Origin of the sequence: Salinispora pacifica CNR114, from assembly GCF_000514775.1 — a bacterium.
In the GTDB taxonomy this organism is placed as follows: Bacteria; Actinomycetota; Actinomycetes; order Mycobacteriales; family Micromonosporaceae; genus Micromonospora; species Micromonospora pacifica.
In genome coordinates, this window is record NZ_KI911467.1 from 113,398 (window position 1) to 307,551 (window position 194,154).

Sequence of the window (194,154 nt, forward strand, 5' to 3'; positions counted from 1 at the left end):
AGAACTTCTACAACCAGCTCGCCACCCGGATGGGGTACGGCGAGGCTGCGCGCGAGGTGCAGGAGCTGTACCTGGCCAGGCGGCACCGCGACGCGGCCGCTGCAGTGCCGCTGGAGTTGATCGACCGTACCTCGCTGCTGGGTCCGAAGGAGCGCATCGCCGAGCGGATGCGGGAGTTCGCCGCTGCCGGCGTCACCACGCTGTCGGTGACCCTCTTCGTGGCCGACCGGGACAGCGGCGTGCAGACCCTACGGACCGTCGCCGAGGCGCTGGATCTCGCGGGAGTCGGCGAGTGACCTGGGTCGAGGCCATTGTCCTGGGCATCGTGCAGGGCCTGACCGAATTCCTGCCGATCAGCTCGTCGGGCCATCTGCGGATCACCTCAGCGATCTTCTTCGAGCAGGATGCCGGGGCGTCGTTCACCGCCGTCACCCAGCTCGGCACCGAGGCGGCGGTGCTGCTCTACTTCGCCAAGGACATCTGGCGAATCACCCGTACCTGGGTCGTCGGAATCTGGGATCGGTCTGTGCGCAGCAGCCTCGACTACCGGATGGGCTGGTACGTCATCGTCGGCTCGATTCCCATCGGCGTCTTCGGCCTCCTGTTCAAGGACCAGATCCGGGAGACCGCGCGGAACCTGTGGCTGGTCGCCAGCACCCTGATCCTGTTCGCCTTCGTGCTGGCGTTCGCCGAGTACTGGGGCCGGCAGACGCGGACGCTGCAGAACTTCCGGATGCGCGACGGTGTGGTGATGGGTTTCGCGCAGGCGATGGCGCTGATACCCGGCGTGTCCCGATCGGGGGGGACGCTCACCGCCGGCCTGCTGCTCAACCTGACCCGGGAGACCGCGGCCCGATATTCGTTCCTGCTGGCCATTCCCGCGGTGGTGATGTCGGGCGTGCTCAGCCTCGAGGACGTCTTCGCTCCGGCAGCGCCGGGCACCTCGGTGCCGAGCGGGGCGCAGATGATCGTGGCCACGGTGGTCGCCTTCGCCGTGGGATACGCGGCCATCGCCTGGCTGCTGCGCTACGTGGCGCGCCACACCCTGTACATCTTTGTGCTGTATCGGGTGGCGTTGGGAACGCTGGTGCTCGCCCTGCTGCTGACCGGCACAATCAGCGCCACCTGACCCGCTCGCGCCGACGCGCCCGGCACGAAAGCCGGCCCGGGCGCATCGGTGGGCCCGAGGTGGAGCAGGCTCTAGGGTGGTGACCGTGGCGACGCTACTGCTCTTACGACACGGCCGGACGACCGCGAACGCGGCCGGCGGGCTGGCCGGTCGGCAGCCGGTCGAGCTGGACGAGACCGGCCGTACCCAGGCCACCGCGGTCGGCGAGCGGCTCCGGCTGCTTTCCTGCCCAACCGTGGTGACCAGCCCGTTGGTCCGTTGTCGGCAGACCCTGGACCGGGCGTTGCCCGAGGCCGTGCCGGTGGTGGAGGAGGGGCTGACCGAGTGCGGGTACGGCAGCTGGGAGGGGCAGCCGCTGAAACAGCTCGCGAAGGACGCGCTCTGGCCGGTCGTGCAGCAGCATCCCAGCGCGGCGGTCTTCCCGGGTGGGGAGGCGATGGCGAGCATGGCGGCCCGGGCGGTGGCCGCGGTGCGCACCTGGGATGCTCGGGTGAGCGCGGAGCACGGGCCGGACGCGGTCTGGCTGGCCTGCACCCACGGCGACGTGATCAAAGCGATCGTGGCGGACGCGCTCGGCCTGCACCTGGACCTCTTCCAGCGGCTCATCGTGGATCCGGCCTCGGTCACGGCGATCCGCTACACCCCGCTGCGTCCGTTCCTGGTGCGGCTCAACGACACCGGCGGCGATCTGACCGCGTTGGTCCCGCCCCCGCCGAAGCGGGGTAGGCGGAAGCGCCGTACCGCGGATTCGGACGCCACGATCGGGGGCGGCGCCGGGGCAGGGGCCTGACCCGTTCCGACGATCGCGTCGGCGCTGGCGAGGGGCAACGCGGCCCGGGCGGTCCCGGCGGGACCGAGGGTCGTCGCGGCGCGGCGGCGCCGCACGGCGATTCCGGTCGGTGGGGTGCGCGCCGTGCGGGTGCGCCGGATAGGGTCGAGGTATGACCCACCAGGTGCACGCCTTCGAGCCGCCGGAGCGGTTCGTCGCCGGAACCGTCGGGCCGCCGGGGGATCGTACGTTCTTTCTCCAGGCCCGCGGCGGTGGCCGGCTGGTCAGTGTCGCGCTGGAGAAGGTCCAGGTCTCACTGCTGGCGGAGAAACTTGAGGAGTTGCTCTCCGAGGCGCAACGGCGGTTTGGGGTGAAGCTACCGGAGACCGGCCCGGTCGGTGGGGACAACGACCCGCTGGACACCCCCGTCGACGAGGAGTTCCGGGTCGGCACCCTGGGGCTGGCCTTTGATGTGGACACCGAAACGGTCGTGATCGAGGCGATCGCGGTCGGCGAGGCCGAGGTCGAGGTTGGGGCCGCCGAGGCTGCCGCTGAGGTCGAGTTGGACGAGTCGGACGACGAGGAGCCAGACGACGACCTGGACCGGCTGCGGGTGCGGTTGACCCCGGAGGCGACCCGCGAGTTCATCGGACGGGCCCGGCGGGTGGTGAACGCGGGCCGGCCGCCGTGTCCGCTCTGCGGCCAGCCCCTCGACCCGGTCGGCCACCTCTGCCCGCGCCACAACGGCTACCACCGGTGACCTCATCTGAGCTGTACCGGAGCCGGGATTGGCACCAGCCGCGCCAGGACAGTGATCAGGTGCTTCGGCTGCTTCGGGAGGGCGCGCTCGAGCTGGAGGGGCGGCTGGTGGACGCCTCGAACACGACGCTACGCGCGGTCCTGACGTTGGACGGGATGACCGCGCGTTGTGTCTACAAGCCGGTGCGGGGTGAGCGGCCCCTGTGGGACTTTCCGGATGGCAATCTCGCCGGCCGCGAGGTCGCCGCGTACCTGGTGTCGGCGGCCACCGGATGGGACCTGGTGCCGCCGACGGTGCTGCGCGACGGGCCGCTCGGCCCCGGCTCCTGTCAGCTGTGGATCGACGAGCCGGTGGAGCCGGAGCCACTGGTCGGGTTTGTTCCGACCGACAAACTGCCGCCCCAGTGGTTGGCGGTGGCCGCGGCCCGGGACGAGGAGGGCATCCCGTACGCCCTGGCACACGCCGACGACCCGCGGCTCGCCCGGCTGGCCGTGCTGGACGCGGTTATCAACAACGCCGACCGCAAGGGTGGACATGTCCTGGTCGGCCCGGACGGCCGACTCTACGGCGTGGATCACGGGGTCAGCTTCCACGTGGAGGAGAAGCTGCGCACGGTCTTGTGGGGTTGGGCGGGCCGCGAGCTGCCGGCGGACTCGGCGGAGGTGCTTGCGGCACTCGCCGGCGCGGTCGCCGGGGAGCTGGGCGGTGCTCTCGCCGAGCACCTCACTGTCAGCGAAGTCGCCGAGTTGGCTTCCCGGATCGGGCGGCTACGGGCCGCCGGACGATTCCCGTTGCCGTCGCGGCAGTGGCCGGCGATGCCGTGGCCACCTATGTGAGCGGCTGTCACCTTAGTCACCTCTCGTGTTCCCCGGAGCCCGCTGGCGGCTGGTTAGGCTGGCGGTCATGGACTCTTGGGCGGGACACGAGGTGCCGCGGCTGCCGGGCCAGGGCGGGCCGTTGATGTTGTTTGACTCGGCCCGGCGGGGCATGGCCGCCAGCGCGCCGACCGGCACCGGCACCATGTACGTCTGCGGCATCACCCCGTATGACGCCACCCACCTCGGGCACGCCGCCACCATGATCACCTTCGACCTGATTCAGCGGGTGTGGCGGGACGCGGGGCGGGACGTGACGTATGTGCAGAACGTGACTGATATCGATGATCCGCTGCTGGAGCGGGCCGCCCGGGACGGCGAGGACTGGAAGGTCCTGGCGATGCGGGAGACCGCGCTGTTCCGGGAGGACATGGCGGCGCTGCGGATTATCCCGCCGGAGCACTACGTCGGTGCGGTGGAGTCGATCCCGGACATCGCCGAGCGGGTCCTGACCCTGGTGAAGGAGGGCGCCGGCTACCGGCTCGAGGACGGCACCGGCGATGTCTACTTCGACATCGCGGCCGCGCCCCGGTTCGGGTACGAGTCCCACCTGAGCCGGGAGCAGATGCTGGAGATCTTCCCCGAGCGCGGTGGTGACCCGGACCGAGCGGGAAAGCGCGACCCGCTCGATCCGCTGCTGTGGCGTGGTGCCCGCGCCGACGAGCCATCGTGGCCCGGCGGGGAGCTGGGCCCCGGCCGCCCTGGCTGGCATATCGAGTGCGCCGTGATCGCGCTGGATCTGCTCGGTACGCAGATCGATGTGCAGGGCGGCGGCAATGATCTGATCTTCCCGCACCATGAGTGCTCGGCCGCCCACGCCGAGCTGCTGACCGGGCAGGCCCCGTTCGCCGGGCACTACGTGCACGCCGGCATGATCGGGCTGGACGGGGAGAAGATGTCCAAGTCCCGCGGCAACCTGGTCTTCGTCTCCCGGTTGCGAGCCGACCAGGTGGATCCGATGGCGGTCCGGCTGGCCCTGATGAGCGGGCACTACCGTAGCGACCGCTCCTGGAGCGACGAGCTGTTGGCGACCGCGCAGGAGCGGCTGGGCCGATGGCGGCGGGCTGCCGCGTTGCCCGGCGGGCCGTCCGCGGAGGCGTTTCTGGCCACGCTTCGTGCGCGCCTCGCCGACGACCTCGACACCCCGGGGGCGCTCGCGCTGGCGGACTCTTGGGCGGAGGCGGCACTCGTCGGTGCCGGCGACGATCCAGCGGCGCCCGCGCTCTTCACCCGGGCCCTGGACGCCCTGCTCGGCGTCCGTCTGTGACCTACCGGGCAGTCCGACGGCCGGCAGGCGGCCCACTCGGCGCGGGTGGCCTCGGGGGCCGTCGCCCTCCGCTCGGGGGCGCTTGGTTGGGCTGCCGTGTCGGCAGCCCGCCACGGAGCTGGGCTGTGCGGGCCATCAGCCCAGGACGAGCCCCGGGCCCGGATCCGGGTCGGTCGCCGGGGCCGGGATCCGGTACGCCTCGGTCAGGGTGGTGACCGGGCCGGGCCAGGTGGCCTGGGCGACCTCGATCGGTTTACGGCGCTCGTCGTAGGCGACGTGTAGCAGGTGTAGCACCGGGGTGTCGGGGCGGATCTGGAGGGTCTCCGCCTCGTCTCGACTGGGCTGCCGGGCACTGATCGTGTCGGTCGCGGTGACGTACCGCCGGCCGGTGGCTTCCTCGGCTTCCTGGTAGAGGGGGCGGCCGAAAGCCTCGGCCCGCTCCAGTGCGGTGCCGGCGGTGTCGGTCGGTAGGAACCAGGCGGCTCCGACCTCCACCGGGGAGTCCTCGGCGCGGACCAGGTGCCGACGACAGAGCAGCTCGGTGCCGTCGGACACGCCGAACGCGTCGGCGACCTCGGGCGGTGCGGGGGCGGGCCCGACGGAGACGAGCTGTTGCCGGTACCGGGCGGCGAGGTCGGTGTGGTAGCCACGGAAGCCGCCGTACCGGCCCCGGGAGAGCCGGTTGAGGCGGCGTCGGGTGCCGCGGACGTACGTACCGGAGCCAGGCTTCGTGATCAGGACGCCCTCGACCCGGAGTTGGTCCACGGCGCGTTGCACGGTTTGTTTGGCGACGCCGAACATTTCGGCGACGGCCGGGATGGAGGGTAGCCGCTCCCCGGGCCCCCAGTCACCGCGGCGCACCTGTGCCTTGATCTGCGCGGCGATCTGTCGGTGCGGGAACTCGGCCGCGCCCGGGTTGATCTGCATGCCCGCCTCCTCGTCATCAACTAGGTTCCTAGGATGCCGTAGCGGGTGGGTTCCCGTCCACAACCGACTCGGGACACAAGAACAGTGGCCCGCCACCGGTGCGGGTGGCGGGCCACGAGGCTCGGTGCGCTCCGGCTACCAGGAGCCGGCGGTAGGACCGGCGGAGCCGCCGCGCCGGCGCAGGTACTTCTCAAACTCCTGGGCGATCTCGTCCCCGGTCAGCGGGGTGATGCCGGCGTCGCCGACCCGTTCCTCCAACTCGCGGACGTACTCACCGAGCTCGGCGTCCTGCTCGGCGGCGCCCCGGACCCGCTGTTCCCACTCGGCGGCCTCCTCGGCGAGGTCCGCCATCGGCACCGGCAGATCCAGCACCTCCTCGACCCGGTGCAGCAGGGCCAGGGTCGCCTTGGGACAGGGTGGGTTGTTGGCGTAGTGCGGCACATGCACCCAGAACGACACCGCGTTCACCTCGGCCCGTGAGCAGGCGTCGTGCAGGACCCCGACAATGCCGGTGGGCCCGTCGTAACGGGTGGGGGTGAGCTGGAAACGCTGTGCCGCGCCCTTGTCGGAGGCGCTTCCGCTGATCGGTAGCGGTCGGGTGTACGGCACGTCAGCCAAGAGCGCGCCGAGCAGCACCACCCGTTCGACCTCCAGGCTGTGGCAGATCTCCAGCACCTGCTCGCAGAAGGTGCGCCAGCGCATGCTCGGCTCGATGCCGCGGATCAGCACGACATCCCGCTCCGTACCGGCCGGGCTGGCGGTCATGAACCGGGTGGTGGGCCACTCCACCCGTCGGGTCTCGCCCGCCGACATCGCGATCGTGGGGCGGCTGACCTGGAAGTCGTAGAAGTCTTCCGGATCCAGCTCGGTCACCGGCCGGGCCTGCCACACCTGTTCCAGGTGTTCGACGGCGGCCGTCGAGGCATCGGCGGCGTCGTTCCAGCCTTCGAAGGCGGCGATGGCCACGGGGGATCGCAGGACCGGCAGTCCGTCGAACTCGGTCACGCGGTCACCTCGTCCCGCCCGTCGGGGCGGTGCCGGGCAGGTGCCCGATCGGCCGGCCACCATGCGTCGTGGCGTCGCTGTAGTCCCTCACGTCCGTCAGCCTACGTGCCAGGGGTGGGAACCGGACCGTCGGCCGCGCCGATCTATCAATCGACGAAACAATCACCCGGGCGACAAAGGGGCAGCGTGTGCTGGTTACCCCAGGTGGGGCCCGGCAGCCGGGGCTAGACCACATTCCGTGTGGTCGCAGTAACCTGAAGCTGTGGTGATCTCTGTGCTCGACGCGCTGACCGACCGGGTCCTCGTCGCCGACGGGGCGATGGGGACCATGTTGCATGCGGCAGATCTGACTCTCGATGACTTCGATGGGCTGGAAGGCTGCAACGAGATCCTCAACGTGACCCGGCCGGACGCGGTCCGTGGCGTGCACGAGGCGTACCTGGCCGTGGGCGCAGACTGCGTGGAAACTAACACGTTCGGCGCGAACCTCGCGAACCTGGCCGAGTACGGCATTGAGGGGCGCATCCGTGAGCTTTCCGAGGCTGGCGCCCGGCTGGCCCGCACCGCCGTCGACGCGTACGCGACACCGGAGCAGCCGCGCTTCGTCCTGGGCTCGATCGGGCCGGGCACGAAGCTGCCCACCCTTGGGCACGCCACGTACGCCGCGCTGCGGGACGCGTACCAGGAGAACGCCGTCGGCCTGATCGCCGGCGGATCGGATGCGTTGATCATCGAGACCTGTCAGGACCTGCTTCAGGTGAAGGCGGCGGTGATCGGCTCGAGGCGGGCGATGGCCGAGCTGGGCCGGTCGGTCCCGATCATCTGCCACGTGGCGGTGGAGACCACCGGCACGATGCTGCTGGGTAGCGAGATCGGCGCCGCACTCACCGCGATCGAGCCACTCGGCATCGACCTGATCGGGCTGAACTGCTCCACCGGCCCGGCGGAGATGGGTGAGCACCTGCGCTACCTGTCGCAGCATTCCCAGATCCCGGTCTCGGTGATGCCGAACGCCGGCCTGCCGGTCCTCACCTCCGACGGCGCGTACTTCCCACTGACGCCGGACGAGCTGGGCGATGCTCTGGCGCAGTTCGTCACCGACTACGGTGTGGCGCTGGTCGGCGGCTGCTGCGGGACCACGCCGGAGCACATCCGGGTGCTGGCCGAACGGATGCGTGGCCGACCGCCGGTGGTGCGCGAGCCACGGCCCGAGCCCGGCGCCTCGTCGATCTATCACCATGTCCCCTTCGCGCAGGACGCGAGCGTGCTGATGGTGGGGGAGCGGACCAACGCCAACGGATCCAGGGCGTTCCGTGAGGCCATGCTCGCCGAGGACTGGCAGGCCTGCGTGGAGATCGCCCGTGGCCAGGCCCGGGACGGCTCGCACCTGCTGGACCTCTGCGTGGACTACGTGGGCCGCGACGGCACCCAGGACATGCGCGAGTTGGCCAGCCGGTTCGCCACCGCCTCCACGCTGCCGATCATGCTGGACTCAACCGAGCCGGGCGTGATCGAGGCGGGGCTGGAGACGCTCGGTGGGCGATGCGTGGTCAACTCGGTCAACTTCGAGGACGGCGACGGCCCCGACTCCCGATATGCCCGCCTGATGCCCGTGGTCAAGGAACACGGCGCGGCGGTGGTGGCGCTCCTCATCGACGAGGAGGGGCAGGCGCGTACCAAGGACTGGAAGGTACGCGTGGCCGCCCGGCTGATCGACGATCTGACCGGCCGATGGGGGATGGCCCGGTCGGACATCCTGATTGACGCCCTGACCTTCCCGATCGCCACCGGGCAGGAGGAGACCCGACGGGACGGGATCGAGACCATCGAGGCGATCCGAGAGATCGCCGGCCGCTACCCGGGGGTCAACTTCACCCTGGGTATCTCCAACGTCTCGTTCGGGCTCAGTCCGGCGGCCCGGCAGGTGCTCAACTCGGTGTTTCTGCACGAGTGCGTCCAAGCCGGGCTGACCTCGGCGATCGTGCACGCCAGCAAGATCCTGCCGATGTCGAAGATCCCCGATGAGCAGCGGGAGATCGCACTCGATCTGGTCTACGACCGACGACGCGAAGGGTACGACCCGGTCCAGCGCTTCATCGAAGCCTTCGAGGGGGTGGACGCCGCCTCGGCGCGGGCCAGCCGAGCGGAGGAGCTGGCCGCGCTGCCGCTGGAGGAGCGGCTCAAGCGGCGGATCATCGACGGCGAGCGCAACGGCCTTGAGGCCGATCTGGACGCGACCCTCGCCACCGGGTTGGCGGCGATGGTCGTTATCAACGAGATTCTGCTGGACGGGATGAAGGTGGTCGGCGAGTTGTTCGGGGCCGGCCAGATGCAGTTGCCGTTCGTACTCCAGTCCGCCGAGGTGATGAAGTCCGCGGTGGCGTACCTGGAGCCGCACCTGGAGAAGGCCGATGACGGCGGCAAGGGACGGATCGTGCTCGCCACCGTGAAGGGCGACGTCCACGACATCGGCAAGAACCTCGTCGACATCATCCTGTCGAACAACGGCTATGAGGTGGTGAACATCGGGATCAAGCAGCCGATCAACGCCATCCTCGACGCCGCCGAGCAAAACCGCGCGGACGCGATCGGCATGTCGGGGCTGTTGGTGAAGAGCACCGTCATCATGAAGGAGAACCTGGTCGAGATGGCCACGCGGGGAGTTGCGGAGCGCTGGCCGGTCCTGCTCGGGGGTGCGGCGCTGACCCGCGCGTATGTCGAGGACGACCTGCGATCGATGTTCCCCGGCCAGGTGCACTACGCCCGGGATGCCTTCGAAGGGCTCTCCCTGATGGATCGGGTGATGGCCGCCAAGCGCGGCGGCGCACAGGTGGTGGACCCGGAGCGGGAGGCGGCGTTGGCCGCACGGCGGGAACGGCGGGCGCGGCAGCGGGCGATCGTCAGCGAGTCGTTGCCGGAGTTGAACGATGCCTCGGTCCGCTCCGACGTGGCCACCGACGTGGAGGTGCCCACCCCACCGTTCTTCGGCACCCGGGTGGTCAAGGGGCTGCCCCTCGCCGACTACGCGGCCCTGCTCGACGAACGGGCGACGTTCCTCGGGCAGTGGGGACTGCGCGGTACCCGCGGCGGTAGCGGACCCACCTACGAGGAACTGGTGGAGACCGAGGGTCGGCCGCGGCTACGCTACTGGCTGGACCGGCTCATCGCCGACCAGGTACTTGAGGCAGCTGTGGTGTACGGCTACTTCCCGGCCTACTCCGACGGCAACGACCTGGTCGTGCTCGACGAGAACGGGCACGCTGAGCGGGCTCGGTTCACCTTCCCCCGGCAGCGCCAGGAGCGGCGGCTCTGCTTGGCCGACTTCTTCCGTCCTCGCGGCGGCGAGTCTGACGTGGTGGCGCTGCAACTGGTCACGGTTGGCCAACCGATCAGCGAATATACGGCGAAGTTGTTCGCCCGCAACGAGTATCGCGACTATCTGGAGGTTCACGGGCTGTCGGTGCAGCTCACCGAGGCCCTTGCCGAGTACTGGCACCAGCGGGTCCGCGCCGAGCTGAGCCTGCCCGACGACCGTACGGTGGCCACCACCGACCCGGCTGACCTGGCCGGGTTGCTGCGTAACGACTACCGGGGCTGCCGGTATGCCTTCGGCTACCCGGCCTGTCCGGACCTGGAGGACCGGGCGAAGCTCGTGGACCTGCTGGGTGCGGAACGGATCGGCGTGCAGCTGTCGGAGGAGTTCCAGCTCGTTCCGGAACAGGCCACCGACGCGATTGTCGTGCACCACCCGGAGGCGGGTTACTTCAACGCCAAGTGAGACCAGGTCCGCACGACCAGGTCCCGGTGGGGTGATCCACCTGTTGGTAGCGGGGGAGGGCGGGTGAGACCCACGCCAGCTGCCCGCCGTTCCGCATCGCCTCCGCCCAGGGTCGCGACAACCGATCTGGAGCTGCCGCTGCGGTGACAGCCGGATGGTGAGACAGTGCCGGTGTTGCCGGTCGGGTGAAGCTGTTGCGATTGCCGGAGCGGGTATGTGCAGCGGGCGTAGGGTGGTGCCCGACGAGCCTTTGCCGCCGGGAACGCTGTTTGCCAATCCGTAGCCCCTGGTCGCTGGCAAGCCCTGGGAGGGTAAATGCCGGACATGGAACAAGATTTTGACATGATTTCGTCGGATTCACTTCTGTTGAATCCGATGTTCGCGCGTCCGGGCCAGTCGACGGAGCTTACCCGGTTTTCGATTCCGGACGCCGCCACGCTGCCCGAGACCGCATACCAGATCGTGCACGACGAGGTGGCCCTCGATGGGAACGCCCGACTGAATCTGGCGACATTTGTTGGCACCTGGATGGACGATCATGCCGAGAAACTGTTCGCGGAAACCTTCGACAAGAATCTTATCGACAAGGATGAGTATCAGGCGACCAGCGCAATAGAGAAGCGGTGTTTGGTCATGCTGGCAGATCTTTGGCATGCACGGGAGCCGCGGAGCACTATCGGCACGTCCACGACCGGTTCCTCGGAAGCCTGCATGCTGGGGGGGTTGGCCCTCAAGCGTCGTTGGCAGCATGCGCGCCGCCGTGCCGGCAAGCCGGCCAGCCGTCCCAACCTGGTGATGTCGAGCGCGGTGCAGGTGTGTTGGAAGAAGTTTTGCAACTACTGGGATGTGGAGCCCCGTTTGGTTCCAATCTCCCAAGAGCACAAGACCCTGGACGGTCATGAACTCGCCTCATACGTGGACGAGAACACGATCGGGGTCGTCGCGATCCTTGGTGTGACATATACCGGACTCTACGAGCCGGTCCAGCGCATCGCGGCTGCGCTGGACGAAATTCAGGACTCGACCGGACTTGATATAGACATTCATGTAGACGGAGCTACCGGTGCGTTTGTGGCGCCCTTTGTTCAGCCAGACATGGTCTGGGACTTCCGGCTCCGGAGAGTAGCGTCGATCAATGTCTCCGGTCACAAATACGGACTGGTATACCCCGGGCTGGGATGGGTGGTCTGGCGAGACAAGGCGGCGCTGCCCGAGGACATGATTTTCTGGGTAAACTACCTGGGTGGTGAAACGCCGACGCTCGGGCTGAACTTCACCAGACCAGGAGCCCAGGTGCTCTTGCAGTACTATCTCTTCCTGCGTTTGGGGCGAGAGGGCTTTCGGCGGGTGCAGCTCGCCATGCATGATGTTACGCGGTACCTGTCCCAGGAGGTCGCGAAGATACCAAATCTCGAGCTGTGGAGCGATGGTAGCGATATTCCGGTGCTGGCTTGGTGCCTGCGGAGTGGGTACACCAAAAATTGGAACCTGTATCACCTGTCCGATCGCATGCGAATGAGGGGATGGCAGATCCCCACCTACGCGATGCCCGAAGGTCTTACGGACCTTATGGTGCAGCGAATCGTGATTCGCAATGGGCTCAGCCGTGACCTCGCCGAGGTGTTTATCACTGAACTGCGAGGCGAGATAGCGCACCTTGACTCCCTCGACTCTCCCATACCTGCGGTCGGCCAGCGACCTGGGTTCCATCATTAATACTTTGTGAGAGCGCCATGGCTCCGTCAGATAGCCGGCCGGCGGGCAAAAACTCCGCGAAGATCAGTGTCCTTGGGCTGGCGATGCTCAACATCGTCGCGGTGGTCAGCCTGAGTGGCCTACCCGCTGAGGCCGAGTACGGGTTGAGCGCCGCATTCTACTACATCTTCGCTGCGTTCTTCTTCCTCGTGCCGGTCTCGCTGGTCGCGGCTGAACTGGCCACCGGATGGCCGGAGAAGGGGGGCGTGTTCCGTTGGGTTGGCGAGGCGTTCGGAGCCCGTTGGGGATTCGTGGTCATTTTTCTACTCCTGGCTCAGGTGACGATCTGGTTTCCGGCTCTGCTCACCTTCGGGTCGATCTCGCTCGCTTACACCGGACCGGAGGCGACGCTGGATGAGAAGTTGTCCGGAAACCGAATATACATTCTGCTGACCGTGCTCGCGGTCTTCTGGGTCGCCACCGCGCTCGGCGCCCACGGGATTGCTGCGTTTACCCGTATCGCGAAATGGGGCGGCGTCGTTGGCACTATTCTCCCCGCCTTGCTCCTCGTGATCCTCGGTATCGTCTACCTGAGCTCGGGCGGGCAGTCACAGACTCCGCTGGGTTGGGACGAGGTGGTCCCGGACTTCACGCGGTTCAGTAACCTGGCGCTGGCCGCGAGTATCTTCCTCTTCTACGCCGGCATGGAGATGAATGCGATCCATGTGCGGGACGTGGAGAATCCGTCCCGGCACTATCCGCTGGCGGTGCTGATCGCGGCGGTGGGAGCGATGAGCATTCTGGTGCTGGGCACACTGACGATTTCCTTCGTGGTGCCGCGGTCCGAGATAGACCTGACGCAGTCACTACTGATAACCTTCCTTGATGTTTTTCGCTGGCTCGGCCTCGCCTGGGCGGCGCCGATAGTCGCCGTCGCCTTGGTAATCGGCGTTCTGGCTGGCATCGTAACCTGGGTCGTTGGCCCGTCAACCGCGATGCTGGCGGTGGCAAAGGCCGGCTATCTGCCACGTTTCTTTCAATCGACGAACAAATACGGGATGCCTACCAAAATTTTGTTGTGGCAGGCGATTTCGGTTAGTGTCCTGGCGGTCCTGTTCATTGTTATGCCATCAGTGGAGGCCGCCTTCCAGGTGCTCAGTCAGCTTGCTGGTCTCCTCTATCTCCTCATCTATCTGGGAATGTTCGCCGCAGCGATCCAGCTACGGTACAGCCAACCTGATCGACGACGGCCGTACCGAGTGCCGGGTGGGCTTCCGGGAATGTGGGTCATCGGTGGCGTCGGCTTCGTCGCCTCGGCGCTCGCACTCGCCTCCAGCCTCACCCCTCCAGATCAGATCGGTGTCGGAAGCCCCGCTCTCTACATCGGACTGCTCGTCGGGCTGGCGGCTGTGATCATCGCGGTGCCGCTGAGCGTGTACGCACTGCGTAAGCCGGACTGGTGTGACCCTGATCGTGATGTCGCACCGTTTAGCTGGGAGACGCCGGGCGATCGCTGACCCGGCCGGTGCGCCAGGGCGACAGTTGACCGGCAGCCGGGTGTCACCGGAACCCGGCGGAAGTGTCTCGCCGGGCAGGATGGGGCGCTGTCGCTGTCCCGTCGAGCCCATGGGCCGGGTTCCCGAAACAGAGGGTGCGCTTCAGCGCGAAACCACCCAATAACCCACGGTTCGCCGATGGCCCGCCTACCGTGACCTCGTGAACGCCGGAACGGAAGCTGAGACGGGCGAGGGCCGCTCGTGGACACGGGCCCAGAAGTGGACGATAGTCGCGGCTGGCCTCGGCGTCTTCATCACCCTGCACGACGTGCTGGTGGCGAATGTGGCGCTGCCCCGAATTCAGGCCTTCTATGACTTGGGGGAATCCGGGCTGCAGTGGATCGTCGCCACCTACACGATGGGAATGGCTATTGCCATCATGCCCGCGGCCACCGTGGCAGATCGATTCGGGCGGCGGCGCCTGTACCTGACCGCAGTGGTGGTCTTCATCGTGGCCTCGGTGACGGCCGGACTTACCTCCACCTTCACCGTCATGCTGTTGGCGCGGGGGACGCAGGGAGTGGCTGCGGCCGTCATCACCGTCTCCGCACTGGCTCTGGTCTCGGCGACCTTCCCGCACAAGCGGCAACGCTTCTTCGCCCTCGGGCTCTTTGCCGCGGTCGCGGACATCGGGCTGGCGCTCGGCCCGCCGCTGGGTGGGATCCTGACCGAGGCTGCGAGCTGGCGGGTCGTCTTCTTCCTCAATGTTCCGGTCGCCGTGCTGGTGGTCGGGCTCACCCTTCGGTACGTCGCCGAGTCACGTGAGTCCACCCGCCGTGTTGTCGATCTACCCGGGCAGCTGCTGTTTGTGATAACAGTTGGAGCGTTTACTTTTGCCGTTATCGATGGCCATGATCTGGGTTGGGGATCGCCGCTAATTCTGGTAATTTTCGTCGCCTTCGCCGTTGGCCTCGTTGCCTTCATTGTCCGTGAGCTCCGTACCCGGTCACCGATGATGGATCTGCGGCTGTTCACCAGCCGCGCCTACCGGCTGGGTAACATGGCAATATTTTTCGGTTTTTTCACCGTGTATGGCGCCTTGTTGATCGTCACCCAGTACTTTCAGAACGTCCGGCTCTATTCCCCGGTCGAGGCGGGTCTACTCATCCTGCCGTCCTCCCTCGCGTCGGTGGCGGTTTCCCCGGTCGCTGGCTTCATCGCTGCCCGCCGGGGCGCCCGCCTGCCGGCCCTCGCCGGCCAGGCTCTGCTCGTTGTCGGGCTGGCCATCATGGTGGTCGGGGTGGCGCGGAGTGTCGTCGCCGTCGTGCTGGGCTTCCTGCTCCTGGGCGCCGGTCTCTCTCTGATTATCCCGCCGGTGCAGGGGCTGGCGTTGAATTCGGTACCGGTCGAGCGGGCCGGGATGGCGTCGGGCATCATAGCCACCCAGCGAGGTCTTGGATCAACCGCCGGCTACGCGGTGCTGGGAACGATCGTTTCGGTATGGGTCGCTTCCTTCTTGGACGGCGACCTGTCCAGCACCATTCCCGACCGTGCCGAACGGGCTGCTGTTGTCGAGCAGATCGTTGACGACACCAACCCGAACGCTTTTGAGGCGATAGTCGGGCCGGGTCGGCCAGTTGACCATCCTGAGTCTGACCAGGTGACGGCGATTCGTACGGTCGCCGACCATACCTTTGTCCGGGGTATGCAGCTCGGCCTTGGGCTCGCCGCCCTGGTCGCCCTGATCGTCCTGGTGATCCTCATCCGGAGTTTCCGCGACCCCCAAGATCGATAGGGTGTGGTCTACCTTACGAACCTGCACCTGTGTTCAGAATGATTTACGACGTGAAATGTCTCTGCTTCCGAGCGAGGAGGTTGGGTCGGGGCACCACGCTGATGATGGATTGGTACGGAATCGAGAAGGTGTTGCCCGCCACAGGTGGTTAGCTGGAGAAACACGTTGACCACCGGACGGACAAGAGGAGCAGTGCGTACGTGAGCGTTACGTCGAAACCGGGTAAGGACAGCAACCAGGCAAAGTCGTCCCAGGAGGAAGGGTTCTCCGAGGTCGAGCGGGCCGCCATCAAGGACCGGGCGGCGGAGTTGAAGTCGGAGGCTCGCCGTAGCAAGAGCGCGAACAAGGCGGCAGCCGACGAGAGAGACGTCCTCGCGAAGATCAGCAACATGGCGCAGCCGGACCGCGCGTTGGCTGAACGCCTGCACGCCGTCATCACCGAGACCGCCCCTGAGCTGGCACCGAAGCTGTGGTATGGCCAGCCCGCCTGGGCCAGGAGCGGAAAGGTGGTCTGCTTCTTCCGCAGCGGGCAGGGAGACAAGCAGCGTTACTCGACGTTCGGGTTCTCGCCGGAGGCGAAGCTCGACGACGAGCAGGGTCTGTGGGCGACATCGTTCGCCCTGGCCGAGTTGACCGAGAAGGCCGAGGCAACGATCAAGAGGCTACTGCGGACCGCCCTGGGCTGAGGGGCGAGGTCGCGGCCCCGCCCGGGTGTGAATGTGTCGGCTGAGGCGGTTGGTGTTGCGCTCGGACGCCACCGGCCATCGTTTCACCGCTGACCAATCCTTCCGGCCCTCGGGCGCTCCCCGGCGATGGGGAGCGCCCGAGGCGACGGGGGTGGATCAGGCGTCGCGGCGGTTCAGGAGGAAGGCCGCGAGCGCCAGCAAAGCAGCGGTCCACAGGCCGAACACCCCGAAGCCCTGCCAGGGCGTGAGGAGACTTCCCTCCTGCTGGGTCGCCTGGCCGATCAGGATTCCGGCCTCGGTCGGTAGGTAGGCATGGGCGTACTCGCCGAACTTGCCGGGCAGTAGCTGCACCAGGGGAGCGAGCACGAGCACGAACATGATCACGCCGGTGATCCCCGCCGCGGTGCGCCGCACAATGGCACCGATAGCGAGGGAGAACAGGCTGAGCATGGCCAGGTAGAGGCCGGTACCCACCACTGCCCGCAGCGCACCGGGGTCGCCGAGGGATGCCTCAACCCTCTCGCTGAGCATCGCCGCGCCGATGAAGAACGAGACGAACGCCGCCACCAGGCTCACTGCCAGGACTACCAGACTCAGCACCATGCCCTTGGCGGCGAGCATGGACAGCCGGCGGGGCTTCGCCAGCAGGCTGGCCCGGATCATGCCGGTGGAGTACTCCGACGCGATAACCATGACGCCCAGGACACAGATGGCGGGTTGGCTGATCAGAAAGCCGCTGCCGAGGATGACGGTCGTCGGATCACCGACGATCAGCTCGCGGTCGCTCGCAGCAGTGTCGTCCCACGCGGCGATGGTCAAGCCGACAAGCAGTGCGGTGAAGGATGGGTACAGCAACGCGAGTAGTCCGAGCGACCAGCCGGTCGACCGGACCGATCGGAGCTTCGTCCACTCGGAGCGCAGCAGTCCGGCAAAGCTGGCGCGGCTGGCCACCGTGCTGGCGGTGGGGCGGGCGGCGGTCGCGGTCATCGGGCTTCCCCTCCGGACTTGGGGGCGTCGGCATCTTGGGTTGCGCCAGTGCCGGCGTACTCCACGCTCTCCCGGGTCAGCGCCATGAACGCCTCCTCCAGGGTGCCGCGCTGCGGGACCACCTCGTGGAGAACGTGTCCACCGGCCGACGCGATCTCACCGATCCTGGTCGCGTCCATCTCCTCAACGCTCAGCTCGTTGTCGTCGTTGCGGGTCACCGTGCCGCCGGCCCGGGTGATGGCCTCGGCCAACTCCTCGGCATTCGGGCTACGGACGAGCACCGTCTGCTTCTTGCCCCGCTCGATGAACTCCTGGGTTGGGCAGTCGGCGATCAGGCTGCCGCGGCCGATGATGATGAGATGCTCGGCGGTCACTGCCATCTCGTTCATCAGGTGGCTGGAGACGAAGACGGTTCGACCCTCGGCCGCCAGCTGCCGCATGAAGGTGCGGACCCAGAGGATGCCCTCCGGGTCGAGCCCGTTGACCGGCTCGTCCAGCACCAGCACGGCGGGATCACCGAGCAGGGCGGCGGCGAGCCCAAGCCGTTGCCCCATGCCGAGGGAGAAGCCTCCGGTCCGCTTGTGCGCCACCTCGCGCAGCCCGACCAGGTCGAGTACCTCCGAGACCCGCTTCTTGCCAATGCCCTGCGACTGGGCCAGGCAGAGCAGATGGTTGTAGGCGGTCCGACCCGGGTGCACCGCCTTGGCCTCCAAGAGCGCGCCGACCGTGGCGAGCGGGGTGGTCAGCTCCCGGTAGCGCTTGCCGTCGATGGTGGCGGTGCCACGATCCGGATGGTCGAGACCGAGCAGCAGGCGCATGGTCGTCGATTTGCCGGCACCGTTGGGGCCGAGGAACCCGGTTACTCTGCCGGGCCCGACCGTGAAGGAAAGATCCCTCACGGCGACCTTATCGCCGTAGCGCTTGGTCAGGTTCTTGGCTTCGATCATCCGTTCCGTCCTGAAGAGGCCGATGGTTGGGAAAATGGGGATCCCCGGAGCCGCCACCGTCGCCGGTGTCTTTTCTCCGGCGGCGGATCTGGGAGAACCGCAGCGTGTTGCCGGCCGGATCGCGGAATGCGCAGTCCCGGACGCCCCAGGGCTGGTCGGTCGGCTCCTGCACCACCGTTGCGCCCCCGGCGCGAAGGTGCTCGAAGGTCGCGTCACAGTCCTCGGTGCGGAACACCAGACCGGGCAGCAGGCCCTTCACCAGCAGCTCCGCCAGGGCATGCTGGTCAGCGGGCGAGGTTTCCGGGTAGACGACCAGGGACTGTAGAACGATGTCGGCATCGGGCTGCCCAGATGTACCGAGGGCAATCCAACGCAATCCCTCGAATGTGTGGTCCTGGCGAACCTCAAGGCCGAGAACATCCCGGTAGAAGGTGAGCGCGCGTTCATGGTCGTCTACGGCGACGAAGCGCTGCGCAACCTTGACTCCCATGTGCTTCATGCTACGAACGGTAGGGTTCCGGGCGCTTCTTGATTCCTGATGGACCTGGGGCGAATTGCGGTTGACCGGTCCGTCAGCCGCCCCCGGTACGCGCGTGCTCATCCGACAGCTCCTTTCGCGGGCCGTGAGAGGTATCAGGTCGTGGCGAACTCGACCAGGACCCGGCCAAGCGCCTCCATCTCGATCCGGTGCCAGGAGCCGGGCAGTTCCCTTCCCCGGGCGTTCGGCAGGGCCGCCGCCGTCGCCTGGGCCGCGGCACGCAGCCAGTCGCTGGTGCCGTCGCTGTTGACGACCAGCGTGGGAGTCCGCAGGGCGGCCAGCCGGTCGGCCGGGAGGGTGTAATCGCCACAAAGAGTGGCGTCATAGGCGAGCGTGTGGGCATTCGCCTCGTTCGTCGCCCAGAGTGGCCCTTGCCGCCACTGGGCGATCGCCGTTGGGGGTAGGTCCATCAGCACGTTCAGGAAGTACTCCGCAGCGGCGCCGCGTTGGCCATCGGCGACCAGCGCGCGTAGCTGGTCGGCGGCGTCGAGGGGCGGCCGCGGGTGGTCACCGACCCGGAAGTACGGTTCGTGCAGGGCCAGCTTGGTGATCGGGGTACCCGCCAGGGCCGCCTCCAGCGCGAGATTCGCGCCGCACGACCCGGCGAACACCACCGCGTGGCCACCCGCCTCCTCGATGACGACGGCGAGGTCCTCAATCTCTCGTTCGATGGCATATCGGGGGGAATCTGCGCTCTGCCCCCGTCCCCGGCGATCGTAGACGTAGGTGGTGCAGTGCGCTGTCAGCTCTGGGACAAGTGCGTCAAAAATTGTGTGATCGCGGAATGCGCCGTTCAGGAGTACGATCGGCGGCCCGGCGCCGGCCCGCTGATAGGCGATCGTGGTGCCGTCCCGCGAAAAAACTTTTCGCATCTAGTTCTCCTCGGTTGCCGCGGCTGTGTTTTGTCAATTTCTTGCCAGTTGGTTGACCTCCCCTCGAGGCTTGGTCGGGCCGCCGAAACTCCTACGCCCGTGGGCCAGCTTTCGCTGTTTGCGTTTCGGTGCCCATGCGACTGCGGGGGCATGCGGGTCTGCCCCGGGCTGACCGGCCTGGGATAGATTGTCAGAGGTGAAGCCGCGCGGGTGACAGGGCTGGTCCAGCCGGCAGAACAGGGTTAGGGATGGCGTACTGTGAACCTACTGGGGGGCGATAGCGGTGACGTCTCCTCCAGCCCCGGATCGCCGGCAAGGATGGCGGCTAGGAGTCGCTGTACTCGTGGTCCTGGTTCGACGCCGAGCTCTTCGTTGAGGATGGAACGGAGGCGGTGGTAGGCCTGGAGTGAGCGGCCAACGTGGCCGGCGCGATACATTGCCATCATTCGTAGCGCGCACAGGTTTTCGTTCATCGGGTTCCGTGCCGTGACGAGCGTTAGTTCCGCCAGCAGGTCGGAGTGTCGGCCCAGGGCCAGGTCCGTTTCGATCCGGCGTTCCAGCGCGCAGAGTCGACTTTCCTCCAGTGATGCCGCCTCGATCTCCAAAATCGGGCCCATTCGGACATCTACCAGGGCTGAACCACGCCAGACCTGAAGTGCGTGACCGAACTCCTGCGAGGCTCGGTGCTGGTCGCCCGCCTCGGCGGCGGCGCGACCGGCGAAAAGGTGGCGGTTGTACACCTCGACATCTGTTTCGCACGCGAAACCCTCGAGTAGATAGCCATTGTGGCGGGTGCCGATTATCTGTCGGGCTTCCGGGCTGCCGTACCCGGCCGTGGCGAGTGCGTTTCGCAGCTGCAGAATGTATGTCTGCAGGGTTGTGGCGTGGCTTCGTGGTGGACGGTCTCCCCACAGTTCCTCGATGAGCGTCGGCACGGTGACGACGCGTCCGACGTTCAGGGCGAGCAGGGCGAGCACCTGACGTTGTTTGGGTGCGCTGGTCTCCACCGGCGTGCAACCGTAGTGGAGCGAGAGTGGGCCGAGTAGCCCGAAGTTCAGAAGTGTCTGGTCCCTTTCCACCCGATCTCCTCCGTGTAACGGATTATCAACTTCAAGCCTTTCGTGCTGGCCTGGCGGCAGGCTTGGGTTGACATAGAAGTGGAGCCGAATTGGTTGATGAAGCGAGTTCGGTAGCGCATGCATGCCGGGCTGGAAAAACGATTTTAGGGGTGCCGACAGGTATGCGCGGCCACGCGTTCCATGTTTCTCCCCCCCATCGATCCAGTCCCTGGGTGGCGCGGGTAATTGCGTAATATTGTGCCATGATCCAGCGATCCAGGGAACTGGCGATTAACTCGGTGGTCGCAAGGTAGAAATGTCTGTTCCAGGTGGGAAAAGTATTTGTAGGGTTCGGTGGAGGTTTGCAGCGGTTTCGTCATGGGTTCCTGGGGTAGTTGACCTATCTACTGCCGGCAGGGTTGGTTGTCGTTCTCATGCAGACCAAGGCGGGGAGGCGGTCGCCGGTTTCGGGTCGGCTGGCGTTCTGGGCGCCGGTGTATCGCCGATATAAGTATGTATTTAGCGCCTTGAATCATGCTTTCCCGCTACTTGGGTGTCACGCCTGTCCGGCGCGGCTGATCGCATTGGCGCTGGCCTGTTGGGGCCGTAGGTGTTCTGGTGAAACGGGCCAGCCTGCTGTCGATGACAAATTGTTGCGACCCTTTCGCTGTCGGTGATCGCCGGTTCGGATCCGGTCCCCATTGCTGCTCGAGCTGATCCCGACGGAGGGTGGTCACCATGGTGGTCGCGACGATGCAGCGAGGTGCGCATGGACAGTGCAGTCGAACGGGCGATCGAATATCTCTGGGAGCGTTACGACCGGCCGCTGACGCTGGCCGAGATCGCGGAGAGCGCTGGGTTAAGCCGGTTCTATTTTGCCCGACTTTTTCGCAATATTACCGGAATTACTCCCGGTCGGTTCCTGGCCGCTATTCGGATTCATCAGGCCAAGCGTCTTCTTCTTGAGACCCCGCTGCGGATAACGGATGTCTCCGTGCTGGTGGGATACAGCAGCCTCGGCTCTTTCAGTAATTGTTTCACTTCCAGCGTCGGGGTCTCGCCCGGCCGGTTCCGCCGTCTTCCGCCCACTGGTGCGACTGAGCTACCTGGCCGGTCTTCGGCCACCCGCCTCGGCGCCGGGGCGATCGCTGGGACGATCAGCCTGCCGGAGGGGCACGGCAACGCCCAGGTCTATCTGGGTGCGTTCTCGACCCGGATCGTGCAGCACCGTGCGGTCTCGGCAATGGTCGTTGACGTGCCGGGTGGCCGGCCGTCCTGTTACCACCTGCCGCACGTACCCAACGGCACCTGGTTCGTGCACGCGGTGGCGGTGGCCGATGGTGTCGGCCCCGAAGCCCGCCGTCGCACCGCCCTGATCGGCATGCACCCCCTGGTGACGGTCGTTGCGGACGGTGTGACCAGTGCTGCGGTCCGCCTCCGCCGCCAGCGGATGATCGACCCACCTGTGCTGCTCGCGTTACCGGAACTCACCCCCCGGTCCGTCCCGGCAGCCGGCGGATGCCCGGCCACCACGGCCCGGCAGGCACCCCTCGCGCGCTCCGCGCAGCCACGCCGGACGGCGCTGGCCCGAACACTGCCCTGACCCACGGGCTCGCCGCCGGGCAGCCTGTTCGACTGACGTCACCAAGGCGGTTGAACGATCCCCCTGCCAGCCGGTGGCCCCGAAGCGGCGCCACCCCCGCGTGCCCGCCGCCGGATGAACTGAACAGGTTCGGCGGTGTGACCGTGGCCGGGGCAACGTCGAGGATGCCCGGATGGGCGCTCCCTGAGCACCATGGCGGGACCGGTGCCCGGGGGGCGTTTCGGTGACGCCCACCGAGCGGCGAGTGCCGCCACCGGCGACCCCGCAACGGCTCGCGCGCCAGGAAGTGGTGATCGCCCGTGACCCCAGCCGTACTGCTCCAACCGCGTCGCGGCACCGAACTCACTGAACGGCTCGCCCGCTCGGCAGCGGCCACCGAGGGCGCCGGGATCGCCACCTCCGATGTGTCGGGCTGGCTCGCCGCCGAGCGGGTGGCGTGCGGCACCCGAGTACGGCGGGTCCCATTCGCGGAATTGGACGGCTGGTCGTTCCAGGCGGAAACCGGGAATCTGCGCCACCGTAGTGGACGGTTCTTCACGGTGGAGGGCCTGCGTGTCGTCCGACCGGATGTGGGCGCCGAGTGGCAACAGCCGATCATCGTGCAACGGGAGATCGGCATCCTCGGGATCCTGGCGAAGGAGTTCGACGGCACGCTGCACTTCCTCATGCAGGCGAAGGCGGAGCCGGGCAATCCCAACCTGGTGCAGCTGTCGCCCACCGTGCAGGCCACCCGGAGTAACTACACGAAGGCGCACGGCGGGACGGCGGTGACGTACCTGGAACACTTCCTTGATCCACCTCCGGGCCGAGTGCTCACCGATGTCCTGCAGTCCGAGCACGGCGCCTGGTTCTACCGCAAACGCAATCGCAACATGATCGTCGAGGTGACGGGTGAGGTGCCCGCGGACGAGCGCTTTCGTTGGCTCACGCTGGGTCAGCTGGGTCAGCTCCTCCGACAGGACAATGTGGTCAACATGGACTCGCGGACGGTGCTGGCGAGCGCACCGCTGGCGTACCCCGAGCACGGTGCCATCTGCTCGGACGCCGAGGTGGCTTCCTGGTTCACCGGTCAACGGGCCAGCCACGAGGTGCGGGCCCACCGGATTCCGCTGGCGCGGGTGGCCGGCTGGTGCCGCGACGAGCACCACATCTACCGTCCGGATCAGCGGCATTTCCGGGTGCTGGCGGTCGCTGTGGAGGGCGCGAACCGGGAGGTTTCCAGCTGGAGTCAGCCGTTGATCGAGCCGGTGGCCCCGGGCGTTGTGGGTTTTGCGTACCGGACCTTCGCCGGGGTGCCGCATGTTCTCGTGCACGCCCGGGTGGAGGGGGGCTTCCTCGACACCGTGGAACTGGCGCCGACCGTGCAGTGTGTCCCGGCGAGTTACTCCCAGCTGCCGGCGGCGCAGCGCCCTCCGTTTCTTGATCTGATGCTGGACCCGCCCCCGGAACGGGTCCGGTATACGACAACGCATTCCGAGGAGGGCGGTCGGTTCCGCAATGCCGAGAGCCGCTACCTGGTGGTCGCCACCGACGAGGCGGCGACGCCGACCGAGGCGCCACCCGGCTACCACTGGATCACCCCGGGCCAGCTCAGCTGGCTGGCCGGGCACAGCCGCTACGTCAACGTCCAGGCCCGGACCCTGCTGGCAATCCTGCAGACCCGGGCCGCCGAGGTCGGCCAGGACTCGTGGTGAACCAGGGTGCGGGCCGCTACCCCGCGGCCCGCACCCTGGTTGGATGGCCCTCGGCCTGGTCCGGCTGCCCGCCGCACTCGGCGACCGGCTCAGTTGGTCGCCACACCAGCGGCCCCGCCGCCCACCTCTCGGATGACCCGACGCATCGCCCCGCCGTCGTTGGCGTGGGGAAAGTCCTCCGTCGGCACCGGGACCCCGAGGAACGCGCACAGTGGCTCCCATCCCTGCTGCACGTCATAGGTGAGCAGGTTGTCGGGGGCGACAGAATCCGCGACCGCCTCGTTGTGCCGGCGAAAGACCCGGATGGCGTGCCCCTTGTCGGCGAAGCGTCCGCCGAAGAGACCATCCCAGACCATGGTGTTGACGAATCGGTATATCCGGGCCGGCATGGAGCCAGGTTCCGGTGGATTGTCGCGGTTCCGGTCGGCGAACTGGTACAACGTGTCGTACGTGCTTCGGTACCACTCCTCGCTGTCCCGTACGGTCAGGATCACCTTCGCCTTCGGGAACGCCCCGATGATTTCCTTGTGGTAGACGGCGCTGGGCCCGTCCGCCACGGAGACAAAGCCGTGGAACAGCGCTTCCCAGTCGGGCCGCTGCCCGTCGCAGACGACCTTTTCCCACTGCTGGAGTCGGTCCGAATCGTTGACGATATCGAACATGTGAGAGCAGGGTCCGTAGCCGAGGCGCTCCAGCGCCAGCTTCAGTGACGTAGTGCCAGTCCGGCCCAAGCCGGTGTTGATGAGCCGTAACATGTGAACCCCTTCTGCCGGTGCTGGTCGTCGCGGGGCCGGAATCAGCGCCAGTCCCCTGGATCCTGTCGAGTGGATAGGTTTATGCAATTCCATAGGTTGACCAGCCCGACATGCATGATCAATGCGCTGAGTTCCGGCTCGGTATAGTGCCGGACCGCCTCGTCCCAGACCTCGTCCGGCACCGGATCCGCCCGGTCACCGAGGCGGGTGGTGGCCTCGGCGAGCGCCAGCGCCGCCCGCTCGGCATCGGTGAAACAGTCGGCCTCGCGCCAGGAAGCCACGATGGGCAGGCGGTTGTCGATCCGCGCCGCCGCCGCCGGACCGGTCGGCAGGATCCAGACTCGCCCATTGAGCTGGCTGACCCGCATCCGGACCAGATCGAGCGTCCGGACCGGCACGCCGACCTGGTTGATCACCTTACCGAGTTCGAGCAGGGGCGGCAGCGCGTCGGGCACGACCAGAGACGGGTTGTTCATCCGCGATGCCATCAGATTCTCCCGGGGTTGGGGGTCGTTGTCTCGCACGTTCGGCGGCGTCGGCGAGCGCGCGGTGCAGTCGGGCGTCGGAGTCCTGCCCGGCCTCCCACTGCACTCCGAGCACGAACGGGTGCCCGGTCGCCTCGATCGCCTCGACGACCCCGTCCGACGCCCGGGCGGTCACGGTGAGACCCGCACCGACCCGGTCGACACCCTGGTGGTGGTGGCAGGCGACGGTGGGGACCTCGGCGCCGTAGACAGCGGCGGCGAGGCTGCCGGGCTGCAGGTGCAGGTGGTTCCGGCCGAGGGTGAAGGTCGCGGTCTGGGGGCAGTGGCCGTCGTGCTGCACGGCCTCTGGCAGGTGCTGGTGCAGGGTCCCGCCCGACAACACGTTGAGCGCCTGCATCCCGCGGCAGATGGCCAGGACGGGCCGGTCGGCTTCGAGCGCTGCTCGGAGCAGGGCCAGTTCGACGCGGTCCGCGGCGGGGTTGCCGCATCGGGTCCTGGTGTGCTGGGGCTGCCCGTACAGCTCTGGGTCCAGGTCCGGCCCCCCGGGTAGCAGTAGGCCGTCGAGGTGCGGCACCAGGTCCTCGGCACCCGGCAGCAGCGGAACCAACAGGGGGGCGCACCCCGCGGTGGCGAGCATGTCCACGTGGGCCTGCAGCGCCAGGCTGACGGTCGTGTCGAGCCCCTGCACCGTAACCGGAGTCGTTCGTGCGCAGACCCCGATCACCGGCCGTGCCACGTAGTCGTTCCGCACCGAGCTCATGGGCACCACCATTTCGAAGGCTCACCGTCTGGAGCAGCACGCCCCACAGATCGGTGGCAGGACAGTTGAAATGCGGCAAGGGTGGTGTGGTCGATTCGTACGCGCCGGACTATTCGACGACCACGGGGTGAACCTATAACGGTGCTCTGACCAATGGCAACGGTCGGATGCGCAGCAATCGGCTGCTCCCCGGAAAGCGGTCGGCCATATGGCGGATTCGTCGTTCAACCGCCGGTGCAACGCAGTCGAAAACCGGTGACCGTGGCTCGCTGTTTCGGGCCGGCAATAGGGTTGTCGGATCAATCCGTCCTTGACCGGGACTGCAGCGGCTCTCGGCAGACTGCGAGCGGTCCGGCCCGATCGTCGATTCCCGCCACGCGGCGGTCGACAGCCGTGGGTCGGCGAGGCCGCGAGCGGGGCCACGTACCCGCCCAGCCGGGCGGTCACCACTCGGAAGGACGACAATGGCAACGATAGAGGTTCCGGTTCTGATCGTGGGCGGCGGTGGATGTGGCCTGGCTGCCTCCGTCTTTCTGTCCGACCACGGTGTACGCCACCTGCTGGTGGAGCGGCACCCGGGTACGTCGAGAATGCCCAAGGCGCACTATCTCAACCAGCGGACGATGGGCATCTTCCGTCAGCACGAGCTCGATGCGGAGGTGGCCCAGCAGGGGGCGTCCCTGGCGGAGTTCGGCAAGCTGCGTTGGCTGACCTCGCTCGGTGGGGAAGGGCCCCTCGACGGTCTGGTCATTCAGGAGATGGATGCGTTCGGCGGCGGCGCGTTGCGGGAGACCTACGAGGCGGCCGGGCCAGTACTTCCGGTCAAGCTGCCCCAGGTCCGGTTGGAGCCGATCCTGCGGCAACATGCCGAGCGGCGCGGCCCGGGAGAGATCCGGTTCGGCCATGAACTGGTTACCTTCGCCGAGCAGGGTGACCGGGTGGTAGCCCAGGTCCGAGCGGTCGGCACGGGCGAGGTCACCACGGTGGTGGCCCGCTACCTCATCGCGGCTGACGGCGGCCGTACCGTTGGCGCGGCGCTCGGCGTGCAGATGCTGGGCCTGCCGGGGTTTCTCGAGGTCACCACCGCCTACTTCACCGCGGACCTGTCGCCGTGGTGGCGCGAGGGCACCCTACTCACCCACTTCCTCAATCCGCACGACCCCGATCTGTCCAGTAATCTCATCGAGATGGGCCCCACCTGGGGCAGACACTGCGAGGAGTGGGTCCTGCACTTTCCACCGGGTGACCCGCAGCGCTACCCCGCGGAGAGCATCGTCCCCAAGATCCGTGAGGTCCTCGGGCTGCCCGACCTGGAGCTCACGCTGCGCCAGGTCACGAACTGGTCGGTGGAGTCCCTCGTCGCCGAACAGTACCGGGTCGGTCGAGTGCTCCTTGCCGGTGACGCCGCCCACCGGCAGCCCCCCACCGTCGGGCTGGGGCTGAACACCGGTATTCAGGACGCACACAACCTCGCGTGGAAGCTCGCCGCGGTACTCACCGGCCGCGCCCCCGACAGCCTGCTCGACACCTACCAGGCTGAGCGGCATCCGATCGGCCGGCACAACGTCGACTGGGCGGTCTCCGCGGCCCTGCACCACCACGCGATCCTCGAGGCCGTCGGGGTCGGTCAGCACACCGCGCCGCAGCGTCGGGAGCGAGCGTTCGCGGCGTTCGTCGACCCAACCCCGATCGCCGCGGCGGCGCGGGCGCGGGCCGCCGAGCTGTTCGCCACCCACCGGGGTGGATGTCAGGCACACGACGTCGAGCTGGGTTTCGCGTACGAACAGGGTGCGGTCATCCCCGACGGGAGCCCGCCGCCACCGCGGGAGCCGCTGCGGGACGTCTACCACCCCACCACCCGGCCCGGGCATCTGCTGCCGCATGCCTGGATCAACCGCGCCGGCCGGATTCTGTCCACCCACGACCTGACCGGTTCCGCCGGCAGCTTCGTGCTGATCATCGGCCCGAAGGCGGAGCAATGGCGGGCGGCGGCCACGGCGGTGGCGGAGAAACTCTCGGTATCGATCAACACCGTCGCCATCGGGATCGGCGCTGAGTACACGGCGGTCGACGACCGGTGGTCACGCGTCCGGGAAATCGCCGACGAGGGCGCCATTCTGGTCCGCCCGGACAACCACGTGGCGTGGCGCAGCAGGGGCGCCGCCGCGAACCCGACCGGTGAGCTGGCCGGAGCCCTCGGACGCATCCTGGAGAACGCGGGGCCGGTCCGAGCCTGACCCCGGCAACAGCAGAATCACCCGTGCCCGCCCGGCCGGTCAGCCCGGGCGGGCACGGGTATCTGCCCGGCGTACCCCCGGCAGGTGGGCGAGGATGCCGACGCGGCCGTGGCCGGGCCGCTCGGACGTCGCCGGCGCCACCGACGGCCGGGGCGGGGAGGGCAGCTCAGCCCAAGGTAGCGGGGGTGGTTCTGGGTAGCCCCGTGAGCACCTGGCCGACGGCTTTGTGCGCATCGGCGATGCACGTGCCGACCCCCACTCCCTCGTACGCGGCGCCGCAGACGGCGAGCCCCGGCGAGCCCCCTACCGCCGTCCGGATCCGGTTCACCCGATCCACGTGGCCGACGGTGTACTGGGGCAGCGCGCTCGGCCACCGGGTGACCCGGGTCGCCACCGGGGCACCGACCGCCCCGGTTGCCGCGCCAACCTCGGCGGTCACCAGCCGGACGAGGTCGGCGTCGTCGCGGTGCAGCGCTGCCTCGTCGCCGACCTTCCCGACCGAACAGCGCAGAATCTCCACCTCGCCCGCCAGGTGCGGCCACTTCACCGTGGAGAAGGTCACTTCGTTGACGGCCCGTCCATCCACCGCCGGAACCCGGTAGCCGCAGAACCCGCGGGTGGCGAGCCCACCGGCGAATGCCGTACGGGGGTAGGCCAGCGTGATGATACCGACACCGGCGTACGGGATCTGCGCGAGCTCAGCGGCGGCCGGCGCCACTCCGGGTACGCCGGCCAGTAGTCGGCCGGCAGGCCCGGCGGGGACGGCGACGATGACCGCGTCCGCGGTGAGATGTTCGGTCCCGGCGTCGGCGTTGACGGTCAGCCGCCACCCCTGCCGCTCCGGAGCCAGGCCGGTGACCTCGGCCCCGGTTCGTACCCGCGCGTCGGGCGAGTCGGCGAGAACTGCGTCGACCAACACCTGGGGTAGGTTGCCGAGCCCGCCGGTCAGGGTACCGAGCCCGGTCGGCGGTTCCTGCCCGTCCGGTGGTGGCGGGGGGAGCAGTGAGCCCGCGGCCTGGATCAGCGACGGGTATCGGCGGGCGGCGTTCGCCAGCGGGGCCAGCATGGCCTCGAAGGACAGCTGGTCGGAGCGGCCGGCGCAGACATCGCTGAGGAACGGGTCAACGAGGCGGTCCAACACCTCCTGGCCGAGTCGCTGCGAGACGTAGGCCGCGACGGAGACGTCGCCGTCCCGTTCGGTCGGCGGCAGCCCAAGGTCGCGGCCGGCCGCGACCACCCCGCCCGGCGAGAGGATTCCGGACTCGGCGAGGGCGTCCAGGTCCGCGGGGATGCCCATGAACTGGCTGGCAGGCAGGGGCCGGAGCGCGCCCCTGCTCCAGATCGCGGTCGTGGTGGCGCCGGCCAGGGCGAGCTGATCGCCGAGACCGGCCGCGGTGAGTAACCGGGTGGTCTTGGGCCGCCGGGCATAGAGCCCTTCCGCCCCCTCGTCAACGAGGACGCCCGCCACCTCCGATGCGGACAGCTTCCCACCGAGCCGCGGCGCGGCCTCGAGGAGGGTGATTCGTACTGGCTCGTTCCGGAGGTAGAACGCCGCGGTCACCCCCGTGATGCCGCCCCCGACGATGACCACGTGGGGCGCCGTACCTGCCCGATCCTGTTCGTTGTCCACCATGTCGCCTGCTCTTTCGTGGGCTGCGATGTCGTAGCAGTCTCGCCGCGCTTCCGCGAATTCCGGTCGAGTAAGAGTTGACCCGGGCAGGTGGCGGCGGTCGGCCGGGGCGCGACGGGTGGCGTTACGGTCCGTCCTCCTGCTTGCGCTTGAGTTGTGCGGCGAAGAGGCTCCACTCCTCACTGATGCTGTCCGCGAGTGGGGCGATCACGCTCAGCCAGTGCGGCGGGATCGAGCCGGCGACCTCCCGCCAGCGATGTGGGGCGCCGGCGTGCCAGGCCATCCACCGAATGAACGCCCGGCCGCCTTCGGTGTACCGGATGGACGGATCGGTAGCCAGCTTGTTCGCCACCCCGGCCCAGGTCAGTGGAGCGGCCACGCGCCCCCGGCGCCGTACCGCACCAACGCGGGGGGCCGGCAACGTGGGGGTGGGCGCCGCGGCTCGCCGGGCTGGACCCGCCGGCGGCTCGACCGGGGAAAGGCGGTGCCCGGTGCGCTCCGGACTGATGCCCCGGCGCAGCCGAGCGCTCACATCATGGACGGTGCCCAGTGATACGTCGGCCTCGCGGGCGACCTGCCGCAGCGGGGCGTCCGGGTGGGCGTTGAGGTAGGCGGCGGCGCGGCGTCGGCCCTCCACGGCGGTAACCGGACGACGCCTTCCGTCCCGGCCGATCCGCTTGCCGCCGACCTCTGCCGTCCCCGGCGACCGGGTACGCAACGATGCGATCGTCTTCGCACTCAATCCGGTGATGGCGGCGAGGGCTCGGTCAGACCAGTCCGGATACTCCGACAGCACCCGGTTGGCGCCGGAGAGCCGGTCGGCCCGGGACAGCGGTAGCCCATGGGCGATGTTCGCCTGCATCGCCAGGATGAGCGCCTCGGCGTCGGTGCAGTCCAGGAAGCGTGCGGGGATGACGTGATCGCCGCGGATCCGGGCGGCCTCGAGCCGGTGCAGCCCGTCGATAACCCGCCAGCCCTCCTCCTGGACGAGGAGCGGCGGTAGCTGCGTGGTGCCGCCCGCCTCCACGAGTAACTGGACGTGGGCTCCGCTCGTGCCACCCTGCCGCAGCCGCAGGCTGGGCGACAGGGCATCCAGGGGAACGTCTCGTGCCGGCAGTCGCTCGAAGTTCTTCAGATCGAATTTGTCGCTGCCCGTCGCTTCGTCGCTGCCCGCTCTGGCGAGCCTGAAGCCTTCCGTGGCCAGCGCAGCTTGCCCGTGGTGACGAGACATCCGGTACGCCCTCCTCGGTCGCCGTTTGGGCTGAGGGTGGCAGGGGTGTCTTTAGCCGTAGTCGAGACGGGGTGGACCGGCGGCCGGCGCCGGTCCGCTCGGTCCGGTTCCGTTCTGGGGGGCGCCGAACCAGCGGGTGAGGGCGTGGGTGAGGTCGTTGGTGCTGCCGGGTGCGGTCCAGGCGAGGTAGCCGTCGGGGCGGATGAGGGCGGTGTGGAGGGTGGGGTGGGGTTGGTGGGTCCAGGTGCCGGTGATGATGTCGATGCGGTCGGTCCAGGGGTGGGCGGTGGGGTGTGCGGTGGTGGTGGTGATGAGGAGGGGGCGGGCGGGGTGGAGTAGGTCGGTGATGCGGGGGGTGTCGCCGTTGGGGAGGGTGAGTTGGTGGTGTGGGGGCATGCGTCGGCCGAGGAGGGGGTGCTCGCCCGGGCCGAGGTCGTAGCGGATGCCGAGCCCGCTACCGCGCCCGGCGAGGTGCTCGGCCGCGTCGGTGTGGGTGACCAGCTCCGCCAGCACGCTGCGGATCGGTTCCATCGCCTCGTCCCCGAGGTACAGCGACGAGGCGGCCTGCGCGTCGGCGATCAGCTGCCGTCCGATCGGGTGGCGTTCGGTGTGGTAAGTGTCGAGCAGGTCGGGTGGTGCCCAGCCGTGCACCGCCGCCGCCAGCTTCCAGCCCAGGTTAACCGCGTCCTGCAGGCCGGCGCTGAGGCCCCACGCCGCCAGCGGCGGCATCTCGTGCGCGGCGTCGCCGGCCAGGAAGATCCGGCCGCGCCGGTACTGCTCGGCCACCGCGGCCGCGTTGCCACAGGCCCACAGCCACTGTGCCGACCCGTGGTGCAGGGACTCGCCGGTGAGGCGTTGCCACGCGTCGGCGACCTCGGCGAACGTCAGTGCGTCCGGATCCGGGTTCGACGGTAGTCCCCGGTCGTGCAGCACGATGCGGTAGCGACCGTCTCCCACCGGTGTGCACACCACCATGCTGCCGCCGGGCCGCCGTTCACCGATCGGACGAGGGCGTAACTCGACTCCGGTGATCTCCGCGGTGTACATGCCCCGGGTGGCTGCGGGGCCGGAGGCCTTGATCCCGGCCAGCGCCCGGACGGTGCTCCGGGCGCCATCACAGCCGACCAGGTAGTGGGCCCGCACCTCGGTGCCTCCGCCGGGCTCGGCGAAGGCGGCGACGACACCGTTGCCCGCTTCCCGCACGCCGGTGAGCTCGTGTCGCCGGATCACCGGAACGCCCTGGGCGGCCAGCCAGTCCGTGAGCATCTGCTCGGTGCGGGCCTGCGGCAGGCCCAGGATGCCACTGTGGTCGTCGTCGAGCCGGCTGAGGTCGATGCGTACGCCGCCGAAGTGTCCCATCGGGCCCCAGCGGATGCCCGCCAACCGTGCGAGCAGGCCGCGCTGGTCCAGCGATTCGGCAGCACGCCGGTTGAAGCCGAGCGCACGGGACTCGCCGGTGGCTGCGGCGAGGCGGTCGTAGACCCGTACCCGCGCGCCGCCGAGGTGCAGTTCAACGGCGAGCATCAGGCCGACCGGTCCCGCACCCACCACGATCACATCGGTATCCATTTCCCGGACCTTTCCGCCTCGCGGCCGGATAATCGCGAGGCCAAAGTATCCGCGGACGCTCATCGGTTCAATATCGGTTGATGCTTGGGGGTAATTGTTCGACTGCGGATTTCGGCTCGGTTGAACCCACACTATTGCGTGGCAATTTCAGAGGTGCCGGATTCCGGTCGGCCGTTCAGCATGGACGCGACAGGGCGACGGAAAGGAATTGCGGACGTGCCGGTCGAGAAGATCGCGCTGATCACAGGTGCGAACAAGGGAATCGGGTACGAGATCGCGCGCCAGTTGGGGGAGCGAGGGCACATCGTCCTCGTCGGGTCCCGGGACGAGAACCGGGGCAAGCAGGCGGTGGACTCCCTGGCGGCCCAGGGCATCAGGGCGGTCCCGGTGCGCCTGGACGTGACGGATCCGGCCTCGATCTCGGCGGCTGCGGCGGAGGTCGAGCAGCGCTTCGGCCGCCTGGACATCCTGGTCAACAACGCCGGCATCGCTGGTGCCGCCACCGGTGCGCCCAGCACGGTGCGCGCCGATGACCTTCGCCAGGTATACGAGACCAACGTCCTCGGGGTGGTGTCGGTGACCAACGCCGTGCTTCCGCTGCTGCTTCGGGCGGCGACCGGGCGGGTGGTCAACGTCTCCAGCCACCTGGGCTCCCTGACACTGAACTCGCAGCCGGACTCGCCGCTGGCCGGGATCAACCTGCTGGCGTACCAGTCCTCCAAGACCGCCCTGAACGCGATCACCGTCGGGTACGCCAAGGAACTGCGTGACACGCCGATCAAGGTGAACGCGGCGAGCCCCGGAATGGTGGCCACGGACCTCAACGGCCACCGGGGAAACCGGACTCCCGCGGAAGGCGCGGCGATAGCGGTCCGGCTGGCGTTGCTGGACGAGGCGGGGCCCTCCGGCTACTGCCTCTCCGCGGACGGCGTCGTGCCCTGGTGACCGGACTTCCTCGCGGACACCGCCCCTGGTGACCGCACTTCCTCGCGGACACCGCGGGTGTGCGCGCTGCACGAAGGAGCAAACGTGCCGACAGATGCGGCGATTCTGGTGCTGGGCGGTACCGGCCGACAGGGTGGGGCGACGGCCCGCGAACTACTACGTCGAGGGTGGACGGTGCACGTCCTGGTCCGGGATCCGGACAAGCCCGCGGCCCGGGCCCTGGCGGCCGCCGGCGCCGTGCTGGTCCCCGGAGATCTCGACGACGAGGCGTCGTTGGCGGCGGCGATGACCGGTCTGCACGGGGTGTTCAGCGTCCAGACGTTCCGGACCCCGGGTGGTGTGGTCACCGAGGAACGGCAGGGTAAGGCGGTCGCCGACGCCGCGGCCCGCACCGGCGTGGACCACCTGGTCTACAGCTCCGTCGGGGGCGCGGAGCGGGCCAACAGCGTTGACCATTTCGCGAGCAAGTGGCAGGTCGAGCAGCACATCCAGCAGTTGGGCATCCCGGCGACGGTACTGCGGCCCACCATGTTTCACGAGGTTCTTCACGACACCGGTCCGCGGCTGGCCGATGGGGGGCTGGTCCTCGGTCTGTGGCTGCACCCCGAGGTGCCGTTACAGCTGATCGCGACCAGCGACATCGGCGCCTTCGCGGCGGACGCCTTCGACGATCCGGACAACTGGCTGGGGCGGCAGGTGGAGCTCGCCGGGGACGAACTCACCGGACCCGAGATGGCGGCGGCGTTCGGGCGGGTCGCTGGCCTACCGGTGCGCTACGAGCAGTTGCCGATCGGTCAGCTCCGCGCCGCCCGTCCGGATCTGGCGGCCATGTTCGACTTCTTCAACGACGGGGGATACCGCGCTGACCTGCCGGCGTTGCGCCGGATTCGGCCGGACCTGGTCAGCTTGGAGGCGTTCCTCCGGTCCACCTGGACGGCGCCGCAGCCGGGCCGGTGACCGACGGCAGGCGGGCCGCCGGCACCCGTCCCGGTGCCGGCGCCCGCCGTGGTCGCGGTCAGTTGACGACCGGCCCCTGGGTACGACTGCGCTTGAGCTCGAAGAACCCCTCGGTCGTGGCCAGCGCCAGCAGGCCGTCCCAGAGCCGGAGTGCGGCGGCGCCCCGTGGTGCCGGCGACACCACCGGACCGAAGAACGCCACGTCCCGCACCGCGATCACCGGCGTGCCGACATCGGTGCCGACGCGACCGACACCGTCGTCGTGAGTGGCGCGGAGCGCCTCGTCGTACTCGGTGGAATTCGCTGCCACGACCAGCCCGGGATCCAGGTTCGCGGCGACCAGCGCCGCCGCATAGGTGGAGCGCTGCCGGGGGGCGTTCTCGAGGTGGAACCGGGTGCCCAGCTCGGTGTACAGCCGGCCCAACGCAGGGGCACCGTACTTCTGCTCGGCGGCGACGCAGACCCGCACCGCCTCCAACGCGCCCTGCATCCCGCTCCGGTAGCGCGCTGGCAGGTCGTCGCGTCCTTCGTTGAGCAGCGTCAGGCTCATGACGTGCCAGCATGGCGTGATCGGCCGCTGCCGGGCGACCTCGAGCAGCCACCGGGAGGTGATCCAGGCCCAGGGACAGGTCGGGTCGAACCAGAAATCTACGGGGGTGCGAACCTCGTCCGACATCGCCGGCCTCCTTTCAACCGTTCGCGGCCCAGTGATAGAACCGGGTGGCCAGGGCGTCCGTGGGGGAACGCCAGGTCGCGGGGTCGTAGGGCTGGATAAGGGGCTTCAGATCGTCGCTGATCTGCAGAAAACGGGGGTCGGTGCGGGCCTGCGCGATCCGCTCGCCGCCGTCTTCGCCGTCGAAATCCTGCAGGTGAAAATAGAGCCCTCGGTAATGGAACAGCTCGCGGCGTCGGGTGCCCATGCGGTGCGGCATCTCGGTTCCGTCGAATACGCCGAAGAGCTCGGCGACCTCCGCCGACCACTGCGGACGCATTCGACCTACGATCAGGGTGCTGTACATTGTCGCGTCACCGCCCTCAGCTGCGAGATCAGTAGTTTCCGAGGCCACCACAGACGTTGATCGCCTGTGCGGTGACCGGAGCGGCCGCATCGCTGACCAGGTAACCGACGAGGCCGGCGACCTCCGCGGGGGTGGAGTAGCGGCCCAACGGGATCTTCGCCTGGAATCGCTCCAGGATCTCCGCCTCGGTCGTCGCGAAATGCGCGGCGTACCCCTGCCGGACCCGCTGCGCCATCGGCGTCTCGACGTAGCCGGGGCAGACGGCGTTGACCGTGACCCCGGTCTTGGCGAGTTCCAGCCCCAGCGCCTTGGTGAAGCCGATCACCCCGTGCTTGGACGCGGAGTAGGGCGCACCGAGCACCACCCCCTGCTTACCCCCGGTGGACGCGATGCTGATGATCCGGCCCCAGCCGCGCTCCAGCGGCTGTCCCGACCGGAGTACCTCGCGGGTGACCCGGAAGACGCTGTTCAGGTTGGTCTCGATGACGTCCGTCCAGAGCTCGTCCTCGATGGTGGCGGTCACCCCGCCGCCACTGCGCCCGGCGTTGTTCACCAGGACATCAACGTGTCCGTACTGCGCGACCGCAGCGCCCACGAGGCGCTCGACGTCGGCCTGGCGCCGGACATCCGCGCCGACGCCGGCGGCCTGGTGACCGTCGGCCCGCAGCTTGCCGACGGTCTCCTCGACGGCCGCCGGAGTTCGCGCACAGAGGAAGACCCTGAGGCCGCGGCGGGCGAGCGTCTCCGCGACCGCCAAGCCGATTCCACTGGTTCCACCGGTGATCAGCGCTACTCGCTGTTCGTGCTCTGCCATGGGGCCGCCCTTCCCGAATACGGTGTCGCGGCAGTGTGTCAACGAGTTGCGAAATATCGCTCGAGTCTCGGTGGAAAACGCTGTTCCAACCGCGTCGACTCGTCAGTTGAACAACCTGGTTGGGCTTGCCACCAGAAAACAGCCCGGCCTATCGTCTGGCATCTCACTATTGCCTCGGAGGAAAAGGATTATGTCCGCATTTCCTGCCGCTCCCGTGGTGCGGGACAATTCCGCTGCCTACCAGTTACTCGACCTGATTCAGGGCTCGGTGATCACGCAGGCGATCTCGGCCGCGGCCACGCTTGGCATCGCCGACGTTCTGGCCGCCGGCCCGTTGCCGGCGGAGGAGATCGCCAAACGCGTGGGCTCCGATCCGGAGGCGACCTATCGGCTGCTGCGTACGCTCTCCGGCTGCTCGGTGTTCACGTTGCGACCGGATGGCAGCTTCGCGCTCGCCCCGATGGGCGAGGCGCTGCGCGACGACGCGCCGGATTCCATGCGCGGCATAGCGATGCTCATGGGGCATCCGCTGCTCTGGGAGGAGTGGGGGCACCTGATCGAGTCGGTGCGTACCGGTGCGGCCAACCTACCGAAGCTGCGAGGCATGGGCGCCTTTGAGTTCCTGATGGCGAACCCGGCGTACGCGGCCGAGTTCTTCCAGGGTATGGGAAGCCTCTCCGGCGCGGAGACCGCCCCGGTGCTCGCCGCGTACGACTTCTCGCGGTTCCGTACCGTGGTGGATGTCGTTGGCGGGCGCGGCACGCTGCTGGCCGGAATCCTCGCCCAGACCGGGGGTGCCAACGGCATCCTGTTCGACAACGAGGTCGCCACCGCGGACGCACCGGCGGTCTTCGCCTCGGCCGGTGTCGGTGACCGGGTGACAATCGAGCATGGCGGCCAGTTCGACACCCTGCCGGCCGGTGCCGACGCCTATGTGCTCAAGCACGTCCTGCACGACTTCCCGGAGCCCGCCTGCCGGCAGCTACTGCACAACGTGCGGGAGGCGATCGCCCCGGACGGGACCATGCTCGTGATCGAGTATGTGCTCGAGGAGCAGAACGAACCCCACATTGGCAAGATCATTGATCTGTGGCTCCTGCTGCTGCTCGGCGCCAAGGAGCGCACCCGGCCGCAGTACACCGAGCTGTTCGCCGAGGCCGGCCTGAAGGTTACCCGGGTCATCCCGACCGCCTCACCGGTCTCGATCATCGAGGCGGTTCCGGTATGAGACTCGCCGTACCGCCGCTCCCACCGCCGCCACTGAGGAGCTGAGGTCAGCAGATGGATACGGACGTGATCGTCATCGGTGCCGGACCCACCGGACTGATGCTCGCGGCCGAGCTCCGGCTCGGCGGCGCGAGCGTCACCGTTGTCGAACGGCGTAGCGAGCGGAGCTGGGAGTCCCGCGGCATCGGATTCACGGCGCGCGCGGCGGAGGTCTTCGCGCAGCGAGGCCTGCTGGAGCGGCTGGAGAACGCCGAGATCACCCGGCAGGGGCACTTCGGTGGCATTCCGCTCGACTTCGGGGTGCTCGAGGACTCGCACTTCGGAGTCCGCGGCGCGCCGCAGTTCACCGTCGAGGAGATGCTGGAGAACCGAGCGTTGGAGCTCGGGGTGGTCCTGTGCCGGGGGCAGGAGCTGATCGAGCTGAGTGATACCGGCGACCACGTCACGGCGACCGTGCAGGGACCGGACGGCCGGATCGAGTACTCGGCGCACTACCTGGTGGGTTGCGACGGCGGCCGAAGCACCGTACGCAAGCTCTCCGGTTTTGACTTCCCCGGCCGGGACGCGACCTGCGAGATGTACCTGGCGGACGTGACCGGCTGTGATATCCGGCCGCGGATGATCGGCGAGCTGCTGCCGAACGGCATGGTCATGGCGGGGGCGCTCGGCGAGGGCTACTCCCGCATCATCGTCTGTGAGACCGGCACCCCACCGGATCGGGACCGACAGGTCACCTTCGCCGACGTGGCGGACGCCTGGCAGCGGCTGACCGGCGAGTCCATCCAGCACGGCACGGCGCGCTGGGTGAGCCGGTTCACCGACGCCACCCGCCAGGTAACCGAGTACCGGCGGGGGCGGGTGCTGCTGGCCGGGGACGCCGCCCACATTCACCTGCCCGCCGGTGGGCAGGGAATGAGCATTGGCGTGCAGGACGCGGTGAACCTCGGTTGGAAGCTGGCGGCCACGGTCCGGGGCACAGCGGACGCCGGGCTACTCGACACCTATCACCGCGAGCGCCATCCGGTGGGGGCTCGGGTCCTGCGCAATACCCGTGCCCAGGGAATTCTCAACCTCAGCGGGAACTCGGTCGAGCCGCTGCGCGCCGTGGTGGCCGAGCTCATCGCGCTACCGGTGGTGGCGCGGCACCTCTCCGGCATGGTGAGCGGACTCGATATTCGACACGACCCGGACCCGGAGGCCGCACCGCTGGTCGGAGCGCGGATTCCGGACCGCGAACTGGAGCTGGTCGGGGGCGGCCGGGACCGGATCGCCCGGCTGCTGCAGTCGGCGCGGGGTGTCCTGATCACCGCTGCGGACTCCGCGGCGACGGAGCGGTCGGCCGCCGCCTGGTCCGACCGGGTCGACCTGGTACGGGTGCGAAGTATGCCCGCCAACCTGGGCGTAGCCGGCCCGCCCCCGGAATCGGTGCTGGTCCGCCCGGACGGCTACCTCGCCTGGGTCGCGCCGGGCGGGGGCGAGCTGGTTGACGCCCTGCGGCGTTGGTTCGGTGCGGCCCGATCGACCGGTGAGTCCACCGACCCGGACCGCCTCGCGCGCGCCCACTAGACAGCCGTACCCAGGGGAGGGGTGAACGTGACCACCGATACGGTGCACGAGACGGAGCATCAGGTCGTCGTCGACGCGCCCGCCGAGCGGGTGTACGCGTTGATCGAGGAGGTCGGCCGCTGGCCGGAGGTGTTCCCACCGACGGTCCACGCCGAGTGTCTCGAACGTGACGGCGGGGCCGAGCTAATCCGGATCTGGGCGACCGCCAACGGCGCCGCCAAGACGTGGACCTCGCGGCGGCGGCACGACCGGGAGCGGTGGACCGTCTCTTTCCGGCAGGAGCGCTCGCAGCATCCGGTCGGCGGCATGGGCGGAGCGTGGGTGATCGAGCCGATCTCCGCCGGCGCCTGCCGGGTGCGGCTGCTGCACGACTTCTTCGCGGCCAGCGAGGACCCCGCCGATCTGGCCTGGATCCGGCGAGCGGTGAACCGCAACAGCACTTCGGAGCTGGCGGCGCTCAAGACGGCTGCCGAACTCGTCGCCGACCAGCGCTTCTCCTTCGATGACACCGTGCCGGTCGCCGGTAGTGCCGCGGAGGTCTACGACTTTCTCAACGACGCCCGGCGCTGGCCACTGCGGCTCCCGCACGTCGCTCGGGTGGTGCTGGGGGAGGAGACACCGGGGCTTCAGGTGCTGGAGATGGATACCCGCACCAAGGACGGGCCGGTGCACACGACGCGCTCGGTCCGGGTCTGCGAGCCGCACCGCGGCATCGTCTACAAGCAGATCGTCCCGCCCGCCCTGCTGACGCTGCACCTCGGTCGCTGGTTGATCGAGGAGCAGGGCCCGGGGCGGGTGCTGGTCACCTCCCGGCATACGGTGCGGATCAATACCGCGCGGATCGCCGAGGTCCTCGGGCCGGGGGCCGACCTGCCGGCCGCGCGGGAGTTCGTCCGAAACGCCCTCAGTGCGAACAGTCTGACGACCCTGCGGGCCGCGAAGGCGTATGCCGAGGGCGCCGGCGGGGGACGGGTAGTGCCGTGACGGTCACCCCGGTCGTCATCGTCGGCGCCGGCCCGGTCGGGCTCCTGCTCGCCGGCGAGCTGGGTCGGGCCGGGGTGCCGGTCGTCGTCGTGGAGCGGCTGGCCGAGGCGATGACCGAGTCACGGGCGAGTCAGCTCTCCACGCTCACCGCCGAGCTGCTGCACGAGCGGGGCCTCGATGCACTGCTCGCCGAGGCCGGGCACGAGTCGCGGGCCCACTTCGCCGGCCTGGGATTTGAGCTGTCCGAGCTGGACAGTGCGTACCCGGGTAACTGGAAGGTGCCGCAGTACCGGACCGAGGCTGTGCTCGCTGAGTACGCCCGGCGTTGGGGCGCGACGGTGCTGCGGGGGCACGAACTGACCGGGCTCACCGCCGGGTCGGGCCATGTGGTCTGCCAGCTCCGGGGGCCCGCGGGACGGCAGCGCCTCGATGCGGGTTTCGTGGTCGGCTGTGACGGGTCGGACAGCGCGGTGCGCCGGCTGTGGGATTTCCCGGTGTCGGCGGCGGCGGCGACGAGGGAGCTGTTGCGGGCGGACGTTACCGGGCTTCGGATCCGGGACCGTAGGTTCGAGCGGTGGCCCGGCGGGCTTGCGGTGGCGGCGACCCGAGCCGGTGTCACCCGGGTGATGGTGCATGTGGCCGGCCAGCCGGTGCCCGCCCGGGTGGGGCGGCCGGAGTTCGGTGCGGTCGTCCGGGCCTGGGCGGCGGTGACCGGCGAGGACCTCTCCGGTGGGACTCCGGTCTGGCTGGATGCCTTCGACAATTCCCGGGGGCAGGTCGGTGCGTATCGACGGGGTCGGGTGTTGCTGGCCGGGGACGCCGCCCACTGGCACCTTCCGATCGGTGGCCAGGCGCTCAACGTCGGACTCCAGGACGCGGTGAACTTGGGCTGGAAGCTGGCGGCGACGGTGCGCGGCTGGGCCGCACCCGGGCTCCTGGACAGCTACCACGACGAGCGGCACCCGGTCGCGGCGCGGGTGCTGGAGCACGTCACCGCGCAGGAGACGCTGCTGCTGGGCGGAGCGGAGGTCGAGCCGCTCCGGGCGATCCTGGCGGAGCTCGTCGGCCTGCGGCCGGTCCGCGATCATTTGGCCGAGACCGCCGCCAACCTGAGGGACCGGTCTGGCCCACCTGGCCCGTCGCCGATCGGGCGGCGGGCTACGAAGCTACGGTTGCGAACCGACTCGGGGCCGCTTCCGTTGGCTGACTCCGAGCCCGTCATTGTCCGGCTCAAACCCGGTACGGACGGTCCGCACCGTGCTGCGGTCCGGACCGTGCGCGCCCGTTGTGACGGTGGTCCTCCCCTGGACGCCACCGCCCTCCTCCTGCGCCCAGACGGCTACATCGCCTGGGCCGGCGACGACGAGGAGGGCCTGGAACAGGCAATCGAGAAGCTGCTGTGGGTGGAAGGTAGGAAGGAAAATGCCAGACTTTGACGCAGACGTCATCATTGTTGGGGCCGGCCCCACCGGGCTCATGCTCGCCGGCGAACTGCGCCTCGCCGGGGTCGAGGCTCTCGTCCTGGACCGGCTAACCGAGCCGACGAAGCAGTCTCGCGCGCTCGGCTTCTCGGCCCGGACAATCGAGGAGTTCGACCAGCGTGGACTACTGCCCCGCTTCGGCGAGCTACAGACCATCCCCTTCGGCCACTTCGGTGGGCTGCCGCTGAACTTTCAGGTGGTACCCGGCGGCTCGTACGGGGCCCGGGGTAAGCCGCAGTCACTCACCGAGGGGATCCTGACCGGCTGGGCCACCGAACAGGGCGCCGAACTCCGCCGGGGCCACGAGGTGACCGGGCTGCGGGAGATCGACGGGGGCGTCGAGCTGGATGTCGACACCCCGACGGGCTCCACGCGTCTGCGGGCCCGGTACGTGGCCGGCTGCGACGGTGGCCGCAGCACCGTACGGAAGTTGGTCGGAGTGGACTTCCCCGGCACCGATGCCACAATCGAGATGTGGTTTGCCGACGTGGCGGGCTGTGCGCTGCGGCCCCGATTCTCCGGCGAGCGGGTACCCGGTGGAATGGTCATGGTGCTTCCGCTGGGCCCCGAGGTCAACCGGGTGGTGGTTTACGAACGCGGCATGACCCGGCGTGGCGAGGGGGCGCCGAGCTTCGAGATGATCGCCGCCGCCTGGAATCGGTTGACCGGTGAGGACATCAGCGGCGGGAACCCGCTGTGGACCAGTTGGACCACCGACGCCAGCCGGCAGGCGGCGGAGTACCGGCGTGGCCGGGTGTTCCTGCTCGGCGACGCGGCGCACATCCACCTGCCGGTCGGCGCGCAGGGGATGAGCGCGGGCATCGGCGACGCCGTCAACCTCGGCTGGAAGCTCGGCGCGGCGATCAAGGGTCATGTTCCGGACGGTTTGCTGGACACCTACCACACCGAACGGCACCCGGTCGCCGCCCGGATCCTGACCAACACCCTCGCACAGCGCATTCTGTATCTGGGCGGCGACGAACTGGACCCGATGCGGGCGGTGATGACCGAGCTGCTCGCCTACGAGGAGGCCCAGCAGCTGCTGGTCGGCATGGTCACCGGGCTGGACATCCGCTACGACGTCGGAGCGGACGACCAAACGCTGCTCGGCCGGCGGCTGCCCGACACCGAGCTCACCGGTGACTTCGGGCCGGTCGGCACCGCCCGGGCCTTCAGCTTCCTGCACAGCGGCCGAAGCGTCCTCCTCGACCTGGCCGGCGATGCCGAGCTGCGCGCGGTGGCGGCGCCGTGGAAGGACCGGGTTGACGTGGTCACTGCGACCGCGCCGCCCGCCGGTGCGTTGGCGGAGGTCAACGCTGTGCTGGTGCGGCCGGACGGCTACGTCGCGTGGCTCGGCTCGAAAGCTGCGGACAGCACCGGCCTGTCGGAGGCCCTCATCCGGTGGTGTGGCCGGCCCTGACCGGCCCACCCAGCCCGAAAGTCCCGCGCGGCGTAGGCCCGCCGCGGGTCCCAGCGGAGCGAGGAGACGCATGCCCTACATCGACCCCGAAAACGGCTACCTGACGGTCATCAACCTGTTCAAGACCGACACCCCCGAGCGAGTGGATCGACTCGTCGGCGAGATGCGGGCGATCGTCGACACCGCGAACTACCCCGGTTGGATCTCCAGTACCGTGCATCGGGGCCGGACCGAGCCGGGGACCGCCAACTTCATCCAGTGGCGCGGCAAACAGGATCTGGAGTCGCGGTACGCCGGCGACGAGTTCAAGCACCGTACGGTTCCGGTGTTCCACGAGATCACCACCTTCATCCGGTTGCTGCAGACCGAGGTGGAGGTGAGCCAGCGCCACCCCACGCTCGGTGCGGTCACGGAGATCTCACCGGCCCGCGACGACTACACGGTGATTGAGATCCTCGGCGTGGCCCCCGCCGATCAGGACCAGCTGATCGGCACCCTCGGCGCGGCCCATCAGTGGCTGGTGGACGTACCGGGCTATCGCTCGCAGAGCCTGCTCCGCGGCATTCGGGCCCGGGGCGTCCAGGGCGGTGGCAGTGGTCTGACCGCCGTCGGCGAGGAGCGGGACTTCGTGGTGGTCTACTCCCAGTGGGACAGCCCGGAGACCTTCGACGCGTTCCGCACCCGACCCGCCGCCGACCAGCCCGCGGCCAGCCGCAGGTCGCTGGAGAAGCGGAACGCCCTCACAACCACCACCAGCTGGAACACCTATCGGGTCGTCCACACCCGGTCCAGCGCCCAACCCGCGTCGGCCTGACCTTCCCCGGCATTCGGTCGCGGCCCGTGGCGGAGCACGGGCCGCGACCGAATGCCGCACAGCGCTACTGGCCGGTGATGTTCGCCCAGTGCCACTGGCTGTCGAAGGCGGCCACCTCGAGGTCGGTGCCGGTGGCGGCCAGCGTGGCCGCCTGGGTCGTGGCGATGGCGATGAAATCCGAGGCCCGATGCGCGGCGAGCAGGTCCTGCTCGTCGAAGGGCCGCCCCGCACAGCGCAGCAGCCGCAGGTCGACGAAGCCGGCGAAGGCGCGGCCCAGCACCACCACCGGCTGCGGGCTGCGGATGCTGAACCGCACCCGGGCGGCGATGTGACCGTGGTGGTGTTGGTCGGAGTGGTACGCGAGATCCGGGATGGTGGGCGGGGCGAAATAGTCGCGGTCCACCACCTCCGGTACGGGCGGCAGGTTGCCGGCGAGAAAGTGCCAGGAGTTGTACTGCATACGCGCGGCCATCGACCAGGCGGCGTCGGCCAGGTGCGCGGCGGAGTTTCCGAAGTGCCGCCGGGCCGCTGGCGCCGGCACCACGCAGCAGAAGAAGTGCGGGATGTCCCAGGAGACGATCGTGGCCCACCGCTCGTCCCGCAGCGCCCCGACCAGCCTGGTCAACGACCGCATTCCCCGGCTCATCGCGAAGTCGGCGTCGAAGACCGTGGTCGCCGCGGCGACGGTTTCGTACACCAGGGACTCCAGCCCGGTCCCGAAGTCGCCCCGCGGTTCGGCCAGCCAGCCCGGCGACGCCGCCACGGCAGCACCCAGCTCGCGCAGGGTCTCACCGGAGATGGGGAGCCGGTCGCGCAGGTGGGCGCTGAGCCTCGCCTCCGTGCGCCGGGCCCGCCCCGGGTCCGGCCCGGCGACCCGCTCGATCTTGTGCATCAGGGGCCCGTGGATGTCGCGGTAGAGCTGCACCCTGGTGCTGATCTCCCGACGGCGGCGAGCGACCGCCACCGCCAGCGCGTCGAGTGCCGTCACCGTGGCCGAGCTGGCCGGCGGCACCGGATCACCGCCGGGGATCTCGTTGTAGGCCACCCGGGTTCGTTCCAGGAGGTGGGCCACGTGGTCGAGGGTCAGCTGGGTACCGTTCGCCTCCTCGATCCGGGCGTACCCCGCCGACCGGACCAGCAGCGTGAGCGACACCACCAGCAGCACGTCGTCGTCGGCCCACAGGTCGAGTGGGACGGTGACCAGCGCGCTCAGTGCGCAGTCCGGATGCCCCGGCCACAGCGTCTTGCCGGTCAGGGTGTTTCGGTCGCGGAAGTTGGTGTACTGCCGGTCACCGCAGTAGAACACCACCGGAGCTGTGCGGCGTACCGCCTCGGTCAGCTCCGCGAGCAGCTTCGCCCGGCCGTCCGACCGGGCCTCGGCGAGCCAGTGGCGGCAGTCGGCGACCGAGTCGTGTAGCCGGGTGGTGGCAGCGGTGAGCTCGGCCTGGTGGGCGGCCAGGTCCCGGGTCGACCACGGCACCCTAAGCACCCCGCCGACCAGGTCATCCGTGCTGGTCAGCGGCCCCTGGGACGGAACCCGTACGGCAATCCGGCCGCTTCTGGTCAGCCCCACCTCGCCGAGGAAGGCCGTACCGGCGCGGTCCGCCGGTCGGGCGGGCGGATCGTCCCCGCGCCACGACCGTCCGAAGAGCACCCGGATCGCGCACTCCGCTGCGGTGGGCAGCGCCCGTAGTTGGATCTCGGCCGGAACGTGCCCGCCGAGGGTCAGCAGCGTCTCCACCGCCACCGCCGGGTTCGGCGCGGCTGTCGCCTGCTGCCAGACCCGGTTTAACAGGCCGGGGAAGCCGGCATCGCTGCCGACCGGATAGTCGGGTGTGGTGGTGGCGCCGGCCTTCCGGCCGAGTCGGCTCGGCCGTCGGCTCTGCCGCGCCTTCGCCAGGGCAGCTCGGCGGGACAGTCCGCTATCCGGCTCTACTGGCAGTGTCATGCCCATCCTCCGTGGTCAGGCCGATGTGATCCCAGAGCTGGTCGTCGGTTGGTGTCCACTGCGGATCGGGGTAGATGCAGTCGACCGGACAGACCAGTACGCACACCGGGCAGCCGGAGCACAGCTCGGGGACGATCACGACGTCGAGTCCCCGATCGAAGATCGCCCCGAACTCGGGCGGGCAGTTGCGTAGGCAGGTGTCGCACGTGATGCACTCGGATTTCTCGATCCGGCGCGGTGGCTTCTTCCACGCCTCGTTGCGGGTGCGCTGCGTGATCCGCGCGTCCCGCGCGGCGCCTGCCCGGGCAGCGGCCTCTCGTGTCCACGGCATCCTGCTCACCTCCTGCTGGGGCGCTCCGGGCCGACTCAGCAGCGGCCCGGAGCGACGTTCCCCCTCGGTCAATTGGCGGACCGCCGGAGCTGCGCGGAGATGCCGTCCCACAGCTGGGTCCGCGCGGCCAAGGCGGTATTAACGGTCTCCTTGCACTGCTCCCACCGGTCTTTGTCGTCCCCGCACAGATCGGCGAGCATCTGCATCGCCATCGGCGTGTGCTCCTCGCTGTCCACCTGAATGTGCCGCCGGAGGTAGTCGACGAAGGTGGAGAGCACGCCGACCCCGGCGTTGAGCGCGGCGACCTGGTCGAACATCGCCGGGATCAGGTCCTCCCGGCCGAACGCGAACGCCGCGGCCTGGCAGTGCACCGGGGCGTGCTCGATGAACCGCCAGGTGGTGCCGATGAACTCGGCCGCGGGGCCGGGGACGCCGGCCCTGGTGATCGCCGCGGGGACCGGCACCCCGGCGCGCAGCAGGCTGATGAAGGAGTCGATGCCGCGGGTGTCGGCGCCGGCCTGGCGCATGCCGTCCACATACAGCTCGAAGTGGCTGATGAAACCGTCGCCCAGCTCGTCGCTCTCCTCGACCAGGGTGATGTCGTTGATCAGCCGGCTGCTGCTGCGTTGCCCGGATGGCACCCAGGGCACCTCGACGCAGGTGAGCTGCCGCTGCAGCGACTTGAGTAGGGACATGAAGTCCCAGACCGCGTAGACGTGGTGCTCCATGAAGATGACCACCGCGTCGACACTGTCCAGTTGCCCGTACACCGGGTGGCCAAGCACCTTCTGCCGGGCTGGCTCGATGGTGTCCTTGAGCATGTCGATGGCCGGAGTCGATTCGCCCCAGTCGTACCGTGACATCGCCTTTCCTCTCGTCTCGCCCTACGGTCCGGCCCACCGGGCCGGGTGGTCAGAAGACCCCGAAGTACTCGCGGTGCTCCCACTCGGTGACGGAGTCGGTCGCCGGATGCTCTGTTGCGCACCAGGCGCGGAACCGGGACGCCTCACTCTCCTTGAGCTTGCGCAGGCAGTTCTTCAGTGGCGCGCCGAGTAGCTCCTCCGCCCGGGTGCTCTCGCCGAACGCGGCAAGTGCCGCGTCAAAGGAATCCGGTAGCGCCGGGGCCGGCGTACCAGCCGGGGCGGCGTCCCCCGAGTCCAGCCCGGCCAGGCCCGCGTGCAACTGCGCCGCGATGACCAGGTACGGGTTCGCGCACGGTTCCCCGATCCGGTTTTCGACGTGGGTGGCGCTGCCGGCGTTGAACACCCGGACCATGGCGCTGCGGTCCTCCTCGCGCCAGTCGGCGGAGGTGGGGGAGAGCGGGAACCGCGGCGACAGCCGGTGGTAGCCGTTGATGGTCGGGACGGACAGGAGGCAGAACTCGCGGGCGTGGGCCAGCAGCCCCCGCACGTAGGCCGCACCCGCGGCGGAGAGCGGGCCCGAGGTGCCCTCGTCCGGCGCGAACAGGTTGCGGTTCGTCGTGGTGTCGACGACCGACTGATGCAGGTGCCAGCCGCTCGGGTCGAACCCTTCCAGCCCGGGGAGGGTCATGAACGACGCGTGGTAGCCGCGGCGCCGGCACTCCTGCTTGACCTGGGTCCGGAACAGCAGCATGGCGTCCGCCGCCGCCAGCGCCAGCATCGGGTCGAAGGTGGTCTCCAACTGCCCCGGCCCGGACTCGTGTTCGATGGTGCGCAACGGCAGGCCGAGTGCCATGAGCATGGCCGCCAGGGGGTCGGCGAGGTCGGCTACGGCGTCGTAGTAGCTGTCCAGGTTGAACTGGTATCCGGCGTTCATCGCCGCCACCGCCGGGGCGGCCCCCTGCCGGCCGAACCCGTTGCCCGCGTTACCCACCGGCCCGGCGACCAGGCGAGTCAGGTACCACTCGACCTCAAGTCCAATGACGGGGGCCAGGTCGCGTTCGGCGTAGCGGGCACAGACCCGGCGCAGGAGGTGACGGGTCGCCAGCGGGTGCGGCGAGCCGTCCCGGAGGTACTCGTCGCCGACCACCCACGCGGTCCGTCGTTGCCCGCGGGGCAGCACCTGGAACGTGCGTGGATCCGGGACCAGGACGAAGTCGCCGGCGCCGAGCAGTTCCGCCACCCCGACGCCGGGGTCGGTGCGGAAGTCCACGGCGACGGCGTGCCCGGTGTCGAAGAGGAACGGCCCGGGGCTGAAGTCCAGACCGTTGCGCAGCACGGTACGGAAGACGTGCGCCGGCACGGTTTTGGAGCGGGCCAACCCGTGCGGATCACTGAAGACGACCCGGACCAGGTCGACCTCGTCGAGCGCCGCCTCGACCTTCTCGGCGGCGGCGACCTGTTCGTCGTTCCAGCGGCCGAACTCGGCCACGAACGAGGGCCGCCCGACGCCGCTGTTGATGTCGGGCACAGACCAGGTCCTGGACATCGTCATCGCTCTCCTTGGAAGTCGCCGCCCGGCCGTGACGTCGGGCGGGCCAGCTCCGCTTCCAGCCGGGTGGCTGCCCGGAGCACCAACTCGTCGTCGCCGACCCGACCCACGAGCTGAACTCCCACCGGGAGCCCGTGGGGCGTCACCCCGGCGGGCAGGGACAGGGCCGGCTGGCCGGTGAGGTTGAACGGGTAGGTGGCGGGTGACCACGCGAGCCACCGCAGACCGTCCGGGGCGGTGGTGGTGGGCGGGGCGACGGCGTCAGCGGCGAAGGGCGTGATCGGGACGGTCGCCATCGCCAGCAGGTCGTAGCGCTGCATCACGTGGTGCAGCCGGGCCCGCAGGGCCAGCCGGGTCTCTTCGGCGCGGAGGACGGCGGCGCCGGTGAGCGTGCGCCCGTACCGGATGAGCGCGAGCCGGCCCGGGTCGCAGAGCCGCTCCTCCTCTGGAGTCGCGGCAGCGGCCTCGGCGGCGGCGAGAAGGTCCACGAGCGCGCCGTAGGGATCGGTGAACGGCACCGCGATGCGCTCGACCCGGTGTCCCAGTCGGGCCAGTACCGGTTCCACCATGCCCGTGACCGCACGGACCTCATCGGTTGTCCCAGGGAACTCGAGCCAGCCGATCCGTAGCGCGGCCGGAGCGGTCGGTGGCGCGATCGCTCGCGCCACCGAGTCCGGGTCCTGGTGGTCCGGACCGACCAGCACCGCCATCAGGGCGGTGATGTCGGCGACCTCGCGTGCCAGCGGCCCCAGGTGAGACAGGCGCTCGGCGCCGGGTGGCACGTAGGGGACCCGGCCGAAGGAGGGCTTGAACCCGACCACGCCGCAGAACGCCGCGGGGATGCGGATCGATCCAGCCCCGTCGGTCCCGATCGCCGCGGTGCTCAGCCCGGCTGCCACCGCGGCGGCCGAGCCGCCGCTCGACCCGCCGGCGGTCCGCTCCGGTGCCCACGGGTTGCGGGTCGGGCTGGCGACCCGGCTCACCGTGCTGGCGCTCCACCCGTGTTCCGAGGTCGCGGTCTTGCCCACCAGGATGGCGCCCGCCGCCCGTAGGCGGGCCACCGCCGGTGTGTCCACCGCCGGGCGGCGGTTCGGCACCAGTGACCCGCGTCGGGTGGGCAGGTCCCGGGTCTGGATGAGGTCCTTGATCGCGATCGGGACTCCGAGTAGCGGCCGGTCTCGGAAGGCGGCCGCACCGAGAGTGGCGAGAAGCTGGTCGGCCGAGTCCGCCTCGTCGCGGGCGCGGTCGTCGGCGACCGCGACGAACGCCCCGAGCGTCGGGTCGGTCTCCCGGATCGCCGTGAGCACGTTCCCGAGATGCTCGGCAACTGTCGAACCACCGGTGAGAAACAGTTGTCTCGTCTCCCGGACAGACCGGCAAACCGGGGTTCGAATAGCGGGAAGCGTTAATGCGGACACCACCCCAATAAAGGCCTTCGTCGCTCGTTGGGCAAGTGTTTGGGAAGGGTGCGGTGGTCCGGATGGCAACTCCGAAGAAAGACCTCCGGTGCTCCTCGGATCCGCCTCGTTCAACTGAGGAGAAACTACGAAAACCCGGAAGGCACGTGCGGATAAGTTTTGGATCAGTGCTGTACTCTGCGCCGGAAGAATCGCTACTCTGCGGCTCGTGGGTTCGGTTCTCGTTAGGGGTTCATGGTCATGATTTCTCGTTATTCTCTGCCGGAGATGGCCGACCTCTGGTCGGACGAGGCACGCTATGCCACCTGGTCGAGGGTGGAAGTCCTCGCGACCCAGGCGCAGGCGCTGCTGGGCCGGGTCCCCGAGCCGGCCCTGGCCGACATCCAACAAGCCCGGGTGCCGTCGGTGGCGCGGGTGGCCGAGTACGAGCGCCAGCGGGACCACGAGATTCTCGCCTTCCTCGCGGCCTTCTGCGAGGACATCCCTGCCGACTCGGCCCGCTGGGTCCACCTCGGCATGACCAGTTACGACCTGGTGGACACCGCGCTGGGGGCCACCCTTGCCCACGCCTGTGACGTGTTGCTCGCGGCGGTGGTGCGGCTGCGCGGGGTGCTGGTGGATCAGGCGCTCGCGCACTGGGAGACGGTCTGTATCGGCCGTACCCACGGCATGCACGCCGAGCCCACTACGCTCGGGCACAAGCTCGCGGGCTTCGCCTTCGCGCTGGACCGGTCCGTGCGGCGGCTACGAGCGGCGCGTGCCGAGGTCGCGGTTGGCACGATCTCCGGATCGGTCGGGACCTACGCGCTCATTGATCCCTTCGTCGAGGAGCACGTCTGCGCCGAGCTTGGCCTTGCGGTGGAGCCCGCGCCGTCCCAGGTCGTGGCCCGGGATCGACACGCGCAGCTGCTGCACGCCATCGCCACGCTCGGCGCCTGCGTGGAGCAGGTCGCCACCGAGGTCCGACTGCTCTCGCGCAGCGAGGTTCGCGAGGTGGAGGAGCGCCGTACGGTCGGTTACCAGGGCTCCAGTGCCATGCCGCACAAGCGGAATCCGACCACCAGTGAACGTCTGGTGGGGCTGGCCCGGCTGCTCCGCGGATACGCGGGTACGACGGTGGAGAACGTGGCGCTCTGGCACGAGCGGGATCTGTCCCACTCCGCCGTGGAGCGGGTGGTCCTGCCCGACGCGATGATCGTCGCGCACTTCCAGGCGAGCCGGGCCGCGGACCTGGTGGCGGGGATGGAGGTCTTCCCGGACCGGATGCGGGCCACGGTCGACGGGAACGGCGGCGTGGTCTACAGCTCCGCAGTCCTGGCCGACCTGCTGGCGGGCGGCACCGAGCGGGAACGCGCCTACCGGTCGGTGCAGGCCGCCGCGAACGGCGCCGCCGCCGGCGACGGAGATTTCGCTACTCTGCTGCGAGCCGATGGCATCGATGTCGCACCGCTGCGCCCGGAGCGTTTCCTGGTCCACCACAACGTCATTCGCAAGCGATTGGAAAACCTCCGTGACCTGGCACATTGAACGCGAGAACGGCGTCGACCTCGACCTCGGTGCGGTCCGGGCGCTATACCGGTCGTCGGGGCTCGGTGCGCGGCGGCCGATCGCGGAGGCCGGCCGACTGGCCGCGATGGTGCGAAACGCGAACCTGGTGCTGACCTGTCGGGTCGGGGGTGAGCTGGTGGGAATCGCGCGGAGCATTTCCGACTTCTCCTATGTGACGTACCTCTCCGACATCGCCGTGGACCGGGCGTACCAGCGGTCTGGTATCGGCAAGGCCCTCATCGCGGCGACCCAGCAGGAGGCGCCGCTGGCGAAGATCGTGTTGCTGTCGGCGCCGGCCGCCGCCGACTACTACCCACACATCGGCTTCACCCAGCACAACTCGGCCTGGGTGCGTAACCCGTAGCGGGCATCGGTAACCGGCGACGAGCGGTGGTGGACCGCCCACGTGGTGCCCGGTGTGCGCGGCGCCTGGATGAGTAAGTTCCGATGCCGGGGGTCGATGTCTGGGTATACGAGGCCCGCCTCGTAGGGGATCAGGCTGTCACCGAGCCGGAACGGTGACCGGCGGAGCGGAGGAACCCACCGATCCGATCCAACGCAACGGCCGTCGTCTCCTCGTCACGGACCAGGCAGACGCGCAGCCACCGCTCCCCGTCGGTCGGGTCGTCGAAGAATGCGGTGCCCGGTGCGGTGAGCACGCCGGCCTCGCGCACCAGCCGCTCGGCCAGCCGCGACGAGGACCATCTCAGCGGCGCCGTGTCGGCGAGGAGGAACCAGCCACCCTCTGGCACGGTCACTCCGAAGCCCAGCCGCGCGAGTCCGGAGGCGAGCTGATCCCGCCGCCGGACGAGCCGGTTGTGCAGCGCGGCCGCGTCGACCCCGCGCAGCTGCGCCAGGCCGGCGGCCGCGCCGTGCTGAAGCGGGGTCGCGGCGCCCAGGGTGAGGTGCTCGTGCGCCCTGCGGAGCCCGTGCGTGAGTTCCTCCTCGGCCACGCAGTAGCCGAGCCGCCACCCCGAGATCCGCAGCGACTTGGAGAGGCTGCCCACAAGCACCGTGCGCGGTCGGCCGTCCGGCAGGTCCCACGGGCTGAGCGGCCCGTCACCGTCGAAGACGAAGCTGTCGTACGTCTCGTCGGTGATGCACACCAGTCCGTACTCCGCGCACACCGCCCGCACCGCCTCGACCTCCGCACGCCCGAAGACCCGGCCGGTCGGGTTGTGTGGCGTGTTGAGAAGGACCGCTCGCGTCCGGGTCGTGACCGCCCTCCGCAGCACCGCCGGGTCGAGCCGCCAACTGCCCGGCGTCAGCGGGACGTACCGTGGCACCGCGCCGCAGAGCGCGACCGCACCGGGATAGATCTCGAAGAAGGGCTCGACCATCAGCACCTCGTCGCCCGGATCGGTCACGGCGAGCAGGGCGGCAAGTACGCCCTCGGCCGAGCCACTCGTCACGGTCACGTGTCGCTGCGGATCCACGCTGGCCCCGCGGGTCCGGGCCAGTTCCGCCGCGATCTGCGCCCGCAACTCGTCGAGCCCGGCAGCCGGGGTGTACTGGTTGCGGCCGCCGCGCAGGGCGAGGACCGCTCCGTCCACGGCCGGTGCCGGTGGGGCGTCCGGCGGCACGCCGAGCGCCAGGTCGACGGCGCCGGACGCGGCGGCCAGCGGCAGCAGTCCGGCCAGCGCCAGGGGGCGGATGCCGGCCACCCTGCGCGCGACCCGCACCGGGAATGTGCTCATCGAGCCGGCCCGGCGGTGACCTCGTAGAACGCGAAGCGGAACGCCACCCGCGGCTGGGTGTAGATCCGTCGGCAGGTCAGTCCGGCCCGGGCGAGGACGTCGAGCCACGGCTCGCGCGGTTGCGGAAAGCCCTGCTTGGTCAGCGCGTGCAGCAGGAAGTAGTCGCCGTCCTCGGCGTCGATCCGCAGCTCCGGCTCGGCCAGCAGGAAGACCCGGCCGAGCTTGGCCGACAGCCAGCCCCGGTAGCGGGCCAGCAACGCGACGACCGCGTCCTCGCCGTCGCGGAACTGCTCGTGCAGCGCACCAACGGCGAGCATGAAGTCGCACGACGCCGCGTTCTCGGGCCATGTGTCCGGCGCGAACGCGTCGCCCACGACAAACTCGAGCCGGTCGCCGAGCCCGCGCTCCGCGACCCGGCGGCGGGCCAGCTCGACGGCCTCGGGCGCGATGTCGAGACCGACCGCCCGCAGCGAGGCGTCCCGCGCGGCCATGTGTAGCAGCAGCCCGCCCGTGCCGCAGCCGAGTTCCAGCACGGAGGTGGCTCCGCGTTCGGCCATCAGCCGGCTCAGCAGTCCGGCGCAGAAACTGACGGTCATCGGCTCGCAGCGGCGGCCCAGCGCCTCGGCGTCGCGGGTCACGTCCGTGCCGTAGTCGAGCTGGCCGGTCAGTAACCCGTCGAGGCGTCCCAGGACGGGCGCGTACGCCTCGGCGTAGAACCCCAGCAGCCCCATCGACACCTCGTCGAAGAGGTCCGCGCCACGGGCCGTGAGCCGCCAGGAGCCACCGGCCGGCGTGCGGGACGACACCTCGGCACCCGCCCATTCGACGTCGCGTGCTTCGACGATGCCTCGTACCGCGAGGTGGCGCAGCGTGTTGCGAACCAGCTCGACGGATCCGCCGTCGGGCATGAGCCGGACGAGCTCGGTCCACTCGGTCGCCGAGAGGCGCGACGCAATGCCGGCCTTCGCGACTCCCAGCAGGACAGTGGCTAACACGTAGCTCTCGGCCAGTTCGCCGGCGCCGCCGCGCTCGACCCCCGCCCACACGTCCTGGACCACCGGGTCCTCGACCACGACCTGCTCCGCCTGGCTCAGGGCCGGCTCGATCACCTCTTGGTCCGCCATGCCGACATCTCCCTTCATGTACTTCATCGCAGCTCCGCGCGGATGGCCGCGCCCGCCTCCGCCGTGCTCAGCCGCCCACCCAGGTCCGGCGTGCACCGTTCCCGGGCGACGGCCGCGCGGATCGCGTCCTCCACGGCACGCGCGTGCTCCGGGTGTCCGAGCTGCCGCAGCATCAAGGCGGCCGACGCGATCGCGCCGACCGGGTTGGCCACACCCCGTCCGGCGATGTCCGGAGCCGATCCGTGCACGGGCTCGTACAGGCCGCGACCGGTGCCGGGATTGAGGTTGGCCGAAGCGGCGGTGCTCACCCCGCCGGCCAGCTCGGCGACGAGATCGCTGAGGATGTCGCCGTACGAGTTGTTGGTGACGATGACGTCGAAGGCGGTGGGATCGCGTACCAACGCCATCGCCGCCGCGTCCACATAGAGGTGCGAGGTGGCCAGGTCGGGGCGGCGGGCGCGGGCCTCGGCCCAGCACCGCTGCCACAGGCCGCCGCCGCGCGGCACCGCGTTCGACTTGTCCACCATGCAGACCGAGCGGGTGGCGACCGAGAGCGCGAAGTCGATGATTCGCGCCACCCCGAGACGGGTGTTCACCTCGGTGTCGATCGCGACCTCGTCGTTGGTCTCGGCTCGCAGGACGCCACCGATCCCGGCGTAGAGGCCCTCGGTGTTCTCCCGGACAATCGCGCAGTCCACGGCGCGACGACCTGGGTCGCGCAGCGGGCTGAGCCGGTCGTGCAGCAGAGCCACGGGCCGATGGTTGACGTACAGGTCCAGCTCGAAGCGCAGCCGCAGCAGCACGTCGCGGGCGTACCACGGGTCGCGCACCCGCGGGTCCCCGATGGCCCCGAGAAGCACACCCGCGCTACCCGTGCACACGGCGAAGTCCTCCTCGGACATCGGCACGCCCGTCGCCAGGTACGCCGCGGCGTTGATCTTGTCGAGGACTTCGAACCGCAGGCCGAGCCCCAGCTCCTCCAGCGTGGCGACGGCTTCCGGCACCACCTCGGGTCCGATCCCATCGCCCGGAATCACCGCGATGGTCATGCCGTCATCCGCAACTGACGGACGGTGGCCCCGCGGCCGTACTGGCCCCGGCTCCCCAGCAGACCGGAGGCCAGCTTGCGCTCGGCGCGTTCAAGCGTCTCCCGCCGCCGATTGAACGCCACCCGGACGAACTGCCGTCCCCGGGCCGCATCGGCGGTGCAGACCGCCCCCGGCGCGAGCAGCACTCCCGCCTCGTAGCCCGTCCGCCGCACGGAGGCGTTGGATCCCTCGTCGTCGACCGGCCGCACGTCGGCCACCAGCAGCGCCCGTGTCCGCGGGCCGAATGCAGCGGTCAGCTCCCGCGGGTCGTAGCGCCAGTCCGGCGGCTCCGGGTAGCCGGGAACGCCCAGCGCGAGATCGATCGCGTTGCGCTCGCGCGCCACCCGCATCAGATGCGCGAGCCGGCTGCTGGTCAACGCGGATGCCCGGGCCGAGACCAGCCCGCGGACCGGCGCCGGTTCGGTTCCGCTCACGGCACCGGCACCGCGCGGGTCGGGGCCGCGGTCCGCGGCAGCCACGGTGGCCGGGCGGCCTCGTGCGCGCGGATGGCCGCGTCTCGGCCCAAGGTCACCGCGATCTCGTCGAGGCCGTTGAGCATCAGCCACCGTGCGCGGTCTTCGATGGCGAAGTCCCAGACGCCCACCTCGCTGCGTACCTGGCGGTCGAGCAGGTCGACGGTGATCTCGGCGTCCGGCCGCTCGGTCGCGTGGTCGAGCAGCGCGCCCACCGCGTCGGCCCCGAGCGCAACCGCGAGCAGCGCGTTCTTGCCCGCGTTGCGTTGGAAGATGTCGCCGAAGCTCTCCGCGATCACCGCGGCGAAACCCCAGTCCCGCAGGGCCCACACCGCGGTTTCCCGGGAGCTGCCGGACCCGAAGTTGCGCTGGGCGACCAGCACGGTCGCGGACGCGTACGGCTCACGGTTGAGCACGAAGTCCGGGTCCGCCCGCCAACCCGCGAACAGCCCATCCTCGAATCCCGTCTTGGTCAGCCGCCGGCAGAAATCGCTGGGGATGATCTGGTCGGTGTCCACGTCGTTGCGGCGCAGCGGGGCCATCCGCCCGGTGTGCGCCTCGATCGCCTGCATGGGCTCTCCTCAGTTGAGATCGCCGGGGGCGGCCAGCGTGCCGGCGACCGCGGTCGCCGCCGCCACCGCGGGAGAAACGAGATGGGTACGCGCGCGCGGCCCCTGCCGCCCCTCGTAGTTGCGGTTCGAGGTGGAGGCGCAGCGGGAGGCACCTTTGATCCGGTCGGCATTCATGCCCAGGCACATCGAGCAGCCGGAGAACCGCCACGAGGCGCCCGCCTCGAGGAAGACCTGGTGCAGTCCCTCGCGCTCGGCCTGGGCCCGGATCTCCATCGAGCCCGGCACGACGAGCATCTCCACCCCATCGGCCACCCGGCGGCCGCGCAGCACGTCAGCGGCGACGCGCAGGTCCTCGATGCGGCTGTTGGTGCACGAGCCGATGAACACGACGTCGATCGCCACGTCCCGCATCAACGTACCCGGCTGGAGACCCATGTAGTGCAGGGCCCGTTGTGCGGCCGCTCGCTGACCGGGGTCGGCGAACTCGGACGGGTCGGGCACCGCACCGTCCAGCGAGACGGCCTGGCCCGGATTGGTGCCCCAGGTGACGTACCGGGACGCCGCACCGACGTCGAGCGTGAGCACCCTGTCGAAACGCGCGTCGTCGTCGCTGCGCAACGTCCGCCAGTAGGCGAGCGCATCGTCCCAGTGCGAGCCGGTGGGCCGGCGCGGGGTGGCTTCCAGGTAGGCGAATGTCGTGTCGTCCGGTGCGACCATCCCGGCCCGTGCGCCGGCCTCGATGCTGAGGTTGCACATCGTCATCCGGCCCTCCATGGACAGCCGGCGCACCGCCTCACCGCGGTACTCGATGACGTACCCGTGCGCGCCGTTCGCGCCCACCTCGGCCAGCATGCGCAGCATGAGGTCCTTGGCCGTCACCTCCGCGCCCGGCACGCCGGTGAAGTCCACGGCCATCGTCCGTGGGCGGGGCAGCGCCAGCGTCTGTGTGGCCAGGACGTGCTCCACGTCCGTGGTGCCGACGCCGAGGGCGAGCGCACCGAAAGCGCCATGGGTGGAGGTGTGGCTGTCGCCGCAGGTGATCGTCATGCCCGGCTGCACCAGGCCCAGCTCCGGGGCGACGACGTGCACGATCCCCTGCCGGGCGTCGCCGTGACGCAGCAGCTCGATGCCCTCGCGCGCACAGCTGGCCCGCAGCGCGCCGAGTTGCTCCCGGCTAATGGGATCGGTGACCGCGAGCGTGTCGGTCGGCACGTTGTGATCCTCGACAGCGAGCGTGAGGTCCGACCGTCGCACCTGCCGCCCGGCCAGCCGCAGCCCGTCGAATGCCTGCGACGAGCTGGCCTCGTGGATCAGATGCAGGTCGATGTAGAGAAGGTCCTGCCCGTCACCGTCGTCGACGACGTGCTGCTGCCAGATCTTCTCGACCAGGGTGCCGGAGTCGCTCACGGGCTCACCGCCAGCCGCAGCGCCACCTCGTCGCGCAGGTGGTCCAGTTCGTCGCAGTCGCTGCCGGGGCGCGAGGCGACGAGTTCCTCGTACATCCGGTCCACCAGCGCGTCGTCCTCGGGGGCACCGAGCTCGGCGAGCACGTAACGCACCACCGCCCGCCCCGAGTGCCGCCCGACGAGGATCGAACGGTGCCGTCCCCAACGGGCCGGGTCCATGAACTCGTACGTGGCCGGGTTCTTGAGGATGCCGTCCTGATGGATCCCGGCCTGGGTGGCGAAGGCGTTCAGCCCGACGATGGCCTTGTTGCGCGGCACCGCCATGCCGGTCGTGTCGACGAGATCCACATACGCCGCGTAGAGCTGGTCGATGCGGAGGTCCGTGTACGCCCCGACCTGCGCGCTCTTGAAGACCAGCACGGCGGCCAGTTCCTCAAGTGGGGTGTTGCCGCACCGTTCACCGATGCCGCCCAGCGTGGCCTGCACCTCGCCGGCGCCTGCCTGCACCCCGGCCAGCGCGTTGGCCAGCGACAGCCCCAGGTCGTCGTGGCAGTGCGTCGAGATGGTGACGTCCGGCGGCACCATCTCGTGCGCCTCGGCGATCAGGTCGCCGTATTCGGACGGGGTAGCGCAGCCGGTGGTGTCGGCCAGGCCGATGGTGGTGGCGCCCTGGGCGAGCGCCTCGCCCACGAGGTCCATGACGAAGCCGCGGTCGCCCCGGCTGGCGTCCTCGATGCAGAACGCGATGTCGGTGGCCCCCAACGCTGCCGCCAGACGTACCGCATGGCGTCCCTCGGCAATCGCCTCCCGGCGGGTGATCTGGCGCTTGTGTTCCAGGTGCAGGTCGCTGCCGGTGCCGCAGATGGCGATCTGGTGGTTGGGCCGAATGCCGCCCGCCTCCGCCGACAACCGGATGTCCCGCTCGGAGCATCGGTTGAAGGTGGAGAACCGCGCGGTGGTCAGTGCGCCGGCGATGAGCTTCGTCGCCGCGAAGTCGGCTGGTGACGAAGCTGGGAAACCCGCCTCGATCACATCGGCACCGAAGGCCTCGGCCGCCAGTGCGTACCGGAGCTTGTCCTCGGGGCTCATCGTGTTCCCCGGTGCCTGCTCGCCGTCGCGCAGCGTCGCATCGAAAATGTCGATGCGCCGCCCCCCTCTTCCGGCCAGGTCAATTGTCATCCGTCGCCGTCCCCTTTCGGCCCCAGAAGTTTCCGCCTCCGCCGGCGGTACGCCCAGTCTCATCGGGACGGATGTTCCTGAGCCGCGCCCCTAAGCGCAGGGTGAATGTCCATCGCGTTACGCCGGCACGTCGGTGGCCGTCAACGCAAGCGGCGAAGAAGTTTGATTGATGTCGCCCAGCAGCGCCACCCAGCGAGTTGATATCGGTAAGGGGGGATCGCGCTAAACAACTTCGAATTTCTGTAAGCTGACGTACATTAGTTCGATACAAGCGTCAGGATGGAACACGCTGACGAGCGTGTCAACACCTGACGTTCAACCCGAGCGACGCGGATAACGGGCCAGGATAGACAGCACGCCCCCGCCATGCAGGGATCGTCATGGTACGGAACATGCCGGCCAGGTGGGTGCGGGCGTGGCGGATCCGGTGTGCCTCCGATCGGGCGCCGAGTAGGACCCGCGCCACGGCCAGGCAGACCGGTTCGGAGTCGGTCAACAGCGGTGGCCGCCCCCGCCACCGGGCGTTCGGATGATGTCGTCGATCTTCACGTACAGTGAAACTGCTCGTCTAGCGGGCGTCTGCCGGCACCTCGGCCTCGCGGTTGACGAGCATCGCGTAGTGCCCCCCCAACTCCACCAGCTCGGCGTGGGTGCCGCGTTCGACGATGGTGCCGGCATCCAGCACGATGATCTCGTCCGCGTCGCGGATCGTCGACAGCCGGTGCGCGATCGTGATCGTGGTGCGACCGGCGCTGGCTGCATCGATGGCCCGGGTGACGGCCTCTTCGGTCTGGTTGTCCAGGGAACTGGTCGCCTCGTCGAGCACCAGGATAGGCGGATCGCGTAGGACCGCCCGGGCGATCGCCAGGCGCTGCCGTTCCCCGCCGGAAAACCGGAATCCCCGTTCGCCTACCACGGTGTGGTACCCGTGCGGCAGCGACAGCAGGTGGTCGTGGATATGGGCGATCCTGGCGGCCGCCACCAACTCGTCGTCGGTCGCGTCGGGCCGGGCGAACCGCAGGTTCTCGGCGACCGAGGTGTGGAACAGGTAGGTTTCCTGGAACACCATGCCGACCGTGGCCGCCAGCGTCTCCGCGGGCAGGTCCCGCACATCGGTACCGTCGATTGTCACCCGTCCCGACGTCGGGTCGTACAGCCGCGGGATCAGATAGCTGAGGGTGGTCTTGCCGGACCCGGTCTCACCGACGATCGCCAGGCTGCGGCCGGCGGGGACCGTCACGTCGATGTCGCGCAGCGTGGGCCGGTCCGCGCCCGGATAGGTGAAGCCGACCTGGTGGAGCCGGAGTTCTCCCCGCGGCTTCGTGCCGGGGGCGGGACCCGCCGACTCATCGAGGTCGACGGGCAGGTCGAGGTACTCGAAGATCCGGCCGAACAGGACGAGTGAGGTCTGCACCTCCACGGCGACCTCCACCAGGGAGACCGCCGGTCGCAGCAGCGTCTGCTGCAGGGTGGTGAAGGCGACCAGGGTGCCGATGGAGATCGCCGCCTGACCACCGCGGCCGTTCATTCCCGCCACCCAGTACGTCGCCGCCGGCATCGACGCCAACACGATCCAGGTTGTCGCCTGGGTCCAGCGGCCGGCCAGGTGTGAGCGGATCTCCAGGTCGGACAGGATCCGCGATTCGGCGGTGAAGATGTCGGTCAGCGAGCGGGAGCGGCCCATCGTCCGGGCCAGCAGCACACCGCTGACAGAGAGCGATTCCTGCACGATCACGGCGATCGCGGCGGCCTGGCGTTGCCGCTCGCGGGTGATGCGGCGGCGCTGGTTGCCGACCCGTCGCCCGACCCAGACGAAGAACGGCACCAGCACCAGCGACACGATGGTGAGACGCCAATCCAACACCAACATCCCGACGACCGTGGCCACGACCACGGTCACGTCGGAGACCAGCGTCGTCGCGGTGGTGGTCACGGTCGCCTGCATGTCGCCGATGTCGTTGGTGATCCGCGACTGCACCTCGCCGGAGCGGGTCCGGCTGAAGAAGGCCAGCGGCATCCGCTGCAGGCGTCCGTAGACGGCGGCGCGCAGATCGTGCATCACCTGCTCGCCGACCTTCGTGGAGAGGTAGGTCTGCCAGACGACGACCGAGCTGTTCGCGACGGACGCGAGGAGCATGCAACCGGCGAGGACGGTGAGTAGACCCGTCCGGCCCTCCGGTAGGGCCACGTCCAGGATCTCTCGGATCAGGAACGGGTTGACCAGGAAGAACAGGGACGAGAGGCCGACCAGGCCGGCGACGACTACCAGGCTCCATCCATATGGGCGGAACAACCGGAGGATGCGCCGTACCGGCACATCAGGGGCGGTGGTGGTCACCCAGCCTCCTCAGTCGGCCCGGGCGGTACGGCGTGTCGTCCCGGCCGGTGGCCTTGGGCCTCGGCAGGTCACCGGGGCGCCGGGGCGCCACGCCGGTCAGGGCTGGGCTCCGCCGGGGGCGACGTAGACGTCCCCGTCCTCGACCCGTACCTGGTAGGTGCCGACCGGTCGGGTGGCTGGGGGATTGGTCGGCTCGCCGGTGCGCAGGTCGAAGCAGGAGCCGTGTAGCCAGCACTCGATCGTGCCGTCGTACACCTCTCCCTCGGCGAGTGAAACCTCCGCGTGGGAACACCGGTCGTCGATCGCGTATACCCGTCCCCCACTCCGGACCACGGCCACCGCTCGGCCCTCGACCTTTACCTCGATCGCGCCCTCGGTTGGGAGCGCCGTCACCGGGCACACCTTGACGAAGTCCATCGACCACTCCTCTCGACCACGTTTCGCTTCGCCCGGATGCCGGATGCCGGATGCCGGATGCCGGGGTGCCGGGGTGCCGGGGCTGGTCCACCGGACGGGAGCCTTCCGCCACCTTGCGCGGCGGGCCTCAGGCCGGGGCTGAGCGGGAGTCGAATCCTGCTGGAGCCTCCGGCTCCCGCCGGTGACCAGGAAGAATGGATCAGGAATCAAGAAGCGTCGGGGTCGGGCGGCCGTTAGCGTAGCGCTATGAACATCACCATCCACTCGAGCTTTCTGCCGCACGAGAATGCGGACGCGTCGATCACCTTCTACCGGGAAGTCCTGGGCTTCGAGATTCGAAACGATGTCGGTTACGAGGGGATGCGGTGGGTCACGGTTGGCCCGGTCGGCCAGCCGCAGACCTCAATCGTGCTCCAACCACCGGCGGCCGACCCCGGGATCACCGATGGTGAGCGGCGCACGATCGAGGAGATGATGGCGAAGGGCACCTACGCTGGTGTTCTCCTCGCCGCCCCCAACCTCGACGAGGTGTTCGAGCGGGTACAGGCCAGCGGAGCCGAGGTGGTGCAGGAGCCGATTGATCAGGACTACGGGGTCCGGGACTGTGCCTTCCGGGACCCGGCCGGCAACCTGATCCGGATCCAGCAGGCGGGTTGACCTCAGCACGGCATCGCCATTCCCTCGTTGGTCGCAAGTCCATTGATGCAAGGAGGCCATCACCATCATGCTGCTGCCTGACATGATCACGCTCGGGGCAACCGACGCGCAGGCCGCACCCGCCTTTTACCAGTCTGTGTTTGCGCCTACTGCCGTACGCCATCAGGACGAGCGGGTGGAGTTGGATCTGCACGGCGTGGCCCGGCTCGCCGTGTGCCCGATTGCGGAGCTGGCGGCGCAGGCGCAGGCGCAGCCCGTAGCACCGAGCTATCGCGGCTACGTCCTCAGCTATGTCGTCAACCAGCCCGACGAGGTGCGAAGCATCCTGGATGCGGCCGCCCGGCACGGCGCGAGCGTTCTCAAACCGGCGAAGAAGGCCATGTTCGCCGGTTTCTCCGGCGCCTTCCAGGCTCCGGATGGTGCGGTGTGGAAGCTGACCTCGGCGAAGGCGAAGGCGACCGGGCCCGCGCAGGAGACGCCGGTGCCGAATGAGGTCGGTATTCTCCTCGGCGTCGCGGCGACGAAGTCCGCCAAATCCTTCTATGCGGCCCTGGGCATGGTGGTCGACCGGGACTACGGCAGCAAGTACATCGACTTCCAGCCAACTCCGACTGGCTGCCGGCTGGGCCTCATGGACGGAAAGGTACTGGCCAAGGACGTCGCCACCAAGGAGGACCGCGCCGACTTCCGGGCAGCGGCCCTCGAACGGATGCTGCCCTCGCCGGACGAGGTCGACTCCCTCCTGTCGACGGTGACCGCTGCCGGCGGCCGGGTCGTCGCCCCGGCTGCGAAATCCGGGTCGGGAGTCTACGCCGGCTACTTCACCGATCCGGACGGCTTTCTGTGGAAGGTGACCTCCGGGTAGTGGTCGGACTCGACCGTGCCAGCCCTCGCGGAACCGAGTCCGCCGGCCCGAGGTGTCGGCCGGCGGACTCGTTGAGTGTGCCGGTCAGACGGCTTCCGGAGCTGGTAGCGGATTCGCGTCGCAGCTGGCGTCAACGCCGGTGGTGGCGCTCGGACGGGTGCCGTCTCGTAGGTAGGCGGTGACGTGGATGTTGAGGCACTCGTTGGCGTTGGCGGTCAGGGACGCGCCGTGGAAGACGCCGCCGCGCTCCAGGACCAGCCGGGAGTTCGGGAATCGCCGGTGCACCTCGTGGGCCCCGGCCACCGGGGTGAGTGCGTCGTGTTCCGCCTGGATCAGCAGTATGTTCGCGTTCCGGTCGCCGACCTGCGTCGGCCGGCGGCCTGGCACCGGCCAGAACGCGCACGGAGCGTTGTACCACGCGCTGTTCCAGGTCATGAAGCGGTCTCCGCGGTCGTACTGGCGGCTCAGGTCGGTGTGCCAGCGGTTCCAGCGCCGGGGCCAGTAGCCGTCGACGCACTGCACGGTGCGGTACGTGGCGTGGGTGTTCTGGGCCGGGAAGCCCGGCTCGCCGCCGAAGTTCGCCCGCAGCCCGGCCGGGTCACCCCGCAGCACCCAGTCGGCCAGCACCTGCGCGTGGTAGGTCCAGACGTAGCTGCGGTACACGTTCACCGCGAAGATGTCGCTGTACTCCGCCGGGCCGATCTGGCCGTCGATCGGCGCCTCCCGGAGTGCGGCCATGCCCTGGTAGTAGTTCGCCTCGACCGCCGCGGCCGTGTCGCCAAGGTGATAGTGCGAGTCGTGTTCGGCGATCCAGCTGAAGTAGATCTGTGCGCGCTGCTCGAAGGCCGCATTCGTGCGGGACAGCGAGGCATACCCGACTGTGCTTGGCTGCACCACACTGTCCAGTACCATCCGGCGCACCCGGTCCGGGAACAGGGAGGCGTAGACCGAGCCGAGGTAGGTGCCGTAGGAGTAGCCCAGATAGTTGATCTTCTCTTGACCGAGCGCGGCCCGGATGAGATCCATGTCCCGCGCGGTGTCGGTGGTTCGGAAGTGCCGGAGGGCGTCACCGTACTTCTCGCCGCAGCTCTGCGCGTACGCGCGGGCCCGCTTCGTCCACGCCCTCTCCTCGGCGCGGCTGCCCGGAACGTAGTCGGGCCGTGCTTCGCCCGGATAAAGGTAGGTGGGGTCGCAGGTGATCGACGGCTCACTCGCTCCGACGCCGCGGGGGTCGAACCCGATCCAGTCGTAGGTCGAACCCACCTCGGTCGGCAGCCCGCTCCAGCCTTTGGCGAAGCGGGTGGGCAGGTCCCGTCCGATGGTGCCGGGCCACTGGCCCCGGTTCAGCAGGACAACGCCCTGGTACTCGGATTCCGGCGCGGTGTGCTCGGCTCGGGTGAGAGCCAGGGTGATCTTCTGGCCGGTCGGTCGGGAGTGGTCAAGCGGCACTACGAGCGAGCCGCAATCCAGCCCGACCAGGTAATCCTCCATCACCGGGTCGTCGGCGGGGCAGGGGGACCAGGAGATTGGGCTGGCCGGCCGGGCGGTGCTGCCCGCCGTTGGTGCCGCCCCGGCCGGGGCGACGGCGATAACCTGTGCCGTGAGGCCCAGTACGACTGCGGTCGCACCAGCGAAAAGTCTTTTCACTATTACCCCAAACTGCTCGTGGGCGTTGTGCCCAACACCTGTTGAGTGCCTTTACTCGTCAGCCGGATCATTCGGACAGTCGGGCTTTCATCGGGTGGCGGTCAGCGTTTCCATCCTCCGGACGACGTCGGCCGGGGTGGGCAGTGCGGCCAGCTCGGCGGCGAGGGCCTGCGCCTGCCGGGCGTACCGGTGGTCGGCGAGTAGCTCTCGGCTGTGGGCGGCCAGTACGTCCGCCAGCTCGTGGTCGGCCTGGTGGGGAGCGCGGGCCGTCACGGCGGCGCCGAAGTTGGACAGAGCGTCGGCGATCGCCCTGGTGTGCGTGTTCGGGGGAGTGATCACCTGCGGCACTCCCGCGGCGATGACGGCCATCGTGGTGGTGGCGCCGCCGTGGTGGACCGCCAGGTCACAGGTGGGTGCCACGGTGTCCAACGGGATCCAACCGATGCGGACGTCCTCCGCCGTCGCACCGAACTCCTCGGCGACCCGAGTGGGCGCCGCGATCACCACCTCGGCGCCCACGGCGGTGAGCTGCGCTGCCAGCCGCCGCAACGAACGGCCGGCGAGCATGCGATGGTGCGTTCCGGAGGTGATCAACACCCGGGAGCGGCCCGGCGGACGGGTGTAGGCCCACCGTTGGAGGCGACGCTGGGGGTTCGTGGCCACGTAGCGCATGGGGTGCACGTCGGCGGCGGGCGACGACCGCAGCGACGGCGGGCTGACATCAACCACCAGGTCGGGTTTGGGTAGCCCGCCCAGACCCCGGCGGCTCAGCTCCGGCGCAAGCTCCTCCGCCGCCACCGGGTCGATCTCCGCCATCGGAATTCGCAGATACTCGATGTGTCGTACGAAGGGGACGTCCCGTGCCGCGGCGAGCAACCCTGCCGCGTAGCTCATCGAGCTACCGACGATGACGTCCGGCCTCCAGTCCTGTGCCAGCTCGCTCAGGCCCGCCAGCGTGGCGGCGGCCATCCTCCCCAGTCCGCGGCCGGTCACCACCATCTCGTGCGGCGAGTCGACGGTGGCGAGGAAGCGCCGGATCGACGCCGACGTGATCGACACCCCGGGTAGGCCGACCGTCTCCACCGCGTCGATGAGCGGCTCGTTCGTGGCCACCAGTACCTCGTGCCCCGCGTTGCGTACCGCATGGGCCAGGGCGGTCATCGCATAGACAGTGACGTGGCTGCCGGTGGTGAGGAAGAGAAACCTCATCGGCGGGCGTTGGTCTTCCGTGCGGTGCTGCCCGCCGCGAGGCGGCATTCGGTGACGAACTGACCCGACGGACTGTGCCCGGATGCCGTCACGGCGAGGCCGGCGCGCGCGGCGAGGTCCCGGAACTCGTCCAGGGTCCGGGGCTTGCCGCCGGTCTGCACCATCATCAGTAGCCCGGCCGAGGCGGCCGACCGCCCCGGGGAGACCCCGCCGACCACGACCACGCGGCCGTCCGGTGCCGCGGCCTCGGCGCAGCGGGTGAGCAGCGCGACGGCCTGCTCGTCTGGCCAGTCCAGGAGTAGACGTTTGAGCAGGTAGACGTCGGCTCCGGCGGGCAGCGGGTCGAAGAAGCTCTGCCCCTGTACGGCGACCCGGTCGGCAACCCCCGCGGCCGCGAAGACCTCGGTGGACCGGGCGACCGTTCGGGGTAGGTCAATCAGGGTGCCGCGGACCGTCGGTCGGGCCCGCAGGATTTCGGCGAGCGTCTCGCCGGTCCCACCGCCCACGTCAACGACGTGACCGACCTGAGTCCAGGCGTCGTCGAGGAGGACCGCCGGATCGGATGCCTCGCCGGCGCGCCGACCCATGTTCGCGTCGTAGCTGGCCGAGAGGTCGGAGTCGGCGTCGAGGTCGGCCCAGTAGGAGCGTCCGAAGACGGTCTGGTATCCGGGTTGTCCGGTCCGCACCGTCGCCAGCAGTCCGCTCCAGGCGGCGGCGCTGCGTCCACCGTGGCCGTCCAGGGCCAGGCCGTGCAGCCGGCCGGACCTCAGCAGGGAACGGGCCGCCTCGTTCAGGGCGAACTCGCCCTCGACCGGCTCTTCGAAGACGCCCTTGCCGACCAGGTGGCGCAGGACCCGGGCCAGGCAGTCCCGGTCACACTCGGTGTGGCGGGCAAGCTCTCCGATCTCGGTGACGCCAGCCGCCAGCTGCTCGGCCACGCCCAGGGTTACCACCACGCGTAGGCTCCACGGCGTCGCCAGGTCGCTGAGTGAGTCGACATCCACCTTTTCTGGCACTGCGTCGTCCCTCCACTGTTGGGTGGCCTGCGGCGGCCCGCTTCGTGGCCATTATCGGCGTGCTGCTGCTCGTTCGAGAATGTGTTCAATCCCTGTTTGTGGGGCCCGCCCGCGGAGTTGTTCAGCTGGGGACCGTGGCCAGTTGAACGTCGTCACACCGCAACTGTGGCGTTGCGGCGTGCCGGACCAGATGTCAGACTCCGTCGAGATCGAGTACGTCCACACCGTCGAGCGGGTAAAAGCGTTTTCGATACCTTCCCTGGGTGAAAGACGGTCGAGATGACAGGCGTATACCGAGCGAGCCGACAGTGGGAACGCATCACTCGGCACTGGTTCACCGAGGACGCGGCAGTAGATCTCTCGCACTTCAAGTCGGAGCGGCCGAACCACAAGATGTCGTTGTGGGATCCTGAGGTGAACGGCGTGCGGTATCTCAAAACGCTGGTACACAATCTGGCGACCACACTTGATCCGGACGACTGGGCGCGGTTGCGTCGGACGGCCCGGCGTGAGGTGGGTGATCCGGTCGTGGTGCGGTGGCACGGAATGCCGATCTGCCTGGACTACCTGCAGGCCACGCTCGAGGTCGGGTTCATCGAGCGGAGCATCGACCTACGGGGCGCCCGGGTGCTCGAGATCGGAGCCGGCTACGGGCGGACCTGTCACACCCTGCTGTCAAACTATGATGTCGCTGCCTACTACATTGTGGATCTGCGCAGTACCATGCGGTTCAGCCGTCGCTATCTGCGGGTGGTCCTGGACGATGCCCAGTTCGCGAAGCTCCGCTTCGTCCCGGTGGAGGACGGGGACGTGGGACTGGCCCTCAGCGGAAGCGATTTCGACCTCGGCATCAACATCAACTCGTTCGCCGAAATGACCCCGGAGACCGTACGCTGCTACCTCGATTTGATCGACCGGCGGTGCGCGGCCCTGTATGTGAAGAACCCCGTCGGCAAGTACCAGGATCGGAGCCTGGACGGACACGTCGAGGGCGACGAGGCCCGATGGCGGGCGATGGAGACCGGTCCACTCCGCCAGGTTCTGGATATCCACGACAACCAGGCGGTGCGGGCCGCCGTGCCGGGGTTCCTCGCGGCCTATCGGCCCGGCCCCGACTGGCGCGATGTCAATGATGCGTGGGCCGTGCCGTGGAGCTTCTACTGGCAGGCCGTCTACCGCCGGAAACGACCGGGCGGTGGCGGCTGACCAGCCGGACCGGCGACGAAGCCGGAGGGTACGACAACTCGCGAACACCGGAGATCGGAGGAGCGGTGGACCGGGAGCCGGCGACGGGCGGTGACCCACCCCTGGTGAGCGTACTGGGAGCGGCTGGCTATCTGGGGTCGGTCGTCACCGCCCGGTTGGCGCAGCTTCCGATCCGGTTGCGGGCCGCCTCGCGTCGCCGTAGCCCGCTACCGGAGCAGGTGGTGGCCGAGGTGGAGGTCTGCACCGGGGACCTCACCGAGACAGAGCGCCTGGCCGATGTCGTCGCGGGCGCCGACGTCATCTTGCACCTGGGTAAACACAGCGGTGGGTGGCGTGACGCCGACACTCCGGAGGGAGAACGGGTGAACGTGGGCATCGTGCGTGACCTCATCGAGATTCTCGGCCGGCGCCGGCCGACGCGGACCACTCCGTTGGTGGTGCTCGCCGCGACCACCCTGCAGGTGGGACAGCCCCCGAAGCGGCCGATGACCGGCAGCGAACCGGACCGTCCGGAGACCGCCTACGGCCGGCAGAAGCTGACCGCCGAACGGTTGCTGAAGGCCGCGAGCGCGGCGTCGGTACTGCGTGGGGTCAGCCTGCGGCTGCCGACCGTGTTCGGGCAGAGCCCACTGTCCCCGGTGGCTGATCAGGGCGTGGTGGTCACGATGGCCCGGCGGGCCCTCGCCGGTCAGCCGCTGACGATGTGGCATGACGGCACCGTTCGGCGGGACCTGGTGTATGTCGAGGATGCCGCGGACGCCTTCCTGGCCGCCATGCGCTGCCCGGATGCGCTGACCGGTCGACACTGGCTGGTGGGCTCCGGCCGCCCGGACACGCTGGGCGCGGTCTTCCGCACGGTGGCGAGGTCGGTCGCGGCGCAGACCGGCGAGTCGGCCGTACCGGTGATCTCGGTACCGGCGCCGGCCGACGCCCCCGTGATCGACTTTCAGAGTATGCAGATCGACCCGACGCCCTTCCAGCGTGTCTCGGGGTGGTGTGCGCGCACGGAGCTCGCGGAGGCGGTGCACCGCACCGTGGCGGCCCTGCTCGACGGGCGTGACCGGTTCTAGGGAGGCCAGGTGAAGGTCGAGAAGCTCACGGTCCAGGGCGCGTTCGTGTTTACCCCCGAGGTCTTTCCCGACCGCCGTGGACTGTTCGTGTCACCGTTCCAGCGAGCACCGTTCGCTGCGGCGAGCGGGAGCCCGCTCCTGCCCGTCGCGCAGACCAACCACAGCGTGTCCCACCGGGGTGTGGTCCGCGGAGTCCACTACACCAGCGCGCCGCCGGGTGCGGCGAAGTACGTCTACTGTGCTGCCGGTACGGCGATCGACATCGTCGTGGACGTCCGCGTCGGTTCACCGACGTTCGGCCGCTGGGACGCGGTGCGGATGAGCTCGCGGGAGATCCGGGCGGTGTACTTTCCGGTCGGGGTCGGGCACGCCTTCGTGTCGCTCGCCGACGACACCGTCATGTCCTACATGCTCACCGGGTCGTATGTCCCGGAGCATGAGCGGGTGGTCTCCGCCCTCGACCCAGCTCTGGGGCTGCCGATCCCCACGGACCTGGAAACGATCATCTCTGACCGGGACCGGGGGAGTCCGAGTCTGGCCGAGACCGCCGAGGCCGGCCTGCTCCCCGACTACCAGCTGTGCCAGGTGCTGGAGCAGCAGCTGTATCAGGTGGCCCACTGATCGCCGCCGGGCCGGCTGTCGGCCGGCTCCAGTGAAGGGAGGTGCCGGATGCCCGCTCTCATCCGGCTGGGAGTCCTGGGGTGTGCCAGCATCGCGCTCCGCCGGTTTCTGCCGGCCTTGACCGAAGCGACCGGGATCGAACTGAGAGCGGTCGCGAGCCGCGACCCCGCCCGGGCCGGTACGGTCGCCGAGCAGTTCGGCTGCCGGGCTGTCGACGGGTACGACGAGTTGCTGGACCGGGCCGACATTGACGCGGTATACATCCCACTGCCCACCGGGCTGCACGCGTACTGGGTGAGCCGGGCCCTGGCGGCCGGCAAGCACGTGCTCTCCGAAAAGCCGCTCACCAGTGACCAGGTCACCGCCCGCAAGCTGGTGAACCAGGCGGAGCAGGCGGGACTCTGGCTACTGGAGAACTACATGTTTCTCCACCACCGTCAGCACGAGATGGTCCGCGACCTTGTCGCCGCGGGCCGGATCGGCACGACCCGGCTCTTCACCGCACGATTCGGCATCCCGCCACTCGCCCCGACGAACTGGCGCTACTACGGCGAGTTCGGCGGGGGCGCGCTGCTCGACGTCGGCGTCTATCCGCTGCGCGCCGCCACCTACTTCCTCGGCCCGGAGCTCGACGTCGTCGGCTCGGTGCTGCGGACGAGTCCGGGCCGCGGCGTTGACCTGGCCGGCCACGTCCTGCTGGCGACCCCGTCGGGGGTGACGGCAGAACTCTCCTTCGGGTTCGAGCACGCGTACCGATCCTGTTATTCGCTCTGGGGGGAACGGGCGCGACTCACCCTGGACCGGGCTTTCACTCCGCCGGTCACCCGACAGCCGGTGATCCGGATCGAGGCTGACGGCCATCCCGAGGAGGTGCGGCTCCCCGCAGATCATCAGTTCCGGAACATCGCGGAGTTCTTCGCCCGGTCCGTGCTCGATGATGCGGACTACCGTCCGCAGGCGAGGGCGATCAACCAGCAGGCGGAACTGATCGACAAGGTGCGGTCGTCCGCCGTGCGCCTCCCCTCGTCGCACGGGGACGCACGGAGCGGGTGAATCGGCTGACGGGCCGGGCAGCCGGGTACTATCGCGGTGGTTGGGCAGTGCTGCCGCGGGCGGACATGAACTCCGCGACCATCGCCACGAACGCCTTCTTGTCGGTATCCGGAAGGAAGAAGTACGGCGCGATGACCTCGGAGAGCCCGGGCCGTACGAACGTCATCGGCTGGTCGCGCCGGTGGAGCGGCTCGATGACGCAGACATCCTCGGGGTGGGTGCCCCAGTAGGCCATGTCGGTGGCGACCGTGTACCACTGCTGTTCCGTCGCGATCAGACCGTACGCCCGAGCGACGGTCTGCTCCTTGAGGCAGCGGGGAGCATGGCTGGCGGCAGTTACCTGCAGCACCCGGTGCACGCCGTGCGCGGCGAAGATGCCCGCCGCGGTCTCCAACTCGGCGACCGTGTTGCCGGCCTGCGGCATGATGATGATGTCCCGTAGCGCCTGCCGGAAGGCGGCCCGTTGCGGGCCGGCGAGCCGGGCCAGGAGCGGGCGCAGCCGGGGGAACTCCTCGAGCCGGGCGAGGTTCGCCAGGAAGAACCGCTTCGTGAACTCACCCTCGTTGATGCCGTCGCGCTGGGAGAAGCCGCTGCCCATGACGATGCAGCCGAGCTCGTGATCAGGGCTCAGGGTCAGGATCTCCCGCGCCAGTGTGGCCGCGTCGCCCAACCTGTCGTCCCGGGGGCGACCAAGGACCAGGTCCTCCCACGCCTCCGTCTCGAGGTGACGACTGTGCAGAAGGACGCCCACCTTCGTGGTCAATACGGAACTCCTCCGGTGTGGGCCTGCTGGTGCGGTTCAGGATAGCCAGCATCGATCCCTGGCCGGGGCGGCGGCCGGCCCCGGCCAAGGCTCCCCGGCCCAGGTTGGGCCCCGGCTATCGGCTGGCGACCAGTTCCTCTACCGTGTGCACGACCTCGGCGGGCGGGGGAAGTCCGGCGATTTCGGCGGCCAGGAGCCGTGCGCGTTCGGTGTACCCGGGCTCGGCGAGGATTCGCCGGCAACCGGCGGCGATCGCCTCGACCGCCGCCCGGTCGCCGTCCGGGGGCACCGGGGCGGCGGTCAGGCCCGCGCCGACGTCGGTGAGGGCCCTCGCGACGGACCGGGAGTAGTCGTTGTCGGGGACCACCAGCTGCGGTGCGCCGGCGTTCAGCACCGTCATCGTGGTAGCCGCGCCGCCGTGGTGTACCGCCAGATCACAGGTGGGGGCGACGACATCCAACGGTACCCAGCCGACGCGGACATCGCGGAACTGCGCGCCGAACTCCGCGGCGGCGCGTTCCGGTGCCGCGATCACCACCTCGGCGCCAGCCGCGATGAGCTGGTCCACCAGATGTCGGATGACGCTGCTGCGCGAGTGCAGGAAGAGGTTGCGCGTGCCCGCGGTAACCAGCACCCGCGGGCGGTCGGCGGGCCGGGTGTACATCCATGGCTGCAGGCGACCCTGCCGGTTTTTCGGAATCCAGCGCATCGGCCGTGCGCCGGGGGTGGGCGACGGCCGGAGGCCCGGCGGGCACACGTCGATGAACAGGTCGGCCGCCGGTGGCCCGCTCAGGCCAAGTCGCTCCAGGTCGGGTGTGATTCCCGGCTCTGGGCGCAGCGGCACGATGTCCCAGTAGTGGCGCACGTACAGCGCCTGGGTCTCCACGGCGACGAGGCCGGGGACGTAGGACAGGCCACCGACCACCACATCGGGTGGCCACTGCCCCGCCAACTCCAGCAGGGCCCGCAACCGGGCCGCGGGCTTTCCCGGATGGGGCGTGGGGACCGCCGGCAACCCGATCGCCGCCGCGGTCTCCAGCAGCGGTTCGTCGGCGGTCAGCAGGATTTCGTGACCGGCGTTACGGGCCGCGGTCGCCAGTGGGGCGATACAGAACACGGTGGACTGACTACCCCCGACGGTGAACATGAACTTCATCGATTTGAGGTACTTTCTAGGAGGTGGCGAAGGGGCGGGTGGGGCTCGGGCCAAGCCGGTTGGCGAGCTCCGGTCCGTGGGAGATCGCGCAGCGCACGATGCTGCAGATTCGGTCAATATCCGCCGCGCAGACCGCCGGGCCGGTCGGCAGGGCGAGGACCTGCTCCGCCAGGCGCTCGGTGTGCGGCAGAGAGACCGGCCGCTGGGACCGGTAGGGCTCCAGCTGGTGACAGCCCGGGGAGAAATAGCGCTGCGCGCCGGCATTCTCCGCTCGGAGTATCCGCATCACCAGGTCGCGATGGATGCCCGTCACCGCTTCGTCGATCTTGAGGATGACGTACTGCCGGTTGGGCTCCTGGGCCTCGTCGAAGTCGACGACAGTCAGGCCGCCCAGTCCGCGCAGCGCGGCACAGTAGCGTGCGTGGTTGGCCCGATTGTGGCGCACCGTGGTAGCCAGTGCGTCCAGCGAGGTCAGTCCCATCGCCGCGGAGGCCTCGGTCATCTTGGCGTTGGTGCCGACCCCCACGCTACGGCCGTCGGTGGTGATCCCAAAGGTACGCAGCGCGCGAAGCTCCCCGGCGAGAGCGTCGTCGTTGGTCGCCACCGCACCGCCCTCGAAACAGTTGACCACCTTGGTGGCGTGGAAACTGAACATCTCCGCGCTACCGAAACCACCGATCCGGCGGCCCTGATGGCTACACCCCAGTGCGTGCGCCGCGTCGAAGACGAGCGTGAGGCCGTGCGCGGCAGCTACCTTCTCCAGCTCACCCGCCGGGCTGGGCCGGCCCCAGAGGTGAACTCCGACGATGCCCGAGGTACGCGGGGTCAGCACCGTCTCCACCTGCTGCGGGTCGAGACATCCGGTCTCCGGATCGACGTCGGCGAAGACCGGCGTCAGCCCCAGCATCGAGGCGGCATGTGCGGTGGCCACGTAGGTCATCGCGGGCATGATGATCTCGCCGGTGAGCTCGGTGGCCTGGTAGAGCAGCTGCAGCGCCATGGTGCCGCTGCAGGTCGCCACGCAGTGCCGTACGCCTGCCAGCGTCGCGATGCGTTCCTCGAACTCCCGGACCAGGGCGCCATTGGTGAGCCACTTGTTGTCCAGCGCGGTGTGCAGTCGCTCGAACAACCGCGACCGCTCTCCCACGCTGGGCGTTCCCACCTGCAGCATCTGCGGGAACGTCGGAGTCCCGCCGAGAATGGCGAGATCGGCGACCGTGTCTTTCACGCGCGGGCCTCCAAAGCCGTACGAGCTGTCGGACGAGCACCGTCGCGTACCGCGCTCGTCCCCCGGTGGAGCCCGGCTGGTGGCGCGCGGCGCCGGGTGGTGCGGTGGACCCGCTCCACCGCCGTTCCAGTGGAGCTCCACCCGGGGCCGGTCGTCTCCGGCAAGGCTCGCAGCCATGAGAATCCTCGTGACCGGGGGAGCCGGCTTCGTCGGCTCGCAGTACGTACGTAACCTCCTCGACGGCGTCTACCAGGGGTACGAGAACGCGGAGATCACCGTCCTGGACCTCCTCACGTACGCGGGGCGCCGGGCGAACCTGCCGGTGGCGGACCGTCGGCTGACCTTCGTCCGGGGCGACATCGGTGACCGGGGCCTCCTTCTCGACCTGCTGCCGGGGCAGGACGCGGTCGTCCACTTCGCGGCCGAAAGCCACGTGGACCGGTCACTACAGGACGCGTCGCCGTTCCTGGCGACCAACGTGCTGGGTACCCAGAACCTGCTGGAGTGCTGCCTGCGTCTCGGTATCGAACGGATCGTGCAGGTCTCGACGGATGAGGTCTACGGCACCATCGCGGAAGGCGCCTGGACGGAGGAGCATCCGCTCCGGCCGAACTCCCCGTACGCCGCCTCGAAGGCTGCGGCCGATCTGCTCGCCCGCGCCTATCACCGCTCCTACGGGCTGCCGGTGGTGATCACTCGCTGCACCAACAACTATGGGCCGTACCAGCATGTCGAGAAGGTGATCCCGCGGTTCGTCACCAACCTGCTGACCGGCCAGCCGGTGCCGCTCTACGGAGATGGCCAGAATGTCCGGGAGTGGCTGCACGTCGCGGACCACTGCCGCGGGGTGCAGCTGGCGCTGCAGCAGGGGCGCGCGGGTGAGATCTACCATCTCAGTGGTGGAGTTGAGCTGACCAACCGAGAGCTCACCGCACTCCTCGTGGAGCTCTGCGGAGCCAGCTGGGACGCGGTTCGGTTCGTCGCCGACCGGTTGGGACACGACCGGCGCTACAGCCTCGACGACGGCAAGGCCCGCCACGAACTCGGCTACGCCCCGCAGGTGTCGTTCGAATCGGGCCTGGCCGCGGTTGTGAACTGGTACCGCGACAACCGCGACTGGTGGGCGGAGCGTACGCACGACCCGCGACCAGCCCGGGAGAGCGCCGGCTCGAGCATGGCGGTGCCCCGGTGAGCGCACCAAGGGTCGTGATCACGGGCCTCGGCGTCGTGGCGCCCGGCGGTGTGGGTACGAAGGCGTTCTGGCACCTGATCACCGCCGGCCGGACCGCGACCCGGCCGATCACCGCTTTCGACGCTGCCGCGTTCCGGTCGCGGATCGCCGCCGAGGTGGACTTCGAGGCGGCGCAGGCGGAGCTGTCCCACCGAGAGCGTCGTCGACTGGACCGAGCCGCCCAGTTCGCCCTGGTCGCGACGAGGGAGGCGATCGCCGACGGTGGCCTGGAGCCGGACCGGTTCGATCCCACCCGGGTTGGGGTGAGTCTCGGCACTGCCGTCGGTGCCACCTGCAACCTGGAATCCGAGTATCTCGCCCTCAGCGACACCGGGCGGGAGTGGGTCCTGGATCACCGGTATGCCAGCCCACACCTCTACGACTACTTCATGCCCGGCTCGATGGCGGCGGAAATCGCCGCGGAGTGCAACGCCCAGGGTCCAGTCACTGTGGTCTCGGCGGGATGCACCTCCGGCCTGGACGCGGTCGGCCACGCGGCCGATCTGATCCGGGAGGGCGCCGCCGACGTGATGGTCACCGGCGGTACCGACGCGCCCATCTCGCCGATCACGGTCGCCTGTTTCGACGCCATTCGGGCGACCTCACCGAGTAACGACGATGCCGCACACGCGTTGCGGCCCTTTGATCGCACCCGGAACGGCTTCGTTCTCGGCGAGGGCGCCGCCACGCTGTTGCTGGAGACCGAGGAGCACGCGCGGGCCCGCGGCGCCCGGATCTATGCCGAGATCGCCGGCTTCGCCTCGCGGAGTAACGCCTACCATATGACGGGCCTGCGGCCCGACGGCGCCGAGATGGCCGCCGCCATCACCGCCGCCCTGGCCGAGAGCCGGCGCTCGCCCCAGTCCATTGACTACGTCAACGCCCACGGCACGGCGACCAAACAGAACGATCGCCATGAGACCGCCGCGCTCAAACGGGCACTCGGTCCGCACGCGTACCGGACGCCGGTCAGCTCGATCAAATCGATGATCGGTCATTCGCTCGGGGCCATCGGCTCGATCGAGATCGCCGCCTGCACCCTCGCCCTCGACCAGGGTGTTGTCCCACCCACCGCGAACCTGCGCGAGCCGGATCCGGAGCTCGACCTGGACTACGTCCCGCTACACGCCCGGGAGCAGCGGCTCGACACGGTGTTGAGCGTCGGCAGCGGCTTCGGCGGCTTCCAGAGCGCGATCGTGCTCACCCGGTTGGGCACGGGACCGGCATGACCACAGCGGTGATCACCGGCATCGGCGTCGCGGCGCCGAACGGCGCCGGGACCGAGAACTTCTGGGCCGCGACGCTCCGCGGCGAATCCGGCATCGGCCCGATCCGCCGCTTCGACACACGGGGCTATCCGGCTCGACTGGGTGGCGAGATCGACGACTTCGACCCGGCGGAGCACCTGCCCCGCCGGCTGCTACCACAGACCGACCGGATGACCCAGCTCGCCCTCACGGCGTCGGCGTGGGCGTTGGCCGACTCCGGGGTGGCGCCGGGCACCTACGACCCGGGCGAGACCGGGGTGGCGATGGCCGGGGCGTTCGGCGGCTTCGAGTACGGCCAGCGGGAGCTGGAGAACCTCTGGTGTTCCGGCCCGGAGCGCGTCAGTGTCTACATGTCGTTTGCCTGGTTCTACGCCGTCAACACCGGGCAGCTGTCCATCCGGCACGTCCTGCGGGGCCCGGCCGGCGTCGTCGTCGGTGACCAGGCCGGCGGGCTCGACGCGGTGGCGCAGGCCCGGCGTAACATCCGCAAGGGGGCGCGGCTGATGCTCTCCGGCGGCTTCGACAGCTCCTTCTGTCCGTACGGGTGGGTCGCCCGGATCAGCGACGGGACGCTGAGCACCGACGAGGATCCGCGTACCGCCTATCTTCCCTTCGACCTCCGCGCCCGGGGTCAGGTCCCCGGCGAGGGGGGTGCGGTCCTGGTGGTCGAGGAGGCCGCCGCGGCCCGCCGTCGCGGTACCCGGATCTACGGGGAGATCGCCGGGTACGCCGCGACGTTCGACGCCGCGGCCCGGTACGGCGGTGAGCGGGGTCTGGGCCGCGCGGTGGAGGCCGCTCTCGCCGATGCGGGGGTGACCGCCCGGGAGGTTGGGGTGGTCTTCGCAGACGGTTCCGGTCGGCCGGCCGACGACCGTGCCGAGGCCGAGACCATAGCGGCTGTCTTCGGTCCGCAGGGGGTGCCGGTCACGGTCCCGAAGACCATGACCGGACGGATGAGCTCCGGTGGCGCCCCGGTCGACCTCGCCGGTGCGCTGCTGGCGATGCGAGACGGGCTCATCCCGCCGACGGTCAATGTGCGAACGGTGGCCCCGGGCGCGCGGCTGGATCTCGTCACCGGTGTTCCCCGGCCGTGGCAGCCGGGACCTGCGTTGGTGCTGGCGCGGGGCCGGGGTGGTTTCAACTCCGCCATGGTGCTCCGGCCTGGCACCGCGGCTCCCAACCGCACCGGAGCAGCCAGCGTCACCGGCCGCGAAGCACCCACCCGATCAGGAGGGAAACGTCATGAAGCAGATGACACTGTCGGCCCTGGAGGAGATCATGCATAGGTGCGCGGGGGACGACGAGTCCACGGATTCGTTCCAACAAGCCCCCGAACGGGCCTTCGCCGACCTCGGCTACGACTCTCTCGCGCTCCTGGAGACCCAGAGCGTGATTCGGCGCGAGTACGGCGTTGACCTCTCCGAGCAGGCGTTGGGAGCGGCGGAAACGCCGCAGCAGTTGGTTGACCTCGTGAACCGATGGCTGTCGGCCGTCTGACCGGCCCACTGGCCCTGCTGATGCCGGGCCAGAGCGCCCAGTACCAGGGGATGGGTAGCGGGCTGTACCGCGATGTACCGGAGTTCGCGCAGCTCATGGACGAGCTGTTCCTGCTGATGGGGGCGGCCGGAGACGAGCTCCGTTCGGACTGGCTCGCCGCTTCGCCCCGGGTACCGATCGACCATGCCGACCGCTCCCAGCCGTTACTCTTCGCCATCGACTATGCGCTCGGCCGGCTCCTGATGGATTGGGGACTGCGCCCGACAGTTCTACTCGGGCACAGCATCGGCGAGCTGGCCGCGGCGACACTGGCCGGGATCTTCGATCCGGCCAGCGCGGTCCGGATCGTGCGGCACCGGGTCGGTCAGTTCGCGACGGTGCCGGCGGGCGGGATGGCCGCCGTCGCCGCGTCCCGAGCGCAGGTGCAGCCCCACCTCCGGCCGGGGGTCGACATCGGCGCGATCAACGCGCCCCGGCAGACCGTGATCGCGGGGGCGGCCGAACCACTGCGGACCACCCTGGCCACGCTCCGGCGGGCAGGCTTCACCTCGGCGCCGGTGCCGTCAACGGTGCCGTTCCACAGCGAGCTACTCCGTCCGGTGGCCGTCGCAGCTGGTCCGTTGCTGGCCAGCCTGCCGGTCCGGTCGCCACAGATACCCCTGGTTTCCGGGTACACCGCCGGCTACCTGACCGACGCCGAGGCGCGGGATCCCGGGTACTGGGCGCGTCAACCGGTGGACCCGGTGCTGTTCTGGCCGGCCTTGACGACCCTGGCGGACGCCGGGCCGCAGCTGCTGGTCGAGTGTGGCCCGGGGAACGGCCTGACGACACTCGCGCGGCGGCTGCCGCAGGTTCGCTCCGGGCACAGCGAGGTGCTGGCGCTGCTCGGCCCGCCGACGGGTCCGTCCCGGGAGGCCGAGCAGCTCGCCGCCGCCGCTGCCCGCCTCGGGATCTCCCCGCCCTGATCCGGCTTTCTCCGAACACCAGCCACGGAGGGGACACGCTCCTCCAGAATTGTGGAGGCGAGATGGCGACCTACCAACCGGCCCCGTTCACCCAGGTCGGTCGCCCGGCGCTGGTTCGTGGCCCGGGCGACTGGTGGGAACGCGTCGAGTTGATTACCCCGGCGATGTGCGGCCCCAACTCGCTCTTCGTCGGGCAACTCGGGGACTGGACGTGGGACGCGGTGGGCGCCGCCTGCCACCTTGACCCCTACTCCGCGGTGGATCCGGCCGGTAACCCGGTCTATCTCTCCTTCGCGTACTTCCGGGTTCAGGCCTGCCGGGAGTTGTCCGTAGAGCAGTTGACCTTCGGTGATCGGCTGCGGGTGCGCTCCAAGGTCTTCTCCTGCGGCGGCGATTCAGTGCTGACCGTGCATCAGGTCAGCCGCCACGACGGGGTATCCGGCACGGCCCTGAGCGGGGACACCGCCGGCACGGACGACTTCTTCAGTTACGACACGCCCGGCTGCCTGCATGTCGAGACGTTCAACCGGTGGATTCAGCGCTCCGGTGCGGGAACAAACCATGGGTTGCGGCGGGCCACGCCGGTCGGCTTCCGAATAGATCACCTGGAGCAGATCGCCGACGAGTACACCCCGCGGCGAATCATGTCGAATGTCCGTCGGGCGGCCGGATTCCGGTCGGTGGGGGAGCCACCGCCGCAGGTTCGCGTGACGCTGACCTATCAGGTGAGCGCCAGCCGTGATCTGAACGGCGTCGGCCTACTGTACTTCGCGTCGTACTTCTCAATTGTGGATTGGGCCGTCCTGCAGCTGTGGCGCTCGCTCGGCCGGTCGGTGGCGGGCTTCCTTCGCCGGCGGGTCCTGGATCGGCAGGTCTGTCTGGTGGCCAACGCCAACGCCGACGATGTGCTCGATGTCGAAGTCACGATGTACCGAGATGCTTCGGGGGAGGAGGTGGTCGATGTGAGCCTCCGCCGGGGCCAGGACGACAGCCTGCTCGCTGTGGCGCGTCAGCGGATCACCCCGCCAGCGAACTGACGGCGGGCTGCTCCGCCGTTACGAACCGAGGTGGTCATTGATGAAATCGACCAGCGCCCGGGGTGTGTGGACGCGCTCCAGGTCGTCCTCGGAGATCAGGACGCCGTAGTCGCGTTTGATCCGGCTGTGCGTCTCCAGCAGCGCCAGCGAGTCGTACCCCAGCTCATCAAAGGGCTGGTCTGGGGCGTGCTCGAACGACTGCCAGTCCCCGTCCCAGACGTACTGGCGCATGAGGAGCTCGAGCTCCCGCAACGTGATCGGCGGCACGAACGACTCCTTCGCCCTGCGGTCGATGTGGCTGCCGGCGCCCGGTGCCCCATCCGAACCGTTTTCGGATCGCATTGTGCCGATCCTGCGGCCCCGACCTCCGGGTACGCTCGAGGGCGAATCGAACCTCGTACCGGCGAGTCGGCGGCGAACGGCTGGACGGGGGCCGGGGAGTCTTTGCAGAATATGTGCGTGCGTGCTCAGCAGCCGAACCCGGACGAGGTTCGATCCCGCCTGCGCCATCTCGCGCGACTGCGGCAGGTCCGGGACCGTATCGACCGGGAGTACGCGCAGCCGCTGGACGTGCAGGCGTTAGCCCGCGGAGTGAACATGTCCGCCGGGCATCTAAGCCGTGAGTTCCGCCTTGCCTACGGTGAGTCGCCGTACGCGTACCTGCTGACCCGGCGGGTGGAGCGGGCGATGACACTACTGCGACGTGGCGACATGACCGTAACGGAGGTCTGCTTCGCGGTCGGCTCCTCCTCGCTGGGGACGTTCAGCACGCGCTTCACCGAACTGGTGGGCGTGCCCCCCAGCACGTACCGGCGGATGGCGTCGGAGGCGACGGCGGGGATGCCGTCGTGTGTGTCGAAGCAGGTGACTCGGCCGGTGCGGAGCCGATCGGCGGGGGAGCGGCAACCGGTCTGAGCACGGGACGACCCGAGCCCAGCTTGAGCGCTGCCCGAGCACCGCCGGCCAGACTTCGGCCGGGTAGCCATCGTCGGCGGAAGTCCTGGTGCGCCCGGCCTCAGGCCGAGGGGCGGCGGCGCCGCCCGCGGCACTGCCCGGCGGGACGGCACGGAGACACCCCGCGGTGAGGAGGACTCAGGTGAAGGGCATCGTCCTGGCCGGCGGCTCGGGGACGCGGCTGCACCCGGTGACCCTGGCGCTGTCGAAACAGCTCCTGCCGGTCTACAACAAACCGATGATCTACTATCCCCTCTCGGTGCTCATGCTCACCGGGATCCGGGACATCCTGATCATTTCCACGCCACGGGACCTGCCGTTGTTCGAGCGGCTTCTCGGCGACGGCTCCCGGTTCGGCCTGTCGATCTCGTACGCCGCCCAGCCGGTTCCGCGGGGCCTGGCTGACGCCTTCGTCATCGGTGCGGAGCACGTCGGACCCGACCCGGTCGCCCTCATTCTGGGCGACAACATCTTCCACGGCTATCGGTTCTCGGAGCGGCTGCAGGCGGAGAGCCGGGATATCGACGGGTGCGTGTTGTTCGGCTACCCGGTCACCGATCCGCAGCGGTACGGGGTGGGGGAGACCGACCCGACGGGTCGGCTCATCTCCATCGAGGAGAAGCCACGTAGGCCCCGATCCAATCGGGCGATCACCGGGTTGTACTTCTACGACAACGACGTGGTGGACATCGCCAAGAATGTTCGCCCGTCGGCGCGGAACGAGGTCGAGATCACCCGAGTCAACCAGGTCTACCTGGAGCGGGGTAAGGCGAGACTGGTCGATCTGGGTCGTGGGCTGGCCTGGCTGGACGCCGGCACCTACGACTCGTTGCTCCAGGCCAGTCACTACCTGCAGACCCTGGAGCAGCGGCAGGGCATTCATATCGCCTGTCTGGAGGAGGTGGCCCTGCGGATGGGTTTCATCGACGCCGAGGCCTGTCACGCTCTCGGTGCCGAGTTGGCGCATACCGACTACGGCCGGTACGTCCTGAACGTGGCGGCGCAAGCACGCTGAGCTTTGACTGCTCCGGGCCGGCGGAGCCGGCGCGGCACAGGTGGTCCGCGGTGTGTTTGGTTATGCGGACGGAACGGAACGGTCGGGCGAGAAGAGATTGATCAGGGCTGCTGTCAGGGCGACGGCGAAGAGCCCGACGATGACCAGCACTGGTATGCGGAAGGCGGTCAACCAGTCGCCGGTCCGGTCGAGGCTCGCGAAGAGGGCCGCACCGACGAGACCAACGCCCAGCCCGCCACCGAGTGCCTGCCCGGCCTCGAGCATCCCGCCAGCGCTTCCGCCCTGGGTCTGTGGCACGGGAGAGAGGGCAACGGTCAGGTTCGGGGCGATCACCAGGCCGCCGGCCACCCCCGAGGTGATCAGTCCGCCCCCCAGCCCGACCAGAAGCAGCGGCAGCGTGGCCGCGTGCGGGGAGTCCGGGTCGGGAAGAAAGAGGTCGGCGACGAGTAGGGCGGTGAGCCCGACCCCCGCGAGGAGTAGGCCCGAAACCACCAACGGTTTGCCGAACCGCCCCGCCTTGGACCCGGCGATCACGGCACTGATGGCGGCCCCCAGGGCCAGTGGGGTGAGCGCGATCCCGGTCACCAACTCGTCATGACCGAGTCCGTGTTGCAGATATTCCGACATCAGGTAGTAGATGCCGTCGTAGCCGGCGGTGTAGCAGATGGCGATGATGATCCCCGCCGAGAAGGAGCGGAACCGGAACAGCCTCATGTTGAACATCGGTTCACCGTGCCGGGCGTATCGCGTCTCCCAACGCACGAACCCCACCAGCACCGCCACCGCCGTGGCCAGGAGCGTCCAGGTCAACCAACCCGGCATCTGCTCACCCTGGACCAGCCACAGAAAGCCCAGCCCGACCGTCAACAGGACGGCGCCCACCAGGTCCATTCGTGGCCGCTCGGCCCGCTCCGCGACGGGGAGCAATCGCCACCCGAGAACCGCGATGACGACCCCGATCGGCACGTTGACCAGAAAGGCCCACCGCCAGCCCCACTCGGCGCCCCCGACGGCGATGAACCCGCCGCCGAGTACCGGGCCGATCAGCCGGGCGACGCTGATCCCGGCGGTGACCGCTCCGAACGGGAATCCCCGTTCCCGGGGGGAGAATATCCGCTGGATTGTCCCTAACACCTGGGCGAGCGCCAGCCCGATGCCCGCACCCTGAACCAGTCGGGCGGCGATCAGCCACGCCTCGTATGTGGCCAACGCCGCGGTTGCGCTGGCCACCACGAACGCCACCACGCCGGTCACGAAGATGTTGCGCCGGCCGTGTATGTCACCGAATCGGCCCGCGGGCACCAGCACCAGGCCGATCGCCAGGTAGAACGCCGACACAAGCCACTGCTGGGTACTCGAATCCAACTCGAGCGCCGTGCGGATCGTCGGCATCGCGATCACCACCAGGGCGATGTTGAGCCCGGCGATAAAGGTGATCAGCGCACTCACCACCACCACCGGGCCCCGCGGCACCGGACGACCGGATCCGGTCCGGGGCAGTCCCCGCTGATGCTCCGTGGTCACGACAGGGCTGCCCGAAGCGCTGAGCGAAGGGTCATGTACGCCATAACGATCCGCGGCGGAGCTTGGCCGCGCGGGAGGCTCCCTGCGGTCTCGACGCACCCGTGCTGGCACGTGGTCGATCGGTCCGTCGCCCAACGTGGTGCGCCCTGCCCAGCTGTTCCCGGCCGGCGGCGAATGTCACTGGTCCGTGGGATCGGTGTTGCGGCCGGGGCAGCGGCTGGCAGCATCGGTGCCGTTGCCAATCAAGAGGAGGCCCACCCTGAGCGCCCAACATCCTGCCGCCGTCCTCTTCGACATGGATGGCACGCTGGTGGACAGCGAGAAGCTGTGGGACATCGCGCTGCGCGAGCTGGCAGTCACCTACGGCGGCGTGCTCTCCGAGACCACCCGGCGGGCCATGATCGGAACGAGCATGGCGGCCTCGATGCAACTCCTCCACGAGGACCTGGGCCAGCCGGAACGCGACCTGCAGGCCAGTGCCGCGTGGATCAACGCGCGGATCCTGGAGCTGTTCGGCGACGGGCTGCAGTGGCGGCCGGGCGCGCTGACCCTGCTGCGCGCCGTCCGTGCCGCGCGGATCCCGACAGCCCTGGTCACCTCCAGCGCTCGGACGTTGGTGGAGGTTGCCCTCGACACCCTGGGGCGGGACAGCTTCGACGCGGTGGTGTGCGGGGACGAGGTGGACGCGGCCAAACCACACCCGATGCCCTACCTGACCGCGGCCCGGCTGCTCGGCGTGCCGATCGGCCGCTGCGTGGCGATCGAGGACTCCCCGGCCGGGGTGGCGAGTGCCCTCGCCGCGGGTGCGGCGGTACTCGCGGTACCGGCGGAGGTGCCGGTGGAGCCCTGCGCCGACGTACACCAACTGGCGAGCCTGGCCGCGGCGGACCTGGAGCTCCTGGCGGCGCTGCTCGGGGAACGCTCGCGAGATGTCGCCTTCGGCGCTCGGTAGCGCGCGGCCGCTCCGGCCCTTCCCACAGCGTGTGGAAGGGCCCCGGTGCGCGGGGCCCTTCCAAGCTGGCTCAGTCGTGGGCGATGGCGCCCAGGACATCGATGCGGGCGGCGCGGACCGCGGGAATCACCGCGGCGAGGACGCCGACGAGTGCGCCGAGGCCGACCATCGTCCCCATGTCCACCCAGGGCAACACCAGGTCGGTGATTCCCTCGTCGCGCAACGCCTCGACGACGGCCGCACCGAGGCCGGCGCCGACGGCGATGCCGAGCAGCGCACCGAAGACCGAGATCACCACTGCCTCTACAGTGATCATGCCCATGGTCTGCGCCCGGCCGAGGCCGACCGCGCGGAGCAGCCCGAGCTCCCGGGTGCGTTCGAGCACCGACAGGGCCAGGGTGTTGATGATGCCGAGCACCGCGATCACGATGGCCAACAGCAGCAGGATCTGGATCATTCGTAACAGGCCGTCGAGCGGTTCGGTCTGCTGCTCGATGAACGCTTCCCGGTCGGCCACCGACACCTCCGGGCTGTCCGCCAGGAGCGGCTCCACCTGCGGCAGCACGTCAGCGGCCTGGGCGCCGGGCGTGAGCTGGATGAAGCCCGCGATCGGCTGGGGGATGGTGAAGCCCTGCGCCGCGGAGACCGGCAACGTGATTGGATCGAGGAGCTCATCGGCTTCGTAGATCCCGCTGACCGTGTAGGTCTTCGGCTCGGCGCGGGCCAACTGCACCGGCACGGTGGAGCCGACGGAGAGTCCGCGCGAGGCCGCCACATCCGAGCTGACCAGCATCTGATCCGGCCCGAGTCGACTGATGTCCCCGGCGGTGGCCCGCGCGCCGAAGATCTGCGTCAGCGTCGACACGTCGCTGTTGGCGCCCACCCAGGTGCGTTCGTCGCCGACCTGGGCCAGATCGCCGTATGCTCCACCGACCAGCGCCACCCCGGGCAGCGCCGCGGTCTTCTCCAGCACCGCCGGGTCGAAGGTCGGCGGTCGGGGCCCGGTCTGCGCGCCGCCGATCACCAACTCGGCCTTGATCTTGTCCTCGGCCAGGCTGCTGATGCTGCTCTTGGTGGAATCCAGAATGACGGTGACCCCGGTGACCAGGGCGATGCCGACCATCAGCGCGGCTGCCGTGATCGCCGTACGGCGCGGGTTTCGTCCGGAGTTGAGCCGGCCCAGCTTGCCCGGCATCCACCAGGAGAAGATCCCGCCGAGTAGACCGACCACCGGCCGGCTGATCATCGGGGTCAGGAGCGCCACCCCGATGAAGGCGAAGAGCACGCCGCCGAGGATGGTGATCAGGGCGTTGTCGCCGGCGTGCCCGCCGAGGCCCAGGAAGAGCAGTGTGGCGCCGGTTGAGGTCACCGCCGCGCCCGTCACCGTGACCTTGGTCAGCGGCCGGTCCGGGGTCGCGACGTCCTGCATCGCCGCGATCGGCGGAATCCGGGATGCCCGCAGCGCGGGCAGCAGTGCCGCCACCACCGTGATGATCAGGCCGACCCCGAACGCCCCGACAACCGCCGCCGGGGGCACAGCGATTCCCGCCAGGTCCAGCCCGCCGGAGAGATTGCCGAACAGGTACGCCAGCAGCGCGCCGATGCCGACGCCGGCGCCGAGGCCGAGCACGGAGGCGAGTAGGCCGACCGCCACCGCCTCCAGCACCACCGAGCCAATGATCTGGCGGCGGCCCGCCCCGACGGCGCGCATCAGCGCCAACTCCCGGGTGCGCTGGGCCACGATGATCGAAAATGTGTTGAGGATCAGGAACGTGCCCACCAGCAGTGCCACCGCGGCGAAGCCGAGCAGGATTCGGTTGAAGAAGGACAACCCCTCCTTCAGCGTCGCCGAGGCCTCCGCGGAGACCTCGGCACCGGTCTTCACCTCGAAGTCGGCCCCGAGCGCGGCGGCGATGTCGTCGCGCAGCCGATCGTTGGCGACGCCGTCGGCGGCGGTGACCGTGACGTTGGTGAAGGCGTCGCCCTGGCCGAGCATCAACCGCTGCGCTACCGGAGTGGTGAACATGACCTCGTTGACGCCGCCGATGGCGTCGCGGCCGCCGCTGTAGCCGAAGACCCCGACGATGGTGAACTCCTGCTTCGGCTCGAGCGTGAGCACGCCCACTCGATCGCCGACAGCGACCCGGCCGGCCTTGGCCAGCCCGGCATTGACCAGGATCTCGTCGTCCGCCTGCGGCTCCCGGCCCTCGCGCAGCTGGACGAGATCGCTTGTGCCCACCCAGTTCGCACCGATTTGAGGCGGCCCGAAGGAGGTGACCACCTTGCCGTTGCTGCCGATCAGGCGTGCGCCGTCGGCGGCCACGATGCCGGTGGCGTCGGCCACCCCGGCAACGTTCCGGATTCGCTCCACCGTCTCGGCCGGCACCGGCGCCGCCACCGCCTCGCCCTCGAAGTCACCCACCTCCATTCTTGACTTCGCGGAGACGTTGACGTCCACCCCTTCGTACGCGTCGGCGAAGACGGCGTCGAAGGAACGGCCGAGGGTGTCGGTGAGCACGAACGCGCCCGAGACGAACATGACGCCGAGTACCACCGCCAACCCGGACAGGATCAGCCGGAGCTTGCGTGCCAGCAGGCTCTTGAGGGTCGCCCGGAACATCAGTCGCCCACCTCGACCTGGGTGTCGAGCTTCTTCATCGTGTCCAGCACCGTCTCCGCCGTCGGCTCGATCAGCTCGGAGACGATCTGTCCGTCGGCGAGGAAGACCACCCGGTCGGCGTAGGCGGCGGCGGTCGGATCATGGGTGACCATGACAATGGTCTGCCCGTGCTCCCGTACCGAGTTACGGAGGAACTTCAGCACCTCCGCGCCGGCCCGAGAGTCGAGGTTGCCGGTCGGCTCGTCCGCGAAGATCACCTGTGGGCGGCTGACCAGTGCCCGCGCGCACGCCACCCGCTGCTGCTGCCCACCGGAGAGCTGCGCCGGCCGGTGATCCAGCCGATCCCGCAGGCCGACGGTCTCGATCACCGTGTCGAACCAGGCTTGGTCCGGCTTGCGCCCAGCGATCGACAGCGGCAGCAGGATGTTTTCCTTTGCGGTCAACGTCGGCAGCAGGTTGAACTGTTGGAAGATGAATCCGACCTGCTCGCGGCGCAGCTTCGTCAGACCGGCATCCCCCAGGCCGGTGACCGTGGTCTCGCCGATCGAGACCGTGCCCCGGGTCACGGAGTCCAGCCCGGCGAGGCAGTGCATCAACGTTGACTTGCCCGACCCGGATGGACCCATGATCGCGGTGAATCGGCTCTGCTCGAACTCACAGCTGACCCCGCGAAGCGCGATCACCTGTGCCTCCCCGCTGCCGTACACCTTCCACACCTCGCTCGCGCGGGCCGCGGCCTGCGCCTGACGGCCTACCGTCGCGGTCACGTCTTCTCCCTCTCGTCGTTCGGTCCGCGCCGTCCCCCTCGGTCGGCGCGGCAGTCCCATCATGGGCGTTCCCCGGCCCGGATCCCTCCGACTTGGGGCGGAGCCGTGGCGGATTTTGTGCTGCGGGTACCCCCGATCGCCGCTCAGGGTTGTCCCTGAGCGCCCGTGGTGTCGTGCCGCGTCCCGACGGCTCGACCCGGCACGGTGAGGTCCAGTGATGGTCAACCCGTCCTGCCCGTTGTGGGTCACCGTAGGTGAGCGGGACAACCCGCGGTGCGGGGCGGACGGTCAGCTCCGGGGCCGGATCAGCCCGGCCCGTGCGCCAGCACCACCGCCTGCACCCGGTGCCCACTCAACCGTTGGCGCCGGTCACTCGTCGGCGGCGGGGGAGATCGGCCGGGGCCGCGGGTCACGGAGCGAGTCGGCCGGGTCCGGGCCGACCGGGAACGGCGGCGGGGTGCCCCCGAAACTCGGACACAACCGCTGGTGGCTGCACCAGTCACAGAGTCGGCTTGGCCGCGGGCGGAAGTCCTGGGCGGCGGTGGCCGCCTCGATCGCCCGCCACAGCGCCACCACCGTGCGCTCGAATCGCACCAGTTCGTCGGCGTCCGGGGTGTAGTCGCAGACCTCCGCATCTTTGAGGTAGAGCAGCCGTAGTACCCGCGGCACCACGCCGCGGGTACGCCACAGCACCAGGGCGTAGAACTTGAGCTGGAACAGCGCCCGCGCCTCGAACGCCTCCCGCGGTGCGCCGCCGGTCTTGTAGTCGACCACCCGCAGCGCGCCATCCGGCGCCACGTCCAACCGGTCCAGGTAGCCCCGGATCAGCAGCTCCTCGTCCACCACCGCGGAGACCAGACTCTCCCGCTCGGCCGGCTCCAGGCGGCGCGGATCCTCCACCGCGAAGTAGCCCTGAAGCAGCCCCGTGGCCGAGTGCAGGAACGTCGACCGGGCCTCGGTGTCGTCGGCGAACAGGGCGGCCAGCTCCGGCTGCTCGGTGACCAGCCGTTCCCACTGCGGAGCCACCAGATCGCTGGCCGCCCTCGGGGTGCGACCCGCGGGGGACAGGTCGAACAGGTGTTCCAGTACGGCGTGGACCAGGGTGCCCCGGGCCTGCTCCACGCTGGGCTGCTCGGGTAGCCGGTCGATGCTGCGGAATCGGTAGAGCAACGGGCAGGTCTTGAAGTCGGCCGCCCGGGAGGGGGACAGCGAAGCTCGTACCGTGGCCGGCACCTCCGCCGCGGGCGAGAGCTGCTGGGCTGCCACCGGATCCGCTGTCATGACCGGAAAGGGTAGGGCACCGGGGTGACAGCCTGGACCGCGCCGTCTGCAGGGCATGATCCGCTCCCGCGTAGCATCGGGCCGGTGGAGTCCAGAAGGCGAGTTCCGCACCGGTCGGCCGGGGTAACCGTCGGCCGGGTGATCGGGGTGCCGCTGCACCTCGAGTGGTCGATGCTGCTGCTCACCCTGGCCGTTACCGTGCTGTATGCCGAGTTCGCCCGGAAGGAACTCGCCCTCTCTCCGGCCAGTGGCTACCTGATCGGCCTCGGCTTCGTCGTGTCCCTGCTCGGATCGGTGCTGTTGCACGAGCTCGGTCATGCCCTCACCGCCCGCCGATTCGGGATCGGGGTCCGCCGCATCACCCTGGAATTACTCGGTGGCTACACCGAGATGGACCGCGATGCCCCGACGCCCCGGGTTGATCTGCTGGTGTCCCTCGCCGGGCCGGCGGTTTCCGCGGTACTCGGTGCGGTGGCGGTCGCTGTCACCCTGGCGTTACCCGAGCACACCCTGGGTCATCAGCTCGCCTTCCAGCTCGCGGTGAGCAACGTCGTGGTCGCGGTGTTCAACGTGTTGCCCGGGTTGCCGCTCGACGGCGGTCGCGCGCTGCGGGCCGCCGTCTGGGCCGCCACCCGGGACCGGCATCGGGCCACCGAGGTGGCGGGCTGGGTTGGTCGGGTTGTCGCCGTCGGCACGGGCGGGGCCGCCGTCGTAATAGCCCTGCTCGGGCCCCCGACGCCGCTGGTGCTACTCGCGATGCCGCTGATGTTGCTGGTCGCGTTCACCCTCTGGCGCGGTGCCGGGCAGTCCATTCGGCTGGCCCGGATCACCCGCCGGCTTCCGCTGATCGATCTCTCCCGGCTACCCCGTCCGGTCTGCGCCGTTCCGACCGGCACGCCACTCGCCGAGGCGCAGCGCCGCGCCGCCGGAACCGACCCACCGGCCGCGCTGCTGGTCACCGACTCCGCGGGCTGCCCACACGCCCTGGTCAACCCGGCTGCCGCCGCGGCGGTCGCGGTCAACCGTCGGCCCTGGTTGCCGGTGGACGAGGTGGCTCGGTCGTTGGCCAAGGTGCCGACCGTGTCGGTCGGCCTCGACGGCGAGCAGGTGATGGAGACCGTGCGGCAGCACCCGGGCACACAGTACGTGGTGACCTCAGGCGAAGATGTCGTCGGCATCCTGTACCTCGCGGATCTTGCTCAACTGCTCGAACCCCACCGGAGATGAACACGTGACCGCACCGCCCTCCGACGCGCCCGACCAGCACGTCCCCGCACCGCCTCCAGCGCGCCGGGGGCCGTTTCAGCCCGGTGACCGGGTGCAGTTGACCGACCCGAAGGGTCGAATGCACACCGTCACCCTCGAGCCGGGCAAGGAGTTCCACACCCACCGCGGCATCCTGCACCACGACGCCCTGATCGGTCAGCCCGACGGCAGCGTCGTCAGCACCGCCGGCGGTGGTACGGCGTTCCTGGCCCTGCGCCCGCTGCTCGCCGACTACGTCCTGTCGATGCCGCGCGGCGCCCAGGTGATCTACCCGAAGGACTCGGCCCAGATCGTCGCGATGGGTGACGTCTTTCCCGGCGCGCGGGTGCTGGAGGCGGGGGCCGGGTCCGGCGCGCTGAGCTGCTCCCTACTGCGCGCCGTGGGCCCCACCGGAGAGCTGCACTCGTGGGAGGTGCGCGACGACTTCGCCCAGATCGCCCGACGAAACGTCGAGGCGTTCTTCGGCGGGCCGCACCCGGCCTGGCGGCTGCGGGTCGGGGACGTGGCGGCGAATCCGGAGACCGGCTTTGACCGGATCATCCTGGACATGCTCACGCCCTGGGAGAAGCTCGACATGGTCGAGCGGGCCCTGGTGCCCGGCGGGGTGCTGATCGGGTACGTCGCCACCACCCCGCAGCTTTCCGAGCTGGTGGAGGCGCTGCGGGAGCGGGGCGGCTGGACGGAGCCGCGGGCCTGGGAATCCCTGGTCCGGGACTGGCACGCGGAGGGGTTGGCCGTTCGGCCCGACCACCGCATGATCGCGCACACCGCGTTCCTGGTGTCTGCGCGTAAGCTCGCCCCGGGAGTTACCGCCCCACCTCGCCGGCGCAAGCCCAGCAAGGGGATGGAGGCCTACGCGCAGCGCCGTGCGGCGCTGCGGGAGGCGGCGGCCGCCCAGGCCGACTCGGCGGAGGAGGGACGACGGTCATGACGGTCGAGCGGGACGGCGGGGAATGACGCGACAGCGGCCGACCGGCGTGGACCGGTGGTGCGGGGAGGCGGGATGAAACGGCCGGGCCTGGGCGGCGGTGACGTGCCAGCGGTGTTTCCGGACTGGTCGCCGTATCGGGATCTCGAGTCCGCGGCACGCGCCTACCTGCGTGATCCGGATGTGGCCCTGGAGACTCTCGGCGGGGTGCTCCGCGGCGCCTCCGTGCTCGGCTTCACCCTGGAGCGGTTCGTCAACGAGGTCAACGGCGTCTGGCAGGAAGTGGTCATCTGCGATGGCAGCCGCCTGGTCCTGTGGCACGGCGAGGACATCCCGCCCGGGGACGGCCCACCCGGCTCGATGACCTCGTCGCTGCGGGTGGTTCCGGTCTCCTCGGTCACCGAGGTCGGCTGTCGGCGACGGCTCACCCGCGCCGACGACGGCACCGTGCGGGTGGAGGGCATCGATGTTTACCTGTTGTTGAGGTCACTGGACGAGGCGCCGCCGGGCGAGGAGGGGGCCAATTCTCCCCGGCATGACGCGTTGCGCTTCGGCAAGACCCTGGACGACGGCGGTGCCGGGCAGATTGCCCGCCTTGAGGAGTTTGCCCGGTTGGTCGCCTCGGCCGTCGGTCGGCCACTGCGCTGAGCAGCACCCACCCGGCGCCGAGCAGCGCCACCCGGCTGAGGGCTACCGCGCTCGCGTTCGGCGGGGAGCCACCCGGGTGCGCGCGACCGCACCACGCCCGGGGCGGCGCCCAACCGGCGGCAGCAGCGCCCATCCGGCGGTGGCGGTCAATCGCCGGTTTCGGCGATCAGTCTTCGGCTTCCGGGCCGGCGACTGGCGTGCCGTCGCCGGTGCGGAGCACGTGGATGCACTCGCCCGGGCACTCCTTCGCCGAGTCGATGACCTCAAGGCGGAGGTGTTCCGGCACCTCCACCCGGCCGCCCGGGGCCTGCACCAGCTCACCGTCCGGCCCTTTGACATAGGCGAGTCCGTCGATGTCGAACTCGAAGACCTCTGGCGCGTACTGGACGCAGAGCCCGTCGCCCGTGCACAGGTCCTGGTCCACCCAGACCTGTAGCTGGCCCGTCGCGACCTCGATCACCGTTCCCCCAGGTTCGTCCGTCGTTCGCCTTGACGGTACCCGAACCGTCGGATCTGTTCCCGGGCCCACCCGGGGCGATCAAGGTTCGGTGACGAGGGTGTCGCATGGGACCGAATCGGCCTCATAGCGGCTAGTGTTAGGGCAGAACGTTCAAGCCCCGGGGAGGTGGGACGTGGCACGCAGCGACGACGTGGACTCGCGCGCCGCACGGTGGGAGAAGGAGGCCCACGATCTCTCCACGCAGGTCGCGTTCCTGCAAGAGGAACTCGCTCTGGTGCGGCGCAAGTTGACCGAAAGCCCCCGACAGGTCCGGCAGCTCGAAGAGCGGCTGGCGGCCGCCCAGGCGCAACTGGCGCGGCTGACTGAGAACAATGAGCGGCTCGTGAGTACTCTCAAGGAGGCGCGAGCGCAGATCGTGACGCTCAAGGAGGAGATCGACCGGCTCGCCCAGCCGCCGAGCGGCTACGGGGTCTTCCTGGCGCGCCACGACGATGGCACGGTGGACGTGTTCACCGGTGGCCGCAAGCTCCGGGTGGCCGTCTCACCGTCTCTGGAGGTCGCCGAGCTGCGCCGGGGGCAGGAGGTACTGCTCAACGATGCGCTCAACATCGTTGACGCGTTCGGTTATGAGCGGGCCGGTGAGGTGGTCATGCTCAAGGAGGTGCTCGCCGGGCCGGACGGCGCTCCTGGCGACCGCGCCCTCGTGGTCTCCCACTCTGACGAGGAGCGCGTCGTGCACCTCGCGGAGACGTTGATCGACGCCCCGATTCGCGCGGGTGACTCCCTCATGATCGAGCCGCGCTCGGCGTACGCCTATGAGCGGATTCCGAAGAGTGAGGTCGAGGAGCTGGTCCTGGAGGAGGTGCCGGATGTCGACTACACCGACATCGGCGGCCTGCACGCGCAGATCGAGCAGATTCGCGACGCGGTGGAGCTGCCGTTCCTGCACGCTGACCTGTTCCGAGAGCACCAGCTTCGGCCGCCGAAGGGCATTCTGCTCTACGGGCCGCCGGGCTGTGGCAAGACGCTGATCGCCAAGGCGGTGGCCAACTCGCTGGCGAAGAAGATCGCCGAGCGACGTGGCGAGGAGAAGCACACCAGCTACTTTCTCAACATCAAGGGCCCGGAGCTGCTCAACAAGTACGTCGGCGAGACCGAGCGGCACATCCGGCTGGTCTTCCAGCGGGCCCGGGAGAAGGCCGGCGAGGGCACGCCGGTGATCGTGTTCTTCGACGAGATGGACTCCGTGTTCCGTACCCGGGGCTCCGGTGTCTCGTCGGATGTGGAGAACACCATCGTCCCGCAGCTGCTCAGCGAGATCGACGGGGTGGAGGGCCTGGAAAACGTCATCGTCATCGGCGCCTCCAACCGGGAGGACATGATCGACCCGGCGATCCTGCGGCCGGGTCGGCTCGATGTCAAGATCAAGATTGAGCGGCCGGATGCCGAGGCGGCGAAGGACATCTTCTCCAAGTACATCCTCCCCGGCCTGCCCCTGCACCCGGACGACCTGGCCGAGCACGGCAGCGATCCGCAGGCCACCGTGGCGGCGATGATCGATGCGGTCGTGCTGCGGATGTACTCGGAGACCGAGGAGAACCGCTTCCTCGAGGTCACCTACGCCAACGGCGACAAGGATGTCCTCTACTTCAAGGACTTCAACTCCGGGGCGATGATCCAGAACATCGTGGACCGAGGCAAGAAGATGGCCATCAAGGAGTTCCTCACCTCGGCCCGCAAGGGCCTGCGGCTGCAGCACCTTCTCGACGCCTGTGTTGACGAGTTCCGGGAGAACGAGGACCTACCCAACACCACCAACCCCGACGACTGGGCACGCATCTCCGGAAAGAAGGGCGAGCGGATCGTCTACATCCGTACGCTCGTCTCCGGCGGCAAGGGCGCCGATGCGGGTCGGTCCATCGAGACCGCCAGTAACACCGGCCAGTACCTCTGACGACGGAGGAAACGGGCCCGGGTCGTGGTTGGACCCGGGCCCGTTTCCTCCGCTGGGTACAGGCCCGTAACGGTCGCTGGGTAATTGCTCCGCACCGCCGCGTCACGATCGGGTGCGGTGCCGACTACTCTCGACGAAGGGATCGGTCGGGGCTAGTGAAGCGGGTAGGTTGATGAGCGTTAGACGGATCATGGGCACCGAGGTCGAGTACGGCATCTCCGTGCCCAGCCAGGCCGGGGCCAACCCGATGGTCACCTCCTCGCAGGTGGTCAACGCCTACGGAGCGCGCCCCGAGCTCAACCGCGGGGGGCGCGCTCGCTGGGACTACGAGGAGGAGTCGCCGCTGCGCGACGCCCGCGGTTTCACCTATTCCGGTGCCGCGTACGACCCGGCCGAGGCCCTCGCCGACGAGGATCTCGGCCTGGCCAACGTGATTCTCACCAACGGTGCCCGGCTCTACGTGGACCATGCCCATCCGGAGTATTCCACTCCCGAGGTGACCACGCCGTGGGACCTGGTGCGCTGGGACAAGGCGGGGGAGCTGGTGATGGCCGAGGCGGCCCGTCGTGCCGCCACCATCCCCGGTAGCCACCCCATTCACCTCTACAAGAACAACACTGACAACAAGGGTGCCAGTTATGGCGCCCACGAGAACTACCTGATGCGGCGGCAGACTCCTTTCGCCGACATCGTCACATTTCTGACTCCGTTCTTCGTCACCCGGCAGATCGTCGCCGGGGCCGGGCGGGTCGGCCTCGGCCAGGACGGCGGGCAGAGCGGCTTCCAGATCTCCCAGCGCGCCGACTTCTTCGAGGTCGAGGTGGGGCTGGAGACCACGCTCAAGCGGCCCATCATCAACACGCGCGACGAGCCGCACGCCGATGCCGACAAGTACCGCCGGCTGCACGTCATCATCGGCGACGCCAACCTGTCGGAGATCTCCACGTACCTCAAGGTCGGCACGACCGCGCTGATCCTCACCATGATCGAGGAGAGGGCGCTCGTCCCTGACCTCGGCATCGCAGACCCGGTCAGCGAACTCCGTGCGGTCAGCCACGACCCCTCCCTCGGCCACCTCATGCGGCTGCGGGACGGGCGGCGGCTCAGCGCGTTGGATGTTCAGTGGGCCTACTACGAGCGGGTGCGCTCCTTCGTGGACGACCGGTACGGCAGTGACGTGGACCAGCAGACCGCCGACGTGCTGTCCCGTTGGGAGAGCGTGCTGGACCGCCTGGGCCGTGACGTCTTTCTCTGCGCTGACGAGCTCGACTGGGTGGCGAAGCTGCGGTTGCTGGAGGGCTACCGGGAGCGGGAGAAGCTCGGCTGGGGGGCGTCCAAGCTGCAACTGGTCGACCTGCAGTACTCCGATGTTCGCCCCGAGAAGGGGCTCTACCACCGGTTGGTGTCGCGCGGCGCGATGAGGACACTACTGCCGGCGGAGTCAGCCCAGGTCGCGATGACCGAGCCCCCGGAGGACACCCGGGCCTACTTCCGGGGCCGCTGTCTCGCCCAGTTCGCCTCCGAGGTGGTTGCGGCGAGTTGGGATTCGGTCATCTTCGACGTGGGCCGGGAGTCGCTGGTGCGGGTACCGATGATGGAGCCGGAGCGCGGCACCCGCGCGCACGTCGGTGCGCTCTTTGACCGCTGCGAGAGCGCCAAGGATCTGCTGGAGACGCTCACCGGTGGTTGAGCCGTCCCACGCGGTGGCCCGGGATCACGTGACTGACGCGCGGCAGACCATTTCGTCGTCCGCGCGAGGTAAGTTCGTCGCAGACGATCGTGGAGGAGGCAGCCATGGCGAGCCGTGACAGCGGTGGGCAGTCGCAGACCGGCCGGTCCCAGCAGAGCGAGGAGATCGAGGACGTCACGACGGAGGCGAGCGCGGAGGCCGCCGAGCGCCACGCCGAGATCACCGAGGACGTGGACGACCTACTCGACGAGATCGACTCCGTCCTTGAGGAGAACGCCGAGGAGTTCGTTCGGGGCTACGTGCAGAAGGGTGGCGAATAAGCACCGGGCGGGAGTCGCCACCATCTGGACACGATCACCGCCCCGGAAGGGTGCGGGTTACCCTGCTCTAACCGCAACAGTGGTCCTGGCTGGTTCCGGAGAGGTCCGGGCAGACCGACCAGGACGATCACGTACCTGAGAGGAACCACGTGGCAGCGGCTTTCGACCCATCCGGGCGTCTTCCGGATCTGTTCACCAACGCGGGAACGTCCTCCTTCTCCGCGTTCCTGAGCCAGGCGGCGCCGGAGCTGCTGCCCGGACGACGGCCGCTGCCGCCCGGGATGGCCACGGACCTGACGCCGCACGCCACCACCATCATCGCCATCGCCGCCGCCGGTGGGGTCGTACTGGCAGGTGACCGCCGCGCCACCATGGGGAACCTGATCGCCCAGCGGGACATCGAGAAGGTGTATCCGGCGGACGCATATTCCCTGGTGGGCATGGCGGGTGCCGCCGGCATCGGGATCGAGCTGATCCGACTCTTCCGGGTCGAGCTGGAGCACTACGAGAAGATCGAGGGCGCGATGCTCTCGCTCGACGGTAAGGCCAACAGGTTGGCGGCGATGGTGCGGGGCAATCTCGGCGCGGCGATGCAGGGGCTCGCGGTGGTGCCGCTCTTCGCCGGGTTCGACCTGGCCGCAACGGACCCGGCGAAGGCCGGTCGGATCTTCAGCTTCGACGTGACCGGCGGTCCCTACGAGGAGGTCGGTTACGACGCGGTCGGCTCCGGCTCCTTGTTCGCCAAGTCGGCGCTGAAGAAGCGGTTCCGGTACGGGCTCTCCGTTGACGATGCGGTGCGCCTGGCCGTGGAGGCTCTGTACGACGCGGCTGACGATGACACCGCGACCGGCGGGCCGGACCTGACCCGGCGGATCTATCCGGTGGTGATGTCCGCCACGGCCGAGGGCACGCACCGACTCACCGAGGCGGAGACGGCGGCGATCGCCGAAAGCGTGGTCGCCGGCCGGATGGAGAATCCGGGCGGCTGAGCCCGCTACCCGACCCCCCACCGACCAGCACAGCGCCGTAAGGAGAACTTCTGTCGTGGCCATGCAGTTCTACGCCTCGCCCGAGCAGATCATGCGTGACCGCTCCGAGCTGGCCCGCAAGGGCATCGCCCGCGGGCGCAGCGCGGTGGTCCTGAGTTACGCCGGTGGGGTGCTCTTCGTCGCGGAGAACCTCTCCAGTGCCCTGCACAAGGTCGGTGAGATCTACGATCGGATCGGCTTCGCCGCCGTGGGCCGATACAACGAGTTCGAGAACCTGCGGCGGGCGGGTGTGCGGATGGCTGACCTGAACGGTTTGAGCTACGACCGGCGGGACGTGACCGGGCGGGCGCTCGCCAACGCGTTCGCGCAGACGCTTGGCGCGATCTTCACCGAGCAGTCCAAGCCGTTCGAGGTGGAGATCTGTGTCGCCCAGGTCGGGGCAACGGCGGCGGAGGACGAGCTGTACCGGTTGACCTACGACGGCTCTGTCAACGATGAGCCCGGCCGAATGGCGATGGGTGGTCAGACCGAGGCGATCGCTGCAGTGCTGAAGTCGAACCACCGTCCGGACATGTCACTGGGCGACGCGGTCAAGGTGGCGGTGCAGGCCCTGGGTAGCGTCGGCGGTGAGGGCGGGGCTGCTCGCGCGATCGCTGCCGACCAGTTGGAGGTCGCGATCCTGGACCGCGGCCGGGTCGGGCGGACCTTCCGGCGGGTTACCGGCGCGGCGTTGACGGCCCTGCTCGACGATGGCGAGGCCACGGCAGCATCGGCGGAAGCCTCAACCGAGGCGGCGGACTCGACCGACGCGGCGGAACGCCCCGATTCCTAAGCCCGCCAGCGGCCACCGAAAGCGGCCGTTCACGCCTCGATCAGCGGCTTCCACCAGGCCCGGTTCTCCCGGTACCAGTCGATGGTGGCGGCCAGACCCTGATCGAATTCGACGGCGGGTTCCCAGCCGAGGTCGCGCTTTGTTGCCGTGGAGTCGAGGGCGTACCGGCGGTCGTGGCCCTTTCGGTCGGTCACCGGTGTCACCCGATCCCAACCGACGTTGAATGCGGTGAGTAGCGAGCCGGTCAGTTCCCGGTTGGTCAGGGCAGTGCCCCCGCCGAGGTGGTACACCATTCCGGCCTGGCCGTCCCGCTGCGCCAGCGCGATGCCGCGGCAGTGGTCGTCCACGTGTAGCCAGTCCCGGATGTCGCCGCCGTCACCGTACAGCGGCAGGTTGTGTCCATCGATAAGGTTGGTGACGAAGCGCGGGATCAGCTTCTCGGGGTGCTGGTAGGGACCGTAGTTGTTGGCGCCCCGGGTGATGACCACGTCCAGTCCGTGGGTGCGGTGGTAGGAGAGGGCGAGCAGATCGGCGGCGGCTTTGCTGGCCGAGTACGGGGAACTGGGGTTCAGCGGCGCGGAGGGGGGCGCCGAGCCCTGGTCGATGGAGCCGTACACCTCGTCGGTGGAGACGTGGAGAAACCGTCCGGTGCGGTGCCGCAGCGCGGCGTCGAGCAGGACACCGGTGCCGCCCACGTTGGTGCTGACGAACGGGCTGGCGCCATGGATGGAGCGGTCCACGTGGGACTCGGCGGCGAAGTGGACGATGACATCGTGTCCGGCGACGGTGGCGTCCACCAGCTTCACGTCGCGTACGTCGCCGCGGACGACGTTCAACCGGGGGTCGTTTCGGACGGGGGCGAGGCTGCCGTCGGTGCCGGCGTAGGTGAACGAGTCGAGCACGGTTACCCGGTCTGGCCGTGGAACTGGTTGTTTGTCGCTGAGTAGCCGGCGCACAAACGCTGAACCGATGAAGCCGGCCCCGCCGGTGACGAGGATCCTCACGGCTTGTACCGTACCCGGGGCCGGGCCGGCGTGTGCCGTGGTCGACCCCGGAGCCGGCTGGGACGGGTGTGGTGAGCACTGCCCAGATGTCGCCTTGTGCGGCTAGTGTCTCATCATGGAGCGGCGAATCTTCGGCCTCGAGACCGAGTACGGCGTCACCTGCACCTATCGTGGGCAGCGCCGGTTGTCCCCCGACGAGGTCGCGCGGTACCTGTTCCGGCGGGTGGTGTCGTGGGGTCGGTCGAGCAATGTCTTCCTGCGCAACGGCGCCCGGCTGTACCTGGATGTCGGCTCGCACCCGGAGTACGCGACGCCGGAGTGCGACTCGGTGGCCGATCTGGTGGCGCACGACCGCGCCGGCGAGCGGATCCTGGAGGGACTGCTCGTCGACGCGGAGAAGCGGCTGCACGACGAGGGCATTGCGGGTGAGATCTACCTGTTCAAGAACAACACCGATTCGGCCGGGAACTCGTACGGGTGTCACGAGAACTTCCTCGTCTCCCGGCACGGCGAGTTCGGCCGGTTGGCGGATGTGTTGATCCCGTTCCTGGTCACCCGGCAGTTGATCTGTGGTGCGGGGAAGGTCCTCCAGACGCCGCGGGGGGCGGTCTACTGCCTGTCGCAGCGGGCCGAGCACATCTGGGAGGGGGTCTCCTCGGCGACCACCCGGAGCCGGCCGATCATCAACACCCGGGACGAGCCGCACGCGGACGCGGAGCGGTACCGCCGACTGCATGTGATCGTCGGCGACTCGAACATGAACGAGGTCACCACCATGCTGAAGGTGGGCGCCGCGGACATCGTGCTCCGGATGATCGAGTCCGGGGTGGTGATGCGGGACCTGACGCTGGAGAACCCGATCCGCGCGATCCGCGAGGTGTCGCACGACATCACCGGACGACGGAAGGTCCGGCTGGCTTCCGGAAAGGAGATCAGCGCGCTGGAGGTCCAGCAGGAGTATCTGGCGAAGGCCACGGAGTTCGTCGAGCGGCGCGGCGGCGATCAGACGGCGAAGCGGGTGGTGGAGCTCTGGGGTCGGGTGCTGCGAGCGGTGGAGACCGGTGATCTGGAGCCGGTGTCTCGGGAGATCGACTGGGTGACCAAGCTACGTCTGATCGAGCGTTATCAACGCAAGCATGAGCTGCCGTTGTCGCATCCGCGGGTGGCGCAGATGGATCTCGCCTACCACGACCTCCGTCGCGGCCGGGGTCTGTATGGCCTGCTGGAGCGGCGGGGCCAGGTGGACCGGGCGGCGACCGACCCGGAGATCTTCGAGGCGAAGGAGACGCCGCCGCAGACTACCCGGGCACGGCTGCGGGGCGAGTTCATCCGGCACGCCCAGGAGAAGCGGCGGGACTTCACCGTTGACTGGGTGCACCTGAAGCTCAACGACCAGGCGCAGCGCACCGTGTTGTGCAAGGACCCCTTCCGGGCGTACGACGAGCGGGTGGAGCGGCTGATCGCCAGCATGTGAGCGCGACGGGCGCGGATGAGTCGCCCGGCGGTGCCGGGTAGGCTGGCCACGCCATGATGTCAAGTCACCCGGGCGGTTCCGGCTCCGAGAAGCAGAGCTGGACCGAGCGCCGCCGCCAGAAGATTCGTGCCGAGATCGAGCGCAACCGCCGCGGCGAGTACACCGTGCCCACCTGGGTGCTGGCGCTCGCCCTGGCCGCGATGGTGGTGGCGTGTGCCCTACTGGTGATCTTGGCCTGAGCGGCGGTCAGCGGGCGAGGCGCGCGGCGTGCCGCCCCGCCGCGGCGGCGGCGAGGAAGTAGGCGTGGTCCGCGTCCAGACCACGACCCATCGTCGACAGCGGCACCGGGCTGGCCCGCAGCGCGGCGTCGAGGCCGGTCACCGGCACCCGACGCACCTGGTGCCGAGCGGTGAGCGGGGCCAGCGCCGCCTCGACCGCCGTGGCCAGCGCCGGGTCGAGTTGGTCCGGTACGACCAAGTCGGCGGAGGCCAGGGCTACCCGGCCGTACGCGGTCAGGCTGTGGTGGGAGACGCCGTGGTGTCGGGGGCGGGGGTCCGCGGCGGAAATGCGGAGGGAACCGACCGGCCGCCCGCCCAGTGCGGCGATCGCGTTGACCGCCTCGCCGACCGCCACCCCGGAGAAGCCCCAGCGGGTGCCGGTACCGAGGTTGCCGGGGCCCTGGGCGACGACGGCCAGGTCGGCGTGGAGCACATGCCGCGCGGCGAGCAGGCCGGAGTGTAGGGTGCTCGCCTCCAGGTCGCCGCCGAACGCCTGCCCCACGCTGATCGTGCCGGCGAGGTGTCCGCGGAGCTCGGCGAGGGTGCGGGAGAACCACGCCGGCAGCGCGCCCCCATCGGTGAGCAGGTACGCCACCCGTGCGTCGGGTGCGTCGGCGCGGATCCCGGCGAGTACCGCCGGGAGAGCGGAGTGTAGGTCGGCGGTGACCACGGGTAGGCCGCCCAGGTCGTCGGCGTCGGCGAGGGCCGCCCGGTGCGGGGAGGCCTCCTCGTCCACGCCGAGCAGGATCGGCTGTAGCGGGGTGTAGCGCGCTTTGACCAGGTGGCCGCCGGCCCGATTGTCCGCCGGTGCGGGCGGGTCCGGTGGCAGCCGGTCCGGCAGGGCCACGACCAGGGCGTAGCCGCCGGTGCCGAGGCCCATCAGCAGGGCGCCGACGTTGAGCAGCACCCGATCGCCGACGCGTGGTCGACCCACCAACTCAGGGTAGGCGAGCGCGCGCATCGTCGAGTCGTCGGGGAGGGTGACGGCCAACTCGACCGCGCCGCTCCACTCCCGTCGGACCGCCGTTACCGTTCCCGACCGCCAGCGCACCATGCGCGCGACGCTAGCGGTCGCGCCGGGTGGGCCCGGCGTCCGGGGTGCCCTGGGCGGCGGGCCCCCGCCGGACCGGTCCCGGTGACCGACCGGGCGAGACGCGCGGCGTATAGGTACATGTGTTCGCAGCGTTGGCTGCTAGCGTCGTACCGTGTCGCGGACCCGTACCGAACGCCTGGTCAACCTGGTGATCTGTCTCCTGTCCACGCGACGGTTCCTGACCGCCGTGCAGATCGCCGCGACCGTGCCCGGCTACCAGCATGATCCGCACGATGTGCGGGACCACGAGGCGTTCCAACGCAAGTTTGAGCGGGACAAGGCCGAGCTGCGCGAGCTCGGTGTCCCGCTGGAGACCGGGACGGCCAGCGCCTTCGACCTCGAGCCGGGCTATCGCATCGCCCGCCGGCAGTATGCGTTGCCCGAGATCCCGCTGGAGCCGGACGAGGCCGCGGCGGTCGGCATCGCCGCCCGGCTGTGGCAGCACGCTGGTCTGGCCGCCGCCGCGTCGTCCGGGTTGGCGAAGCTGCGCGCGGCCGGCGTTGACGTGGACCCACAGGCCACGCTCGGGCTGGAGCCGATGGTGACCGTCGATCCGGCCTTCGCGCCGCTGACCGCGGCGGCCCGGGACCGCCGCGAGGTGGCCTTCGACTATCGGGTGCCGGACCGGGACGAGCCGTCTGCCCGCCGACTGCAGCCGTGGGGGGTGGTCTGCTGGCGGGGCCGGTGGTACGTGGTGGGGCATGACCTGGATCGGGCCGCCGCCCGCTGTTTCCGCCTCTCCCGGGTGGTGGGGGCGGTTCGGACGGTGGGCCCGTCGGGGGCGTATGAGCCGCCGGCCGAGGTGGACCTGATCAGCTATGTCGCTCGCTCGTCCGGTCCGGTGGAGCGGACCGGACGCGCCCGGGTGCTCGTCGCGCCCCACCGGGCCGCCGGGCTGCGCCGGTGGGCGGTGGAGACGACCTCGGGCTCTACCGGTGACCAGCTCGTCCTGCCGTACGCGGATCCGGAGGCGCTCGCCGGCCAGCTCGTCGGCTACGGCCCGGACGTGCGGGTGCTCGACCCGCCGGAGGTGCGGGAGGCGGTCATCCAGCGACTCAAGGAGTTCGCCGCGCGCCACGACGTCGTTGCTGGGAGTGCCCGATGACCGGGTCGGCCCGGCCCGGGTCCCGTACCTCGGCGGACCGGTTGGCCCGGCTGCTCAACCTGGTGCCCTTCCTGTTGGCCCGGCCCGGCATCGAGATCGCCGAGGCCGCGGGTGACCTTGGGGTGACCGAGCGGCAGCTGCGGGAGGATCTGGAGCTGCTCTGGGTGTGCGGGCTGCCGGGTTACGGCCCGGGGGATCTGATCGACATGGCCTTCGACGGCGACCGGGTGACGATCACCTACGACGCCGGCATTGATCGGCCGTTGCGGCTGACTCCCGACGAGGCCCTCGCGCTGGTCGTGGCGCTGCGCATGCTGGCGGAGACGCCGGGGGTGGCCAACCGGGAAGCGGTGGAGCGGGCCCTGGTCAAGATCGAGAATGCCGCGGGTGACCGGTTCGGCACCCCGGTCGCGGTACGGCTGCCGGCGGACAACCACCGGGTGGCGGAGCTGCGGGCGGCGGTGGAGAGCGGCCGGGCGCTGCGGATCACCTACTATTCGGTGGCCCGGGACGAGACGATCGAGCGGACCGTTGACCCCCTGCGAATGCTCGTCATCGGTGGCCGGGCGTACCTGGAGGCCTGGTGCCGCCGGGCGGAGGGGATGCGAATGTTCCGGGTCGACCGGATCGACGCGGTGACCCGGTTGGACGAGCCGGCGCGGGTGCCGGCGCAGGCGGTGCCGCACGACCTCACCGGCGGTGCGTTCCGGCCCACGGCGGACCTGCCGCTGGTCACCCTGCGCATTGGTCGGAGCGAGCGGTGGATCACCGAGTACTACCCGTGTGAGCGGGTCGAGTCAGGCGAGGGCGAGTGGCTGGTCTCGCTCCGGGTCACCGACCTGGACTGGGCCCGCCGCTTCGTGTTGGGCCTGGGCCCGGAGGTCACCGTGGTGGCGCCGGCGGAGCTGGCCGCACAGGTGCACGCCGCGGCGACCGCAGCCCTCGCGGCGTACGCCACCCCGCCGCCGGGCGCGGTGGCCGACCCGGCGACGGCGTCAGCGGGCCAGTAGGCTGGGTGCCGTGGTGGTGTGGATCGTGGTCGCGCTGGTGCTGCTCCCGTTCGTGCTGCTCGGGCTGGCCGTGCGGCCGGTGTTGACCCGGCTGCGTCGGCTGCGTCGGGCCGCGGTGGCGTTGCAACAGCACGCCGATGAGGCCGCGGCGCTCCAGACGACCGCGGTGGCGCTGCAGGCGCGGGCCGAGGGGCTGCAGGAGCAGTTGGCGACCATCCAGCACCGGGCCGCAGCGGTCCGGTTCCGCCGCGGCGGGTAGCAACCGCGCCGCCCCGGCGGCCCGGGTCGGGGCGAAGCGGCCTGTTGGGGACATCCGCGGTTGGCTTAGACTTCACCCAGCCGGCATGGTCCCGTAGCGCCCAGCGGGTGGCAACGCCGCCGGACGCACGTACGATGGCTGCGACACCACCTGCCCGACACCGAGAGACCGGAGCTTCCCATGGGTGCCCTAAGGCCATGGCACATCGCCGTACTCGTGGTCGTGCTGATCCTGCTCTTCGGCGCGAAGCGGCTCCCCGACGCGGCCCGCTCGCTGGGCCGTTCGCTGCGGATCATCAAGGCCGAGACGAAGAGCCTGCACGACGACGACCGTGACCTGGCCGAGAAGGCCGACGCCCAGGCTGGCTACCAGCCGATGCCGCCGCAGGTGCAGCAGGGGCAGCCCTACCCTCAGCAGCCGTCCTACCCCGCCCCGCCGCAGCAGCAGCCGGTCGTTGACCCGGTGCAGCGCACCCGCGACAACTGATCGAGGGGCCCGACCACCGTGGCCTTCGCCCTGCGTAAACGCGGCCCGAGTAGTTTCCAGCGGGCCTCGGAAGGCTCGATGACGCTGGTCGAGCACGTCCGTGAGCTGCGCAACCGGCTGTTCAAGGCGTCGCTGGCGATCCTGGTCGGCTTCGGCATCGGCCTCTGGCTCGCCGGGCCGGTGCGCGGCATCCTGCAGCGGCCCTACTGCGAGCTTCCCCAGGCGCAGACCACCGACGGCGCCTGCGACTTCGTGCAGCTCGGCCCGGCTGACCTGTTCCTGCTCAACCTCAAGATCGGTCTGTGGGTGGGGTTGATCCTCGCCGCACCGGTCTGGCTGTACCAGCTGTGGGCCTTCATCGCCCCCGGTCTGCACAAGCACGAGCGGCGCTACGCCTACGCCTTTACCGCGCTCGCCGCGCCGCTGTTCGCCGCCGGCGCGGTGCTGGCGTACTTCGTGACCTCCAAGGGCCTGGAGTTCCTGCTTCAGGTCTCCGGCCCCGAGATCAATACCACTCTCGACATCACCCGGTACATCTCGTTCGTCACCAACCTGATCCTGCTGTTCGGGGTGGCGTTCGAGTTCCCGCTGATCGTGTTGATGCTCAACTTCGTCGGCGTTGCCAGCGCGAAGCGGTTGCTGGGCTGGTGGCGGGTGGCGGTGTTCGTGTTCTTCGCCTTCGCGGCGGTGGTCACGCCCACGCCCGACCCGTTCGGTATGACCGCGTTGGCGTTGTGCCTGTGTGCCCTCTACTTCGCGGCCGTCGGTGTCGCGTTCCTCAACGACAAACGTCGGGGCCGAGGCAAGGAGACCTACGCCGGCCTCGCCGACGACGAGGCGTCGCCGCTGACGGAGGGGAGTGACCCGATCGAGGCGAGCGCCCCGGTTGGGGCGCCGGAGTCGATCGCGGAGCCGGAGCCGGTCGCCAAGCCCACGCCGATCGAGCGCCGTTACGACGACATGACCTGACGCTGGCGTCCCCCTGCCCCAGCGGTGTCGGGTTGGGGGGTGCGTCCCCGGTCCCGGCCCGGTACGGTGCACGCCGTGACCGCAGTCGATTCCACCGGTGCCGGTCCTCCGGTCGCCGTCCTGGCCAACCCGAGCGCCGGCCGGGGGCGCCACCGCGGGCTACTACCCACTGTGGTGCACCGGCTGGCTGCCGGTGGCCACCCGGTGCGGTTGCTTGAAACGGGGACCCCGGCGCAGGCGCAGGCGGCCTGTCGCGCGGCGGTGGCCGACGGCGCGGTAGCGCTGGTCGCGGTCGGGGGTGATGGCACCGCGCACCTGGCGCTACAGGCGGTGGCGGGAACGCCGGTGCCGTTCGCGGTGGTTCCGACGGGGACCGGGAACGACTTCGCCGGTGACGCCGGCTTCCCGGCCGACCCCCTCGCCGCGGCCGACGTGATCGCCGCCGCGCTGCGGCACGGCCGCTCCCAGCCGATCGACCTGGCTCGTATCACCGCGGCGGACGGCACGCAGCGGTGGTACGGGGCGGTTCTCGCCGCCGGCATCGACGCCATCATCAACGAGCGGGCCAACCGGCTGCGGTGGCCCCGTGGCCCGCGCCGCTATGACCTGGCGATCCTGGTGGAGCTGGCCCGGCTGCGGCCCCGCCGTTACACGTTGCGCCTGGACGGGGTGACCCACGAGCTGGACGCCGTGTTGGTGGCGGTCGGCAACTGCGCCCGCTACGGCGGTGGGATGCGGATCTGCCCCGCCGCCGACCCGACCGACGGGCTGCTCGACGTCGTGGTCGGCGGGCGGTTCAACCGGCGGACGCTGCTGCGGATCAAACGCCGAATCTATCCGGGTACGCACGTTGACCACCCGCTGGTCCGTAGCTTCCGGGCGCGGACCGTGGAGGTGGCCGCCGCGGGCATCACCGGCTACGCCGACGGGGAACCGGTGGCCGAGTTGCCGGTGACGATCACCGCGGCCCCGGCGGCGGTGCGGCTGCTGCGCTGATCGCCGGTCAGCCCGGCCCAAGCTCCAGCCCCGCCCCGCCCGCCCCGTAGCCCGGTAGCCCGGCACGGCCCGGTCAGCCCGGCACAGCCAGGTCCAACACCGCGCCGAGCCCGTTCGGCCGGCCCGCCTCGCCGGTCGGGAGCACCAGCACCGCGCAGCCGGCCGCCACCGCGCCCGCGTCGGCGGGGGTGTCCCCCACCATGAGCACCCGTTCCGGGTCAACGGCCAGCGTCCCGCAGGCGTGCAGGAAGATACCCGGGTCGGGCTTGCAGCGCCCCACCTCGTACGACAGCACGTACCCGTCCACCAGGTCGGCGAGCCCCCAGGCGGCAAAGAGCGGCCGGATGTCGAAGCCGATATTGCTGACCACACCCACCCGTACCCCGGCGGCGCGCAGCGCGGCCAGGGTGGGGGCGGCGTCCGGGTACGGCACCCACCCCTGGGGCACCAGCAACCGCTCGTAGAGCGCGTCGGCGAGCCCATCGATCCCGGCGTCGATCGTCGCCGCGAGTCCGGTGTACGCACCGCGGTGCGCATGCGGGTACAGGTCCCGGTCGGCCCAGAGCTCGGCCAGCGCGGGCGGGACCCGTCGTGGCAGTGGCCCCCCGGCCCGGCCGGCGGTGACCAGCCGGTCGGCGAGGGCAGTGGCGCGGATCCGGTCCAGCGTGGTTCCACAGGTGGCAGCCGCCGCGGTCACCCAGTCGGTGGCCTCCTCTACCTGCGCGAGCGTCCCGTGGAAGTCGAAGAGCACCGCTTCCACGGGACGGCGGGATGCCGTCGGGGTAGCAGCACGACCCGGGGCGGTTGTCTGAGCGGGTTCGGTACGGTCCGGCACGTCGTGCACCCTACCGACCGCCGCGGACGGCTCCGGACGGGACGGCCTCGTGGGGCGTACCGGCGTGGCACGCACTAATCTTGGTCCCATGTCGAGCCCCGCCGAGCGGTACGCCGCGGCACGCCGCCGGGCCGCACAGGCCCCCCTGTCCCCGGCGTTGGACGAGTTCGCCCTCGACCTCGGCGTCGACCTGGACGACTTTCAGCGGGAGGCGTGCCAGGCGTTGGAGCGCGGCAGCGGTGTCCTGGTCTGCGCCCCCACCGGCGCCGGCAAGACGGTCGTCGGCGAGTTCGCCGTCCACCTGGCGCTGCGGGGCGGGAGCTCGGCCGACGCGGGGCGCCGCAAGTGCTTCTACACCACCCCGATCAAGGCGTTGTCAAATCAGAAGTACCACGATCTCGTCGACCGGCACGGCGCCGACCAGGTCGGGTTGCTCACCGGTGACAACGCGATCAACGGCGATGCGCCGGTGGTGGTGATGACCACCGAGGTACTGCGCAACATGCTCTACGCCGGCTCGGCGACGCTGCAGGGGCTGGCGTACGTGGTGATGGATGAGGTGCACTACCTCGCCGACCGGTTCCGTGGCGGCGTGTGGGAGGAGGTGATCATCCACCTGCCCGCCTCGGTCACGCTGGTGTCGCTGTCGGCCACGGTGTCCAACGCGGAGGAGTTCGCCGACTGGCTGGTCACCGTGCGCGGCGAGACCGAGGTCGTGGTCAGTGAGCACCGGCCGGTGCCGTTGTGGCAACACATGCTGGTTGGCCGGCGGATGTTCGACCTGTTCCATGACGCCGACGCCGCGCGCAAGCACGATGTGCATCCGGAGTTGCTGCGCTACAGCCGGGACACGCTGCGCCGCCTCGAGCTGGGGGAGGGGCGCGGTGCCGGCCCGGGGGGCCGCCGTGGGCCGCGCTGGCGCGGGCCGATGCGCCCGGACATCGTTGACCGGCTGGACCGCGAGGGGTTGCTGCCGGCGATTCTGTTCATCTTCAGCCGTGCTGGCTGCGACGCGGCGGTGCAGCAGTGTCTCGCCGCCGGGCTGCGGCTCACCGGCCCGGAGGAGCGGGCCGAGATCCGCCGGGTGGTGGAGAGCCGGATCACCACCATCCCCGGCGAGGACCTGTCGGTGCTCGGCTACTGGGACTGGCTGGACGGGTTGGAGCGGGGCCTCGCCGCACACCACGCCGGCATGTTGCCGGCGTTCAAGGAGGTCGTCGAGGAGCTGTTCGTCCGCGGGCTGGTGAAGGCGGTGTTCGCCACCGAGACCCTCGCGCTCGGCATCAACATGCCGGCCCGCTGCGTGGTGTTGGAACGCCTGGTCAAGTACAACGGCGAGGCGCACGTGGACCTGACACCCGGCGAGTACACGCAGCTCACCGGCCGCGCCGGCCGACGCGGCATCGACGTGGAGGGGCACGCCGTGGTGGTCTGGTCCCCGGAGACCGACCCGCGGCACGTGGCCGGCCTGGCATCCACCCGTACGTACCCGCTGCGGTCGAGTTTCCGGCCGTCGTACAACACGGCCGTCAACCTGGTCGGCAGTGTGGGCACGGAGCCGGCCCGGGCGTTGCTGGAATCCTCGTTCGCGCAGTTCCAGGCGGACCGGTCGGTGGTCGGGCTGGCGCGGCAGGTCCAGCGCAACACCGAGACGGTCCAGGCGTACGGCGTGGAGGCGGCCTGCCAGCACGGGGACTTCGACGCCTACTTCGCGATCCGGGTGGCGATCGCCGACCGAGAGCGGGAGTTGGCCCGGCAGGGGCAGAGCCAGCGGAAGGCGGCGGCGATCGTCTCGCTGGAGCGGCTGCGGGTCGGCGACGTGATCCGGGTGCCGTCCGGCCGGCGAGCTGGCCTTGCGGTGGTGCTGGACCCGGCGGCCGCCGGCTTCGGGGAGCCCCGTCCGTTGGTGCTGACCCAGGACCGCTGGGCGGGCCGGGTGGGCCCGGGTGACTTCACCACCCCGGCGGAGGTGCTCACCCGGATTCGGGTGCCCAAACATTTCAACCACCGCTCCCCGGCCGCCCGCCGGGACCTCGCCGCCGCGGTCAGCGGTACCGGGTTGAATCGGCACGACAGCCGGCGGGGTGGCCGGTCGCGGCGCGGTGGTGGGGAGGACGACCGGCTGGTGCAGTTGCGCGCCGAGCTGCGCCGCCACCCGTGCCACGCCTGCCCGGAACGGGAGGAGCATGCCCGTTGGGCGGAGCGTCGCCGCCGGCTGGAGAAGGACACCGAGGAGCTGCGGCAGCGGGTGACCGGCCGGACCGGTTCCCTGGCCCGCACCTTCGACCGGATCGTGGCGCTGTTGACGGCCCGCGGCTACCTGGCCGCCGACGGGGGCGTCACCGACGCCGGTCGGATGTTGAGCCGGATCTGGACGGAGGCGGACCTGCTGGTCGCCGAGTGCCTTCGTCGTGGCGTGTGGAATGGGCTCAGCCCGGCCGAGTTGGCGGCGGCGGTGTCGGTGGTGGTCTTCGAGGCCCGCCGGGACGTTGACGAGCGTGCGTCGCTGCCGCGGGGCGCGGTGGCGACGGCGGTTGACGAGACGTTGAAGCTGTGGGGGGAGATCGAGGCCGACGAGGCGGCACAGGGGCTGACCGTGACCCGGGAGCCGGATCTCGGCTTCGCCTGGCCGGTCTACCGCTGGGCCCGTGGGGAGCCACTCGCGAAGGTCCTCGTCAGCGGCCACATCGACGGCGAGATGCCGGCCGGCGACTTCGTCCGCTGGGCCCGGCAGGTGGTGGACCTACTCGGCCAGTTGGCCGAATCCCGCGGCGCCTCGGCCGAGCTGCGCAGCACCGCGCGGCAGGCCATCATTGCGGTGAACCGCGGGGTGCTCTCCTACCAGGCCACCGCCTGACGAGTCATGTCTCATCCGGCACCGGGCCGTCCCCAGCACCGGCGAGCGTGGTGCGGCTGGCGGCGGCGGTCAGTCGGCGCGGTGGGCCAGGGCGTCAACCAGGCGTCGGACGGCGCCGGCGAGGTTCCACCGCTCGGCGAGGTCGAGCAGCCGAGCGGGATCGGCCGGTGCGGCCGGCAGGTCGGTGGCCAGGGCGGGCAGCGGCACATCGAGGGCGACCCGGACCACCGTCGGGGCGACGGCCAGGTAGTCCCGCGCGGCGCTGAGTTTCGTCCGTAGCCCCGGGGCGAAACCGGCAGCTGGCTCGTCCAGGGCGGCCAGCACACCGGCGATGTCGCCATACCGGTCAACGAGCCGGGCCGCGGTCTTCTCGCCGACGCCGGGAACCCCCGGCAGTCCGTCGCTGGGGTCGCCGCGCAGCGCGGCGAAGTCGGCGTAGCGGGCGGCGGGCACCCCGTATCGGGCCTGGACCGCGGCGTCGTCGCAGTCTGCCAGCTTCGCCACCCCCCGCCCGACATAGAGCAGCCGCACCCGGCGGGCGTCATCGACCAGCTGGAACAGGTCACGGTCACCGGAGACCACCTCGACGGGGCCCGGCTGGGTGACCGAGAGGGTGCCGAGCACGTCGTCGGCCTCGTAGCCGGTGGCGCCGACGCTGGTGATGCCGAGCGCGTCGAGCACGTCGAGGATCACCGGGACCTGCGGACCCAGCGTGTCGGGAACCACCTCACCCCCCTCCGGCGCCACCCGGTGCGCCTTGTATGACGGCAGGAGGGCCACCCGCCACTGGGGTCGCCAGTCGTGGTCCATCGCGCACACCATCCGGCCCGGCCGGCGGGTGCGGATCAGGCTCGCCAACATGTCGAGGAAGCCGCGGACAGCGTTGACCGGTTGGCCTTCGGGCCCGACGGCGGCGGACTCCGGAATGCCGAAGTATGCCCGAAAGTAGAGGCTGGGCGCGTCCACGAGCATGAGCGGGGCTGGCATGCGCGACAGCCTGGCACACCGCACCGACATCGGCGTGGATGCTGGCCGCGGCGGACCCGGCCGAGGACGTCCGCTGCGCGTTCCGGTGCCGCGGGGGTGCGGGGAGCCGAACGACCGTTAAGCTGGGGGCGCGACGGCTCAACCCCACCCCCACGGAGCTCATCAACCCATGACTGTCGACCGGATCCTCCCCACCGACGAGGCCCACGACCTGCTGGACCTGGCCACCGAACTCGCCGACCGGGAGCTCGCGCCAAAGGCCGCCGACCACGAGGAGCGCGCCGAGTTCCCCCGGGAGGTGCTGCGCACTCTGGGCCGTTCGGGCCTGCTCGGCCTGCCGTACGCGGAGGAGTACGGCGGTGCCGCCCAGCCGTACGAGGTGTACCTGCAGGTGTTGGAGATTCTGGCCAGCCGCTGGCTCGCGGCCGCCGAGGCGATCAGCGTCCACACCCTGTCCTGCTTCCCACTCGCCGAGTACGGCACGGCGCAGCAGCGGAAGCTGCTGCCCGAGCTGATCGGTGGGGAGTTGCTGGGCGCGTACTGTCTCTCCGAGCCGCAGGGCGGTTCGGATGCCGCCAGTCTGACCACCCGGGCCGTGCTCGACGGCGAGGAGTACGTCGTCTCCGGCACGAAGGCGTGGATCACGCACGCCCACGTGGCGGACTTTTACAACATCTTCTGCCGTACCGGCGGCGCTGGGGCGTCCGGCATCTCCTGCCTGCTCGCGGACCGGAACCTGCCCGGGATTGAGCCGCAGCTGCCGGAGCGCACGATGGGGCTGCACGCCTCCCCGGTGGCGCAGGTCGTCTTCGAGGGGACGCGGGTGCCGGCGGAGCGGCTGATCGGCGGGGAGGGCAAGGGTTTCGGCATCGCGATGTCCGCGCTGGACTCGGGCCGGCTGGGGATCGCGGCCTGCGCGGTTGGCCTGGCCCAGGCGGCGCTGGACTACGCGGTCGGTTATGCCCGGGAGCGGCAGCAGTTCGGCCGGGCGATCGTCGACTTCCAGGGGCTGGGGTTCCTGCTCGCCGATGCCGCCACCCAGATCTCGGCGGCCCGGGCGCTGATGCTGGCGGCGGCCCGGCTGCGCGATGCGGGCCGGCCGTACTCGATCGAGGCGGCGAAGGCGAAGCTGTTCGCCACCGATGTGGCGATGCGGGTGACCACCGACGCGGTGCAGGTGCTGGGCGGCGCGGGCTACGTCGCTGATCATCCGGTGGAGCGGTACATGCGCGAGGCGAAGGTGCTCCAGATTGTTGAGGGGACCAACCAGATCCAGCGTCTGGTGATCTCCCGAGCGTTGGCGAAGGGCTGACGGAGGGGCGGGCCCGCGGCCGCGCCGCTGTTCTGGTGACCCAGCGTCGCGTGGTGGGCTTTTTCCCGGTAGGTTGCTCGCCGTGGAGGAGATCGACCGGGCCATCGTCGCGGAGCTGGCCGTGGACGGCCGGCTGTCATACACCGATCTCGCGGAGCGGGTGGGGTTGTCGGTCTCCGCGGTGCACCAGCGGGTCCGCCGGCTGGAGCAGCGTGGGGTCATCGGCGGGTACACGGCCCGGGTGTCCTTCGAGGCACTCGACTTACCGCTGACAGCATTCGTGGCGATTCGGCCGTTTGATCCCTCGCAGCCGGATGACGCGCCGGAGCGGCTGGCCCACCTACCGGAGATCGATTCGTGCTACTCGGTCGCGGGGGAGGACTTCTACCTGCTGTTGCTGCGGGTGGCCGGGCCGACCGATCTGGAGCGGGTGCTGCAGGAGATCCGGATGGCGGCGAGTGTGACCACGCGGACCACGGTGGTGTTGTCCACGCCGTACGAGGGCCGGCCGCCGAAGTTCAGTGCCGAGGGGTCTGGGCGGTCGCGGTCGCGGGGGCCGGGGGAGCCGGCTGGTTCCACCGAAGGATGACCGGTCGGCCGTGTTCGTGGCCGAGCACGCTGACGGTCGCGGTTTCGAGCCGGAACAGCGCCCCGGCGGAGGGCGCTAGGCCGAGCCACCGGGCGGTGAGCACCCGGAGGCTGTGCGCGTGTCCGACCACGGCGACGGTTCCGTGGTCGAGGACGGGGCCCAGTCGGGTGAGAAGTCGGTCGAGCCGCGCCCCGACCTGGCGGGGGGACTCGCCACCGGGGCAGCCGTCGGTCCAGAGGTTCCAGTCGGGGTCTTCTTCGTGGACCTCGGCGGTGGTGCGGCCCTCGATCTCCCCGTAGTTCCACTCGGCAAGGTCGTTGTCCGTCCCGGTCGGGGTGAGGCCGGCGAGCCGTGCGGTGCGTACCGCACGGGCGCAGGGGCTGGTCAGGACGGTGGCGAAGTGCCGGCCGGTGAGCATCGGGCCGAGTGCGCGGGCTTGCCGTTCGCCGTCGGGGGTCAGCGCGAGGTCGGTGTAAGAGGTGTGCCGCCGACGGGCGCTCCACGTGGTCTCACCGTGTCTGATCAGGAGGAGCTCACCCATGTCTTCAGTCAACCACTGGGGTGTCGTTTCTTCCTGGCTAGTATCCTAGGATGCATTACGCGATGCGCCCCCGCACACCAACCCAAACGAATAATTACCAGCAACACGGGAAACCCGATGTCGATGGCCGAAACGCCACGAGGGGAGAGCGGAGATGGGCTTCGCCACCAAGACGAAGAACCTGGTGGACGAGCTGACCGGCGCCACCAAGGAACGGGTGGGCGATGTCTGCGGCGACGAGCGGCTGCGGGTCGAAGGGGTCCGGCAGCGGGACGACGCCCGTGCTCGCCAGGCCAGGGAGGAACGCGCTGAGCAGTCGGATCACGAGTGGGATCGGACTGGGGCGCAGTGACGTGACCGCTTGACCCGGCGGGCCCGGCAGCAAGATGCTGCCGGGCCCGTCATTGTTCCGACTGGTACTGGCTTACGGCCGGGTCGCCGATGCCCCGTGCCGCCGATGGGGTGTGGTCACGGGCGGCGGATCGTGGTGGGTCAGTCGTCGCGGTGCGTTGCCCACCAGGCCTGACCGGTCTCCGGCAGGGTGTCGATCGGGTCGTAGTACGCGTACCGCTTGTTGAGCGCCTCCAGGTCAGCGGACTCGATGGAGGTGCGGTAGTTCTTGGTCCAGTACGAGATGCCCCGCTCTCGGTCGTATTCGGTGAGCATGTGCACCCAGCGCTTGCCGACGAAGGGAACATCGCAGACGATTCGCGGGGTGGCGTAGCCGGGCAGGTAGCCCATGATGTCGTGTTGGAGCTGTTGGGCGTGCCCGACCGGGACCCGCCAGTGCTCGGCGTTGGGGATCATGTCGCACATATAGAAGTAGTACGGCAGGATGCCGGCTTCGCCCTGTAGCGCGAAGCAGAGATCAAGTAGGTCGGGCGTGGTGGCGTTGACGCCGCGCATGAGCACGCCCTGGTTGCGGACGTCGCGAACTCCGACGTTCAGGGCGGTCTGGGCGGCTTTGGCGACCAGCGGGGTGAGGGACTGGGCGTGGTTGACGTGGGTGTGGATCGCGAGGTTGACGCCCCGGCGGGCGGCGGTGCGGGCGACCCGCTCGAGGCCTTCGACGACATCAGCCCGGAGCCAGTGCTGGGGCAGGCCCATCAGGGCCTTGGTGGCGAGCCGGATGTCGCGCACGGTCTCGATGTCGAGCAGGCGCATCAGGTACGACTCGAGGTTCTTCCACGGCACGTTGGCCACGTCACCGCCGGAGACGACGACGTCGCGGACGCCATGGTGGGCCCGGAGGTAGGTGATGTGGGCGTCGTAGCGGTCGACGGGTTTGAGGGTGAGCTTGAGTTTGTCGATGGCGGGGGTGGAGTTGCCGACCAGATCCATCCGGGTGCAGTGCCCGCAGTACTGCGGGCAGGTGGAGAGTAGTTCGGCGAGGACCTTGGTGGGGTAGCGGTGGGTGAGGCCCTCGGCGACCCACATGTCGTGTTCGTGCAGGGAGTCGCGGCTGGCGTACGGGTGTGAGGGCCAGTCGGTGCGTCGGTCAGAGGCGACGGGGATCATGTAGCGCCGGATCGGGTCGGCGTAGAGGGCGTCGGTGGTCATCGCCTCGAAGGGCACCATGGTGTTGAGCATCTGGGGTGGCACCAGCATGGACATGGTGGCCAGGGCCTTCTGGTCGGCTTCCAGGTCGGCGTAGAAGGTCTCGCCTACGAGGTCGCCGAGGACGGCGCGGAGTTGCTTGATGTTCTTGATGCAGTTGGTGCGTTGCCATTGGGCGGATTCCCACTGGTCGCGGCTGATGTGGCGCCAGCCGGGGAACCGGGTCCAGTCGGGTTCGACGAGGGGGGCTCGTCGGTATTCGTAGGGTTGGCCCGTGGTGGGGGCGGCGGGTGCGGGCTGGGCTGCGGAGATGGTTTCCGCGGGGTGGGTCTGGGTCACGGCCCCCTCCTTGTGGCTGGTGGTGTGGATGATCAGTGGCTCCGTAGGTACTGGAAATTATCCGGTGAAGTAATTATTCTGCCGTAAGTTTTCCCGCTTCGCGAGTTGCAGTCCGGGCTTCAGGCGGCTGGACAGGGAGGTCGTGGTGATTTCACCGGTGGGTTTGCACCGCGTTCTGGAGCCCGCGGGGGTGCTGCCGCAGGGGGCTTGGCGACTGGACGCGAGCCCGGCGATCGCCCCGAACGAGGTGCGGATCCGGGTGGAGCGATTGAACCTGGACGCGGCGAGCTTCCGGCAGTTGCGGGAGAAGCACGGCGGGGACGGCGCGCGGATCCGCGCCGAGGTTCTGGAGATCATCGCTGCGCGGGGCAAGATGCAGAACCCGGTGACCGGCTCGGGTGGCATGTTGATCGGCACGGTTGAGGAGACTGGTCGGCGGTCGCCGTTGGGGCTGCGGGTGGGCGACCGGGTGGCGACTCTGGTGTCGCTGACGCTGACGCCGTTGGCCGTCGCCGATGGGCTGGCCCGGTGGGATGGGCGCAGTGAGCAGGTTCCGTGTGACGGTCACGCGATCCTGTTTGCCCGCTCCATTGCGGCGGTGTTGCCGGCGGATCTGCATCCGGAGTTGTCGCTCGCCGCGCTGGATGTGTGCGGGGCCCCGGCGTTGACCGCGCGGGTGGTGGAGCGGTATGTGGCCGAGCGGGCGCGGGAGGCAGCGGCCGGGCCGGTCAGCGTCGCGGTGATTGGCGGTGCGGGCAAGAGTGGGTCGCTGTCGCTGGCCGCGGCGCGGCGGGCGGGCGCGGCGCGGACTGTCGGGGTGGTGCCGGTGGCGGGGGAGCGGGACGCGTTGGCGGCGGCCGGGTTGGCGGATGCGGTGGTGTTGGCTGATGCGCGGGATCCGGTGGCGCTGTCGGCGGCGGTGACGTCGGCGCTGGGGGTGCCGGCGGATGTGACGGTGGTGTGTGTGGATGCGCCAGGTTGTGAGCATGGGGCGGTGTTGGCCACGGCTGACGGTGGCACGGTGGTGTTCTTCTCGATGGCGACGAGTTTCGCGGCGGCGGCGTTGGGTGCGGAAGGCCTGGCAGCGGATGTGACGATGCTGGTGGGTAACGGGTATGCGCCGGGGCACGCGGAGCTCGCGTTGGATCTGGTGCGGGGCGAACCGGGGGTGCGTCGTCTCTTCGAGGCGCGGCTGGCGGCAGACTGATTGCCATGAAGAACCCCTCGACGCTGTACCGCGGCGGTGTGCTGCATTGTCCTGCTGACCCGGGTGCGACTGCCTTGTTGGTCTCCGATGGCCGGATTGCCTGGTTGGGGGCGGACGCTGATGCGCCGGTTGCTGATCAGGTGGTGGAGCTGGATGGGGCGTTGGTGACGCCGGCGTTCGTCGACGCGCATGTGCACACGACCGACACCGGGTTGGGGCTGTCGGGGCTGGATGTGTCGGGTGTGCGGTCGGGGCGAGAGTTGTTGGCGGCGGTGGCGGCGTTCGCCGAGGGGTTGCCCCCTGATGGTGTGGTGCTGGGGCATGGCTGGGACGAGTCGATCTGGCCGGTGCCGGTGCCTCCGGAGGCGGAGGAGTTGGGCCGGGCGGCGGCCGGGCGGCGGGTGTATCTGTCGCAGGCGTCGATGCATTCGGCGTTGGTGTCGACGGCGTTGCTGGCCGCGTGCCCGGGGGTGGTTGCCGCGGTTGGCTTCGACGAGTCGGGGTGGTTGCGGCGGGATGCGCATCATGTGGTGCGGGCGGCGGCGTTTGGCACGGTTGGTCGGGTGCAGCGGGCGGCGGCGCAGCGGGCGGCGTTGGCGCATGCGGCGTCGTTGGGGATCGCGGCGGTGCATGAGTGTGGTGGGCCGGAGATTTCCGGCGAGGAGGACTTCACGGGGTTGTTGGGGATCTCCGGGGTGGGGGTGCCGGAGGTGTACGGGTACTGGGGTGAGTTGGGTGGTGCGCAGCGGGCTCGGGAGTTGGGTGCGGTGGGTGCCGGTGGGGATGTCTTCGCTGATGGGGCGTTGGGGGCGCAGACGGCCCAGTTGACGGTGCCGTATGCGGATGCGGGTGGGTGCGGGCATGGGTATCTGTCGACGGAGCAGGTGCGGGATCACTTGTTGGGGTGCGCGACGTACGGGGTGCAGGGCGGCTTTCACGCGATTGGGGATGCGGCGATCGCGACGGTGTTGGCGGGGTTCGCGGCGGTGGCGGAGCGGCTGGGCACGGATCGGGTGCGGGCGGCTCGGCACCGGGTGGAGCACGCGGAGCTCGTGAACAAGCAGATGATCGCCGGGTTTGTGGAGTATGGCGTGGTGGCGTCGGTGCAGCCGGCGTTTGACCGGTTGTGGGGTGGCGCGGGTCAGATGTATGAGTCGCGGTTGGGGCCGGATCGGGCGTTCGCCGCCAATCCCTTGGGGGCGATGCATTCGGTGGGAGTGTCGTTGGCGTTCGGGTCGGATTCGCCGGTGACTCCGGTGGATCCGTGGGGGTCGGTGCGGGCGGCGGTGGCGCATCACAATCCGGCGCAGCGGATGAGTGTGCGGGCGGCTTTCGCGGCGCATTCGCGGGGTGGCTGGCGTGCGGTGCGGCGGGATGGTGACGGGGTGTTGGCGTTGGGGGCGCCGGCGACGTTCGCGGTGTGGGATACCCCGGCTGGGGTGGAGCGGGGGTTGCCGGTGTTGCAGGCGGAGGATCCGGAGGCGCGGGGTGCTTCGGATCCGACGCCGTTGCCGGTGTGTCGACGTACGGTGCTGCGTGGTGCGGTGATCTATGGGGAGGGCGGATTGTGACCGGGAAGCTCGATCTGGATCCGGTGTTGGTGGCGCGGGCGCGGGAGTTGGCTGCTCGGGCTGGGGCGCCGGTGGTGGAGTTGGCGCGTAGCCACACGACGGTGTCGCTGGAGCGGGCGGTGCTGCGGCTGGCCGGGGTGCAGGGTGCGGATCCGGATGGGATTCCGTGGGTGAACCGGTTGGTGGATGCGGTGGTCGCGGATGTGGGCTTGGGGCATGGGGTGGCTGCTCCGGTCTTCGATGCCTTGGCGCGGGAGCAGTTGGCGGATGTGACGCTGTTGGCGCAGAAGGCGGCGGCCGGGTCGGTGCGGTTCGAGGTTCCGGTGGGGCGGGCGGCGACGGCGTCGCGGCGGGCGTCGCGGCGGGCGGTCGCGGCGGGGGTGCGGCGGATTGATCGGCGGCGGGCCGAGCGGGAGCGGTTGGTGCGACGGTTCGGGGATCCGCCGCGGCGGCCGTGGATCTATCTGATCGTGGCGACAGGGGATATTTACGAGGACATTCCGCAGGCGCAGGCGGCGGCTCGGGCGGGGGCGGATGCGATCGCGGTGATCCGGTCTACGGGGCAGTCGTTGTTGGACTATGTGCCGGAGGGGGCGACTCGGGAGGGTTTTGCCGGTACGTATGCGACGCAGGAGAATTTCCGGCTGATGCGTGCGGCGTTGGACGAGTCGTCGCGGGAGTTGGGCCGGTATGTGCGGTTGACGAATTACGCGTCGGGGCTGTGTATGCCGGAGATGGCGGCGTTGGCGGGCCTTGAGCGGCTGGACATGATGTTGAACGATTCGATGTACGGCATCTTGTTCCGAGATATCAATCCGATTCGTACCTTCGTCGATCAGCGTTTCTCCCGGCAGGTGCACGCCCGGGCGGGGATCATCATCAATACCGGTGAGGATAACTACCTGACGACTGCCGATGCGGTGGATGAGGCGCACACGGTGACGGTGTCGCAGCTGCTCAATGAGTACTTCGCGCATGAGGCGGGGTTGGCGGACTGGCAGTTGGGGTTGGGGCACGCGTTTGAGATCAACCCGGATGTGCCGGATTCGTTGCGGTTGGAGTTGGCGCACGCGCTCTTGGCGCGGGAGTTGTTCCCGGACGCGCCGTTGAAGTGGATGCCCCCGACGAAGCACATGACCGGGGATGTGTTTCGGGGCAACCTGCTCGACGGCTTCTTCAACCTGGTGGGGGCGCTGACCGGGCAGGGGATTCTGCTGGTGGGGATGATGACGGAGGCGGTGGTGACGCCGTGGCTGTCGGATCGGGATATCGCCCTGCAGAACGTCCGGTATGTGCTGGGTGCCGCGGGTGGGCTGTACGAGGATTTCGTGCCGGCGTCGGGCGGGTTCATTCAGCAGCGGGCGCACCAGGTGCTGGGTTCGGCGGTGGAGTTGTTGGAGCGGATCGGGGAGCAGTCGTTGTTGACGGCGATCGGTGCGGGCACGTTCGGGATCATGAAGCGGCCGGCGGACCGGGGTAGGGGGTTGGACGGGGTGGCGCGGCACGAGGGCGACTACTACAACCCGGCGGTGGAGATCCTGGAAGGGGCGGGGTCGTGACGGTGGTGCCGGAGCAGGCGGTGGTGCCGGAGAAGCAGGTCGTGCGGCCGTACGGGGACACCACCGGTGACGGCATGGTGCAGGTGTCGTTCACGTTGCCGCTGCCGCATGACAAGCGAGCCGAGGGTGCGGCGATCCAGCTGGCCGGGAAGATGGGCATCGACCCGGCGATGCTGGTGCATGCCCGGCCGATGGGGGACGGGTTCACCTTCTTCGTGGTGTATGGGCGGGTGAACCATCTGGTGGACACCTCGGCGGTGCGGGTGGTGGAGCGGGACTTTCCGTTGCTGTCGGCGAAGGAGGTCAACGCGGTGGTCAAGCGGCAGCTTCGGCGGAAGCTGTCGGTGGTGGGGGCGTGTATCGGCACCGATGCCCACACCGTGGGGATCGACGCGATTCTCAACGTCAAGGGCGTCGCCGGGGAGAAGGGGCTGGAGTACTACCGGGAGTTGCGGGTCAGCAATCTGGGCGCGCAGGTGGGGGTGCCGGATCTGGTGGCGGCGGCTCGGGCCGAGCGGGCGGATGCGGTGTTGGTGTCGCAGGTGGTGACGCAGCGGGATGCGCATCTGCACAACACCCGGGAGATGTCGGCGGCGATTCGGGAGGCGTGGCCGGCGGGGAAGCGGCCGTTGTTGATCGTCGGTGGGCCGCGTTTCGACGAGGCGATGACTGCCGAGTTGGGGGTGGACCGGATCTTCGGCCGCGGCACCACTCCGGGTGAGGTGGCCTCTTACCTGGTTCATGCGTTGATCACGAGCCGGAGGGCGGCGACGGTATGAGTGACCCGAGGGTCGGGGTGACGGTGGCGCACCGGCGGTATGTGCCCTACTCGCATGCGCACTACGCGGGCAGTCTGGTCGACGGGGCGTACGCGTTGGGTCTGTTCGGGGACGTCGCCACGGAGGTCTGCATCCGGACCGACGGGGATGAGGGGCTGTTCGCCGGCTATTCGGAGGTGCGGTTCCTGGCGCCGGTGCGCGCCGGTGACGTGGTGGAGGTGACCGGTCGGGTTACCCGGGTGGGTACGCGCAGCCGCACGCTGGAGTTGAGCTGTGTGGTGGTGTGTCGGGCCTGCCCGGATCGGGGGGAGTCCGCGGCCCAGGTGTGTGATCCGCCGATCGTGGCGGTCGCTGCGACGGGCACGGTGGTCGTGCCGCCGGTGACGTGAACGTCGCGATCTGCGCGGATGTCGGCTCCACGTACACGAAGGTGGCGGTGGTCGATCTCGGCGGCGCGGGTTTGGTTGCGACGGCGGCGGTGCCCACCACGGTGGGCAGTGACGTGTTGCGGGGGTTGGACGCGGCGGTCGCGGCGGCGACCGACGGCCTGCCGGTGGGGGACGCGCCGTGGTACGTGTGTTCGTCTGCTGGGGGCGGGCTGCGGTTGGCGGTGGTCGGCTACGAACAGCTGGTGACCGCGCAGGCGGGCCGTCGGGTGGGGCTGTCGGCGGGAGCGAACGTGGTGCATGTGGCCGCGGGTCGGCTTGACGCGGCGGGTCTCACGGCGGTGCGGGCGGCCCGCCCGGATGTGCTGCTGCTGGTCGGCGGCACCGACGGCGGCGACGCGGAGACGTTGACGCACAACGCGGCCCGGCTGGCGCGGGCCCGCTGGCGGGTTCCGGTGGTCCTCGCCGGTAACGCCGAGGTCCGCGACGAGCTGGTGTCGATGCTGGTGTCTGCGCGGGTGCCGGTGACCGTGGCGGAGAATGTGCTGCCCCGGATCGGGGCGTTGGCGCCGGCTGGGGCGCGGGCGGCCATCCGCGAGGTGTTCCTGCGGCATGTGATCGGCGGCAAGCGGCTGTCGCGGGGTCCGCGGTTTCCGCGGCTGGTGCGCGCGGCCACCCCGGATGCGGTGCTGACCGGTGTGGAGTTGCTCGCGGACACGCTCGGCGGTGACCTGGCGGTGGTGGATGTCGGTGGGGCGACCACCGACGTGTACTCGGTGCTGACGCCGGATGAGCGGGAGAGCGGGCCGGGCCGGGAGGTGGCGGGCAGCCTGTGGCGGGCCCGTACCGTCGAGGGGGACCTGGGGGTGCGGTGGAGCGCTCCGGGTGTGGTGCGGGCGGCGGTGGAGGAGCGGCTGCTCGACGCGGCCGACGCCGAGGTGTTGGCGGTGGCGGCGCAGCGGCGGGCCGACGACCCGGCGTATCTTCCGGCGGGTGGGGCGCAGCGGGCGGCAGACACGCGGTTGGCTGCCCTGGCGGCCACGGTGGCGTTGCGGCGGCACGCCCGCGGGGCGGCCACCGGTGAACGCGCGGGACGGGATCTGCGGGATGTCCGGCTGCTGGTCGGTTCGGGTGGGGTGCTCCGGCATGCCGGGTCCGCGGATGCCGTGGGGGTGCTCACGGGGGTGCTCACCGACCACGCCGGTGGGTGGCCGTTGCCGCGTGCCGCCCGGCCGGTGGTTGACGTGGATTATGTGCTGGCCGCCGCCGGGTTACTCGCCGCCGGGCATCCGGTCGCGGCGCGGGCTCTTTGTGACCGGCTGCGCGCGGGGGGCTAGGACTGCCCTGGCTGCCCGATCTTCGGGTGGCTCGGTGCGGGCTGGGCCGGCGTGGATGGCGCGACACGCCGGGTGGTGGCGACGACTCGTCGGGGCCGGGTTGACAGCGCCCCGGGGGGAGCACGTACCGTCTTTGAGTCCTACTACGGGAAGCGGCTGTTGTTCGCTTCGTCCCTTCGTCCGCTGGCCGAGCGACACCGAGTGTGTGGTCGCGGCGGCCAGGTCCAGCGGGCGGGGGTCGGCGGGGCGGCGCGGACCGGCCGCGGTTACCGGTGTACGGGCAGGGTGAGAGGCACGGCCAGTAGACAACGGCCAGGCGGGGGCAGCCAGTCTGCCGTCCGGTCGGTCCGAAGGTCGGCGCGTCCCATTCTCGCCCCACCGGCCGGGAAGGGCCTGGGAGCATCGGGGCGCGGCGGTTGCCGCGCCCCGATTTCCGTTTTCTCTGGAGGTGCCGGTCGCAGTGCGGCCGCCGTGGTCCGTACTGGCGGAGCGGCGCGGACCAGGCCGGGTACCCTTCGGCAGGTGATCGTGGAATCGCCGGCGAGGGCTGTGGGAATGATGCGGGAACGTCGGCTGCCGCTGCCGGTTGCGATTGTGGCGGCGGTCGGTGGGGGCGTGGCGTTGTTGCTGGCGTTTCCGCCGTACGGGGTGTGGCCGCTGGCGGCGGTCGGGGTGGCCCTGCTGGCCGGTGCTACCCACCGTCGGCGTCCGCGCGCCGGCGCTGGCCTCGGGTTCCTGACCGGGGTGGCGTTCTTCGCCCCGCTGCTGGGCTGGACCAACCTGCACACCGGCTCCTTGCCGTGGGTGCTGCTGTCGCTGTTGCAGGCCGGCTATCTGGCGCTGCTCGGCGCGGCCACCGCGTGGGTTTCTCCGCTGGTTGACCGGTTCCGGTGGGGGTGGCCGGTGGTGACCGGGGTGCTGTGGGTGGCGCAGGAGGCGCTGCGTGATCGCACTCCGTTCGGTGGTTTCCCGTGGGGTCGGCTGGCGTTCAGCCAGGACGGGTCGCCGCTGCTGCGGTTTGCGGCGCTGGGCGGGGCGCCGCTGGTGACCTTCGTGGTCGCGGTGATCGGTGGGCTCCTGGTGGCCGCCGCCTGGGCGGGCTGGGCGGCGTATCGCCACCCGAGCCGGCGGTGGATGCCGGCGGCGGGGGCGATGGTGGCGGCGCTGGCGGTGCCGGCTGTCGGGCTGCTCGTGCCGATCCGCGCCGACGGCGGTGGGGAGGCGGTGACGGTGGCGATCGTGCAGGGCAATGTGCCGCGGCTGGGACTGGACTTCAACGCCCAACGGCAGGCGGTGCTGAACAACCACGTGCAGGCCACCGTCGAGTTGGCCGACCAGGTGGCCGCTGGCGCCCGACCCCGCCCTGACTTGGTGGTGTGGCCGGAAAATTCCAGCGATATCGACCCGCTGCAGGACGTTTCCGCCGGGGAACGGATCCAGTCTGCTGCCGACGCGGTGGGCGTGCCGATCCTGGTGGGGGCGGTGCTGCGGGGCCCGGGGGAGGGGCAGGTACGCAACGCGGGGCTGCTGTGGCGGCCGGGGAGCGGCCCGGATCTCGACCAGTTGTACACGAAGCGGCATCCGGTGCCGTTCGCCGAGTATGTGCCGTTTCGTGACGTGGCCCGACTGGTCAGCAAACAGGTTGACCGGGTGCGGTCTGATTTCGTGCCGGGTAGCACCCCTGGTGTGCTGACCGCCGGTCCGGTGGTGCTCGGTGATGTGATCTGCTTCGAGGTCGCCTACGACGAGGTGGTCCGGGACACTGTTACCGGTGGGGCGCAGCTGCTGGTGGTGCAGACCAACAACGCGACTTTCGATGTGGCTGAGGCCCGGCAGCAGTTGGCCATGGTGCGGCTGCGGGCGGTCGAGCATGGTCGTCCGGCACTGATGGCCTCGACGGTGGGTGTTTCCGGGTTCGTTTCCCCGGATGGGCGGGTAAGCGATGCCACCGAGTTCAATACCCGCGCGATCGTGGTGCGGCAGCTGTACCTGGCCGACGGAGGCACCTTCGCGACCCGGGTCGGGTTGTGGCCGGAGGTGGCGCTGACGGTCCTGGCCGTGGCGGCCTTGGCCGCAGCCGGGGTGCGGCGACGTGCCCGCGGTGCGGCGACGGCCGGTACGCCGGCGCGAGGGAGGTAGGACGGTGCGTGACGAGACCGGTCATCCCGGGGTGGGGCGGGTGCTCGTGGTCATCCCGACCTACAACGAGGCCGACAACCTGACCTGGATTGTGGAACGGGTGCGGCGGGCGGTGCCGTCGGTGGACATTCTGGTTGCCGACGACAACAGCCCGGATGGCACCGGTGCCGTCGCTGAGGCCCTCGCCGGGCGGGATCGGCGGGTGCATGTGCTGCACCGGGAGGGTAAGCAGGGGCTCGGCGCCGCCTATCTGGCCGGTTTTGGGTGGGCGCGCCAGCGCGGCTACGACGCGGTGGTGGAGATGGACGCCGACGGCTCGCATGCCCCGGAGGACCTGCCGGCGATGCTGGCCGCGGCCCGCGACGCGGACGTGGTGATCGGGTCGCGGTGGACCCGGGGCGCGCAGGTGGTCAACTGGCCGCTGCGGCGGCTGCTGTTGTCGCGCTGCGGCAACCTGTACGCGCGGCTGGCCCTGGGGATGCCGGTCTCCGACGCCACCGGCGGCTACCGGGTGTATCGGCTCAGTGCCTTGGACGCGTTGGACCTGGCGTCGGTGTGCTCGCAGGGGTATTCGTTCCAGGTGGAGTTGTCCCGGCTGGCGCACCGGGCCGGTGCGCGGATCGTGGAGGTGCCGATCACGTTCGCCGAGCGCGAACGCGGTAGCAGCAAGATGAGTCCGTACATCGTCGCCGAGGCGTTGTGGCGGATTACCGGGTGGGCGGTGGCGGACCGGCGGCTGGCCTTGCGCCGCGGGTTACACGGCACACCCACGGGGCAGGTGCGGTGGCCGTAGTGCCACTGCCCCGGTTCCCCTCCGGTGCCCGGTGGTGCCCCGCGCCCTGGCTGCTGGTGGTGCGGGCTGGCGGGGGCGCGGCCGTGTCATGCTGGACGGGCGGGACGACGTACTCCACCACCGGGGAACCAGGCGGTGGTGGGGGCATGGCGGTCGGGTGGTGAGGTGAGGATGCGCCGGGGACTGAGGTTCGTACCGTTGGCGTTGTTGCTGGCGGCGTTGGTGGAGCTGGCGGTGTTTGTGGCCGTTGGCCGCGCTGCCGGGTTCGGGATTGCGGTGCTGGCCGTGTTCGCGGCATCGCTGCTGGGCATGGCGCTGCTGCGCCGGGAGGGGATGCGCGCCTGGCGGGGCTTCCAGACCGCCGCGCGGGCTGGTCAACCGCCGGGCACGCAGGTCACCGATGGTCTGGTGGGGTTGCTCGGCGCGCTGTTGTTGGCCACCCCGGGTCTGCTCAGTGGGGCGCTGGGGTTGGTGCTGCTGGTGCCGCCGGTGCGCCGGCTGGCCCGCGCGGGGGTACGACACACGACTGAGCGGCGGGTGTCGTCGATGGTCGCCGGTGACCTGTTTGGGCCGCGCCGGGTGCGGGTGCACCGGGGCGCCCCGCAGCAGCCGCCGTCGTCGTCGGCGGAGCCGACCGTCGTTGACGGCGGCCAGCCCATCGAGGGCGAGATCGTCGAGCCCCGGCAGGGCTGAGGTGCGAACATTTCGCCCGCGCCCGCTGATCTCGACCCGGTGCCCGGGCTGGGCCGCCTCCGGTGCCGGGGGCTGACGGACCCGCGAGCCACGGCACCCGCCCCGGGCGGGATCGCCCAGGGCGGGTGCCGGAATGGGTGATTCAGTCGCGCCCGGTGTTCAGGCGCGCCCGCGGCGGGTGCGGACCTCCTTGAGTCGTTCGGCAAGAATGTCCTCAAGCTCGGCGATTGATCGCCGCTCCAACAGCATGTCCCAGTGGGTGCGCGGCGGCTTCGCCTTCTTCTGCTCTGGCTCGTTGCCGTCCACCAGCCGGGCGACGCTGCCGTCGAATTTGCATTCCCAGGTCATCGGGACCTCGGCGTCAACGGCGAACGGCACCTCGAACTGGTGACCCTTGGCGCACAGGTATTCGCGGGTCTGACGCGGCGCGAGCTCGGTGTTACGGTCAGATTCGTAGCTGACCGCGCCCAGACGGCTTCCGCGCAGCATGCGCTCGCCCATGATCGTCTTCCCCTCGTTTGTGGTGCTGGTCTGTTTCGGTGTAACAGTCGGTGTCCGTCGGGCCATTCCCGCCCGGTGGCACGTGACGGGCCGGCAACCAGGGTAGCCGGAGGGCAGCTCGGCCCGGCGGGGGTCGCCCGGACCTGGCCGAAAGTTCGCCGGGTGGCCGCACCGAGGTGATGTCGCCCGCGTGTCAGCGTACGGGCGTGGACGCCTCCCGGTGAGCCAGGGCAGCCGCCAGCTGGGCGACCTGGTCGGCGAGCTGGGCGACTCGCCGATGCGCCTCGTCCCGGTCGTTCTCGGCGGCCCGCAGCCGCGCCGTCAGCTCCGCCAGCTGGCCCTGCACGGTCGTCACGTCCTGCTGGGCGACGGTCAGCTGCCCGCGTAGTGCTTCGTGCTGCTCGGCGAGGGTCGTCGCCTCCGCGTGCGCCCGTTCCGCGTCCCCCACCGCCTGCTGACGGTGCGCTTCGACCCGGTCCCGCTCGGCCACCGCCCGGTCCCGCTCCTGCGTCGCCGCCGCGGCCTGCGCCTGCGCCCGTTGGGTGTCCTGGCGGGCCTGTTGCGCGTCGGCGCGGTGCCCGCGGGCCTGTTCGGTCGCCGTGGCCTGCGCCTGCGTGGCCTGTTGGGCGGCCGCGCGGGCGGCGTCGCGTTCCGCGACCAGGTCCGCGGCGTGCTGCCGCTGAGCGGTGAGTGCGGCGTCGGTGCTGCGTAGCTGCGTACGGGCATCAAGTTCCTTGGCCCGTGCGGCGTCCCGGTCCTGTTGGGCCTGTCCCAGTAGCGCCTGTGCCGCGCTCGCCTCCTGGCGGGCCTGGTCCCGAGCCTTACGGGCCTGGTCGGCGTCCTCCGCGGCAGCGGTCGCCGCCGCGGCGGCGACCACCGCTTCGGCGCGGGCCTGCTCCTGGCCGGCAGTGGCGCTGCGGGCCTGCTCCCGGGCCTGGACAGCGGCGGCGGTGGCATCCTCGGCGGCGCGGCGTGCCTCGTCCCGATCGGTCTGCGCCGCCGCCACCTGGTGGGCCGCGTCGGCGCGCGCCTGGGCCAGTTGCTGTTCCACCCCGACCGGGGACAGCTGCGCGTGCAGCGTCTCGGTGAGCGACGCCACGATCTGGTCGAGCCGGTCCACCATCTCCCACGTGCGGGCGACCTGTCCGGGTAGCCCGGGGGCGTTGCGATGTCGCATCCGGCTGGTCCGGGCGGCCTGTTGGCAGGCGCCGTCGTTGTCCCGGCAGTAGCGGAAGGGGCGACCCGCTCCGGCCCGCTGCGGCACCGGGCGTCCGCAGTGGGCGCAGGGGCGGGGGTCGGCGGGTGCGGCCTGCTCGTCCATCGGACGCCGAGTCTAGATGCCGGCATCGCGGCCGCTGGCGCGGTGGGCTATCGGTCATCGCCGGCTGTGGGCTTACCGGCTCGAAGTGAGAAGAACAGCGGCAACTCGCCCTGCCCACCAGGGGGGAGAACCCATCCCAGCCCCTCCTGCTCGTGTAGGAACGGCCACGGCCGATCCAGCCACGGGAACTCGTGGAAGAACTCGATCACGAGCCCTGCCCCCGCGACAGCGGTGATCAGTTCCGCGACGCTGTGTGGCCACAGGTATTCCACCTCGGTGGCGACCTGAGCGTCCCGGTCAACGTAGCTGCCCTGCACCGGGTAGCCAACCGGCTCGGTTCTGGGGAAGTAGGGCCGGCTGACTCGAAGCTCGGACGCGGATGAGTCCAGGACCTCGGCTATCGGATGGATGTCGGTGACGTAGAAGACGCCACCGGGCGCCAGAAAGTGCGCCACCACCTGCGCCCACCGGGTCAGGTCCGGCAGCCAACCCAGCACCCCACGCGAGGTGTAGACCAGGTCGAAGGTTCCAGTCAGGACAGCCGGCAGGGTCAGGATGTCGCTGCAGACGAAGTGGGCGTCGACTTCGGTGTCGGCGGCGAGTTGGCGGGCGACGGCGACGGCGCGGGGGGAAAAGTCCACCCCCGTGACGGTCGCGCCCCGCCGCGCCCACGAGACCGTGTCGGTGCCGAGCTGGCACTGAAGGTGTAGCAGGCTCCGGCCCGCCACCTCGCCCACCTCGTCGACCTCGTACGACCGCAGCTTGCAGGCGCCCCGGCGTACCGACTCCAGGTCGTACCACGCTGACCGGGCGTGTATGTCCGCCCACTCGTCCCACAGCCCCCGATTCGACTCGAGGAATCGGTGCGCATTCATGTTGTTCACCTGGCTTCACGCCTCTCACCTGGCTGCACGCCCCACCGGACCCCCGCGTGAGTAGGGACCCTCCTGCTTTCGGCTTCGGACCGCCGTCAAGCTGTGGCTTCACCGTGCCACAGGCGGGCCGAGAACGTCCGCGGAAAGGCGATTCGTCGGGCTACCCGGTGCCAGGCGCCAACCGCGCGACGCCCCGCGGTGGTAGCACCGCCTCCCCACGCGGGCTTCAGCCTCACCCCCGGGCCCGCTGTCGTCGCGGCGGCTCACCGTCCTGGTGGACGGCGATACCGGCGATCACCAGACCGACCCCGACGATCTCCGGTGTGGTGGGGATCTGGGCCAGTACGACGACTCCGATCACGGTCGCGGTCGCCGGGAACAGGCAGACCAGGAGGGCGTAGGTGGCCCGGGACAGCCGGGCCATGGCGAGCTGGTCGATGACGTACGGGATGACCGACGAGGTGATGCCGACACCGACCCCGGCCGCCAGGGCGAGCACGTCCACGGCGGCGGGTGCGGCGTCAACGATGCCGACGGGTAGCGCGAGGACGGCGGCGATCAGCATGGACAGCGCGAGACCGTCGATGCCGGGCAGTTGCTGACCGCGGGCGACGCGGTGCCCGAGCACAATGTAGGCGGCGAACAGCACGGCGTTGGCCGCGGCGAAGGCGATACCGAGCGGTTCGGCGACCAGGCGGACGTCGGCGAGCAGATACACCCCGGCAACCGCGCAGACCAACGCGATCAGGTTTCGGCGGGTTCTGGCCGCGTAGGCCGCCAAGACGATGACCGGTAGGAATTCGACTGCGGCGACCGTGCCCAATGGCAGCCGCTCCAGCGCCAGGTAGAAGACGCTGTTCATGGCCGCCAGGACGGCGGCCCATCCGATCAACAGCCGGCGGGTGGCCTGGTCCAGGTGCCGCCAGCGCCGCCACGGCCGCCGCCACAACGCGAACACCGCGGCGGCGGCGGCGATCCGCAGCCACGCCACGCCCAGGGCGTCCACGCGGACGAAGAGCAGTACCGCGAAGGCTGGACCGAGATAGTGGAACACCGCACCGACGACAAAGTAGGCGTGCGGTGGTATCCGCGGTGCGGCCACCGCCGCCGAAGTCCGGGTGTCCGTGCGGAGAACTGGTCGTGGCATTGCCCTATTGTCGAAGGCACCAGCGCCTAGAACCATGCATGATCGAAGACTAAAGGAGCATAACGATGACGCATCGTGAACCGAGACCCCCATCCGGCCTTCCAGATGGAAATTCGTTGCTCGACGACACCAATCGCCGTCTGCTCGGCGTACTGCGCGACGACCCACGCGCCAGCGCCGCCGAGTTGGCCCGGCAGGTCGGCATGTCCGCGCCGGCGGTGCGGGAGCGGCTGCACCGGCTCGAACACGCTGGCGTCATCCGCGGCTACCGCGTCGATATCGACCCCGCGGCCCTGGGCCTCCCCGTCGCCGCCTGGGTGCGGATCCAACCCGGTCCAGGCCAGCTGTCAAAGATCGCAGACCTGGCCGACCGCGTCCCCGAGGTCAGTGAGTGCCACCGGATCTCCGGCGAGGACTGCTTCCTCCTCAAGGTGCACGTAGCCGCCGTCGATGCCCTGGCGGCGGTCCTTGACCAGTTCCTGCTCCACGGCCAGACCACCAGTTCCTTCATCGTCTCCACCCCGGTGGCACCCCGCACCCCCGGACGAAGCTAGCTCCCGTCCGACGCGCCCGAACCCGAGGGCGGTACCGGTGCCCGCGTCGAGTGCTCGTCGCTGTCACGGTGCGGTGGCGTCAGCGCCTGCCGTGCCGCCCGCACCGCGTTGCGGAACACCATCGCCACCGTCGTCGGACCGACCCCGCCGACACGGGGGGTCATCGCCCCCGCCACCGTCGCGCACGCCTCGTCCACGTCCGGCAGCAGCCGCCGCCCCGAGTACCGCACGCCACCACCGACGACAACCGCTCCTGGGCGCAGGTGCTCCGGGCGTACGAGACCCGGCACCCCCGCCGCCGCCACCAGAATCTCCGCTCGGCGGGTGTACCGCGGCCAGTCCGTCACGCCCGTGTGCACCACCGTCACCGCGGCGTTCGCCGTCGGCCGCTTCTGCGCCAGCAACATCGCCAGCGGACGCCCCAACGTGGCGCCCCGGCCCAGCACCACCACCCCTCGGCCGGCCACCGGCACCCCGTGGTACGCCAGTAACGCCTCGATTCCCGCCGGCGTACACGGTGCTGGTCCCGGCAGCCCCAACGCCAACCGGCCCAGGTTCACCGGGTGCATCCCATCCACGTCCTTCTCCGGATCCAACGCCTGCATCGCCCGGTCGAAGTCCAGGTGCCGGGGAACGGGGTGCTGCACCAACACCCCGTGCACCGCCGTGTCCGCACTCAACTGCGTCACCACCGCCCGCAGGTCCGCCTGCGACGCCGACGCCGGCAGCTGCACATGTGGGGAGGCGAACCCCAACCGTTCGGCCTGGCGCTGCTTGATCCGGATGTACCCGACGCTCGCGTCGTCGTCGCCCACCAGCACTGTGGCCAGGGCCGGGGTCATCCCGGCCGCCCGTAACTGCGTGACCTCCTGCGCCACCTCGGCCAGGATCTGCTCGGCTACCGGTCCACCCGGCAGTGACCGGGCGACCGACATCGACGTGGACATGGCTCACCTCGCCCCCACGGAAGGCCCAGGCGGTCGACCCTCCGCGGCGAGCTCCCCGATGGTAAATCCCATCCTCGGTGCCGCCAGTCGCGTCGATTCAGCCTGCCACAGCCCACCCAGGGTGAGAAAGTCCTGGCCGGCGCAGCTGTCACCGCCGATCGGATCGGGTGCGTGCGCTGGCCGTTGCCGGACCGCGGCAGGGGCGTGGAGGGCGGTACGCGGGCCGCTGGACCGTACCCGAGACAATGACCGACGTGGACGTTCGATATGACGAGGTTCTCGACCCGCTGCGGCAGGCGTATGACACTCGCGCGGCCTGGCGCGACGGGCTGACCAAGCAACCGTGGAAGGTGGCGGAGCGTCAGGCGTTCCGGGACCGGCTGGCATCGGGTGCGCGGCTGCTGGAGGTCGGCGCGGGCACCGGGCAGGACAGCGCGTTCTTCCAGCAGGAGGGGCTGGTCGTCGTTGCGGCCGACCTGTCACCGGTGATGGTCGAGCACTGCCGGGCCAAGGGCATCGACGCCCACGTGATGGACTTTCTGCACCTGGACTTTCCGGCCGGCTCCTTTGACGCGGTATTCGCGATGAACTGCCTGCTGCATGTGCCCAACCACGATCTGCCTGCGGTTCTGGCCGCAATCCGGGCCGTCCTGCGTCCCGGTGGCCTCTACTTCGTCGGCGTGTACGGCGGCGACGAGAGCACCGAGGGTCCCAGCGACGATGACCGGCATGTGCCACCGCGCTTCTTCTCGTGGCGCACCGACGAACAGCTGCTCGGCTTTGCCACCGCCGCGCAGTTCGACGTGGTGGACTTCCACCTGGTCGACACCGGTTATGGCTACTGCTTCCAGTCGTTGACCCTGCGACGTCCGGACCGCGACTGAGGGTCCGGCAGCAGCGGACCCGTGGGGTCACGGTACGTCGCGGGTTGGCGGTGGCGGTCTTCGCCGCCGCCGGCCCTGGCACTTCGCCGCCGGGGCACTACGCTGACGAGTGTGAACATCCGTCCCACCCCCTTGACCGGTGCGATCGTGATGCGTCTACTGGAGGAGTCCGATGCGGGGCCGCTGAGCGAGGCGTACCTTCTCAATCGTGAGTACCTCCAGCCGTGGGAGCCACGGCGGGCGGATGCCGACTTCACGTTAGCGGGGCAGCGGAGTCGGGTTCAGGATCAGCTCCGGCTCCTGGAATCAGGCCAGACTCTGCCCTGGGTGTTGGACGAGGGGGGTCGGGTTGTTGGGACGTTGACGCTGTCCAACGTCGTACTCGGACCGTTCCGCAGCGCCAACATCGGCTACTGGATCGACCATGGGTATGCCGGGCGGGGGCTCGCCACCCAGGCTGTCGCGCATGCCTGCCGGCTTGCCGACGAGGTGGCCGACCTTCACCGGCTTGAGGCCGGCACCCACGTGCGCAACACCGGAAGTCAGCGCGTTCTCACCAAAGCTGGGTTCACGCGGATCGGCACCGCGCCCAACTACCTGCACGTCGACGGCGCCTGGCAGGACCATCTGATCTATCAGCGAATCCTGAACGAACGTCCTCCGGCGTGCGGCCGCGTCCAGGACCGTCAGACCGTCGGGGGGCCGTCGGACCGGTCGGACGGGCCAGGGCGGGTGTAGCGGAGGAACAGGTTGCCCTGCTCGTCGAGGAGGGACCGGTGGAGCTGCCACTGCCCGCCCGCGGGTCGCCCCGCCGGACCGGCGGTGATCCGCGGACCGGCCACCGCCGGTAGCTGGGGGGTGACCGTCACGCAGATCTCGTCGAGCAGGTCCGCCTGGGCCAACTGGCCGGCCAGCGAGGGGCCACCTTCGCAGACGATGCGTCGGTGCCCCCGCTGTCGCAGCAGCTGGATAGCCTGGTTGAGGTCGACGTTGTAGTCGCCGGCGACCAGGAGTTCGGCGGCTTCGGCTACCGCCGTGCTGGCCTCAGCCGCCGCAGCCGCGGAGACGATCAGGATCGGCCGTGGCTGGGGGTGACCTCCGATGCTGGGCTGGAACAACGGGCCACCCAGGTCGAGATCGAGGCTGCGGGTGACAACCGCGACGGCCGGATAGGGCGGTAGGCCGTTGGCCCGTCGACGGGCGATCTCGGGAGCCGACAGGGCGGTCTGGCCGTACTGCTCGGCACGGATCGTGCCCGCCCCCAGCAGCAGCAGGTCGGCGTCTCGTTTGATCAGGCGATAGACCCGCTGGTCACCGCTGCTGGTCAGCGCGGCGCTGGAACCATTCACCGCCGCGAGACCGTCGATGCTCGACACCGCGACGAGGCGTACGTGACCCTCGGTGTGGGAGGGCAGCGCGTAGCGTTCGTGAAGTTCGTCCTCGTCCAGGTCGATCAGCCCGGCGGCGGGCCACATGTCGCGGATTCGAGCACCGGCGGCGGGCGGCGGCGGGCCCGCCAGCCGCCAGACCAACTCGGCGAGCCGTTGGGTGAGAAGACCCGGAAGGTGGGTGCGGGCCGCGACATCCGTGCCGCTGTCGCGGTGCGGTTCGGCACCGTGTCGTTGGCCCCGCACGAGGTACTCCCGGCCGGTGCGGTCCATGGCGTAGCCAACGTGCTGGCCGTCGATCTCACCCGAGACGGCGACCGCGTCAACACCGAGGTCCCGCTGCGTGTTGCCGATGCCACGATGACGGCGGCACTGGTCGACCCAGTGGGCCAGCAGGTCGAGCGGGCCATCCGAATCGACGCCGCTGGCGAGGATGGCGGGCACGGTCGGCTTCGGCGACCGATGGCTGATCGTGAGTAGCGTCGGTGGGCCTCCCCAGCGCCGGGTGACGCTGAGTTCTTCCAACACCGACAGGATCGAACTGCTCGGGTCCCGGTGGGCTGATGTCATACCTGACCGTTTCGCGCTGGTGGTGGCGTGCTGGTCTGACCCGACCAGCACCGGAGTTGCCCCGGTTGACGACTCATCCGGTTGGGCCCGGGGCGCTGGTGGGGCGGCGCGGTTCCCGCTTGGGAAACACCGTGTGCGCGAGGGGCCAGAAGACGAGCCAGATCGCCATCGCCAGGCTGAGCCGCCCGATCCACCCCCAGAGTTCCTGGGTCCGCTCGGCGTCACCGACGAAGGCGACACCAGCGAGCAGGAGAGCGCAGGCAACAGCCCAGCCGAGCAGGCCCCGGCCCCACTCGCGCCACTCGTGTCGGGTGCGCTCCGGTCCGTACCGTGGCGCCCGAGTCGGTGGCGGCCCGCCGGCGAAACGGTGTGCGAAGCGTACGTCGGCCCAGCGAACCATGCGGTGACCGAACGCCACGGAGAAACCGAGGTACGCCGCGGCGAGGCCATGGGCGGCGGTGGCGGTCCCGCCGCGGCGGAGGTCGATCGTCGTGGCGGCGAGCAGGACGAGGTCGACCATCGGGACCGCCAGGAGCAGGACGGCGCCGACGCGGGGAAGGCGAAGCGGGTACCGGGCCAGTAGTCCGGCCGCGAGCAGCAGCCAGAAGGCCACCTCACAGGCGACGATCATCGCGACAAGCACCCATACCCCCTTTTTGGCACGCTGTACGATCACGGTAGCAGGGGCTGTCATCGACTGCCGGAGGAGCCGTGCCGAAAATCGTTGACCACGCCGCGCGCCGCGCCGAGCTGGCCGAGGCGATGTGGCGCGTCGTCTACCGCGATGGCGTCGCCGCAGCCACGGTGCGAAGCATCGCTGCCGAGGCCGGCTGGTCACCCAGTGCGTTGCGGCACTATTTTGCCACCCAGGCCGAATTGTTGACCTTCGCCATGGAGCACGTGATCGCGAGGGCGACCGAACGCTTCGCCGCGGAGAGCTGGGCCGGGCCACCCCGCGAGACCGTTCAGCGGGCGTTGGAGGAGTTCCTGCCGCTGGATCGACAGCGCCGCAGAGCGGCTGAGGTGTGGCTGTGGCTGACCTTGCACGCCCAGGTTGACCCGGCTGCCCAGGCGCGACTCCGCGAGGCCGACGACGGCGTCCGGGGGGTCGTCGATGTCGCTGTCAACGCCCTCGCGGCGGCCGGGCTGGTGGCTCGGGGTGCTGACCTCAGCGCGGAGAAGGCCCGACTGCATGCCCTACTCGACGGGCTCACCCTGCACGCGCTGGTGCGTACCGAGCTCATGCCGCCTGGCCGCCTCCGCGTGTTGCTCGCCGAGCACCTCGACAGCCTGACGAGTGCCCGGGACGACGACGCGGCCCGGTAGCCCCGATCACCGGGGTGCCGCGTGGGTCAGGAAGTTCAGGGGTCCTCGGCTGTTGACCTTCAGGTTGGTTGAGGGCTCAGGATGGTCGGCGTGGCAGCACAAGAGGATCGGATGACGATCGGGGTCTTCGCGCGGACCGCGCAGGTCAGCACCAGCGCCCTGCGCTTCTACGACGACTGCGGTCTCGTGCGCCCCGTTGCGGTTGACCCGATCACCGGATACCGGTACTACTCGCCGGATCAGCTCGACGAGGTCACCCTGATCCGTCAACTGCGGAAGGTGGGGCTGCCGTTGGGGGAGGTACGGCGGGTGCTTGCCGGCCCCGCCAGGGTGGCCGAGCAGCTGTTGGCGGCTCACCTGAGCTCGATGGAACGCGCGGTCGAGGACGCCCGGGTCGCCCGCACCACCGCGCTGAGCCTGATCCGAGATCGGGAAGGCGCCACGCTGGTCCTGTCTGGACAGCGACTTGCCGAGGCGATCGGGCAGGTGGTGTCGGCCGCGGATGCCAGCGCCGGCATCCCCGCGCTCGGCGGGGTCCTGATCGAGGTGACCGAGGATGAGCTGCGGTTGGTGGCGACCGACCGGTATCGGTTAGCGGTCCGGTCGCTGCCGAACGACCGGCGGCAGGTGCCGGCGACGGCCGTTGTTGACGCAGCCCACCTGGACCGGGCGCGGCAGTGGATCGGCAACCAGGCGCACCTGCGACTCGGGTACGCCGATTCGTACGTCCAGCTCACCGGTCCCGGTGGCCAACAGCGGCTACCGACAGTCGCGGGAGCCTTCCCCGCGTACCGGATCGTCCTCGACGGACTGCCCGAGGTGCGGACCCAGGTGGTCGCGTCGCGGGACCTACTGCTGGCCGCCGTCGCCGATGATCCACAGGTACGCCTGGACTTCGTGATGCACGGCGATCTGACCGTGACGTCCTCGCCTGGTCGGGGGACGCCGAGAGTGGTTCCCGCCGACATCACCGGAGCGCCGGTGGCGATCAGCTTCCGCGCCGCCACGCTGTACCCGGCGCTGGCGGCAGCGGCCAGCATCGGGCCGGACGTGATGCTGCAGATCAGCCAACCCCACCTGCCCGTTGTCTCTCGCTGCGCCGATGATGGCGATCTCACCACCGTGGTGATGCCGGTGGCGGCCAGCCCACAATCCGAAACCTGAGGAGAACCATGGACCAGTCCGTGCGAGCCGCCGCCGACGAGACGATGGCGAGCATCGGCGCCGCGGTGGAGCTCGGCCGATCCGGGCAGCGCTCGCAGGCCCGCGATGCTCTCACCGCGCTCTGGGAGCAGATCGGCGCCACCGGCGATGCGCTACACCGGTGCACTCTCGCCCACTACCTGGCCGATTTGCAGGACACCACCCAGGCTGAACTCGAGTGGGACGAGCGTGCCCTCGCCGCCGCTGGCGACCTTACCGATGACCGTGCTCGGCGGTACGACCACGCGTGGCAGGTGCGGCTGCTCCTACCCTCGCTGCACCTCAACCTCGCCGATGACCATCGGCGCTTGGGCGATCCCACGCGAGCGCGGAAGCATCTGGCCCAGGTCCAGAGTCTGGTTACGGACCTCCCCGACGACCAGTACGGCGGCATGATCCGCAGCGGCGTCCAGCACGTTTGTGCGGCTTTGGCGGCAGGCTCGACCCAGCGCCTCGACCCCCATCCGTCAGCACCGTAGTCCGGCAGAACCAGTCAAGTTTGTTATAGACAGGTCACGATATAGTTAAGTAGATTAACAAAGCGCGCCGCATGGAGTCCCTGTCCCGACCCCAGCCACGGCCGAGCTGATCGGGCGATGTCTCTAGGAGGACCGATGAAGCTGGGCATGAGGACTGTGGCCCTGGCCGGCGTCTTCGCGGTCGTGGCCGCGGCGGCCATGGCGGCCACCACCACCGCCACCGCGGCGGCCGCGCCGACCGCGACGTTCGTCAAGGTTTCCGACTGGGGTAGTGGCTGGGAAGGCCGATACACCATCACCAACGGGGGAAGCAGCACGCTGACCTCCTGGCAGGTCGACTTCGACCTGCCGGCGGGCACCAGCATCGGCACGTACTGGAACGCGCTGATGGACCGCGACGGGCAGCGCTACCGTTTCACCAACCAGCACTGGAACGGCACAGTCACACCGGGCGCCTCGGTGACGTTCGGCTTCCTCGGCTCCGGCTCCGGCAATCCGAGCGGCTGTCGACTCAACGGCCAGCCGTGCCAGCCGACAGCTCCTCCGACGACCAGTCCACCCTCACCCTCACCGACCACCGCACCTCCTGGTAGCACGCCGGTCGCGGCGAACGGACAGCTGCGGGTCTGTGGTGAACAGCTCTGTAACGACAACGGCAAGGCGATCCAACTGCGGGGCATGAGCACGCACGGTCTGCAGTGGTACGCCAACTGCGCGACCAACGCCTCCCTGGACGTCCTCGCCCACCAGTGGGGCGCCGACGTCCTGCGGATCTCGATGTACATCCAGGAAGGTGGCTACGAGACCGACCCGCGTGGCTTCACCGACCTGGTCCATGAGTACATCGAGATGGCTACCGCTCGCGGCCTCTACGCGATCGTCGACTGGCACATGCTCACGCCGGGCGACCCCAACTACAACCTGTCGCGCGCGCAGACCTTCTTCGCCGAGATCGCCGACCGGCACCGGGACAAGGTGAACGTCCTCTACGAGATCGCGAACGAGCCGAACGGGGTCAGCTGGGGCGCGGTCAAGAGCTACGCCGACCAGGTCATCCCGGTGATCCGAGAGCGGGACCCGGAGGCTGTGGTGCTGGTCGGCACTCCCGACTGGTCGTCGCTCGGGGTCTCCGGAAGCGGCGGCGGCGTGGACGCCATCACCGCCAACCCGGTGGCGGCCAGCAACCTGATGTACGTCTTCCACTTCTACGCGGCATCGCACCGCGACCTGTACTACAACACCCTGGCGGCGGCGGCCGACCAGATTCCGATCTTCGTGACCGAGTTCGGCACCCAGCAGTACACCGGCGACGGTCCGAACGACTTCACCATGTCCCAGCGCTACCTCGACCTGATGGCGAGCAAGAAGATCAGTTGGGTCAACTGGAACTACTCCGACGACTTCCGCTCCGGCGCGGTCTTCACCACCGGAACGTGTGCCAGTGGCGACTTCGGCGGCACCGGCCCGCTCAAGCCGGCCGGTGGTTGGATCCGTGACCGCATGCGTACCGCTGACGACTTCTGACCGCCCCTCCACCCGGATCACAAACCGCCGCCCCGGTCGATCAGCCGCCGGGTGGCGGTTTCCGTACCGGCGCGCGCCGCAGGAATGCCCACCACGTACGGGAAAGTCACCTCCGGGGCTCTCGGTTCACCTGCTCCAGGCCCGTGCTGTCGTCGGCGCGTGCCGTAGCCGCTGGCGTAGCGGGCAACAGCGGCGGGCACCGACGAGCGATCTCGCCGCGGACCACCGCGAGTTCCTGCCCAACCCGGTCCGACCAAGTAGCCGTCCCGCTACAACGAATCGGTGACTCTGCCAGCCGCCTGGGCCGACCTGGCCGAACTGCAGGACTCGCCACGGCACGTTCACATGCGGATGGCCTGCGGCTGGTAGGGCTCTTCGAGGTATTGCATCTGCTTCTCGGTCAGCGAAACGTCCACCGCCGCAACCGCATCATCAATGTGCCGTTCCTTGGTGGCCCCGACGATGGGGGCGGTCACCCCAGACTTACCCAGCAGCCAGGCGAGACCGACCTGCGCTGGTGGGAGAGCGCACTCGTTGGCGACTTGGGCCACCCGGTGCAGGATCCGCTCATCGCCGCGCCCGTACAGCGCCTCCCGGCGGTCGGCGTCGCCGCCGGACGCACGAGCGGTGGTTGTTGCCTCGGTCGTTCCGGCGCGGGCGACCAGTCCACGGGCCAGCGGGCTCCACGGGATGACGCCGACTCCCTGGTCGCGGCAGAGCGGGATCATCTCCCGTTCTTCTTCTCGGTAGAGCAGGTTGTAGTGATTCTGCATGGCAACGAACCGAGTCCACCCGGACATGTCGGCAGCGTGTTGCGCCTTGGCGAACTGCCAGGCGGCCATGCTGGAGGCACCGAGGTACCGGGCCTTTCCGGCGCGTACCACCTCGTGCAGGGCCTCCATCGTTTCCTCGATCGGTGTCTGGTCGTCCCAGCGGTGGATCTGGTAGAGGTCCACATGATCGGTGCCGAGCCGGCGCAGCGACTCGTCAATGGCAGTGTGAATGCGCTTGCGGGACAGCCCACCGTCGTTGGGCCCACTGCCCATCGGGAAGAAGACCTTGGTGGCAAGGACGTAGTCGTCCCGCCGCGAGAAGATCTTGCCCAGCAGACGGCCGGTGACCTCCTCACTCGTTCCTGACGAGTACATGTCGGCGGTGTCGAAGAAGGTGACTCCGGCATCCACCGCCCGCCGGACGAGAGGTTCGGCGGCGTCCTCGCTGAGCACCCACCCATCGCTCTTGCCGCGATCGCCGTAGCTCATCATTCCCAGACAGATCCGCGAGACCTTCAGCCCTGTCCTGCCCAAACGTACGTACTGCACTCGGTTTGCCCCCCCACGCGACAACGAGATCACCGTGACCCTACGGGCAGGTGTGTGGTAGCACGCAATGCCTGAGACCTCCGTCACCTGAAGCTCTCTCGGTCTGGTGTCTCCGAGGTGCCCCCGCTCGACGGGCCGGGCGCCGCGCCTGCTCTGGTAAGGCCAACCGGCTGACCTCGTCTCGCGCCACCGCTGGCAGATTCCGGTACCTGGTTCGCAACGTGTCCGGATCACACCGTGCGCGGGGTGGCTGTCACTGTCGCGCGGCGGTGGGAGCGTCGTACCCCCTTCCTAGCCTGGGATTCGTCACACCCGGTGACCCGGCCCGGTTTCCCGCTGGCCGGTTTCCCTCGAGGAGTTACGGTGCTCAACCACATTGCCGTCCACGTGCGTGACTTCGACGCCAGCCGTGTCTTCTACGATGCCGTCCTGACCACCCTTGGGGGGCGTCGCCTGTTGGAGTCCCCGACCCAGGTCGGCTATGGCACCGACACTCCTGACTTCTGGCTCTATCCGCTGCGTGGCGCGGACGAGGGAGCCGAGGTGCACATCGCCTTCACCGCGGCTGACCGGGCTACCGTGCGGGCGTTCCACGACGCCGCGGTGGCGGCCGGGGCGGAGGTGCTACATGCCCCCAGAATCTGGCCGGAATACCACCCGAACTACTTCGGTGCTTTCGTCCGCGACCCGGATGGCAACAACGTCGAGGCGGTCTGCCATGAGCCGGAGTGATCGCCGCCCCGGCTACGCCTGGCACACGCTCGGCGGGCACCTCGACACCTCGGCGTCTTCCGGGGTTGTGGGGAGACACCGGTGCCGGAGGCTTCGAACAACGATGCGGACGATGTACGCGAACTGCTTTCTGTACGCGTCCTGCTGACCCGCCGCCGCGCACCTTGGCGACATCGGGGGTGGCCCCTCAGCTGACAGTCCTGATGCCACGGACCAAGATCGGGGCAGTGCTGTGCTGGCGAGGAACGTGGGCTGGCAGGCAGAAGTCGTCTCGGCGCGGGACGCCCGGGTGGCGTATGCGGGCGCGCGAGTAGCGGTGGCGTCCCCTGGGCCCGTCCGGCTGGCGGATCGTCGTCGTTGGGGCCGCGAACCCGCCGGAGCTCAGCCGGTCGGCGGCTCGTCCGCGCCCGCGGTCTCGGCCGCGTCGGCCTCCTCCTTGGTGCGGTGCACCGCTTGGTCGGCGTGCTGCGGTGGGCTGTAGATCGTGTAGAGCACCAACGGGTTCGGCCCGGTATTGACAAAGTTGTGCCTGGTGCCGGCCGGCACCACGATCTGACTGCTTCGCTCGATTTCGCGCCTTTCGCCGGCAACCCGCGCTTCGCCGGCGCCGCTGACGAAGGTCAGAATCTGGTCCGCATGCTCGTGCACCTCGTCGCCGATCTCACCCCCGGGTGGGATCGTCATGACCACCAGTTGGAGGTGCTTACCGGTCCACAGCACCCTTCGGAAGTCCGAATTCCTCTCAGCCACCGTCACGATCGTGTTATCAATCATGCCCTGCCCATACCCGCTACGGCCGAACACCATGCCGCTGCCGCCAAGGCGCGCCTGCGGCGGCAGCGGCCTCGGGTCAGAGTGGCTCCCCGAGGGGCCCGTACTCTTCGGCCAGGTTTTCGGCCCAGTGGGCGGCGAAGTCCGGTTGGCTGCCGTCAACGTCGGTGAACCCGTACTCCCGGTAGAGTCCCCAGGTGGCCAGGGCGCGTCCGGTCTTGGCCAGGACGTTGGGGTCCGCGGCCAGCGCGGCGACAGCCCGACCGAGGTAGGCCGGGGTTTCGGAGTGGGCGAAGTTGGGGTCCTGGGCCACCCCGTCGCGCCAGTTGGCCTCGGTGACACCGAAGTGTTCCAGCATGGCCTCCGAACGGAGAAAGCCCGGCGTGATGGCTACGGCCGCCACGCCGTGGGGCTTGAGCTCGGCCGCCTGGGCGACGGCGAGGCGGATGACCGCGGATTTCGCCAGATCGTAGAAGAGGCTGCCGCGGTAGCGGGCGGTGTTGCCGTCGGTCACCTCCACCACCAGGCCGCTGCGGCGGGCGACCAGGAGGGGGAGCGCGTACCGGCTGGTGATGATGTGGGTCTCCACCGCCTGCCGCAGCAACCGCAGACCGGTATCGAGCTCCTGTTCCCACAGTGGATGCTCCCAGTCGGTGAGCGGATCGCCGCCCCACACCGAGTTGACCAGGATGTCGAGTTGGCCGTCCTGCTCGGCGGTGACCTGGTGGATGAGCGCCTGGACCTCGCCGGGACGGCTGTGGTCGGTGCGAACGGCGATACCCAGTCCGCCGGCGGCGGTGACGCGCTCGGCGGTCTGTTCGATGGTCTCCGGCCGGGCGAGGTCGGAGCGTTCGCCGGCGCTGCTTCGTCCGGTGACGTACACCGTCGCACCGGCGGCGCCGAGTTCGACGGCGATGCCCCGTCCGCCACCGCGGGTGCCGCCGGCGACCAGGGCGACCTTTCCGGCCAGCGGGCGTGCGTCAATGGTCATGACTCCTCCAGATCAGGGTTTGCTTGCGGCGGCAGGTGGGGCGCCAGCACGGCGTCGAGCTCCTGCCGAAGCCGCTGTTCGAGGCGGCCTTCGCGCTCCAGCGCCCAGTTCAGGCCGGCGCCGGCGGTGACCGCCTGCACCGTGCGGGCCAGCGCCGCGGGGCTACTGTCGGTGCGGAGTTCACCGGTGTCCGCTGCCTCGGTGAGTAGCTGCTCGATCATTCGTTGCTGGGTGTGGTGAATGGTCAGGGCGCGTTCGTAGAGCTGCGGATCACCGAGGTCCATACACAGGAACGCCAGGTGATTGGCGTAGCTCTCCGGGGTGCTCAGCGCCGCCACGGACCGCACCATCAGCGTCGTCAGGGCCCCGAGCGCCGAGTCGTGCGTGCGACGCACTCGCCCAACCAGCTCGTTGATGTCCTTCTCCGTCTGGTTGGCGAGGGCGAGGAGTAGGCCATGTTTGGAGCCGAAGCGTTGCGCCAGGGTTGCCGGTGCCAGCCCGACCGCGCGTGCCACGGCGGCCAACGTGAGACCCGCCGGGCCCACCTGACCCATGACGTGCGTCGTCGCACGCAGGATCACCACGTCGTCAACTCCGCGCGGACGTCCCACCGGCATCACCCCACATTAATAAATGGCCGTTCATTTATTAAATCAGGTGGGGGTCGCCCCGGGCAAATCCCGCCGCTACCCGTGCCCACGTCCGCTGGTCAGGGCCGATCCACCGTTACCGCTGCCGTAGTTCGCGGCGGGCGCAGCCGTAGCCGAACGCGGCCAACAGCGCTGCCGCGGTGGCGAGGAAGATCGCCGTGCTGCCGTAGGCTTCGGCCACCAGACCGGCGGCGATCGTGGAGAGCGGAAACAGACTCAACGCGGCGAAGACGATCGCGCTCATCACCCGGCCAAGTAGGTGCGGCGCGGTGCTCTGCTGCACGATCGTGATCACCAGTACATTCGTGACGGTGCTGGCGAGGCCGGCCACCGACAGCGCGACCACGGCGCCGAGATAGCCGGCGAAGGGCACCAACGCGACAGCGACACCCAACACCAGGCCCGAGATCATCGCCGTCGATCCGCGTCGGGGCAGCCCCGCCACACCGGCGGAGCAGAGCCCACCCACCAGCGAGCCGGCCGTGAAGGCGGCGAGCAGACCGCCCAGCCCACCCGCACCAGCGGCGAAATCGTCGTTGTTCAGCGACGGTAGACCGACCCGGACCATTCCGCCGACGGTGAGGTTGGCGGTCGCGGTGACCAGCAGCACGGTACGCAACAGCGCCGACTCACGAAGCAGCTGCCAGAACCCGATCTCTGGACCGGCCGGCGGCGTCCCGTCGGCCGGCTCCGGCGTCGGTGCCGCGCCGCCACCAGTGGCGGCCGCCACCGGCATCGCCGCAGCGCGCCCCACACCGCCGATCATCGCCAGGCAGGCCGCCGAAACGGCGAAGGTCACGGCGTCCACACCGAACGCCACCGCTGGCGAGAGGGCGATCACCACGAGCCCGGCCGCACCCGGACCGATCATTCCGGCCGCGAACGTGGCGGTGCTGTGCAATCCGTTGCCAGCCTGCAACTGCTCGGCGGGCAGCAGCCGCGGGGTGATCGCGTAGGCAGCGGGCTGGAACAGCCCGGCGCCGAGTCCGGTGCCGGCCACCAACACCGCTACGGCGACCATGCCGCCAGCTCCGGTCACGGCGACCACGACGATGCCGGCGGTGAACAGCACCCGAATCAGGTCAGAGATCAGCATCACCGGCCACGGGCCGATCCGGTCGGAGAAGACCCCGCCCAGCGGTGTCGTCACCAGCCGGCACAGCCCATAGCCGGCCACCAGTAGGCCGAGATCGCGCGCGCCGCCGCCGAACTGGTAGACCAGAAACGGAAGCGCCACCGTGTGAAAGGCATCACCAAAGACAGAGATCAATTCGGCCGCGAACAGCAGCCGGTAGCCGCGGATGCGCAGGGGAGCGAAGCTGAGCTGCGGCCGGAACCGGCGAGTGATGGAGGTGGCCGCCGTCGTAGCCTCAGCCATGGAGGGATACCGGAAGTGACTCCAGTCCACGCAACATGATCGTGTCTCGCCACCGGAGCTGACGCACCTCCGCGGCGAGCGCCAGCCTCGGGTGCCGCCTCAGTAGGGCACCGAGAGCCACCTCACCTTCGAGTTTTCCGAGAAACGCGCCGAGGCAGCGGTGCAGGCCGTGGCCGAAGGCGAGATGTCCGGTGTCGCGCCGGTCGAGGATCAACCGGTCGGCGTCCGGGAACCGGTCGGGGTCCCGATTGGCGCCGCCGAGCGACACCAGCACCAGCTCACCGGCGGGAATCACGACATCGTCAACAGCGACGGGCGTGGTGGTGAACCGTAGCGTTGCCATGGCGACCGGGGACTCGTAGCGGAGGAACTCATCTATCGCCTCCGGCAGCGCGTGCTGGTTTGCCAGCAGCCACCGGTGCTGGTCGGGGTTGCGCATCAGGGCGAGGGTGGCGGTGCCGAGCAGGTTGACGGTCGTCTCGTGCCCACCAATCAGGAGCAGGAAGACCATGCCGATGATCTCGTCGTCGGTCAGCTGGCCCGCGTCGCGCGCGGCCAGCAACTCCGTCAGGATGTCGTCGCCGGGCCGGGTCTGTCGTATCCGTAGCTGAACCGCGATGTAGTCGGTCATTTCCCGCAGTGCCGTGGCGAAGGCGGCAGGGTCGTCGTCGTGCGTCAGGATCGCCGTTGACCAGGATCGGTAGGCGTTTCGCTCCTCAGCCGGGAAGCCAAGCAGCTCACAGATGACCAACATCGGCAGCGGGAAGGCGAAGTCCTGCACCAGGTCCACTGTCGTTCGACCGGTGAGCCCGTCCAGCAAGGAGGTGGTGATGCGTTCCACCAGTGGTCGCATCGCCGCCACCCGTCGAGCGGTGAACGCGCCCTGAACGTGGCGCCGCAACCGGGTGTGGTCCGGCGGGTCGCTGTTGAGCATGTGGACGATGTCACCGCCGAGGGTAACCCCGGCGACCCGGTTGTCGGCCAGGGCCTGGGCGCGGCGGGCGTCCTGCCCGAATCGTGGGTCGGCCAGCGCCGCCCGCACATCCCGGTAGCGGGCGATGACCCACATCGGGATGCCCTCGTCGCTGTGCAGGATCGATACCGGGCCGTTGGCGCGGATGCGGGCCAACGTCGGGTACGGATCGGCGATATACGGCACCGGTGGCGGGGTCGACGTGCCGGTCACGGTCTCCACGGCTCTCCTCGCGGTTGGGGCGGTTGGGGCGGTTGGCGGGAGAAGGGCCTGCCTACACGCTCAGGGCAGGAGACGGCCACCGGTACGCCCGGGTCGGCAGCCACCACAGATACCCGGACTGCTCGGCGATCAGCCGTGCCTCGGTCAGCTCCTCACGCACGGGAACGGGCAGCTGCCCGGCCGGGACGCCCTCCGCCAACTCGGTGATCGCCGCCAGATGCGCTGGTTCGTCGATGGTGTACATCTCCAGCGTGCCGAGCCGCCGGTCGCGTACCTCGGTGAACCCCGGGCCCCGCCGGGACACGCACATCCCCAGAAAAAACGACGTCTGCCAGCCCCGTACCGCCGCGTCGTCGTCGACACCATTCACCCGAGCCGGCGGATACAGATGGTTGAACAGGCCTCGACCCGCGCAGCCGTCGTGACAACGAGCTACCCACTCCACCGAGACCGCGTGGGCCGTCAACTCCCGGAGCAACACCAGGGTGCGGGCGGCGACGACGCCCGCGTCCGGACACAGGTCGACCGGGTCGGCGATCCGGACCTGCCGGACGCCCAGGTGGTAGAGCTCGGCGACGAGGGGTTCCCACGGGCCGGTGATCTGTCGGGTACCGAGAGACATACCCGGGACCTGGGCGGTGGTGGGCTCGTAGTCGCGGGACAATTCGATCTCGACCCCGCTTGCGCCCCACTCGGTCAGCTCGGTGAGCTCAGGCGACGACGGTGGCACGCGATTCCTCCTCAAGTCGCCGGACCTCAGCTCGGCGGTGATCGATTCGGGTCAGTACCTGATTGTTGGACTCCACGGCGAGGTGCACCTGGTGGCCACCGTCGTGAAACAGCAGGCCCAGCGCGGTCCACCGGGACAGCAGCGGCTCGACGGCCGCCGCCCCGCCGGGCACCTTCGCGGCGAGGGTCGCGACCGTACGGGGCTGGCCCAGGAGCCGAAACAGCTCGACCTCGGCCGGCGTAGTCAGCTCCAGCACGGTCCAGTCGTAGCTGGCGCGTCGGCTGACCAACACGATCCGGTCGGCAAGCTCCTGGTACGTGAGCCGGCTGACCGGATACTGCGCCTGCCAGGTGCCGAGTGCCGCGTCGAGGTCGGCGGCCTGGGCCCCGTCGATGCCGTTCGGCGCCGACGTGAAGATGTACGCCAGGTCGGCGAGCTCGGTCTCGGGCAGCCGGTAGATCTCGGTGTACTGGGGGGCCGGCCGCAGGACGGCGAACCCCAGTTCCGGGCGGTCGAAGTAGGGGCTGTACCGCTCGATGGCGATCCGGGTGGAGCTGATCGGCGGCTCCAGATGGTGCAGGGCCGGCAGCTGCGCGACGACGCTGGTGTAGTCCCGTGCCGTCTCACCGGGGAACCCGTACAGGTAGTTCCAGCTCGCCGTCACACCCGCGCTCTGCGCGTCGCGCAACGCCCGTACGTTCTGGCAACCGGTGACGCCCTTGTCCATCAGCCGCAGCACGTTGGTGCTGAGGCTCTCCACCCCGGGCTGGACCTGTACGGCACCGCCGTCGCTCAGCTGCTGGAAGTGGTGCCGGCGCAGGTTGGCCTTGACTTCGAAGTGGAGGCGCAGGTCGTACTCCGATTCGGCCAGCCAGCGCAGCACCGTGTCGAAGTACGCCATGTCCAGGATGTTGTCCACGACGATGAAGTCGAGCAGTTGGTGGCGGCGCGCCAAATCGAGGAGCTCGTCAAGGAACCGGGCTGGGCTCTTGCTACGAAATTGCATGAACGACCCGTTGAGCCCGCAGAACGTACAGTGGTGCTTCTCGCCCCACCAGCAACCGCGGGAACCTTCGACGACCAGTTTGGGCGCTACCCAGTCCGCCGCCACCGAGGCGTCCAGTCGCTCCAGGTAGCCGGTGTAGTCGGGAGCCACGATGTGGGTTGGCGGCAGGGGAGTGGACGACATCTCGTTGGCCTGTCCCCTGCCGTCGCGGTCCCGCCAGCACAGGCCGGCGATCCTGGCCAGCTCCGCCGGGTCGGGTGCGGTGGTCAGCGGATCGAGCGCGTCCAGTAGGTGCGGGAAAGCGACCTCCCCCTCACCCCGCACGACGTAGTCGACGTAGGGAAAGTTGCGGTGCAGTGCCGCCCCCTGTGGCCCGTCGCAGTTGGCGCCACCGAACACGATCTGGGTCTGCGGCCGTAGTTGTTTCAGCAGCCGGGCGACGGCCAGGCTGGCGGTATTCTGCTGGAACGTGGTGGTGAAGCCGACGACATCGGGCGATGTCGCCGCCAGTTCGGTCGCGAGCCCGCGGATGAATTCGGGCACCACCCGGTGCATCGACCCGGTCCGTGCGATCTCGGCGTCGGCGGTGCCGTTGCTGGCCAGCAGCCGGGCGTAGGAGTCGAACGATCGGTCTGCCTCGTCGAGCAGGCCGGAGAAGACCCAGTCGCCGGCGCCGAGGAAGTAGGAGGATTCCGAGAAGTACTGATAGTCGGCCAACGTGAGGTTGGTGACTCGGGCCGCCCAGTCGACGAAGTCGAGGTTCGCGTAGCGGACCTCGACTTCGTGGCCACCCCGGCTGGCTGCCGTACGCAGGATGCCCAGCGCCAGCGACGGAACATCGATCGAGCCCCACGGCATGCTGACCAGGACGACCTTCATTGCGGATCCTTCCGTTGGTGGGCTCCGTCCCGGAGCGGGCTGCTCCGGAACGGAGCCGTTGAACTCGCGCGGTTACCGCTGGTGGCTACTCGCTGACCGCCACCTTGTCGGCCGCTGGATCGGTCCCGCCGCTCCGTTCGGCCGCAACTGCCCGGTCCATGTCGAGGAACATCTTCACCACGACCGCCCCGCGCTCCCGCTCGTTGGTGGCGATCGGGTCATGCCGTACGCTGCGTCGCTTCATGCGATTCACCTCCCTCCCTGGCTGGTTGGCTGGTACGGACGGCCGTCCGCTGTGGCCGCCCGGGTTCGGTCCGGTCCCAGTGCCTGGCCGGCGTACCGGAGTAGCTCGTCGAACGCGTGGGTCTGGCTGGCGGCGTCGCCGAGATGGCCGCCGGACATCCAGTGCAGTTGGTGCGGCACCCGGCGGTGGCGTAGTGCAGCGACGTAGCGTCGCACCTGGCCCGGCGGGCAGCGGTCGTCGTCGCTGGCGGCAGCGATGAACAGGGGGCCGCGTACCTGGTCCAGGTAGGTCATTGGATTGGCCGCGCGGTATCGCTGCGGTACGTCGTCGGGCCCGCCGCCGAAGAGTTCGTCGTCCACCTCGCGCAGCGCCGGTGTGGTGCCGCGGTAGGCAGCCGGGTAGTCGGCGATGGGGGCGACGGCGAGGCCGACCGACCAGTCGGCCGGTGTGACTCCCATCGCGAGGAGAACCAGGTACCCGCCCCACGAGTATCCGCACAGGCCGACCCGGCCTGGTGCGGCGACGCCGCGGTGGAGCAGGTGTCGCCGCACCGAGGTGAGGTCGTCCAGTTGGGCCAGCCCGACCCGATGGCCGTATCCCCGTTGCCACTGCGGCCCGTACCCGGTCGAGCCCCGGTAGTTGGTGCGCACCACCGCGTACCCGGCGCGCACCAGCAGTTCAACCCGAGGGTCGTAGGCGTCGCGGTCATGTAGGGACGGCCCGCCGTGGACCAGGAACAGGGTCGGCCACGGCCCGGCACCGGGCGGGGTGGCCAGGAAGCTGTGGATCCGGCCGTAGGGCTGATGGGTCCACAGTTCGCTGCGCCGGGCTGTTCCGGTCGGTTGCGCCGGGCCAGCCGCTCGTGGCGCCCCCCGGGCCGCTGCGCCGGGTCCGGCGACCCGGCGCTGGGGCGGCACCGACTCACCGGTCCAGACGTAGTGGATGTCGCCGCCGGGGGCGCAGGTCAGATCCAGGATCGTGCCGGGTGGGGTGGCGATGGCCGCGGGTTTACCACCGGTGAGGTCGGCCAGCAGTAGCCGGCTGCGACCGGCCTGGTCGTGTTGGATGAGCACCTGCCCGTCCGTGCCGTACCAGTGGGCCGTGACCTCGGTGTCGTAGGAGAGGGCTTCGGCCAGTGCGATACCCCGGTCCCGCTGCCAGGTGCCGACCCGATACCGCTCTGGTGTCTCGACTATGACCAGCAGCTGCGGGTGGGACCGGTCGCCGGGGCGGAACTCAAGCGTCCAGATTCGCCGGCGGTAGCTGCCAGCTACGACGTCGAGCCTGCCGTCGCTGAGGCGAATGACACTGATCGCCGTGTCGCTGTCGGCCCGCCCGGCCAGTGCGACCGTATCTCCGTCAGCGGTCAGGTCGACCAGTGTCGCGTAGCCCGCCGCCGCGGCGACCAGTTGCCCGGCTCCGCCGGGTCTGCCCACGTAGCACCGGGTCTCGGTTTCGGTGCCGATGCCGACCGCGACCCGACCCCCGGAAGCGTCGAAGGCGATCCCGGCCTGCCGGCCGGGCGGCAGGCCGGCGAGGGCGGTGGATGGTGTCGTCGGGTCGGTAGCGGTGGGCCGGAACGGTTGCCGTCGCCAGCGCCCGATCCCGGCCGGGTTCGCGTCGAACCACCAGAAGTGCCGACCGTCGGGTTCGATGTCGTAGCCGGTCACGCCGTTCGGGGCGGTGGTGCGGACCTGCCGCTGGTCGGTGCGTCGGTCCCAGGTCAGGACCTGGGCCAGGCCGTTGTCGATGCAGACCTCGACGGACTTCTCAGGCCGCTGGGCAGCGAAGGCAGGCGCGTAAGGAATGTGCACAGTCACCCCGATCCAGGCCAGGCACCTACCGGATCGTATTCGTTCAATTGCTTTGGGTAAATAGGCGGTCGCTGTCGGCTGCCTGGGTTTCGGAATCGTTCCTCAAGCCAGAGAAATCATTAGTTGTCGCGTTTTGGGTGCTGGAGCTGGGTTATGACGTTAGCGTCGGCTCATGTGGCTTCGTGCTGTCCTGGGTGCCATCCTCACGGTGATGGGAGCAGGCCAGCTTGTTTCATGGCCCGTGATGCCGGACATCCTCGCCGCGTACCAGGTCGCGCCCGCGGCGGCGTTGCCGTGGCTGGCAGCGGTGCTGATCCTGGCGGAACTGGCCGGTGGGCTCTGGCTACTGACCCGACCGCGGTCGTGCGCGCTGACCCCGGTCTGGATCTATGTGGGGGTGGCGGTGGCCTGGGCTGGCCTGGCGGCGCAGGCGTTCGCACGCGGGCTGACGGTCGACAACTGTGGTTGCTTCGGGCGCTTCCTGATCCAGGGACTCGGCTGGTTCGTGCTGCTCCAGGACGCCCTGCTGCTGCTCTATGCCGGACTGCTACTGCGCGCCACCCGCAAGGCCCGGGCACGGTCGGCAGCAGCCGGCGCGACAGGCTGAGTAGAGCGGCGCAGCGGAGTCGGCGCCGCGGCCCAGAACGGTTCAGGGTACGAGCCAGTCAGACCCATGGTTGCTCCACAACCAGGAAAGGTACCGCCGTAGCTCCTGCGGTGTGGCGAGCCAGCCCTTGTTCAGGTAGGTGAGGATGCGCTTCACCTCGCCGGGAATCAGGTCCTCGGAGGTGACGCCGGTCTCCGGGATCGGCGTCTGAGGGGCGACGGCCGCGGGAGCCGGGACGACGGGTATACGGATGCTACGTCTATCCAACTCCTTCAGGACGGTGAGATAGAACCGAGGCAGATGGTAGGGGGAGGTGGTGAGTGCGATGCTGGTGACGTCACTTTCCCGCACCTGGTCGGCGATCCAGGCGGCCTGCCGGCCGGTGTTGGGTGACGGGTCCGGCTGTAGCTGGAGTCCTTCCCGGCGACGGAGGCCGAGACCACGTACATAGTCGAGTGTGACCTCGGTGTAGGTCCTCTCCGCCGGGTTCCCGCTCGTGACCAGCAGGTGGCGGAGGCGGGGGTTTGCCTCCCAAGCCCGGATCGCGTGGGTGAAGCGCCACTCTTCCCCCTGGCCGGTCGCCACCGCGACGGCATCGATGTGGTTGGTAGCTGCCGGAGGGATGGACAGGATCATTGTGATGGCCTTGGTCACCTCGAGGAGTTGACCGGCCGAGAAGCCATCCAGTTCTTCGTCCGGCACAAACCGGGCAATCGCCGACGCGGTGCTCATCCGGGGCTCCAATCGGGGGACGGGGCAGGGCTCCAGGGGCGGGGGCAGGACTCCGGGGACCGGGCGCCCGTGCGCTAGGAAGGTCGCCATGACAGAAGGATCTTCTCTTGGCAGCGCGGGTCGGGCCATGGCGGTGGCGACGTTGGCTTCCCGGGCCGTCGGTTTCGTCCGGCTGGTGGTGCTGGCCTCCGCGCTGGGAATGGGGAGTCGTCTGCTGGACAGCTACAACGTGGCGAACACCCTGCCCAACGCCGTCTACGAGCTTGTCCTCGGAGGTGCGATGGCCAGCGTGGTGGTGCCACTGCTGGTGCGTGCGGCACTGACCGAGCCCGATGCCGGGGTGCTCTACACCCAGCGGCTGCTGTCGCTGCTGGTCTACGGGCTCGGGGCAGTCACGCTGGTAGCGATGGTCCTCGCCCCGTGGCTGGTCGCGGTCTACACGCCGGGCTTCTCTGACGAGCAGCGCGACCTGGCGGTGCTGCTGTGCCGGTTCTTCCTGCCCCAGATCCTGTTCTACGGCCTCAGCGCCTCCGCCGGCGCCGTACTCAACACCCGGGGCCGGTTCGCCGCGCCGATGTGGGCGCCGGTTGTCAACAGTCTGATCGTGATCGGGGTCGGGCTGACCTACCTCGCGATCGGCGGTACCAACAGCATCACGTCGATGCCCACCGGGCAGCTGCTGTTGCTCGCCGTGGGCACCACCGCGGGCGTCTTCGCCCAGATGGCCCTGGTGGTGTGGGCGCTGGCACGCAGCGGCTTCACCCTTCGCCCCCGGCTCAACCCACGGGGTATCGGGATCCGACGAATCGGCCGGCTCGGCGGCTGGGTCCTCGTGTCGGTCGTCGCCGCGCAGATCCTGCTCGCGGTGGCCACCCGGGTCGCCTCGATCAGCGAACCGGGCGGGGTCAGCGTCTTCCAGACCGCGCTCGCGGTGTTCCAGATGCCGTTCGGGGTCATCGTCATGTCGGTGATGACCGCCATGTTGCCCCGGCTCAGTCGCCACGCCGCCGGCCGCCAGCACGCCCACATCGTCGAGGACCTGTCCCAGGCGGTACGGCTGGCCGTCGTCGCCGTCGCCCCGATCGCGGTCGCCCTGACGGTCCTCGGCCCGCAGATCGCCACGCTGTTGTTCGCCCACGGCCGCAGTTCACCGTCGGCGATCGCCCTGCTGGGAACAGTGGTGGCAGCCTTCGGGGTGGCCCTGGTGCCGTTCACCGGCTTCATGATTCTGCAACGCGGGTTCTACGCCCTGCAGGACACCAAGACCCCCGCGGTCATCACCGTCGGAGTCACCGCCGTCGGCGTGGCCGGATGCTTCGCCGCGTCGCGGCTACTACCCCGCGCCAGCGCCGTGGTCGGGGTTCCCCTCGCGTACGCGGTCGCCTACACGGCGGGCCTCACCGCTGCCGCCCTACTCCTGCGCCGCCGACTGGGCCGGATCGACGGGCACCGGCTACTTCGTACGCATGCCCGGGTAGCGGTCGCCGGCGGCCTCTCCGGGGGCTGTGGTGGCCTCACGGTCTATGCCCTCGCCCCACTGTTCGACTCCCCGAACAGCGGGGCGCTGATCACCGTGACCACGGCGGGCATCATCGGCTGCGCCGTCTACGTTGTGGTGGCCCGCCTGGTGCACCTCACCGAGCTGCGGCAACTCGTGACAACCGCTCTGGGGCCTGTGTCTGAGTCGGTGATAGCCACTCGTTGATCGCGATGAACTGGGGCTGTCCCGCGCACCCACCCGGGTCCGCCACCACAGGAGCCTTCCCGGGCGGGAGTCACCCGGCAGATCTATCAGGCGTCGTGCACCGAACCGTCCGGTCCAGGAACTGTAGAATCTGACTATTCTTCCATCGGGTGATCCCGATACCGGACGCGTCGCCGAGGTGTCCCAACCATCGCAGAATGGGTAGTACGACGGTAGCGTCATGGAAGTCCAGGTGCTTTGTCCCGGGCGCTGTCAACTCGTGGAACTCGGCCTGTGCGGTCTCCCGGGCGAAATCGTTGCTGCCAGAGTTCAACTCACTGTAGATCATCAGGTACGGAACGCTGAGTGGGTCGTGAGGGCGTTCACTGTAGAGCCCGCCATCAATGTTGATGGCTGCGGTGCACCGGTTGTCGATCTTGCTGAGCTCGCTGGCGACCGCCCCTCCCAGGGAGAGCCCCATCGTGGCGATCGGCCGCCCTGACCCCAGTTCGTCGGTGGGATACCCGGGAACAGCGGCCAGGATGGTGGGAAGTCGATCAAGTACATGCTGTGAGTCTTCGGTACGTCGGGCAACGACGGTAGCTGTGCTGGTGCTCAACCGGTAGAGCTCCGCAGAGATTCGGGCGCGCTCGGATCGGGCGAGCCTACCCCGCAGCTCGCGGTTGATCTCCTGGATCCGGCTGGCTGTGGCCGGGGCGACGGCTGCGTCCGTTTCCTCCAACTCGGCACGCTGGTCGATGTGCCTGACACTCACCACGACATAGCCGTGGCTTGCCAGCGATTCCATCAGGAGCGAGTTCTCCGCGGTGATGGACACGAGCCCGGGCTGGTAGAGGACCACCGGCGCGGTAGTAGCGTGTCGGCTGGCGTGGGCGCCACGAATCGCATGCGTCCGTACCTGCTTCAGGTAGCCGGCGAGCCGCCGTAGCCCGGAGGGGATCCCGGGAGCTTCGTGGAATTCGGACCACAGGGCTTCGCCTTCCGAATGTCGTTGAGCCAGGTTTGCTTCCGCCGGGTACCACGTGGTGACGAAGAGTCGCCTGCGTCCCATGCGTGGTGCCGTCCTGATGTCACGCTCCTCCGTTGTCGTGATCACGCCGACCCCGAACGGGCCGTCGGGCTGCGGGAGGCTTGGAATGGGAAAGCCGACTACCAACGCGACAGACACTGTCGACAACGCCAGAGCGACCAGCCCGCCGACGATGCGTACGCCAACGGGCAGTTCTGTGACGACAGCGACGCAGAGCCAGGCGACGGCGAGGTAAGCCGGTGCCATCTGCCACCGGGCGCTGTTGTTGACCAGGCGGAGGATGCTGAGTGCGGTCACCGCGACGATCGCCGGCAGCGTCACGCTCGTCGGAGTGGCAAAGAGGATCAGCGTCGTGGTGAGGGCGGTAGCAGTTAGAGTGGCGCGTTCGACAAAGGTCCACATCATCGATTCCGCCGGTCCGACGCGCCCGGGACGCGGGTGACACCGAGGTAGCCACATACGAAGTCGGCGAGTTCCTCGGCGAACTCGTCGGCATCGGTGGGAAGGTTCCAGCCGGACATCCCCTCTGGGTGAAGCAGGCGTCCCAGGAACATCAGGTTGAAGAAGTAGGCAGTCATGCTGGCCGCTCGGGCCAGGTCCGAATGGCGTATCTCGTCGGCGTGACCCTGTAGCAGTGAGCGAAAGCCGGACACGGCAACCTCCTCCCGGTGCCGCCAGTGCTCGTCGAGCAGGTCCGGGTGCAACCGAGACTGGAGGTAGGCCGGCTGCATGACATAGCGCAGGTCCTCGGATTGACGCCATGCCGCACGGCCGACTTGGACGAGTGCCTCACGCAGCGAGGTGCGGCTGCTCGGCACGGGGTTGTCCCGGGAGAAGTCGTCCCACCAATGCGTAACCCGGCGCAGGTACAGGGCGACGAGGATGGCGACCGAGGCGTTCTGATTGTCGAACCGCTGGTAGACCGACGCCACGGACACACCGGCCCGGTTGGCGATCTTCGCGACGCTGATCTCGTCGAAGTTCTCTTCATGCAGCAGTTCGTCCAGTGCGGTGATGAGCTTGTCCCGGGTCTCGCGGGAGCGCCGCTGCGTGGCGGGTTTGGTGCCGGGCGACGCACCGTCCACAGAACTAAACATGACTCAGGTTTACCTTATTTCCGGAGGGATCTCAACCGACTCGCCTGGCTGGTAGTTCGAGGTTGCGGGGTAAGCCGGGTGCGCGGCGAGCGCTGCCTCGACGTGTGGTGAGACGTGTCGCCAGTGGACCCGGACGCCTTCGCCCGCGCCCTGCACGACGCGTTGATCACCTACCCGGGCGCGGGCGTCGCGGTGGCCGCGCACCGGCTGGGACGCCTACGGCCGTCGCAGTGCTAGCCGGCAGCAGCTTCTGCTGATCCGCTGCGGGAACGAGCCCGAGCCACCAGCCGGGTCACCTCCGCCACGGTGGCCGGGCCCGGATTGACCACACTGACCCAACCCCGCACGGCGTAGACCGGATGGGGCAGCAGACGGTCCGTCTCCGTGAAGTCGAGCCGGTCGCGGTGTACGTGGAACTCCTCCGGGCCGTAGCCGAACAGGTTGCGGAACTCGGTGCGTCCCACCTCGATGCTCAGCCGGTACCGTCCGGGGTCGGCCAGGCGGGACCCTTCGTCGAAGCCCGGGACGTCGTGCCCGACGATCGTGGCGAACGGTCGCACCCGGTCCGCGCCGGTGAAGAAGAACCGGTCGCCCCACATGTGGGGCGGGTGCTCAGGGCCCGGCAGGATCCGGGTCTCGGTCACCCCCGTCAGGCCGGCGATCCGGGCCGCGTCGGCCGCCCCCGGTTCGGAACCGATGTGCAGGATCGCGTCGCACGTCCCGACCGTCGCCGCTTCCAGCGACGACAGCCCGAGCAGGTCGGCCGCGCGTTCACGTAGCTCGTCGCCGGTGGGCGGCGGAAAAATCCCGGTCTCGGCGCCGAGTTGGTGCTCGTAGGTGCCGGGCTCCGGCGGCCCGAGACCCAGCGGCCCGCTCGCCCCGAGACTGCCGGCCACGTACACGTACCTCCTGCCGAGCGAGGCAGACACGATCGAGCCGGCGCCGTTCCACTGGAAGGCCAGGTCCTGGCCCTCCCAGTGGCTTTCCCACCGGCCCGGGTGCCGTTGCAGGTGGAGGTTGTGGGCGGAGACCAGGACCGGCCCCCGGTCCCGTTCGCGGGCGAGGATGTCCAGCAGATTTTGCGCCATCAGCGCGTCCCGGACGGCGAGCATGCCACCGATGCGCTGCGACTGGGTGCCCGGTACGGCCATCGCGCCGTGGTAGGTGAGCAGGCCGACAACCACGCTGGCGAGGACCGTGGCGCGGTTCCAGGACTCCAGCGATGTCTCCCGGACCAGGCGAGGCGCGTCGGCGTACAGCTGGGTGCGGAAGTCCTCGGCGATACCGCGTAGCGTCGTCGCCTCCCGTGATCGGCCGGGAGATCGCGTCGCGTCGTACATGATTTCGGGAGCGGTCCAGCGCTCCTCAGCGCCGACGAGGCCGTCCAGGTTAGAGACGGTTTCGCCGAGGTAGTCGCGCAGTTCACGCAGGATCGGCCCGGGACTGGGTGCGCCGGTGATCTCGGTGGGGGCGTCGAAGCCGTGGAAGGTGACGCGCTCGTCGGGCGGCAGCTTTTCGTTGTGGGCGCGCAGCCAGTCGACCAGTTCGCGGCTGGCGGGGTGGGTGCCCCAGCCGTGGCTGATGCCGGTACTCAGGTCCACCTCGTCGCGGCGACCCTGCACGTAGTCGTTGACGGCGAGCCCGGCGGCCCGGTCCGATTCGATGGCGATGGACCGGAAGCCGTGACCGACGAGGGTTTCGAGGATCCGATTGCGTAGGTGGGGGAAGGCCGGCTCCCCGTGGTAGGGCTCGCCGATCGCGAGCAGCCGCGGCCGGTGGGCGCGGACAAGGGCCTGCAACTCCGTATCGAAAGCCATGACCTTAACCGTATCGTTGAACCTTCGATTTAAACTATGGCCATCGATTACCAGGAGATTTGCTGTTGAAGTTTCAAAAGGCGGTCTACCGTCCGGTGGATCTGGCCCGGGTGCACGGGCTCTCCGCGCAGGCGGTCCGCAACTACGAGGCGGCCGGAGTGATCCCGCCGGCTTCGCGGACGCCGAGCGGCTACCGCAGCTACACCGACAACCATGCGGGCGCGCTGAGCGCCTACGTCGCGCTTGTTCGGGGGTACGGCTTCCAGCCGGCCGGGGAGATCATGAGATCGGTCCTCCGGGGCGACCTTCCCTCCGCCCTGGCTGTCGTCGATGCCGCCCACGTCCTGCTGCAACGCGACCGGGAGACCCTGGACCAGGTCGCCGCGGCGGCCGTCGTGCTGGCGTCCGGATCCACCTCGGCCGCGCCCGGTCCGGCCGCGTCGGTCTCCGTCGGTGCACTCGCCCGCCGGCTCGGTGTCACCCCAGCGACGCTGCGTAAATGGGAGCGGGCGGGGATCCTGGCCCCAGCCCGGTCCCGGACCGCGCGGGTCTACTCACCCGAGGACGTACGGGACGCCGAGCTCGCCCACCTCCTGCGACGCGGGGGCTACCTGCTGCACCACATCGCTGCCGTGATCGAACAGGTGCGCGCCGCCGGTGGGGCCGGCCCACTGGCGGCGTCGATCGAACGGTGGCGGGAGCGGATCGCCGCCCGCGGCCGGGCGATGCTCACCGGATCCGCTCGCCTCGCGGACTACCTCTCCTACCTTGAGCTGACTCGCGGTGACATCGCCACCTCAGCTATGGACTCACCAGGCCAGCACCCGGCGGGCTGACTCGTACTCCTTGGTCAGCTCGTCGTCGATGCGAGACGAACGCTGCTGGGTGAGCACCACCGCCGGATCGTGCCGCTCAACGCCCTCGAGCATCAGGTGGCGCAGACCGGTGGGTGGATGAGAGGAGAACAGCGACGCCTCCTCGCGGCCCGACAGCTGCCGCAACAGCGGCAGCTGGTCGGCACTGGCCGCCAGCGACTCGGCAACCGCCGCCTGCCACCGTTGGGGACCGTGCCCCGCCCTGGACTCCCGGCGTACGGCGAGCGACATTGACTCGATCCGTAGCGCGGCATCCAGCAGGCTCGTCGCAGCGGCTGTTCCCGCGGCCTTCGCAGACATCTCGTCAGCCAGGTACTCGGCCCGTTGACTGTCTCGAAGCGCCACGCACACGAGTGCCACATGCAGCACGAACAACAGACGAGACAGCGGGTATTGGATGACACGACCAAGGGCCGCCCCGATCCACTCGATGAGGCCGGGGGCGGTCGACGGCGCCGGGCGGAGAAGGTCCGCCGCGGAGCCGAGGGTGGTGAACGCCGGCTGGGTGAGCAGCATCCGCCGCGGGTCGCCGTTGACGAAGTGGCCGAGTTCGTGACCGAGCAGGGCGACGCGTTCCTGCGGTGCGAGGGACCCCCAGTACGGCAGTCCGAGACACAGCACCCGACGGCGGATGCCGATCGTTGCCGCGTACGCGTTGAAGTCGGCGTTGACGGCAACCACGTCGGGAGCGGGCGCCCCTACCGCCTGCGCCACCTCGTCAACCAGGGCGAAAAGCTCGGGTGCGCGGTCTCGACGGAGGACGTCGGCGTCGGGGTCGAGCCGCCCGAAGCGGGGCCGTAGTCCGACGGCGAGGGCGAGCAGAGGAACCGCCAGCAGCAGCGACGGGCTCGGGAAGGAGAAGGCGAGGAGCAGCCAGATCCCGGTGACAGCGAGGGCCACCACGCCCAGGAACAACAAGCAGGATGCGGTGGCGGTGACGACGGCGGCTGCGCCGACGCCACTACTGCCCAGCGAGCGCCCGAGTAGCCGGTCACACTGGCGACGGGTCATGCGGTACCCGATGTCATGGATCCGTCGGTCCAGCCAGCGCCAGCCGAAAAACGGGCCGATGCGCTCAGCGTCGTACGCTTTGAGGTTCCACTCGCAGGCTGGGCACCACGGCAGGGCCTCGCGCGGAGCGACTGTGGCAGTGCCGCATTCCGGGCAGGTGTCACCGATAGCCCTTGTGTCGATCATGAGCGCTGATTCTGCCGACCAACACTGGCACCTGGTACTGCCCGTTCGGCCGATCTGCCGGCGGTTAGGTTCCGTGCGTCCCGGGTACCGGGTGGCGTACGACGGCTGGTCGGATTGCCAGCCATTCCTGGCGGGTGGTCGCGTACTCGACCTCACCGTGTTCGCTGCCGGGCAGCGGGGCGTCGAAGTCCAGGTGGAAGGTGCGTACGTAGTCCAGCCCGACCGCGGCCATGGTCGCGCGCGAGGGCAGGTTCACCGCCATCGTCTCGGCGAAGATGCGGTGCAGGCCCAGGTCGGCGAAGCCGTGCCGGATCAGTTCCCGGGCGCCCTCGCTGGCCAGGCCCTGACGCCAGTACCGGCGCAGTAGTCGGTAGCCCAACTCCGCCTGCCCCTCGACCGGCCCCTGATCCGCACGCTCCGGCGGCTGCAGAATCCACCATCCGACAAACGAGCCCGCCACCAACCCGGCCCAGAAACCGAGGCCGGGAACCACCGACGCGGTGGCGATTCGCCGCCGATGCGCCTGCTCCACCTCCGCCCGCTGCCGCGGCCGGCCCAGATAACGCATGACTTCCGGATCTGCATCGAGCTGGACCTCACCCTCCAGGTGATCGTCGCCCAACGGCACGAGTTGGATTCGCGCGGTCCACAAGGTCGCCTGGGTCACGAGCGGCATACTGCCCTGGTCGAGCGGCTCACCTCAATCGATTTCCGCTGCGCGGTGGCGTCCAGGGAATGCTGGGTATCGGCAGCGGGCGGTGCGGCGGTGGCACACCGGACAGACGCCTCCGCTCGCCGGAGGCGTTGTGGCCGGCGCCTTTGGTTGCCGCCTCGTTGTCCAGTTTTCCACCTGGGTGCACCTCGGCCGACGAGCAACCGGTTGCTTCCTGCTCGGCCAAGCCCGCAGGAAGTGAGCCGCCGAGGAGATTGGTGCCGTCACTGTAAGGTTCTTTCGGTATCGTGAAGTATCACAACTCCATCATCGACTACCGATAGAATCTTCCCCTGCGACTAACCTCCACGCAGGTTTAGTTACCACACCAAGCCTCACTCGGCGACATCATCAACCGATCACGCAATCACCGGTAGTTCACGCCATACGAATTCATGTAAGCGAACTCGTGGCAACGTGCCTCCGATCGGCCATTGTGGCCGGACCAGCTACCATAAGCAGTATATTCGCTTCCACTGTTCTCAGTGCAGCGCACAAACTGCTGGAATTGATTCCAGTTGCCGCCGTTGCAGATTGACCACCTCAAGCCGCCATATGAGCCCAGCGAAGTGCCTCCAAGGGTGCACGACTGTGCTGCGCTTGCCGGAGAGGCTGGCGAGAACAGGGTCATGGGAGCTGCGATTGCGAGTGCTGCAATAATGGTCCGCAGGCCTTTTGTGCGATTCAACGAACACTCCCGCTCTCTTGGATTTGCGCAGTGTTGACCCGGTTGATGGAGGCCGACACGCTCACGGTTTGCTCGCAACAGCCTTTCCAGAATGGCCATCAGCGTCAGTCGGATTGCCGTCGTCACCCCCGTCAGACGAGACCGGCGGCATCTGCGCTGTCAACCGCCGCCGGATGCGCCCTACGCTACATCGATGCACTCAACGGCGTCAACGCTTACGTGGTAGCTCCTTCGATAGCGCCCGTTCGTGACCCGGATCCTGACCACAGGAGCGCCCCTAATCTCGGATGATCCGACTTACTTAAGTCGCGATTCGCCGACGATTGTTGGTCGGCGTGACCCCCGGAGTAGGTAGTGTCGCTGGATTGTGGAAGGATAGGGGCAGGGCGGCGCCCACCTGAAGGCACTTCCCACGAAGCACTGGGAGATAGCCTGCGTGACGGATCCTCGGAGCCAACGGATGGCGGCTCTTCGGAATTGGATGGAGTTCGCGGTTGGCGATGACCCGGTGGCGCAGGGCTTGAATCGGCAATCATCGAAGTATCTGGTTATCCTCCGCCGTGGCACGCAGGTCACCCGGACCGCCGAGGGCGACGGGAGGCCGTGCACCTCCATCGCGGTGCCACCCCCAACCGGCCACCACGAAGGCTCCTATAATCGACGAGGTCAGGGGTTCTGCTGCACCGATACACCGATCGTCGCCGCTGCCCGACTCCACACGTCGGCCCAGGAGTTGGCATGACGTCACAACCGGCTCCCGTCTTCGACCAGCTCCTGCTTCGTGACCCGCACCGGCGGTACAACGCGCTGCGGGACGAGGCTCCGGTGCATCACATCCGCACGCCAGACGGCGCGCCCGCGTGGCTCGTCACCCGCTACGACGACGTACGAGCGGCATTCATCGACCCGCGTCTGTCGGTCGACAAACGCCTCAGCAGCACCGATGGTGAGCACGGTTCGTCGCTGCCCCCCGAGCTGGATGCGCATCTACTCAACCGTGACCCACCCGACCACACTCGACTCCGACGTCTCGCAGCGGCCGCCTTCACCCCTCGCCGCGTCGCCGACCTGCGCCCCGCGGTGGAGCGGATCGTCAGCACGCTGCTGGACGGTCTCGTCGGCCACGACCAGGCGGAGCTGATCGGCTCCCTCGCGTCACCGTTGCCCCTGCAGGTCATGCAGGAACTCCTGGGCCTGCCCACCCAGACCAGCGTCGACTTTCGGAGGTGGACGAACACTCTGCTCTCCGCCGACGCCAACCAGCCCGCCCAGTCCCGATCGGCCATGGCCAACATGCGCCGCTTCCTGGTCGAACAGCTGGCACACAAGAGGGCACGGCCCGGCGACGACCTGCTGACGGGTCTCCTCGCCGCCCGTGAGGACGACGACCGGCTCACCGACGACGAACTCGTCGCGATGCTCTTCCTGCTGATGTTCGCCGGCTACGACAACACCGCCGCGCTCATCGGCAACGTAGTCCACGCGCTGCTCACCAACACGGAGCTACCGGCGGCGGTACGCACCGGGTCGCTGGCCCTCGACGAACTCGTCGACGGTGTTCTGCGGTGGAACCCCTCCTTCCCGCTGGCAGTACGACGATTCGCCCGTGAACCCATCACCATCGCCGGCCAGACGATCCCCGCCGGTGATCGCATCTGGCTCTGTCTGGCCAGCGCGAACCGCGACCCCGCACAGTTCACTGCACCCGACACACTCGGTACGACCGGCATGCGGCGCCCGCACCTGTCCTTCGGGCACGGCATCCACTACTGCCTGGGCGCACCACTCGCCCGGCTCCAGACGACCGTGGCCGTCACCATCCTGCTCGACCGTTTTCCCGGGATCCGGCTGGCCGTGCCGGCCCACGACATCCGGTGGCGGGAATCGTTTCGACTACGCGGGCTGGTCGCCCTACCGGTGTTCCTGTAGGGCGACTGGGTGGCAGCGGGGCGGGCCAGCGTCGCCGCCCCGGCCCGCGAGCGCCGACGCGGGGGCGGGCAGGTAGGGGGAGATGTTGCGCCAGACACGCTCGATGTATTCCTCCTTCTCGCCGACCGGGACGACATAGTGCAGCGCGCCTTCGGCGGCGTCCTTGCCCTGGAGGCGGGCGATAGCCCAGGCGGCGAGGTAGTGCGAGGCCAGGCAGCCGCCCGCGGTGGCGACGTTGTCCTTCGCGTAGAAGGGCTGGTTAAGCACCTTGACGCCGGCGGCGATAACCCAGGGCTTAGTGATCAGGTCGGTGCAGGCGGGGATGTCGTGGAGCAGACCAAGCTTGGCCAGTACGAGTGCGCCCGAGCACTGCGCCGCGATGAGTTGGCGCGAGGGATCCAGATCGCGTAGGACGTTGATGATTGCCGGGTCTTCGACGACTTCACGGGTGGCAATGCCGCTGCCGACGATTACGGCGTCAGCGGCGCATGCCTGCTTAAGGGTGGACATTTGCTCGATAACCACCCCGTTCATCGACGTCACCGTGGGGCTAGGGGTGGCGATCGTGACGCGCCAGCCGTCGGTCTTGATGCGGTTGAGCACACCGAGCGCGATCAGGGAGTCGAGTTCGTTGTAGCCCTCAAAGGTGAGGATGGCGATATGCACGGTGGCTGTCCTTCCGGTTGGGCGGGTCTGGACCGACGGTAGGAGCCAGCGAACAGGACAGTCAAAAAATTGTCATGGATACAATTCGGCGTATGGCATCCGCACGTTACAAAGCCCTGGTGGACGCGTTCGCATCCGACATCCGCGCGGGGCGGCTCGCCGCAGGTACGCGGCTGCCGACCCACCGTGGGCTCGCCGCCCGCGAGGGCATCGCCGTGGTCACCGCAACCCGGGTGTACGCCGAACTGGAAGTGATGGGCCTGGTCAGCCGGGAACAGGGCCGCGGCACGTTCGTACGCGACCCCGCGGTTCCGGTCGGCCATGGCATCGATCAGCAGGCAGTCGCCACGGATGCGGTCGACCTCAACTTCAACTATCCGTCGCTGCCCGGCCAGGCCGACCTCCTACGGCAGGCCCTGCGGGAGGTGGCCACCTCCGGTGACCTCGACTCCCTGCTGCGCTACCAACCGCATCGAGGCCGTCCCCGGGACAGAGCCTCGATCGCGCGGCACTTGAGGCGTCGCGGAATCATCGCCGACGCGGATCAGATCCTCATCGTCACCGGCGCGCAGCACGGCCTGGCCGTCACCGTCATGGCCGGGCTCAATGCCGGCGACGTCGTCGTGGTTGACGCACTCACCTACCCGGGCTTCAAGGTGCTCGCACACGCCTTCCACCTCGACCTGCAGCCCATTCCCACAACTACCGACGGACCGGACCTCGAAGCCCTCGAAAAGCTGTGCGCGGCCCGCCCGGTGCGCGCGATCTACACCATGCCCACCCTGCACAACCCGCTAGGCTGGGTCATGCCGGCGGCCGACCGCGTCCGTCTGATCGAGATTGCCCGACGGAACGGCGCGATCATCATTGAAGACGCCTCCTACGCCTACCTGGTCGAGGACCCCCCACCGCCGTTGGCCGCGACCGCGCCGGAGATCACCGTCTACGTCTCGGGACTGTCCAAGAGCATCGCCACGGGCCTGCGGGTCGGCTTCGTCCTCGCTCCGCCGACCACCGTGCCCGCACTCGAACGCGCGATCCGGGCCACCACCTGGAACACCCCGGCACTGACCACCGCGATCATCTGCCGTTGGCTCGAAGACGGCACGGCGGACCAGCTAGAAGCGCAAAAGCGCGACGACGCCAGGGCCCGCCAAGCACTCGCCCGACAAGAACTGGCGGGCCTGCCGCTCATCAGCCACCCCTCGTCTTACTTCGCCTGGCTGCCGCTGCCCGACGACGCACGCGCCGATCGCCTGACCGCCACCCTCGCGCGGCACCACATCTCGGTCACCACGGCGCAGCCGTTCACCACCACGGTGCACACACCGCAGGCGATCCGCCTCGCCCTGGGCTCCACCGACCTCGACAGCCTCCAATCGACGCTGCGTACCGTGCGACGCCTCGCCTTCGAGGACACCTACGCCTGACTGCCACGGTGAACGGCCGCGGGTGCGGTCACCGTCGAGTTCAGCGCATCGGTGGAGGCGGACCCGGGAGGTGCCGGCTGCCGCGCAGGTCCGCGGCCAATGCGGGTGGCGGTCCGGAGCTTCCGCAGGAACGCTTCATCCGCGCTGGTAAGCGTGAAATGCCGGAACGACTTCGCTCGGCCGAGCTTCGGGTCATCCGGAGAGGATGGCATCTGCCTCGCACTCGACATCGAACCCTCACCGAAACACGTCGAAGCCACCCGCGCGAAACTCAAACGCATGGTCAACCGCCACGTCCTGACCGAGGACCAATCCGGAGTGTTTACCCTCACCCCGAAACGGACCTAATACTCCAAACCGCCCTCTTAGGCGTGCGGCTGCGGATTGCGGGCCCCGGTTAACCAGGTGCGGTTTGGGGGCCGGTATGGACCGTCAATTCTGGGCCCTTGCAGAAGTGCTTTTGTTGCCTTCGGCGAGGAGTCGCTGCACCTCACTGGTAACCTGCGGGGAAGCGATCGGAGCCCAGGCGGCGAACAGGGAGCGAAAGTACGCGCCGTGCTTGTCCACGGTAGAAGGATCTTGATCGATGACGTCCAGTTCGTTGACGATGCTGAGATCCACGAAGGGTCGCATCTGGCCGGGGCTCAGGTGCCACGTCTGATCGGTGAAGCGGTCGACGACCTCACCGGTTGTCGCCAGCTCTCGCCAGGTCCGCCTGCGGTCGCAGGCCCCGTACAGATAGACCAATGCCTCAGCGTTGTCGCCGATGAGGTTTCGCAGCGTGGCTCGATCGTTCCAGTCGAGCAGCGTCACATCGAAGCCGTCCGTGCCGTAAACGGCATGCGCGAGACCGGCCAGTTGCGTGTCAACGCCACACTCCAGCTCAGCGAGACGGCCATGCACCCGGCATAGGTGGGCGTAGAGAGTGCCGCCGGGGTGCTGAATTGTCTCAGCTCCACGCTGCCGTAGCCAGCGCCGCACGTCAGAGTCCGCACCCATGGCCCGACCTTACGTAAACCGCCTCTGGCAGGCATACCGGCAGCGTGGGCGGTTCGTCACACCGCTGCACCCTTGCTTCCTCGGGTGTCCAGGCAGTTGGGTCAAAGGCATGGCTCGAATCGCGTTTGACGATGCGGACGCTGCGGCGTTCGAGGCGACCGTCACCTCACTGACGACGGGCTCTCGGCTTGGCGGGAGGCCGTGACCCGGCACCTTGACCCTCGTGCAGGCATGCGAATACTCGACCTGGGCTCCGGCACCGGAATGTGGGCGCGAGCCTTCATTGACTGGTACGACATCGAGGTCGCCGCGGTCGAGCCCTCCGAGGCGATGCGTGCCCGCTCGATGCACCAGCCTGTCGTGCATGGCGACGCCGAGCGCATCCCGCTCGACGACGGCAGCGTCGACGCCGCCTGGATCTCCACGGTCATCCACCACGTGCCAGACCTGAACCGTGCAGCCCGAGAACTACGCAGGGTCGTCCGCCCCGGCGGCCCGGTGCTGATCCGCTCCGCGTTCGCCGGCCGACACCAAGCGATCACCCTGTTCCGTTACTTCCCCGAAGCCATCCGTGTGCTCGACACCTACCCCAGCGTGGCCGACGTCGAAGCAGCCTTCACTGCCGCCGGGTTCGTCACCGTCGGCCTCGAACAGGTCCCGCAGGTCACCGCGGCCTCACTACGCGAGGCTGCGACGGCACTGCGCCACGAGGCACACACCCCTCTGCAACTGATAAGCGACGACGAGTACGCCGCAGGCCTGGCCCGACTGCGCAAGGCAGCGCAACGTGAGACCGGACCGGTGGTTGACGCCCTGGACCTCCTCGTCCTCACCTGAGCAGCAACAAGATCTTGAGAAGATCACAGACAATCGTGGCAATATGGTTGGGGTCGCGGTGACTGCTATATCGGATCGTGGAGTGGCGCCCGTGCGCGTTTCGATGGCGGTTTATCCAGGCACGTTCGATCCGTTCACCCCGGGACACCGCGACCTGGTGGCCCGCGCTCGGGTGTTGTTCAATCGGATCATCGTGTTGCTGGCGGTAAACGCCGAGAAGCAACCGACCGCCGGGGCCACGGCCAGGGCCGTGCAGGTGCGCGACGCCATGCCGGCAGCCTGGGACAACGTCGAAGTGGACACCTGGACCGGCCTGACCACTGCCTACTGCCTCCGCCGCAGCGCCACGGTCATCGTCCGCGGCGTACGCACGGCCGCGGACCTTGGCTACGAGTACCAGCTTGCCGCGATGAACGAGCAACTCGGCATTCAGACCATCTGGTTGCCGACCCGTCCGCACCTGGCCGCCATTTCATCCACGGCCGCACGCGCACACCGATCGGCACAGTCGGCCCGCCGGTCGCATAACGCTGAAAGTAAGGCTCAGCTACCGTAAGCCATCCGTCCAGCGTTGATTCTCTGTCGCCGCTACGGGCGGGGCACGCTCAACTACGACGCAACACGCAGACCACCTTACTGAGGATCACCGCGCGGTCACCAGGGATGACGGGGTAGCGCGGGTTGCACGGTAGCAGGTCCACGGCGCCGTCCCGGATGCGCAAGACCTTGACGGTGGCCTCGCCGTCAATCATGGCGGCGATGATGTCGTCACTGTCGGCTACCGCTTGCTGCCGCACCACGACGACGTCCCCGTCTGCGATGCCAGCCTCGACCATTTAGTCTCCCCGGACATGCAGCGCGAACAGCCTTCCGTGGCCGACGAGCTTCCTGGGCAGGGTCAGGACTTCCTCGACGTACTCCTCGGCCAGAATGGGAGCGCCGGCAGCGATGCTGCCCAGCAGCGGAACCTGTACGCCGGAGCGTGAGCCCGGATCGCCGAGGGCGTCTGGGCGACGCGTTGGGCGGGCGTCAACAGCGCGTGGCCCGTGTGCAATCCGGCGCAGGAAGCCGCGCTGTTGGAGGACCTTCAGGTGGTGCGCCACCGACGATGGAGATCCGAGCCCGACCGCAGCGCCGATCTCCCGCACCGTCGGTGGATACCCATGGCGCTCGACCCACTGCCGTATCACGGCCAAGATCTGTCGTTGACGAGGACTCAAGCCGGGCAGGTCCGGAGGCAGCCCCGAGGTTGTCATCCTCGGACGATGCCCCCGCGTTCGATCAAATGTGCTAATCGGCCTGCGTCGCCAGCACGGCCTGTCAGGACGTCACCCCCGAGTCCGGTTCACTCAAGCAGCCGCCGCCCCCCAAGCTTCACTGGGTCGGGTCGCAGATAGTCGGGCCCACAACTCCAGCTTCAGCGGGATGTCTCAGATCGACTGGGACAGGACAGCCAGCTGTCCCGGCTCGCTGTAGTTGATGCATAAGCGTCCTTCTGGCCTGGGGTGCATCAGTTTCATTGAGCCGTCCATTCTGGGTGCGGCCCAGTGAATCTGATGTTCCTAGAAACAAGGGCGTCTCCCCGGATGGGGTTCGGGCGGGCGTAGATTTCGATCCAGTCGGCGAGCATGCTGTGGTGGTGGGGATGCCAGGTGTCGCGGGCTTCGGACCAGTCGAGGCGGTTGCCGAACTCGGCGTAGGCGCGGGCTCGGGTCGTTTGGTAAGCGACCCGGGTCTGCCAGCGCCGTTGGACGAACAAGCTCGCTGCGGAGACGATCTCTGGGTAGCTCGCGGCGTGGAACGCGGGATCCTCCGCGTGGTGCCGTTCCCTGGCCGGCCGCAGGACGGCTAGGCGTGGGCCTTGAGCGTGGCCGAGGTAGCGGCCGTGGATGTATTCCCAGGAGTCGAACGCGGCTCTGGTGGCGATGAGGAGGGCGACCTGGCCGTGACGGCGGACGAGCCGCCGGTGGTGGATCTGCGCTGACTTGATCTCCGGGAGGTGCTGTATGTCGATGGCGTTGTCGGTGACGGGCCACGCGGTGGCCGCGGGTGCTCGGGTGCCGAGCCAGATGTTGTGCTTGACGCAAGCGGCGATGTGGTGGGGGTAGTAGCGGTGGACCGGGCCGCCCCGGTGCCGGCGGACGCAGGGTGGGCAGGCCGGTCGAGCGAACGCTTGGAGCAGCCACCAGCGTGGTGCGGGTTGGCGTAGTTCGGGCAGAGCGAGCTGGAGCTGGTGAGCGCAATGGCCGGTGAGCGCACTCAGCTTGTCGAGGTTGAGGGTCCGCGTCTGTCGGTATGAGTTCTTGTCCGGTGAGGCGTCGATGGCTGTCTCGATGTCGCGGATGGTGGTGTGGTTGACCGTGGCGAGCCGCCGCAGGTAGGAGGTGACGGTTTCCCAAGCGGTCGGAGGCGTGGGGATGGGCAGCCGTCGTGTGGGTGGGGTGGTCATGCGGCACCCGATCGTTGGCGGGCTTGGCGGGCGGGACTCGGGGCGGGGGTGGCCGTCTCCGCAGCGTGGTCGAGGCGGATCGCGTCGAGGTGGCCTTTGGTGATCTTCTCGGTGCCGTCGAGAATGGCGTCGATCGCTGCGCCGCGGATGAGGTGGGAAAGGCTGCCGATCATGCCGCGTGATCGTTGGTAGAGGTATTCGCCGTGACGGGCGAGGGCGCCGGCCTTGTGGCGGTGCAGCCGCAGGGCCTGTTCCAGGGTGGCCACCAGCGCCCGCCAGCTCTCCTTCTGGCTGTTGGTGCCGTAGGCGAACGGCCGGGTCGCGATGGTGGCGAATCGGCTGGCGATCTGTTCACCGCGGGTGCCGGAGAACAGGTTGGCCCGTTCGACGTTGATGCCGGAGTAGACGAACGTGGCGGGGATCCGCTCGGAGAAGTATTTGAGCTGATCGGACGCCTCTGCCCCGGCTCGGGTGGCGAGGTTGAGGTTGTGGATTTCGTCGACGAGCACCAGGTCGCAGCCGACGTCGCAGAGCACGGCGCAGACGGCGTTGGTGACGTCGGTGATGTTGGACCGTGCTGCCAGGGGCAGACCGAGGAAGCGGGCGAACTCGACGGCGAGCATGCGGGGTGTCGCCGCTGGCGGGACCGTGACGTAGACGACCGGGATCCGCGGTCCGGTAACCGGGTTGCGCAGCGCGACGGCGAGTTCGTGGGCGCGGCCGAGTTGGGTGATGGCGGTCGTCTTGCCGGTGCCGGCGCCGCCGGTGATGATCAGCCCTCGGCGGGCAGATATTTGCCGGCGGTTGAGGATCAGCAGCCGGCGGACGGTCTTGACGACCTCCTGGATGGTCGGGGTGTTCACCACGATCAGGTCGCTGTGGTAGTCCAGCCGGGCGTCGTCATAGGCGGCCTGCTCGACCGGGCTCAGGTGCGGCCAGTCCAGGTGTAACTCGGGCGGGCGCGGGTCGCGCTGGACCCACCGGGACCAGCCTTCCTTGCTGGTCAGCGGCTCGTCAGCCGGCGGGGCGAACGCGGCGGTCATAGCCACCGTTGCGCCTCCTCGCGGGCGTCGAAGATGCCGAAGGGGATGACGTTGTCGACCTGCCCGTCATCGGGCTCGTCGACGTCGTCATCGGGTGCGGATGCGGGAGCGATGCGGGGCCGGTGCGACGTCGCGGCGGCCCGGGTCCTCGCTGCCACCCGCCGATCGGTCTCACCCGTCGGGGCCTGCGGTGCGGGGCCCTCGCCGGCGCGACGCAGCAGGCCGGCCAGCACCCGGGCGGTCGCGGTCTCAGCCGCTTCGCCGCCCGGGTCGGAGGTGACCTGTTGCCGGGCATGGCGCCAGGTGAAGTCCGCGAACGGCGCGGCCACCATCGGCAAGTGCGTCCACCCGGCACGGATCCACCCGCCGTCGCGGTGGTTGCGCACCCAGACGTGCGTCAGGTCATAGGGGTCGTGGCGAACCTCCCACAACCCCTGCCTGGCCACGACACCGGAGTGCTGCCTGCGGTAGGGATTTAGCGCCTTACTGTCGTAGGTGCGCCCGCCGAGGCGAACGCCGTAGTCGTTGACCGTGCGCCACGTCCCCGGCAGCAGCTCGACGTAGTCGTCGCCGGTGAGCATCAGCGGGACGTAGCCGGCCGCCGTGACCAACACCGCGAACATCTCGTTCGGCGACAGCACCCGCCCGGTATCCGGGCTGAGTAATCCCTCGTGCGGGCGCTGCTGCCACCCGGCGACGATCCACTCATCGAGCAGGTCCTGCATCTGGGCCATCGACCACACCGCCTCGGCCTGCACCTGACTACCCCGATGAGCCACGTCCCGGCCGGTGTAGCCGGCGACGTACTGACAGAACAGCGTGTTGATCGACCCGAACGTGCGCTCGACGATGCCCTTGTCCGTAGGGCTGCGCGGATGCGCCGGCTGCACCGAGATCCCCAACGTCTGGCAGGCCCGCAGAAACGTGTCGGACAGATAGACCTTCCCCCGATCGCAGACGATCGTCTCCGGCACCACCACCGGTTTCGCGGCGGCCTGCTCCATCCGCGCGTCGATGTCGGCCAGCCGCCGGTGCGGCAGCCGCGATGCCGCCATCCGCAGCGACTCGTCCCAACCCGGCCGCATCGGCTCGGGCACCAACATCCGTGCCAACAACAGGGACGCGTCCACGCCCTTCGTGCCCACCGGCCGCAGCACCGCGGCGCAGATAGTACGGGTGGCGACATCCACCGCCGCGGTCAACTCGACCCGACGGGCCTGACCGTCGTCGAAGACCACCATCACGTCCAACACGGTGGTGTCGATCTGCACCTGCTGACCCGGCCGAGCCGCCCACGTCACCGTGAACGGCCCGTCCGGTCGATTCGCCGTCGACCGGCGGCTGGTCGCCGCGCCGAAGGTGTGCTGACCGGACGACAAGGACGCGACCAGCCGGTTGAACGTCGCCTTCGACGGCAACCGCATCACCCCAGCCCCGTGCCACTCGGTCAGGATGTCCTCCACCCGCTGGCGTAGCCGTTGACGCGTGCCGGTCGACCGCGTGACCTCACCGGACAGGGCCTCACGGATCGCGGCCACGACCTCGGCATCCGCCCTGCCGACTGGCGACGTCGCCCGCTGTGACCGCCCGTCGACCAACGCCCGCAGGCCGCCGGTTCGGTAACGCTGCCGCATCCGCTGCACCGTCACGCCGCTGGTCTTCATCCCGGCCGCGGTTAGCTCCTGTGCCTTGGCCGCCTCACGCTGGCGCAACGTTCGGTGCTGCGGGTCGTACTCCGGTTTCGGCGTCATTCCCGGTTCGGCATCCGGAGGCAGGCCGGTTTCCACCTCCACGATGTGGCGCTCCCACCGCCGAGCCCGGTCTGCGACATCCTCGTCGAGGTCATCGAGCTGGTGAAGGGCTATCACCGCCTGCGCCGCTGCCACGGCCCCGCCGACAACCCTGAAGCCCGGCGAGTCGACCAGGTGCGTCAACAGCACCACCGTCGGCGTGCCGTCCGGGCCAACCAAGCGGACCCGCGAACCGGTCAGCGCCACGACCTGCTGCTCAACATCCTCGAAAACCACCCGGTCGCCGACTCGCAACAGCCGCGTCACGAGGCGGCCCGCACGATCGACGACGAGTCCAGCCGCACCGCCAGGTCAACATCCAGACGACGGGACCACAGCAGATGGAACAGCGTAGGTAGAACAGCGATCGGATCCCCCACCGTCTCGGCACCCTTCATCAGCGGGAACGGCTCCATGAACACCTCCACCAGGCCGGCCGCGACAGGTTCGACGAGATGGCGAGGATGCCGATACCCGGCCAACCACTGCACATTGGCCAACCACACCGCCTCATGCGCGTGGACCAGCCGGTAGCCCCAACCGATATCCGCGCAGGCCCGCGCGGTGGCCTCGAACCTCACCGCATCGCGCGGCTTCACGCGGGACGCAGGGCGGCAGTCGACCACAACACCCGTTCCGTCCGCCTTGCGCGCAAAGAAGTCCGGCGCGTGCGACCGGACCCGACCGTCCTCCGGCCAAAACAACCAGAACGGCTGAGCCGCGAATGCGACCACCGTCGGGTCGAAGTCCATCGCCATGGCCTCGTCGCGCTCCAGCCAGGACTCGTACCCGACATGTCTCCCCGAACTGGCCGACCAGTAGAAGCCCGGGTAGTTGCGCTGACCCCGGTACGACGGAAACGACCGCACCGGCGACAGCCGCTCGAACGGCACCTCCGCAGCCTCACTCATCGTCCGACGGACCTCATCGCCGTCGGGACCGGCGTACGCGACTTCGAACCCGGTCGGAGGGACCACCCGGGAACCGGGAATGGCCCGCAGGCGCTTCGCCAACCCTGGCCTCCTGACGACGTCCCTTGCGTTGACCCCACGCGGGCAGATCCCTGTCGCCGAACGGAGCTCAGTCTCCGTACCAGTGGAGCGCCAGGCCCGGCTCGTCACGCCACCGCACCAGCAACGTTCGTAGCGCCGCCACCAACCCACGCTCCACGTCGTCACCCGCCGCCGCCTCCAGACGGTCAACTTCGGCATTGAGCTGCGGCAGATCCTCACGGCTGAGTACGCCATCTGACCACGGGTCCAGCTGGCCCAAGATCGGAAGTCGGTTTCCGCCGGCCGCGTTCATCAACGGCAGCAACTCCTCCACAGACACGTCGAGCAACAAACCGCGTTCCTCCGCCGTGGCCCACTCTTTGGCGTCAGCGCGGTGGCGCTCACGCCGCTGCGCCCGGGTGGCACGACGCAGTCTCTTCGGACGCGACTGCGGAGGGCGCAGCACCAACAGCAGACCCACCCCGGCGACGGTACGGCATCACTTTCACTGAGCCGGCATCAGATCCACCGATCCAAGACGTCAACCTCACTGAGCCGCATCAGATGCGCCGAGCCAGGACACCAGCACTCGACCACGCGGCAGCGACCGCGAACCTCGATACACCATAACAGTCATTATGATGTATCGAGATTTTGTCCGCTTTGTCACTTCCTTTGGATTTTCGGATTACCAATAACAAAAATTCGATAATTGGCCACTGGTTGTGCCTGAAGATGAGGGAGAGCGTTGGTACCGCTGATGTGGCGGCGTGCGGTGCTGAACAATCCGGCGCTCGGCGGTGCTCGCGTCTTGTGGCCTGTCCGTAGTTTCCAGCCCAAAAACAACGCTAAGCAGTTGATCTAGCCCTGCACCTGGGGCGCGGCTGTCCTGCGATGCGAGTCGCAGGGACCATCTCGCCGCTTTCCTGCGATCCCGGTAGGTGAGATGCGAGATCAGTGGTAGGTGAGGGGCCGGGGTTGGGCGGCGAGATCAACGTCTACGGGCGTGCCCGTTTAGGCCGCCTGGGCATGCGTGGCGCTGATGCGGAACGGGTGGGTGTACTCGGCACCGCAGCCGGCGCACCAGGCTCGGAACAGCAGGCTGGTGGCGGTGTCTGCGAGACTTGGGTCCACCTTGTAGCGGGTGCCTTCGATCATGGCGTAGAGGTGCCGCCAGCGCATCGGGCAGAGGCAGGCCGTCGTGTTCATGCCGCCGTCTGTCCGTCGTCGGGGTCGGGGGCTCGCCACTCTCGGGGCTTGGCGCCGGTGGCGTCGGCTACCTGGGCGACGTCGCGGTGGCTGTAGGCGGTGCGCACGCCGGAGATGGACATGCCAACGGCGGCGGCCACGTCGCCCAGTGTGTAGGGACGGGGCTGGACGAACTCGCGGCTGTATGCAATCAGCTGGCGGATCCGCTGTTCGGCTTGCTCCTTGGCGCGGCGGGCGCCGGCCAACGCGTCGATCAACGGGTCATGATCATCATTTTCCCACGCCATCCGTAGGTTCCAGACGATGTTCTCCTGCTCTTCAGCCGCTTGGTCGCGCGCGGCGAGGAATCCGTCGTCATGTTCCTCGCCGCGTTCAGGTTGCGGGATGGGGCACAGGATTGCGGCCACGTCGGTGAAGATGTCTCGTTGAGTCATGTCTTACATTCTGCGCATGTAGTTGCGATGATCGCAACTAGTTTTGCACGTCGCATTTTCGTCTAGCCTCTGCAAATTTGTGATCTTGTTCGAGAATCGACCGTTTCCCGAACAAGATCGGAAACGCCAAGCCGGCCCGGTCAACCCCGTACATGTGACCTTCGCCGGTTAGTGGCGGTGGAACTCTACGGTTGAGTGGCGCGTAGTTGTGCTGCGCAGCAGGCTCGCACCGTGTTCTTGAGTTCCTCGATCGGTGGCCCCCAGCCGCCTTGCCACGCGTCCTCGGTGCCGTAGAGCTGGCCTAGGGGAAGGTCGATCACCTCGTTGTCGTAGTCGGCGCGCATGACGATGTCTTCGACTTGTTGGGTGACCCAGAGCTCGCCTGCGCGTTCGGACAGGCACATCTCGGCCAGTTGTCGGAATGCTTCGGCGGCTGCTGCCATGGTGGTGGATGGCAGTGCGATTCCCAGCTCGGCCAGGGCGGCGGGGAGCAGGTCGTTGACGGTGTGCGAGTCTCGGCCGTTGAGCCCGGCAAGTTCCCGTAACGCTGGGCTGTCCTGGCCGTCGGCCAGCCACTGCGCGGCCCACCAGGGGACCTCTTCGGTGGGTGCGACGCCGAGCACGAACCAGGCCGCCACCGTGACCGGTGTGGGGGTTCGCGGGTCATGGTGGTGTTCAGTCATCGGCCGCGACCAGCAGGGACAGGATGCGGTTCACGCGGTCAATGAGTACCAGTTCGTGGAATTCGGTGTGGACGCCGCCCCAGTCGTGGAAGGCCGCCGGGCCGAGGTCGCGTAGCTTGTACACCCGGTCGGCGGCGCGTAGCCGCTGGTACGCCTCCCGCTCCAGGTCGGGCCGCAGGTGCTCCGGAAGCGGTGCGTGTTGCTCGGCCCAGGCGCGTAGGTGCCGCTGGGCCGCGTCGGCGCCGATCGGGTCGTAGCAGGCGGGCCTGATCCGTTCACGCCAGTACGGGCCGTGCCGTTCAGGGTCGCCACCGGGGTCGCTGCCGGCGTAGTTGTCGCCGAAACGCTCGTGTGCGATCAGCGCCGCCAGGAGGGCGCCGTCGTCGTCCGCTGTTTCGGGTAGGCGGAAGTGCTGAAGGTCAACCCACTGGAAGGTGCCATTGGCGAAGTTGATGAAGGCGTGTGCGAAGTGCACAAGCCGGGCCGCAGCGGTTGGTGCATCGTTCGCGCTGATAGAGGCGTCGGGCCCTTGCAGCGCGACGAGCAGGCGTAGCTGAACTTCGTGAGTGAGGCTGACATGCCATGTCACTTCGCCGGTGACTGTAGTACCGAGGGGCGGGACGACGTCGTGGGCTATCGCGGTGCTCTCGGCGTATCCCAGGGCGTCGGGCATGCCGTCGATGCGGATGAACACGCCGAACGGCTTTCGGGCGATGACTGTGCCGGTGACCCGTGCTCCGCAGGGTAGCGCCTGCACGGTTGTCGGCCAGGCCCTCCGGAGCCGATCCGGGTCGTCGTCGCGCGGGTTGGGCCAGGGGTACCCGGTCATGGCCGGTCCTGCTGACGGGTGGAGTCGAGCCACTCCGCGTCGTTCCATGCCACCGGCGTCGCGCCCACTGGTTCGAACCGGATGGCCGGGTCGTTGGACTGCACCAGACAGCACACGCGGTGCCCGAACAGTGCCGCTGCGCGGGCCTGGCCGGCGATGATGTCCAAGACGACCTGCGCTGTCCGGGGACAGCGGCGGGAGAAGGTGTCGTAGCCGGTAAAGATCAGCACCAGACCGGTCGCGTCCGGGGTGGTGCCGTAGTCGTAGGTGACCACGTCGCTCAGGCAGTCGTTGAGCGCGTTGAGGTTGTGGCCGTAGTAGTCGGGAAAGTGCAGCGCCGCGGCTATGTCACGATGCAGATCCGCCTCCGATGGCCAAGTGGAGGCGTCCAGCCGCACCACCTGGTAGCCCTGTTCCCGCAGCGTCGCGACGACGGTATCCAGCACCGACGTGCGCCAGAACAGCCGCACGTATGAGGGCGCCACGAGCCTAAATGCGGCGTCACCGGACAGCTCAGCGTCGAGATCGAACGCGCTCACACGAGTTCCGCCGAGGCTGGGTCCGCGAGGTAGCGGTGCAGGGAGGTCTTGGGGATGCCGGTCTTGGCGGCGATCTTTCCCAGGCTGGTGCCCTGAGCCTTCAGCAGCCGGGCGTATTCGATCTTGTCGGCGGAGTGCGCGATGGGGCGGCCGACGTGCCGGCCCTTGGCCTCGGCTGCGGCGCGGGCATGCGCGGCGCGTTCGGCGGTGAAGGTCCGTTCCATCTCGGCGAACAGTGCTAGGAGCAGGAAGGCGATGCGGCCCATACCCTCATCGGTGGTATTGATCGGCAGCGGATCTGCGAGGGACCGTACGCCGATGCGCTTCTCGGCGAGGTCGTGCACGAGGTTGAGGACCTCGCGGAGGTTGCGGCCGAGGCGGTCGAGGGTGTGCACGACGATCGTGTCGCCTGCTCGCGCGTAGCGCAGTAGTGCCGCCAGGCCCTCGCGGTTGATTGTGGTGCCGGATTTTTTGTCGGTGAAGATCTGCTCGCCTGGGATGCCGTCCGCGGTAAGAGCGTTGAGTTGCCATTCGAGGCTCTGTTTGGTGGTGGAGACGCGGGCGTAGCCGAGGTCGAGCCCGGCTGGAGGGTGCGGTGCGGCGGCAGCCATCCGGAGATCGTACCGGAAGTCGGCGCTGAACCGCATTTTCGGAACACCCATTGTGGGACGAACTGTGGAACGAGTGGGTGCCGACGCCAACCACCACGGCGGCCACGCCTTCACCGTCGAGCCCTAGCGACGGCACCAGCTCCGGCCCTGCCGACCAACCAGGCTCGGCGGGGCCGGACCTGCACGTGGCGGCGCCCTACCAGCCGCGGCGGGTCTGATAGGGCGGCAACTGGTTGCGCAGCACCCCAGCGAACTCGATCCGCAGGGCCGCCAGGTCGACCGCCCGAGCACCCATCCGCTGGCCCAAGTCGGCGAGGGGCCATGACGCGAGGTAACCGAACCGCACCGCGTACACCCCAACCGTGTGCAGGCGGTGACGGTCCGAGTAGTCCATCAACGTGTACCCCAGCAGCTGGTCCAGGTCGGTGCGCGGCAGCGACGCCGCCCGGCTACCGTCCGCGCGGGGCTTGCCGCCCTGGCCGGCCTTGAAGTCGACCAGCATCCCACCAGCGATCAGATCCGCGTCGGCGGCGAGGTCAGCGCTGCCCTCGAACGTCATCCCGGTCGTCACCGGTCCGGCCGGCAACACTGGCAGCAGCCGCTCGACCGCCAGGTCCCACATCGCGACCAGGTCAGCTACCTCCACATCATTAGCCAGCGCGAGTAGATCCGCCGCGCCACTGGAGGCGTTCAGGCGCATCAGCCGGGAGTGCTCCACCGACGCCGCCCGGTACAGCTCCACCAGCAGCGCCAGGGCGTAACAGACCCGCGCCCACCACTCGTCACCGCGATCGGCGAACCCGGCCGGGCGCATCCGCGGCTCCACCTCACGGTTCGCCGTCTGGCGGGGTGACTCCCCGGCCGCGAGCTCGTGAAGCAACTCCTTGCCTGCCCGCAGGCACGGCGCCCGTCCCGACAAGAGACCGACCAGCGGCAGGGCGATCGACGGCTGCGGGTCGACAAGCATCCGCAGCCAGAAGTCGATCGCCGCCCCCCTGCGTACCCGGCGCCGCCCCAGCCGGCATCAGCACCTGCTGAGCACCGGCCCCGACGCGGAACTCCGCCTGAATTTCCTTGTGCTGCGGGAACGTGGCACCCAGCCACGCCGCCACCGGGCTCTGCCGGTCCTTCACCTCGTACGTCAACGCAGACATATCGGCACGCTACCGAAAGTAGCCGACAAGAAGCTCCAAGTGATTCATCGCCCCTGTGGGCTGCGCCCGGCGGAGGACCGCCGGGCGTGCCCTCGTGGTCAGCGGTGCGCCGGGGTGACCTCGGCGAGCCGCAGTGGCCGGTAGCCGTCGGTGTCGAGTTGGGAGAGTTCGCCGTCGATGTCGACGGAGTGGGTGCCGTAGAAGTGGACGTTCTCGTGGTGGGTGGGCCAGATGTGCGCCAGGACCTCGTCGTCGACCTGGCGGTCGTCGCGGCGTAGCGCGCCGACGGCGAGGCCGTGGTACTCGGTGGACCAGCAGACGATCGCGTTGGTGGCCAGGGTGAGACACCACATCTGCTCGGTCTGCTGCTCATGGTGCCGACGCCGCAGCGCTCCCTCGCCGGCGTAGGCGAGGGAGCGGCGCAGGGCGTGCAGGTTCTCGCCCTTGTTAAGCTGCCGGGAGATGCGCCGCCGGTAGGTCTCGTCGGCCAGGTACCGGGCGGCGTAGACGGTGCGGCGCAGCGCCCCGTACTCCTTGATCGCGCTGGTCAGCGTGTTCTGCTGCCGTTTCGAGGAGCACAGCTTCCCGACGACCAGTGCGGCGGTGGCGTGGCCGCCCTGCACGCTCGCGGCGACGCGCAGCAGATCGTCCCAGGTGCTTGTGATCAGGTCGGTGTTCAGGCGCCGGGTCAGCAGGCCACCGGCGCGTGGGTAGCGGGCGAGGAACTCGGCGTTCGGCCCGGTCCGGTAGAGGGTGATCTTCCCGAGGTCGCGGATGCGCGGTGAGAGCTGCTTGCCGACCAAATCGAACAGGGCGAAGTTGGCCAGGGTCGCGCCGTGGGTGTCGGTGGCGTGCTCGAACACAGCTAGGTCGGTGGCGTTGCCCAGCAGCCCGTCGAGGACGTAGTGCGACTCCGGCGCCGTGGCCACGATGACCTTGGTGTCGAAGGTGGAGTGCTGGTCGGAGACGTGGGTGTAGGTGGACACGCCCTGCCCCCGGGCGAAGTACCGGGACAGGTGACGTGCGGTGATCGACTTGCCCTTGATCGGGAACCGCTGCCCGTCCGACGACGACAGGGTTCCGGAGCCGAACGCCTGGGTCAGCGGCAGCCGGTGGTGGTAGTTCACCACCGCGGCGTTGGCCGCCTCCAGCGTCTCGGGCCGGAAGTACCACTCGGCGGTCCAGGCCAGCACGTCGTACGGCACGCCGCAGGACTCGGCCATCGCGGACAGGCCCATGTTCGTGGCCTCGGCGATGATCACGTACATCAGGTTGCGCTTGAGCTCGGCCGGCCGGTTCACCTTCCCGCCGGCGTGCACTAGGTGGTCGGTGAACCCGGTCCGCGCGTCAACCTCCACCAGCACCGACGCGATCGGCACCCGCGGCAGCATCCCGGCCAACTCCGCGCGCAACGCGTCGGCCTCGGCGGGAACGTCCTCGGCGGTCAACGGCGGGATGATCAGCTCCCCGTCGTCGGTGAGGCGCACCTCGCCCGGGTTGCCCTTCGCCAACTGGGCCTCCAGATCGGCCAGGGCGGTGTGTAGCTCGTCGTCGGCCTGCGCGAGCGCGTCGGCGGCCTCGACCGGTTTGCCGACCAGGTGGCAGAACTCCACCTTCTGCGGCGCCCACGCCGCCGGGGTGAGCAGAAACGACGCCGGATCGGCGTAGCGGCGCGACCCGGGCACGAACACGTCACCCGAGCGCAGCCCGTCCCGAAGGCCAACCAGCACAGCGATCTCCCAGTACCGGCGGTACGCGGTGACGTCGCCAGCCTGCTCCGCGGCGACCAGGTAGCCGGCCCACTTCGTCGGCACGAACCCGACCGGCGCACCGGCCGGAACCTTGCGGGCACCGGTGGCGTACAACTCAGCCAGCACACTCACCGCCTGCAGCAGCTGCTCGGTGCCGGGCCCTCCAGCGAACTGCACCGCCGCGAGCACGGCCGGGGCGAACTGCCGCAGGTACGACATCGACGCGTCCAGCATGCTGAGCTGCCCGTGATCACGCGGCAGCCGCTCACGGCGCTCGGCCCACGCAGCGCGCATCCGATCCATCCCGATCCGGCCGCGCAGCAGCGTGCCGATCTGCTCATCGCCGATCCCGGTGTCGAGCACGATCGTCAGGATCTCGTCCAGCAGCGCCTGCCGGTTCTCCCCGCCCTTCGCCCGTTCCGCCAGGGCCTCGGCCACCTTCTGCTTCGCCGCCGCCTCCCGCCCGCTGATCGCCTGGTCGAACAGCAGCAACGTCTCATCCAGCACGTCGACCGCCGACTGCGCCAACAGGGTCAGCAGGATCGGATACCGGCGCTCCGGCTCACGCCGCTGCAACGCCTGCCCCGTCAACCGGCGACCCACCCCGGCCAGGAACCGGCGCCGCTCCGCCGGCAACATCGACAAATCCAGCATGTGCGCGTCCAACCGGCGCAGGTAGGTCAGCTTCTCCAACTCGGCCTTCACCGCAGCCGGGCTCGACGACGTCGGCCCCACACCCAGCCACGCCAGCGGAGTCCGGCCCAGGTAGGCGTCCGGAACCAGCAACAGGTCCAACTCCGCGCACCGCCGGTCGGTCAACAGGTGCCGCACCCGCGCCCACGTCTCACCCCGAGCACGGGCCCTAGCCGCGGCCACCCGCCGCAGCAGCAGGATCACCCCAGGCCGCACCACCCGCGACGACAACAGATACTCGCAGGCCAGCCGGAACAACAGCTTCGGCGAGTCGTGCTCCATCGCCCGAGCGAACAGGAACTCGTCGAGGTCCTTCCACCCGACGGTGTCCATCGACCGCCAGCCGGCATAGCCGGCCACCTCCCGCAGATGCCCCGTCCGGGTCTGCTCCCGCTCCCCGTACCCACGCAGCTCACCCATCGCGATCCCGAGCCGCTGCGACAACCGGCCCACCACGGCCGCCGGCGCCGCCGCAACCTCATCGGGCACGAACCCCAGCCACGGCAGCGTGCACAACTGCACCGCCACACCCAACACGTTGCGGCCCGTACGGAACTGGCGCACGAACGCCTCATCCGCACCGGTCAACGTGAAGTACCGGATCAACTCCGCCCGGTTGATCTCCGGGAACCCCCGAAGCCGCGCCAGATCCTCCGCCGAGAACACGTCCTGAGTCGCCACAACCCCACCACCCGAGCATCGATCGTCACCGAACGGGACGGCACGCTACGGGCCAGATCAGAGCTTGATCAACCCTCAGTTCTTAGCGTTGTTTTTGGGCTGGAAACTACGGGCGGGCCTTGTGGGAGACCGGGGTCTTCCGTGGGAGGCCGTCTGGGGTGTCAATGAATCTCGAACGTGATTACTGCCGGAGCCTGCGAACCTGCGCCGGCTCAAGCGGGAGATCGAACGGCAGTGGGGCGCCGTGGCGTTGATTGACACCGGCATCAAGGCCGCCGCGGCCGGCGATCACGGGCACAGCGAGGACGACCTGCGATATGTGCGCCGCCGATTCTTATCGGCCGAGAGCGCACAGGCGATGGCCGTGGAGATCACCAACGCCACCTTCGCCGTGCGCTCCGAGAGCATCTGGGGCACTGGGTCGACGGCGGTGGCCAGCGACTCGACGCACTTCGGTGCTTACGACCAGAACATCTTCACCCAGTGGCACTCGCGCTACGGTGGCCGCGGCGTGCTCATCTGCTGGCACGTCGAACGCACGTCTATGGCGATCCACTCCCAGCTGATCTCCTGCGCTGCGTCCGAGGTCGCCGCGATGGTGGAGGGCGCGGTCCGGCACGGCACCACGATGCAGGTGGAGGCGAACTATACCGACAGCCACGGCCAGTCCGAGATCGGCTTCGGCATCACCCGGCTGCTCGGCTTCGACCTGCTGCCGCGCATCAAGCGGATCAACCACGTCAAGCTGTACCGCCCCGCCGCTCGCGAGGCTGGTGCCTGGCCGGGGTTGGCGCCGGCGATGTTGGCCGGGCGATCCGCTGGGATCTGGTCGCCGAGCACCTCCGCGCCCGGCAGTGCGGCTGGCCCGGTGTCCGGACCGGGCGCTACGGCAGAGCTGCCGTAGCGCGCGTGCGCCTGGTCGTGCTCAAGGACCGGCGATGCTCGTGCGCGTCCCGGTGGCCTGCTCCGGTCCTGTGCCGGGTGGGGTTCTGAGGCGGCCGAGGCCGGGCAGGACCCGGCCCACTCGGGTGGCGTAGGCGGTGTAGGCCGCGCCGTGCAGGCGGATCAGGTAGGGCTCCTCGGCGGCGCGGACCTGCAGCTGCACCGACACGACCAGCACCAGTGTGGCGGCTAGGGAGATCAGGTTGGGGGTCATCAGGGTGATGCCGAGGCTGGTGACGGTCATCGCGGTGAAGATCGGGTTGCGGGCGAGGGCGAAGACGCCGGTGGTGACGAGCGCGGTGCGCTCGCCGGGGTCGAACCCGATGCGCCAGGAGGCGCCCATGTGCAACTGCGAGACGAGGGTGGCCAGCACCCCGGCCACAGCCAGGACCAGTCCGGCTGTGCCCGCCACCCGGTGGTCGAGCACGCCGAGCGGGGGCAGGCCCGCGATCGCGGAGACTGGGCCGGCCGGGCCGAGCAGCAACGCGGCGGCGAACAGCAGCTTCGCCCACCATCGGAGGGTGCCGGCCGGCCCGGCGTCCAGGCGCAGCCCGGTATCGCCGGTGCGGCGCCATTGCACGACGCTGCGCCATCCGAACGCCAGCGCCAGCCCGGCCAGGTAGATGGTCAGAGCGGCTACGGCCATCACCGCGCCCCGGGATCGGTCGTGTCGCAGCAGCCGTCGCCGCAGCCACCGGCGGTCGCGTCACCAGTGGTAGCGACGGCCGGGGTGGCGTGCAGGGCGGCGTTGGGCGCGCAGCAGGTGTCGCCCTTCCACGCCTCGCGGCCTTCCTTGACGGCGACGGCGGCGATAACCAGGGCGGCGATCGGGTCGGCCCAGGACCAGCCGAACAGGCTGTTGACCGCCAGGCCGACGAGTAGGACCGCGGACAGGTAGGTGCACAGCAGGGTCTGCTTGGAGTCGGCCACCGCCGTGCGGGAACCGAGTTCGCGGCCGGCCCGGCGCTGCGCGTACGACAGCACCGGCATCACCAGTAGCGACACCGTGGCCAGCACCAGGCCGACGCTGGAGTGCTCAGCCTCGGCGCCACCGAGCAGCGCGCGCACCGACTCCACGGTGATGTACGCGGCGAGGACGAAGAACGACACGGCGATGATGCGCAGCGCCGTCTTCTCCCGCGCTTCGGGGTCTCGGCCAGCGAACTGCCACGCCACCGCGGCCGCGGAGGCCACCTCGATGATCGAGTCCAGGCCGAAGCCGATCAGCGCCGTCGACGAGGCGAGGGTGCCGGCGGTGATCGCCACGACCGCCTCGATCACGTTGTAGGTGATCGTCGCGGCGACGAACAGCCGCACCCGGCGGGCGAGCACCGCCCGCCGGGCTGGTGTCGGTCCGGCCGGGGTGAGCTGGATCAGGGGCAGGCTCATCAGCAGCAGCCCTTCGAGTCGGAGTCCGGGCACGCGGCCGGGTCCACGGCCAGGACCAGGCCGAGCAGGTCACCCAGGGCATGCGCCAGCCGCGGGTCGGCCAACTCGTAGCGGGTACGTCGGCCCTCCGGCGCGGCGACCACCAGGCCGCAGCCGCGCAGGCAGGTGAGATGGTTGGACAGATTCTGCCGGGTCGTGCCCAGCAGCTCGGCCAGCTCCGCCGGATATCCGGGCCCGTCGCGCAGCGCCAGCAGCAGCCGCGCCCGGATCGGATCCGACAGCGCGTGGCCGAAGCGAGCCAGCACCTGCCCGTACGTCAACGTCTCCACACCCCACAACAGTACACCCAATGCTGTACTAACGGCAGTGGGGATGCGTACTGCCTCACAGGGAACCCCCAGCAGCCGCTCAGCCACTGAATAAAGCCGCCGCTGTATCCTCGCCGGGGTTGTGGAAGGGGCGCCCGAGCGGACGGGCCCGCCGGATGAAGGGATGCTGATGGGGACGAACAACGCTCGTAAGCGCACGGCTAAGGGGCCCTCGGGCGCCGGCGGCGCCCGGCCCGGTCGTCCAGGAACGGGTGCGCCCCACGGCGGCACGGGGTCCGCCCGCGCGGCGGGAGCGGCCCCGTCCAAGGCTGCCCAGTCGGCGGCCAAGGCAACGCGGAAGATCCGCAAGACGGGCATGAGCACGAACCTCAAGGTGACCCTCGGCGTGCTGACCATCGCGCTCGCCGTGCTGGCCGGCGTGGTGCTGGTCAACCGCGGCGGCGACAGCACGCCGGCGGCCGTGGCCGAGGCGGTCGTGCGCCCCGACAGCCACCGGCTGTCCACCGCGGTGGACAGCAAGACCACCGTGGTGGAGTTCCTCGACTTCGAGTGCGAGTCCTGCCTGGCCGCCTACCCGAGCGTGGAGAAGCTACGCGCCGAATACGGCGACCGGATCACCTACGTGGTGCGGTACTTCCCGATCGCCAGTCACCCGAACGCCTACAACGCCGCGCACGCCGCCGAGGCCGCCGCCCGGCAGGGCAAGTTCGAGGCGATGTACAAGAAGCTGTTCGACACCGCCACGGTGTGGGGTCACCAGCAGCAGTCGCAGGCCGCCGTGTTCGAGGGCTACGCCCAGGAACTGGGCCTGGACATGACCCGGTTCAAGGCCGACGTGGCCAGCACTCAGGTCGCCGACCGGGTCAAGGCTGACGCCTCCGACGGCGAAGCCCTCGGCGTGCAGGGCACCCCGACGTTCTTCATCAACGGCGAGAAGTTCGCCGGCCGCCCCGACTACGCCGGTCTCAAGGCCGCCGTCGACGCCTCGCTGAACTCGTGACCGCGACCCTGGCCGACACCGCTGCCAAGCATCCGGCCGGTGACCCGCCCACCCTGGGCTACCGGGTGATCGGTTGGACGCTTACCGTCGGCGGGCTGATCGGCGCCCTCGCCGCGTTCGTCCTGACCGTCGAGAAGATCGCCCTGCTCAGGGACCCCGGCTACACGCCGACCTGCTCGATCAACCCGATCCTGTCCTGCGGCTCCATCATGGCCACCGGCCAGGCCGAGGTGTTCGGATTCCCGAACCCGCTCATCGGCCTGGCCACCTTCCCCGTCGTCGCCGCTACCGGCGCCGCCCTGATCGCCGGCGCCCGGCTGCCCCGCTGGTGGTGGCTCACCCTGCAGGCCGGCACCGTGTTCGGCGTCGGGTTCGTGCACTGGCTGTTCTACCAGAGCCTCTACCGTATCGGCGCGCTCTGCCCGTACTGCATGGTCGTCTGGGTCGTCATGATCGTGCTGTTCACCTACACCACCCTGCACAACCTTGACCGCGGCCACCTGCCCGCGCCGCGGCGGCTCACCGACACGCTGCTGCAGGTGCACAGCGCCATCCCCACCGTCTGGCTGCTGATCCTCACCGCACTGATCGGTCTGAAGTTCTGGGACTACTGGCGCACCCTGCTCTGACCACCCCCGCCCAGGGCGGAGCCTCAGCCCCGGCGGGGGTCAGGTGCCCGAGCCGATGCGGCGCGCTCGATCGCTCGGTACACCGTCGAGCGGGCGACGCCGAACAACTCGGCCAGCTCGGCGCTGGTGTGCTCGCCGGCCGCGAGCAACGCCACGAGATGCGTCTCCTGCCGCGGGTTCAGCTTGGGCTGCTTGCCGCGTACGCCACCGAAGGCACAGCAGCTATCGACATCTGCGAGTGCGGCGGCGAGCTCGCGGCCGAGCTGGCTCAGCAAAGATCGACTACAGTCGGTCATGTTGGCCGACTCGGCGGCGTCCGGATCTGCCGAAAGTAGTGCGTTCTTCGTGCCGCGGCGGCGAAAGGGATGCCGGTAAGTCTTGGGTGTCCGGGGCCGGCGTGAATGACGATGATGCGGTGGTCGTCGAGTCGACGACGTACCAGATCCGGCCGGCGAGCCGTAGAGTGCCCGGCGTGTTCGATCATCCGTCCGGTTGTTCCTGCTGCTATGAGCCTCTTGACCCACAGACTTCGACATCCGGTCGGCTGCTTCTGATCCGATCCTTACCCTGTCGGAACAGGAACGGGCGGCGGTGTGGGGCGGTCGGAACCTGATGCAGGCCGAGGGGTAGGAGCCTTCGTGCGCGGCTCGTAGCCGTCAATCACACGATTTGCCGCGACCAAAGCGCACGGACCTGCACACACGCAACGTCGCAGCCCTGACCACCCTCGCGGCACCGGAACACCGTCGCCAGCTTCGACGGACGGCAGCCAGGTTGTTGAGGACCGCGTGGATTTACCCTGGTGCGTGCCCGCCCATGATCTGCCCCTCATCGCCTGCGGCGGCCCTCCCTGCCAGGTCATTTCCGCCGGCTACGAGCGGATCATCGGCTTTGCCGCAACAGCGGAGGAAGCCGCGGAGCTGGTAGTCGAGAACCTGCCGCCCGCCCCGACGCTCACTGGCTCGACGCACTGATCTGGCCGTCCGAGTGTGGCGGCCGTCGGACGGGGGGCTTCGAGCCAGTCAGCTCACACGGGGCCGTCGAGATAGCCGACGTCGGTAGAACCTGACGCGACGCGGACGCGATACCCCCAGTGCCGTAAGACCTGGGCGATCTTCGCGGCGCCAGCCGGGTTGGCGGAGTGGACGTTGATGACGCCGACGTCAAAGGGGCGCTTGTCGAAGGCGGCCCGCTCCAGGACCGCCACGACCGGCCAGATCGTGTCGTCCCCGCCGAGATCGTGGTCTAGCCACAGCTCGTCCAAGCGCCGGTCCCGGCACCGATCGAGGAGTTCAACTCCTGCGGCGCTGGTACGGGCCACCTGGGCACCACGGCCATCCACGAACGAACGAAGGTCATCGACCAGGACGATCGTTCGGCGGGCATCCACGCGATGATGATGCCTGGCAGCATCGTGATGCGACATCCGGATTTGCGGCGGATCGGGCGTAGGTCACTGCTGCAGGCCGTCACCGATAGGACTACCGGCCGTCTTCCCACCGTGCGGCGGCCCACGCTCGTTCGAACTCCTCACGATCGATCTCCTGGTTCGGCAACTGCGGATCGAAAAGATCTACCATCGGCGGATTCAAGGGCCAGTCCTCGGAGTCGGTCTTGATCCCGGTGCCGTCCTCGGCTACCTCCACCTGCCGGACACGGCGACCGTCCGGCCCGATCTCCATCAGGTACGTCGCCGGCTCGTCGCCGTCCCACACCTGACGCAAGAACAGCACCTGCTTGTCGGCGAGCGCGCCGAAACCGGGCAGCGCGCGCTGCTTGTCGCGCGTGGCGCGTAGTTCGTTCAAACCGGCAGGAGGAGTCGCCGTATCGATGTCTACCTCGTCGAGATTCCAGCCCTCGGCGCGCGCGACAGCGGCGGGGTCGTCGACGACCTCGACCTGGGCGAAGGTTTCCCGCACCTCGCGGACCGACCTGGCGCGAATCCACCACCACAGGCCACCCATGCCGTAGTCGTGAAGAACGAGGTACCGCTGCGTCGACATCACATCAGCATGCCTGGCAAGCGCTCCATGCCGCCGACCGGGGCGACTGGTCGCTGCCCATCCGCTCATGCCGCGATCCGGGAGGTAGCCCACGTCCATCGACTACTCATCGTGAGCAACAGGCGTGCGTTCACCGGGGCGGTCGGCGCCGCAACGTCCCCCAGCGCTACTCACCCGGGTCCTGCACATGTGGCGTGCCTGGCTCTGCGCCGGAACCGGTACGTCGACAGGTGTCGTGCTGTTCGGCCGAGGATCCCCGCGAGCCCTTGTCGACGCGGACGTGGAGCTTGCCGAACCGGCCCAGGTCCCATTTCACATCGGCCAAGTCGAGGTTGCGGACCTCGTTGACCCGTAGGCCGACGTCGGCCATCAGCCGGCAGGCGGCGTAGTTGCGGGTCGTCGGCGCGAACTTGCGGCAGGTCGCCAGCTCCGCCCGCCATCCGGCGAACAGCCGCCCGACCTGCTCGGCCGACGGCGGAATCCGCAACGCGGCGTCGCGTTGAACTCGGGGCCGGTTCATCTCGTCGATCGGGCAATGCACCACCCGCCCGGTCAACTGGTGGATCTCGACCCTGTGACGCAATTCCAGGAACAGGAAGTATGTCTTCAACGCCTGCGCCCGCGCCAGCCGGGTGCCCTTCGCCGCGGCCCGCAGCACCTTGCCGAAGTAGACGTCGGCGTCAGCGGGTTCCATGTCCCACAACGGCCGTCCCAGCCAGGCCCGGACCTGCTCGAGATGCATCACGTCCGAGCTGATCGTCGCGTCGACCAGCCCGGCCGCAGCCCGGGCGAGCACGAACCCCGCCAGCACATCGGTCTCGAACTCGGCGAGTTCCTCCGGACCCGCCGCGGCGCGAACCTCGCGCAGGTTCCGGCGGAGGAGACTGATAGACGTCCGAATTCCCGAGATCACATCAGGTTGTCGATCTCAATCCAGACCGGAGAAAACCCCAGGTCCCAGGCCCAACAGCACCACGAGGACCTCAACGAACTCTGGGGTTATCTCTTACGTGCCGGGCGCGAGTAGGGTTAGGCTGCGGCCATAAGCGCCCCCTTTTTGTGACGCTAGGATGCTCTGTTCAGAGAAATAGGCTGGTGTTCTCAACGGCCCATTCGTCGTAGGTGCGCGGCGAGCGGCCGATGATGTCGCGGACGGAGGGCCGTTGTGCGGCCGTCCATTCGGTGAGTTCGGTCAGGCGCGCACCGTACTCCTGGAGGGCGTACAGCGTTACCTCGATGGCGCCTTCTGGCCAGCCGCTACGTTGCCACGTTGCCCGGCTGTCAGCAGCCGTCACGTTGATAGCCTGAATGTCGCGACCGATGGCGTCAGCGATGCTGCGTACTCGTGACTGGGTTGACAGTGGCATTCCCACCGCCTCGATGACGGTTCCGGCGTAGTGGTCACTGTGCATCGCCGCCGCAGCGATAGCGGCGAGATCGTCTTCATGGATGAACGGGTAGTGCCCAGTGTCGAGGAAGGCTTCCCGGACGGCTCCCTCCACTCGGATGGACCGCGGCCAGTCGGAGCCAGTCGCGGGATACGTGCCACTCCTGACGGAGCCCATCACGGCGGAGGGCCGGAGATGAGTCCACTCGAGCCCGGAACGCTCTACAGCGCGTTCGATGGCGAGCCAGTGCCAGGTCTCTGGCGGGTTGTACTGCTCGTACTCGGGCCCGTGGGACGACAGCAGCACGATCCGTCGGACACCGGCGTCACGCGCCAACCTCAATGACGCTTCGACGGTTGAGGGATGCGCGCCGGCGAGGAATACCGCATCAACGCCAGCGAAGACCTCGGCTGACGGCAACGGCTGGCTGATGGAGCCAGCTACCACCTCTACCTCGGCTGGCCAGCCACTGCACTCCTCGGGCTCCGCTAGCACCCTTACGGGGTCCCCGGCGGCCAGCAACTGCCGTGCCAAACGTTGTCCGACAAGCCCCGTAGGGCTGCAGCCCTCACCCTTGCTCGGCACGACGACCGTGAGGAGCTTGACGTCCTCGGCGATTGGCCGGCTTTGGGACGAGTGAGATCTGTCCATGGCAAGACCCTCCAAGAGTTGGCGGGGATCTTGCGCGTGATCAGTAGTGGTCCAGCCAGGCGGCTTCCGCGCACCACTGAGATCAACGTTGCGGATCCAATTGCGGCGACCTTACCGGCCCCTGCCGATGGGTGCCACTCCGGAGAAGAGGCATCTCGCAACGACCTCAGAAACGGCGTCGTGAAGCAGGCCGCCCTGACAAAGCTCCAGCCATGTCCAGCCGTATCGAAGTTTCGTTGTTGCTGGCATGACGGACCGAGTGGAAGCGATCGATGCGATGGCGGGGTTTCAGCTGCGGTTCTACCGGTGCCTGACTGCGCGGGCGGATGCGTTGTTCGAGTTGACCGAGGCGCTGTTGTGCACCGACGGGCCGGTCAAGACCTTGGTCGGGCTGTCGCTGGCGCCGGAGCGCCGGCGCGGGCACGGCGCGTTGTATGACGCGCTCAACCACGGCCATATCGAGGTGCAGGCGCTGCGCGGGCAGCTGGCCAAGACGCGGTAAGGACGAACACCGGATGATCCCGGGCTGGCCGTACTCGTTTGTCGCCGCGCTGGAGACCGGTCGCACCTCGCGGACCGCGCTGTTGGACGCGGTCCGGTTGCCGCCGGGCGCGGACGTCACCGCGATAACGTGCGCGCAGATCCGGCAGTTCGTCGACCGGCTGACCGACGCCGGCCAATGGCAGGCTGGCGACCGCGACATCCTGATCGTGTTGGATGCCGGCTACGAAGCGCCGCGGATCGCCTGGCTGCTGCGCGACCTGCCGGTGGAGACCCTCGGCCGGATGCGTTCGGACGCGGTCGCAGCCAGCGCACCGGGCCCCGGTCAGGGTTGTCGTGGCGGAAGACCGATCAGGTGATACACCGGCGGCCGCCGAGTCTGCCCCAGGCCAGGCAGTCGATGCAGCTGCGCGGCCCGATCATGTCGGCGGTCCGGCGCCGGGCCGAGCTCATGCTGGTGGCAGCGAGCGTCCGTCCCGGCGCCGCGGCGCCACCACGATCATGGCGCCGACCGTGGCCTGTTGGGGCGTCTGCTCCGCTGCGGGTCGGGTGACTTTGTCCGGCTCCGGGATGAGCACGTCGGCCACGCCGCAGCCGAGGACGGCGCAGATCACGTCGAGGTCGTCGAGCTTGATGCTGGCCGGCTGTCCGGACCACAACCCGGACATCTTCCCCGCGGAGATGCTCAGGCCTCGTTCGGCGAGCATGCGCTGCAGCTCGCTGGCCTTCCAGATGCCGCGTTGGGCGGCTGCTAGCCGCAGGTTCCACTTCACGGCGTCACCAATCCCTTCAGCCGTTCGGCCGCCCGTTGCTGCTCGGCCACCCAGGCGTCCTCCACATGGGTGCGATGGACATGGACGTAATGCAAGGTGGTGGCGATCCAGGTATGTCCGAGGACCTCCTGGATCGCGATCAGGTCCATCCCGCCGGCATACAGCTGGCTGGCGCAGTAGTGCCGCAACACGTGAGGAGTCAGCGCCTCGGGCCGCTCCGGCAGGTGAATGCGCGCGGCCGCGGCGAGTGAGGCGCGCACCGCGTCGTCGCCGACACGGGCGGCACTTCCGTCGGCGCACCGGCGTTCGGAGGGAAACAGCGGGGCCCCGGGCCGGGCGTGGTCGTCATCGAAGTGTCCCCACACATCCTCGACGAACCAGCGCAGGGTCGCTCCGGCGTTGTTGATCAGCGGAACCATCCGTTCCCGTGGGCCGGAGCCCCGGGCGCCCTTGCCGTTGCGCACGTGCAGTTTGTCGAACCAGCCCAGGTCCCACTTGACGTCGGCAAGATCGAGGCTGCGCAGCTCGTTGACCCGAAGTCCGACCTCGGCCACTGGAGTCACGTCGTAGAAGCCGCCGAAGTGCTCGTACTCGTCACCATCGAGATACGCCTGATACTCATCGCCGTCCATCAGGCAGACCCTGGCGGTCGAACCACGCAACCTGATCTCGAACACCGCACCGCCCGCGCACGTACCGAAGTTCCAGTAGAGGTGATCCACACGCTATGTGTAACCGACGACCACAGTTGGTAGAAAGCCCCGTGGGCGTAGGTCGTCAACATTCGCCGACCCCAGGGGGACGAGGAGTCCCTCCTGAAGGGGGGTGTCTGGGTTTCACACCGCGTCGGCGGGATCTGTCACAGGGCACCTGACCTGCACTGTGAGTGGCTGTGCCGGTCCGCCGGTGGTTGCTCGTTCGACGACCAGGTGACGAACCCCTACGGATCCCCTGATGGAAGGGCTAACGCCGCTCGCAGTCAGATGCTCGGAAGGCCAGGCGGCAGCGTGTTGCCAGCGAAGCGTTCCGCCGGCACCCGGACCACGCGATCGTGACAAGCTTCCCGGTCTGGCCGATGTGACCGGCGCCCGCGTTTTGGCCGAGATCGGCGACGACCGCGCCCGGTTCGCCGATGCCCGCGCGTTGAAGGCCTACGCCGGCGCGGCCCCGTTCACCCGCGCGTCCGGGCGCAGCNTCTCCATCACCCACCGNAAGGTGAAAAACGATCGACTTGCCGCTGCCGGTTATCTGTGGGCCTTCGTCGCCGCCACCNACGCCGAACCCGCCAAGCAGCACTACCAGCGCCGCCGAGATCACGGCGNCCNCCATCCCGCNGCCCTACGCCACCTGTTCAACCGGCTGCTTGGCTGTCTCCATCACTGCTTGGCCACCGAACAGCTATACGACCCGACCAAGGCCTTCGCCCAGGTAACGCCGACAAGCCCCTGAGTCAGTCCCGTAATGCTCGGGCAACTGCATCCAGCAGATCCCGGGCACCGGCACGAACATCGGGGTCAGACTCGACCAGCAAGCCCTCAACCACGGCTCGGAACCGCAAGCGATCCCCCGGCTCGGCGCAGGACAGCTCGAACAGGATGCTGCCCAAGGCAACGTAGATGTGATCCGAGGTCTCCGGCTCCGCGACGTGCCAGGCCGCAGCCAGCAGTCGCAGCGCCGGTGCGTCACCACGCCGCAGCAGCGCCTCAGCAGTCGCGTCGGTCACCGCGGTGTTATCACGATCGAGAAGGAGAGCGCGCACCGCGACATCCACCGGCTCCTGTCCGACAACAACACTCAGACAGCGCCCGGCCTCCACCCGGTCCGACCACACCTGTGACCGAACCAAGCGCACAGCTTCGTCCGTATCCACTGGCAAATCATCCCCTGCCCTTGACCCTCAACGGACATCGGAGGTCTTGCACTATTAGTGACTCCAGCGCCAACGGCATCCGAGGCGATCTGGCGCTAAGCGCACGAGGTTCCGTCGCACCTTGGCTTACTCCCAGGTTCAGAACGGACTGAAGAACAGGTCGGCGCTTTGGGCTGCCTCAGCGTAGGCGGCGGGTCGATCGGTGTTGGTGGGCGAGGTAGATGAAGGTGGCGCCGGTGAAGATGAGCAGGATAGCGGTGGTAAGGGTGATGGGCAGGCTGGCGCTGCCGGTTGTGGGCAGATCGGGTGGTGCGGTGGAGCCCGGCGGTGGTGCGGTGGAGCCCGGCGGTGGTGCGACCAGAGCCATGCTGTGGGCGGCGCCGGCGGTGGCGGCGGTGATGGTCGTGCCTGCGGGCAGGCTGACCTCGACAGGTGTGTTGCTGTCGGTGGTGGTTCCGTCGCCCAACCGGCCGTCGGAGTTGCTGCCCCAGGCAAGGAC

Annotated in this window: 184 protein-coding genes, 6 pseudogenes and 1 riboswitch (1 of these 191 only partly in view); of the genes and pseudogenes, 90 read left to right on the top strand and 100 right to left on the bottom strand. The window is 69.3% G+C overall.

The features are described 5' to 3' along the window. The 6 genes from B118_RS0125455 to mshC all read left to right on the top strand — a co-directional run. Positions 1-296: the end of an LLM class F420-dependent oxidoreductase gene (locus tag B118_RS0125455; protein ID WP_018821025.1), read on the top strand. 757 nt of this gene lie to the left of the window's left edge; only the last 296 of its 1,053 coding nucleotides appear in the window; its start codon lies off the left edge, out of view; it ends in the stop codon at positions 294-296. Further along, positions 293-1,129 carry an undecaprenyl-diphosphate phosphatase gene (locus B118_RS0125460; protein ID WP_018219888.1) on the top strand — a complete coding sequence of 279 codons (837 nt, stop codon included), beginning with the start codon at positions 293-295 and terminating at the stop codon, positions 1,127-1,129. Before B118_RS0125455 ends, B118_RS0125460 begins: the two co-directional genes overlap by 4 nt. A gap of 76 nt (positions 1,130-1,205) precedes the next feature. Next, the gene (locus B118_RS0125465; protein ID WP_018219887.1) at positions 1,206-1,919 is read left to right on the top strand and encodes an MSMEG_4193 family putative phosphomutase; all 714 of its coding nucleotides are present in this window, start codon (positions 1,206-1,208) and stop codon (positions 1,917-1,919) included. Positions 1,920-2,070: 151 nt separating this feature from the next. Continuing rightward, on the top strand, positions 2,071-2,658 hold the full coding sequence (locus B118_RS0125470; protein ID WP_018219886.1) for a DUF3090 domain-containing protein: 588 nt from the start codon (positions 2,071-2,073) through the stop codon (positions 2,656-2,658). Next, entirely contained in the window at positions 2,655-3,494 is an 840-nt protein-coding gene (locus B118_RS0125475) for an SCO1664 family protein (RefSeq protein WP_018811333.1), read from the top strand. The genes B118_RS0125470 and B118_RS0125475 overlap by 4 nt, the downstream gene beginning before the upstream one ends. 67 nt (positions 3,495-3,561) lie before the next feature. Then, positions 3,562-4,800: a cysteine--1-D-myo-inosityl 2-amino-2-deoxy-alpha-D-glucopyranoside ligase gene (gene mshC / locus B118_RS0125480; RefSeq protein WP_026185199.1), complete on the top strand. Its 1,239-nt coding sequence runs from the start codon at positions 3,562-3,564 to the stop codon at positions 4,798-4,800. 135 nt (positions 4,801-4,935) lie between these two features. On the opposite strand, the gene B118_RS0125485 is transcribed toward mshC, so the two are convergent. Both B118_RS0125485 and B118_RS0125490 read right to left on the bottom strand, forming a co-directional pair. Continuing rightward, complete coding sequence (locus B118_RS0125485; protein ID WP_018811331.1) at positions 4,936-5,727, bottom strand: GntR family transcriptional regulator; 792 nt, start codon at positions 5,725-5,727, stop codon at positions 4,936-4,938. 135 nt (positions 5,728-5,862) lie between these two features. Further along, on the bottom strand, positions 5,863-6,732 hold the full coding sequence (locus tag B118_RS0125490; RefSeq protein WP_018219882.1) for a PAC2 family protein: 870 nt from the start codon (positions 6,730-6,732) through the stop codon (positions 5,863-5,865). 262 nt (positions 6,733-6,994) lie between these two features. Here B118_RS0125490 and metH point away from each other — a divergent pair, with 262 nt between their 5' ends. From metH to B118_RS0125515, 5 genes are all read left to right on the top strand, one after another. Continuing rightward, entirely contained in the window at positions 6,995-10,510 is a 3,516-nt protein-coding gene (gene metH / locus B118_RS0125495) for a methionine synthase (RefSeq protein ID WP_018811330.1), read from the top strand. A gap of 315 nt (positions 10,511-10,825) precedes the next feature. Beyond that, complete coding sequence (gad, locus tag B118_RS0125500; RefSeq protein ID WP_018811329.1) at positions 10,826-12,226, top strand: glutamate decarboxylase; 1,401 nt, start codon at positions 10,826-10,828, stop codon at positions 12,224-12,226. Between the two features lie 17 nt (positions 12,227-12,243). Further along, positions 12,244-13,722 carry a glutamine/gamma-aminobutyrate antiporter GadC gene (gadC, locus tag B118_RS0125505; RefSeq protein ID WP_018219879.1) on the top strand — a complete coding sequence of 493 codons (1,479 nt, stop codon included), beginning with the start codon at positions 12,244-12,246 and terminating at the stop codon, positions 13,720-13,722. A 199-nt stretch (positions 13,723-13,921) separates the two neighbouring features. Beyond that, positions 13,922-15,496 (top strand): DHA2 family efflux MFS transporter permease subunit, encoded by a 1,575-nt coding sequence (locus tag B118_RS0125510; protein ID WP_028193690.1) that lies wholly within the window; start codon positions 13,922-13,924, stop codon positions 15,494-15,496. A 200-nt stretch (positions 15,497-15,696) separates the two neighbouring features. Then, complete coding sequence (locus B118_RS0125515) at positions 15,697-16,182, top strand: iron chaperone (protein WP_018811326.1); 486 nt, start codon at positions 15,697-15,699, stop codon at positions 16,180-16,182. A gap of 156 nt (positions 16,183-16,338) precedes the next feature. On the opposite strand, the gene B118_RS0125520 is transcribed toward B118_RS0125515, so the two are convergent. From B118_RS0125520 to B118_RS0125540, 5 genes are all read right to left on the bottom strand, one after another. Further along, a complete protein-coding gene (locus tag B118_RS0125520; protein WP_018811325.1) occupies positions 16,339-17,169 on the bottom strand; it encodes an ABC transporter permease in 831 nt (276 codons plus the stop codon). Continuing rightward, positions 17,166-18,116, bottom strand: coding sequence for an ABC transporter ATP-binding protein (locus tag B118_RS0125525; RefSeq protein ID WP_018219875.1), 951 nt, complete (start codon positions 18,114-18,116; stop codon positions 17,166-17,168). The genes B118_RS0125520 and B118_RS0125525 overlap by 4 nt, the downstream gene beginning before the upstream one ends. Continuing rightward, positions 18,076-18,615 (bottom strand): VOC family protein, encoded by a 540-nt coding sequence (locus B118_RS0125530; protein WP_028193691.1) that lies wholly within the window; start codon positions 18,613-18,615, stop codon positions 18,076-18,078. The genes B118_RS0125525 and B118_RS0125530 overlap by 41 nt, the downstream gene beginning before the upstream one ends. A gap of 134 nt (positions 18,616-18,749) precedes the next feature. Then, positions 18,750-19,526 (bottom strand): alpha/beta fold hydrolase, encoded by a 777-nt coding sequence (locus B118_RS0125535; RefSeq protein WP_027657447.1) that lies wholly within the window; start codon positions 19,524-19,526, stop codon positions 18,750-18,752. Between the two features lie 242 nt (positions 19,527-19,768). Then, positions 19,769-20,605 (bottom strand): AfsR/SARP family transcriptional regulator, encoded by an 837-nt coding sequence (locus tag B118_RS0125540; protein ID WP_018219872.1) that lies wholly within the window; start codon positions 20,603-20,605, stop codon positions 19,769-19,771. Between the two features lie 748 nt (positions 20,606-21,353). Here B118_RS0125540 and B118_RS0125545 point away from each other — a divergent pair. Both B118_RS0125545 and B118_RS0125550 read left to right on the top strand, forming a co-directional pair. After that, a complete protein-coding gene (locus B118_RS0125545; RefSeq protein WP_018821037.1) occupies positions 21,354-22,187 on the top strand; it encodes a helix-turn-helix domain-containing protein in 834 nt (277 codons plus the stop codon). A 299-nt stretch (positions 22,188-22,486) separates the two neighbouring features. Next, positions 22,487-23,881: an NDP-hexose 2,3-dehydratase family protein gene (locus B118_RS0125550; RefSeq protein WP_027645534.1), complete on the top strand. Its 1,395-nt coding sequence runs from the start codon at positions 22,487-22,489 to the stop codon at positions 23,879-23,881. Positions 23,882-23,970: 89 nt separating this feature from the next. Here the strand turns inward: B118_RS0125550 and B118_RS0125555 are convergent, their stop codons facing one another. Genes B118_RS0125555 through B118_RS0125565 form a run of 3 tightly spaced genes read right to left on the bottom strand, consistent with a single transcriptional unit; the run spans position 23,971 to position 25,893 of the window. Further along, positions 23,971-24,636 carry a sulfotransferase family protein gene (locus B118_RS0125555; protein WP_028193692.1) on the bottom strand — a complete coding sequence of 222 codons (666 nt, stop codon included), beginning with the start codon at positions 24,634-24,636 and terminating at the stop codon, positions 23,971-23,973. A 41-nt stretch (positions 24,637-24,677) separates the two neighbouring features. Then, positions 24,678-25,091, bottom strand: coding sequence for a carboxymuconolactone decarboxylase family protein (locus B118_RS0125560; RefSeq protein ID WP_018219868.1), 414 nt, complete (start codon positions 25,089-25,091; stop codon positions 24,678-24,680). Then, a complete protein-coding gene (locus tag B118_RS0125565) occupies positions 25,054-25,893 on the bottom strand; it encodes a gamma-glutamyl-gamma-aminobutyrate hydrolase family protein (RefSeq protein ID WP_027657448.1) in 840 nt (279 codons plus the stop codon). Before B118_RS0125565 ends, B118_RS0125560 begins: the two co-directional genes overlap by 38 nt. A 452-nt stretch (positions 25,894-26,345) precedes the next feature. On the opposite strand from B118_RS0125565, the gene B118_RS0125570 reads away from it, so the two are divergent. Further along, a complete protein-coding gene (locus B118_RS0125570; RefSeq protein WP_018811317.1) occupies positions 26,346-28,118 on the top strand; it encodes an FAD-dependent monooxygenase in 1,773 nt (590 codons plus the stop codon). A 166-nt stretch (positions 28,119-28,284) separates the two neighbouring features. On the opposite strand, the gene hemG is transcribed toward B118_RS0125570, so the two are convergent. The 3 genes from hemG to B118_RS0125585 form a co-directional block, all read right to left on the bottom strand. After that, positions 28,285-29,751, bottom strand: a complete 1,467-nt coding sequence (gene hemG / locus B118_RS0125575; RefSeq protein WP_018219865.1) for a protoporphyrinogen oxidase — start codon at positions 29,749-29,751, stop codon at positions 28,285-28,287. A gap of 121 nt (positions 29,752-29,872) precedes the next feature. After that, positions 29,873-30,979, bottom strand: coding sequence for a ParB/RepB/Spo0J family partition protein (locus B118_RS0125580; protein ID WP_018219864.1), 1,107 nt, complete (start codon positions 30,977-30,979; stop codon positions 29,873-29,875). A gap of 51 nt (positions 30,980-31,030) precedes the next feature. Further along, the gene (locus tag B118_RS0125585) at positions 31,031-32,548 is read right to left on the bottom strand and encodes an FAD-dependent monooxygenase (protein ID WP_028193693.1); all 1,518 of its coding nucleotides are present in this window, start codon (positions 32,546-32,548) and stop codon (positions 31,031-31,033) included. 216 nt (positions 32,549-32,764) lie between these two features. Here B118_RS0125585 and B118_RS0125590 point away from each other — a divergent pair, with 216 nt between their 5' ends. Both B118_RS0125590 and B118_RS0125595 read left to right on the top strand, forming a co-directional pair. Further along, entirely contained in the window at positions 32,765-33,493 is a 729-nt protein-coding gene (locus B118_RS0125590) for an SDR family oxidoreductase (RefSeq protein WP_027645493.1), read from the top strand. Positions 33,494-33,577: 84 nt separating this feature from the next. Next, positions 33,578-34,450 (top strand): NmrA/HSCARG family protein, encoded by an 873-nt coding sequence (locus B118_RS0125595; RefSeq protein ID WP_028193694.1) that lies wholly within the window; start codon positions 33,578-33,580, stop codon positions 34,448-34,450. Positions 34,451-34,508: 58 nt separating this feature from the next. Here the strand turns inward: B118_RS0125595 and B118_RS0125600 are convergent, their stop codons facing one another. The 3 genes from B118_RS0125600 to B118_RS0125610 are packed head-to-tail and all read right to left on the bottom strand — an operon-like array spanning position 34,509 to position 36,283. Then, positions 34,509-35,126 (bottom strand): mycothiol-dependent nitroreductase Rv2466c family protein, encoded by a 618-nt coding sequence (locus B118_RS0125600; protein WP_018811694.1) that lies wholly within the window; start codon positions 35,124-35,126, stop codon positions 34,509-34,511. 13 nt (positions 35,127-35,139) lie between these two features. Further along, entirely contained in the window at positions 35,140-35,469 is a 330-nt protein-coding gene (locus tag B118_RS0125605) for a TcmI family type II polyketide cyclase (RefSeq protein ID WP_018219858.1), read from the bottom strand. 28 nt (positions 35,470-35,497) lie between these two features. Continuing rightward, a complete protein-coding gene (locus tag B118_RS0125610; RefSeq protein WP_018219857.1) occupies positions 35,498-36,283 on the bottom strand; it encodes an SDR family NAD(P)-dependent oxidoreductase in 786 nt (261 codons plus the stop codon). Positions 36,284-36,497: 214 nt separating this feature from the next. Between B118_RS0125610 and B118_RS0125615 the strand changes: the two genes are divergently transcribed. From B118_RS0125615 to B118_RS0125640, 6 genes and pseudogenes are all read left to right on the top strand, one after another. Continuing rightward, a complete protein-coding gene (locus tag B118_RS0125615) occupies positions 36,498-37,511 on the top strand; it encodes a methyltransferase (protein WP_028193695.1) in 1,014 nt (337 codons plus the stop codon). Between the two features lie 53 nt (positions 37,512-37,564). Further along, positions 37,565-39,076, top strand: a complete 1,512-nt coding sequence (locus B118_RS0125620) for an FAD-dependent monooxygenase (protein ID WP_018219855.1) — start codon at positions 37,565-37,567, stop codon at positions 39,074-39,076. 21 nt (positions 39,077-39,097) lie between these two features. Further along, complete coding sequence (locus B118_RS0125625; RefSeq protein ID WP_028193696.1) at positions 39,098-40,060, top strand: aromatase/cyclase; 963 nt, start codon at positions 39,098-39,100, stop codon at positions 40,058-40,060. After that, a pseudogene (locus B118_RS0125630) lies at positions 40,021-41,496 on the top strand (FAD-dependent monooxygenase); the annotation flags it as partial. The gene B118_RS0125625 and the pseudogene B118_RS0125630, both read left to right, overlap by 40 nt. Next, positions 41,483-42,961 carry an FAD-dependent monooxygenase gene (locus B118_RS0125635; protein WP_026270753.1) on the top strand — a complete coding sequence of 493 codons (1,479 nt, stop codon included), beginning with the start codon at positions 41,483-41,485 and terminating at the stop codon, positions 42,959-42,961. The pseudogene B118_RS0125630 and the gene B118_RS0125635, both read left to right, overlap by 14 nt. Positions 42,962-43,031: 70 nt before the next feature. Further along, on the top strand, positions 43,032-43,775 hold the full coding sequence (locus B118_RS0125640; RefSeq protein WP_018811698.1) for an antibiotic biosynthesis monooxygenase family protein: 744 nt from the start codon (positions 43,032-43,034) through the stop codon (positions 43,773-43,775). Positions 43,776-43,839: 64 nt separating this feature from the next. Here B118_RS0125640 and B118_RS0125645 read toward each other — a convergent pair whose 3' ends face one another. The 5 genes from B118_RS0125645 to B118_RS0125665 form a co-directional block, all read right to left on the bottom strand. Continuing rightward, positions 43,840-45,723 (bottom strand): hypothetical protein, encoded by a 1,884-nt coding sequence (locus tag B118_RS0125645; RefSeq protein ID WP_018826916.1) that lies wholly within the window; start codon positions 45,721-45,723, stop codon positions 43,840-43,842. Further along, positions 45,698-46,054: a 4Fe-4S dicluster-binding protein gene (locus B118_RS0125650; RefSeq protein WP_018219849.1), complete on the bottom strand. Its 357-nt coding sequence runs from the start codon at positions 46,052-46,054 to the stop codon at positions 45,698-45,700. Before B118_RS0125650 ends, B118_RS0125645 begins: the two co-directional genes overlap by 26 nt. 68 nt (positions 46,055-46,122) lie before the next feature. Then, on the bottom strand, positions 46,123-46,917 hold the full coding sequence (locus tag B118_RS0125655) for a DUF3050 domain-containing protein (RefSeq protein ID WP_018811700.1): 795 nt from the start codon (positions 46,915-46,917) through the stop codon (positions 46,123-46,125). Positions 46,918-46,966: 49 nt separating this feature from the next. After that, entirely contained in the window at positions 46,967-48,469 is a 1,503-nt protein-coding gene (locus B118_RS0125660) for a type I glutamate--ammonia ligase (RefSeq protein WP_033660361.1), read from the bottom strand. Then, positions 48,466-49,773 (bottom strand): amidase, encoded by a 1,308-nt coding sequence (locus tag B118_RS0125665; RefSeq protein ID WP_027645488.1) that lies wholly within the window; start codon positions 49,771-49,773, stop codon positions 48,466-48,468. The genes B118_RS0125660 and B118_RS0125665 overlap by 4 nt, the downstream gene beginning before the upstream one ends. A gap of 351 nt (positions 49,774-50,124) precedes the next feature. On the opposite strand from B118_RS0125665, the gene purB reads away from it, so the two are divergent. Together purB and B118_RS0125675 are read left to right on the top strand one after the other, a co-directional pair. Further along, positions 50,125-51,411: an adenylosuccinate lyase gene (gene purB / locus B118_RS0125670; RefSeq protein ID WP_080635244.1), complete on the top strand. Its 1,287-nt coding sequence runs from the start codon at positions 50,125-50,127 to the stop codon at positions 51,409-51,411. Further along, positions 51,395-51,796 (top strand): GNAT family N-acetyltransferase, encoded by a 402-nt coding sequence (locus B118_RS0125675; protein WP_018219844.1) that lies wholly within the window; start codon positions 51,395-51,397, stop codon positions 51,794-51,796. Before purB ends, B118_RS0125675 begins: the two co-directional genes overlap by 17 nt. A 130-nt stretch (positions 51,797-51,926) precedes the next feature. Here the strand turns inward: B118_RS0125675 and B118_RS0125680 are convergent, their stop codons facing one another. The 10 genes and pseudogenes from B118_RS0125680 to B118_RS0125720 all read right to left on the bottom strand — a co-directional run bounded on the left by B118_RS0125680 (position 51,927) and on the right by B118_RS0125720 (position 61,726). Further along, on the bottom strand, positions 51,927-53,129 hold the full coding sequence (locus B118_RS0125680; protein WP_018219843.1) for a pyridoxal phosphate-dependent aminotransferase: 1,203 nt from the start codon (positions 53,127-53,129) through the stop codon (positions 51,927-51,929). Continuing rightward, positions 53,126-54,280, bottom strand: coding sequence for an SAM-dependent methyltransferase (locus B118_RS0125685; RefSeq protein WP_018811703.1), 1,155 nt, complete (start codon positions 54,278-54,280; stop codon positions 53,126-53,128). Before B118_RS0125685 ends, B118_RS0125680 begins: the two co-directional genes overlap by 4 nt. Further along, positions 54,277-55,302 carry an isocitrate/isopropylmalate dehydrogenase family protein gene (locus B118_RS0125690; protein WP_018219841.1) on the bottom strand — a complete coding sequence of 342 codons (1,026 nt, stop codon included), beginning with the start codon at positions 55,300-55,302 and terminating at the stop codon, positions 54,277-54,279. Before B118_RS0125690 ends, B118_RS0125685 begins: the two co-directional genes overlap by 4 nt. Continuing rightward, a complete protein-coding gene (locus B118_RS0125695) occupies positions 55,299-55,775 on the bottom strand; it encodes a hypothetical protein (protein ID WP_238324165.1) in 477 nt (158 codons plus the stop codon). Before B118_RS0125695 ends, B118_RS0125690 begins: the two co-directional genes overlap by 4 nt. Continuing rightward, positions 55,772-56,386: a 3-isopropylmalate dehydratase small subunit gene (gene leuD / locus B118_RS0125700; RefSeq protein WP_028185813.1), complete on the bottom strand. Its 615-nt coding sequence runs from the start codon at positions 56,384-56,386 to the stop codon at positions 55,772-55,774. The genes B118_RS0125695 and leuD overlap by 4 nt, the downstream gene beginning before the upstream one ends. 9 nt (positions 56,387-56,395) lie before the next feature. Next, on the bottom strand, positions 56,396-57,793 hold the full coding sequence (gene leuC / locus B118_RS0125705; RefSeq protein WP_027647145.1) for a 3-isopropylmalate dehydratase large subunit: 1,398 nt from the start codon (positions 57,791-57,793) through the stop codon (positions 56,396-56,398). After that, positions 57,790-58,971: a LeuA family protein gene (locus B118_RS0125710; protein ID WP_028193698.1), complete on the bottom strand. Its 1,182-nt coding sequence runs from the start codon at positions 58,969-58,971 to the stop codon at positions 57,790-57,792. The genes leuC and B118_RS0125710 overlap by 4 nt, the downstream gene beginning before the upstream one ends. A 316-nt stretch (positions 58,972-59,287) precedes the next feature. Further along, positions 59,288-59,526: pseudogene (locus B118_RS34035) on the bottom strand (IS982 family transposase); the annotation flags it as partial. Positions 59,527-59,539: 13 nt separating this feature from the next. Beyond that, positions 59,540-61,309, bottom strand: coding sequence for an ABC transporter ATP-binding protein (locus B118_RS0125715; RefSeq protein ID WP_028185812.1), 1,770 nt, complete (start codon positions 61,307-61,309; stop codon positions 59,540-59,542). A 96-nt stretch (positions 61,310-61,405) separates the two neighbouring features. Further along, on the bottom strand, positions 61,406-61,726 hold the full coding sequence (locus tag B118_RS0125720) for a non-heme iron oxygenase ferredoxin subunit (protein WP_018219835.1): 321 nt from the start codon (positions 61,724-61,726) through the stop codon (positions 61,406-61,408). Positions 61,727-61,972: 246 nt separating this feature from the next. Here B118_RS0125720 and B118_RS0125725 point away from each other — a divergent pair, with 246 nt between their 5' ends. Together B118_RS0125725 and B118_RS0125730 are read left to right on the top strand one after the other, a co-directional pair. Beyond that, positions 61,973-62,383, top strand: coding sequence for a VOC family protein (locus B118_RS0125725; RefSeq protein ID WP_018219834.1), 411 nt, complete (start codon positions 61,973-61,975; stop codon positions 62,381-62,383). Between the two features lie 67 nt (positions 62,384-62,450). Next, entirely contained in the window at positions 62,451-63,248 is a 798-nt protein-coding gene (locus B118_RS0125730) for a VOC family protein (RefSeq protein WP_018219833.1), read from the top strand. A gap of 84 nt (positions 63,249-63,332) precedes the next feature. On the opposite strand, the gene B118_RS0125735 is transcribed toward B118_RS0125730, so the two are convergent. The 3 genes from B118_RS0125735 to B118_RS0125745 form a co-directional block, all read right to left on the bottom strand. Beyond that, positions 63,333-64,895, bottom strand: coding sequence for an alpha/beta hydrolase (locus tag B118_RS0125735; RefSeq protein WP_028193699.1), 1,563 nt, complete (start codon positions 64,893-64,895; stop codon positions 63,333-63,335). 87 nt (positions 64,896-64,982) lie between these two features. Further along, the gene (locus B118_RS0125740; protein ID WP_018219831.1) at positions 64,983-66,104 is read right to left on the bottom strand and encodes a glycosyltransferase; all 1,122 of its coding nucleotides are present in this window, start codon (positions 66,102-66,104) and stop codon (positions 64,983-64,985) included. Further along, the gene (locus B118_RS0125745; RefSeq protein ID WP_018811713.1) at positions 66,101-67,108 is read right to left on the bottom strand and encodes a methyltransferase; all 1,008 of its coding nucleotides are present in this window, start codon (positions 67,106-67,108) and stop codon (positions 66,101-66,103) included. The genes B118_RS0125740 and B118_RS0125745 overlap by 4 nt, the downstream gene beginning before the upstream one ends. Before the next feature lie 291 nt (positions 67,109-67,399). On the opposite strand from B118_RS0125745, the gene B118_RS0125750 reads away from it, so the two are divergent. From B118_RS0125750 to B118_RS0125765, 4 genes are all read left to right on the top strand, one after another. Continuing rightward, positions 67,400-68,326, top strand: a complete 927-nt coding sequence (locus B118_RS0125750; RefSeq protein WP_018811714.1) for a putative sugar O-methyltransferase — start codon at positions 67,400-67,402, stop codon at positions 68,324-68,326. Positions 68,327-68,391: 65 nt separating this feature from the next. Further along, entirely contained in the window at positions 68,392-69,396 is a 1,005-nt protein-coding gene (locus tag B118_RS0125755; protein ID WP_050563720.1) for an NAD-dependent epimerase/dehydratase family protein, read from the top strand. A 9-nt stretch (positions 69,397-69,405) separates the two neighbouring features. Further along, positions 69,406-70,017 (top strand): dTDP-4-dehydrorhamnose 3,5-epimerase family protein, encoded by a 612-nt coding sequence (locus tag B118_RS0125760; protein ID WP_018811716.1) that lies wholly within the window; start codon positions 69,406-69,408, stop codon positions 70,015-70,017. 48 nt (positions 70,018-70,065) lie between these two features. Next, positions 70,066-71,070 (top strand): Gfo/Idh/MocA family protein, encoded by a 1,005-nt coding sequence (locus B118_RS0125765; protein WP_028193700.1) that lies wholly within the window; start codon positions 70,066-70,068, stop codon positions 71,068-71,070. Positions 71,071-71,098: 28 nt separating this feature from the next. Here B118_RS0125765 and B118_RS0125770 read toward each other — a convergent pair whose 3' ends face one another. The 3 genes from B118_RS0125770 to B118_RS0125780 form a co-directional block, all read right to left on the bottom strand. After that, the gene (locus tag B118_RS0125770; protein WP_018219825.1) at positions 71,099-71,833 is read right to left on the bottom strand and encodes a YdcF family protein; all 735 of its coding nucleotides are present in this window, start codon (positions 71,831-71,833) and stop codon (positions 71,099-71,101) included. Between the two features lie 115 nt (positions 71,834-71,948). Then, a complete protein-coding gene (locus tag B118_RS0125775; protein WP_028193701.1) occupies positions 71,949-72,980 on the bottom strand; it encodes a glycosyltransferase in 1,032 nt (343 codons plus the stop codon). Positions 72,981-73,005: 25 nt separating this feature from the next. Continuing rightward, entirely contained in the window at positions 73,006-74,217 is a 1,212-nt protein-coding gene (locus B118_RS0125780; RefSeq protein WP_018219823.1) for a DegT/DnrJ/EryC1/StrS family aminotransferase, read from the bottom strand. Positions 74,218-74,392: 175 nt separating this feature from the next. Between B118_RS0125780 and rfbB (B118_RS0125785) the strand changes: the two genes are divergently transcribed. The 6 genes from rfbB (B118_RS0125785) to B118_RS0125810 all read left to right on the top strand — a co-directional run bounded on the left by rfbB (B118_RS0125785) (position 74,393) and on the right by B118_RS0125810 (position 80,215). Beyond that, entirely contained in the window at positions 74,393-75,409 is a 1,017-nt protein-coding gene (gene rfbB / locus B118_RS0125785; RefSeq protein ID WP_028193702.1) for a dTDP-glucose 4,6-dehydratase, read from the top strand. Next, entirely contained in the window at positions 75,337-76,677 is a 1,341-nt protein-coding gene (locus tag B118_RS0125790; protein ID WP_018219821.1) for a beta-ketoacyl-[acyl-carrier-protein] synthase family protein, read from the top strand. The genes rfbB (B118_RS0125785) and B118_RS0125790 overlap by 73 nt, the downstream gene beginning before the upstream one ends. Next, entirely contained in the window at positions 76,674-78,002 is a 1,329-nt protein-coding gene (locus B118_RS0125795) for a ketosynthase chain-length factor (RefSeq protein ID WP_028193703.1), read from the top strand. The genes B118_RS0125790 and B118_RS0125795 overlap by 4 nt, the downstream gene beginning before the upstream one ends. After that, on the top strand, positions 77,968-78,213 hold the full coding sequence (locus B118_RS0125800; protein ID WP_018219819.1) for an acyl carrier protein: 246 nt from the start codon (positions 77,968-77,970) through the stop codon (positions 78,211-78,213). Before B118_RS0125795 ends, B118_RS0125800 begins: the two co-directional genes overlap by 35 nt. Continuing rightward, complete coding sequence (locus B118_RS0125805) at positions 78,195-79,178, top strand: acyltransferase domain-containing protein (protein WP_018811719.1); 984 nt, start codon at positions 78,195-78,197, stop codon at positions 79,176-79,178. Before B118_RS0125800 ends, B118_RS0125805 begins: the two co-directional genes overlap by 19 nt. Positions 79,179-79,240: 62 nt before the next feature. Then, positions 79,241-80,215, top strand: coding sequence for an LnmK family bifunctional acyltransferase/decarboxylase (locus B118_RS0125810; RefSeq protein ID WP_027647141.1), 975 nt, complete (start codon positions 79,241-79,243; stop codon positions 80,213-80,215). A gap of 18 nt (positions 80,216-80,233) precedes the next feature. On the opposite strand, the gene B118_RS0125815 is transcribed toward B118_RS0125810, so the two are convergent. Next, positions 80,234-80,557 carry an acyl carrier protein gene (locus B118_RS0125815; RefSeq protein WP_018219816.1) on the bottom strand — a complete coding sequence of 108 codons (324 nt, stop codon included), beginning with the start codon at positions 80,555-80,557 and terminating at the stop codon, positions 80,234-80,236. Positions 80,558-80,668: 111 nt separating this feature from the next. On the opposite strand from B118_RS0125815, the gene B118_RS0125820 reads away from it, so the two are divergent. Together B118_RS0125820 and rfbA are read left to right on the top strand one after the other, a co-directional pair. Then, positions 80,669-81,130 carry a helix-turn-helix domain-containing protein gene (locus B118_RS0125820; RefSeq protein WP_018219815.1) on the top strand — a complete coding sequence of 154 codons (462 nt, stop codon included), beginning with the start codon at positions 80,669-80,671 and terminating at the stop codon, positions 81,128-81,130. A gap of 181 nt (positions 81,131-81,311) precedes the next feature. Next, entirely contained in the window at positions 81,312-82,184 is an 873-nt protein-coding gene (gene rfbA, locus B118_RS0125825; protein WP_028193704.1) for a glucose-1-phosphate thymidylyltransferase RfbA, read from the top strand. Positions 82,185-82,244: 60 nt separating this feature from the next. Here the strand turns inward: rfbA and B118_RS0125830 are convergent, their stop codons facing one another. Further along, positions 82,245-83,642 (bottom strand): MFS transporter, encoded by a 1,398-nt coding sequence (locus tag B118_RS0125830; protein WP_420329478.1) that lies wholly within the window; start codon positions 83,640-83,642, stop codon positions 82,245-82,247. Positions 83,643-83,943: 301 nt separating this feature from the next. Between B118_RS0125830 and B118_RS0125835 the strand changes: the two genes are divergently transcribed. Continuing rightward, the gene (locus B118_RS0125835) at positions 83,944-84,660 is read left to right on the top strand and encodes an HAD family hydrolase (protein ID WP_420329477.1); all 717 of its coding nucleotides are present in this window, start codon (positions 83,944-83,946) and stop codon (positions 84,658-84,660) included. A gap of 70 nt (positions 84,661-84,730) precedes the next feature. Here the strand turns inward: B118_RS0125835 and B118_RS0125840 are convergent, their stop codons facing one another. The 3 genes from B118_RS0125840 to B118_RS0125850 all read right to left on the bottom strand — a co-directional run bounded on the left by B118_RS0125840 (position 84,731) and on the right by B118_RS0125850 (position 89,328). Next, positions 84,731-87,280: an ABC transporter permease gene (locus B118_RS0125840; protein ID WP_018811723.1), complete on the bottom strand. Its 2,550-nt coding sequence runs from the start codon at positions 87,278-87,280 to the stop codon at positions 84,731-84,733. Next, entirely contained in the window at positions 87,280-88,047 is a 768-nt protein-coding gene (locus tag B118_RS0125845; protein WP_018219810.1) for an ABC transporter ATP-binding protein, read from the bottom strand. The genes B118_RS0125840 and B118_RS0125845 overlap by 1 nt, the downstream gene beginning before the upstream one ends. Positions 88,048-88,416: 369 nt before the next feature. Continuing rightward, positions 88,417-89,328: a RecB family exonuclease gene (locus B118_RS0125850; protein WP_018811724.1), complete on the bottom strand. Its 912-nt coding sequence runs from the start codon at positions 89,326-89,328 to the stop codon at positions 88,417-88,419. 138 nt (positions 89,329-89,466) lie between these two features. Between B118_RS0125850 and B118_RS0125855 the strand changes: the two genes are divergently transcribed. The 3 genes from B118_RS0125855 (at position 89,467) to B118_RS0125865 (ending at position 92,170) form a co-directional block, all read left to right on the top strand. Next, positions 89,467-90,555, top strand: coding sequence for a site-2 protease family protein (locus tag B118_RS0125855; protein ID WP_018811725.1), 1,089 nt, complete (start codon positions 89,467-89,469; stop codon positions 90,553-90,555). A 4-nt stretch (positions 90,556-90,559) separates the two neighbouring features. After that, positions 90,560-91,525, top strand: coding sequence for a tRNA (adenine-N1)-methyltransferase (locus B118_RS0125860; protein ID WP_026185192.1), 966 nt, complete (start codon positions 90,560-90,562; stop codon positions 91,523-91,525). 72 nt (positions 91,526-91,597) lie between these two features. After that, a complete protein-coding gene (locus tag B118_RS0125865; RefSeq protein WP_018219806.1) occupies positions 91,598-92,170 on the top strand; it encodes a hypothetical protein in 573 nt (190 codons plus the stop codon). A gap of 166 nt (positions 92,171-92,336) precedes the next feature. On the opposite strand, the gene B118_RS0125870 is transcribed toward B118_RS0125865, so the two are convergent. Beyond that, positions 92,337-92,630 carry a ferredoxin gene (locus B118_RS0125870; protein WP_018219805.1) on the bottom strand — a complete coding sequence of 98 codons (294 nt, stop codon included), beginning with the start codon at positions 92,628-92,630 and terminating at the stop codon, positions 92,337-92,339. Positions 92,631-92,802: 172 nt separating this feature from the next. On the opposite strand from B118_RS0125870, the gene arc reads away from it, so the two are divergent. The 5 genes from arc (at position 92,803) to prcA (ending at position 98,415) form a co-directional block, all read left to right on the top strand. Next, positions 92,803-94,584, top strand: a complete 1,782-nt coding sequence (gene arc / locus B118_RS0125875) for a proteasome ATPase (protein ID WP_018219804.1) — start codon at positions 92,803-92,805, stop codon at positions 94,582-94,584. A gap of 172 nt (positions 94,585-94,756) precedes the next feature. Beyond that, positions 94,757-96,274 carry a depupylase/deamidase Dop gene (dop, locus tag B118_RS0125880; RefSeq protein WP_033660365.1) on the top strand — a complete coding sequence of 506 codons (1,518 nt, stop codon included), beginning with the start codon at positions 94,757-94,759 and terminating at the stop codon, positions 96,272-96,274. Between the two features lie 104 nt (positions 96,275-96,378). Further along, the gene (locus B118_RS0125885) at positions 96,379-96,594 is read left to right on the top strand and encodes a ubiquitin-like protein Pup (RefSeq protein WP_018219802.1); all 216 of its coding nucleotides are present in this window, start codon (positions 96,379-96,381) and stop codon (positions 96,592-96,594) included. A gap of 149 nt (positions 96,595-96,743) precedes the next feature. Further along, on the top strand, positions 96,744-97,583 hold the full coding sequence (gene prcB / locus B118_RS0125890; protein ID WP_018219801.1) for a proteasome subunit beta: 840 nt from the start codon (positions 96,744-96,746) through the stop codon (positions 97,581-97,583). Between the two features lie 55 nt (positions 97,584-97,638). Further along, complete coding sequence (gene prcA / locus B118_RS0125895; protein WP_018219800.1) at positions 97,639-98,415, top strand: proteasome subunit alpha; 777 nt, start codon at positions 97,639-97,641, stop codon at positions 98,413-98,415. Between the two features lie 29 nt (positions 98,416-98,444). On the opposite strand, the gene rfbB (B118_RS0125900) is transcribed toward prcA, so the two are convergent. Then, positions 98,445-99,419 (bottom strand): dTDP-glucose 4,6-dehydratase, encoded by a 975-nt coding sequence (gene rfbB, locus B118_RS0125900; RefSeq protein WP_028193707.1) that lies wholly within the window; start codon positions 99,417-99,419, stop codon positions 98,445-98,447. 115 nt (positions 99,420-99,534) lie between these two features. Here rfbB (B118_RS0125900) and pafA point away from each other — a divergent pair, with 115 nt between their 5' ends. Both pafA and B118_RS0125910 read left to right on the top strand, forming a co-directional pair. Then, entirely contained in the window at positions 99,535-100,893 is a 1,359-nt protein-coding gene (pafA, locus tag B118_RS0125905; RefSeq protein WP_018219798.1) for a Pup--protein ligase, read from the top strand. Positions 100,894-100,946: 53 nt separating this feature from the next. Then, a complete protein-coding gene (locus B118_RS0125910; protein ID WP_018219797.1) occupies positions 100,947-101,132 on the top strand; it encodes a hypothetical protein in 186 nt (61 codons plus the stop codon). A gap of 7 nt (positions 101,133-101,139) precedes the next feature. Here B118_RS0125910 and B118_RS0125915 read toward each other — a convergent pair whose 3' ends face one another. Beyond that, entirely contained in the window at positions 101,140-102,225 is a 1,086-nt protein-coding gene (locus tag B118_RS0125915; RefSeq protein WP_018821097.1) for a DUF3866 family protein, read from the bottom strand. Between the two features lie 151 nt (positions 102,226-102,376). On the opposite strand from B118_RS0125915, the gene B118_RS0125920 reads away from it, so the two are divergent. The 6 genes from B118_RS0125920 to B118_RS0125945 all read left to right on the top strand — a co-directional run bounded on the left by B118_RS0125920 (position 102,377) and on the right by B118_RS0125945 (position 107,089). Continuing rightward, positions 102,377-103,369 (top strand): helix-turn-helix transcriptional regulator, encoded by a 993-nt coding sequence (locus B118_RS0125920; protein ID WP_018811729.1) that lies wholly within the window; start codon positions 102,377-102,379, stop codon positions 103,367-103,369. Continuing rightward, on the top strand, positions 103,366-104,379 hold the full coding sequence (locus B118_RS0125925; protein WP_018811730.1) for a helix-turn-helix transcriptional regulator: 1,014 nt from the start codon (positions 103,366-103,368) through the stop codon (positions 104,377-104,379). Before B118_RS0125920 ends, B118_RS0125925 begins: the two co-directional genes overlap by 4 nt. A gap of 10 nt (positions 104,380-104,389) precedes the next feature. Then, the gene (locus tag B118_RS0125930) at positions 104,390-104,638 is read left to right on the top strand and encodes a hypothetical protein (RefSeq protein WP_018827321.1); all 249 of its coding nucleotides are present in this window, start codon (positions 104,390-104,392) and stop codon (positions 104,636-104,638) included. Positions 104,639-104,818: 180 nt separating this feature from the next. Beyond that, the gene (gene tatA / locus B118_RS0125935; RefSeq protein WP_018219792.1) at positions 104,819-105,124 is read left to right on the top strand and encodes a Sec-independent protein translocase subunit TatA; all 306 of its coding nucleotides are present in this window, start codon (positions 104,819-104,821) and stop codon (positions 105,122-105,124) included. Positions 105,125-105,142: 18 nt separating this feature from the next. Beyond that, entirely contained in the window at positions 105,143-106,093 is a 951-nt protein-coding gene (gene tatC / locus B118_RS0125940; protein WP_018811733.1) for a twin-arginine translocase subunit TatC, read from the top strand. Positions 106,094-106,168: 75 nt separating this feature from the next. Further along, entirely contained in the window at positions 106,169-107,089 is a 921-nt protein-coding gene (locus B118_RS0125945) for a diacylglycerol kinase family protein (RefSeq protein ID WP_018219790.1), read from the top strand. A 73-nt stretch (positions 107,090-107,162) separates the two neighbouring features. On the opposite strand, the gene B118_RS0125950 is transcribed toward B118_RS0125945, so the two are convergent. Then, positions 107,163-107,924 carry an HAD family hydrolase gene (locus B118_RS0125950; protein WP_026185191.1) on the bottom strand — a complete coding sequence of 254 codons (762 nt, stop codon included), beginning with the start codon at positions 107,922-107,924 and terminating at the stop codon, positions 107,163-107,165. A gap of 88 nt (positions 107,925-108,012) precedes the next feature. Here B118_RS0125950 and B118_RS0125955 point away from each other — a divergent pair, with 88 nt between their 5' ends. Continuing rightward, entirely contained in the window at positions 108,013-110,781 is a 2,769-nt protein-coding gene (locus B118_RS0125955) for a DEAD/DEAH box helicase (protein WP_018811735.1), read from the top strand. A gap of 69 nt (positions 110,782-110,850) precedes the next feature. Here the strand turns inward: B118_RS0125955 and B118_RS0125960 are convergent, their stop codons facing one another. Next, on the bottom strand, positions 110,851-111,768 hold the full coding sequence (locus tag B118_RS0125960) for a 5'-3' exonuclease (protein ID WP_018811736.1): 918 nt from the start codon (positions 111,766-111,768) through the stop codon (positions 110,851-110,853). Positions 111,769-111,937: 169 nt separating this feature from the next. On the opposite strand from B118_RS0125960, the gene B118_RS0125965 reads away from it, so the two are divergent. Both B118_RS0125965 and B118_RS0125970 read left to right on the top strand, forming a co-directional pair. After that, positions 111,938-113,080: an acyl-CoA dehydrogenase family protein gene (locus tag B118_RS0125965; RefSeq protein ID WP_018219786.1), complete on the top strand. Its 1,143-nt coding sequence runs from the start codon at positions 111,938-111,940 to the stop codon at positions 113,078-113,080. Between the two features lie 82 nt (positions 113,081-113,162). Next, on the top strand, positions 113,163-113,669 hold the full coding sequence (locus B118_RS0125970; RefSeq protein ID WP_018219785.1) for an Lrp/AsnC family transcriptional regulator: 507 nt from the start codon (positions 113,163-113,165) through the stop codon (positions 113,667-113,669). Here the strand turns inward: B118_RS0125970 and B118_RS0125975 are convergent. After that, on the bottom strand, positions 113,599-114,210 hold the full coding sequence (locus tag B118_RS0125975) for a histidine phosphatase family protein (RefSeq protein ID WP_018811737.1): 612 nt from the start codon (positions 114,208-114,210) through the stop codon (positions 113,599-113,601). The two genes, B118_RS0125970 and B118_RS0125975, sit on opposite strands and share 71 nt — an antisense overlap. Positions 114,211-114,364: 154 nt before the next feature. On the opposite strand from B118_RS0125975, the gene B118_RS0125980 reads away from it, so the two are divergent. After that, positions 114,365-114,562 (top strand): CsbD family protein, encoded by a 198-nt coding sequence (locus tag B118_RS0125980; protein ID WP_018219783.1) that lies wholly within the window; start codon positions 114,365-114,367, stop codon positions 114,560-114,562. Positions 114,563-114,702: 140 nt separating this feature from the next. Here B118_RS0125980 and B118_RS0125985 read toward each other — a convergent pair whose 3' ends face one another. Continuing rightward, complete coding sequence (locus B118_RS0125985; RefSeq protein WP_028193708.1) at positions 114,703-116,106, bottom strand: KamA family radical SAM protein; 1,404 nt, start codon at positions 116,104-116,106, stop codon at positions 114,703-114,705. A gap of 148 nt (positions 116,107-116,254) precedes the next feature. On the opposite strand from B118_RS0125985, the gene kdd reads away from it, so the two are divergent. The 9 genes from kdd to B118_RS0126030 all read left to right on the top strand — a co-directional run bounded on the left by kdd (position 116,255) and on the right by B118_RS0126030 (position 126,570). Further along, positions 116,255-117,313, top strand: a complete 1,059-nt coding sequence (gene kdd, locus B118_RS0125990; RefSeq protein ID WP_026270754.1) for an L-erythro-3,5-diaminohexanoate dehydrogenase — start codon at positions 116,255-116,257, stop codon at positions 117,311-117,313. 5 nt (positions 117,314-117,318) lie between these two features. Further along, entirely contained in the window at positions 117,319-118,884 is a 1,566-nt protein-coding gene (locus tag B118_RS0125995) for an amidohydrolase (RefSeq protein ID WP_028193709.1), read from the top strand. Beyond that, on the top strand, positions 118,881-120,443 hold the full coding sequence (gene kamD / locus B118_RS0126000) for a lysine 5,6-aminomutase subunit alpha (RefSeq protein ID WP_018219779.1): 1,563 nt from the start codon (positions 118,881-118,883) through the stop codon (positions 120,441-120,443). The genes B118_RS0125995 and kamD overlap by 4 nt, the downstream gene beginning before the upstream one ends. Beyond that, a complete protein-coding gene (gene kamE, locus B118_RS0126005; protein WP_018827331.1) occupies positions 120,440-121,222 on the top strand; it encodes a lysine 5,6-aminomutase subunit beta in 783 nt (260 codons plus the stop codon). Before kamD ends, kamE begins: the two co-directional genes overlap by 4 nt. After that, on the top strand, positions 121,219-121,611 hold the full coding sequence (gene kal, locus B118_RS0126010; protein ID WP_018219777.1) for a 3-aminobutyryl-CoA ammonia lyase: 393 nt from the start codon (positions 121,219-121,221) through the stop codon (positions 121,609-121,611). The genes kamE and kal overlap by 4 nt, the downstream gene beginning before the upstream one ends. After that, positions 121,608-122,945 carry a glutamate mutase L gene (locus B118_RS0126015; RefSeq protein ID WP_028193710.1) on the top strand — a complete coding sequence of 446 codons (1,338 nt, stop codon included), beginning with the start codon at positions 121,608-121,610 and terminating at the stop codon, positions 122,943-122,945. Before kal ends, B118_RS0126015 begins: the two co-directional genes overlap by 4 nt. Before the next feature lie 471 nt (positions 122,946-123,416). Continuing rightward, complete coding sequence (gene lnt, locus B118_RS0126020) at positions 123,417-125,084, top strand: apolipoprotein N-acyltransferase (protein ID WP_028193711.1); 1,668 nt, start codon at positions 123,417-123,419, stop codon at positions 125,082-125,084. Positions 125,085-125,088: 4 nt separating this feature from the next. After that, positions 125,089-125,877, top strand: a complete 789-nt coding sequence (locus tag B118_RS0126025) for a polyprenol monophosphomannose synthase (protein ID WP_018821114.1) — start codon at positions 125,089-125,091, stop codon at positions 125,875-125,877. Positions 125,878-126,048: 171 nt separating this feature from the next. Beyond that, positions 126,049-126,570 carry an FxsA family protein gene (locus B118_RS0126030; protein WP_018219773.1) on the top strand — a complete coding sequence of 174 codons (522 nt, stop codon included), beginning with the start codon at positions 126,049-126,051 and terminating at the stop codon, positions 126,568-126,570. A 159-nt stretch (positions 126,571-126,729) separates the two neighbouring features. Here B118_RS0126030 and B118_RS0126035 read toward each other — a convergent pair whose 3' ends face one another. The 4 genes from B118_RS0126035 to B118_RS0126050 all read right to left on the bottom strand — a co-directional run bounded on the left by B118_RS0126035 (position 126,730) and on the right by B118_RS0126050 (position 130,414). Next, positions 126,730-127,071 (bottom strand): RNA polymerase-binding protein RbpA, encoded by a 342-nt coding sequence (locus tag B118_RS0126035; RefSeq protein ID WP_012013503.1) that lies wholly within the window; start codon positions 127,069-127,071, stop codon positions 126,730-126,732. A gap of 193 nt (positions 127,072-127,264) precedes the next feature. Continuing rightward, positions 127,265-128,392, bottom strand: a complete 1,128-nt coding sequence (locus B118_RS0126040) for a coiled-coil domain-containing protein (RefSeq protein ID WP_028193712.1) — start codon at positions 128,390-128,392, stop codon at positions 127,265-127,267. A 47-nt stretch (positions 128,393-128,439) separates the two neighbouring features. After that, positions 128,440-129,267, bottom strand: a complete 828-nt coding sequence (locus B118_RS0126045; protein ID WP_018219771.1) for a class I SAM-dependent methyltransferase — start codon at positions 129,265-129,267, stop codon at positions 128,440-128,442. Positions 129,268-129,499: 232 nt separating this feature from the next. Next, on the bottom strand, positions 129,500-130,414 hold the full coding sequence (locus B118_RS0126050) for an EamA family transporter (RefSeq protein ID WP_028193714.1): 915 nt from the start codon (positions 130,412-130,414) through the stop codon (positions 129,500-129,502). 65 nt (positions 130,415-130,479) lie between these two features. Here B118_RS0126050 and B118_RS0126055 point away from each other — a divergent pair, with 65 nt between their 5' ends. Beyond that, positions 130,480-130,968 (top strand): Lrp/AsnC family transcriptional regulator, encoded by a 489-nt coding sequence (locus tag B118_RS0126055; protein WP_026185184.1) that lies wholly within the window; start codon positions 130,480-130,482, stop codon positions 130,966-130,968. Here the strand turns inward: B118_RS0126055 and B118_RS0126060 are convergent. Beyond that, positions 130,965-131,915 (bottom strand): bifunctional 5,10-methylenetetrahydrofolate dehydrogenase/5,10-methenyltetrahydrofolate cyclohydrolase, encoded by a 951-nt coding sequence (locus B118_RS0126060; RefSeq protein WP_028193715.1) that lies wholly within the window; start codon positions 131,913-131,915, stop codon positions 130,965-130,967. The two genes, B118_RS0126055 and B118_RS0126060, sit on opposite strands and share 4 nt — an antisense overlap. A gap of 16 nt (positions 131,916-131,931) precedes the next feature. Next, positions 131,932-132,012, bottom strand: a riboswitch (ZMP/ZTP riboswitch). A gap of 148 nt (positions 132,013-132,160) precedes the next feature. On the opposite strand from B118_RS0126060, the gene B118_RS0126065 reads away from it, so the two are divergent. Together B118_RS0126065 and B118_RS0126070 are read left to right on the top strand one after the other, a co-directional pair. After that, complete coding sequence (locus B118_RS0126065) at positions 132,161-132,799, top strand: class I SAM-dependent methyltransferase (RefSeq protein ID WP_018219767.1); 639 nt, start codon at positions 132,161-132,163, stop codon at positions 132,797-132,799. Positions 132,800-132,910: 111 nt separating this feature from the next. After that, entirely contained in the window at positions 132,911-133,537 is a 627-nt protein-coding gene (locus B118_RS0126070) for a GNAT family N-acetyltransferase (RefSeq protein ID WP_018219766.1), read from the top strand. On the opposite strand, the gene B118_RS0126075 is transcribed toward B118_RS0126070, so the two are convergent. Both B118_RS0126075 and B118_RS0126080 read right to left on the bottom strand, forming a co-directional pair. Beyond that, complete coding sequence (locus tag B118_RS0126075) at positions 133,486-134,757, bottom strand: dihydrofolate reductase family protein (protein ID WP_050585534.1); 1,272 nt, start codon at positions 134,755-134,757, stop codon at positions 133,486-133,488. The genes B118_RS0126070 and B118_RS0126075 overlap by 52 nt on opposite strands. A gap of 73 nt (positions 134,758-134,830) precedes the next feature. Continuing rightward, entirely contained in the window at positions 134,831-135,400 is a 570-nt protein-coding gene (locus B118_RS0126080; RefSeq protein ID WP_018219764.1) for a hypothetical protein, read from the bottom strand. 68 nt (positions 135,401-135,468) lie between these two features. Between B118_RS0126080 and B118_RS0126085 the strand changes: the two genes are divergently transcribed. From B118_RS0126085 to B118_RS0126100, 4 genes are all read left to right on the top strand, one after another. Further along, positions 135,469-136,083: a TetR/AcrR family transcriptional regulator gene (locus B118_RS0126085; RefSeq protein WP_018827343.1), complete on the top strand. Its 615-nt coding sequence runs from the start codon at positions 135,469-135,471 to the stop codon at positions 136,081-136,083. Between the two features lie 81 nt (positions 136,084-136,164). Then, entirely contained in the window at positions 136,165-137,247 is a 1,083-nt protein-coding gene (locus B118_RS0126090) for a DNA polymerase III subunit beta family protein (protein ID WP_028193717.1), read from the top strand. An 8-nt stretch (positions 137,248-137,255) separates the two neighbouring features. Beyond that, complete coding sequence (locus tag B118_RS0126095; protein ID WP_028185788.1) at positions 137,256-137,765, top strand: hypothetical protein; 510 nt, start codon at positions 137,256-137,258, stop codon at positions 137,763-137,765. Between the two features lie 135 nt (positions 137,766-137,900). Continuing rightward, complete coding sequence (locus tag B118_RS0126100; RefSeq protein ID WP_028193718.1) at positions 137,901-139,289, top strand: cellulase family glycosylhydrolase; 1,389 nt, start codon at positions 137,901-137,903, stop codon at positions 139,287-139,289. A gap of 341 nt (positions 139,290-139,630) precedes the next feature. Here B118_RS0126100 and B118_RS0126105 read toward each other — a convergent pair whose 3' ends face one another. Beyond that, complete coding sequence (locus B118_RS0126105) at positions 139,631-140,611, bottom strand: aldo/keto reductase (RefSeq protein ID WP_033660368.1); 981 nt, start codon at positions 140,609-140,611, stop codon at positions 139,631-139,633. Positions 140,612-140,974: 363 nt separating this feature from the next. On the opposite strand from B118_RS0126105, the gene B118_RS0126115 reads away from it, so the two are divergent. After that, entirely contained in the window at positions 140,975-141,343 is a 369-nt protein-coding gene (locus B118_RS0126115) for a VOC family protein (protein ID WP_018219758.1), read from the top strand. Positions 141,344-141,724: 381 nt separating this feature from the next. Here the strand turns inward: B118_RS0126115 and B118_RS0126120 are convergent, their stop codons facing one another. The 9 genes from B118_RS0126120 to B118_RS0126160 form a co-directional block, all read right to left on the bottom strand. Next, positions 141,725-142,150, bottom strand: coding sequence for a cupin domain-containing protein (locus B118_RS0126120; RefSeq protein ID WP_026270652.1), 426 nt, complete (start codon positions 142,148-142,150; stop codon positions 141,725-141,727). A 43-nt stretch (positions 142,151-142,193) separates the two neighbouring features. Beyond that, a complete protein-coding gene (locus B118_RS0126125) occupies positions 142,194-143,105 on the bottom strand; it encodes an SDR family oxidoreductase (RefSeq protein WP_018811137.1) in 912 nt (303 codons plus the stop codon). After that, entirely contained in the window at positions 143,102-143,725 is a 624-nt protein-coding gene (locus tag B118_RS0126130; RefSeq protein WP_028193719.1) for a TetR/AcrR family transcriptional regulator, read from the bottom strand. Before B118_RS0126130 ends, B118_RS0126125 begins: the two co-directional genes overlap by 4 nt. 106 nt (positions 143,726-143,831) lie before the next feature. Continuing rightward, positions 143,832-145,133, bottom strand: coding sequence for an MFS transporter (locus B118_RS0126135; protein WP_028187846.1), 1,302 nt, complete (start codon positions 145,131-145,133; stop codon positions 143,832-143,834). Then, positions 145,126-146,328 carry a cytochrome P450 family protein gene (locus B118_RS0126140; RefSeq protein ID WP_018219753.1) on the bottom strand — a complete coding sequence of 401 codons (1,203 nt, stop codon included), beginning with the start codon at positions 146,326-146,328 and terminating at the stop codon, positions 145,126-145,128. The genes B118_RS0126135 and B118_RS0126140 overlap by 8 nt, the downstream gene beginning before the upstream one ends. A 52-nt stretch (positions 146,329-146,380) precedes the next feature. Further along, a complete protein-coding gene (locus B118_RS0126145; protein ID WP_028193720.1) occupies positions 146,381-147,058 on the bottom strand; it encodes a DUF5825 family protein in 678 nt (225 codons plus the stop codon). Continuing rightward, complete coding sequence (locus tag B118_RS0126150; RefSeq protein WP_028193721.1) at positions 147,039-148,943, bottom strand: RiPP maturation radical SAM C-methyltransferase; 1,905 nt, start codon at positions 148,941-148,943, stop codon at positions 147,039-147,041. The genes B118_RS0126145 and B118_RS0126150 overlap by 20 nt, the downstream gene beginning before the upstream one ends. An 85-nt stretch (positions 148,944-149,028) precedes the next feature. Further along, on the bottom strand, positions 149,029-149,187 hold the full coding sequence (locus B118_RS32600; RefSeq protein ID WP_018215451.1) for a hypothetical protein: 159 nt from the start codon (positions 149,185-149,187) through the stop codon (positions 149,029-149,031). A 5-nt stretch (positions 149,188-149,192) separates the two neighbouring features. Continuing rightward, positions 149,193-151,007, bottom strand: a complete 1,815-nt coding sequence (locus B118_RS0126160) for an alpha/beta hydrolase family protein (RefSeq protein ID WP_018811132.1) — start codon at positions 151,005-151,007, stop codon at positions 149,193-149,195. Between the two features lie 166 nt (positions 151,008-151,173). On the opposite strand from B118_RS0126160, the gene B118_RS0126165 reads away from it, so the two are divergent. Continuing rightward, positions 151,174-151,608: a MauE/DoxX family redox-associated membrane protein gene (locus B118_RS0126165; protein WP_026273026.1), complete on the top strand. Its 435-nt coding sequence runs from the start codon at positions 151,174-151,176 to the stop codon at positions 151,606-151,608. Positions 151,609-151,650: 42 nt separating this feature from the next. On the opposite strand, the gene B118_RS0126170 is transcribed toward B118_RS0126165, so the two are convergent. Further along, positions 151,651-152,340 (bottom strand): ElyC/SanA/YdcF family protein, encoded by a 690-nt coding sequence (locus B118_RS0126170; RefSeq protein ID WP_018811131.1) that lies wholly within the window; start codon positions 152,338-152,340, stop codon positions 151,651-151,653. A 127-nt stretch (positions 152,341-152,467) separates the two neighbouring features. Between B118_RS0126170 and murJ the strand changes: the two genes are divergently transcribed. Continuing rightward, on the top strand, positions 152,468-154,045 hold the full coding sequence (gene murJ / locus B118_RS0126175) for a murein biosynthesis integral membrane protein MurJ (protein ID WP_018811130.1): 1,578 nt from the start codon (positions 152,468-152,470) through the stop codon (positions 154,043-154,045). 70 nt (positions 154,046-154,115) lie between these two features. Here the strand turns inward: murJ and B118_RS0126180 are convergent, their stop codons facing one another. After that, positions 154,116-155,477 (bottom strand): alpha/beta hydrolase, encoded by a 1,362-nt coding sequence (locus tag B118_RS0126180; protein WP_028187851.1) that lies wholly within the window; start codon positions 155,475-155,477, stop codon positions 154,116-154,118. Then, positions 155,477-156,172 (bottom strand): TetR/AcrR family transcriptional regulator, encoded by a 696-nt coding sequence (locus B118_RS0126185; protein ID WP_043542187.1) that lies wholly within the window; start codon positions 156,170-156,172, stop codon positions 155,477-155,479. The genes B118_RS0126180 and B118_RS0126185 overlap by 1 nt, the downstream gene beginning before the upstream one ends. Before the next feature lie 114 nt (positions 156,173-156,286). On the opposite strand from B118_RS0126185, the gene B118_RS33550 reads away from it, so the two are divergent. Beyond that, positions 156,287-156,409, top strand: coding sequence for a hypothetical protein (locus B118_RS33550; protein WP_272945122.1), 123 nt, complete (start codon positions 156,287-156,289; stop codon positions 156,407-156,409). On the opposite strand, the gene B118_RS0126195 is transcribed toward B118_RS33550, so the two are convergent. Further along, a complete protein-coding gene (locus B118_RS0126195; protein ID WP_028187853.1) occupies positions 156,406-157,989 on the bottom strand; it encodes a DUF6194 family protein in 1,584 nt (527 codons plus the stop codon). The two genes, B118_RS33550 and B118_RS0126195, sit on opposite strands and share 4 nt — an antisense overlap. 59 nt (positions 157,990-158,048) lie before the next feature. Between B118_RS0126195 and B118_RS0126200 the strand changes: the two genes are divergently transcribed. After that, complete coding sequence (locus tag B118_RS0126200) at positions 158,049-158,825, top strand: MerR family transcriptional regulator (RefSeq protein ID WP_028193723.1); 777 nt, start codon at positions 158,049-158,051, stop codon at positions 158,823-158,825. On the opposite strand, the gene B118_RS0126205 is transcribed toward B118_RS0126200, so the two are convergent. Both B118_RS0126205 and B118_RS0126210 read right to left on the bottom strand, forming a co-directional pair. Continuing rightward, on the bottom strand, positions 158,799-160,061 hold the full coding sequence (locus tag B118_RS0126205; RefSeq protein WP_028193724.1) for a M48 family metalloprotease: 1,263 nt from the start codon (positions 160,059-160,061) through the stop codon (positions 158,799-158,801). The genes B118_RS0126200 and B118_RS0126205 overlap by 27 nt on opposite strands. 64 nt (positions 160,062-160,125) lie before the next feature. Then, positions 160,126-160,737, bottom strand: a complete 612-nt coding sequence (locus B118_RS0126210) for a GNAT family N-acetyltransferase (RefSeq protein ID WP_018811124.1) — start codon at positions 160,735-160,737, stop codon at positions 160,126-160,128. Between the two features lie 1,462 nt (positions 160,738-162,199). Here B118_RS0126210 and B118_RS0126215 point away from each other — a divergent pair. Beyond that, on the top strand, positions 162,200-163,390 hold the full coding sequence (locus B118_RS0126215) for a cytochrome P450 family protein (RefSeq protein WP_028193725.1): 1,191 nt from the start codon (positions 162,200-162,202) through the stop codon (positions 163,388-163,390). Here the strand turns inward: B118_RS0126215 and B118_RS0126220 are convergent. Then, positions 163,373-164,056 carry a DJ-1/PfpI family protein gene (locus B118_RS0126220; RefSeq protein WP_027647112.1) on the bottom strand — a complete coding sequence of 228 codons (684 nt, stop codon included), beginning with the start codon at positions 164,054-164,056 and terminating at the stop codon, positions 163,373-163,375. The two genes, B118_RS0126215 and B118_RS0126220, sit on opposite strands and share 18 nt — an antisense overlap. A 92-nt stretch (positions 164,057-164,148) precedes the next feature. Between B118_RS0126220 and B118_RS0126225 the strand changes: the two genes are divergently transcribed. Beyond that, on the top strand, positions 164,149-165,486 hold the full coding sequence (locus tag B118_RS0126225) for an aminotransferase-like domain-containing protein (protein WP_027647111.1): 1,338 nt from the start codon (positions 164,149-164,151) through the stop codon (positions 165,484-165,486). Positions 165,487-165,918: 432 nt separating this feature from the next. On the opposite strand, the gene B118_RS29375 is transcribed toward B118_RS0126225, so the two are convergent. Continuing rightward, the gene (locus B118_RS29375; RefSeq protein WP_050590573.1) at positions 165,919-166,485 is read right to left on the bottom strand and encodes a DUF6817 domain-containing protein; all 567 of its coding nucleotides are present in this window, start codon (positions 166,483-166,485) and stop codon (positions 165,919-165,921) included. A gap of 109 nt (positions 166,486-166,594) precedes the next feature. On the opposite strand from B118_RS29375, the pseudogene B118_RS29380 reads away from it, so the two are divergent. Together B118_RS29380 and coaD are read left to right on the top strand one after the other, a co-directional pair. Beyond that, a pseudogene (locus tag B118_RS29380) lies at positions 166,595-167,322 on the top strand (class I SAM-dependent methyltransferase). Beyond that, positions 167,291-167,878, top strand: a complete 588-nt coding sequence (coaD, locus tag B118_RS29385) for a pantetheine-phosphate adenylyltransferase (protein ID WP_238324168.1) — start codon at positions 167,291-167,293, stop codon at positions 167,876-167,878. Before B118_RS29380 ends, coaD begins: the two are co-directional and overlap by 32 nt. A gap of 49 nt (positions 167,879-167,927) precedes the next feature. Here coaD and lexA read toward each other — a convergent pair. The 14 genes and pseudogenes from lexA to B118_RS0126315 all read right to left on the bottom strand — a co-directional run bounded on the left by lexA (position 167,928) and on the right by B118_RS0126315 (position 182,180). Continuing rightward, positions 167,928-168,578, bottom strand: a pseudogene (lexA, locus tag B118_RS29390) (transcriptional repressor LexA). A 260-nt stretch (positions 168,579-168,838) separates the two neighbouring features. Next, positions 168,839-169,771, bottom strand: a complete 933-nt coding sequence (locus B118_RS0126255) for a TniQ family protein (RefSeq protein WP_028189209.1) — start codon at positions 169,769-169,771, stop codon at positions 168,839-168,841. Further along, positions 169,768-170,814 (bottom strand): TniB family NTP-binding protein, encoded by a 1,047-nt coding sequence (locus B118_RS0126260; protein ID WP_028189208.1) that lies wholly within the window; start codon positions 170,812-170,814, stop codon positions 169,768-169,770. Before B118_RS0126260 ends, B118_RS0126255 begins: the two co-directional genes overlap by 4 nt. Beyond that, complete coding sequence (locus B118_RS0126265) at positions 170,811-172,871, bottom strand: Mu transposase C-terminal domain-containing protein (protein ID WP_080678182.1); 2,061 nt, start codon at positions 172,869-172,871, stop codon at positions 170,811-170,813. Before B118_RS0126265 ends, B118_RS0126260 begins: the two co-directional genes overlap by 4 nt. After that, positions 172,868-173,617: a TnsA-like heteromeric transposase endonuclease subunit gene (locus B118_RS0126270; RefSeq protein ID WP_028189206.1), complete on the bottom strand. Its 750-nt coding sequence runs from the start codon at positions 173,615-173,617 to the stop codon at positions 172,868-172,870. Before B118_RS0126270 ends, B118_RS0126265 begins: the two co-directional genes overlap by 4 nt. A 67-nt stretch (positions 173,618-173,684) precedes the next feature. Continuing rightward, positions 173,685-174,077: a hypothetical protein gene (locus B118_RS29395; protein WP_043542191.1), complete on the bottom strand. Its 393-nt coding sequence runs from the start codon at positions 174,075-174,077 to the stop codon at positions 173,685-173,687. A gap of 533 nt (positions 174,078-174,610) precedes the next feature. Further along, positions 174,611-174,805, bottom strand: coding sequence for a hypothetical protein (locus tag B118_RS0126280; protein WP_026271725.1), 195 nt, complete (start codon positions 174,803-174,805; stop codon positions 174,611-174,613). Next, entirely contained in the window at positions 174,802-175,239 is a 438-nt protein-coding gene (locus B118_RS0126285) for a hypothetical protein (protein WP_027645443.1), read from the bottom strand. Before B118_RS0126285 ends, B118_RS0126280 begins: the two co-directional genes overlap by 4 nt. Positions 175,240-175,424: 185 nt before the next feature. Beyond that, positions 175,425-175,922, bottom strand: coding sequence for a hypothetical protein (locus B118_RS0126290; RefSeq protein ID WP_028193728.1), 498 nt, complete (start codon positions 175,920-175,922; stop codon positions 175,425-175,427). Next, on the bottom strand, positions 175,915-176,751 hold the full coding sequence (locus B118_RS0126295; protein ID WP_028193729.1) for a hypothetical protein: 837 nt from the start codon (positions 176,749-176,751) through the stop codon (positions 175,915-175,917). The genes B118_RS0126290 and B118_RS0126295 overlap by 8 nt, the downstream gene beginning before the upstream one ends. Then, entirely contained in the window at positions 176,748-177,290 is a 543-nt protein-coding gene (locus B118_RS0126300) for a barstar family protein (protein ID WP_028189254.1), read from the bottom strand. The genes B118_RS0126295 and B118_RS0126300 overlap by 4 nt, the downstream gene beginning before the upstream one ends. Continuing rightward, complete coding sequence (locus tag B118_RS0126305; RefSeq protein WP_238324169.1) at positions 177,287-177,901, bottom strand: recombinase family protein; 615 nt, start codon at positions 177,899-177,901, stop codon at positions 177,287-177,289. The genes B118_RS0126300 and B118_RS0126305 overlap by 4 nt, the downstream gene beginning before the upstream one ends. Before the next feature lie 196 nt (positions 177,902-178,097). Further along, positions 178,098-178,868, bottom strand: coding sequence for a hypothetical protein (locus tag B118_RS29400; protein WP_238324170.1), 771 nt, complete (start codon positions 178,866-178,868; stop codon positions 178,098-178,100). A gap of 285 nt (positions 178,869-179,153) precedes the next feature. Further along, positions 179,154-182,180, bottom strand: coding sequence for a Tn3 family transposase (locus B118_RS0126315; RefSeq protein ID WP_028193731.1), 3,027 nt, complete (start codon positions 182,178-182,180; stop codon positions 179,154-179,156). Positions 182,181-182,424: 244 nt separating this feature from the next. Between B118_RS0126315 and B118_RS29405 the strand changes: the two genes are divergently transcribed. Continuing rightward, the gene (locus B118_RS29405; protein WP_050592873.1) at positions 182,425-183,084 is read left to right on the top strand and encodes a Tn3 family transposase; all 660 of its coding nucleotides are present in this window, start codon (positions 182,425-182,427) and stop codon (positions 183,082-183,084) included. Positions 183,085-183,105: 21 nt separating this feature from the next. On the opposite strand, the gene B118_RS0126325 is transcribed toward B118_RS29405, so the two are convergent. Genes B118_RS0126325 through B118_RS0126335 form a run of 3 tightly spaced genes read right to left on the bottom strand, consistent with a single transcriptional unit; the run spans position 183,106 to position 184,840 of the window. Continuing rightward, positions 183,106-183,768: a methyltransferase family protein gene (locus tag B118_RS0126325; RefSeq protein ID WP_028193732.1), complete on the bottom strand. Its 663-nt coding sequence runs from the start codon at positions 183,766-183,768 to the stop codon at positions 183,106-183,108. Beyond that, a complete protein-coding gene (locus B118_RS0126330; RefSeq protein WP_028193733.1) occupies positions 183,768-184,511 on the bottom strand; it encodes a cation efflux transmembrane domain-containing protein in 744 nt (247 codons plus the stop codon). The genes B118_RS0126325 and B118_RS0126330 overlap by 1 nt, the downstream gene beginning before the upstream one ends. Further along, positions 184,511-184,840, bottom strand: coding sequence for an ArsR/SmtB family transcription factor (locus B118_RS0126335; RefSeq protein WP_028193734.1), 330 nt, complete (start codon positions 184,838-184,840; stop codon positions 184,511-184,513). Before B118_RS0126335 ends, B118_RS0126330 begins: the two co-directional genes overlap by 1 nt. Positions 184,841-185,195: 355 nt before the next feature. On the opposite strand from B118_RS0126335, the gene B118_RS0126340 reads away from it, so the two are divergent. Then, positions 185,196-185,840, top strand: coding sequence for a DsbA family protein (locus tag B118_RS0126340; protein WP_028193735.1), 645 nt, complete (start codon positions 185,196-185,198; stop codon positions 185,838-185,840). Then, positions 185,837-186,469: a vitamin K epoxide reductase family protein gene (locus tag B118_RS0126345; protein WP_028193736.1), complete on the top strand. Its 633-nt coding sequence runs from the start codon at positions 185,837-185,839 to the stop codon at positions 186,467-186,469. Before B118_RS0126340 ends, B118_RS0126345 begins: the two co-directional genes overlap by 4 nt. A 23-nt stretch (positions 186,470-186,492) precedes the next feature. Here the strand turns inward: B118_RS0126345 and B118_RS0126350 are convergent, their stop codons facing one another. Next, positions 186,493-186,744: a helix-turn-helix domain-containing protein gene (locus B118_RS0126350; protein WP_028193737.1), complete on the bottom strand. Its 252-nt coding sequence runs from the start codon at positions 186,742-186,744 to the stop codon at positions 186,493-186,495. 531 nt (positions 186,745-187,275) lie between these two features. Between B118_RS0126350 and B118_RS0126355 the strand changes: the two genes are divergently transcribed. Next, positions 187,276-187,443 carry a hypothetical protein gene (locus B118_RS0126355; protein WP_155252948.1) on the top strand — a complete coding sequence of 56 codons (168 nt, stop codon included), beginning with the start codon at positions 187,276-187,278 and terminating at the stop codon, positions 187,441-187,443. Between the two features lie 53 nt (positions 187,444-187,496). Here the strand turns inward: B118_RS0126355 and B118_RS0126360 are convergent, their stop codons facing one another. The 4 genes from B118_RS0126360 to B118_RS0126375 all read right to left on the bottom strand — a co-directional run bounded on the left by B118_RS0126360 (position 187,497) and on the right by B118_RS0126375 (position 190,511). After that, complete coding sequence (locus tag B118_RS0126360) at positions 187,497-187,859, bottom strand: cyclic-phosphate processing receiver domain-containing protein (protein WP_027645433.1); 363 nt, start codon at positions 187,857-187,859, stop codon at positions 187,497-187,499. Between the two features lie 91 nt (positions 187,860-187,950). Continuing rightward, on the bottom strand, positions 187,951-188,472 hold the full coding sequence (locus B118_RS0126365; protein ID WP_018827530.1) for a hypothetical protein: 522 nt from the start codon (positions 188,470-188,472) through the stop codon (positions 187,951-187,953). A gap of 166 nt (positions 188,473-188,638) precedes the next feature. Beyond that, the gene (locus B118_RS33375) at positions 188,639-189,385 is read right to left on the bottom strand and encodes a site-specific integrase (RefSeq protein WP_238324171.1); all 747 of its coding nucleotides are present in this window, start codon (positions 189,383-189,385) and stop codon (positions 188,639-188,641) included. A gap of 166 nt (positions 189,386-189,551) precedes the next feature. Further along, a complete protein-coding gene (locus B118_RS0126375; RefSeq protein WP_050592876.1) occupies positions 189,552-190,511 on the bottom strand; it encodes an SDR family oxidoreductase in 960 nt (319 codons plus the stop codon). Positions 190,512-190,758: 247 nt separating this feature from the next. On the opposite strand from B118_RS0126375, the pseudogene B118_RS33380 reads away from it, so the two are divergent. Further along, a pseudogene (locus tag B118_RS33380) lies at positions 190,759-191,368 on the top strand (transposase); the annotation flags it as partial. Between the two features lie 93 nt (positions 191,369-191,461). Here B118_RS33380 and B118_RS0126390 read toward each other — a convergent pair. After that, positions 191,462-191,785 (bottom strand): helix-turn-helix domain-containing protein, encoded by a 324-nt coding sequence (locus B118_RS0126390; RefSeq protein WP_018811113.1) that lies wholly within the window; start codon positions 191,783-191,785, stop codon positions 191,462-191,464. After that, positions 191,782-192,507 (bottom strand): tyrosine-type recombinase/integrase, encoded by a 726-nt coding sequence (locus tag B118_RS29420; protein ID WP_080678183.1) that lies wholly within the window; start codon positions 192,505-192,507, stop codon positions 191,782-191,784. Before B118_RS29420 ends, B118_RS0126390 begins: the two co-directional genes overlap by 4 nt. 232 nt (positions 192,508-192,739) lie before the next feature. On the opposite strand from B118_RS29420, the gene B118_RS0126400 reads away from it, so the two are divergent. Further along, positions 192,740-193,234: a transposase gene (locus B118_RS0126400; protein WP_475248108.1), complete on the top strand. Its 495-nt coding sequence runs from the start codon at positions 192,740-192,742 to the stop codon at positions 193,232-193,234. A 1-nt stretch (position 193,235) separates the two neighbouring features. On the opposite strand, the gene B118_RS0126405 is transcribed toward B118_RS0126400, so the two are convergent. Continuing rightward, entirely contained in the window at positions 193,236-193,544 is a 309-nt protein-coding gene (locus B118_RS0126405) for a hypothetical protein (protein WP_238324172.1), read from the bottom strand. A 289-nt stretch (positions 193,545-193,833) separates the two neighbouring features. Then, positions 193,834-194,154: pseudogene (locus B118_RS0126410) on the bottom strand (RCC1 domain-containing protein); the annotation flags it as partial.

What these genes read in the sequence shown, in the direction of transcription:
- B118_RS0125470 (WP_018219886.1), top strand. Translation starts at nt 2,071, where the DNA reads ATGACCCACCAGGTGCACGCCTTCGAGCCGCCGGAGCGGTTCGTCGCC.
- mshC (WP_026185199.1), top strand. Translation starts at nt 3,562, where the DNA reads ATGGACTCTTGGGCGGGACACGAGGTGCCGCGGCTGCCGGGCCAGGGC.
- B118_RS0125485 (WP_018811331.1), bottom strand. Translation starts at nt 5,727, where the DNA reads ATGCAGATCAACCCGGGCGCGGCCGAGTTCCCGCACCGACAGATCGCC.
- gad (WP_018811329.1), top strand. Translation starts at nt 10,826, where the DNA reads ATGCCGGACATGGAACAAGATTTTGACATGATTTCGTCGGATTCACTT.
- gadC (WP_018219879.1), top strand. Translation starts at nt 12,244, where the DNA reads ATGGCTCCGTCAGATAGCCGGCCGGCGGGCAAAAACTCCGCGAAGATC.
- B118_RS0125520 (WP_018811325.1), bottom strand. Translation starts at nt 17,169, where the DNA reads ATGACCGCGACCGCCGCCCGCCCCACCGCCAGCACGGTGGCCAGCCGC.
- B118_RS0125525 (WP_018219875.1), bottom strand. Translation starts at nt 18,116, where the DNA reads ATGATCGAAGCCAAGAACCTGACCAAGCGCTACGGCGATAAGGTCGCC.
- B118_RS0125530 (WP_028193691.1), bottom strand. Translation starts at nt 18,615, where the DNA reads ATGAAGCACATGGGAGTCAAGGTTGCGCAGCGCTTCGTCGCCGTAGAC.
- B118_RS0125535 (WP_027657447.1), bottom strand. Translation starts at nt 19,526, where the DNA reads ATGCGAAAAGTTTTTTCGCGGGACGGCACCACGATCGCCTATCAGCGG.
- B118_RS0125545 (WP_018821037.1), top strand. Translation starts at nt 21,354, where the DNA reads ATGGACAGTGCAGTCGAACGGGCGATCGAATATCTCTGGGAGCGTTAC.
- B118_RS0125555 (WP_028193692.1), bottom strand. Translation starts at nt 24,636, where the DNA reads ATGTTACGGCTCATCAACACCGGCTTGGGCCGGACTGGCACTACGTCA.
- B118_RS0125565 (WP_027657448.1), bottom strand. Translation starts at nt 25,893, where the DNA reads ATGGTGGTGCCCATGAGCTCGGTGCGGAACGACTACGTGGCACGGCCG.
- B118_RS0125570 (WP_018811317.1), top strand. Translation starts at nt 26,346, where the DNA reads ATGGCAACGATAGAGGTTCCGGTTCTGATCGTGGGCGGCGGTGGATGT.
- hemG (WP_018219865.1), bottom strand. Translation starts at nt 29,751, where the DNA reads ATGGTGGACAACGAACAGGATCGGGCAGGTACGGCGCCCCACGTGGTC.
- B118_RS0125580 (WP_018219864.1), bottom strand. Translation starts at nt 30,979, where the DNA reads ATGTCTCGTCACCACGGGCAAGCTGCGCTGGCCACGGAAGGCTTCAGG.
- B118_RS0125585 (WP_028193693.1), bottom strand. Translation starts at nt 32,548, where the DNA reads ATGGATACCGATGTGATCGTGGTGGGTGCGGGACCGGTCGGCCTGATG.
- B118_RS0125600 (WP_018811694.1), bottom strand. Translation starts at nt 35,126, where the DNA reads ATGTCGGACGAGGTTCGCACCCCCGTAGATTTCTGGTTCGACCCGACC.
- B118_RS0125605 (WP_018219858.1), bottom strand. Translation starts at nt 35,469, where the DNA reads ATGTACAGCACCCTGATCGTAGGTCGAATGCGTCCGCAGTGGTCGGCG.
- B118_RS0125610 (WP_018219857.1), bottom strand. Translation starts at nt 36,283, where the DNA reads ATGGCAGAGCACGAACAGCGAGTAGCGCTGATCACCGGTGGAACCAGT.
- B118_RS0125620 (WP_018219855.1), top strand. Translation starts at nt 37,565, where the DNA reads ATGGATACGGACGTGATCGTCATCGGTGCCGGACCCACCGGACTGATG.
- B118_RS0125635 (WP_026270753.1), top strand. Translation starts at nt 41,483, where the DNA reads ATGCCAGACTTTGACGCAGACGTCATCATTGTTGGGGCCGGCCCCACC.
- B118_RS0125640 (WP_018811698.1), top strand. Translation starts at nt 43,032, where the DNA reads ATGCCCTACATCGACCCCGAAAACGGCTACCTGACGGTCATCAACCTG.
- B118_RS0125645 (WP_018826916.1), bottom strand. Translation starts at nt 45,723, where the DNA reads ATGACACTGCCAGTAGAGCCGGATAGCGGACTGTCCCGCCGAGCTGCC.
- B118_RS0125650 (WP_018219849.1), bottom strand. Translation starts at nt 46,054, where the DNA reads ATGCCGTGGACACGAGAGGCCGCTGCCCGGGCAGGCGCCGCGCGGGAC.
- B118_RS0125655 (WP_018811700.1), bottom strand. Translation starts at nt 46,917, where the DNA reads ATGTCACGGTACGACTGGGGCGAATCGACTCCGGCCATCGACATGCTC.
- B118_RS0125660 (WP_033660361.1), bottom strand. Translation starts at nt 48,469, where the DNA reads ATGACGATGTCCAGGACCTGGTCTGTGCCCGACATCAACAGCGGCGTC.
- purB (WP_080635244.1), top strand. Translation starts at nt 50,125, where the DNA reads ATGATTTCTCGTTATTCTCTGCCGGAGATGGCCGACCTCTGGTCGGAC.
- B118_RS0125680 (WP_018219843.1), bottom strand. Translation starts at nt 53,129, where the DNA reads ATGAGCACATTCCCGGTGCGGGTCGCGCGCAGGGTGGCCGGCATCCGC.
- B118_RS0125685 (WP_018811703.1), bottom strand. Translation starts at nt 54,280, where the DNA reads ATGAAGTACATGAAGGGAGATGTCGGCATGGCGGACCAAGAGGTGATC.
- B118_RS0125690 (WP_018219841.1), bottom strand. Translation starts at nt 55,302, where the DNA reads ATGACCATCGCGGTGATTCCGGGCGATGGGATCGGACCCGAGGTGGTG.
- leuD (WP_028185813.1), bottom strand. Translation starts at nt 56,386, where the DNA reads ATGCAGGCGATCGAGGCGCACACCGGGCGGATGGCCCCGCTGCGCCGC.
- B118_RS0125710 (WP_028193698.1), bottom strand. Translation starts at nt 58,971, where the DNA reads ATGACAATTGACCTGGCCGGAAGAGGGGGGCGGCGCATCGACATTTTC.
- B118_RS0125720 (WP_018219835.1), bottom strand. Translation starts at nt 61,726, where the DNA reads ATGGACTTCGTCAAGGTGTGCCCGGTGACGGCGCTCCCAACCGAGGGC.
- B118_RS0125725 (WP_018219834.1), top strand. Translation starts at nt 61,973, where the DNA reads ATGAACATCACCATCCACTCGAGCTTTCTGCCGCACGAGAATGCGGAC.
- B118_RS0125730 (WP_018219833.1), top strand. Translation starts at nt 62,451, where the DNA reads ATGCTGCTGCCTGACATGATCACGCTCGGGGCAACCGACGCGCAGGCC.
- B118_RS0125740 (WP_018219831.1), bottom strand. Translation starts at nt 66,104, where the DNA reads ATGAGGTTTCTCTTCCTCACCACCGGCAGCCACGTCACTGTCTATGCG.
- B118_RS0125750 (WP_018811714.1), top strand. Translation starts at nt 67,400, where the DNA reads ATGACAGGCGTATACCGAGCGAGCCGACAGTGGGAACGCATCACTCGG.
- B118_RS0125765 (WP_028193700.1), top strand. Translation starts at nt 70,066, where the DNA reads ATGCCCGCTCTCATCCGGCTGGGAGTCCTGGGGTGTGCCAGCATCGCG.
- B118_RS0125775 (WP_028193701.1), bottom strand. Translation starts at nt 72,980, where the DNA reads ATGTTCACCGTCGGGGGTAGTCAGTCCACCGTGTTCTGTATCGCCCCA.
- rfbB (WP_028193702.1), top strand. Translation starts at nt 74,393, where the DNA reads ATGAGAATCCTCGTGACCGGGGGAGCCGGCTTCGTCGGCTCGCAGTAC.
- B118_RS0125795 (WP_028193703.1), top strand. Translation starts at nt 76,674, where the DNA reads ATGACCACAGCGGTGATCACCGGCATCGGCGTCGCGGCGCCGAACGGC.
- B118_RS0125800 (WP_018219819.1), top strand. Translation starts at nt 77,968, where the DNA reads ATGACACTGTCGGCCCTGGAGGAGATCATGCATAGGTGCGCGGGGGAC.
- B118_RS0125805 (WP_018811719.1), top strand. Translation starts at nt 78,195, where the DNA reads ATGGCTGTCGGCCGTCTGACCGGCCCACTGGCCCTGCTGATGCCGGGC.
- B118_RS0125810 (WP_027647141.1), top strand. Translation starts at nt 79,241, where the DNA reads ATGGCGACCTACCAACCGGCCCCGTTCACCCAGGTCGGTCGCCCGGCG.
- B118_RS0125815 (WP_018219816.1), bottom strand. Translation starts at nt 80,557, where the DNA reads ATGCGATCCGAAAACGGTTCGGATGGGGCACCGGGCGCCGGCAGCCAC.
- B118_RS0125820 (WP_018219815.1), top strand. Translation starts at nt 80,669, where the DNA reads ATGTGCGTGCGTGCTCAGCAGCCGAACCCGGACGAGGTTCGATCCCGC.
- B118_RS0125840 (WP_018811723.1), bottom strand. Translation starts at nt 87,280, where the DNA reads ATGTTCCGGGCGACCCTCAAGAGCCTGCTGGCACGCAAGCTCCGGCTG.
- B118_RS0125850 (WP_018811724.1), bottom strand. Translation starts at nt 89,328, where the DNA reads ATGACAGCGGATCCGGTGGCAGCCCAGCAGCTCTCGCCCGCGGCGGAG.
- B118_RS0125865 (WP_018219806.1), top strand. Translation starts at nt 91,598, where the DNA reads ATGAAACGGCCGGGCCTGGGCGGCGGTGACGTGCCAGCGGTGTTTCCG.
- dop (WP_033660365.1), top strand. Translation starts at nt 94,757, where the DNA reads ATGAGCGTTAGACGGATCATGGGCACCGAGGTCGAGTACGGCATCTCC.
- B118_RS0125885 (WP_018219802.1), top strand. Translation starts at nt 96,379, where the DNA reads ATGGCGAGCCGTGACAGCGGTGGGCAGTCGCAGACCGGCCGGTCCCAG.
- pafA (WP_018219798.1), top strand. Translation starts at nt 99,535, where the DNA reads ATGGAGCGGCGAATCTTCGGCCTCGAGACCGAGTACGGCGTCACCTGC.
- B118_RS0125910 (WP_018219797.1), top strand. Translation starts at nt 100,947, where the DNA reads ATGATGTCAAGTCACCCGGGCGGTTCCGGCTCCGAGAAGCAGAGCTGG.
- B118_RS0125915 (WP_018821097.1), bottom strand. Translation starts at nt 102,225, where the DNA reads ATGGTGCGCTGGCGGTCGGGAACGGTAACGGCGGTCCGACGGGAGTGG.
- B118_RS0125925 (WP_018811730.1), top strand. Translation starts at nt 103,366, where the DNA reads ATGACCGGGTCGGCCCGGCCCGGGTCCCGTACCTCGGCGGACCGGTTG.
- tatA (WP_018219792.1), top strand. Translation starts at nt 104,819, where the DNA reads ATGGGTGCCCTAAGGCCATGGCACATCGCCGTACTCGTGGTCGTGCTG.
- B118_RS0125955 (WP_018811735.1), top strand. Translation starts at nt 108,013, where the DNA reads ATGTCGAGCCCCGCCGAGCGGTACGCCGCGGCACGCCGCCGGGCCGCA.
- B118_RS0125960 (WP_018811736.1), bottom strand. Translation starts at nt 111,768, where the DNA reads ATGCCAGCCCCGCTCATGCTCGTGGACGCGCCCAGCCTCTACTTTCGG.
- B118_RS0125965 (WP_018219786.1), top strand. Translation starts at nt 111,938, where the DNA reads ATGACTGTCGACCGGATCCTCCCCACCGACGAGGCCCACGACCTGCTG.
- B118_RS0125975 (WP_018811737.1), bottom strand. Translation starts at nt 114,210, where the DNA reads ATGGGTGAGCTCCTCCTGATCAGACACGGTGAGACCACGTGGAGCGCC.
- B118_RS0125980 (WP_018219783.1), top strand. Translation starts at nt 114,365, where the DNA reads ATGGGCTTCGCCACCAAGACGAAGAACCTGGTGGACGAGCTGACCGGC.
- B118_RS0125995 (WP_028193709.1), top strand. Translation starts at nt 117,319, where the DNA reads ATGAAGAACCCCTCGACGCTGTACCGCGGCGGTGTGCTGCATTGTCCT.
- kal (WP_018219777.1), top strand. Translation starts at nt 121,219, where the DNA reads ATGAGTGACCCGAGGGTCGGGGTGACGGTGGCGCACCGGCGGTATGTG.
- B118_RS0126030 (WP_018219773.1), top strand. Translation starts at nt 126,049, where the DNA reads ATGCGCCGGGGACTGAGGTTCGTACCGTTGGCGTTGTTGCTGGCGGCG.
- B118_RS0126035 (WP_012013503.1), bottom strand. Translation starts at nt 127,071, where the DNA reads ATGGGCGAGCGCATGCTGCGCGGAAGCCGTCTGGGCGCGGTCAGCTAC.
- B118_RS0126040 (WP_028193712.1), bottom strand. Translation starts at nt 128,392, where the DNA reads ATGGACGAGCAGGCCGCACCCGCCGACCCCCGCCCCTGCGCCCACTGC.
- B118_RS0126045 (WP_018219771.1), bottom strand. Translation starts at nt 129,267, where the DNA reads ATGAATGCGCACCGATTCCTCGAGTCGAATCGGGGGCTGTGGGACGAG.
- B118_RS0126050 (WP_028193714.1), bottom strand. Translation starts at nt 130,414, where the DNA reads ATGCCACGACCAGTTCTCCGCACGGACACCCGGACTTCGGCGGCGGTG.
- B118_RS0126055 (WP_026185184.1), top strand. Translation starts at nt 130,480, where the DNA reads ATGACGCATCGTGAACCGAGACCCCCATCCGGCCTTCCAGATGGAAAT.
- B118_RS0126060 (WP_028193715.1), bottom strand. Translation starts at nt 131,915, where the DNA reads ATGTCCACGTCGATGTCGGTCGCCCGGTCACTGCCGGGTGGACCGGTA.
- B118_RS0126065 (WP_018219767.1), top strand. Translation starts at nt 132,161, where the DNA reads ATGACCGACGTGGACGTTCGATATGACGAGGTTCTCGACCCGCTGCGG.
- B118_RS0126075 (WP_050585534.1), bottom strand. Translation starts at nt 134,757, where the DNA reads ATGACATCAGCCCACCGGGACCCGAGCAGTTCGATCCTGTCGGTGTTG.
- B118_RS0126090 (WP_028193717.1), top strand. Translation starts at nt 136,165, where the DNA reads ATGGTCGGCGTGGCAGCACAAGAGGATCGGATGACGATCGGGGTCTTC.
- B118_RS0126095 (WP_028185788.1), top strand. Translation starts at nt 137,256, where the DNA reads ATGGACCAGTCCGTGCGAGCCGCCGCCGACGAGACGATGGCGAGCATC.
- B118_RS0126100 (WP_028193718.1), top strand. Translation starts at nt 137,901, where the DNA reads ATGAAGCTGGGCATGAGGACTGTGGCCCTGGCCGGCGTCTTCGCGGTC.
- B118_RS0126120 (WP_026270652.1), bottom strand. Translation starts at nt 142,150, where the DNA reads ATGGTGTTCGGCCGTAGCGGGTATGGGCAGGGCATGATTGATAACACG.
- B118_RS0126125 (WP_018811137.1), bottom strand. Translation starts at nt 143,105, where the DNA reads ATGACCATTGACGCACGCCCGCTGGCCGGAAAGGTCGCCCTGGTCGCC.
- B118_RS0126135 (WP_028187846.1), bottom strand. Translation starts at nt 145,133, where the DNA reads ATGGCTGAGGCTACGACGGCGGCCACCTCCATCACTCGCCGGTTCCGG.
- B118_RS0126150 (WP_028193721.1), bottom strand. Translation starts at nt 148,943, where the DNA reads ATGAAGGTCGTCCTGGTCAGCATGCCGTGGGGCTCGATCGATGTTCCG.
- B118_RS32600 (WP_018215451.1), bottom strand. Translation starts at nt 149,187, where the DNA reads ATGAAGCGACGCAGCGTACGGCATGACCCGATCGCCACCAACGAGCGG.
- B118_RS0126165 (WP_026273026.1), top strand. Translation starts at nt 151,174, where the DNA reads ATGTGGCTTCGTGCTGTCCTGGGTGCCATCCTCACGGTGATGGGAGCA.
- B118_RS0126170 (WP_018811131.1), bottom strand. Translation starts at nt 152,340, where the DNA reads ATGAGCACCGCGTCGGCGATTGCCCGGTTTGTGCCGGACGAAGAACTG.
- murJ (WP_018811130.1), top strand. Translation starts at nt 152,468, where the DNA reads ATGGCGGTGGCGACGTTGGCTTCCCGGGCCGTCGGTTTCGTCCGGCTG.
- B118_RS0126180 (WP_028187851.1), bottom strand. Translation starts at nt 155,477, where the DNA reads ATGTGGACCTTTGTCGAACGCGCCACTCTAACTGCTACCGCCCTCACC.
- B118_RS0126185 (WP_043542187.1), bottom strand. Translation starts at nt 156,172, where the DNA reads ATGTTTAGTTCTGTGGACGGTGCGTCGCCCGGCACCAAACCCGCCACG.
- B118_RS0126195 (WP_028187853.1), bottom strand. Translation starts at nt 157,989, where the DNA reads ATGGCTTTCGATACGGAGTTGCAGGCCCTTGTCCGCGCCCACCGGCCG.
- B118_RS0126205 (WP_028193724.1), bottom strand. Translation starts at nt 160,061, where the DNA reads ATGATCGACACAAGGGCTATCGGTGACACCTGCCCGGAATGCGGCACT.
- B118_RS0126210 (WP_018811124.1), bottom strand. Translation starts at nt 160,737, where the DNA reads ATGCCGCTCGTGACCCAGGCGACCTTGTGGACCGCGCGAATCCAACTC.
- B118_RS0126215 (WP_028193725.1), top strand. Translation starts at nt 162,200, where the DNA reads ATGACGTCACAACCGGCTCCCGTCTTCGACCAGCTCCTGCTTCGTGAC.
- B118_RS0126225 (WP_027647111.1), top strand. Translation starts at nt 164,149, where the DNA reads ATGGCATCCGCACGTTACAAAGCCCTGGTGGACGCGTTCGCATCCGAC.
- B118_RS29375 (WP_050590573.1), bottom strand. Translation starts at nt 166,485, where the DNA reads ATGGGTGCGGACTCTGACGTGCGGCGCTGGCTACGGCAGCGTGGAGCT.
- B118_RS0126255 (WP_028189209.1), bottom strand. Translation starts at nt 169,771, where the DNA reads ATGACCACCCCACCCACACGACGGCTGCCCATCCCCACGCCTCCGACC.
- B118_RS0126260 (WP_028189208.1), bottom strand. Translation starts at nt 170,814, where the DNA reads ATGACCGCCGCGTTCGCCCCGCCGGCTGACGAGCCGCTGACCAGCAAG.
- B118_RS0126280 (WP_026271725.1), bottom strand. Translation starts at nt 174,805, where the DNA reads ATGAACACGACGGCCTGCCTCTGCCCGATGCGCTGGCGGCACCTCTAC.
- B118_RS0126285 (WP_027645443.1), bottom strand. Translation starts at nt 175,239, where the DNA reads ATGACTCAACGAGACATCTTCACCGACGTGGCCGCAATCCTGTGCCCC.
- B118_RS0126290 (WP_028193728.1), bottom strand. Translation starts at nt 175,922, where the DNA reads ATGACTGAACACCACCATGACCCGCGAACCCCCACACCGGTCACGGTG.
- B118_RS0126295 (WP_028193729.1), bottom strand. Translation starts at nt 176,751, where the DNA reads ATGACCGGGTACCCCTGGCCCAACCCGCGCGACGACGACCCGGATCGG.
- B118_RS0126305 (WP_238324169.1), bottom strand. Translation starts at nt 177,901, where the DNA reads ATGGCTGCCGCCGCACCGCACCCTCCAGCCGGGCTCGACCTCGGCTAC.
- B118_RS29400 (WP_238324170.1), bottom strand. Translation starts at nt 178,868, where the DNA reads ATGCTTGTCGACCCGCAGCCGTCGATCGCCCTGCCGCTGGTCGGTCTC.
- B118_RS0126325 (WP_028193732.1), bottom strand. Translation starts at nt 183,768, where the DNA reads ATGGCCGTAGCCGCTCTGACCATCTACCTGGCCGGGCTGGCGCTGGCG.
- B118_RS0126330 (WP_028193733.1), bottom strand. Translation starts at nt 184,511, where the DNA reads ATGAGCCTGCCCCTGATCCAGCTCACCCCGGCCGGACCGACACCAGCC.
- B118_RS0126340 (WP_028193735.1), top strand. Translation starts at nt 185,196, where the DNA reads ATGAGCACGAACCTCAAGGTGACCCTCGGCGTGCTGACCATCGCGCTC.
- B118_RS0126365 (WP_018827530.1), bottom strand. Translation starts at nt 188,472, where the DNA reads ATGTCGACGCAGCGGTACCTCGTTCTTCACGACTACGGCATGGGTGGC.
- B118_RS0126375 (WP_050592876.1), bottom strand. Translation starts at nt 190,511, where the DNA reads ATGGACAGATCTCACTCGTCCCAAAGCCGGCCAATCGCCGAGGACGTC.